The organism is Kutzneria kofuensis (assembly GCF_014203355.1).
Taxonomy (GTDB): domain Bacteria; phylum Actinomycetota; class Actinomycetes; order Mycobacteriales; family Pseudonocardiaceae; genus Kutzneria; species Kutzneria kofuensis.
Genome location: NZ_JACHIR010000001.1, coordinates 2,178,618 through 2,406,838 on the forward strand (window position 1 = coordinate 2,178,618; position 228,221 = coordinate 2,406,838).

Here is a 228,221-nt window from a genome sequence, read left to right on the forward strand (position 1 = left end):
TGGGTCTTGACGGCCTGCTCGGCGGCGGTGCGCAGCTCGGCGTCGAACTCCTCGGGGGTCTGGCCCTGCTCCGTCAGCCACTCGTTGAAGCGGGCGTCGTCGTGGTCGAAGGCGTGCACCGCGTCGTGCTTGCGGGTCTCGACCTCGGCGGTGACGACGGCCTCGGGCAGCGGCACCTCGGTGACCTCGAGCAGGGCCTCCAGGACCTTGTCGCGGGCCTGCACGCCCTGCTGCATCTTGTTGACCCGGCCCAGCCGCTCGCGCAGGTCGGCCTTGAGCTCGTCGAGGGTGTCGAACTCGCTGGCGAGCTGGGCGAACTCGTCGTCGGCCTCGGGCAGCTCGCGCTTCTTGATGTTGTCGATCTTGACGGTGACCTCGGCGTCGCGGCCCTCGTACTCGCCGGCCACGAGCTTGGTGGTGAAGGTCTTGGTCTCGCCGGCGTTGGCGCCGATCAGGGCGTCGTCGATGCCCTCGACCAGCTGGCCCGAGCCGATCTCGTAGGACAGGCCGGTGGTGCGGGCCTCCTCGACCTCGGTGCCGTCGACGGTCGCCGACAGGTCGACGGTCACGAAGTCGCCGTTCTCCGCCGGCCGGTCCACGCCGGTGAGCGTGCCGAAGCGGGCGCGCAGCTCGTCGAGCTGCTTGTCGACGTCCTCGTCGCTGATCTCGATGTCGTCCACGCTGACGGCGAGCTCGCCGAAGGCGGGCACCGTGATCTCCGGCCGGATGTCGACCTCGGCCGTGAACGCCAGGTGGTCGCCGTCCTCGATCTTCGTGACCTCGATGTCGGGCCGGCCGAGCGCGCGCACCTCGCCCGCGTTGACCGCCTCCATGTACTTGGCCGGGATCGCCTCGTTGACCACCTCGTCCAGGACGGGCGCGCGGCCGATGCGCGACTCCAGCACGCGCGGCGGCACCTTGCCCTGACGGAAGCCGGGGATGCGGACCTGGCCCGCGAGCTTGCGGTAGGCGCGGTCGAAGTTCGGCTTCAGCTCGTCGAACGGCACCTCGACGTTGATCCGGACCCTGGTCGGGCTCAGCTGCTCGACGGTGCTCTTCAACGTGGTCTCCTCGTACGAACAAATGCGTGCACAGTGCTCCCGACCGCACAACGCCCCGGGATTGGATACCCAAGTCTAGGTCGGCCAGGAAGCGCCGGACTCCCGACCCCCACGCCACCCTCCGCCGGGAAGGGGACGGCGGGCAACAGCAGCGGATGCAAGACGGCTGCGGCAGACCAGCGCCGCCGAAACGAGCACACGAGGACGAGCGTCCGTCGACGAGAGCCTGCCCACCCAAAGGCGTGCGGCGGAGCAACCCGCAGCAGAAGCAGCGGGCAAGAAACACGCAGACGCACCCCGCACGACGACAGGGTGTAGGCCGCAGGCCACACCCGGGGGTCCAGGGGGCGGAGCCCCCTGGCTTGGGGCCTGGGGCGAGAGCCCCAGAAAACACCCCCGGCGATAACAGCGAAGGGGGCCCGAAGGCCCCCTGAGCACAGTTCACCCAATCGTCGGGGTGGCGGGATTTGAACCCACGGCCCCTCGCTCCCAAAGCGAGTGCGCTACCAAACTGCGCCACACCCCGTTCGCGCCGTCTTGGCGATGGCGCGTGCATGAGAGTAGCGCGACCCGCTAAGCTCCCGCATGCACCCGGTCGATGTCGGGTGCATGCGGGTGTAGCTCAATGGCAGAGCCCCAGCCTTCCAAGCTGGTCATGCGGGTTCGATTCCCGTCACCCGCTCTTCTTTTCTCTTCCACGCCGGCCGTCAGTGTGTCGAGCGCCACAGTCATCGGGTGGTGAGGACGACTGCGGTGGCGTCGTCGCGGTAGCCGTCCTCGGTTTCACGGGCGGCGGCGACGATGGTGTCGGCGAGTGTCTCGGGGTTGTCCTGGTGTTCGCGGACGAGGGCTTCGAGTTCGTCGTGGGGCACGGTGTCGAGTCCGTCGCTGACGAGGAGCAGGAGTTCGTCGGTGGGCGCGGAGGAGACGGCGACATTGGTGACGGTGGCGCTGGAGAGGGTGACGCGGACCCAGCTGTCGTGCAGGGGCGCGAGGTCGGCGACGCCGTTGCCGCGGAGGTAGGCGCCCATGGTGTGGGGGTCGGTGCGCCGGTGGAGGTGGCTGCCGTCCCAGCTGTAGGCGTGGGAGTCTCCGACCCAGGCGAGGTGGGTGGGCCGCCCGGGCACGGCGAGGGCGAGCACGATGACGCCGTCGGGCATGTGGTGCTGGACCCCGGGGTCTTCCACGAGCGCGGCGGCGGCGAGCACGCCGGCCAGGGCTCCTTTGGTGGCGCCGATGCGCACGGCGCTCTCGGCTAACAGCCGCATGGTTGCGGCGCCGCCGGGGTCGTTGCCGATGCCGTCGACGACGGCGGCGACGACCACCCCGGTGGATGCCTGGAAGAGCGCGGCGGCGTCCATGTTGTGGTCACGGACGCCACGCCGGGTCGCGGTGGCCGCGCGCCGGCCGTGGGACAGATCGTGCGCTGTGCTCAACCTCAACCTCGTTTCCGTCAAAAGAACTGGCGGCGCACCGAATGTTCGGTGCGCCGCCAGTGGTCGGTTCAGCGCAGGCCGACGAGTTCCATGGCTCGGTTGAGGGTGACGTCGGCGACCTCGGCGGCCTTCTCGGCGCCGTCGGAGAGCACCTTCTCCAGGTAGCCGGTCTCGCCGTGGATCTCGTTGAACCGGGTCTGGATGGGCGCGATCTTGTCGAGCACCAGCTCGGCGAGGTCCTTCTTGAGGGTGCCGTAGCCGTTGCCGTCGAACCGGTCGAGGGTTTCCTCGCGGGTGGCGCCGGACAGGGCCTCGTGCAGCACGAGCAGGTTGTCGACGCCGGGCGACAGGTTCTCGCGGTCGACGGCGGAGCCGGCGTCGGTGACGGCCCGCATGATCGCCTTGCGGATCTTCTTGGGGTCGTCGAGGAGACCGATGGCGTGGCCCTCGTGGGTCTCGGCCTTGCTCTTGCTCATCTTGGACGTGGGGTCGTCGAGGCCCATGATGCGCGCGCCGCTCTTGCGGATGAGCGCGTCCGGAATACGGAAGCAGTCACCGAACATCGAATTGAATCGGTTGGCGATGTCCCGGGCGAGTTCGATGTGCTGACGCTGGTCGTCGCCGACGGGAACGAATTGCGCCTGATAGAGAAGAATGTCCGCCGCCATCAGCGCCGGATAGGTGAGCAGCCCGCCGCTGGGGTTGGCGCCCTGCGACTTGGACTTGTACTGGGTCATCCGCTCCAGCCAGCTGACCGGGGTGACGCAGTCGAAGATCCAGCCCAGGGTGGCGTGCGCGGGCACCTTGGACTGCAGGAACAGCACGGACCGCTCCGGGTCGAGGCCGCAGGCCAGGTAGAGGGCGACGATCTCGCGGATGCGCCGGCGCAGGTCGTCGGCCCTGATCGCCTCGGGAATGGTGAGGGCGTGCAGGTCGGCGATGAAGAAGAAGTTCTCGTACCGGTCCTGCTCCTCGGCCCAGACGCTGAGCGCACCGATGTAGTTGCCGATGGTCAGGTTGCCGGTCGCGGTGATACCGGACAGCACCCTTGGCTTCGCCTGCGCTGCGGCGTCCGTCATCTCTATCCCTCTATTCAACGGCACATTTACGGGTGAATTCTACCCTCCGGATGCGCCGCGAATTCGTCGACCTACGAAAGTAGGCCGGACGGCTACTTAGGTGGGTGTGACCGGGGACTTTGTCCGCTGGTGGCCGGTCACGCAGCGCGGTGGGATGGGCACCGACAGCTGACCTGGGGAGGGATTCGCATGTCACGACGGTCCTTGGCGGCCGGTGTCGCCGCGCTGTGCGCGCTGGCGCTGACCGCGGGCACCGGTTCGGCCCATCCGTCCGGCGACTGGCCGACCTGGACGAAGGATCTGAGCGGTTCGCGTTTCAACGGCAACGAGCACCGCATCACCCCGGCGACCGTCGGGAAGCTCAAGCTGAAGTGGGCGTTCAGCTATCCGGCGGTGCCGGGCGCGACGCCGCACAGCCAACCCGCGGTGGTCGACGGCACGCTGTACTTCGGCGGCGAGGACGGCAACTTCTACGCGGTGGACGCCAAGTCCGGGGCGACGAAGTGGACGTTCAGCCTGCCGCCGAACGACATCGTGCGCGACGGCCCCTCGGTGGCGGCCGGCCGCGTGTACTTCGGCGACGTCACGAGCACCGTTCGTGCGCTCGACCAGCGCACCGGCCGCCTGCTGTGGCAGTACCGGACGGACGCCACTCCGGCGTCGGTGGTGACGAGTTCGCCGATCTACTTCGAGGGCCACATCTTCGTCGGCACTTCGAACGGCGAGAACAGCACGAACGACGTGAGCGTGCCGTGCTGCCGGTTCCGCGGCCACGTCGACTCGATCGACGCGGCCACCGGCAAGCTGGCGTGGCGCTACTACACAGTTCCGCCGCCTCAGCAGATAGGAACCTGGCCGAGTGGTGCGGCGCGCTACGAACCGTCGGGCGTCGGCGTGTGGGGTTCGCCGGTCGTCGATCCGCGCACGCACACGCTGTATGTCGGCACGGGCGAGAACTACTCCGGTCATGGCGGCGATTTCGACACGCTGCTGGCGCTGGACACGTCGAACGGCCGGGTCCGCTGGAAGCAGCAGGTCCAGCCGTACGACACCTGGCGGCAGCTGTGCAACGACCCGAGGTACGCCGACGACTACTGCCCGGTGCCGAAGGGCGGCGCGCTCGACTGGGATCTCGCCTCGTCGCCGAACCTGTTCACGGTCGACGGGCGCGAACTGGTTGGTGTCGGCCAGAAGAGCGGCGTCTACCACGTATTCGACGCACATACGGGCCAGGCGGTGTGGCGCCGCTCGCTGTCCACGCCGATGCCGGGCGGCGGCTTGTCCGGCATCCAGTGGGGTACCAGCTTCGACGGCAAGCGCCTGTACGTGGCAACGATGATGGCCGATCCCGGCACGCTCTACGCCTTGGATCCGGCGACCGGCGCGGAGCTGTGGCACACGCCGAACCCGGCGGACGGCTGCACCACCGGCGGCGCCGCGCACTACCCGGACATGTGCACGCCGTCCTTCATCCCGGCGGTCACGACGTCGCCCGGTCTCGTCTACGAGGGCAGCGCCGACGGCAAGATGCGGGTGTTCGACAGCAACACCGGCAAGGTGCTGTGGACCTACGACACCATCCGGGACTTCGACGGCGTGAACGGCCTACCCGGCCACGGCGGCGCGATCTCCGGTGGCGGTGGCGCGGTCGTGGCCGACGGCATGGTGTACGTGCAGACCGGCTATTGGATGGCGCCGTACCCGAGTGATCGCGGCCACGCGCTGCTCGCGTTCGGGCTGTAGGCGGGCACGCCGGTTCAGGGTGGGCTGGTGGCGCACAACCAGCCACCCGGCCGGCTGTCGACCGTCGGGTTCTCCCGCAGCGTCCTGTTCGTCGTGAACACGGTCGCGTCGGCCAACCGCCTGCTCGCTCGGGCTCCGCTTTCGGCACCTGGCCGACGTTTCTGCGGAAGCCCCTCATCGAACTGCCGCCGGGCCACCGCGTGGCGGCAGTGCTGCATCCGCATGTCTGGCACGGCCACAGTCCGCATCAGGTCCGGTCCTGGTTGGCCGATTGCGTCCGCGCCGGCCTCATCCTGATCCCACTGCTGGAGGGTTGGCGGGCAGCGTTGATCGCGGCCGACGTCGTCGGTCGTCACGATGCCGTCACCTGCTACGCCGCCGCGATCGGCAAGCCCGTTGCCCTCGCGGCTTTCGACGAGCACGAGATCGTCAACGGCACTGCGGTGTCCACAATGGGCGATCTCGCCGGCCACCAGCCTGCTCCGGTCGCTTTTCTATCAACGACTCGGTCTGTCCGAACCGGACAGCGCCATCGCCGAGCCGCTGACCGTCGACGGCCTGCACACCGGCATCGGCATCCTGGCATTCACCGTCACAGCGGACATCGCCCCAGACTCAACGGTCCGTCTGCGCCGACGCCGCATCGACGTGCGGCCGATTCCCGCCGGCCCATCACATCTGGTCGTGCATGCTGATCATCCGATCCGCGAACACCGCACCAACGCCGACATCCTGTTCACGGAACGAACGGACAACCTGCCAGCGCTGTTCGCGCAGGCGCCCGGCTCCCGAATGGTGGTGTCCACAACCACCAGCACCACGGCGATTCGCGGCCACGAACGACCGGTTCGGCTGCCTCGTTCTCCCCGAGCCCGGCCAACGCACGACCGAGTTCCAGCTGACACTTGGCCTTGTTGTCCGTCTCGGCCGTCAGCTCGAAGTGGTGCTGCGCCAGCACGATCTCGTCCCGACCGGCCGCGAACTCGCCGAGCACGAGCAGCGCCCGGCCACGCTGCAACCGCAACAGCGCGAACTCCCGAGGGTCGTCGGCGTTCGCGGGCAGCCTGGACGATCACCCGGTCGATCGTCTCGACCTGGATGACCGCCCCCGAGATGTTGCCCGACGCCTGGTTCGCCACGCCCGGAGACTACCGATGATCAACAGCGGCTAGACCGGCCTCGACCGGTACTCACCCACGACGACGAGTGCGAACAACGCGATCGTGATGACGTGCACGCTGGTGCACCACTCGCAGATCTTGCCGATCACGGCCAGTTCCACGGCGACCAGGTAGACGACGAAGAGCAGGCCGACGCCGACGCCGGCCAGGCGCAGCCAGCGGACGGCGGGCAGCTCGGAGCGCCAGGCCCAGGGGGTGGTCAGCACGGTCATCGGCACGAAGTAGACGAGGCCGAGCACGGCGACGGGGATCCCGAGGATCACCGACTGCGGGCTGGAGGTGACCTGCGCGCAGTTGATCACCGAGTTGGCCTGGCAGACCAGGGTGGCGTTGTCGGTGTAGTGGCTGATCGTCATGTAGATCGCCACCGCGAGCCCGGCCAGCGACAGCACCAGCGTGCTGACGACCAGCCACCTCGGGTAGACGCTCGTCGACTCCGACGCCTCCGTGCCAGCGGACATGGTCGCAGGATACGTGGATCACGCGGGAACGGTCAGGCCGTACGCACGGCAACAGTTGCCGGCGGCAAAATTGACCGCGAGACGTTCCCCGTCGGCGGCGGTCATCACGTCGTCGGCGATCCATTCGTCGATCAGCCGGCCGAGCGCCCGCCGCCACAGCGTCGCGCCGAGATAGTGGAGTTCGGGCAGTCCGTAGCCGTCCGACGAGAAGCAGACGGACCCGAACGGCGCGAGTTCCAGGAGTTCGGCGAGAACGGCGCCCGCGCGGTCACCCACATAGGGGACGGCGAGTCCGACGTCGACGAGCACGTGCGGGAACACGTGCGCGAGGTAGCCGGCGTGGCGGTGGAACGGCCAGGTGTGCAGCAACGCGATCGTGGCGCCGGTCGACTTCGTGGCGTGCAGGAAGTCGCCGAGCAGCGCCGGGTCGGCGCGGTGCAGCCGGACGTCGTCGTCGCCGAAGCCGGTGTGCAGTTGCAGCGGGACGTGCAGCTCGGCGCTCAGCCGGGCGCCGAGGTGCACCAGCCAGGCGAGCAGGATCGGGTCGTCCAGTCGCCCGCCGCCCCATCGGAGCCAAGCGCTTGCGGCGGCCGCGACCTCGACGTCCGTCGGCGGCTCGGCCGGCAGCTCGAGGCCGGTCCGGTACGCGACGACGCTCTTCAGCCCGACGACGCCCGCCTCGATTGCGTCGCGAATCTCGTTTTCGACGAAATCGAGGAAGTCGGCGACATTCACTTCGTCGGCGGCGACCCGCTCGGCGACGGACTCCAGGCGGAGCACCTCGAACGCCTCGCCGCCGGCGATGTCGGCGAAGTCCGCCGGTTCGGTCAACGGCGTGTCGGGCGTCGACAGACCGGTGTCCACCAGCCAGGACCGCACGCCGGCCGCGCCGAGCAGCCGGGAGCTGACCCGCCGCCACCCCCACTCGGCGCGGCGTTGCAGATAGTCGTCGACGGAGCAGTGCGCCGGCAGCCCGAGCTGCGGCGCGCACCAGCGGCGGACGGCCAGCCCGAGCATCGAGTCGAAGGAGTTCGTCGAAATCGAGGATTCCGTCAGCAATCCAGCAAACCGTTCACGGTCAAGGTCGCCGGCGACGACGCCGTGGCAGTGCTGGTCGACGAGAACGAGGTCGTCGGTCACCACCGCTACCACCGCCAACGGGTGAGGGCGGCCAACTCGGCCGGCGAAGTGTCCGCGAACCGCTCGGCCTCGCCGCGGCGGACGGTCAGCACACTGTCGTGCAGGACCTCCCCCATCGCGGCGGCGAGCACGGCCGACGACGCGAAGGCGTTCGCGGCCGCCGCCGGCGACTCCGGCAGCCGCAGCACGCCGGCCGCGGTCCGGACGCTCTCGTCCACCAGCGCCGGATCGCCGGTGATCGGCGGCGGCAGCCGGAGTCCTTCGTCGACGCCAGCCAGACCGGCGGCGATCACGGAGCCGACGACCAGGTACGGGTTCGCCGTCGCGTCGAAGCACTTGACCTCGGCGTTCGCAGCGGAAGCCCCCGTCCCGGTCACGCCGGTGACGAACCGGATCGCCGCCTCCCGGGTCTCGCGCCCCCATGCCTGCCACACGCCCGCCCACCGCGACGGCGCCGCGCGCAGGAAGCTGGCCGGATTGCCGGCGCCGACCGCGATGAGCGCCGGCAGCTCACGCAGCACTCCGGCGAGGAAAGCCTCGCCGACCGGCGGCAGTCCGAACGGTCCGCTGCCGCCGCTGAACTGGTCCACAACAGACAGGTGCAGGTGTGCGCCGCTGCCCACGGTGTCGGGGGTGATCGCCGGCGCGAAGCTGGCTCGCCAGCCGTTCAGATGACTGATTCGCCTGATCGTGTGACGGACCAGCAGCACGTCGTCGGCCGCGCCGACCGGGTCGTTGGGCTCGACCGACACCTCCAGCTGGCCGTCGGCGTACTCGGGGTGGAACTGCTCGACGCTGACGTCCTGCGCCCGCAGCGTCGCCAGCAGCTCGCGGCCGTAGTCGGCGATCTGTTCCAGCCGGATCGCGCCGTACGCGGGTCCGTCGAACACCGGCGTCACGGCGTCGCCTGACCCGGTCGCCAACACCCACTCCGTTTCGAACGCCATACGCAGCTCGAGCCCACGTGCCGCGGCCGCCTCCACCTGTGCCGCCGCGAACGCCCGCTGGCATGCCTCGAACCTGTCACCCTCCTGGCGGAACTTGTCGGCCGGCGCCCACGCCCAACCGGTCTGCCCGGCCAGCGGCACGATCCGGGACAGGTCCGGCACCAGCCGGAGATCGCCGTCGGGGCCGCCGAGGAACCGGCCCTGCACCATGATGTCGTCGAAACAGAAGGTCTCGAAGCACGGCGACGCCCCCACGCCGAAGCGCACGGCGGCGGCCAACTTCGGCAGCGGCACCGTCTTCACCCGTGCGATGCCGGCGTTGTCCACGAAGGACAGCGCGACCACCTCGACGTCCTGCGCGCGCAGCCGCTCCACGAGCGGGTCGACCTCGGGCACATCGGCAGGAATGGTCTCGTTGGTCGCCATGGCACGAGTAGTACCCGGCCCACTGCCCCGATACCAGGCCCTTCACGTATTGCCGCAGGTCGTCTGACAGAAGACCGCCCAAGCGGTAGCGTTTGCGGCCGTGACGTGGCCAAGCGGTGGATCGGGCTACGGGGACAACCAGGCCGGTGGGCCGGACTCCTCGGGGCCGCAGGGAGTTCCCGGGTATCAGCAGCAGCAGCCGTACGGCCAGCAGGCGCAGTATCCCGGCTATACCTACGGTCAGCCGCAGTACCCCGGTTACCCGCAGCAGCCGCCGCAGTACCAGCAGCCGTACCAGTCCAACTACGGCGGCTTCGGCATGTACCAGCAGCCGCCGCAGGGGCCGCCGCCGCGCAACCGCCGCACGCTGACGATCGTGTTGTCGCTGGTCGGCGTGCTCGTGCTGGCCGGTGTCGTGACGACCGTCGTGCTGCTGACCCGCAACGGACAGCCGCAGGCCGGCGAACGCACCCAGCAGGCGTCTGCCCCGCCGACCACGTCCGCCAGCCGCAAGCCGCTGGACCCGCGCGTGCAGGGCTGGCAGGTCGCGGTGTCCAACCGCCGCAACGTCGCCTACGACATCCCGAAGTCGCAGTGGACCAAGGACGACCCGGACGCGATCGCCGGCATGGGGCCGTCCGACGGCGACTTCGTCACCGGCACCGGCGCGGCGTACTACATGAAGGGCTACTGCGCCGGCCAGTCCGGCTCGGTGCGGGCGGGCACCGCCGTCACCGCGAGCGACAACCAGGGCCCCGACCAGTCCTCGCCGGACACCGCCAAGCACTGGGCGACCGTGGCCTACAAGGCGGACTCGGGCCAGGCGCCGGACGTGAAGATGGAGCCGTCGAAGCAGATCAAGATCGCCGACGGCAAGATCACCGCCACGCTGTCGGTCGCCGACGTCACGACGCCGCAGTCGACCAACCCGTGCACGCCGCCGAGCGCCAAGGTGTACGCCGCCGCCGTGAAGACGTCGGACACCGGCTCCGTGATCCTGGTGCTGTTCGCCGACCAGGGCGTGCCCAACGCGCTCAGCGACGACGACGCCATGAAGATCATGGCGACGATGCGGCCCAGCGGCTGACCGCCACCGGGCCGCTCGGGCTCAGCCCCGGACCAGCCCGACCAGGTGCGCGACGGCCTCGTCCACGGGGACGTCGCCGCGCTCGCCGGTGGCCCGGTCCTTGACCTCGACGACGCCACTGGCCAGGCCGCGGCCGACGACCACGATGGTCGGCACGCCGATCAGCTCGGCGTCGGCGAACTTCACGCCCGGCGACGCGGTCCGGTCGTCGAGCAGCACCTCGATGCCGGCCGCGGCCAGCTCGCCGGCCAGCTTCTCGGCGCCCGCGCGCACCGCGTCGTCCTTGCCGGCGATGACCACGTGCACGTCGGCCGGGGCGACGAGGCGGGGCCACATCAGGCCGCGGTCGTCGAAGTACTGCTCGGCGATCACGGCGACCAGCCGCGACACGCCGATGCCGTAGGAGCCCATGGTGATCCGGATCGGCTTGCTGTCCGGGCCGAGGGCGTCCAGCGAGAACGCGTCCGCGTACTTGCGGCCCAGCTGGAACACGTGGCCGATCTCGATGCCGCGCGCCGCGACCAGGGTGCCCTTGCCGTCGGGCGAGGGGTCGCCCTCACGCACCTCGGCGACGTCGACCGTGCCGTTCGGCACGAAGTCGCGGCCGACGACCAGGTCCATCACGTGGTGGTCGGCCTGGTCCGCGCCGGTGATCCAGGCGGTGCCGGTGACGACGCGGGGGTCGACCAGGTAGCGCACGCCGTTGTCCAGCAGCGCCTTCGGCCCGATGTAGCCCTTGACCAGGAAGGGGTTGGCCGCGAAGTCGGCCTCCTCCAGCATCGCGACCTCGGCCGGCTCCAGCGCCGCTTCCAGCCGCTTCTGGTCCACCTCGCGGTCGCCGGGCACGCCGATGGCCAGCAGCTCCCACTTGTCCTCACCGGGGCGGCGGGTCTTGAGCAGCACGTTCTTCAGCGTGTCGGCGGCGGTGAACTCACGGCCGAGGCCGGCGTTGTTGAAGAAGTCGACCAGCGTGGCGATGGTCGGCGTGTTGGGCGTGTGGTGGACCTTCGCCTCGGGCTTGCCGTCGATCGGCTGCGCCGCGGGCGCCGTGGTGACGACCGCCTCGACGTTGGCCGCGTAGTCGGACTCGGTGCTGCGGACGAAGGTGTCCTCACCGGTCTCGGCGACGGCCAGGAACTCCTCGGACGCCGAGCCGCCCATGGCGCCGGAGGTCGCCTTCACCACCACGTACTCGAGGCCGAGGCGGTCGAAGATCTTCACGTACGCGTCGCGGTGCGCCTGGTAGGACCGGGCGAGGCCCTCGTCGTCCAGGTCGAAGGAGTAGGAGTCCTTCATCACGAACTCACGGCCGCGCAGGATGCCGGCGCGGGGCCGCGCCTCGTCCCGGTACTTGGTCTGGATCTGGTACAGCGTGACCGGGTAGTCCTTGTAGGAGCTGTACTCGCCCTTCACGGTGAGCGTGAACAGCTCCTCGTGGGTGGGGCCGAGCAGGTAGTCGGCGCCCTTGCGGTCCTTGAGCCGGAAGATGTTGGGGCCGTACTCGGTCCACCGGTTGGTGGCCTCGTAGGGCTCGCGGGGCAGCAGCGCGGGGAACTGGATCTCCTGCGCGCCGATCGCGTTCATCTCCTCGCGGACGACGTCCTCGATGCGGCGCAGCACCCGCAGGCCGAGCGGCAGCCACGAGTAGCCGCCCGGTGCGACGCGACGGACGTAACCGGCGCGGACCAGCAGCTTGTGGCTGGGCACCTCGGCGTCCGCCGGGTCCTCGCGCAGGGTGCGCAGGAACAACGACGACATCCTCGTGATCACGGCTCGGGCTCCTCGTACGGGATCGATGAAAGTACAGAGCGTAGAGAACGCGAGGGCAGGCTTTCCAACCGGTTGCCGGGAACGGCCGGTTCCGGCCGCCGCGCCGATTACCGTCTGCGCATGGCACTGAGGATCCGCATGGTCACCATCGACTGCCTGGACACCCACAAGCTGGCGGAGTTCTGGGTCGCGGCGCTCGGCGCCGAGATCATTCACGAGGTCGACGACGGCGACATGCTGGTGCTCGCCTCCGAGGGCAACGTCGACATCGGCCTGCAGCGCGTCGACGAACTACGCGAGGGCAAGAACAGACTCCACATCGACCTGGGCGCCCCGGACCGGCCGGCCGAGGTGGCCCGGCTGGTCGCGCTGGGCGCGACCGTGGTCGAGGAGCACACGTACCCGGGCATGGCGTGGAGCGTCCTACGGGATCCGGAGGGCAACGAGTTCTGCGTCGGCTCCCGCAACGGGTGAGCTACCAGCGGGTCCGATGCACGATCCAGGCGAGCGCGGCGGCGGCCGCGCGAGCCTGGTAGGGCCGCAGCCCGACGCAGCCGGTCGGCTCCGGCAGCCGACTGGACAGCTCCCAGCGGCCGGCCAGCGCCGCGGCGAATCCCGTGATCGCCCAGGCCGGCACCTTCGCCAGCACCGGCCGGCCCAGCACCAGCCGCTCGGCGTCGCCGGGCGCGTGGCCGGCCATGATCAGCTGCGGCACCATCGTCACGGTGTCGAGCCAGGCCGCGCCCTTGGACGGGTAGGACCAGTCCACGAGCAGCACCCGGCCGTCCTCGACCCGTCGGATCATGTTGTCGACCCGTAACTCGTTGTGCAGCAGCGTGTCGCCCTCGGCCCACGGCTGCCACGCCGTCTCCATCGCCGCCAGCGAATCGAGGTTCGCCTGCGCCCACGGGGCCAGGTCGCCGACCGCCGCCGACCTCAACGACGTCCACCCACACAACATGGGTGCCAGGTCGTCGAGGACGCTCGGCACGTCGTCGAGCGGACACGGCGTCAGCGTCCGCGACGCGCTGCCCAACGCCGACAGCACCGCCGCGAGGTCCGGCGACCCCGGCCGCAGGTTCGGCTCGCCGCCGTCGACGTCGGTGAGGACGAGCGCGACCCACTGGCCCTCGACGACGTGCAGCAGTCTCGGCGACGGCACGTTCTCCGGGAGCCGGGAGACGACCGACGCCTCGGACCGGTAGGCGCCGGCGAGCGGATGGTCGGCCGGCAGCGCCTTGACGAAAACGCGGCGCCCGTCGGCGAGCAGCAGCCGGGACGCGAGGCCGAGGGTGAAGCCGCCGGCCTGGCTGAGCGCCCGGACCACGGGAGCGCCGATCTTGTGCTCGATGACCTCGCGCACCCGGCCCGGCACGTCGGCCCAGGTCGGTCGGGTGTGGCGGGAGCCGTCCACGATGGCCGTCACGCGGGCCGCCCCCAGCAGGTCACCTGATCATCTTACGGTGACCGTGTCCGGGGTCACCCGCTCGGCTCATGGGCGGGTGGAGTTCACCGCGTCGAGCACCGCGTGCCACGGGATCGGATGCCACTCCCCCGATCGAGGCTCGGTCAGCGGCCAGACGTCCTCGCCGTCCACGAGGTGCACGCCGGCGGCCCTCAGGGCGGCGATGTGTCCGGGCCAGGCCGGGTGGCGGACGTGGGCGGCGTTGACGCACGGGAAGACGACAACCTCGACGCCGTCGATGCCGATCGCCTCCGAGACCTGCGTGAGCGCCTGGTTGTCGCCGAAACCGAGGGCGAGCTTGGCGACGGTGTTGGCGGTGGCCGGCGCGACGACGTACGTGTCGACCGGCGGATGCGGCTTCGGCTCGCCGGGCAGCCGTGATTCGACGCGAAGGGGAAGTCCGGTGGCTTTCTCGATTTCGTCGACGAGGCCGGCGTCGCGGAACCACCGGCCGGCGGTTGGCGTCAGCGTGACGCCGACCCGCCAGCCGGCGTCCAGCGCGGGACGGACGAGCCCGTCGAACAGGCCCTCGACGCCGCCCGCGCCGGACGCGACCACACCGAGCATGGGAGATTCAGCCACTCGGCCAGGCTAGATCGTTCTTGCTAGAGCGCACCGACGCCGTTCGGCGACCCCAGTCCCGTCGGGGCGTCATAACCGTCCAGACCGGTGCACAGGTAGTCCCCGCCGCAATAGCCGTTCGAGCCGCCGACCACATCGAACAGCTTGTCGGCGTGCGTGTACAGCGACGAGGCGTCGGTGATCTGGCTGCCGTTGCCGGCCAGGCCGATGATGCCGGCGATGAACGGCGATGACGCGCTGGTGCCGCCCACGGTGATCCAGCCGGCCTGTGTGCCCAGCCCGTACGTGTCGTACACGGCGAGCCCCGGATCGGTGTCGGCGACCGCCGCCACATCGGCGACGGTCCGCATCCCGCAGTTGGCGTCGTGCTGCCACGCCGGCTTCGGGATCCACGCCGAGCAGCCGCTGCCCGCACGCGACCAGGCCGTCTCCGTCCAACCGCGGGCGTTGTCGGCCTTGGCCAGCGTGGTGCCGCCGACCGCGATCACGTTCGCCAGCGACGCCGGGAACGACGCCGGCTGGAAGCCGTAGTCGCCGCTGGACGCGAGGATGGCGACGCCCGGGTGCTGGTAGTGCTTGGCGTCGGCGTCCATGCCGTTGAACTCGTCGGTGCCGTAGCTGTTGGACACCGCGCTCGCGCCGGACCTCGCCGCCGTGTCCTCGGCCGCGCCGAGGTTCTCCGAGGTGGGGGTGTCCGCCTCGACCAGCAGGATGTGGCAGTCGGGGCAGGCCGCCGACACCATGTCCAGGTCGAGCGAGATCTCCACGCCCCAGTTCGGACTGCCCGTCGGCAGCGGCGAGGCGGCGCCGCGCTGGTTCACCTTCTTGAAGCAGCCGTTCGCCGTCGTGCACGCCGGCAGCCCGAACTGCTGCCGGTACGTGGCGAGATCCGCCTCGGCGTTCGGATTGTCGTACGCGTCGACGATCGCGATCGTCTGCCCCGCGCCGCCGGTCGACGGCAGTTTGTACGCACTCCGCAAATCCGCCGGCCCATACCCCTCCGGCGTCGCGTTCGGGCCGAACGCGTGCGTGGAGCGGTAGAGGGCAAAACAGTGCATGGTCGGCGTGGTGGAGTTCGTCGTCGACGTGCACGCGGTGTGCATGGTGGTGTCGGGCGCGGCGACGGCCATCGCCGGCAAGCCGAGCGTCAGCAGCGCACCGGCGAGTACGGCCGCACGAAATCGGTTCATCGTGACTCCCCTGGTCAGCTCTGGACGCCCGGCACGGAGAACGCGCTGGTGACGGACTGGGTCAGCGAGTTGCCCGCGACGTCGGTCGCACTGACGCGCAGCGAGACGTCGCCGCCCGTGGTGGACGCCGGGTTGGTCCACTGCGAGCGGTAGTGGCCGCCGCCGAGATCCGCCAGGAACGTCGGCGTCCACGTCGCGCCGCCGTCGAACGACACCTGCACGTCGGCCTTGGCGAACGGCAGGTTCGTGCCGCCCGGGGCGTGCCCGAACGTGACGACGACCTGGTCGGGGCCGGCCGGTGCGGTGCCGTCCAAACCGGCCTTGAGCTGGTAGGAGGCCGTCACCAGGGGCAGCGCCGAGCAGTCGGTGGCCTTGCCCGTGCTCGGGTCACAGACCCAGCCGTCCGGCACGGTCTGCGCGCCGGAATGCGCCGAGCCGAAGGTCCACTCGCTGTGGCTGACCGTGGACTGGTGGAACCAGGGCGCGGTCCGCGTCTGGTCGTAGACGATCTTGTAGTCGGCCTGCGCGCCGGGCACGGCGACTTCGCCGCCGGTGACGTCCTTCGCGTCGATCAGCGCCTTCCCGCCGGAAAGCAGCTGGAAGTGCGAGGTCGACACGGTGCCCGTCGTCGGCGCGTCGAGGTAGAGGGCGTGGCCGTCGCTGTCCAGCACCGGCACCAGGGTGACGCGCATCGTGTCGTCACGCCGGCAGGCCGCGCACAGCCAGGAGGTCGTGCCCGCCGGCGGCACGCTCAGACCCGGTGCCAGCGGACCTCGCAGCCACTCGACCGGCGTCGTCGTCTTCGCCGCGAACTGGAGGAGGCCGCCCGGGGTGAAGCCGCCGCCAGTGGTCATGCTGGCGAGGACCGCGTCGCTGTAGAGCAGCTCGGGGCCGCCGAGGACGTACTCGGTGCGCTGCAGTGGGGCCGTGAACGGCGCGAACTGGCCGAAACCGAAGACCTCGTAGGGCAGGAAGATGATCCGGGCCAAGCCCTCCTGGCGGCCCGGCTTGTCGCTGTAGTAGCTCTCCTTCAGCGTCGCCAACTGGTCCGCGGTGACCTTGTAGTGCTGGTTCGACCCCAGCGCACCGGCGTTGTCGATCTTCAGGTCGTAGCTGTAGGGGTTGGCCGTGCCGGCCGGGGACTCGCTGTGCGTCTGCACGTTGAAGTGGAAGCCGCCGACCTTCACCGGCGCCGACGGCGCGACATAGGCGGTTCCGTTGCCGACTGCGAAGCCGTAACCCTGCGACCCCATGGCCTGCGCGCTGCGGAAGTACTCCAGCGACTCGGATATGAGGTTCGACGGCTTCGGCGTGCTCACGGTGATCTGCGACGTCGCCTTGCTGGCGTCAACGGTGACCGTCTGATCGCCCGACACCACCTGATCGCCCGACACCACGAAGTCCTGCACGACGACCCGTACCGAGGTCACTTGGCCGGCCGAGTCGAACGTCGGGAACCACGCCACCAAGCCGTAGTTGCCGGCCGGCACGCTCGCCCGCGCCTCGCCGGCCGTGCTGTACGGGAAGGCGTTGAAGTTGCGGCCGTCATCGGTGTTGATCAGACCGAGGGCGGCGTCGACCGTCGTGTTCGCACCGTTCACGGTGAGGACCCGGACCGTGTGCATCGGGAAGTTCGGGTGCACCTGCTGCGGCGCCCCCTGCGCGGCTAACCGCACCGAGTTGGCCGTGCCGAACAGCGGGCCGCGCGTGGCGAAGTGGTTCTTCGCGTCGCGTCCCGCCTGCGCCGCCAGCGCCGCGCCGAACGCCGCCCCCGACTCGGCGGTCACCTTGCCGTCCAGCACTCCCGGCGCGGCACCGGCGACCTGCACCGGGACCTGGTCCGTGATGCCGTCCCGGATCAGCGCCGACACGTCGAACAGCGACCGGTCCAGGGAGGTGCCCAGATACGGCAGCGCCGTCGCCGGGATGACGTAGAGGTCACCGTCCACGCGCTGGTTCACGAAGTCGCCGGTGGAGCCCGGCCTCGGCACCACCGTCGCCGTCTGCCGGCCACCGACGTCCTGCACGACCACGCGGTCGCCGGTCACCAGCGTCACCGTATGGGTGGAGTCCGCGCTGGTCACCGGCGCCGCCTGCGCCGTCGGGGCCAGGCCGGCCACCACCGCCGCCGCGACGCCCAGCACCGCTGGTGTTCTGCGTAACCAGGGAGATCGACGACCGCCGTCCGTATGCCGCATAGGTTTCCCTCCGTCGCATGGACCCGGGCCGACGCCCACGAACGGGCATCACGACGGTTCGTACACGAGCAACCACATCCCGTTGCGCGGCGTCGGTCGCCTTCCACTCGGACAGACCAGCGATGACAGCCGTGTCAGACCCGATCGGCCGCCCCGAATGAGCTGCCCGCAGCAACAAATCTGTGAACTCTGTTCACAGCAGTTCCGCCGAAGTCGAGCAGTTCACACGTACTTCCCGACTTCGTCGGCCAACACCACGACGAACCCTCACACCTCGATGATCGACGCGCCCGATCCCGACGAACCCGACCAGACCGCCCGCCGAGCACCACTCAGCTCGCCCCGTACACGAACCCCCACGCCGCACACCCACCCTTCGCCGCACGTGCCCCACCGCACGACGCGCGCCTCACCGGACGAACTCGTGCCCCCGGTCGGACCGGCGCTCGCCAGCCGAACTAGTGCTCGTCGACGAAATACTCTTCGCCGACGAAGCAGAGCTGCTCGACGAAGTGGAGCTGCCCGGCGAAGGTCTCGCCGGACCGACAAGCTTCTCCACACCGGACTTCTCGCGCCAACGTCTCGGCGCCGACGGCCGCTCGATCCCAACGGCCTGCTCCAAGCCGACCGACTTCCACCACGCCGACGGCGTGCCCCATGCCGACGGTCTTCACCAGGCCGACGGCCTTCACTGCGCCGATGGCCTTCACTGCACCGCCAACCTTCACCGCGTCGATGAACGTCGCTGCGACGACGACGTCGAGGATGTAGCAGATCGAGATGCGCGCCAGCGTTCCCTACGCGGCCGCAGGACGCTGCGGGCCACGCGGACCCGCCCGCTCCGCTCAACGCGAGTCAACCTCGTCAACTCGAATCAACATTGTCAACACGAGTCAATGTTGTCCACAGTCGTCAATGTTGTGCTTGTGGACGACGGCAGGCCGTCAGGACTCCCGGAACTCCTCGTCGGCGATCTCGGCCATGCGGCGGATAAGGCTGTCGAGCAGGCGAAGTTCGTCAACTTCGAGGCGAGACAGCAGCCGGCGGTACTGAGCGCTGCCGGCGTCCACGACGCTGCCGACGAGCTTGTGGCCCTCGGCGGTGAGCTCGAGCAACCGGACCCGGCGGTCGGAAGGGTCCTCGCGGCGGGAGACGAGCCCCTGAGCGGCCAGCCGGTCGACGATGCCGGTGACGGTGGCCAAGCTCACGCCCATCTCGGCGGTCAACTCCTGCCCGGCCGTCGGACCCCGTCGGGCCAGCGTGAGCAGCACCTTGAGCTGACGCATCGTGAGGTTGAGCGACATCAGCGGGTTGGCCCGCGCGGCGCCGAAGACCCGGCCCAGCGACCGCTGCGTCGCGGTGATGCTGGCGATGAGCTGCTCCTTGTCCTCCATGGACGGTTACCGATCACCCTTCGTCACGCCGCTGTGACGGCACGGGGCCATTTCCAGCGATCCCCTCGAACCTGAGAGAAGTATCAGCGACCGGCCCGGTCGCACTGTTAGCCTTGGGCCAAATGTTAGGACAAGGCTAACCAATTCCGCAGAGAGCTGCCATGACCTTCCTGACCAGACTCAGCCTCGCCAACCGCGGCCTGGTGGCCCTGGTGGCGCTCATCGCCCTGGGCTTCGGCGCGTGGGCGATCCCGTCACTGCAAAGACAGCTGCTGCCGTCGCTGGCCTTCCCGGCCGCGGTCGTGGTCTCCCAGTACCCGGGGGCCTCCCCCGAGATCGTGCAGGACCAGGTCACGAAGCCGATCGAGGACGCGCTGCGCAGCGTCCCCGGCCAGACCCAGCTGACCTCGACCTCCAGCCAGGGCTCGTCCTCGGTCACCGTGCAGTTCGACTTCGGCACGGACCTCGACAACGCGGTCAACAAGATGTCGCAGGCGGTCAACCAGATCGCCCCGCAGCTGCCGACCAACGTCAAGCCGAACGTGATCGTCGGCAACACCGACGACCTGCCCGTCATCGTGCTCGCCGCCTCCTCCGACGCCGACCAGCAGCAACTCGCCGCGAAGCTGACCAGCACGGTGGTGCCGGAACTGCAGGGCATCACGGGCGTCCGCGAGGCCAACGTGACCGGCGCGCGGGACAAGGTCGTCACGATCAGCCTGGACAACGCCAAGCTCGCCGCCGCGGGCCTGAGCGCCACCGCGGTCACGAACGCTTTGCGCGCCAACGGAACCCCGACGCCGGCCGGCACGCTGACCCAGGGCAACCAGACCCTGACCGTGCAGATCGGACAGCGCCTGTCCTCCGTGGACGACGTGCGCAACCTCTACCTGACGCCGACGACGCCCGCCCTGCCGGGACGGCCCGCGCCGCAGCCGGTCAAGCTGGGCGACGTCGCCCAGGTGACCGAGGATCTCGCGCCGTCAACGTCCCTGACCCGCACCAACGGCAAGGACAGCCTGGGCGTTTCCGTCACCAAGACTCCCGACGGCAACGCCGTCGACATCTCCAACCAGGTGCGCGACAAGATCTCCCAGCTCGAGGCCGATCTCGGCGACAACGCCAAGCTGACGGTCATCCAGGACCAGGCCCCGGCCGTCAACAAGGCGGTCGAGGGCCTGACCGAGGAGGGCCTGCTGGGCCTGGCCTTCGCGGTCGTGGTCATCCTGATCTTCCTGCTGTCGGTGCGCTCCACCATCGTCACCGCGGTGTCCATCCCGCTCTCGGTGGTCATCGCGCTGATCGTGCTGTGGACGACCAAGACCTCGCTGAACCTGCTCACGCTCGGCGGCCTGACCATCGCCATCGGACGTGTGGTCGACGACTCGATCGTGGTGCTGGAGAACATCAAGCGCCATCTCAGTTACGGCGAGGACAAGAAGCGCGCGGTGCTGGACGGCACCCGTGAGGTCGCGGGCGCGGTCACCGCGTCGACGTTGACCACGGTCGCCGTGTTCGCGCCGATCGCCGTGGTCGGTGGTCTCGTCGGCGAGCTGTTCGCACCGTTCGGATTGACGGTCACGGTCGCGTTGCTGGCCTCGCTGCTGGTGGCGCTGACGATCGTGCCGGTGCTCGCCTACTGGTTCCTCAAGCCCGCCAAGGAAGGCACCGATCCCGAGGAGGCGGTGCGCAAGGAGCTGCGCAACCCGCTGCAGCGGATGTACGTGCCGGTCATCCGGTTCGCCACTCGCCGCCGGTTGACCACGGTGCTGATCGCGATCCTGATCATGTTCGGCACGCTCGCGATGGGCGCCGGCCTGAAGACCAACTTCCTCGACGGCTCCGGCGAGAACACCATCAACGTCTCGCAGGCGCTGCCGGTAGGCAGCAGCCTGGCCACCACGGACGCAGCGGCCAAGCGCGTGGAGTCGGCTATCCAGGGCGTCGACGGCGTGCAGACCTACCAGGTCACGGTCGGCTCGGGCGGCGGCTTCCTCGGTTTCGGCGGCAACAGCGGCACGTCCAAGGCCAGCTACGCGATCACGATCAAGGACGGCGCCGATCTCGACACCGTGCAGAACTCGTTGCGGGACAAGCTGAACGCGCTGCCGGACGCCGGCAAGATCACGGTCGGCGCCGGTGGTGGCGGCGGGGGCTTCGGCGGCAGCTCGCTGCAGGTCGTCGTGCAGGCGTCTGACGAGAACGTGCTGCGCACCGCGTCGGACGCCGTGCAGAAGACCATGTCCGGCATCTCGGGCGTCACGGACGTGACCAGCGACCTGGTCAACAGCGCACCGGAGGTCCACGTCTCGGTCGACCGGCAGGCCGCCGCCAAGCAGGGCCTGAGCGACTCGACGATCGGCCAGGCGGTGCAGGCCCAGCTGGCCGGCAGCCAGATCGCGCAGTTGACGTTGAACGGCACCTCGGAGAACGTGGTGCTGCGCACCGGTTCCGCGCCGGGCGACCTCGACGCGCTCAAGGCGCTGCCGCTGCCGGGCACGACCGGCGTGGTCCGGCTCGACTCCGTCGCCACGGTCCAGCAGACCAACGGCCCGGTGCAGATCAAGCGCATCGACGGGGCGCGCAGCGCCACCGTGAGCGGCACGGCCGACAGCGCCAACACGGGCGCGATCAGCGCCGACCTGACGCAGAAGTTGAAGGACACCAAGCTGCCCGCCGGCGCGACCTACTCCATCGGCGGTGTGAGCCAGCAGCAGAGTGACGCTTTCGGCAACCTCGGCATCGCGCTCGCGGTTGCCGTCGCACTGGTGTTCCTGATCATGGTCGCGGTGTTCCGCAGCCTGATCCAGCCGCTGGTTCTGCTGGTGTCCATCCCCTTCGCGGCCACCGGCGCGATCGCGGCGCTGCTGATCAGCGGCATCCCGCTCGGCCTGCCGTCGCTGATCGGCGTGCTGATGCTGATCGGCATCGTGGTGACGAACGCGATCGTGCTGATGGATCTGATCAACAAATATCGCGAGGACGGCATGAGCATCGCCGACGCGGTGGTGGAGGGCGGTCGCCGCCGGCTGCGTCCGATCCTCATGACCGCGGCGGCGACGATCTTCGCGCTGCTGCCGATGGCCCTCGGCCTGACGCAGAGCGGGGCGTTCATCTCGCGTCCGCTGGCGGTGGTGGTGATCGGCGGCCTGGTCAGTTCCACGCTGCTGACGCTGCTGCTGGTGCCGACGCTCTACACCATGGTGGAGAACACCAAGGAGCGGTTCCGCAAGCGCCGCGAGGCGAAGCGGAACCGGGCCGCCGAGCCGGAGCGGCCGGAACTGGTCAACGCCAAGTAGGTCAACGCACACGGCTGTGGGGCACGGGAATTCCGTGCCCCACAGCCGTTTCTCGGGCACGCGACGGACCACGACGCCGTACGGTCAGGCCGCGGGCACCTTGTCGAAGAAGCCGCTGATCCCGCCGACCTGCCCGTCCTCGGTCAGCGCCAGCACGTCGGTGCCGATCACCACGGACTCTTCGCCGCCCTCGGGCACCAGCTCCCAGGTGAACCGCAGTACGTCGTGATGGGCGTCCACCTCCCCCAACGGCCGGAACCGATGCCCCGGAAACCGCTCGTGCACGCCCCCGATGACAGCTGCGAGTCCGTCGGGACCGCTCACGTCGGCGATCGGGTCGACGAACCGGCAGGCAGCGGTGAGCAGCTCGGCGGCGGCCTTGGCGCGCAGTGCCCCATCGGACTGGTTCCAGATCTCCAGGTAGCGCCGGGCCACAACGTTCGCGTCGGTCATCTCGATCGTTCCTTCCCTTGTCCCGCTTGTGTTCTCCCAGCCTGACAGTGGGCGGCGCGGTGGTCGATTACCTCCGGCGTCATCAAAAAACGGCTCGCGCCGACGGCCCGACCGGCGTACGAAGTCGGCTATGACCGCATCGCCGCTGGTGACCCGCACCCTCACCGCCGAGGAGATCCCGGCGTTCATCGACGTGGTCTTCCGGGCCTTCCTGGACGACCCGGCTCCGGAGAACGTCGCGGCCGAGACCGCCCAGCTGGAGCCGCACCGCACGCACGGCGTCTTCGACGGCGACGAGCTCATCGGCGGCGGCACCATGCTCACCAAACGCATGACGCTGCCCGGCACCGGTCCACAGCCGGTCGCCGCGGTGTCCTGCGTCGCCGTCGCACCGGACCATCGCCGTCGGGGCGCCCTGACCCGATTGATGCGCGCACAGTTGCATTCCCAGCACGAAAGTGGCGACGCGTTCGCCGCGCTGTATGCCTCCGAGGGCGCTATCTACGGCCGTTTCGGCTACGGCCTCGCCGGTCACCGCGCCGCCTTCGCGGTGCCCAGGGGTGCGGCGTTTCAGTCCACTGTAGACATCAGTGACGGGCGGATTCGTGAGGTGGACAAGGAAACCGCGCTGCCGCTGATGCATCACCTGCACGGCAAGGTGGCACCGACGCGCGTCGGCTGGGTGGACCGCACCAAGGCGTCGTGGCAGGTGCTCCTCGCCGAGAACGCTGAGCAATTGCGTAGCGAGGATGCCACGAAGTGGCGGTACGCCATCCATCCGGAGGGCTACGCGATCTACCAGGTGAGGCGGAACTGGAGTTCCCGCAAGCCACAACACGAGGTGCACGCCAAGGAGGTGCTGGGCGCCACGCCGCAGGCGTATGCGGCGCTGTGGCGGTACCTGCTCGACATCGACCTGACCACGGTCGTCCGGGGCGATGCCGCCACGGACGACCCGATCATCCACATGCTCAGCGACGCCGCCGACAACGGTCGGCAGGTCACCGACGGCCTGTGGGTGCGGATCGTCGACATCGACCGCGCGCTGCCGTTGCGCACCTACTCCGCGCCGGTCGACGTCGTGCTGGCGGTCGAAGACACCCTCTGTCCGTGGAACGCCGGCACCTGGCGAATCGTCGCCGAGGCCGATGGGCCGGCGACAGTCACCCGCACCGACGCCGAGCCGGACCTGGCGCTGAGCGCCCGCGAACTCGGCGCGGTGTTCCTCGGCGGCACCACCGTGCAGGAACTCGTTGCCGCACAACGCGTCCGCGAGCTCACGCCGGGCAAGGCGCGGGCCGCGTCGCGGGCGTTCGCCGGCGACCACCAGCCGCACTGCCCGGAGAAGTTCTGACCTTCAGGACAGCTGATCCTTAAGGAACCGACAGGCAGGAACCGGAACCTCCGCCGCGAACCGAGTCGTTGCCGTCACGTAGGCACGAACAAGGAGGAACGTGATGGGCTTCTACCTCGTCGCGGTGGTAGTGGTCGGTGTGCTCGGCGCCTTCTGGGCCGGGCGGTCGCCGGACGCGACCAAGAAGTAGCTGTCCGTCGCATCACACCGGCCGGTCGGCCGGCCAGGAACCCAGGCGGTAGCTTTCCCGTTGTCCGATTGCGACGGATTCACCCTCGTTGGAAACCGGGAGGCACCGTGACCGCGCTCGTCGTGATCCTGCTCGTGGTGATCATCGGCGTAGCCGTGCTCGTCTGGCGCCAGCGCGCGGCGACCGGCCAGCGCCTGGAGGACGCCAAGGCGGACGCCCGCCGCTGGGTGGAGCGGCTCGGCGGCCAGGTGCTCAACCTGACCGGCACCAACGACGCCGCCAAGCAGGCACTGGCCGACGCCGGCGAGCGCTACACCGCCGCCGGCTCGCAGATGGAGCAGGCGCGCACCGTCGAGCAGTGCCGGCTGGTCACCCAGACCGCTCAGGAAGGCCTGTACTACGTGCGGGCCGCCCGCACAGCGATGGGCCTCGACCCCGGCCCCGAGCTGCCCGACCTCAACGGCCAGAGCCGCGCCGGCAAGGTCACCGGCGACCGCCGGGTCGAGGTGGAGGGCCACGAGTACGAGGCGTCGGCGTTGCCCGGCGCGGGCACCCCGCACTACTACCCCGGCGGCTACGTCGCCGGCCGGCCGGTGCCGCAGGGCTGGTACAGCGAGCCGTGGTGGAAGCCGGCGCTGGTCGCCGGCGCGTGGGGCATCGGCGCCGGCCTGCTGTTCAACGCCATGTTCTCCGGTATGCACAGCATCCCTTACGCGGCGGGCGGCTGGGACAGCGGCGGTTGGGACGGCGGCGGCTTCGATGGCGGCTACGACGGCGGCCAGGGCTTCGGCGACTTCGGTGGCGATCAGGGTCAGCAGGCCGACTGGAACGGCGGCGACCAGGGTGGCGGCGACTGGGGCGGTGGTGACTGGGGTGGCGGTGACTGGGGTGGCGGTGACTGGGGTGGCGGCGGCGACTGGGGTGGTGGCGGCGGCGACAACTGGTGACCGCCAGGCCCGGTGACGCCCGGGTGCCGGTCAGCCGGCCGGCGCCCCGCCGGTGATCGTCAGGCCGGCTGGCAGGTAGGGCACCAGTAGAGGTTGCGGCCGGCCAACTCCTTGGTGGCCACCGGAGTTCCGCAGACCAGACAGGGCTGACCGGTGCGGCGGTAGACGTACACCTCGCCGCCGTGCCGGTCCTGCCGCGGCGCCCGACCGGTCACCTCCGGGTCGTGCTCCGGCCGGACGGTGTCGATCCGCCCGACCTTCACGCCGTACCGCATCAACTCGACGAGATCGGCCCAGATCGAGCCCCACAGCTCGCGGTCCAGCTGCCTGCCCGCCAGCATCGGGTCGATGCCGTGCCGGAACAGCACCTCGGCGCGATAGACATTGCCGACGCCGGCCAGCACCGCCTGGTCGAGCAGGAGCGCGGCGACCGACACCCGGGACTTCGAGATCCGCCGCCACGCCCGCTCCGGATCGGCGTCGCGACGCAGTGGATCCGGTCCGAGCCGGGCGAACAACGCCTCGACTTCGTCGTCCGTCAGCAATTCGCACGCGGTCGGGCCGCGTAGGTCCGTGCCGTGGGTTTCGCCGAGCATGCGCATCCGGACCATGCCGGTGACAGCCGGCTCCGGACGGGTGAACTCGGTGAACGTCCCGTACAGGCCGAGGTGGACGTGCACGGTCGAGTCCGGCCCGTACCGGTGCAGCAGGTGCTTTCCCACGGCTTCGGCACTCTCGAGCACCCGCCCGTCGACCGTCGCCGCGCCGGTGAACTTGCCTTGTGGACTGCTGACCTGCACCTTCTCGCCGGCGTACCGGCGCTGGTGCAGCCGGGCGAGCCGGTGCAGCGTGTGACCCTCCGGCATCAGCTGGCCGGCAGCTCCGGCGCGGTGCCGGTCCGCTCGTACTCGGCCAGGATGTCGATGCGGCGCTGGTGGCGCTCGACGCCGGAGAACGACGTGGCCAGGAACGCCTCGACGATCTCCGTGGCCTCCTCGACGGTGTGCATGCGCGCACCGATGCCCACAACCTGGGCGTTGTTGTGCTCCCGGGACAGCTTCGCGGTCTCGGTGTTCCACGCCAGCGCGGCCCGCGCGCCCGGCACCTTGTTGGCGGCGATCTGCTCGCCGTTGCCGGAGCCGCCGATCACCACGCCGAGGCTGCCCTCGTCGGCGACCACGCGGCTGGCGGTGGCGATGCAGAAGGCCGGGTAGTCGTCCTCGGGGTCGTAGGCGGCGGGGCCGATGTCGACCACGTCGTGTCCGCTGGCCGCGAGGTGCTTGACCAGGTGGGACTTCAGCTCGTAGCCGGCATGGTCTGAACCCAGGTAGACGCGCACGGTCAGAGTTTGCCACCCGGTGGGCGGCGGGGAGTAATTCAGCTGCCGGTACGTGAGGTGCACGCCACACTCCGTCGGGTGACCGACGACGTTTTCCGCCAGGACGGATACCGGCTGCGCCTGGAATGGGGCGAGAACGGCGTTGCGGCGCTGGCGTCGAGCTGCGCGGTTCTGGTCATCGTCGACGTGTTGTCCTTCACGACGGCGGTCGACATCGCGCTGGATCGCGGCGGTCGGGTGCAACCTGTGCGAAGAGGAGATGTTCGTACGCTTTCCTCCGCGCGGTCGGCCGGCGCCGTCCTCGCCGGCGACCAGAAGTGGACGCTCCGGCCGTCGTCGTTGCTCGACCTGCCGGCCGGCACGCTGCTCGCCCTGCCGTCACCCAATGGGGCGACGTTGTGCACGCAGGCGGCCGCCGCCAGCGCGACCGTCTTCGCCGCTTGTCTGCGCAACGCCGAGTCCGTTGCGCGCGAAGTCGAGAAAGTCGCCGACGGACAGCCGATCGGCATCGTGCCGGCCGGCGAGCGGTGGGGCGTCACCGCCGGCCCGCTGCGTCCCGGCATCGAGGACCTGCTCGGCGCGGGCGCCGTCGCCGCCGCGCTGCTCGCGACGAACTCCAGCGGCGCGTCGCCGGAGACCAGGTTGGCGGCGAGCTGCTTTTCGCACGAAATCGAGAATGTCGTCGAACTTCTCCGCGGCTGCGCGTCCGGTCGTGAGCTGACGGCCGACGGGCACACCGCCGACGTCGAGCTGGCCGCGGCGGTCGGCAGCAGTTCGTGCGCACCGGTGCTCAGCGACGGAGTGCTGACCAACAGACTGTCCGCATGAGTGCGCGCTGGATCGAGGTCGCCGACGGAGTCCACGTCCGTCGGCACGAGGAGCTGGACCTGTCACTCGGGTTGGTCGTCGGCGACGACGCCTGCCTCGTCGTGGACACCGGCGGCGACGAGGCGCAGGGCGCCGAGTGGGCGGCGGCCGTGCGCGCCGTGACGCCGCTGCCGTGGACGGTCGTGCTCACGCACGCCCATTTCGACCATGCCTTCGGCACTCAGGCGTTCCTCCCCTGCCCGGTGCTGGCCCATCCGAACTGCGTCGACGAACTCGTCGTCGAGGGCGCCGAGGACAAGGACAAATGGGCCGCACACTACGACGCCCAGAACCAACCGGAAATCGCCGCCAACATCCGCGCCACCCGGATCGCGCTGCCGAACACGTTGGTGTCCGAACGAACTGCGGTCGACCTCGGCGGGCGAACCGTGGAAATCGCCCAGTTCGGCCGCGGGCACACCGACCACGATCTGGTGCTGCGGGTGCCGGACGCCGATGTCGTGTTCGCCGGCGATCTGGTGGAGAACGGCGCGCCGCCGGCGTTCGAGGGTTCGTTCCCGGCGTCGTGGCCGACCGCGCTCGCCGGACTGCTCGATCTCACCGGTCCGGACACGGTCGTCGTGCCGGGGCACGGCGAGCCGGTCGACGCGGCGTTCGTTGCCGCCCAACGAGCCGAGATCGCGGCCGTCGTCGAGCTCACGCGGGCGCTGACCGCCGGGTCGGTCACGCTCGAGGACGTGTTCCGTGACTCACCGTTCCCGGCCGAGGCCACCCGTAGGGCCATCGGAAGGTTGACGGGGCGTAACCGTTCCGCGCGGTAACAGGTCCCTTCACCGAAGGCATTGCCCCGAACAGTCGATAGCCACCGCGAGCCTGACCGACAAACTGTTACCTAACGGCTATCGGAGCGCGATCCGGTGTGCCGGTTGCAGGATCACACGTGCGGTCGGGGCCGGCGTGGCGGACACCACGCGGTGAGCGAGGACGTAGTCGGTGAACCGACGAGATCGCATCGTCGTAGTAGGGGCTGGAGCGGCGGGCTTGAGAGCCGCTGAACGGCTGCGTGAACTCAGGTTCGAGGGTGAGGTGGTGATGGTCGGCAACGAGCCACACCGTCCTTATCACCGACCTGAGCTGTCCAAGCAGTTGCTGACCGGGAGAGTGCATGCCGACCAGTTGACGCTGGCCGCCTACACCGATGTCGACGCGCGCTGGCGGCTGAACACCGCGGCTCGCGGCGTCGACACCGGCAAGCGGGTGCTCGCGCTGCCCGGCGGCGAACAGCTCGCCTACGACGGCCTGGTGATCGCCACCGGCATGGAGTCCCGGCACCTGCCTGGTGCCCCCGTCAGCGACCCGCGCGTGCACCAGCTGCGCACCCTCGACGACGCGACCCGGCTTCGTGAGGCGCTGTCCGCCGACAAAGAGCCGGTCGTCGTGATCGGCGGCGGCTTCACCGGCTGCGAGGTCGCGGCCAGCGTCCGAGCGCTCAAGCGGCGGGTGACGATCGTGACCCACGGCCCGACGCTGATGGCCGGCGCTCTGCCGCCCGAGCTGTGTGACGGCATCACCCGTCTGCACCAGAGCAAGGGTGTCGGCCTGGCGCTGGGCGTGAAGGTGCTGCACTGGCTGCCACAGGACAACGGCATCGCGATCCACCTGTCCGACGGGCAGGTGCTCGTCGCCGGGCACGTGGTCATCGCGGTCGGCGGCCTGCCGTCGGTGTCCTGGCTGCGTGGCTCGAAGATCCCGCACGACGAGCGTGACGGCGTGTACTGCGAGCCGACCTGCCACGTCGTCGGCTCCGCCGACGTGGTGGCCGCCGGTGACGTGGCGTGCTGGCCGAACCTGCGGTTCGACGATGTGCCCAGGCGCGTCGAGCACTGGCTGAACGCGGTCGAGATGGGCCGGGCGGCGGCGGAGAACCTGCTGCTGGGGCCGTCGCGGGCGCCGGTGTTCGCCCCGCTGCCGCGGTTCTGGACCGAACAGCACCGGATGAAGGTGCAGGTCGCGGGCCAGCCGCAGCTGGGCGGCGAGCACGGGCGGCTCGGCCCGGGCAGCCTGGCGTCGGCGCGTGCGGACGGACTGGTCGGGCTGACCACCGTCGACCGGCCGCGCGAGTTCAACCGCCTGGTGGCCGGGCTCGACAACCGCCGACCGAGCCCGACGGCAAGGAGAAAACGAATCCAGGAACCGGTTCCAACCGGCCGGGAACCGATGCCTCGAGCAGGAGAACCGATGCGTCCGCCACCGAAGTCAACCCCCTTGGTGTCGAACTACCTGCCCGCAGGCGTCACGCTCACACCAACTTCTACAAGAACATAGACAACCGAATTCGTTAGTTCCGCTAACCAGGAACGATGTACTACCCGACAGCTGCTCCGTTCGGCCGTACGGATTACTCCCCCGGAGGTCTGGAGGCGGCTGTCACCACAGACAAACTGTTTAACCATGACCAACAATAAGTGACAATCGGACATCCGACCCGGAGCATGGCCCCGACCACACGGCCCACCCCGTTGCTCCGATCGGACCACCCCGAGCATCACGGCCGTCCGGGAGGCGTCTGAGGTGTCGACGCAGTTGATAACGTTGACGCAGTTGATTACTTCGCCGACAGTGCACTCGGCGCACGATTCAGGTGTGCGTCAGGTGGCCGCGCTTTCGGCCCGGTTGGCCTATGCGTTGATGTGCTTGACCCTGGTCTGGGGAATTTTCACCGCCACCGGATGGGTCACGAAGCTGACAGGACGACAGGCCGTTCGAAGCAGCCACATGATAATGGCGACGTTCACGCTGGCCTTCGGTGGACTGCACGCGGCATGCTTCCTTTTCCTCACCGATTCCGACGAGATCTTCAGTTGGGTCAACATCACGATCCCGATCCTGGAGGGCGGCCAGCTGCGCTGGGCGTTCGGCATCCTCGGGCTCGAGGTGATGACCGCGATCCTGATCTCGACGGGACTGGTCAAGTTCTTCGTCTACCGGAAGTGGCTGCGCTTCCACCAGCTGGCCTACATCGCGGTGGGCATCACCATCGTGCACTCCTGGCTCGGCGCAGTGGCCAACGGTCACCTGTCCATCGTCTGGCTCGGCGGCCTGACCCTGATGATCCCGACCGTCGTGCTGGCCGTCCTCCGCTTCGTCCCCAGCAAGAACCTCGTCGGAGCAGGTGTGCTCAGCGGCGGCTAGCGGGCCCCCCGAACGTCCCGCCCCGCCCGCCACGCGGTTACCCCGAACCCGCCTCTTGAGAAAGGACTGCTGGCCCGATGAGTCCTCGTCGCGCTCTGCACGGCAGCTCCCTGACGATCAGCGTGAACAACGGTCGCTGCCACCTCTACGGCACCTGCCAGTACGAGGCCCCGAGTCTGTTCGAACTGACCGAGGACGAGCGGCTGCGCTACGTCACCGAGGTGATCCCCGAGTACGCCGACCAGGCCCGCGCCGCCGCGATGGCCTGCCCGATGCGGGCTATCCAGCTGTCCGGGGAGCGACTGTGAGCAGGATGGAACGGATCGTCATCGTCGGGGCCGGGCTGACCGCGCTGCGCGCCGCCGAGCGGCTGCGCGAGCTGAAGTTCGACGGCGAAGTGGTGATCGTCGGCGACGAGCCGTACAAGCCGTACCACCGGCCGGCGCTGTCCAAGCAGCTGGTCACGGGCAAGCTGTCCACCAAGGACCTGTTCTTCCCCGCCTACCACGACATCGACGCGATCTGGCGGACCAGGACCCGGGCGCACAAGCTGGACCACGGCCGGCACGTCGTGCACCTGCCCGGCGGCGAGGAGCTCAAGTACGACGGTTTGATGATCGCCACCGGCGTCGAGGCCAGACATCTGGCCGGCGCGCCTCGGCACGACCCGCGCGTGCACGCCCTGCGCACGCTCGACGACGCCATCGCGATCAAGGAGACCCTCACCCGCTCCAAGGGCCGTGTCGTGGTCATCGGCACCGGCTTCACCGGCTGCGAGTTCGCCTCCAGCTGCCGTGAGATGAACCGGGACGTCACCATCATCGGCCGGTCCAAGACCCTGTTCGGCAAGGCCCTCGGCCCCGAACTCGGTGCGGCCATCGGCGACCTGCACCGCCGGCACGGCGTCGACCTCGCGCTCGGCGTGGACATCCGGCACTGGGCGACCGGCCCCGAGGGCGTCGCGATCGTGCTGTCCAACGAGCGGCTGATCACCGCCGCCTGCGTCGTCCTGGCGGTCGGCAGCATGCCGTCCACCGACTGGCTGGCCGGCTCCGGGCTGGTGCTGGAGGACGGCGTGCTGTGCGAGCCGACCTGCCACGTGGTCGGCGCCTCCGACGTCGTCGCCGCCGGGGACGTCGCCCGCTGGCCCAACCTGCGGTTCGACGGCGTGCCGCGGCGGGTCGAGCACTGGCTGAACGCGATCGAGATGGGTCGCGCCGCCGCCGAGAACCTGCTCGCCGGCAAGTCCCGGGCCAAGCCGTTCACGCCGCTGCCCCGATTCTGGTCCGAGCAGCACCACGTGCGCATCCAGGCCGCCGGCATCCCGGCCATCGGCCAGCAGACGATGTACCTGAGCACCCGGCCCAACGGCTCCGAGCGGTCCATCACCGGGTACATCCGCGCCGGCAAGCCGGTCGGCATAGTCGGCCTCAACCAGCCGCGCACGATGATCCACCTGACCCGGCAGCTCGACCAGAAGCTGCGGCCGATGGTGCCCAGCGAGCGGGTCCGCAACTCGCGCCGCACGCCGGTCGAGAACCCGACCGCGGCGAACGCGGAGACGCTGAGCGAGCGCACCCCGGGCGCCGGCAAGATCGACGTGAACGAGCTGTCGGCCCGGCTCAAGACCCCGGCCATGCGCAACGGGCGTTGATCTGACGGTCACGGTTTGTGGCCCGTCCCGGCGCGGGACGGGCCACAACCGCGCCCGCGGCAGGTAGCCTCTGCCGAGCACATACCTGCCGGTGGAGGCGTGTGGCGATGACGGGACAGTTGCGGGCGGACGCGAAGCGCAATCGCGACCAGATCCTGGCCGCCGCTCGCGACCTGCTGGTCAACCAGGGCGTCGGCGTCCCCATGGAGGAGATCGCCCGGCACGCCGGCGTCGGCGTCGGGACGCTCTACCGGCGGTTCCCCGACCGGATCGCGCTGCTGCGGGCGCTGTCCGTGCACACCGTCGAGCACATGACCGACCTCGCCCGCACCGCCCTGCGCACCGAGCCCGACGCCTGGACCGCCCTGAGCCGCTTCGTCCGCGAGTGCGTCGCCCTCCGGCTCGGCGCACTCCGGTCCATCGTCGACCCGCAGCTGCACACCGCTCTCCACCAGAGCGACGAGGTCCGCTCCGCGCGCAAGGACCTGCTCCGCATCGTCGAGCAGATGATCGACGCCGCGCAGCGCGACGGCTCCATGCGCACCGACGTCGGCGTCGTCGACGTGGCCATGCTGGTGTCGCTGCACCTCAAGCGACCGTTCGACGTGCCCGGCGTCCTCGCCGAGGAGATGGACGCCCGCCTCACCCAGCTGATGCTCGACGGCCTGCGCCCCGGCTGCGCGACTCCCCTGCCGGGCAAGCCCACCAGCTTCGCCGACGTCGAATGGCATGCCGACCACTGACCACCTCAGCGCACGCAATCGAGCAGTCCGTCGAAGTTGAGAAGTTCGGCGAAGTTGAGAAGTTCGACGAAGACAACGTTCGTGCGGCTTCGTGCGCACACGAGAAGCCCGGCGAACTCGAGCAGTTCGTCAAAGTCGAGCAGTTCGTCGACAACCAGCTGCTCGCGCGGGGGAGCAGGACCTCGACCACAAGGTCGGGCGCGGCTGCCGCGAGGAGTGCGGCGGCCGCGCCCGAGCTGAGGGAACGGGTCAGGAGAAGTCCGGCGACTCGGTCCGGGTCCTCTTGAGCTCGTAGAAGTGCGGGTAGCCGGCGAGCAGCCGAGCGCCCTCGAACACGCGGACGGCCTCCTCACCACGCGGGATCTTGGACAACACCGGCCCGAAGAACGCGACGCCGTTGACGTGGATGACAGGCGTGCCGACGTCCATGCCGACCGGGTCCATGCCGGCGTGGTGGCTGGCCTTCAGCTCCTCGTCGTACTCGGTGCTGGTCGCGGCCTCCGCCAACTCGGCGGGCAGACCGACATCGGCCAGCGCCAGCTTGATGACCTCGTCGAAGTCCTTGACGCCCTCGTTGTGGATCCGGGTGCCCATCGCGGTGTACAGCGGCAGCAGCACCTTGTCGCCGTGGTGCTTGGCGGCGGCGATGGCCACCCGCACCGGCCCCCAGGCGCGGTCGAGGAACTCGCGGTACTGCTCGGGCAGGTCGCGCCCGTCGTTGAGCACCGAGAGGCTCATCACATGGAAGTCCAGCTCGATCTCGCGGTGCTCGGCGACCTCGAGGATCCACCGGGACGTGATCCAGGCCCACGGGCACGCGGGATCGAACCAGAAGTCGACCTTCACCTTCTCGTCCGAGAAGGACGGCACTGCGGTCATCAGCACATCTCCACGGCTCACGCCGGCCCGGCCTGCCCGGGCCCACACACATAGAGGCAACCATCGAGGGGCGTCCGGTCTTCCCGTCCGGCGATTACGACGGATCCTGGCAGCGCGGCGACCACGTCACGTGATTGGATGCGGAGACCCCTGCCCACCCCCGGTGGCGAACAACAGCCACCCGGACCCCCGACATCCACAGATGAGGTGACCCAGTGGCCGCGCCGAACCTCACCCGCGACCAGGCCCAGCAGCGCGCGGCGCTCCTCGAGGTCCAGTCCTACGACATCGCACTGGACCTGACCGGCGACGGTCCCACATTCGGGTCGACGACTACCGTGCGCTTCCGCAGCCGCACGGCCGGCGCGTCGACCTGGATCGACCTCGTCGCGGGCGAGGTGCAGTCCGCCGTGCTCAACGGCGTGGAGCTCGACGTTTCCGGCTATCGGGACGAGGACGGCATCGCCCTGCCCGAGCTGGCCGAGCAGAACGAGCTGGTGGTGCGGGCGCAGTGCCTGTACACGAACACCGGCGAGGGCCTGCACCGCTTCGTCGACCCGGTCGACAAGGGCGTCTACCTGTACACCCAGTTCGAGACGGCCGACGCGAAGCGCATGTTCACCTGCTTCGACCAGCCGGACCTGAAGGCGGTCTACGACATCACGGTGACGGCGCCGAAGGACTGGAAGGTGATGTCCAACGCGCCGTCGGCCAGCGTCGAGGAGGTCAACCCGGAGACGTCCCGGCATGTCTTCGAGACCACCAAGACCCTGTCGACGTACCTGATCGCGCTGGTCGCCGGCCCGTACGCCGAGTGGCGCGACGAGTACACCGACGACGAGGGCAGCATCCCGCTGGGCCTGTACTGCCGCGCGTCGCTGGCCGAGCACATGGACCACGAGCGCCTGTTCACGCAGACCAAGCAGGGCTTCGACTTCTTCCACCGCGCGTTCGGCGTGCGCTACCCGTTCGGCAAGTACGACCAGGCGTTCGTGCCGGAGTTCAACGCGGGCGCGATGGAGAACGCCGGCCTGGTGACCTTCCTGGAGGACTTCGTCTTCCGCAGCCGGGTCACCCGCTACATGTACGAGCGGCGCTGCGAGACGGTACTGCACGAGATGGCGCACATGTGGTTCGGCGACCTGGTCACCATGCGCTGGTGGGACGACCTGTGGCTGAACGAGTCGTTCGCCACCTGGGCCAGCGTGCTGTCGCAGGCCGAGGCCACCGAGTACACGCACGCCTGGACGACGTTCGCCAACATCGAGAAGTCCTGGGCGTACCGGCAGGACCAGCTGCCCTCCACCCACCCGGTGGCGGCGGACATCGCGGACCTGCAGGCGGTCGAGGTCAACTTCGACGGCATCACCTACGCCAAGGGCGCCAGCGTGCTCAAGCAGCTGGTGGCCTACGTGGGCCTGGACAACTTCCTGGCCGGGCTGCGGGTGTACTTCGCCAAGCACGCGTGGGGGAACGCCACCCTGGCCGATCTGCTCGCGGCGCTGGAGGAAGCGTCCGGCCGCGACCTGTCCTGGTGGTCGGCACAGTGGCTGGAGACCACGGGCCTGAACCTGCTGCGGCCGAAGTTCACCGTCGACGGGGACGGCCGGTTCAGCGAGTTCGCCGTGCTGCAGGGCGGGGCCCGCCCGGGTGCGGGCGAGCTGCGCACGCACCGGCTGGCGATCGGCGTCTACGACGACGACCCGGCGACCGGCAAGCTGGTCCGCACGCACCGCGTCGAGCTGGACGTGACGGGTGAGCGGACCGAGGTGCCGGACCTGGTGGGCGTGCCGCGCGGCAAGCTGGTCCTGGTCAACGACGACGACCTGACCTACTGCACGATGCGGCTGGACAACGACTCGCTGGCCACGCTGGTGGACCGGATCGCGGACATCACCGAGCCGCTGCCGCGCACGCTGTGCTGGTCGGCGGCGTGGGAGATGACCCGTGAGGCGGAACTGAAGGCCCGCGACTTCGTCACGCTGGTGCTCGGCGGCATCCGCTCGGAGACCGAGGTCGGCGTGGTGCAGCGGCTGTTGCTGCAGGCGCAGACGGCGATCTCCTCGTACGCGGACCCGGCGTGGGCGCCGCAGGGCTGGCAGCGCTTCACCGAGACGGTGCTGGAGCTGGCCCGTGCCGCTGAGCCGGGCTCGGACCACCAGCTGACGTTCGTCAACTCGCTGTCCGGCTCGTCGCTGACCGACGACGTCGTTGCGGTGCTGCGCGGCTGGCTGGACGGCAGCGACCCGCTGCCGGGCCTGGTGGTGGACACCGACCTGCGCTGGCGGCTGCTGCAGGCGCTGACGGCGCACGGCGCGGCGGGCGAGGCCGAGGTGCGCGCCGAACTGGAGCTGGACCCGACGGCGGCCGGTCAGCGGCACGCCGAGCGGGCGCGGGCGCTGGTGCCGACCGAGGCCGGCAAGGCCGAGGCGTGGCGCCGGGCCGTGCACGACGACGAGCTGCCGAACGCCGTGAACGAGGCGATCATCTACGGCTTCTCGCACCCGAGCCAGAAGGAGCTGCTCGCGCCGTACGCGGAGAAGTACTTCGCCGACGTCGCGGACGTGTGGCGGCGGCGGTCGAGTGAGCGGGCGCAGCCGACGGTGACGGGCCTGTTCCCGTCGTGGGCGGTGGCCGAGTCGACCGTGCAGGCGGCCGACGAGTGGCTGGCCGAGGAGCGCCCGCCGGCGCTGCGCCGGCTGGTGTCCGAGGGCCGGGCCGGCATCGTGCGGGCGCTGGCGGCCCGCGAGTTCGACCGGTCCTGATCCCGAACGCGAAGAAGCCCTCCCGGACTGGTCCGGGAGGGCTTCTTTCGTCAGGTCGGATTCAGCGGCGCGGCGCCGGGCCCGCCTGGTCGGTCAGCATGCGCAGGCCGCTGACCAGGCCGCCGGCCAGGTTGCCCTCCTTGAAGGAGGCCACCATGCTCATCACGGCCAGCTTGCAGCCGCGGTCGGGCAGCCGGCGGTGCGACTCCTCGCCGGTCACGATCTCGACGGCGCGCTGCCCCGGCGACACGGCGATCAGCACCGCGTGTGTGGGCCGCGGGGTCTGCGCGTGCAGCTCCTCGGCGGCCTTGCGGGTGTCGTCACCGTCCAGCTCGCCCAGGTAGACGCTGAAGTCGAGGCCGGTCTCCCGGCTGGACAGGGTCAGCGCCTCGTCCAGCTGCGCCAGCTCGGAGGAACGGAACGGCAGGGTCGGCGGCTTGGGCTTCTGCTCGGTGGCGACCGAGATCCGGCCGTCGGCCATCAGTGCCTCGCCGTAGCCGAGCTCGACGTCCTCGGCGTCCCGCTGCACGATCTCACCAGTTGCCACGGGCACCTCCCCGTGCGGTCGGCGCGGGCTCGCCGGCCTCGCCCTGCTCCAGCGCGGTGTGCGCGGAGGGGGCGTGGGCGCCGACGCCCGCGGGGTTGGCGGTCCACCACACTGGCGCGTAACCCCACTCCTGGCCTGCCTGGTACCGGGGGGTACGCGCGAACTTAGGCCACAGCGTCAGCAACGCGATCACGCCGTACACGCACAGCGGGATCAGCGCGAAGACGAGGAGGGTGTCCACGACGTTCACGGGGACCTACGGTAGCCGAGCCCTCCGCACCGCGCGTCACCGGCCGTCCTGGTCTGGGGCGATGCCCACGCCCGAACGGGCAGGATCCGCGGCGAAGTGACCACACCGTTGCCGATGACAGGGCGTGAAAGTGATCATCGGCACGCACTCTTGTGGCCGAACGTGCTGCGCCGAACGGACCCGGGGTCAGCGACACGAATGCCGCCGGTTTGGCGGCTTGTCCTGACCGGCCAATCAAGATTAGCTTTCACCTATACGGGTCTTGCGGAGCAATGGCCTTGCCTGAAAGCCACCCCGAACCTCCCAGGAGGGCACGCCATGTACACGCCGAACCTCCCCACCACGGTCGCGACTGTCACCCGATCGAGTGAAGAGATGCGTACCGTGCTCACGCTGGTGTCGGGCATCCGGGTGAACAAGTCCACCCTTGTCCACCGTGGCATTCGGGTGAATGGCCGCGACGGGATCCGCGTCAACCGCGAGGGCATCCGCGTGAACCGGGACGGGATCCGCGTCAACCGGGCCGCCGCCGACCGAGCGGGGATCCGGGTGAACCGGGACGGCATCCGGGTCAACCGCGCGGCCTGATCACAGACTTCCAACGAGTGGCGGCCCGGGTGGAAACGCCCGAGCCGCCACTCGTTCGTCGAAGAACTGGTTTACCTGGACGAACCGCTCCGGCTCACGCCGCGGGCTCGCCCAGGTATGGCAGCCATTGGGGGTCGGCGTCGGCCACGCCCGCGAGCAGCCGCCAGTGCGGCCCACGCGGCGCGGTCGGCACGACCAACAGCCTCCATCCCAGTTCGGACAGCATCTTGTCGGCCTTGCGATGGTTGCACTTGGCACAGCAGGCCACGCAGTTGGTCCAGCTGTGGGCACCCCCGCGCGAGCGCGGCACGACGTGATCGATAGTCTCTGCCCGCCCGCCGCAGTACGCGCAGCGGTAGCGGTCCCGGTGCATCAGCCCGGCCCTGGTCAGCGGCACCCGTCCGCGGTAGGGGACCCGGACGTAGCTGGACAGCCGGATCACCGAGGGCACCACGACGCTGGCAGTGGAGGAATGCAGGATCAGACCGGCCGAGTCACCGTGCACGACCTCGGCCTTGCCACACACCACCAGCACCACGGCCCGCCGCAGCGGTAACGCCGTCAGCGGCTCGAACGTGGCGTTGAGCAGGAGCACCCGCCTTCGACCCCAACTCGGCCCTCCCGGCGCACCACGCGCCCGGTCCTGGCCGACCCGGTCCGGATCCACGCTGGATACGTGGCCGCTGACCTGGGTCTGGGCAGGAATTTGAGACAGAGGGACCCGCGGCGCCACTCCCGATCTGGGGGCGCCGATCGGAGTCGGTTGTCGGTCGGGCACGCGACCACCTCCACCGGTGCAGCCATAGTCGACCACACTTGACCCGTTCAACGCACGTGTGATGCATGACATGTCATGAACCCGTCGTGAAATCCATGGTGAACCGTGGCCTAACGGCGATCGTTTTCACCTAGGTCGCTACCCTTCGGCAGATGACGGAGGCTCTCCCCCATTCGACGGCGTCCTATCCACCGGCCGAGCGGCTGCCGCTCGTGGAGGACCTGCACGGTCACGCTGTGTCCGACCCCTACCGCTGGTTGGAGGACCCGGCCGACGAGCGCACCATCGCCTGGTCGGCGGCACAGGACGCGCTCACACAGTCGTGGCTGACGGCGCTGCCCGGCCGTGACGCGCTGCGCGGGCGGCTGGAGCGGCTGATGGCGGCCGGCAGCGTGGGAGCACCCGTCTGGCGTAACGGCCGCGCGTTCTTCACCCGCCGCGACCCCGGCCAGGACCACGCCGCGCTGTGGCTACGTGAGCGTGACGGCAGCGAGCGCGTGCTGCTCGACGTCACCGCCCTCGACCCGTCGGGTCGCACCACCCTGGACACGTGGTCGCCGAGCCGTGAGGGTGCCCGGCTGGCGTACCAGATCTCGGTCGGCGGAAACGAGGAGTCGCTGCTGCACGTCCTGGACGTGGACAGCGGTGAGCTGCTCGACGGCCCGATCGACCGCTGCCGGTACAGCTCGGTCGGCTGGCTGCCCGGCGGCGAGGAGTTCTTCTACGTCCGCCGGCTGCCCAAGGAGGAGGTGCCGGCGGGTGAGGAGATCTTCCACTACCGCGTGTGGCGCCACCGCGTCGGCACGGACGCCGCCTCCGACGTCAACGTGCACGGCGACGGCATGGACCCCACGTACTACTTCACGCTGCACACCTCTGAGGACGGCCACTGGCTGATCGTCGACGGCCGTCGCGGCACCACGCAGCGCGAGGCCGTGTGGATCGCCGACCTCACGGCTGACGAACTCGTGATCAACGAGGTCGTGCCGGACGAGGGTGGCGCGCGCTGCAACGCGTGGGTCGCCGGCGACGGCCGCCTGTACCTGCTGACGACGTTGGACGCCCCGCGCGGGCGGCTGTGCGTCACTGACCCGCGCCGGCCCGGCCGTGAGCACTGGACCGAGCTGGTAGCCGAAGAGGCCGACTCCGTGCTGGAGAACGCCGAGTGGGTACGCGGCGCGGATGAGGGCGCCCACCTTGTGCTGCAGCGCACCCGACACGCCGTGTCGGAACTGCACCTGCACGAGCCCGCGACCGGCGTGCACGTGGGAGAGGTGCCGCTGCCGAGCAAGGGCAGCCTGCACGGGCTCACCATGACTGACGCGCGGACCACTGGCCGCGAGGGCGTCATCTGGTTCGGCTGGACCGACTTCACGACGCCGACGTGCGTGCGCACCTACCGTCTCGGCGCTGACGACACCGAACTGTGGGCAGCGGCGCCCGGTGCGGTCGAGGTGTCGGACGTGCGTACCGAGCAGATCGAGTACGTCTCCAAGGACGGCACCGTCGTGCGCATGTTCGTCGTGTCGCAGCACGGTCGCCCGAACCAACCGCTGCCGACGCTCATCACCGGCTACGGCGGCTTCGCCCTCACGCGTCGTCCCGGCTACAACAGCAACGCCCTGGCCTGGGTGCAGTCCGGCGGCGTGTGGGTCCTCGTGTCGCTGCGCGGCGGCGGCGAGGAGGGCGAGCAGTGGCACCAGGCCGGCATGCGTGACCGCAAGCAGAACGTGTTCGACGACTTCCACGCCGCCGCCGAGTACCTCATCCGCCGCGGCTGGACCACGCCGGAGCAGTTGGCGATCACCGGCGGCTCCAACGGTGGTCTGCTTGTCGGAGCGGCGTTGACCCAAAGGCCGGAGCTGTACCGCGCGGTGGTGTGTTCCGCACCACTGCTGGACATGGTGCGCTACGAGCGGTTTCTGCTGGGCAGGCTGTGGGCGGAGGAGTACGGCAGCGCCGCCGTGCCCGACGAGCTGGCTTGGCTGCTCGCCTACTCCCCGTACCATCGGGTGATCGAGGAGGTCGAGTACCCGGCCGTGCTGTTCGCCGTGTTCGAGTCGGACAGCAGGGTGGACCCGAACCACGCCCGCAAGATGTGCGCAGCGTTGCAGCACGCCACCAGCGCGGACCCCACCAAGCACCCGGTGCTGATCCGCCGCGAGACCGAGGTCGGTCACGCGGCCCGGTCGGTGTCGCGCAGCGTGGCGCTCGCCGTCGACGAACTCGGCTTCCTCGCCCATCAGGTCGGCTTGGAGCTGGAGGAACTGACTACATGACCGGGCAGGGCAACAACGTGGTCGCGGCGGCGAGCTGGTTCGCCGACAACTGGCCGTTGTTAGTCACTGGCGCCATCCAAGTCGTGGTCATCGTGGCGCTCGCCGTGGTGATCCGGCTGGTGGTCCACCGGATGATCGACAAGTTCACCCAGGGCAACGGCGACATGCCCCCGCTGCTCAAGCCGTTGAAGGAGCGGGCCCAGCAGCTGCCCGCGCCGCAGCGGTCGGAGCGGCGCCGGCAGCGGGCCATGACCATCGGCTCGGTGCTCAAGTCGCTGACCACGTTGTTGACCTACGGGATCGCGTTCCTGACGATCCTGACCCAGCTCGGCTTCAACATCACGCCGATCATCGCCTCGGCCGGCGTGCTGGGTGTCGCGATCGGCTTCGGCGCGCAGTCGCTGGTCCGTGACTTCCTGTCCGGCGTCTTCATGATGCTGGAGGACCAGTACGGCGTCGGCGACGTGATCGACGCCGGGCAGGCCAGTGGCACCGTCGAGGCCGTCGGCCTGCGGGTGACCACGCTGCGTGACGTCAACGGCACCGTCTGGTACGTGCGCAACGGCGAGATCGTCCGCATCGGCAACTCCAGCCAGGGCTTCGCCGTCGCCGTCGTGGACGTGCCCCTCAACCACGGCAACGTGGACGACGCACTGGCTGTGCTGGGCGAGACCGCCGAGGCCGCGGTGCAGGAGGCGCCGCTCGCCGACGACGTGATGGACGCGCCGCAGGTGCTCGGCATCGAGAAGGTCACCCCGGAGGGCCTCACGCTGCGGCTGACCGTCAAGGTGCGGCCCGGTCGGCAGTGGGCGACGCAGCGGGCGCTGCGGGCCCGGGTCATGGCCGCTTTCGTGGCCGCCGGCATCGAGCCGCCGTTCGTGCGCACCCCGCCCAAGGTGGAGGACGAGCCCAAGAAGCCGGCGCCGGCCCGGCCGCGCGCCAACGGCTTCGACGACACCAAGTCGTCCGACCTGGGCGGCTGAGGTTCGCCCGCGAGTGCGAGGATGAAAGACGTGGGAACGCCGCAGAACTTCTACGAGGCCGTCGGCGGCGAGGAGACGTTCCGCCGCATCGTCGGCCGCTTCTACGCCGAGGTCGCCAAGGACGAGGTGCTCCGCCCGCTGTACCCGGAGGAGGACCTCGGGCCGGCCGAGGAACGTCTGCGGCTGTTCCTGATCCAGTACTGGGGTGGTCCGCACACGTACTCCGACCAGCGCGGGCACCCCCGGCTGCGGATGCGGCACGCACCGTTCACGATCGGCCCGATCGAGCGGGACGCCTGGCTGCGGTGCATGCGGATCGCCGTCGACGAGGAGCGGCTGCCCGAGCCGGAGCGCACGCAGCTGTGGGAGTACCTGGAGATGGCGGCGAACAGTCTGCTGAACACCTGGGTGTGAGGTCCCGGTGAGAACGATCACTGGGCGGCTGACCACGGTTTTCCGCCTGGCGTAACCCATTAGGGGACAACCAATCCCGGACGGATGGCAATATGACACCCCGTGCGACGATCCGCTGACGTTCATGCCGAGATCGCCGAGAAGTCGGCTTGGTGGCGCGACGCGGTCTTCTACCAGGTGTACGTCAGGTCCTTCGCGGACTCCGACGGCGACGGCGTCGGCGACCTGGAGGGCATCCGGTCCCGGCTGGGCTACCTGGAGCTGCTCGGGGTCGACGCCCTCTGGCTGACGCCGTTCTACCGGTCGCCGATGGCCGACCACGGCTACGACGTCGCCGATCCGCGGGACGTCGACCCGCTGTTCGGCGACCTGGCCGCGTTCGACCGGCTGGTCGCGGACGCGCACAACTGCGGCATCAAGGTCACCGTCGACCTCGTCCCCAACCACACCAGCGACCAGCACGAGTGGTTCCAGGCCGCGCTGCGGGCCGGGCCCGGCAGCCCCGAGCGCGAGCGGTACCACTTCCGGGAGGGTCGGGGCGGCGACGGCTCGCTGCCGCCGAACAACTGGACCAGTGTGTTCGGCGGGCCCGCGTGGACGCGGGTCGCCGACGGGCAGTGGTACCTGCACCTGTTCGCGCCGCAGCAGCCCGACCTGAACTGGACCCATCCCGAGGTTCGGGCCGACCTTGAGCGCACCCTCCGGTTCTGGCTCGACCGTGGCGCCGATGGTTTTCGTATCGACGTCGCCCACGGCATGGCCAAGCCGTACGGGCTGCCCGACATGGACCCTCGCGCCGAGATCGGCGCCGGCGTGCTGCACGACAACGCGCTCGATCCCCGGTTCGACGACGACGGCGTGCACGAGATCCACCGGATGATCCGCAAGGTGCTCGACGAGTACCCGAACGCGATGGTCGTCGGCGAGATCTGGGTCAAGGAGAACGAGCGGTTCACCCGCTACCTGCGGGCCGACGAACTGCACCTCGGCTTCAACTTCCGCTTGGTGGAAGCCGAGTTCGACGCCGACTCCGTGCGGTCCGCCATCGACTCCTCGCTGGCGGCCGTCGCCTACGTCGACTCCCCCGCCACCTGGACCCTGTCCAACCACGACGTCGTCCGGCACGTCACCCGCTACGGCGACGGCTCGCTGGGCCAGAAACGGGCCAGGGCCATGGCCCTGGTCGAGCTGGCGCTGCCCGGCGTCGTGTACGTCTACAACGGCGAGGAACTCGGGCTGCCCAACGTCGAGCTGCCCGAGTGGGCGTTGCAGGACCCCATCTGGCTTCGCTCCGGGCACACCGAGCGTGGACGCGACGGCTGCCGCGTGCCGATCCCCTGGGAGGGTGATCAGCCGCCGTTCGGCTTCTCGTCCGGGGTCGCCACCTGGCTGCCCATGCCGCACGAGTGGGCTGGGCTCACCGTCGAGTCCCAGCTCGAGGACCCCGGTTCCATGCTGTCCCTCTACCGCCAGGCACTGGAGCTCCGGAAGACCCATCCCGCCTTCGGCGGCGAGAGCCTCGAGTGGTACGGCGCTCCCCCCGGCTGCTTCGCCTTCCGTCGCAAGGGTGGCGGTCTCATCTGCGCCCTGAACACCGGCAGCGCCCCCGTGCCACTGCCGCCGGGCCAGGTCCTGCTGGCCAGCGGTCCGATGGCCGCCGACCAGCTGCCACCGGACACCGCCGTCTGGCTGGTCTGATCGGACTCGACTCAGCCGGCTACTCGCCAGCCGTTGGCGTCCCTGTTTCCGGATGTCTACGGCCGGCTCCACGGCCCTCCGACCAAACCGGTGTTGGCCAGCCGGCCCTCCACCTCCGTCCAGGCACCTGTCGCCGCCGAGCCCCGGCTGGCCCGGCACCGTTCACCGGCAGTTACACCCGCGTTGGCACATGACGGTTAGCTTGCGCGCCATGAGTGACTCAAGTCGTCGCAGTTTCCTGCGCGGTGCTGGGCTCATCGGTGCGGGTGTGGCGGCGACCGGCGCGCTCGGCGCCGTGTCCGCTGCCGCCACCCCGTCGTCGGCAGCCGGATGGTGCCCCGATCCGAACGATCCGCGCTTCACGCTCGTCGTCATGCCGGACACCCAGTACCTGTTCGACGAGGATCGCGGCGACGCCGCGCCCCTGGACGCCTCGCTGCGCTACGTGCTCGACGGCGGCGAAGACAACGTTGTGTTCCTGTCGCATCTCGGCGACCTCACCGAGCACGGCGAGGCCGGCGAGATCGCCCAGATCGGCCACTCGTTCCAGGCGCTCGACCACAACCGCGTCGGCTACAGCGTGCTCGCCGGCAACCACGACGTGAACTCCTCCACCGACGACCAGCGCGGCAGCACCCCGTGGCTGTCGACGTTCGGCCCGCAGCGGTTCCGTAGTTCGCCGACATTCCGCGGTTCGTCGAAGGACGGCTACAACAGCTACCACGTGTTCCGCGGCGGCGGCCGCGACTGGCTCGTCCTCGCCCTGGACTGGCGGCTGTCGCCGGCCGGCTTCGACTGGGCGCGGTCGGTGATCCAGCAGCACCCGAAGACGCCGGTCATCCTCACCACCCACGAACTCGCCTACGCCGACGAATCGGGCCAGGCCTCGCTGTCCGACTACGGGCAGCGGCTGTGGGACCAGCTCATCAACGACAACGACCAGATCTTCCTCACCCTCAACGGCCACTTCTGGCCGCCCGGGCGGGCCGTGCTGCGCAACAAGGCCGGGCACGACGTCCACGTGCACATCACCAACTACCAGGACCACTACTACGGCGGCAGCGCCATGATCCGGCTCTACCGCTTCGACCTGGCCCGCAACGTCATCGACGTGTCCACCATCTCGCCGTGGCTGCTCTCCCAGAACTCGGCCCGGCTCAACGAGCTCGACCGGCGGGAGATCGAGCTGACCGGGCCGGTCAACCGGTTCACGCTCGACATCGACTTCACCGCCCGGTTCAGCGGCTTCGCCCCCGGGCCGCCGCCGGTCTCCCGGCCGGCGCGCGATGTGCTGATCCCCGGCACGCTCGCCTACTGGCGGTTCGACAACGGGCCCGCCGCCGGCACGCCCTTCGCTGACGGTCTGGTGCAACGCGACCTCTCGGGCCACGGCAACGACCTGGTCCGGGTGACCATGCCCGGCAGCAATGCATCAGCCTTGACCTGGTCCGCCGACTTCCACTCCGGCGCTCCCGCGCACGGCAGCCTCCGCTTCGACGGCGGCAAGAACCCCGGGCACGGCGCGTATCTGAAGACCGTCGACGGCGCACCCCTCAATTCCGCCGACTTCCAGCACGGCTACACCATCGAGGCGTTCGTCAAGGTTCCCGGCGACTTCAAGAACGGCCTCCACGCCTGGTGCGGCATCTTCTCCCGGCTATGCCGCGGCCGCGACGCCGGCAAGACCTGCGACGACCCGCTCGAGCCCGCCGCCACCTTGGCGCTGTCCGACGGCGCCCAGTTCCAGTGGGCCGTCTTCCCGCTCAACCAGGCCGGCATCTCCACCTGCTGGGGTCACGAGCTGCCACTCGACCAGTGGTGGCATGTGGCTCTTGTCAACAGTGGTCAACACACGTCAATGTTCGTCGAGGGTTGTCAAGTATTGAGGAACCCCAAGACTCCCGCCGTCGGCATCTCCGGCACCGGCAACTGGCTGCTCGGCGCCTACGACTACGACCTCACCGTCGACCAGGGCTTCTACGGCTGGATCGGTGATGTCCGCATCGTCAACCGAGCCCTGTCAGTGCACGAGTTCATGCTCCGCTGACCACCCGTCGACTTCGCCGGCCGCCCCAACTCCGCCGGCGAAGTCGACTCCGTCACCGCAGTCCAACCTCGCCGACCCGCCCAACTCCGTCGAACTACTCAATGTCGCCGAACTGCTCGACCTCGGTGGACTGCTCGACTCCGTCGGCCGGCTGGATTTCGTCAGAATTTCGTCAGACCAGTAGCGGCAGCAACGCGTGACGTCGACGAACCACCGCGCCGAAACGGGCATCGATGCGCAGCCAGGCATCGGTCGCGGTCACGCGCACGTTTCCGCCCATGTCACCGGATCCCAGGAACCCCATCCCGGACAGTGCGAACAGGCAACGCAGCGGGATCTTGACGTCCAACCCGCTGCCGCTGACGGTCAACACGGTCTGGTCCAGCAGCGATGCCGGCGGCGTGCCATGCGGCCCGGAGTTCTCCCGCGCGACTGCCACTCCCTGGTCGGCCAACTCGGTCATAACGGCCACCGGCAGGTCGTCCACCTGCTTCCATCCCTCCGCCGGAGGGAGGGCACTGCGCCACATCAGGTCCTTCGACGCACCCGGATCCACCCGGTCACCTCGCAGGATGGCCAGGCCGGCGAGCAGTTCACTGCCCGCGACCGCCACGTCGGACGGCGTCACCGAACCAGCAACCGTTCGAGTCGCCAACACGTCGAACGGCGTCGCCACCCACGCCTCGACACGGTCCTCGCCGCGGTTGCGCAGACGTACGATCCCCTGCTGGTCCAGGCGCACCGCTCGGGCCACGAACGCGCCGAGGTCGTCGCGCTCCGACGGGTCGGCGAAGATCAGCTCAGCCACGTGCGCCCCCGGAATGCCAGCTCGCGAGAAAGTCCCGCTCGGCGTCGGTCAACCGCCGGGGCCGTGTCTCTTCGACGTCGTAGGCGCAGATCAGCGTCTCCGCCGTGACCGCCACCGTCGACGAACCGTTTCCCCCGGTTCGGACGGCGTAGTCCAACATGAACGACGAAGCCTTCAGGTCGCGCACGGACATCTCGATGTCGACCGATCCCCCGTCGAACACCAGGGGAATGCGGTAGTCCACGGCCAGCTTCACCACGACCATGCCCCGGGACATGTCGACAAGCCCCTGACGAGCGGCTTCGGTGAAGACCAGCGCGACTCGCGCCTCTTCCAGGAGGGTGACCGTATTCGCGTGGTTGACGTGCCCGTAGGCATCCATGTCGGACCACCGCGGTCGCACCTGCGCGACGAAGACACCCAACGACAACGCCTCCCTGGCTGATGCCCAGATTCAGCATTCGATCCTACTCAGCCAGCTCGGAGACCTATTTCGCGGACAGCGGCCACACACGACGAGGCCCCGCCGGCAACGTTTCGCCGACGGGGCCACCATCGATCATTCGACGTCAGCGGATCATGCTGCGCACCTGCCGCGCCGCCACCGAGAGCGTCGCCAGGTCGAGCCGACCGACCCGGCTGATCTCCTGGAGCGCCGCCCGCGCCCGGCTCAGCCTCGACGCGTTGGACTGCTCCCAGTTAGCGATCTTCACCTCTGGGCTCTCCCCGGGGTCGCTGTGCCGAAGCACGTCGAGGGTGATCGCCCGCAGCGAGTAGTACAGGTCGTCACGCAACGCCAGCCGAGCGAGCGCGTGCCAGCGGTTGCCGCGTTCCAGCGCGCTGACCGAGCTGAGCATCTGGTCGATGTTCAGGTGCTCCGACAGCGCGTAGTAGAGCTCCGCCGTCTCCTGGTGCGTGCGCTCCACGCCCAGCCCCTCGCGCTCCGCCAGCTCCGCGACCTCGCTGATGTCCAACAGGCCGTACGTGTAGAGCAGCGCGGCGACCCGCTCCGCCAGGTCCCGGGGAGCGCCCTGGTCGAGCAGCCGCTGCGCGTGCTCGACGACGATCTCCCGCTCGCGGCCACGCAGCAGCGTCAGCGCCTGGGGCGCCAGCTCGCTCACCATCACCGAGAAGCGGTTGATCTCGGCGCCCACGGCCAGCGGCTGCGGGCGGTTGGACAGCAGCCACCGGGACGCGCGGTCGAGCAGCCGGCGCGTCTCCAGCATCAGCGAGTCCTGGAGATCCGTGGAGACCTTGTTGTCCAGCGCGTCGATCTCGCGCCAGATCTGCGGCAGGCCGAAGACGTTCGTCACGACCGCGTACGCCCGGACCGCGTCGGTCGCGCTCGCCCCGACCTCCTCGGCCAACCGGAACGCGTACGAGATGCCGCCTCCGTCGACGACCTCGTTGACCAGCAGCGTCGTGGTGATCTGCTTGCGCAGCGGGTGCGAGCCGATCGCGTTGCCGAACTGCTCCCGCAGCTTGCTCGGGAAGTACTCCGGCAGCCGCCGCACGAAGACGTCCGAGTCGGGCAGGGTGCTGGCCAGCACCTCGTCCTTGATCGCCAGCTTGACGTGTGCGAGCAGCGTCGCCAGCTCAGGCGAGGTCAGCCCTTCGCCCGCCTTCTCCATCGCCTTGAACTGTGAACTTGACGGCAGTGCCTCCAGTCGACGGTCCAGACCGTGGTTCGCCTCCAGGTCGTCTACCAGCCGCGCGTGCACCGACAGCATCGGCGCCGCGTGCGCCCGGCTGACACCCAGCACGCTGTTCTGCCAGTAGTTGTCGCGGAGCACCAGCGTGCCGACCTCGTCGGTCATCTCCGCCAGCAGCTCGTTGCGCTGTTCACGGTCCAGCTGTCCCTCGGCGACGAGGTGATCCAGCAGGATCTTGATGTTGACCTCGTGGTCGGAGCAGTCGACGCCGGCCGAGTTGTCCAAGGCGTCGGTGTTGACCCGGCCGCCCGCTCGGGCGAACTCAATCCGGCCACGCTGCGTCAACCCCAGGTTGCCGCCCTCGCCGATGACCTTGACACGCAGATCGGCGCCATCCACCCGAACGGCGTCGTTCGCCTTGTCGCCGACCTCCGCGTGAGATTCGGTCGCCGACTTCACGTACGTCCCGATGCCGCCGTTCCACAGCAGGTCGACCGGCGCCAGCAGGATCTTCTTGATCAGGTCGGTGGGGGCCAGGTGCTCGACGTCGCCGTCGATGCCCAGCGCCTCCTTGATCTGCGGGCTCAGCGGGATCGACTTGGCCGTCCGCGACCACACCCCACCGCCCGCGCTGATCAAGTTGCGGTCGTAGTCGTCCCACGACGAGCGCGGGAGTTCGAACAACCGCTTCCGTTCGGCGAACGACGACGCCGCCACCGGGGTCGGGTCGAGGAACACGTGCCGGTGGTCGAATGCGGCGACCAGTCGGATGTGCTCGGACAGCAACATGCCGTTGCCGAACACGTCGCCGGACATGTCACCGATGCCGACGACGGTGAACTCCTGCGTCTGCGTGTCGACGCCCAGTTCCCGGAACGCCCGCTTCACGCTCTCCCACGCGCCCTTGGCCGTGATACCCATCTGCTTGTGGTCGTAGCCCACCGAGCCGCCGGAAGCGAACGCGTCGCCGAGCCAGAAGCCGTACTTGCCGGCGACCTCGTTGGCGATGTCCGAGAACGTCGCGGTCCCCTTGTCCGCCGCGACGACCAGGTAGGTGTCGTCGCCGTCGTACCGGACGACCTGCGGAGCAGGGACGACCGTGCCCGCGTCGAGGTTGTCGGTCAGGTCGAGCAGGCCCGAGATGAACATGCGGTAGCAGGTGATGCCTTCGGCCAGGAACGCCTCGCGGTCCAGGCCCGGGTCGCCCTTGGGGGCCGGCGGTCGCTTCAGAACGAATCCGCCCTTGGCACCGACCGGCACGATGACGGCGTTCTTCACCGCCTGCGCCTTGACCAGGCCCAGGATCTCGGTGCGGAAGTCCTCCCGACGGTCGGACCAACGCAGACCGCCTCGGGCGACCGGGCCGAACCGCAGGTGGACGCCCTCGAAGCGGGGCGAGTACACGAAGATCTCGAACCGCGGCTTCGGATCAGGCAGCTCAGGCAGCGTCCGGGAATCCAGCTTGAACGCCAGGTACGGCCGCACGTCACCGCCGGCGTCGCGAACGAAGTAGTTGGTCCGCAGCGTCGCGTTGATCAGTGAAAGCAGCTGGCGCAGGATCCGGTCCGCGTCGAGGCTGGTCACCTCGTCGATCAGCTCGGTGATGTCGGCGGTCAACGCCGTGACTACGCGGGCGCGGGTCTCGTCCGACAGCGCCGGGTCGAATCGCGACTCGAACAGCCGCACCAGCGCCTCGGCGACGTTCGTGTAGCGCAGGACCGCGTCCTCGATGTAGTCCTGGCTGTACGGGATGCCGACCTGGCGCAGGTACTTCGCGTACGCCCGGAGCACCGAAGCCTGCCGCCAGCCGAGCCCGGCGCGCAGCACGAGGGCGTTGAAGCTGTCGACCTCCGCCTCGTCGCGCCACGCCGCCGCGAACGCGTCCTGGAACAGGACGCGGACGGTGTCCAGGTCCTGCGTGGCGAGCCGTTCCAGCACGGCCTGCTCCATGCGCAGACCGAAGTCGAAGATCCAGCACTGGGTGCCGTCCTCGCGCTGGATCTCGTAGGGCCGCTCGTCGACGACCTCGACGCCCATCCGCTGCAGAACCGGCAACACCTGCGACAGAGTCACCCGCGCGCCGGCCAGGTACAGCTTGAACCGCCGCTCCCCGGGCTCGGCGTCTGCCGGCAGGTAGAACGACATGTCCAGGTCACCCTCGGACAGCCGCTGGATCCGCCGCAGGTCGGCGAGACCTTCGGTGGCGGTGAAGTCTTCCTTGTAGCTTTCCGGGAATGCCATCGCGAAGCGCTGGCCTTGCTCGGTGGCCGACTCCGCGCCGAGCTGGTTCGCCTGATCCGAGGCCTGCTCGGGCTCACTGTGCTCGGACAGGATCGCGTCCGCCATGCGGTCGTCCCAGTTGCGAGTGGCTTCACCCAGCAGGGACTGAATGTGAGCCGCATTCGGCTCCGTCGCCTCACTCGGATCCGTGTGCACCATGAAGTGCACACGGGCCAACGGGCTCTCGCCGATCAGCGCGCTGTACTCGAGGTTCTTGCCCTGCAGTTCGGCCAGCAGAACTTCCTGCATCGCCAACCGCGAAGTCGTCGTGTACCGGTCACGCGGCAGGTAAACCAGGCACGAGTAGAAGCGCCCGTACGGGTCGCGGCGCAGGAACAGCCGCAGCCGGCGACGCTCGGCCAGTGCGAGCACGCCCGTGGCGATGTCGTACAGCGTGTCCGCGTCGGTGGAGAACAGCTCGCTGCGCGGGTAGTTCTGGATGACCTCGAGCATGCGTTGGCCGGAGTACGACTCCAGCGGGAAGCCCGCTCGATGAATGACGTTACGGACCCGCCGGCTGATCACCGGGATGTCCAACACGTCTTCGTGCAAAGCCGACGTGGTGAACACGCCGAGGAACCGGTGCTCGCCGCTGACGTTGCCTTCGGCGTCGAACGTCTTCACGCCGACGTAGTACGGGTACATCGAGCGGTGCACCGCGGACGGCGCACTCGCCTGCGTCAACACCAGCAACTCCGGCGCCAGCGCCTGCGCTGCCGTGTCCGGGCCCGCGGTCAAGCTTCGCGCCGCCAGGCTGTCCTGACGCAGTACGCCCAAGCCGGAAGCGAGAACCGCGCGCAACGCCGGCTCTTCGCCACCAGCGGGGTCCTCGACGAGCTCGTACTGGCGGTAGCCGATGAAGGTGAAGTGCCCCTGCGCCAGCCACCGCAGCAGGCTCGTGCCGTCGGCTGTCTCCTCCGCGTCGAGCGGCGGCGGCGACTGCTCCAGCTGGTCCGCGAGCTGACGGGCCGTACCCGCCATCTTGTCGGTGTCCTCGACGACCTCCCGGACGTCGTTGACCACCGAGATGAGCCGGTTCTCGAGCTCGCGACCCCGATCCGCGTCCGTGATGAGGTCGACCTCGATGTGCATCCACGACTCGGCGAGCGTGTCCGCCGGCGGGTCACCCGGGTCCGCCTCCGGCAGCACCTCGCGGAGCTCGCCCGTCACGTCCCGGCGCACCACCACGATCGGGTGTACGACGCGGTGCACCTGGATCCCGCTGCGGATCAGCGCCGACGAGATCGAGTCGACCAGGTAGGGCATGTCGTCGGTGACGATCTGCACGACCGTCACCGGGCACGTCCACCCGTCCTGCGAGCGGGTCGGGTTGAGGATGCGAACCACGGGCCGGCCGGGGACGCGGTTGTCCGCAAGCTGGTAGGTGGATCGCACCGCGCCGACCAGATCGCTCGGATCGTCGTCGATGACTTCTTCGGCGGGCACGTAGCGGTAGTAGAGGCGGATCAGTTCTGCGAGTTCCGGAGCAGCGGCGACCGCGCCGCCGATCAGCTCATCGCGTACCTGTTCGGGACTGTCCAGCCGGTCTTCGCGGCTCACGCCAGTGTTGGCGGTCGCAGGGCGGGACGGGGCTCCAGTCGAGGTCATTTTCAGGCGGCTCCACGCTATCCGGCGCCTCGGTGCGCCGGGACCGTAGTCCACCCTAGATGGGTCGCCGCACCGCAAACGCCTAGGGGTTGCAGCTGAATCGAACCGTGTGACGGGAGCCACCGATAAACACACGGAGGTTACTGACGAGTTCGTTTTCGCCTGGTCAGCGTTCCGGCGGCGTCCACGTCCAGTCCGACCAGTCGCGTTCCGGCTCGACCGGCCGCGGATCATGATCGGCTACCGGTCGGTCCTCGCGGAACGTCGACGGCCTCCAGTCACTCAGGCTTGACGTGTCAACCCGCGGCGGCTGGTCGTCCCTGTCCGAAAGGACCCAATCAGACAACATCGGCGGTTCGGACGAAGTGCTCGGCACCTCGATCCGGTCGTCCGGCTCGGGCTGTCGGTGTCGCGAGCCTGACCGTTCCGGCTGCCAGTCATATTGATCGACAGTCGACGGATCCTTGGACGGCCGAGAAGCTGCCGGCTCATCCTCGAAGTGCGTGTGCACAGCGTGTTCTGTCGACTCGAAGGCGACCAAAGCCTCGGCCAAAAGATCCGCCAACTCCGAACGCGGCCGTCGGCCTTCGGGCACCGTCGACCGCTCGTCGACAGTCCGATCGGCCACAGCTGAATCGACGTCGACACCAACTGTCACAACGGCGGCATCTGACTTGGAGGCACCCTCCGGCTCACGCTCAACGCCACGGTCCTGCCCCAAGACCTCATGCGGCAAACCGGCATGAGTGGTGAACGGAACCGTGCCGGCATCCGTCCCACCGCCGATTTCCATTGACTGCACCTCAGGAACGCGCGGCATCTCTGCCATTCCAGCAGCCTGCGCGTCCTCTGCTTGAGCTTCTGGCTGCGGAGAAGGCGGTGGAACTTCCGCGGACTCGACGGCAAGCGCTTTCTTCGCGGCACGGGCCGACGGCGCCTCGAGCCGCCACCGCCCTGAATCAGCGCGAAGTTCGTCGACGATCTCGCTGCGTTCGAAGGACTCGGCGCGACGGCGCCTGCCGGCCGTAGCTGGCTGCTCAGGCGGTGGCTGAACGGCCGGCTCCGGCGCTGCTGGCGCCTCTGCTTCGGGCGGTTCCGGTGCACGCCGCCGCCCACCTGTGCCAGCGGCAGCCAGCAACTCCACCAACGAGGCCAGACCAGGGCGGTTCGTCTCGTCGTTGGCATGCCGCGACTGCGGCGTCTTCCCCGATCCGGTTTCACGATCTTCGGCTCGACGCCGCCCACCGGTTGATTCCGTCCGGGGTGGCTCAGCTGTGGTCGAGGTCGATTCGGCCGCAGCGCGGAAGAACGCTGCCAGCGCGCCGGGCACCTGGGTGCGCTCTCGTTCCGAGACCTCGGTTCCGTCCGAAAACATGCTCGCGGACTTCGCCACGTCCACTGGGGCGGACGGCATCCCGACGTTGCCCATCCGCCATCGGTCAGCTGCCTGAGCCCAGGCGGACGACAACCCCGCGGGTTGTTCGTCGGCGCGCCTCACCCGCCGGCGAGGCAGGTCGTCCGAAGGCGCCGGTGTCGGACGAAGTGCAGGATCGACCCGCTCGACCGGGACTTCCGTTGCCGAAGCAGTCCCACGACCACTCAGGTCGACAGCACTACTAGTGACGTCGCTGTTCCGCGCCTGCGAGAGCGCCCGGTCTGCGTCGGTCAACAGCGCTTCACCGCCGCTTCCGGGACGGTATTCAGCAACGCCCGTGGTCATCGTGACGGCCAAGCGTGGCGATACCTCGGACCTGAGCTCTTCGGCCCAGCGCTGCGCTTGATCACGTGTCGTGTCCGGCAGAAGCACGGCTAGTTCATCACCAGCAGTTCGGCCGACCGCCGCCTTGCCAGGAGCCGTGTCCCGCACGCGATCCGCGATCTTGCGCATGACCTGCTCATCCACAGCAGCCGCGCCGGTGCCATTCGCCGCTGCGATATCAACATCCAACAACACCAAGGACAATGTGTGGTCGATGTAGCCACCGTTGACGACAGCGTCGATCTGCTGGCGGAAGCCATTGCGGTCCAACAGCCCGGTGACCGCATCGGTGTCCGGAGTCGGTCGTGGGCTGACTGCCTGCGGCTTGATCAAGCTCGCGAGTTGTTCCCTGAGCCCTGCGCTCTCACGGTGTGCAGCAGCGAACTCTTCGGCAAGCTTCGTTCGAACGGTGTACAAGGCGGCGGTCCGACGGCGCTCCGCCGTGTGAGCGCTACGCAGGCAGGTCAACGCCTCAGCGAGTTGTCCCGCCATCTCATGGACGTGCGACAACGCCAACATGCTCTCGGACAGCAGCGGATCGAGCTGGTGCCGGCCGGCACTGTCGGCGACGTCGAGAAGCAGATCGTTCGCGATGCTGGTTCGGCCTGCCGGCAGGTGGACGCGCGTTGCCAACGCCAACTTGAGCCAACCCACCGCGGCCGCTGACGGCGCCCGCACGGGGCGTTCCAGAAGTTCCTGGGCTGCCGCCACCGCCTCCTGCAGCTGTTCGGAATCCATCAAGGCGCAGACGAGTTCCAGCACCAGTCGACTGGCGACGTACCCCGAATCAGCTGCCGCATCGCCCAGCTCGCCGAGCAAAGCGAGGCCATCACGCGCCGCCTCAACTGCCGCCTTCAGGTCACCCCATCGACGATGCTGACGTGCCGCGGACGCACGAAGCAACGCTCGGGACAGCAACTTAGCGTCGGCGTCGAGGCTCGCATCCTCGCCGTACAGCCGGTCGGCCTGGTCTAGCGCGTCCGTGAGCTCCTTGCTCCGTCCGATCAGCACCAGACAGTCGGTCAGCGCGACGAGGGCCGACGCCCGAACTTCTGTCGGCACGCCTTCGGCCCGCAGAACCGGCTTGAGCACACCGAAACCGGTCAGCGGAACACCGGCGGCGCGAGCACAAGCCGCTAGCTCGACGCGGAGGCGCCAAGCGAGCTCGACATGGTTGCCTGCCTCAGCAGCTTTGAGGGCCGCGACCGCGCGCTCGACCGCCTGGACGCCCTTGTCCAGCCGGTTGAGGGCGAAAACCGTGAGCGTCTCCGCCCTCAACCGTTCCAAATCATCCCGGCGGCCGGTGGCGAGTGCGGACGCCCGCTCGCTGAGCACCAGACTCAGTTCTGGAGCCCGCCAACGCAGCTGCCAGGCAGGCACGCTGAGCGTGCCAACCTCCGCATCCGCCTGCGCCTCGCCACTGCCGGCCACGATCGATTGCCGCCTCAGTCCCGTGTCAGCTTCCGGTAGGTCACCCGATGCGGGCGGGCCGCGTCAACACCCAGCCGGTCGACCTTGTTCTTCTCGTAGCCCTCGAAGTTGCCTTCGAACCAGAACCACTTCGCCGGCTGCTCCTCGGTGCCTTCCCAGGCCAGGATGTGCGTTGCGACGCGGTCGAGGAACCACCGATCGTGGGAGATGACCACGGCGCAACCGGGGAACTGCTCGAGCGCGTTCTCCAGTGAACCGAGCGTCTCGACGTCGAGGTCGTTGGTCGGCTCGTCGAGCAGGATCAGGTTGCCGCCCTGCTTGAGGGTCAGCGCGAGGTTGAGACGGTTGCGCTCACCACCCGACAGCACACCGGACGGCTTCTGCTGGTCAGCACCCTTGAAACCGAAAGCGCTGACATAAGCCCGAGACGGCATTTCGGTCTGACCCACCTGGATGTGGTCAAGGCCGTCGGACACGACCTCCCACACCGTCTTCTTCGGGTCGATGCCGGCGCGGTTCTGGTCGACGTAGGACAGCTGCACGGTCTCGCCGATCCGAACCGTGCCCGAATCCGGCTTCTCCAGGCCGACGATGGTCTTGAACAGCGTGGTCTTACCGACGCCGTTCGGCCCGATCACGCCGACGATGCCGTTGCGCGGCAGGTCGAACGAGAGGCCGTCGATGAGGACGCGGTCGCCGAAGCCCTTGCGCAGGTCGTTCACCTCGACGACGACGCTGCCCAGGCGCGGGCCGGGCGGGATCTGGATCTCTTCGAAGTCGAGCTTGCGGTTCTTCTCGGCCTCGGCAGCCATCTCCTCGTAGCGCTGGAGACGGGCCTTCGACTTCGCCTGCCGGGCCTTGGCACCGGACCGCACCCAGTCCAGCTCGTCCTTGAGGCGCTTCTGAAGCTTGGCGTCCTTCTTGCCCTGGACGGCGAGGCGCTCGGCCTTCTTCTCGAGGTAGGTGGAGTAGTTGCCCTCGTAGCCGATCACCCGGCCGCGGTCCACCTCCATGATCCACTCGGCGACGTTGTCCAGGAAGTAGCGGTCGTGGGTGACGGCCAGGACTGCGCCGGCGTACTGGGCGAGGTGCTGCTCGAGCCAGAGCACGCTCTCCGCGTCCAGGTGGTTGGTGGGCTCGTCGAGGAGCAGCAGGTCGGGCTTGCTCAGGAGCAACTTGCACAGCGCGACCCGGCGGCGCTCACCACCGGACAGCTGCGTGACGTTCGCGTCGGGCGGCGGGCACCGGAGGGCGTCCATGGCCTGTTCGAGCTGCGAGTCGAGGTCCCACGCGTTGGCGTGGTCAAGCTCCTCCTGGAGCTTGCCCATCTCCTCCATGAGCTCGTCGGAGTAGTCCGTGGCCATGAGCTCGGCGATCTCGTTGAAGCGGTGCAGCTTCACCATGATGTCGCCGACACCCTCCTCGACATTGCCGAGGACGGTCTTCTCCTCATTGAGCGGCGGCTCCTGCTGGAGGATGCCCACGGTGTAGCCGGGGCTGAGGAAGGCCTCACCGTTGCTCGGCTGGTCGAGACCGGCCATGATCTTGAGGACACTCGACTTGCCCGCGCCGTTCGGGCCGACGACACCGATCTTGGCGCCTGGGTAGAACGCGGTGGTGACGTCATCGAGGATGACCTTGTCCCCATGCGTCTTGCGCGCCTTTTTCATGGTGTAGATGTACTCGGCCATGGGCGCGATCGTAGAGCGACGAGGAGAGGACCAGAACCTCGGTAGCCACGAACGGGCGGGACGAGTCATCGAAGTTGACGCGAACGTGGAACGTCCAGCATGTCCCGTACCGCCGTTCGGCCCATCTCACCTGCGGTGACGACCCGTCCGACGACGGCGACGGTCGGTGTCCACCCCTCGCGAGGTGGCGGACCTCACTCTTGTCGGCTCGTCTCGGTTACGTCAGCGCACCGCGAGCACAGACAGCGGTGGGCGCGAAGGCCGCGACCGGCCGACGCGCCCACCCATCTCACACCGCGACCGCGGACAGCGCAGGCGGCAGCGGGTCGCCCCCGACCTGGTCGAGGTCGACCGCCCGCAAGAACGTATTGACGTCCTCGGAGCTGTTGCGCTGGGCGTCTGCAGTGCAGAACGCCAGATTCGGCCCGATCGCAGACGCGTTGACCTTGACCAGCGTTCGTTTCTCGCCGTCCTTTTCGTACTCGTCCACACGCAGCTTCCCAGTGACGATGACCGGATCACCCTTCTTCAAGGACGAGGCAGCACCATTCGCAAGTCGCTTCCAACCTGTCACCCATACGAAGAGCTTGTTACTGGCAGACCAACTCTCCGTCTTCGCGTCGAACCGACGCTCCGTAGAGATCACACCAAAGCTGACGAAGGGGCTCCCATCTTGAGTCTGACGCAGAACGACATCTGTAGAAACGTTACCCACGACAGTCACCGTTGTTTCAAACACTGACCTCATCCTTCGCGATAGACGTCCGGTCCACGGGCTTGCACTACAGGCCGTCGACCACCGACGCCCCACTGTGCGCGCCAGCACCGTGCGACGGAAGTGCAGCAGCTGGCGCCTGTGGATAACTCAAGATCGTCCGCAGCTATCCACAGGTCGATCTTGATCCGGCTAGCAAATCGCATGCTTATGGTATACGCACCTACTCGCAAGAGGTCCGAATCAGGGAAGTTGCGAAAGCCCCACCAACCGCTTAGCGTGAATGGCATCCGAACTCACGGGAGTAGCCCATGCAAGAACCATGGAACGTGACCACACTTCTGTCCGAGGCACTCAATCTTGCCGAAGACAGCCAAACCGGCAGCGAACTCGTCGAGACTGTAAGGAAACTCGTCCGCCTGGAGTCAGCTGTGCGCGCAGCTATGAGCCATGCGGTAGCCGTCGCCATATCGCAGGGCGCGCACGAGAGCGCCGGCCACGCGACGGCCGCCGAACTGCTCCGCAGCGAATGCCACCTCTCGGGTCGCGAAGCCAACGAGCTCGCGGTGTCCGCAGTCAGGCTTCGGGAGCAACTCCCTTGCACGCTCGTCGCACTGCAGTCCGGCTTGATCACGTGGGCGCATGCGACAACGCTCGTCCGTGCCATAGACCGGCTGGGACTCGAGACGGTCCGTAAGGTCGAGCACGACTGGATCGAGCTCATCGCCACCCGCACCGGTCCAGAGGCGCTTCAACGCCTCGTGCACACCCGTCATCTCGAACAGGTCGGCTATCCGTCGCGGACAGCGTCCGAGTCTCCGGTCAGCGAGGCTCTACCTCCGCGTTCAAACGTCCTGAACGTACATTCCGACGCTTCAACTGCCACGCCCGAAGCTGCAAGCACCAGCAAGGAGTCGCAGGCTCCCGAAAGGCCCAGTTCCGACGAGCCTACACAGGACAGCTGTTTGGACAGCGCGCCCCGTGAGGCCCCAAGCGAACTCAGTGATGGCCAAAGATCTCCACAGGCGGCAAACGAGGCGCAGGTACAGCCGGACGCGGCCACCGAACCTGCTTGGCCGGCTGCGTCGACATTGACACTTTCGAGTGACAACTCCCCGATTGCGGCCGAGGAGTCCACCAAGCCGACCGGCGGATGTGTGCACCCGCGCTGTGCGACCAGGGCGTCGCTCCGGGAGATCGCGTTCACAGTGCACTGGCTTGACGGTGGCCAATCCACGATTCTCAGCCATGGTCTCGTCTGCGACGAACACGCCGCGGCGCTCACGAGTTGCCCGCTCGACAGGATCCGTGTCGGGCAAAGCAGCATGATCAGGACGATCGGCCCAGCTCTGGTCACGGACGCAGCCTGAGCAACTGAGAGGTTGCTGTGAACAATCGCGACTGCGGCCGATGTCGGTGAGGATGACCTCATGCGTGTCCTGGTCGTGGACGATGAACCTGCGGTTCGCGAGTCCATCAGTCGCAGCCTCCGGTTCGAGGGGTATGAGGTCGAACTCGCAGCGGATGGCGAGTCGGCTCTCAAGTTCCAAGCGGCCAGGCCGGCGGACGCAGTCGTGCTCGACGTCATGATGCCCGTGATCGACGGACTCGAGACTTGCCGCCGCCTACGGGCGGCCGGAGACCGGGTGCCGGTCTTGATGCTGACCGCGCGTCGTGCCATCGGCGACCGTGTGACCGGGCTCGACGCGGGAGCGGATGACTATCTCGTCAAGCCGTTCGCGCTCGAGGAACTACTCGCCAGGTTGAGGGCACTGCTCCGGCGCACCGACACGGGTGGGAGCGAGAAGCTCACGTTCGGCGACCTTGAGTTGAACGTCACCGCGCGCACCGTGCTCAGGGGCGACCGCATGATCGAACTCACCCGCACCGAATTCGACCTCCTCGAACTGCTGCTGCGGCATCCACGGCGCGTGTTGTCGAGATCGGTGTTGTTCACCGAGGTGTGGGGGTACGACTTCGGCACGGGCTCCAACAGCTTGGACGTCTACATCGGCTACCTGCGCCGCAAGCTGGAAGCTCACGGCGAACCTCGACTCGTGCACACTGTTCGCGGGGTTGGCTACGTGCTCAAGGAGTCAGAGACCACATGAAAGGACGACGGCCGTCGCTGCGCCGGCGCCTCGGCGTCGTGTCGGCGGCTGCGGTCGCGGTCGCGGTGATTGGCGTTTCCGTCGCGGCCTGGCTACTGCTTCGCGATCAGCTCAGCAATGTGGTGAACGAGCGTCTGGATCGCCAGGTGGTCTTCGCCGTGAAGATCGACTCTGCCGGCATGCGGTCCACCGTACAGAGCGGCGGGCCTGACACCCCGCTGTACCAGACGGTCTTCCCTGACGGATCGTCGTTGACGCCGGTCGGGCAGGCGTCGATTCCGATTTCGGCTGCCGATCGGCAGGTCGCGCGGCGGCAGTTGTACGACACGACCGAGGACGTCAAGATCAACGGCACGTCGTACCGGGTCCTCACCCGCTGGATCCGCACCAAGCAGACCGGTCCGAACGGTCATGCGGTTCAGATCGCCATCGATCTGAGTGAGATGAACGGGACACTCGCCAGCTTCGGCTTGGTGCTGGCGCTGACGGGTGGCGTGGGCATCGCTGCAGCCGGCGTGCTGAGTTACTGGTTGACTCGCGCAGGTCTTCGCCCGGTGGATCGGGTTGTCGCCGCCGCAGAACACGTCGCCAGCACACAGGATCTCAGCGCCGCGGTCGCAGTTGGTCATCGAGATCCCAACGAGGTCACGCGGGTCGCGGAGAGCATGAACGCGATGCTTACCGCTCTCGGCGCCTCACGCGACGCGCAGCGTCAGCTCGTAGAGGACGCCAGTCACGAGTTGGCGACGCCACTGACGAGCCTGCGCACGAACATCGACCTGCTCCTACGTGCCGAGAATCATCCAGAGCGGCAACTGGAATCCGCGGACAAGCAGCGGCTACTTCAAGACGTCCAGGCACAGATGCACGAGCTTGATCATCTGATCGAAGAGGTTGTCGAACTGGCACGGGATCCCCGTTCCGGGGAGGAAGTCGAGGAGATCGACCTGGCTGAGGTCGTGCGGTCGGCCATGACCCGCGCCAAGGCCAGGACGCCGCAGGTGAACTTCACGCTGACGGAGACTCCGGCGATCGTGCGAGGGCAGGCAAACGCCTTGGAGCGTGCGGTTCTGAACCTCTTGGACAACGCGGCGAAGTGGGGGCCGCCCGGCCTGCCGGTGGAGGTGCTGGTGCGCCAGTGGGGCGCCAGCGCTGAAGTCAAGGTCGCGGATCGCGGTCCGGGCATCGCGGAGGACGACCTGGAGCGGGTCTTCGAGCGGTTTCATCGGACGAAGGAAGCCCGGCAGATGCCGGGGTCGGGGCTTGGTTTGGCGATCGTCAGGCAGGTCGTGCAGGGACACGGTGGCCGCGCGTGGATGAGTCGCCGGGACGGCGGAGGCATCGAAGCGTGGATCCAGCTTCCGCAAGTGGGGCCGGCCACGAGCGCGCTATGAGTGATAACTCATTGCGTGAGTGAGTCCACACTCATAAGCTGGTGCCATGTCCACCGAGTCACCCCCACGCCGTCGGCGCGCTCCTGCGATGAGCACGGAGGACCGGCAGGAGGCCATCGCCGTTGCGGCGATTCCGCTGCTGGCCGAGCACGGCACGCACGTCACCACAGGGCAGATCGCCAAGGCGGCGGGGATCGCGGAGGGCACGATCTTCCGTGTCTTCAAGGACAAGCAGGAGCTGCTCGACTTCTGCGTCCTGAGGGCGTTTCGGACGCGGGAGCTTGTCGAGCGGATCAACGCCATCCCGGTGGACAAGCCGCTGGTGAATCGGTTGATCGAGGCAATGACGATGATCGACGAGATGGCGGCCCGGCTGGGAGCTCTGATGCACACGCTGGGTGCCACCGGCTACCGGCCGAACGAAGGCAACCACAACAAGGACGACGAGGCGGGCGGACACAGAAAGCCGCCGATGCTGGATGAGTTCGAGCGAACGACGACGGCGATCGCGGCGCTGTTGTCGTCGGGCCAGGAGCAACTGCGACTGCCGTCCGACCGGGCTGCGGGCTATCTGATGGGCCTCACCTTCATGACGAGGATGCAGGCGACTCGGACGGCGCAGGTCGAACAGAAGGAGCCGGAGTCGTTCGTGTCGGAGATCGTCGATCTCTTCATGAACGGCGCCGTCGCCGCCGAGATGGAGCGAGGGGGGAAGGACCCGCAATGACCGAAGTGATGATCGAAGCAAGAAACGTGAGCAAAGCGTTCGGCAGCGTGAAGGCACTGGACGACGTGAGCATCTCGGTGCCGCGGGGGACGGTGCTCGGGCTGCTGGGCCACAACGGGGCCGGCAAGACGACGTTGGTGAACGTGTTGACGACACTGCTCAAGCCGACCTCGGGGTCTGCGTCGGTGGCGGGCCTGGATGTGGTGAGCCAGGGCGACCAGGTGCGCGGGCGAATCGGCTTGACCGGGCAGTTTGCCTCGGTCGACGAGAACATGTCGGGCTTCGACAACCTTGTGCTGATCGCAAGGTTGTTGGGAGCGACCAAGAAGCAGGCATCGGCACGAGCGGGCGAGCTGTTGGAGACTTTCGATCTGACGGAGGCCAGAGACCGCTCGGCGAAGACGTACTCGGGCGGTATGCGGCGACGGTTGGATCTGGCGGCAAGTCTGGTGGGTCGGCCGGATGTCATCTTCCTGGACGAGCCGACGACGGGCCTGGACCCGATGAGTCGGATCGGGCTGTGGGAGATCGTCGAGAGCCTGGTCGGCGACGGGACGACGGTTCTGTTGACGACGCAGTACCTGGAGGAGGCCGACCGGCTGGCCGACTCGATCACGGTGTTGTCGAAGGGAAAGGTGGTCGCGGCCGGCACGGCTGCGGAGCTGAAGGCCGGCGTCGGCAAGCGCACGGTGAGCGTGGTGCTGGCCGAGCCGGAGGATGCGGCGACGGCGTTGAACGCGTTGTCGAAGGCGGGGCTGCACCCGGTCCACGACAAGGTGCGGCACTCGGTCACGACGCCGGTGGAGAAATCGACCGACCTGGCGACCGTGGTGCGGGCACTCGACGAGGTCGGGGTCGAGGTGGGCGAGTTGGCGCTCACGGAGCCGACGCTCGACGACGTCTATCTGGCCGTCAACAGCGAAGCTCCGGCTGCCTGAGTCGGACGAGGGGGAAATTCCATGACCACGACAGTTCAAGCCACGGCTCCGACGGACGAGGCGCCGCGGCGTGGCGACCTGGGCTGGCACGGCAGCAGCTTCGCCACGCAGGTCTGGGTGCTCACGCAGAGATCGCTCAACACGTACCTGCGCGACCCCCGGATGTTGTTCTTCAGCCTGCTGCAGCCGCTGGTGATGTTGTTGCTGTTCAGCCAGGTCTTCGGTGGCATCAGCCAGTTGGGCAGCCTGCACCAGTGGGGCTCCTACATCAACTACCTGCTGCCGTCGACGCTGGTGACGACGGCGATGACCTCGGCGATGAGCTCTGGCGTCGGGTTGCTGACGGAGATGTCGAACGGGGTGATCGCACGGTTCCGGTCGATGCCCGTCAGTCTGTTCTCGGTCCTGCTGGCCCGGAGCCTCTCCGACACGGTGCGAATGGCGATCCAGTTGGTCGTCATGCTGATCGCCGCGGCGCTGCTGTTCGGCTTCACGCCGGCCGGCGGCATGATGGGCGTGACGGCGGCGTTGCTGGTGTCGCTGATCGTCGGTTGGGGCCTGGGCTGGCTCTTCCTGGCGATCGCGACCTGGGTGAAGAAAGCCGAAACGATGCAGGCGGTCGCGTTCCTGGCGATGTTCCCGTTGATGTTCGGCTCGAGCGCGTACATGCCGGTGTCGACGATGCCGGGCTGGGTGCAGGTGATCGCCAACGTGAACCCGCTCAGCTACGCGATCTTCGCGTCCCGCGGTCTGGCGACGACGATCTGGGAAGCGAACCCGGCCTACACGCTGATCGCGTCGCTGGCGATCTCCGGCCTGATCGCGTTGGTCGGCGGGGCCATCGCAACGCGCAACTTCCGTCGGACGAACTGACCTGTGCGCGAACGACCCCGTCGGCGATGGTGGTGCCGGCGGGGTCGTCGCGTTTTCGACCGGAGTTCCGGTCCCTGGTGGTGGCCCGGGCCCGGTCGGGCACCGCTGGTTGAGCGGGCAGTCGGTGAGTTGGTCGTAGGCAAGTAGTCAGCTGGCGAGTAGGCAATGCAGACAGCCGGTGATGGCAGTCGATGTTCAGACAGCCGGTGAGCGTTGTCGGGTAAGCAGCGCGGCCGAAGCAAGCGCGAGGGGTGCTCGAGTCAGCGGCGAGGTGGATCACTTCGGCTGGCTAGGGCCGCCGCGTTCGCTCAGTTGGTGGAGCATGGCGTTGTAGGCGTTGAGGTCGGCGTCGCCGTCGGTGTCGGCGCGGCGGTCGGCCCGGCGGGCGGCGCGTTCGTCGGTGCGGGCCCACTGGGCGAGCAGGGCAAGCATGACGATCAGGAGCGGTATCTCCCCGGCGGCCCACGCGATGCCGCCGCCGAGGTGCTGGTCGGAGAGCTCGTTGGTGACCCAGGGCAGGGCGAGTGACCGGTAGAAGTTCTGGCCGATCACCGTCTGCATGCTCATGAGGATGACGCCGAAGAAGGCGTGGAACGGCATGGAGGCGAACACCATGCCGAGGCGGCCGAGCGGCGGCAGGCGGCGCGGAGCGGGATCGACGCCGATGACGGGCCAGTAGAAGAGGTAGCCGACCAGCAGGAAGTGGGCGTTCATCACGAGGTGCGCCCAGTGGTAGTTGAGGGCGGCGTCGAACAGGCCGGAGAAGTACAGGGCGTAGAAGGAACCGACGAACAGGACGAGGGCGACGACGGGATGGGTGAGGACGCGGGCGACGGGTGAGTGGACGGCGGCGAGCAGCCATTCGCGAGGCCCGGGGGCGCGGTCCTTGCCGGCGGTGGGCAGGGCGCGAAGCGCGAGGGTGACGGGACCGCCGAGCGCGAGCAGCGGCGGGGCAAGCATGTTGAGCATCATGTGCCCGCCCATGTGGACGCTGAACATCGCGACGGAGTAGCGGCCGATGCCGGACGAGGTCGCGAGGAGCACGGCGACGCAGCCGCCGACCCAGGCGACGGTGCGACCGATGGGCCACTGGTCGCCGCGCTTGCGCAGCCGTCGGACACCGAGCAGATAGACGACGATGCCGAGGACGGCGGCGGTTCCGTAGACCAGGTCGAAGCGCCAGTCGAACAGCAGCCGGAGCACGGTCGGCGGCCCGTCGAGCGGGTAGCCGATGAGCCGTTCGACATCACCGACGGCGCCGTAGACGTCTTGCGGCGGTGGGGTCCTGGCCAGGGCCGAGGCGACGCCGAGGGTGACGAACATGATCAGCACTTCGATGCCGGCGAGCCGGATCAGGGACCGGCCGGAGCCGGTGGCGAGCACGGCCTTCACCCCGCGCTCCCGCTGGAAGTAGCCGAAGACGCCGAGCACGACGAGCAGGGCGATCTTGGCGACTACGAGCAGGCCGTAGGAGGTGGTGAACAGGTCGGTGACGGGCAGCCGGACTAGGGCGTTGATGACGCCGGAGGCGGCCATGACGATCCAACAGACCAGGGCGACCTTGGAGAAACGGCTGGTGGCGAGGCCGAGGTCGGCGCCGCGGCGGCGGCCGTGGGCCAGCAGCGCGACGAGGCCGCCGACCCAGATGGCGGCGGCGACGAGGTGGTACAGCAGGCTGTTGGTGGCGAGGTCGTGGGAGCCGCCGGCAGAGGAGTGGCCACTCGCGGCGACGGGGACGAGGCCGATCAGGGCGACGAAGAACAGGCTGGCAGTCCAGCCCCACGACAGCACGAAGAAACAGCCGAGAGCCAGCACGAACACGATGACGGCGGTGACGACCCAGGCCTCGGCCTGCTCGACGATGTTGATGCTGCTGATGAGGACGCTGGGGTTGAGCATGAAGCCGATGGGCTTGCCCTCGGCGTCCGCGAGGGTGAAGGGCACCTCGAGCAGGGCGCCGACGCACCAGGCGACGGCCGACCAGCCGGCGGTGCGCAGCGCGGCATAGCCGTCGACGGCGAGGCGACCGGAGCGCTGCGGCGCGACGAGGAAGGCGGCGAACAGCAGGGCGCCGACGCACACGGTCGAGGCGGCCTCGGTCAGGACTCGAACGACGGTGATGCCGTAGCGGGTGATTGCGCCGGGATCGGGCAGGCCCAGGTTCGTGTACAGCAGCTCGCTGCCGGAGAACAGCGTCAGCACGGCCGCGACCAGCGCGGCGATGACGGTACTGATCAACAGCAGCGGGAGCATGCCGGCGGGTCGGCGAACCTGTGCGCCGGGCGTGGGCTCGGCGGTCACGACGTCTTCGGCCACGTACTTGAGGGTAGGCCGCGACGCAGCTCACATCGTCGGCGCACCGACAGCTGGTGGTGCGCATTCCCGATGTCGGGCGCGAATCACCAGAACGACGGCGGGCACGATGAGCGCCGCGATGACGGCGGCGGCGCCGAGCGCGAAGCCAAGGCCGCTCCACTGGGCGAGCTGGCCGAGCAGCGGCGGACCGCCGAGGAAGCCGGCGTAGGCGATGGTGGTGACGAAGCCGATCTCCCGCTCGCCGCCGGTGCCATCGGCGCGGCGGCCGGCGGCGCCGGCCAGGCTCATGGTGACGGGGAACGAGAACGCGAGCCCGACTCCGGCGAACGCGAAGCCGACGTAGGCGACGACGGGAACGGGAACTGTGACGGCGGCGAGAAGTCCGACGGCGGCGAGAGAAGCGCCGAAAACGAGCATTCGGTAGGGGCCCCACCGGCGTTCCACCCGTTCGCCGGACAGCCGGGTCAGCGCCATCGCGATGGAGAAGACCGAATAGCCGGCGGCGGCGAGGGAGTCGGGCACACCGCGATCCCGGACGAGGAACAGCGCGCTCCAGTCCGCCGACGCACCCTCGGCGACGGCGGAGAACAGCGCGATCAGGGCCAGCAGCCAGAGCACGGGCCGGCGGACGGGCGACGGACCGGCGACGACAACATCACCCGATCGGGTGCGCGACCGCTCCCCCGCGTCGGCGGGCAGCGAGGTGACGACGAGCGCGACGGCGACGACGCCGAGCACCGCCAGGATCGAGAACTGGCGTAGCGGACTCCACTGCAGGGCGGCGGCGAACGCGGCGGCGAGGGAACCGAGCAGGCCGCCGACGCTGAAGCCGGCGTGGAACACGGGCATGAGCGGCCGGTCGAGCAGCCGGGTGACGGTGACGGCGGCGATGTTCATCGAGACGTCGAGGGTGCCGACGGTCAGCCCGAGGACGAACAACACGAGGCCGAGCTGCAGCGGCGAAGTCGTCAGGCCGAGTACGGGCAGTACGACGAAGCCGGTGGCGGCACCGAGCACCATGACGGCGCGCGAGCCGAAGGCGGCGCAGAGCCGACCGGCTATCGGCGCGGCGACGATGAGCCCGACGCTGACGCCGAAGAGCGACAGCCCGAGCCCGGCGGGTGTGGCGCCGACCTGCACGGCGAGCGCCGGCACCCGGGCGGCCCATGAGCCGAACACGACTCCGTTGAGCACGAACACGATGAAGACAGCGGTGCTTTTCGCCAGCATTCGTACCCCCTTCGACTGGAACCCGACTGTACTGAAGCGCTTCAGTACAGTCCAGTGCGTCAGTCCGCCCGTCAGCGCCAACTACGCTCTCCCTGTGGACACCGAGCAAACCCGACGCCCGACGCTAGACACGGTGGCCCGTGCCGTCGGCGTCTCTCGGGCGACGGTGTCCAACGCCTACAACCGGCCCAACCAGCTCTCGGCCACCCTGCGCACGCGCATCCTGGAGGTCGCCGACCGGCTCGGCTACCTCGGGCCGGACCCGGTCGCCCGCAGCCTGGCAACACGGAAGTCGGCCGCGGTCGCCTTCATGCTGCGATCCGGCCTGTCCAGCGCGTTCTCCGATCCGGCGCTGACGATCATGCTCGATGCCCTGGCCGCCACGGTCGACGGCCGCGACCACGCGTTGGTGCTGCTGCCCGGCGACGAGTCGGGCGGACCGCGCCCGGACAGCGTCGCCCGCGCCCAAGCGGACGTGATCGTCGCGTACTCGCTGCCGGACAGCGCGCCGGCGCTGACCGCGGTACGCCAGCGCCGGCTGCCGATGGTGGTCGTGGACCAACCGGCCATGGGCGGCACGGCGCGCGTCGAACTCGACGATTTCGGCGGAACCCAGGCGGCCGGTCGCTATCTGACCGAGCTCGGGCACCGCGACTTCGGCGTGATCTCGCTCACCCTTCGGCCAGACGGGCGGTCGGGCCCGGCCGAGCCGGAGCGCCGCACGGGGTCACCGTTCCGCGTGACACGCGAACGCATGAGCGGCTACTTCGACGCGTTGACGGCTGTCGGGATCGCCCCCGAGACGGTGCCGGTCTGGGAGTCCGCGAGCAGCGATCGCGAGCACGGCCGGACTGCCGCCCGATGGTTGTTACAGCAGAGCCCACGGCCGACGGCCCTGCTCTGCATGTCCGACGAGCTGGCGCTGGGCGCCCTCCAGGCTGCCCGCGATGCTGGGCTTTCGGTGCCGGCTGACGTCTCGGTCGTCGGATTCGACGACACACCGCCCGCCGGCGTCGCGGACCCGCCGCTGACCACCGTCCGTCAGCCGCTGGTCGAGAAGGGTCGGCTCGCCGGCGAGCTGGCGCTGACCCTGCTGGACGGCGGGAGACCGAGCAGACCCGTCAGACTCGATGTCGAACTGGTGGTGCGCGCATCAAGCGCCGCCCCGATCCGGTGAACCCGCACACGGATTGACAACGCCGCGTACAGAAATCGGCACCCACGGTGGTTGTCCATATCGTGATCATCCGAATGAGGGTCAACCGGAAACGACTGGGGCGCTCGTAGCGATGTACCTCACGGGGCGTGCGCCGGCATGCCTCAAGCCTCCGTAGCTCAGCGGACAGAGCGAGTGACTTCTAATCACTTGGTCGCAGGTTCGAGTCCTGCCGGGGGCGCCCTTTTTCACCTGCGGGCACAACGCACCGTGGTCGGTTGACCACGGTGCCATGACACCCTTTGTGACTCACATCTCCCTAACGTGGGGCCCGAGGCAAGCCTTCGGAGCCCTACAGGTTCTGCGTACGCGAGGGTCGACCGAGCATCACGCTGACCAGCGCCATCGACCACGAGCGAACCGCACGGTCACCCAGTTGTGCGAGTGCTGCTCACTTTTCGAAGTCGCCAGCCATAGCACTTCAGGGTTACGAGGAGTTGGCGCGCTACCACATTCGGCGGCATATCGGTAAAACAGGCACCAAACCAGTCACCGCCGAGACACTGCAGCGCACACTACGCGGAATACCGACGGTGTCGACACCGTCGCGCTCCGAGAAACGCCATGACCACCATTGCGGCAAACGGTGCCGCCCGTACCGCTGTTCGCCGCTCGTGGTGCCGACCATCCGTCAGATTGTGGGCTTGTCCTGCCGGATGTCTGCCCCGGCTTTCTGTCTAATCTGCCGCTCGTTACCGAACAGCCATGCTCGTACTCCGAATCCGCCGCTCTCACTTGGGTGAAGGGGCGTGGTCCTGCGGGCAGCGTGGTACGTCCCGTTGGGCACCTTCGTCTGGGCTCGCCGGACAGGAGGAGGGCAGCGGCGTCGCCGGCGAAGAAGTCGCGGATCCAGGTCAGTTCGCGGGTCCGGCCGACCAGTGTCTCCATCGATCTCCCCCTTCGGCGGCGCACCGGCAGTTCGACGACATCCTCATCTTCGGCGAAATCGAGAAGTTCGACGAAAAGCTCGATGTCGACGGCGGAGCGGTGCGGCGGCTGCTGGGACGGCAACGTAGCAACGCCGCATATACGACCCGTAGACGAGACGTAGCCGTCCACATTCGGGTGCCCCATCGGACAGTGGGGTTGCCCCACGATCCCCGCTGGCCGACCCTGGTGCGGTGACCAGCACGCCCGGCATCGGCCGGATCGCCGTCGGCAGCTTCGTCGGCACCGCGATCGAGTTCTACGACTTCTACATCTACGGCACGGCAACGGCGCTGGTGCTCAACGCGACGTTCTTCCCGACGCTGGCGCCGGTGAACGCGACGCTCGCGTCGTTCGCCACGTTCGCCGTCGCCTTCATCGGCCGGCCGCTCGGCTCGCTGCTGTTCGGCCATTTCGGCGACCGCGTCGGGCGCAAGGCGACCCTGGTGGCATCGCTGCTGACCATGGGCCTGTCCACTGTGGCCATCGGCCTGCTGCCCGGTTACGCCACGCTCGGGGTCGCCGCACCCGTCATCTTGGTGCTGCTGCGGTTCCTGCAGGGCATCGGCCTCGGCGGCGAGTGGGGCGGGGCCGCGCTGCTCGCGGTGGAGAACGCGCCCGCCGGGCGACGGTCCTGGTACGCGACCTTCCCTCAGCTCGGGCCGTCGATCGGCTTCTTCGCCGCGAACGGGCTGTTCCTCGGCCTGTCGGCGGTGCTGTCGGACGAGTCGTTCCACTCGTGGGGCTGGCGGATCCCGTTCCTGGCGTCGGCCGTGCTGGTCGCCGTCGGTCTGGTGGTGCGCCTGCGGCTGGCCGAGACGCCGGTGTTCGCCGAGGTGGTGCGTCGGCGCGAGCAGAGCCGGATGCCGCTGGTCGACATGCTGCGCAAGGCGCCGCTGCGGCTGCTACTCGGCGGCGGCACGATCATCACCTGTTACGTCGTCTTCTACGTCACCACCACGTTCTGCCTGTCCTACACGACGACCACGCTGAAGCTGCCCAAGTCGGAGGCGCTGGGCCTGCTGGTGGCGGCGATCTGGGCGATGGCGCTGACCACGGTGCTGTCCTGTCTCGCCGGCGACCGCTACGGCCGCAAACCGGTGCTGCTGATTGGCTGCGTCTTCACGGGCGTGGCCGGATTGGTCATGTTTCCGCTGCTCAGCGGCGGTACCGCGCTGTCGATCGGCATCGCTTTCGCGCTCGGCCTTGCCGCGATGGGGTGGGTGTACGGGCCGCTCGGCGCGTTCCTGCCGGAGCTGTTCGACGCCCGCTACCGGTACTCGGCGTCGTCGTTCGCGTACAACCTGGGCGGCGTGCTCGGCGGCGCCCTCGCCCCGACCATCGCGGCGGCGCTGGCGGCGGGCGCCGGCACGACCGCGGTCGGCTGGTACGTCACCGGCTCGGCCGTGGTGAGCCTGCTGTGCCTGCTCGGGCTCCCGGAGACCCGGCACGTGTCCACCGAACTGCCCGCCCGCGTCACAGCCTGAGGAGAAACCCCATGGACCTCGACTTCGACACGAAGGTGTTCGACAAGGAGTACATCGCCGTCGCGGACCGGCAGGAGCCGATCGTGCGCGGCGGACGCCACCTGTTCGACCGGTTACCCGCGGCCTTCGACGGCGTGCGCCAGCTGGGCGTGATCGGCTGGGGCCCGCAGGGCTCGGCGCAGGCGCAGAACCTGCGGGACTCGCTGGGCGACGCGGTGCGCGTGGTCGTCGGCCTGCGGCGGAACTCGACGTCCTGGGACACCGCCGTGCAGGCGGGCTTCACGCCGGAGGACGGCACGCTCGGCGAGATGTTCGACGTCATCCGCGGCTCGGACATGGTGATCCTGCTGATCTCGGACGGTGCGATGGCCGAGACCTATAGGGAGGTGTTCGCGGCGCTGCGGCCGGGCACCACGCTCGGGTTGTCGCACGGCTTCCTGCTCGGCCACCTGGATCTGGTCGGCGACGAGTTCCCCGCCGACATCGACGTGATCGCCGTCTGCCCGAAGGGTATGGGTGCCTCAGTTCGCGCCCTCTACCTGCAGGGCAGGGACGTCAACGGCGCCGGCATCAACGCGAGCTTCGCCGTGCACCAGGACGTCACCGGCCGGGCGGTCGACCGGGCGCTCGGCTGGTCTGTGGGCCTCGGCGCGCCGTACACGTTCCGGACCACGCTGCGGTCCGAGTACCTCTCGGATCTGTCGGGCGAGCGCGGCATCCTGGCCGGCGGCCTGCACGGCATCGTGGAGAGCCTCTACCGGCGGTTCCGCGACCAGGGCATGAGCGACGAGGACGCGTTCCGGCACTCCGCCGAGTCGGTCACCGGCCCGATCTCGCGGGTGATCTCCCGCGACGGCATGCTCGGCGTCTACCGAATGCTGAATTCCGACGAAAAGCAGGTGTTCGCCGAGGCGTACTCGGTCAGCTACCCGGTCGGCCTGGAGCTGATGCACGAGATCTACGACGAAGTCCGCTCCGGCGACGAAGTGCGCAGCGTGGTGCTGGCGGGCAAGCGGCTGGCCCGGTTCCCGATGGGCAAGATCGACCAGGCCGACATGTGGCGGGTCGGTCAGAAGGTGCGGGCCGACCGGGTGCCCGACGAGATTCCGCTCGACCCGTTCACCGCCGGCGTGTTCATCGGCGTGATGATGGCGCAGATCGACGCACTGCTGGAGTTCGGCCACCCGTACTCGGAGATCGCGAACGAGTCGGTCATCGAGGCGGTCGACTCGCTCAACCCGTACATGCACGCCCGCGGCATCGCCTACCTGGTGGACAACTGCTCGATCACGGCCCGGCTCGGCGCGCGCAAGTGGGCGCCGCGGTTCGATTACGCGCTGACGCAGCGCGCCTACCCGGTCGTCGACGACGAGCAATCCGTCGACATCGAGATTTTCGGCGGATTCGAGAATCACGTCGTGCACGAGGTGCTGCGAGTGTGCGCCGGCATGCGGCCGTCCGTCGACATCTTCGTCGAGTAGTCGCCGAACACACGGCGCAGGCGGTGGATATAGGTGCGCACCGTCGCGGCCGCTGACGACGGGGCGTCAACGCCCCACAGCGCATGGGCGCTGCCCTCCGGCGTCAGCGGCTTCCCGTCGCTGAGCAGCAGCATCGCCCGCACCGTGCGCTGCTGTGGCGGCCCCAGCTGAAGTTCCTGCCCGTCCCGCCAACTGCGGACGGGACCAAGCAGCTTGAAGTCCAGCACAGCGTCACCGCAGCCGCGCGTGGCTGGAGCGTAGGTCGGCGACGGCACGCACGCCGAGCAGTTGCATCGTCCGCACGATCTCCTTGCGAAGGATGTCGACGGTGCGCTGCACGCCGCGCTCGCCGCCGGCCATCAGTCCGTACAGGTAAGCGCGGCCGATCAGGCACAGGTCGGCGCCCATCGCCCGGGCAGCCACGATGTCCGCGCCGGAAAGGATGCCGGTGTCCAGCCACACCTCGGCGTCGTCCTTCACCTGGTCGACGACCTGCGGCAACAGCTCCAGCGGCGTCGGTGCGCGGTCGAGCTGACGGCCGCCGTGGTTGGACAGCAGCACGGCGTCGGCGCCGTGCTTGACGACGTCGCGGGCGTCGTCGACGTTCTGGATGCCCTTCACCACGAGCTTGCCGGGCCAGATCTCGCGTACCCAGTCGAGGTCGTCGAAGTTCAGCGTCGGGTCGAACATGGAGTTGATGAGCTCCTCGACCGCGCCGCCCCACTCGGTGAGCGAGGCGAACGTCAGCGGCTCGGTCGTGAGCAGGTTGAACCACCACGCCGGGTGCGTCGCACCGTCCAGAAAGGTGCGCAGCGTCAGCGCGGGCGGGATCGTCAGACCGTTGCGCACGTCGCGCATCCGCGCGCCGCCGACGGGTGTGTCGACGGTGAGCATCACGGTGTCGTAGCCGGCGGCGTGCGCGCGCTGCAGCAGCTCACGGCCCGCACCCTTGTCGCGCCACACGTACAGCTGGAACCACTTGCGCGCGTCGGGGGCGACCGCCGCGACGTCCTCGATGGAGGTGGTGCCCATCGTGGACAGTGCGTACGGAATGCCCACGCGCTGCGCGACCTTGGCGACCGCCCGCTCCCCCTCGTGGTGCATCATCCGCGTGAACCCCGTGGGCGCGAACGCGAACGGCAGTGCGCTGCGCTTGCCCAGCACGTCGACACTGGTGTCCGGGTCGGCGACACCGCGCAGCACGTTCGGCCGGAACTCGACGCGACGGAACGCCGTGCGCGCACGGCGGAGACTGTCCTCCAACTCGGCGGCGCCGTCCGTGTAGTCGAACACCGCTCGGGGTGTGCGCAGGCGGGCGATGGTGCGCAGGTCGGCGATCGTGTGTGCGGCGGCCAGCCGCCGCTCGGTCGGGTCCAGCACGAACGGCTTCGGCCGGAGCAACTGCGCCAGCTCGCTGGGACGCGGCAGACGGCGTTCGGTCACGGCACCCCTTCCTCCACTACCCGGACATAGCCTAGGCGGCCAACCGCCCGCGCGACCGGAGCGGCCGATACGGTCGTCGGCGTGCCAGCAGTCATCACCTCACTCAAGGACGACCACCTCCAGCAGGTCAGGGCCCTCGCCAACCGCACGGGGCGGGCCGAGGCGGGCGGCTGTCTACTGGAGGGCGCCGCCCTCATCACCCAGGCGGTGGAGGCCGGCGCGACACTGCGGTTCGTGCTCGCGGCCGAGGGAGCCTCCGACCCGGTGACGTCGTTGCTGGCCACGACCGGGGTGCCGGTGTTGATGGCGAAGGAGTCGGTGCTCCGGCAGGCGGTGCGGCTGAACCGGGCAGTGTCCTGGCTGGCGGTCGCCGAGCTGGCTGCGGTCGCCGGCGACGACCTCCCGTACGGGGACTTCGCGGTCGTCCTGGACAACGTGCTCGACCCCGGCAATTTGGGCACGATCGTGCGAACGGCCGTCGGCCTCGGCGTCGCCGACATCGTCTGCACGGACCCGGAAACGGACCTGACGAGTCGTCGCGTGCTGGACGCGTCCCGCGCGGCGGTGCTGCGGGCCCGGCTCCGCCGCTACGACACACCGGTCGAGGCGGTGCGCGACCTGCGCGAGCGTGGCTTCGAGGTCGTCGCCACCTCGGGCCGCGCGAGCATGCTGCAGGGATCGGTGCCGCTGAGCGGGCGGCCCGTCGCCCTTGTCGTCGGCAACGAGACCGACGGCGTCGGCGAGGAGGTGCTGGAGCTGGCCGACCACGTGGTCCGGATCCCGATGTCGGGCGAGGTCGAGTCGCTCAACGTCGGCGTCGCGACCGGCATCAGCCTGTACGAGCTGCGCGCCCGCATGGCGCTGGCCTCGCTCGGCGCGACCATCACGGAGCTCACCGGGGTCGTTTCCGACCTGCGGGAATCGGGGTACGTGGGAGAGGATGTGGCGCTGACCGGTTTCAGCGAGGCGGAGCGGGAGCAGTTCAGCGACTTTCTCCGCCGCGTGCGAAAGAACCTCCGACGAGGCGAGTGAGCGATGAACGAGCTGGTGACCTTCGGCGAGCCGTCCGGCCAGGGATGGACGCAGATCATCGAACTGGCCACCGCGCTCGTGTTGTGCTCGCTGATCGGCCTCGAACGGGAACTGAAGCAGAAGAGCGCCGGACTACGCACGCTCACGCTCGTCGGTCTCGGTGCCGCACTGTTCCTGCTGGTCAGCAAATACGGTTTCACCGACGTGCTCGTCGAAGGCCGGATCGTGCTGGACCCGTCCCGGGTCGCGGCCCAGATCGTGTCCGGAGTCGGCTTCATCGGCGGCGGCCTGATCTTCGTCCGGCAGAACATCGTGCGCGGACTGACCACGGCCGCCGTGGTGTGGGTGAGCGTCGCCGTGGGTTGTGCCTGCGCGGCCGGGCTGCCGCTGTTGGCGGTGTTCGTCACCGCGGCGCATTTCCTTGTGGTGTACGGATACCCGCCGCTGGTTCGGCTGCTCACCCGGACCCGACCGGCGACCACCGTCGTGCGCACCAGCTACCGGGACGGCGAGGGCGCGCTGCGCGACATCCTGGAACTCGTCACGTCCTCCGGGTATGTGGTCGAGCACGCCTCGACCAACCGGAACGAGTCGACGAACGTCATCGACCTGCGGCTGCGGCTGACCGGCCCGCGCCAGCTCACCGGGCTGCTGACCAGGTTGTCCGGCCAGTCCGGCGTGCTGGCGGTGGACACCGGCGAGGCGGAGACCGAGGAGTGATCAGGCCCGGGGCTTCGCGGCGAGCACCCGGTACCCCTTGGCGTTGGCGATCCGCTCGGTGGCGTGTCCCTGCTCGGTGAGCCACTTGGCCAGCGAGTCGGAGCCGAGGTTCTTCTGCACCACCAGATACGCGATGCCGTCCGGCAGCAGTCGGGCGAGCCAGTGCAGCAGCAGGTCGTGCAGCGCCTGCTTGCCGACGCGGATCGGCGGGTTCGAGTAGATCGCCGCGAACCGCTTGTCCGCCGGCACTTCCTCGGGCAGGTGGAAGGTGATCGTGCCGACGCCGGCCGCCTTCGCGTTGGCACGGGCCAGTTCCAGCGCTCTCGTGTTGACGTCGACGCCGGTGATCCGCCGGTCCGGGTAACGCTTGGCGAGCGTCAGCGCGATCGGGCCGTAACCGCAGCCGACGTCCAGCAGGTCGCCGTCGGCGGTCGGCGCGGGCGCGTTCTCCAGCAGGACCCTGGTGCCGGGATCGAGTTGCTTCGGCGAGAACACCCCGGCGTCGGTGGTCAGCTTCAGCGTCAGGTCGGGCAACTCGACGGTGAGCAGCCGCGGGTCGCTGACCGCGTCCGGATCGGCGGTGAAGTAGTGCTGGTGCTGCTCGGTCACCCGAAGATGGTAGCTAGGAGTGCGTTCCACCCGTGATTGGAGCCGGACGGCCCGGGCCAAGCAATTGCCCGACCCACTCCCCCAATTCATCGACTTTCGGATTCGCCGACACTGACCCCACACAATGAATCGCGTCAGTTTTCACCGCGCACACAAGCCCACCTGTCCACAGAGGTCGACACTACTAATCCGTTTTCGCTTCGATCGACGGCTCTGACGAGCCGCCGCGCATCGCGCGTGACGGCCCATCGCACGCCTCGACCGCGGATCCTGACAGCAGATGGCAGTCTTTCGGGCGAAGATGGCAGCGTGACCAAGAATGTCAGCCGGGACCAGGTGCTGTGGTACCGCGTCCGCCAGCACGGTCTGCTCCGCGACAGCGAGGAGCCGGCCGTGTTGGATATCGGCCTTCAGGACACCCAGACGGGCTCCGCCCAACTGGCGTTGGCCGCTCGCACGACCGGACCGGTCAGTCTCGACAGCTACGAGCTGGGATGGACGCTGCGTGGCGCCCCGCACTACCACCGCCCCGGCGAACTCCGACAGTTGGCCGGCGAGCTGTGGCCGTGGAGCGACACCGACGCGCAGTCCCGGCTGTCGTGGCCGAAGGCCCGGACGGTGACCGGCGGATTGACCGCGATGGAGACGTACCGGCTGGTAGCGGAGTCGATGCGCAAGGTCGTCACAAAGCCGATGACCAAGGGCGCGGCCAGCACCGAGGTCACCAAACTGGTGCCGGCCGAGCAGACCCGCGCCTGCCCCGGCTGCAAGTCGACGCACGTCTACGAGCAGCCGTTCCGGCTCGGCTCGCTGCCGGCCGGGATCCGGCTGCGGGCCGGCGAGACCGGGCTGCTGCTGGAGCCGCTGCCCAAGCGCGGTCCGATTCCGACGAAATCCACCAATCCGCACGGACTGGTGGACCGCTACCTCCGCTTCCTCGGTCCGGCGACGCCGGCCGAGGTGGCCAAGTGGCTCGACACGTCGACGGCCAACGTGCGCGAGATCTGGCCCGACGACCTCGCCGAGGTGACCGTCGACGGCCGACGCGCGTGGTTGCCGAAGGGGAATGTCGACGAACTTCTCGATTGCGACCGAGTAGAGCTCGTTCGGCTGCTGCCGGCGATGGACCCGTTCCTCCAGGCCCGCGACCGCGACCTGCTCGTGCCGGAGAAGGCGGAGCAGAAGGCGCTGTGGACGATGCTCGGCAATCCCGGCGCGCTGCTCGTCGACGGTCAGATCGGCGGAATGTGGCGGTCGCGCCTGGTCGGCCGCAAGAAGCTGGAGGTCACCGTCACCTCGTTCGACGCCGACATCGACCCCGCGCTCCGCGACGACGTGCAGGCCGAGGCGGAACGGATCGCCGAGGTCCGCGGAGTGCCGGCGGCGGTCGTCCGGTTCGCCTGACCCACAATGCGGGGTATGCGCGCGAGCCGGTTGCTGTCCACCCTGCTGTTGCTGCAGACCAGGGGCCGGATGACGGCGCAGGAGCTCGCCGACGAACTTGAGGTTTCCGTACGAACCGTCTACCGCGACATCGAGTCGCTGTCCGTCGCCGGCGTGCCCGTTTACGCCGACCGCGGGCCGACCGGCGGTTACCAGCTGCTCGACGGCTACCGGACCCGCCTCACCGGGCTGACCACCGACGAAGCCGACTCCCTGTTCCTCGCCGGCATGCCGGGACCCGCCGCCGAGCTGGGCCTGGGCACCGTCGTGGCCACCGCCGAACTCAAGATGCTCGCCGCCCTGCCGCCCGACCTGCGGGCCCGGGCCAGCCGCATCCGTGAACGGTTCCACCTGGACGCTCCCGGCTGGCTGCGCGAGGCCGACGAAGTTCCCTTTCTCGCCGAAATCGCCGATTCCGTCTGGAACGAGCGGATAGTCGAAATCCGCTACCGCCGCTGGAAGACGCCTCGCGAGGTCACCCGCCGCCTCGCGCCGCTCGGCGTCGTCCTCAAGGCCGGGACCTGGTATCTCGTCGCACTGGCCGGCTCCGACCTGCGCACCTTCCGCGTGTCGAACGTCCTCGGCGTGCAGACCCTCGACGACCGCTTCGAGCGACCCGCCGACTTCGACCTCGCCGCCTACTGGCAGGAGTGGGCCGACCAGTTCGAGGTCCGCATGCGCGGCCAGCGCGCCCGCGTCCGGCTGTCCCCCGACGGCGTGCGGGCCCTGCCGTACTTCATCGGCCGGCAGGTCGCCGACCTCGTCACCGCCACACTGTCCGCACCCGATGCCGACGGCTGGGTCGAGGCGGTCGTCCCCGTCGAGACCGTCCGCCACGCCCACGCCGAGTTTCTCCGCTTCGGCGCCGAGATCGAGGTCCTCGACCCTGTCGAACTCCGCGACATGATCACCTCGACCGTCGCGAAACTGACGGAGTTCTACGGCTCGCGCCCCGAGCAGCCGGAGTAGCGACAGCCACGTGCCGAGTTCCGCCAGGTCGCGGCGGACTTCGCCCACGTGGCCGAGCGCTACGGGTCGCGGCGGATGCGGCCGGAGTAGTGCTCCTCCAGCGACTTGTTGTGCTCGTCGCCGCCCGGGATGTTCGCCGACAAGTAGACCGGCGGCGTGTGGCCGGCGGCGATCAGCCGCGCGCAGGCGTCGGCCAGCATCATCTGGGCGGCGAAGGCCGAGGTGATCGACGAGATCGCGCACACCTGGCCGCCGCCGGGCATCGGCAGCAGCGTGTCGCCCATCGGGCCGCAGTTGTCGATGACGACGTCGGCGAGTTCGTGCAGATGCTTGCCGGACGGGTGCCGCGACTCGACCGCGGTGGCGTGGGCCAACGAGGTGAAGGCGATCAGACCGTGCCCCCGCTCCTTGACGAGCGAGGCCATTTCGACGATCGAGCCGTTTCCGCCGGAGTTGGACGCGATGACGAAGAGGTCGGTCTCACGCGGCGAGGCGAGTTCGTAGACGCGGTGCGCGATGGCCGGTTCGCGTTCGGTGTGCGGACCGAGCGAGTCGGCCGGGTCGCCGCCGTAGGTGACGACGTCGCGCAGCGACAGCTTGTTGGTCGGGATCAGGCCGCCGGCCCGGCCGGCGATCTCCATCACCAGCCCCTGCGAGTGGCCCGTGCCGAACGCCTGGACCACGCCGTCGGCAAGCACGCAGTCGGCCACCAGCGCCGCGGCGGCCCCGATCGCCTCGCGCTGCGTGGTCACCAGCTGGTCGATGAGGTCCTTGGCCGCCGACACGAACTCGTCCTGGCCGATGGACATGCGCCACTCTCCCGTCGTCAGTAACTTGCCATGCCGGCTCAGGTCACGTTAACGGCAAACCGATCACGGGGCACGCCTGCGTCAGAGGTACAGCAGCGCGTTGACGGCCGCCGTCGCCAACGCCGCGCCGCCCCGTTCGCCACGGTTGGTCAGCGCGGGCACACCGAGCTCGCGGACCGCCCGCTTCGCCTCGACGGCGCCGACGAACCCGGCCGGCAGCGCGATGACCAGCGCGGGTCGGATCTCGCCGGACCGGCAGCGCTCGACGAGTTCGGTGACGATCGACACGTCTTGACCGATGGCCCACACCGCACCGACTGGTGTTTTTCGTACGAACTCCTCGATTCCGCCGGTCGTCTCCGTGACGACCATCGCCGGTCGGCTGGTGATGCCGACGGCGACCATCCGGACGTCGGCGACCACCGGCGCACCGTCGGCGAGCGCCTGCCGGCCGGCGGCCAGCGCCTGCTCGTCGACCAGCAGGTCGCCGGCCCATGTGGGGTCGGCGGTGGTGTGCACGAGGCGTTCGACGACGGCCCGCGACAGCGGCCCCAACCCTGTGGTGTCGACCCGCCGACGGAGGATTTCGTACGACTCCGACTCGATCGGATGAGGCACTCGCGGCACGTCTCGGCTTCCCCTCGGGTGGACTGTTTCACACCGTAGTCGGCGGTGTCGGCACGCCGACGCGTCGGTTAACCTGCTCCGCGAGCGTGGTTACGGGAAGCCGGTGCGAATCCGGCGCGGTCCCGCCACTGTGACCGGGAAGTCGTCCCGCAGAGGAACAGCCACTGGGCGCGAGCCTGGGAAGGCGCGGCGACGGCGGTGATCCGGGAGCCAGGAGACCGGCCACGCGACCGACACGCGTCGCACGGAGGATGTGATGGCTGGCATCGGGCTGCGCCTCGGGCGGTTCCCGCGGTGATCCCACCCGGGTTGATCTCATTCGTCGGCGCCGGTCCCGGCGCGGCCGACCTCATGACCTTCCGCGGTGCCGACCGGCTGGCCAGGGCGGACGTCGTGGTGTGGGCGTCGTCGTTGGTGCCGGCCGAGGTGCTGGACCACGCGAATCCGGCGGCCGAGCGACACGACTCCGCCGGCATGACGCTGGAGGACGTCCTCGAGGTCTACGCCGGCCGACCGGACGCGGCCATCGTCCGGCTGCATTCCGGCGACCCGACCGTCTACGGGGCGATCGGCGAGCAGATCGAATGGTGTCGACGGACCGGCAGGCCGTACGAAATCGTGCCGGGCGTCGGTTCTCTCGGCGCCGCCGCGGCGGCCGTTGGTTGTGAACTGACTTCACCGATGGTTTCGCAGTCGATCGTGTTAACACGGCTCGCCGGTGGTCGGACCGCCGCCTCGATGCCCGACGGCGAGACGGTCGCCTCGTTTGCGTCGCATCGCACGACGATGGCTGTCTACCTCTCCACGCAGCGTCCCGAACAGTTGCAGGCCGAGCTGCTCGCCGACGGAAAGGGCTATTCCGTCGACACTCCGGCGGTTGTCGTCGCGAAGGCGACGTGGCCGGACGAGCGCATCGTCCGCACGACCGTCGGCGAACTCGCGACCGAATTGCGTGCGTCCGGCATCCGGACCGCCGCACTCGTGCTCGTCGGCGAAGCGCTCCGCGACGACCGCGAGGTCCAGCGCACCAAGTTGTACGACCCGGCCTATTCGCACGGTTGCCGGCGGCGGTCGGCCGAGGGCAGCACGCAGGGTCGGCCGATCCCGGTGGAGAAGCGGAGGCTGCCATGACCGGCGTGCTCACCATCGTCGGTCTCGGCCCCGGCGACGCACGACATCGCACGCCGGCCGCGACCGAGGCGATCGCCGACGCCGAGGCCGTCTACGGCTACTCCGCCTATATAGATGCGTGCGACGACATCCTTCGACCCGACCAGTTCGTCGTCCGCGGACGGATGACCGAGGAGAAGCTGCGCGCCGAGCAGGCCGTCGACGCCGCGGCCGGAGGCCGGCGGGTGGTGCTCGTGTCGTCGGGCGACGCCGGTGTGTACGGCATGGCGACGTTGGCGTTGAGCAATGCGTACGAAATCGAGGAAACCGCACGACCCGAGGTCCGTGTGCTGCCCGGCGTCACCGCGGCGCTCGCCGCCTCGGCTCTCGTCGGTGCCCCGCTCGCACACGACTTCGCCTGCTTGACGCTGTCCGATCTGCTCACTCCCTGGGAGGAAGTGGAACGTCGACTCCGGGCCGTGGCCGAGGCCGACCTCGCCATCGCGCTCTACAACCCCCGTTCCAAGGGCCGCCCCTGGCAGCTCGACCGGGCCCGCGAAGTGCTGCTCGAACGCCGCGCACCGACCACGCCGGTCGCGTTGGTCGCCGACATCGCCCGCGACGGGCAGCGCGTCGAGCTCACCACGCTCGCCGACCTGGATTGCGGCAAAGTCGGCATGACCACCACTGTGCTGGTCGGGTCGTCGACCACCCGCCGGTTCGGCGACTGGCTGGTCACGCCCCGATCTGGATCCGGGCGGAGTGCCGGGTGACCGTGCACCTCGTGGGCGCCGGCCCCGGTGATCCCGGTCTGCTCACCTGCCGCGCGGTCGAGCTTCTCAAGTCCGCCGAAGTTGTCGTCTACGACCGTCCTTCGATGGCCGACATCGTCGCGATCGCGGATTCCGCCGAAGTTGTGCATTGCGTCGGAAAAGCAGGAAGCCGTCCGGCATGGCCGCAGGCCGACGTGAACCAGCTTCTCGTCGAACTCGGGCGCGCCGGCCGCGAGGTGGTCCGGCTGAAGGCCGGCGACGCCTTCGTGGTCTCCCGCGGCGGTGAGGAAGCTGTTGCCCTCGCCGCTGCCGGCGTGCCGTTCGACGTCGTGCCCGGCATCTCCGCCGCGATCGCGGCTCCGGCGCTCGCCGGCATCCCGGTGATGGTCCGTCAGGTCGCTACCACCCTGACCGTCATCGCCGGGAACGATGACCCCGAGTACCACCAGCACGTCGACTGGGACGCCGTCGCCCGGGTCGGCGGCACGATCGTCGTGCTCACCGGCCGGTCCGCGCTACGGGACATCGCCGCCAAGCTGATGGCCGGCGGCTTGGCCGCGGACACCCCGGTCGCGGCGATCAGTGCCGCGAGTCGTCCGCACCAGCGCACCGAGCTCGGCACGCTGGCCAAGCTGCCCAACCCGAGGATGCGACCGCCGGTGACGTTTGTGATCGGTGAGGTGGCAGCCCTCGACCTGCTGGCGGCCGCCCCGCCAACGACCGAACCGAAGGCGACTGATGCGCCGCCGGCCGCGCAGGTAGCTGACGGCCAAGAGGCCGGCGGCCAGTTTGCGGGCGCCCCCGAGCAGGACATGGGCGGCCAAGCAGTGCGCGGCCGGTTAGCAGGCGAGCCGGCGGCGAACGAGCGGGGTGCCGGCGGGCTGGGCGAGGCCGGCCGAGCAGTGGACGGCCAACTAAGCGGACCGGTGGAGGGATTCAATGCACATTCCTGACGGGTTCGTGAATGCGCCGGTCTCCATCGCGGGTGGGGTGGTGGCGGTGGCGGGGCTGGCGTTGTGCAGCCGGAACCTGGGACCGTCGCTGCGGGATCGGGACATCCCGCTGGCGGGGCTGGCGGCGGCCTTCTTCCTGGTGCTGGAGGCGCCGATCTTCCCGATCGGGGTGGGCACGGGAGGTCATCTGCTGGGCGGAACGCTGGCGGTGGCACTGCTGGGACCCTGGCTCGGACCGGTGGTGATATCGGTGGTGCTGGTGGTGCAGGCGCTGTTCGCGGGCGATGGCGGGGTCACGGCGCTGGGGGTCAACGCGGTGAACATGGCGCTGATCCCGGCGGTGGTGGGTTACCCGCTGATTCTCGGCCTACGGAAGGTGTTGCCCCGCAAGAAGCTCTGGGTCTCGATCGCCTGCGGGGTGGCGGGTTTCGTGTCGGTGGTGGCGGGATCGGTGCTCTACAGCCTGGAGTACGCGGTCGGCGGCGCGACGGCGGTGCCGGCGGGGACGGTGGCGGTGACGACGATCGGCACGTACGCGGTGATCGCGCTGTTCGAGGGCCTGGTGACGGGCCTGATCGTGGCGGCGTTGCTGCGCCTGAGGCCGGATCTGGTCCGCGCCGGCCGGCATCTGACACGGGCGAGCGCATGAGCGGAGCCGCTCACAATCCGGGCGCGGACCTGCTGATCCCGACGGACACGCCGCTGCACCGGGCGGCGCCGCAGTGCAAGGTGGCGGCGACGGCGTTGTGCATCCTGCTCGTCGCCTGCACGCCGCGTGACATCTTCTGGCCGTACATCGGCTACGGCCTGGTGCTGGCCACGGCGGCCTACACAGCCCAGATCCCGGCGATGACGTTGCTGCGGCGGCTGGTGGTGGAGATCCCGTTCGTGTTCTTCGTTGTGCTGCTGCCGTTCCTCGCGACGGGCCCGGTGGTGCACGTCCTCGGCATCCCGCTGGCCATAGCGGGCCTCGAATCAGCGGCGTCGATCGTGCTGAAGGCGAGCTTCGGCCTGCTGGCCACGGGTGTGCTCGCGGCGACCACCCCACTGCCCGAGGTGATCACCGGCCTTGAGCGGCTCCGGGTGCCGAAGATCTTCACGGCGGTCGCGTCGTTCATGATCCGCTACGTCGAGGTGCTCAACTCGGAGCTCAACCGGCTGCGCACCGCCCGTGCCTGCCGCGGCGCGGATCCGCGCTGGCTGTGGCAGGCGAAAGACATGGCGTTGTGCGTCGGGGCGTTGTTCGTCCGCGCCTTCGAACGCGGCGAACGGGTCTACCTGGCCATGGCGTCCCGCGGCTACGAGGGATCACTGCCGGCAACGCTGACCGGGGAACCGGCAAAGCGCAGCACCTGGGCGGCAGCGCTGACAACACCGGCGATCTTCGCCGTGCTGACCGCAACCGCATGGGCGACGGCATGACCGCGCCGGCGATGGTGCTGCTGGGCCACGGCAGCCGCGACGCGGACGGCGTCGACGAGTACTGGGCGCTGGCCGACACCGTCAAGAACAGCGCGCCGGATCTGCGGATCGGCTGCGGCTTCGTCGAGCTCGCCGAGCCGGGCGTCGACGAGGCGATCGACCAGCTGGTCGCGGACGGCGCGCACGAGGTCGTGGTGGTGCCGCTGGTCCTGCTCGCCGCCGGCCACCTCAAGAACGACGGCCCGGCGGCGATGGCCCGTGCCCGTCAACGACACCCGACCGTCCACTTCAGACTGGCACGGGATCTCGGCATCGAGCCGACGGTGCTGGCGATCGCCGAGGAGCGGATCCGGGACGCGGCGGGCGACGCGGATCCGGAGAAGCTGGGCGTGGCGCTGATCGGCCGCGGCTCCTCGGATCCGGACGCATGCTCCGACCTGTGGAAGGTCGGCCGCCTGTTGTCCGACAAGCGTGGTCTCGGCACGATCGAACCGGGCTTCGTCTCCGTCGCCCGCCCGAACGTCGCCGAGGCGATGGAACGCTGCCGCCTGCTCGGCGCGACGACGATCGTGGTCAGCCCGTTCTTCCTGTTCACGGGCATGTTGGTGCCACGAATCCACCAGCAGGCCGGCGAATGGGCGGCGAAGCACCCGGAGATCACGGTGCGCGGCGGCGCGCACCTCGGCCCCGATCCACGGCTGGCCCGCCTCGTGCTGGAACGCTACCGCGAGGCGCTGCACGGCGACGTCCGGATGAACTGCGACCTGTGCACCTACCGGGTCCAGCTGCCCGGCTACGAGGACAAGGTCGGCCTGCCGATTTCCCTTACCCCGCACGGCGACGAGCCGGCCCGCGGCAAGCGGAAGGCCCGCCGGGCGATCCGGACCCCGGCGCCGGCTCCGACGGTCGAGGTGCGGCGCGGCCGGTTCATGCCGTCGACAACGGCCTCCGACGAGCAGCCGGCGATCGAGATCCGCGGCGTCAGCTTCGACTACCCCGACGGAACGTCCGCTTTGTCCACTGTGGACCTGACGGTCCACCGCGGCGAGCGTGTCGCACTGCTCGGCCCGAACGGCGCCGGCAAGACCAGCCTGGTGCTGCAGCTCAACGGCGTCCTCACCCCGTCCGCGGGCGAGGTCCTGATCAGCGGCACCGCCGTCGGACCGAGGACGCTCAAGGAGGTGCGCCGCAAGGTCGGCGTGGTCTTCCAGGATCCCGACGACCAGTTGTTCACTCCGACCGTCGGCCGGGACGTCGCGTTCGGGCCGGCCCATCTGGGTCTGAAGGGCGACGAACTGGCCGCCCGTGTCACCGAGGCGCTGTCCTATGTGGGTCTTGCGGATCTGGCCGACCGACCGCCGCACCGGCTCTCGCTCGGCCAGCGCCGCCGCGCGGCGGTCGCCACCGTGCTCGCCATGCATCCCGAGGTCCTCGTGCTCGACGAGCCTTCGTCCAATTTGGACCCGGCGGCCCGTCGCGAGTTCGCGGATCTGGTGAAACGCCTGGGCATGACCACATTACTGGTCACCCATGACCTGCCTTACGCCTTGGAACTGTGCCAGCGGGCCGTGGTCTTGGACCACGGCCAGGTCGTCGCCGACGGCCCGATTCGGGAGATCCTCGCCGACGCCGGCTTCATGAGCGCGCATCGGCTGGAGCTGCCGGCCGGTTTCAATCCCTTGGGAGGCTGACGAAGTGGCCCGCCTTGCCGCCCTGATCGCCGCGCTGCTGCTGGCGCTGGCCGTGCCGGCGTCGGCCCATGACGCCGACTCGCACACTCCGCCGGACCGCGTCGGCGACCTGCGCAGCGCCTTGATCGCCGCCACCCAGACCCCACCGGGCGTCGAGTTTCGGGTGTTACAGAACGGCGAAGCCCTGTGGTTGCGCAATTCCACTCGAACGGATGTGGTCGTTCTCGACCCGGACGGGGCGCAGCGTTACCAGGTCGGCCCGGACGGCGCGGCGGTCAACGCCGCCCTGCCGGCCGAGCCGACACCGTCCGGCGACATCAGCGAGGACCCGGAGAAGCCGTCCGCCGACGCGGCGAAGGCCCCGCAGTGGCAACGCATTTCTGCCGAGCCGGTGGTGCAGTGGCACGATCACTACGCGCACTGGGGTGACGCGACACTTCCGTCGCAGGTTCTCGCGGATCCCGAGAGCGTTCACCTGATCCGCGCCTGGCAGGTCGATCTCGTCTCGGACGGCAAGACCTATCACGTGCTCGGCGAGCTCCGCTGGATCCCGGGACCTTCGCCGGCGCCATGGATCCTGGTCACGCTGTCACTGGCGATCGCGACCTCGCTGCTCGGCCTGGTCCGCCGCAGTCAGCGCCCGCTGGCCGCCGCGACCGCCGTGCTGGTGGCCGCCGGCGCCGTCCACGGAATTGCGACAATACTTGGTCGCCAGGCCGAGAATCCGTGGACTGTGCTGCAGCACGAGTACCTGCCGATCGTGCTCGCCTGGCTGGTCGGCACGGCCGCGGTGGCCCTGCTGGCGACCGGCCGGAGCACCGGGCGGTGGTTCGCCGCGCTGGCCGCGGTGGGCCTGGGCGCCCTCGCCCTTCTCCAGGACCTGGCGGTGTGGTGGAGCTCCACCAGCATCGTGGCGCTGCCGATCGACCTGGACCGCGCGCTGGTGTCGATCACAGCCGGTGTCGCGGTGGGCATCCTGATCACGGTGCTTCGGACGCCGAATATCACCCGATCGGACGCTGTAACGGCAACGCAGCGAAACGACCCTGCCCGTGTTGACCGGGTTTTACCTCGAGGCAGGTAGACGCCCGGCCTCTGATCACTACACTCCCCAGAGCTACCACCGAAACGCCAGGGTGCGCGCCGTTCGCAGCACCGGACCCACGAGGTGCGCCGTGCTTGACCACACGAGCTGGGCTCACACCTACATCGACCTCGACACGCCCAACGCGGCTCGGATCTACGACTATCTGCTCGGCGGGGCCACCAATTCCGAGGCCGACCGCGAGATGGCGCGCCAGGTCATCAAGGCGATGCCCGAGGTGGAGTACCTGACGAGGGCCAACCGGGCGTTCCTGCGCCGCGCCGTGCGCCTCCTGGTCGACCTGGGCGTCCACCAGTTCATCGACATCGGCTCCGGCATCCCGACCGCCGGGAACGTGCACGAGGTGGCGCAGGCGCGCGATCCGCGCTGCCGCGTGGTCTACGTCGACCGCGAGCCGACCGCCGTCGTCCACAGTGAACTCCTGTTGCAGGACAACGACTACGCCGCCGTCGTGCACGAGGACTTCCGCCGCCCGGGCGCCGTGCTGTCGTCGCCGGAGGTGCAGCACCTGATCGACTTCGACCAGCCGGTCGGCCTGCTGCTGTTCGCGCTGCTGCACCACGTGCCGGACGAGGACGAGCCCGCCGAGCTGATGTCGGTGTACCGCGAGGCGCTGCCCGAAGGGAGCTACCTCGCCCTGTCGCACTCCACGCACGAGGCCGTCTCCGACCACATCCTCACCGTGTACGACCTGTACGCGGCCAACCGCACGCCGATCACACTGCGCGGCCGGGACGACATCGCCCGCCTGATCGACGGCTTCGAGCCACTGGATCCGGGCATCGTGCACGTGCCAAGCTGGCGGCCGGAGTCCCCGGAGGACGCGGACCATCACGAGGAGGCCGCCATCTACGGCGTGGTGGCGAGGAAGCGCTGACGTGCCGATGCTGGACAGACCGCGATGGGCGCCCAAACGCATCGACCTCACCCGGCCCAGCGGGGCCCGGGTGTACGACTACCTGCTCGGCGGCGGCTGCAACACCGCGGCCGACCGGGAGCTGGCCAAGCAGCTGCTCGAGGTGATGCCGCAGGTGCGTGACACTGTGCGGCTGAACCGGAACTTCCTGCGCCGGGTGGTGACGTACCTGGTCGGCCAGGGCGTCACCCAGTTCCTGGACATCGGCTCCGGCATCCCGTCGGTGGGCAACGTGCACCAGCTCGCGCAGGGTCTCGACCCGAAGTGCCGCGTCGCGTACGTGGACAACGACCCGATCGCCATCGCCTACGCGGAGCCGCTGCTCCGGGACAACGACCTCGCCACGGCGGTGCTGGCCGACTTCCGCTCGCCGGAGCAGGTGCTGGGCGCGCCGGCGGTCCGGTCGCTGATCGACTTCGACCAGCCGGTCGCCGTGCTGACGCTGCTGATGATGCACTTCGTCCCGGACAGCGCCGACCCGGCGCGGCTGATGGGCCGCTACCGGGACGCGCTGGTGTCCGGCAGCTACGTCGCGCTGTCCCATCCGAGCTTCACCGGCGCCGAGGGCGAGCTGCTCGCCGACGCGCAGGCCGTCGGCGAGATCGTGCAGAACACCATGGAGCCGCTGCACGTGCGCACCGCCGACGACCTGCTGCGCATCATCGCCGGCTTCGAGCCGGTGCCGCCCGGCGTGGTGCACCTGCCGCTGTGGCGACCCGACTCGGCCGCGGACGTGGGCTGTCACCCGGAGAGTTCGCTCGTCTACGGAGTGGTGGCGGCGAAGCCGTAACAGATGCCGAATACACTTGCCGCCCGGGATGCCGTAACGAGCGAGGTGGCGATGACCGACGACGGTCGAAACGCCCAACTGCGCGAGTTCGCCGAGGGCTGGGCGGCGGCCATCATCGACACCAGCTACGTGCCGATGTCGCGGCGGGAGATCGAGGACTTCCTGCTGGACCTGTCCGGCTCCCTGCTGAACGCGCTGCTCAGCGAGCCGTTCGACCCCGAGCCCGCGATCGCCGTCGGGGCCCGGCTGGTCAACGCGCACTTCACCGCGCCCGAGGCGCTCGGCCGCACGCTGCAACTGCTCGGCAGCGGCCTGGTGCAGTCCGCCGGGGTCTCCGGCGAGGACCGCCAACTGCTCGACCGGGTCGTCCAGCTGCTCGGCCGCCTCAGCACCGGCTACTCGGAGGCGCTGCGCGAGCGCACCTTCGAGGAGCAGGAGGTCATCAAGCAGGCCATGTGGCTGGCCACGGACGTCGCGCAGCGGCGGCTGCAGGACAGCGAGTCGCGGTTCCTCGCCGTGTTCGACTCGGCGCCCATCGGCCTGGCGATCGGCGACTTCGACTCCAACATCCTGGAGTCGAACCAGGCGCTGCAGGAGCTGCTCGGCTACAGCCGTGACGAGCTGAACGCGCTGACCGGCGCCGACATCCTGCACCCGGACGACATCCCGGACACGCTGCAGCGCTACGACCGGCTGTTCCGCGGCGAGTACCCGTCCTTCCGCAGCCGGCAGCGGCTGCTGAAGAAGGACGGCGACGTGCTGTGGGCCAACGTCACCGTGTCCGCGGTGCGCGACTCCACCGGCGTGGCCACGTATCAGGTGGCGATGGTCGAGGACGCCACCGAGCTGCACTACGCGAACCAGGCCATGGCCACGCTCGGCATGCAGGACCCGCTGACCGGCCTGCCGACCAGGACCGCGTTCATGGCCCGGCTGGACAGTGTGCTCGGGCGGGTGGACCGGCCGCGGCGGGTCGCGCTCTGCGTGTTCGGCATCGACGGTTTCGCCGCCATCAACGACGGGCTCGGCCCCGACGTCGGCGACGAGGTGCTGCTCAAGCTCGGCACCAAGCTCCGCTACCACGCCGAGGACAACAAGATGCTGGCCGCCCGGTTGGGCGGCGATGAGTTCGCTCTGCTGATCGAGGAGTCGGAGGGCACCCGGACCGTGACGCCGCTCGTCGAGGAGGCGATGCGGATGATCAACGAGCCGGTGACGGTGCTCGGGCACCGGCTGTCCGTGCACGCCAGCGTCGGCATCGTGGAGCGCGCGGTGGGTCGGGAGCAGCCGGCGGAGCTGCTGCGGGACGCCACGATGGCGCTGCACTGGGCCAAGCAGGGTGGCAAGGCGCAGTGGGCGCTGTTCGACTACCAGCGCTGCGAGCGGGACCGGGCGCAGCTGCAGCTCGCCCTGACCATGCCGGTCGCGTTGGACAACGGCGAGTTCACCGTCGTGTACCAACCGATCCGCGCCCTCAGCGACAACCGGCTCGTGGCCGTCGAGGCGCAGCTGGCGTGGGACCACCCCGAGTACGGAGTGTTGCCGCCGGCCGAGTTCCTGGCGCTGGCCGAGCGCACCGGGCTGGTGATGCGACTGTCCGAGTGGCTGCTGCTGGAGGTGTGCCGGCAGGCCCGCGAGTGGGAGCTGGAGTTCGGCGAGCGTGCCCCGGTCGTGAGCGTGAAGATGCCGCCGCGGCAGGCCCGCGACCCCGACTTCCTGCCGAACGTGCTGCGCGCGCTGGCCGACAGCGGCCTCGACGGCAACCTGCTGCGGCTGGAGCTGGAGCCGGAGGCGATCGACTGCGACGGCGACGAGCAGGAGGAGGACATGAGCCTGCTCGGCGAACGCGGCATCACCTTCAGCATCTCCGGCCTGTCGGGGCATCGGCCGGAATGCCTGGTGGTGCGGCCGCTGACCGTGCTCAAGAGCCGAGATCTGGTGGTGGCGCAGGTCAACGGCGAGCGGGAGACGATTCCGGCGACGGTCTCGTGGAACACCGTGTCGCTCGCGCACCAGATGGGCATGCAGGTGATCGCGGAGAACGTGGACACCCTGGACGATGTGGCGTGGCTGCGGGAGATCGGCGTGGACGCCGGCCAGGGCGTAGCGTTCGGGGAGCCGGGCGGCCCCGAGGACATCGGGCCGCTGATCACACGGTGACCGGCGTGCGGACCAGGTTCCGCGCGGCCGGCGCCAGCTTGCGCAGGCTCAGTCCCAGCGCCAGCATGCCCAGCGTCAACGCGGCCGTGAACACCGTGACGGCAACCCAGCCGCCGCCAGAGAAGGCAAGCCCGCCAACGGATCCTCCGACGCTGCTGCCGAGGTAGTAGCACAGCTGGTAGGCGGCGGCCGCCTGCGCGGGGTGCGTGGCGCGGGCGCTGACCCAGCCGCTGGCGACCGTGTGGCCGGCGAAGAACCCGGCCGTCACGAGCAGCAGGCCGATGACCACGAGCAGGAGGTCGTCGGAGAGCATCAGACCGAGGCCAGCGATGCTGACCAGTGCCGTCCCCCACAGCACCTGGCGTCGGCTGTAGCGGTCGACGAGCCGGCCGGCGACCGGGGAGCTGACCGTACCGGCGAGGTAGGCGACGGAGATCAGGCCGACGATCGCCTGCGACAGGCCGAACGGGGCGGCGGTGAGGCGGAAGCCGAGGTAGTTGTAGATCGTGACGAAGCTGCCCATCAGCAGCATGCCGATCAGGTAGAGGCGGACCAGGCCGCTGTCACGGAAGCAGCCGGCCAGCGTGTGCAGCTTGATCGGCTTTTGGCGGAAGTTCGCCGAAGATGGCATCACCGCACGGAACAGCAGCGCGCAGCCGAGCGAGGCAATGCCGACCACACCCACCGCCCACCGCCAGCCGCCGAGGTCGGTGACCAGGCCGGTGATCACGCGGCCGGCCATGCCGCCGATGCTGTTGCCGCCGATGTAGAGGCCGACGGCGAAGCCGAGCGATCCTCGGTGCACTTCCTCGGCGAGGTAGGCCATCGCGACCGCAGGCAGGCCGGCGACCGCCAGGCCCTGCAATGCCCGCAGCACCAACAGAATCGTGTAGTTCGGGCTGAATGCGACGGCGATCTGCAGCAAGGCGGTGCTGAACAGCGAAGCCGTCATCACCGGCATACGGCCCCACCGCTCGGAAAGCATGCTCAGCGGCACGATCGCGAGGGCGAGCATCCCGGTGGCGACGGAGATCGCCAGGCTGGACTCGGTCGGCGTGAGGCGGAAGTCCTGCGCGAACACCGGAAGCAGTGGCTGCACACAGTAGAGGACCATGAACGTGGCCAGCCCGGCGGCGAACAGACCGAGGTTGATGCGCCGGAATCCCTTGCTGCCACGGCGATGTGCTTGATCTTCGGGCGCTTGGATCACGGTCATGCACTGGAAGCTAGTTGCCGCTCGTTCATGCGTCCAATACAGGAATCGCGGGACTTCGATCCATAGGTGAATAGATTGACGGCGATGTGCGCGAACACCGTTGCCGCCACGGCAAGCGGGAACGCGCCTAGGGCGCCCCAGTACGGGAGGGTGCTCGCGATCGTGAGAAAGAACACCGACGACGTGAAGGCTCCGACCACGACCGAGCGCAGCGAGATGATCGCCGCCGGGCCGCCCGCGCCGTAATGCTCGTGTGCGGCGAACAATGCGGCGAACAAAGGAAAAGAGGCGACGAGGCCGATCGTTTTCGACCCGAGCATCGTGGCGGAGGCGAGCACCAACGTCGTCATGGCCGTGGCGACGACCATGCGCGCCGGCAACTCCCACTGCATCGGTAGAACCTCGCGTGGCGTCAGCGCCGGCCACGCCGCCAGCGTCGCCGCCAGGCCCGTTGGCACCAGGAATTCCAGCGCTGGCAAGGAAAAGTCGTGCCGGCTCAGGATGAGCGCGGCGATTCCGTAGCAGCAGACGGCGATCGCCAGCGCGATCGGCCAGCGGTGGGCGAGCGCCGTGCGGGCGTAGCCGAGGCAGAAGGCGGCGATCGCGAGTTGGCCGGACAGCGTCGCGATGGCGGTTTGGACGGCGAATGTCTCGCCCTCGCGGAGGGTCAGCAGGGTGAGCGAGGAGGCGGCGGTCAGCGGGAGGCCGACGAGGCGGCCGCCGAACAGTGTCGCCCAGCGGCGTTGGAGGAGGGTGGCGGCGACGATCAGAGCGGGTGTGAGGAGGAGTTTGAGCAGGTCGGGCCCCATGACCTCGAGCTTCTCAGTGATCCCGCCGCGTTTGTCGCGGAATTCGCGGCGGTATCGCAGTTTGCGCTGCGATGTTCTCGGTACATTGGCCGCATGACTTCGGAAGTCGCAGTGGACGCCGTCGACCGGGAGATCCTCGCCGTGCTCCTGCACGACGGCCGGATCACGTACCAGGAACTGGGCCGAGCCGTCCGGCTGAGCGCCAACGCCGTCGCCGACCGGGTACGACGGCTGCGACGGTCCGGGGTCCTGCGCGGTTACCGCGCGGACTTGGATTTCGCCGCGCTCGGGCGGCCGTTGGTGCTGGTCAGCGAGGTGCGGCTACGGGACGGCGTGTCCGGCGCCGAGTTCGAGCGGGGGCTGCGCGGGTTTCCGCAGATCTTCTCCGCCGCGCACGTCACCGGGGAGTACGACTACCAACTGCGGATGGCGTGCGTCGACACCGCCGAATTCGAGGAGTTGATCGAGCGGCTCAAGCGTGAGCACGGCGTCCGCGAGCTGCGAAGCCGGCTCGTGCTGCGGCAGATCCCGCTCGACCCGGCCGGTGTGTTGGAGATCACCTGAGGCGTTCGGGTGTATCCGGGACTTGACGTCGGGTGTATTGCGCGCCGTCCGGAGGGCGACGAGGAGCCGCCGGTCGGATACGGTGATCACAGTCACATGTCATTCCGGTCGCACTCAATGCCGAGGAGCTCCGTGGGATACGTCGACTCGTGGACGCAGCGCTACCGCGGCGTGGACCTGGGGCCCCACACCCTGTTGCTCGGTCGTCTGCTGGTGCGCAGACGAGCCGTGCAGCTCGGCGTCGCCCTGGTCGCCGCGGTGCTCGTCCTCCGGGTTGTGCAGTTCCTGCTCGGCTCCACGTCGCTGCTGTGGCCCGTGCTGCTCACCGCTCTCGTCTCGCTGGCCGCCGGCATCGCGCTGGTCGTCCAACGGCTCGGCGACCGCCGGATCGCCGCCGCCCAGCCCGAGCACGTCAACCGCCACGAGCCCGTCGACTTCGCCGCCATCGTCGGCCGCCGCACCCGGACCCTGCTGGCCGTCTCCTACGTCGGCGCCGCACTTCTCGGTTTCGCCGCACTTCTCACTAGCGACGACAGCGCGCAGGCCGTCGTTTTCCTCGTCGGCGTCGCACTGCTCGCCGCCGTCACCTACGCCTCGCTGCACAGCGCCCTCACCCGCGCCCCCATCGCCGTCGACCACGGCTCCCTGCAGGCCGACGAGCTGCTGCGCGTCAACGACGCCCGCCACGCCGCCCTCGCCTACCCCGTGCTGCTCGCCCTCGTGACGATGTCGTCGGCCTCCTCGATTTGGTTGTTAACTGTGTACACAGCTGTTTCGGTTGTGATCTCGGTTTTCGCGATGACTCACGAGCCGCTGACACCGAAGGTCCCGGTGGCCCGGTGATCCAGCTCGACACCGCGTCACCCGTTCCGCCGTACGAGCAGGTCAAGTCCCAGTTCGCCCGCCAGATCGCCGACCGGACCCTCGCCGTCGGCACCCGCTTGCCGACCGTCCGCCAGCTCGCCGCCGAACTCGGCCTCGCCGTCAACACCGTCGCCCGCGCCTACCGCGAGCTCGAGGAAGCAGGCCTCGTCCAGACCCGCGGCCGTGCCGGCACCTTCGTCAGCGCCGCCGGCGAACACAGCCTCCAACGCGCCCAGCAGGCCGCCCGCCAGTTCGCCGCCGCCACCGCCGACCTCGGCCTCTCCCCCGACGACCTTCTCCACATCGTCCGCGCCGCCCTCACCCCCACCCAGCCCAGCTGACCGCCCAACTCCCCAAATCCGACGAAGACCTCACCCTGCGCCGACAACCTCGACTGCGTCGGACAGCTGAAGTTCGGCGAACTAGTCGGCGCGGCCCGGCCAGGTGAGGGTGGCCAGGTCGCGGCCGGAGGAGCCCAGGTCAGGCACGAGGTCGGGGGAATGACCTAGGTCCCGTAGCGCGCGGTCGACCTCGGGGGCGGCGTCGGGCGGGAGGCAGAGTCGTCGGCGGGCGACATCCACTAGTTCGGCGAAGTTGGCGTACTCGGCCTCTGGAGGACGGCTCCAACGCGCGACGTCCGGGTGGATGCCGAGTTCGTCGAGGGCGGCGACGAGGTCGTCGACACCGGGGCCGTCAGGGCGGGCGATGCCGTGGAAGCGGCGCCACAGGGGGTTGAGCTCGGTAAGTGGGTGCCGGATGGCGACTTCGGCGGCGACGAGGTGACGGGCGTGGTCGGTGAGTGCGGCGACGAACGGTTCGAGGTCGGCGACGTTGTAGAGAACATTGCCGCAAATGACGATGTCGGCGATCGGCGCCTTGACGGCCGAGTCGGGCCACAGGCCTTCCATTCGTTCGAACGGCACGCCGATCTGGGCGGCCCGTGTGGCACAGGCGTCGAGCAGCGCGGAATCGGCGTCGACGGCGGTCAGGTGGGTGACACGGCCGGCGGCGGCAAGCGGCAGGCTGGTCGCGCCGGCGGCAGCACCGACATCGAGGACGGCGCCGGGTTCGGACAGCGCCGCCGATGCCCGGTGGAAGGTCGCGCCGATGGGATTCGCGATTTGGGCGTCCGCGCGACGGATGAACACCTGCCGGGGCAGCACCCACGGAGACTCCGCCACCCGATCGAGGATGTTCTGCGGAATCCGCCACTCACCGAGTGCCTGTCGCCAGTGCTCGACCGCCGTCACGACCATGGCAAGAGCATGGCGTTCGGCTGGGTGGCCGCGCGAGTTCCGACGAACTCGGCGCGACCGCCGGCGGTCATGAGAGAACCGGCACGTGGACGGCGCCGGCGGTCACCAGGTGACCGGCACGGCGACGATTCCGCCGCCCAACTGGTTGATGCGCAGCTTGAGCTCCTCGACGGGGACTGCGAGCCGCAGGGTGGGGATGCGGCGGAGCAGGGCGTCGAACACGATCTGGAGTTCGAGGCGGGCGAGGTTCGCGCCGATGCAGTAGCGGGAGCCGTGTCCGAAGGTGAGGTGCTGGTTGGGCGTACGCGCGATGTCGAAATGCACGGCATCGGCGAAAACGCGCTCGTCGTGGTTGGCGCCGCTGGAGGCGAGCAGCACCGCATCGCCGGCCGCGACCTTGGTGCCGGCGATGTCCATGTCCTCACGGGCGTAGCGGAGCAGGCCGCCACCGCCGGTCATGCTGCGGCGCAGGACTTCCTCGATGGCGGACGCGGCGAGCTTCTCGTCCTGGAGAAACGCCTCCCGCTGGCCGGGATTGGTCAGAAACAGCAGGGTGCCGATGTCGATCCGCACCATCGTGGTCTCGTGACCGGCGAAAAGCAGCCCGCTGCCCAGCAGCGCCAGTTCGTCGTCGCCGACCTGGTCGCCGTACTCGGCGACCAGGTCGCTGATCAGGTCGTCGCCGGGTTCGGTCCGCTTGCGGTGGATGAGCCCCTTCATATACGCACCGAGGTTTTCCCACCCGGCGGCCGAGCGGGCGCCGTCGGCGGTGTCGCCGACCGCGTCGGACCAGGCCCGAAAGTCGTCGCGGTCCTCGTACGGCACGCCGAGCAGGGCGCAGATGACCAGCACCGGCAGCGGCACGGAGAGTCGCTCGTGCAGGTCGACGGGGCCGCCGTCGGCCAGCAAGCCGTCGATGATCGTGTCGACGATCTGCTGGATGTGCGGCCGCATCACTCGCATTCGCCGAGGTGAGAACGCCGGCATGAGCATCGCTCGCATCATGGCGTGGTTGGCGTCCTCGTTGTCGTCGGCTATCGCACCGCTCATGATCACGGAGTTCGTCACGCGGGCGGCCTGCTCGGGATTCGGATGCGAACGCCCGAGTCGGGGGTCGGCGAACAGGTCGCGGACCTCGTCGTAGCGGGTGACCAGCCACGCCTCGTCGCCCATCTGCGTGCGCACACGCACGATCGGCCCTTCGGCCTGGAGCTCCAGCAGCTGCGGCGGCGGTTCGAGCACGCCGGCGCGCGCGAACGGCAACTGCGGCAAGTCGGTCATCGAATTCCCTCCCCAGGTAGGTATACTTCGAAATATACACATGCCTGTCAACATCTGCGGCCTGGTAGGACAGTGGCTGTGACGGAACAGCGCAGCGAACGACTGCCTCGAGCGCAGCGGCGGGAGCAGATCCTGGCCGCGGCGACCACGGCGTTCGCTCGGGCCGGGTTCGCCGCGACGAGCCTCGACGACGTCGCCCGTGAGGCCGGCATCAGCCGGATGATCGTGTACCGGCACTTCGACTCGAAGCGGGACCTCTACCAGGAAGCCCTGGAGCGGGTCGGCGACATGATCGGGGCGTCGACCAAGGGCGAGATCTCGCTCGACAGCCTGCGCGCGATCATCGCCACCGCCGCGGCCGAGCCGGACGGATTCCGCCTGCTGTTCCGCCACGCCGCCCGCGAGCCCGAGTTCAGCGCCGACATCGATACGATGCTGCGCGGCATGTCAGCCGCCACCTACGAGCAGATCGCGAGCCGAATCAGCGACCCGGTGTGGGCGAACTGGGCGGCCACCTGCATCCCGGTGGTGCTGGTGGAGGCGATCATGGCTTGGCTGGACGCCGGGCAGCCCGACCCGGAAAGCGCACCGGACCGGATCGCCCAGGTGATCCGCGGCGTGGTCGGAGCAGCCGGCCGCGTGAACGAGGTCGGCACGAATGCGGGCCAGGCGAATGGCACCGACACGAGTGCCGGCCAGGTGAACGCCGCCGCTATGGGGACTGGCCAGTCGAGCGGCGGCACGGGCACCGTCGATTAGCAACGGGGGCACGGATACCGGGCGCGCAAGCAACGCCGACTAGCAATGCCGGCGCGGATGCCGAACGCGCGAGCCGGCGGCACGCGGGTCCGACCGGGTGCCGGGCAAACCGGGTAAACGGCGACGGCCCTGCCTCGCTTAGGAGGCAGGGCCGTCGTCAGGACCGGGGGTCAGAGGGCGCGCCAGTCCAGGACGCCGTCGGCGAGGGCGTTGATCGTCGCCAGGAGGCCGAGGCGAGCCTTGCGGAGCTCGGGGTCCTCGGCCATGACGAGCACGTCGTCGAAGAAGGCGTTGACGGGACCGGTCAGCGGCGAGGCGATGCCGATGAACTCGGCGAGGCCGGTGGTGTCGGCGCCGAATTGGGCGGCGACCTTGTCGACGGTCTCGTGCAGGGCGATCTCGGCGGGCTCGACGAGCCGCGACGGGTCGTAGCCGGGCTCGGTGCCGGCCGGCACGATCCGCCGCACCCGCTGCAGCGCGGCGGCCAGGGCGGCGAAGTCGGCGTCGTCGCCGAGCCGCTCCAGCTCGGCCAGCGCGGCGTCGGCATCGGCGGGGGTGTCGGCAAGCGGCAGCACGGCCTGCACGAGGCGGTGCTCGTGGCCGGCGTCGAGCAACTGCTGCTCGTACCGGCGAACGCTGAACTCGTGGGCGTCGGCGAGCGCCGACTCGGGCACCTCGACGCCCTGCGCGGTCACCCGCTTCGCGGCGGCGGCCAGGCCCTGCTTCAACGTGATGGCCTTGAGCTGCGGGAACGCCCGAAGGATGCTGACGACGCCGAGCGTGGCGCGACGCAGCGCGAACGGGTCGGAGCTGCCGGTCGGGGTGGCGCCGATGGCGAACAGGCCGGCGAGCAGGTCGAGCCGGTCGGCCAGGGCGAGCAGCGCACCGGGCACGCTGGTCGGCAGCGCGCCGCCGGCGGTCCGCGGCTGCTCCATCTCCGCAAGCGCTTGCGCCACCTCGGCGGGCTCGCCGGCCCGCAGCGCGTACTCACGGGCCATGGTGCCGGCGAGGCTGGACAGCTCGATCACCATCTGCGTCGCCAGGTCGAACTTGGCCAGCTGACCGGCACGGTCCAGGGTGGCCCGCTCGGCGGCGGCGAGGCCGACGATGTCGGCCAAGTCGGCAGCCACGCCGGCGATGCGCTCGGCACGGTCGGCGACCGAGCCGAGCCGCTCCTCGAACGTCAGCTTGGCCAGCCCGGTCTTGTGCTGCTCGGGCGTCTTCTTCTGGTCGGCACGCCAGAAGAACGCGGCGTCCTCGTACCGGGCGCGCAGCACCGACTCGTAGCCGGCGCGCACCAGGTCGGCGTCGCACGAGCCGTTGGCGACGGCGACAAAATGCGGCAGCAGCTGGCCGTCCTTGCCGCGAACCGGCAGGTAGCGCTGGTGCTTGCGCATCACCGTGGTCAGGATCTGGCTCGGCAGCTCGAGGTATTCGGCGGCGAACGAACCGAGGATCGGGTTCGGCTGCTCGACCAGGTTGGTGACCTCGTCGACCAGGGCGCCCTCGCCCTCGAAGTCGACGGTGCCGCCGGCCTCGGCGGCCAACTCCGTCGCACGGGCGACGATCTGCTCGCGACGGACCGCACCCTCGAGCACGATGTCGTGGCCGGCGAGGAAGTCGACGTATCCGTCGGCCGAGGCGACCGCGACCTCAGGCTCCTCTGCCGTCCGGTGCACGCGCGTGTAGCGGCTGCTGGCCAGCGAGGACACGGCGACCGGCACGACGGTCTCGCCGAGCAGGGCGACCAGCCAGCGGACCGGCCGCGTGAACGACAGGCCGGCGTCGCGCCAGCGCATGTTCTTGTCGGCACGCAGCTCGGCGACGATCTGGCCGAGCAGCTCACTGAGCACCTCGACGGCACCGCGGCCGACGTCGGTCTTCACGACGCCGACGTGCTCGACGCCGTCCACGTCGATGCGCAGCAGCTCCTCGGGCGAGATACCCTGACCGCGGGCGAACCCCTGCGCGGCCTTGGTCGGGTTGCCGTCGGCGTCGAACGCCGCCGTCGCACGCGGACCGCGGACGGTGCGCTCGGCGTCGGGCTCACGCGGCTGCACGTCGTCAACCAGCAGCACGAGACGGCGCGGGGTGGCGTGCACGGTGATGTCGCCGTGGCCAAGTCGAGTGCCGGCGAGTTTGGTGGTCAGCGCCTCGCGGACCGCCTCGGCGCTGCGCACGACCTCAGCGTGCGGCAGCTCCTCGACGCCGATCTCGAACAGCAGCGTCGCTGGGGCGTCCACGGTCGGCAGCTCGGCCGGCAGCTGCGCGGCGGCGGGCGGCTCGACGACGCCGAGCGGGTGACCCATCTCCTCGCGGCGTTCCGCCCACAGCTGGGCGGCCTGCCTGGTCAGGGTGCGCATCTGCCCGAAGGCCTTGGCGCGCTCGGTGGTGCTGATCGCGCCACGGGCGTCCAGCACGTTGAACGCGTGGCTGCACTTGAGCACGTACACGTACGCGGGCACCGGCAGCCGCTCGTCGATCATGCGGCGGGCCTCGGTGGCGTACTCGTCGAACAGCCGCTGGTTGACCTGGATGTCGGCGTCGTCCAGGTAGTAGCGGCTCATCTCGTACTCGGACTGGCCGAACACCTCCCCGTAGGAGATGCCCGGGGCGTACGCGATGTCCTTGAAGTGGCCGACGCCCTGCAGCGCCATCAGGATGCGCTCGATGCCGTAGGTGATCTCCACCGACACCGGGTCCAGCGTCATGCCGCCGGCCTGCTGGAAGTAGGTGAACTGGGTGATCTCCAGCCCGTCCAGCCAGACCTCCCAGCCCAGGCCCCACGCGCCGAGCGCGGGCGAGGCCCAGTTGTCCTCGACGAACCGGATGTCGTGCGCGTGGATGTCGATGCCGAGCACTTCCAGGCTGCCCAGGTAGAGCTCCTGCGGGTTGCCCGGGTCCGGCTTGAGGATCACCTGGAACTGGGTGTGCGTCTGCAGCCGGTTCGGGTTCTCGCCGTACCGGGCGTCGTCGGGCCGCACGCTGGGCTCGACGTAGCCGACGTGCCACGGCTCGGGGCCGAGCACCCGCAGGGCGGTGGCGGGGTTGGCGGTACCGGCGCCGACCTCGGTGTTGAACGGCTGCACGACCATGCAGCCCCGGTCGGTCCAGTACTTCTGCAACGCGAGCAACGCGTCCTGCATCGTCAACACGGGTGAACCCTCTTGCCATCGGTCGCGGGCAACTTGAGCTGGCCGAACACGCACCAGAGACCCTCGATCCTAGGCGGTGACGGCGTGCGCCCCCGTCCCGGGTGTTCGGCGAAAACCGCCACCGGGCCGCCACGCTGTCCGTACCGTCGTCCAATCGTAAGTGAAAACGCTGTGAAGTGGCGAGCACTGGGGGTGACGCTGGCACTGGCCGCGTCGCTCGTGACGGTCACACAGCCCGCGATCGGCGCCACCGCGCCGATCGGCCGGGCGGCCGCATTCGTCGACGTCGTCGCGCACGAGGACGACGACATCCTGTTCATGAACCCCGACCTGGTCGGCGGCATCAGAGCCGGCGTGCCGGCCACGACGATCTTCCTGACGGCCGGCGAGAACGCCTTCAACGGCGCCCCCGGCAACGACCCGGACGATCCGTACTGTCCGCGGCTGCCCAACGACGGTGGCAATCACTTCGGCGAGCTCAGCCGTGAGCGGTACGCGCAGTGCCGCCAGCAGGCGGCCCGCGCGGCGTACGCGCAGATGGCCGGCGTGGCCGATGCTTGGGACGGCACCCTCGTGGACGTCTCCGGCGGCAACTTCGCCGAGCAGTACACACTGCGCGCGAAGCCGTCGATCAAGCTGGTGTTCCTCGACCTGCCCGAGGACGGCGACTCGGAAATCGGCGGTTCGCTGTACCACCTGTATTTCGACGACGAGCCGGGCTTCGCCACGGACACACTGGTGCCGACGGACGGCGTGGTCCAGCGGAGTTACCGCTACGACCGGGCGGACACGATCAACGCCCTCACGTCGCTCTACCAGCGGTTCGCGCCGACCGCGGTCCGCGTGCAGGACACCGATCCGGACGCGCGGGAGCAGATCGGCGCCTGGATCTTCCACGACCACACCGACCACGTGATGGCCGCGCGGCTGGCCTCGGAGGCGCTCGGCGACTACACGCGGCAGACCGGGTACGACCGGATCTCGCTGGAGGAGTTCCGCGACTACAACATCGGCGGCGCGCCGGTGAACCTCGCGCCGGGCCAGCGGTCGGACAAGAACGCGACGTTCCAGGCGTACAAGCCGTTGGACCCGGCGGTGTGGGAGGTCGACTCGCAGAACTACACGGACTGGACCGCCCGGATGTACTACCGCTGGCCGACGGGGACCAGTTGGGTCGGGCATGACCAGGACGGGCGGCTGGAGGCGTTCGCCGTGCGTGGCGGCAATCTGCTCGACTGGTCACAGACCTCGACGGGCTCGTGGACCGGGCCGGTCGACCTGGGCAATCCGGGCGGTCCGCTGGAGCCGGGGGTCGCCGTCGCGAACGAGCGTGACGACCGGCTCGACGTCTTCGCCCGCCGCGCGGACACCGCCGAGATCGTCGAACTGGGGCAGACGGCGCCCAATGGGGCCTGGGCGGCGCGATGGTCGTCGCTGGGCAATCCGAACACCGGCGACCCGGACGCCGAGCAGCAGGTCGGCACGCCCGTCACCGCGAAGAACGGGGACGGCCGGATCGAGGTGTTCGTGCGCAACGGCGGAGGCGGCGTGAGCACGTCGTTCCAGCAGGGCAGCGGCGGTGCCTTCGGAGCCTGGGTCGACCTCGGCGGCAGCGGCATCCAGGAGGACCCGGCCGCGGTGACGACGGACAGCGGCCGGATCGAGCTGTTCGCGAGCACCAAGACCGAGGTGCTGCACTGGTACCAGCCGTCGCCGAACAGCTCGTTCACGGTGGACTCTTCCTTCCCGGCCGGCACGCCAGCAAGCGCACCGACGGCCGCGATCGACCAAGACGGCCGGTTGTCGGTCTTCTACCGGCAAGCGGGTAGTGCGTCGGTCGAGGTGTCCGTGCAGGCGTCGCCGGACGGCGGGTGGAAGCCGTCGCCCGTGGTGCTCGGCGGGCAGGCCGGCGTCGGGCAGCCCGCGCTGGTCACCGCGCCGCCCAGTGTGGACGCCCGGGTGATGGTGTTCACCCGAAACGGGGGTGGCGGCGTGAGTTCGGCGCGGCAGACCTCGGCCAACGGCGGGTTCGGCGGCTGGTCCGATCTCGGCGGCCTGTTCGTCGGGCTGCCGACGGCGGCGGTGGACAACGCCGGTGTGGTGGTGCTGCTCGCCATGGGAGTTGGCGGTCAACTGGCCGTGAACAGGCAGACAGCCGCCGGCGGGGACGCCCCGTTCGGCGGCTGGCAGCTGGTCGGCAGTTAGCGCAGGCCCGCGAGCAACTCCCGGACGGCCTGCAGGCTGGCCCGCCACACGCCGGTGGCCAGGCTGACTCGGGCGACGCCCATGGCGCCAAGTTCGCTGATGGGCGGAGAGGTCGGCTTCAGCATGATGTTCACGGGGAAGTCGACCTGGCGGACGAACTCGGCGATGAGCTCCGGGTCGGCCAGCGCGATCGGGTAGACGCAGTCGGCGCCGGCGTCGCGGTAGCGCTTGGCCCGCTCGACGCCGTCGGCGAACACCTCGGCGTGCTTGTCCGGGTCGCCGGCGCGGATGAACGCGTCCACCCGGGCGTTGATGACCACCGGCACGCCGGCGGCGTCGGCTGCCTTGCGGATCCGCGTGAGGCGTTCGGTCTGCCACGCCAGTTCGCGGACACCGCCCGCGGTGTGGTCGGTGTCCTCGATGTTGATGCCGACCGCACCGGCTTCGAGCAGGGCGGTGACCAGCTGTTCGGCGTCGAGGCCGTAGCCCGCCTCGATGTCGGCGGTCACCGGCAGATCGACGGCGTTGGCGACCCGGCGGACGGCGGCGAACATCTCGTCGACCGGCGTCTTCTCCCCGTCCGGGAAGCCGAGGCTGTTGGCGACGGCGCTGCTCGACGTGGCGACGACCGGGAAGCCGGCCTCGGCGACCAGGCCGGCGGTCGCCGCGTCCCAGACATTCGGCAGCACCAGCGGGTTGCCCCGCTGGTGCAGGTCGCGCAGCGTCTTGGCGTGCGCGGCGAGCTGGCTCACTCCGCGCCGCCGAGCGCGGGCGGCTGGTTGCGGCTGATCACGCTGATCCGGTTCCACGCGTTGATGGTGGCGATCAGGGCGATGATCTGGGCCAGCTCCGCCTGGGAGAACTGCTTCTCGGCCTCGGCCCACGTCTCGTCGCTGACGCCGCCGTCGGCGAGCAGCGTGCCCTCCTCGGTCAGCGCGAGCGCCGCCCGCTCACGGGCGGTGTAGAAGGAGAGCTCGCGCCACGCCGGCAGCGCGTAGATGCGGCGCTCGTGCTCGCCGTGCTTGCGGGCGTCGGTGGCGTGCATGTCGATGCAGAAGCCACAGCCGTTGATCTGGGAGGCACGGATCTTGATCAGCTCGGCCAGGATGGGGTCGATGCCGTCGTGGGACGCCTTGCTCACCAGGAGCATGGCGCGGTAGCTGGCCGATGCCTCCTTGGCGACGTCGATCCGGGGCAGGTGGGTCACGTACTCGTCAGAACTCACGGTGACGACGCTAGTCCGGATCTGGTCCACTCGTATGATCCAGCTTGATGCCGAAATCATGGACCAGTGGCGGCTTCGAACTGCATCTCGACCTGGAGCCGGGGGTGGGTCGGCGGGCGGCGTTGGAGCGGTCGCTGCGGGAGGCCATCCGGTCGGGCCGGTTGGCGGCGGGGACCCAGCTGCCATCGTCCCGCGCGTTGGCGGCGGACCTCGGGTTGTCCCGTGGCACGGTCGTGCAGGCGTACGAGCAGCTGCTCGCCGAGGGATATCTGACGAGCCGGTCGCGGACGCACACCGAGGTGGCGGCCGTGCCGGGAGCTCGAGTTCGTACGCAATTGAGAAGTGCGACGAACTTCTCCGTGCCGTACGACCTGGCGCCCGGCAACCCGGATGTCAGTCAGTTCCCGCGGTCGACGTGGGCGTCGGCACTGCGGCACGCCGTCACGATCGCCGCCGACGAAGACCTGCGCTACGGCGATCCCCGTGGGCATCCCCAGCTGCGCCGCGCACTGGCGGACTACCTGGGACGCGTGCGCGGTGTGCGCATCAGTTCACAGGCAATTGTCGTGTGTACTGGGTTCACAAACGGTCTGCGGCTCATTGCCGCCGCATTGCGCGACCGTGGCGGTCGGGTGATGGCAGTCGAGGACTACGGCCTGCCGTTCCACGTCGACGCGATCGAACACGCCGGACTGCGGACGGAGACCGTCCGGCTGGACGACGACGGTCTCGTTGTCGACGAACTTCCGAATGCCGACGCTGTGCTGGTGACCGCCTCGCATCAGTTGCCGTGGGGCACGAGGCTGCACCCGGCTCGGCGCGGCGCGTTGGTCGACTGGGCGCGCGACAACAACGCGATCGTCGTCGAGGACGACTACGACGGCGAGTTCCGGTACGACCGGCAGCCGATCGGCGCGATCCAGGGGCTGGCCCCCGAGCACGTCATCTATGCGGGGACGGCGAGCAAGTCATTGGCGCCGGCGATGCGGATGGCCTGGCTGGCGGTGCCGGAACGACTCCTCGAGCCGATCGTCCAGATTCGGCTGCTGTCGGAGCGGCAGTGTCCGACGTTCGAGCAGCTGGCGCTCGCGCAGCTCGTCGACGGCGGAGGGCTCGACCGTCATCTTCGTCGAATGCGCACGCATTACCGGAAGCGGCGCGACTTCCTGCTCGACGCGCTGGCCACGTCCGTGCCGCAGGTCCGGCCGATCGGCATCGCCGCCGGCTTGCACGTCACATTGCTGCTTCCCGACGGAACGCGGGATGACGACATCCGGGCCGTGCTCGCCGACCACGGTGTCGGCGCGCACCCGCTGTCCGATTACGCACGGGCCGGGACGGCACCGCCCGGGCTGGTCATCGGGTACGCCACTCCCCCTGGCCATGCGTTCCCGGCCGCTGTGCAAGCGCTGGTCACGGCCCTGGCCAAACTGGTCTAGGCGGTGCGCTGGTACGGCAACGCGGTGGTCAGCGAGTGCCGGAACTCCTCGACGATGTCAGTGAACACGTGCTCGACGTCGGGATTGATGGACAATCCGCCCTCGGTGTCGACCTGGAGGTCCCGCTCCAGCAGGAAGTAACTCTGGATGACGTGTCGCGGCGCGAGGGACTGGATGACCGGGCGCAAGCCGTAGTCGAGGGCGAGCACGTGGGCGAGGCTGCCGCCGGTCGCCAGCGGCAACACCGTCTTCCCGGACAGGCCGAACTGCGGCAGCAGGTCGAGGAACACTTTCAGGAGCCCGGAGTAGGCGGCCTTATAAGTAGGTGTGGCCAGCACGACTCCGTCGGCATCGGCCAGGCTCGCCGCGGCGCGGGCGATGTCCGGTTCGGAAGTGTCAGCTGCGAGCAGCGGACCCGGCGGCAGGTCGCGCAGCCTCAGGTGTTCGGTGACCAGGCCGGCGGCGGCGAGCCGGTCCGCGACGTAATCGGCGACGCGGGCCGTCTTGGAGCTGCGCGACGGACTTCCGGAAATGACAACAACAGCGGGCATGACGGCTCCTGGGCTGTTGGTGGGCGAAAACGACAGTGCTGGTGGACGACGGCTCGGCCGACGAACGACCGGTCGACCGACGGGCGACTACTCGGTCGACGGGCAACCAGTCGGCCAACGAACGACCGCTCTGTCGGCGCACCGCCCCTCGGTCGGCGGTCTACTACTCGATCGGCGAACTACCGGTCGACCGGCGAAAAGCAGCAATCCGTCGGAGTTGCCCAGGCTGAACGTGCAGGTCGGAGGGGTCACGGGTCAGCGGTGACAGAGCGCGCTGCAGACGTGACAGTGGTCTACGTGCGCCCTCGTGCGGAGGTCGTCGGACTGCGCCACGTCTTCGACGCTAGGTCAGCCTCCGGGCACCGACAAGCCTGTCCCACGGGGTGAAAAACGGCTGTTCAGTCGACGGGCAGCAACTTCGGCGACGGACGGACAGAGGGTCCGAGTCGCCGCATTGCCCGAGGCACATAGCCGTGCGGAGCGCGCCACCGGACCGGTGAGGGCACGAGCAACGCTGCGGATCGGATCGTGCGGAGCATCGCGGTGGCCGCGGCCGGCGGATAGGCGCGGTGTCCGTGCAGCTGGATCGCCCAACGTGGCAGCAGGGAGTACGCGAGGTGGGCGACCGTCGGCTCGTAGATCGGCAGCCCGAGGCCGAGCACGCCGGGCAGCGGGGGCTTGTGCAGGAACTGGTAGACGATCTCCGAATCCTCGCCCCGCCGGAGTTCACCACGCATGTCACGCAGGTAAGCGGACATCTGCGTGGTCGAGCCCGGCACTTCGTCCGGATCGAGTCCCACCAGAGCGGCGGACTGGCGCTGCTCGTCGAAATACCGGTCGGCTTGCGCTTTCGTCAGCCGGAATCCGGCGCGGCGGACCACGGACAGGAACATCGAAACCTCGGCGCAGTGCACCCACAGCAGCAGGTCGGGCCGGTCGATGCGGAACGCCCGACCGGTATCCGGGTCCTTGCCGCGCAGGCTCCGATGCACGGCCCGCACCTTGGCGGCGCCGGTTTGCACCTCGTCGAGCGCCGCGTACGTGCTCATCGAGACAAATTTGGCGGTGCGCATCAGCCGACCGAGCGGATCCTCGCGAAAGTTGGAGTTCTGCACCACGCCGGCGGCCGCCAGCGGGTGCAGCGACTGAAGGAACAGGCTGGTGATGCCGCCGAGCCACATGGCCGGGTCGGCGTGCAGTTGCCAGGTCACCGAGTTCGGGCCGACCAAGCCCAGGTCGGCCCCGTTCGACGGCGCAGCGCTCACGACTGCAAGTTACGCCGTCGAGGGGGCCGACCCGAACCCCCAGCTCAGTGGCCGAACGTGAACGTGTTCATGGCCACGAACGGCGCGGGTTGGCCGCTGCTGAACGTCAGGTACACGTCGTGCACGCCGGTTGTGGCGGCAATGTTCGCCGGGATCGACCGCCAACTCGTCCAGCCTCCGGTGTTGGCGATGGCGAAGCTGCCGATCGGCGCGTTGTTGACGCTGTCCAGCCGGACTTCGACGAGTCCACTGACGCCGCTGGCCGCGCCCGATGCCGCCGAGGCGACGAACTGGGTCGCCGGCGTGGAGCCGAAGTCGATACCGGAGTACTTCGCCCACGCGCCGTTGGAGAGCTGGCCGACGTTGATGCCGCTGCTGGCCGCGCTGTACTTGGTCGCGGGGATGGCGGTGTAGGCGTTCCCGATGGAGCCACCGGGATTGGACGTCGTGGTGCCGCCTCCACTACCACCCTTTGTGGACACCGAGACGTAGTCGACGAGCATCGGCTGGCCGGAAACCGTTGCGGCAGTGGGTCCTCCACCGAACGCGGCCGGGAAGCCGCCGCCGATCGCCACGTTCAGGATCACGAAGAAGCCGTGCTGGGTGGCGTTGTTCCAGGTGGTCGCGTCGACCTGGTTGGCGTTGATGGTGAAGAAGTTGTTGCCGTCGAGGTAGTAGCGCAGCTGTTGCGGGTTGGCGCCGTAGTCGAGTTCGACCGCGTAGGTGTGGAAGCCGGTCTGGCAGCCGCCGCAGGCTCGTTCACCGGAGCCGATGCCGGTGGTCTCGTTGCACGGCCCACCGGAACCGGTTCCGCAGTGCAGGGTCGCGAATTCCGAACTGCGGCCGTTGATGTCCTCCATGATGTCCAGCTCGCCGATGCTGGGCCAGTTCGTCGCGGCCGCCGGCCGGGCCGGGGCGCCGAGCGCCCAGAACGCCGGCCAGTAGCCGAGTCCGTTGGCGGTGTTGACGTTCGGCTGCTGGATGGACGCCTCGATGCGCATCACGCCGCCCGCTGGCGGCTGGAAGTCGGTGCGCTGCGTCTCGATCCGGCCGGACGTCCAGTTGCCGGCACCGTCCTTGATGGGCTTGATCGCGAGGTGGCCGCTGCCGTCGAGGTAGACGTTGTTGGTGCTGTTGGTCATCGACTCGACCTCGCCGGTGCCCCAGTTGCCCGCTCCGCCGGGGTAACCGTGGCCGAGGTCGTAGAGCCAGTTCGAACCGTTGACCGGCGAACCGGCGGAGCCGGTGAAGTCGTCGCTCCAGACGGTGGTGAAGCCGGCGGGCGGCGCGGGCGCCGCCGAAGCGGACTGGGTGGACAGGGCGACCGCCACCACGCCCGGGATCAGCGCGGCGAAGGCGCTTGCGGCGGCGAGAAATCGTCGACGTGAACGCATGACTGTCGGTGACCTCCTTGTCACGGCAGGGATCACCGGCCGGCCGGGTCAGGGGCCGGCGGGCGGTGACCTCTCTATGAGAGCGCTCCCACCTGCGCAAGTCAAGGATGTGAACAGAAGTCGGGGTGGTTCGGGGGTGAGTCTCAGTGGGAGGGACCGGTCAGCCGCAGGGGAGGTCAGTCGCAGGAGAGGAAACGGGGAGGCTCGGCGAAGCCGAGGACAATTGGTGAACTCGCGATGCGGGCGAGTCAGCCCAGGAAGCCCCTGAGCAACGACGCGGTGCCCTCGATGTGCTCGGCCATAGCGCGACGGGCGGCCGGGGCGTCGCCGGCGAGAACGGCGTCCACGAGGACCGCGTGCTGCCGGTTCGAGTGCTCGATGTTCTTGGGCAGCAACGGGATTCCGTCGAGCAACTCGTTCAGGCGCATCCGCACGTCGGCAACCGCGGCCGTCAGCGACGGCGATCCGCTGACCTCGGCGATCGCCAGGTGCAGCCGGGAGTCCTTGCGCCGGTACTCATCCAGTCCGGCGTTGTCGCATTCGGCCAGTCGGGCCCGCAAGTGTCCATGCTCATGTTCGGACAACTCGCGTGTGGCGGCGAACTCCGCCGCCCCAACCTCCAACACGGACCGCAGCGTCAGCGCGTCCTCAAGATCGTCCTTACGGGACACTTCGGTCGGCGTGACACGTGGTGGAGCCGCGCAGACGAAGGTCCCGCCGTACCGGCCACGGCGGGACTCCACGAATCCCGACTCCTGCAAGGCGTGCAGCGCCTCGCGCAGCGTCACCCGGCTGACGTTGAGGCGAGCCGCCAGGTCACGTTCGGCGGGCAGCCGCTCACCCGGCGGCACGACGCCCAGCTTGATCGCCTGGAGCAGTCGTTCCACCGTCTCCTCGAACGCGTTGCCCGTCCTGACCGGACGGAACAACGCGTCGCCCGCCGAATCGATCAACGTCGGTCCACGACCTATTCGGGCGTCACGTAGGCGCCGGAGATGCCGCCGTCCACCAGGAACTGTGATGCCGTGATGAACGACGAGTCGTCGCTGGCCAGGAAGGCGACGGCACCGGCGATCTCCTCCGGCTCGGCGAACCGCCCGATCGGCACGTGCACGAGCCGGCGCGCGGCGCGCTCCGGGTCCTTGGCGAACAATTCCTTGAGCAGCGGCGTGTTCACCGGTCCCGGGCACAGCGCGTTCACCCGGACGCCCTGCCGCGCGAACTGGACGCCCAGCTCACGCGTCATCGCCAGCACGCCGCCCTTCGAGGCGGTGTAGGAGATCTGCGAGGTGGCGGCGCCCATCACCGCGACGAACGAGGCCGTGTTGATGATGGATCCCTTGCCCTGGGCCAACATGTGCGGCAACGCGTACTTGCAGCACAGGTATACCGAGGTCAGGTTGACGTGCTGGACCCGCTGCCACGCCTCGAACTCCGTGGTCAGGATGGAGTCGTCGTCGGGTGGCGAGATGCCGGCGTTGTTGAACGCGATGTCGAGCGAGCCGTAGCTGTCCACGGCCCGCTGGAACATCGCCTCGACCTGTCCGGCGTCGGTGACGTCGACGTGGACGAACAGACCACCGACCTCCTCGGCCGCCTTGGCGCCCGCGGTCTCGTCCACGTCGCCGATGACGATCTTGGCGCCCTCGGATGCCAGCCGGCGCGCCGAGGCCAGTCCGATGCCGCTGCCGCCGCCGGTGATCACCGCTACCCGGCCGGCCAACCGTTCTGCCACTGTCACTCCTCAGTCGCGATGAACACGTTCTTGGTCTCGGTGAACGCGGCGACCGCGTCCGGACCGAGTTCCCGGCCGAGGCCGGACTGCTTGTACCCGCCGAACGGCGTCCAGTAGCGGACCGACGAGTGCGAGTTGACCGACAGGTTGCCGGCCTCGACGCCGCGGGCCACCCGCAGCGCGCGGCCGACGTCGCGGGTCCAGATGGAGCCGGACAGGCCGTACTCGGTGTCGTTGGCGATCCGCAGCGCGTCGGCCTCGTCGTCGAACGGCAGCACCACGACGACCGGCCCGAAGATCTCCTCGACGACCGATCGGTCCTGTTCGGACGAAGGCGTGAGAACCGTTGGCGGGAACCAGAACCCAGCGCCGTCGGGGGCGCTGCCACGGAATGCGACCGGCGCGTCCTCGGGCACGTACGAGGCGACCTTGTCCCGATGCGCGGACGAGATGAGCGGGCCCATCTCCGATTCGGCGCTCCGCGGGTCGCCGACCTTGACACCCTGCACGGCCGGCTCCAGCAGCGTCATGAACCGGTCGTAAACGCTGCGCTGCACCAGGATGCGCGATCGGGCGCAACAATCCTGGCCGGCGTTGTCGAAGACGCCGTAAGGGGCGGTCGCGGCCGCGCGCTCGATGTCGGCGTCGGCGAACACGATGTTCGCGCTCTTGCCCCCGAGCTCCAACGTCACCCGCTTCACCTGGTCGGCACAGCCGGCCATGATCTGCTTGCCGACCACGGTCGATCCGGTGAACACGACCTTGCGTACCACAGGATGCGTCACGAATCGTTGTCCGACGACGGAACCCTTGCCGGGCAGGACCTGGAAGACGTCTTCCGGAATACCGGCCTCACGGGCGAGCTCGGCGAGGCGGATCGCGGTGAGCGGCGTCAACTCGGCCGGCTTGAGGACAACCGTGTTGCCGGCGGCGAGTGCCGGGGCGAACCCCCAGGCGGCGATCGGCATCGGGAAGTTCCACGGCACGATCACGCCGATGACGCCGAGCGGTTCGGAGAACGTGACGTCGACACCGCCGGCAACCGGGATCTGCCGACCGAACAGGCGTTCGGGCGCGGCCGCGTAGTACTCGACGACGTCGCGGGCGTTGCCCGCCTCCCAGCGCGCGTTGCCGATGGTGTGGCCGGAGTTGGTGACCTCGATCTGCGCCAGGTTGTCGAGATCGGCGTCGATTGCCGCGGCGAACCGGCGGAGCAGCCGGGCGCGATCGCCCGGCGCGACGGCCTTCCAGGCCGGCAGGGCGGCCTGGGCGCGGGCGATCGCCGCGTCGGTCTGTTCGAGCGTGGCCAGCTCGACGGCGCCGACCAGTTCCTCGGTCGCCGGATTGATCACATCGAAGGTGGTCACTTCCCGTTCCCCGTTCTCGCCACCAAAGCCTTGAACAGCCGCACTTCCGCGTCCTGTTCGGGATGCCACTGCACGCCGAGCGCGAAGTCGGCGCCCGCCAGCTCGACGGCCTCCACGACGCCGTCGGCCGAGCGGGCCGTGACCGTCAGCCCGTCACCAAGCCGGTCGACGGCCTGATGGTGGGAGCAGGACACGCTCGCCGCGCCGCCGAGGATGTCGGCCACCGCGCTACCAGGCACCATTTCCACCTCGGTGCGTCCGAACTGACCGATCACCGGACGGTGCGCCGCAGTGCCCGTGACGTCCGGCACGTGCTGGGTGAGCGTGCCGCCGAGCACGACATTGAGCACTTGCATGCCACGACACACGCCGATCAGCGGCAGGCCGGCCGCCAGGGCACTTTCGACCAGGGCGAAGTCGGTTTCGTCCCGATCCGGCCGCACACCAAGGGTTTCCGGGTGCGCCGACTCGCCGTAGCGGGCCGGATCCACGTCTGCGCCGCCGGCGATCACCAGCCCGTCCAGAAAGGACACATCACCGGAACCGAGTGGCGGCAACAAGACCGGATTGCCACCCGCTGCCGCAACCGTGTCGACGTAGGTGCGGGGCAGAACAACGGCATCCAGATCCCAGGGGCCGTAGCGGGCTCGTTCGATGTACGTTGTGATGCCGATGACCGGCCTGCGGTCAGAGCCGTTCGAAGCCACGGAAACGCTCCCAGTCGGTGACGGCGGAGTCGAACGCGGCCAGCTCCACGCGGGCCGCGTTGCAGTAGTGATCGACGACGTCCTCGCCGAACGCCTCGCGGGCGACTGCACTGGCCGCGAACAGGTCCCTGGCCTCACGCAACGATGTTGGCACCGTCGGCTTGTCCGAGGCGTAGGCGTTGCCGGACAGTTCGGGCTCCAGCGTCATCCCGTTCTCGATGCCGTGCAGTCCTGCCGCGATCAGCGCGGCGACCGCGAGATACGGGTTCACATCGCCGCCCGGAACGCGGTTCTCGATACGCAGGCCCGCTCCGTGGCCGACCAGACGCAACGCGCAGGTTCGGTTGTCGCTCCCCCAGGCGACGGCCGTCGGCGCGAAGCTGCCAGGCTGGAACCGCTTGTAGGAGTTGATGTTCGGTGCGAACAGCAGCGTCAGCTCACGCAGGCAGGCCAACTGTCCGGCGATGAACTGCTGGGCGGTCGCGGACATGCCGTGCGGGCCGTCGCCGACGAACGTGAGGTCACCGTCCGTGCCGCGAAGGCTGATGTGGATGTGACAGGAGTTGCCCTCGCGCTCGTTGTACTTCGCCATGAACGTGAGGCTGCGCCCCTCCTGGGCGGCGATCTCCTTCGCGCCGGTCTTGTAGATCGCGTGGTTGTCGCAGGTCGGCAGCGCCTCGTCGTAGCGGAAGACGATCTCGTGCTGGCCGAAGTTGCACTCCCCCTTGGCCGACTCGACCATCAGGCCCGCGCCGCTCATCTCGTTGCGGATGCGACGCAGAAGCGGCTCGATACGGGAGGTTCCGAGCAACGAGTAGTCCACATTGTACTGATTCGCCGGCCGCAGATCGCGGTAGCCGAGGTCGTGCGCCTGCTCGTAGCTGTCGTCGAAGACGATGAACTCCAGCTCCGTACCGACAAACGCGGCGAGGCCGCGGTCGGCAAGCCTGTCCAACTGGCGGCGCAGGATCTGGCGCGGGGAGACGGTGACCGGGCTGCGGTCCTCCCACTCCACGTCGCACAGCACCATCGCGGTTCCCGGCAGCCACGGCGTAAGCCGTAACGTGCTCAGGTCCGGGCGCATCACGAAGTCGCCGTAGCCGCGTTCCCACGAGGACATCCGGTAACCACCGACGGTGTTCATCTCGACGTCGACCGCGAGCAGGTAGTTGCAACCCTCGGTGGCGTGTTCCAGCACCACGTCCAGGAAGTAGCGGGCCGAGCAGCGTTTGCCCTGCAGGCGGCCCTGCATGTCCACGATGGCCACCAGGACGGTGTCGACCGTGCCGGCCTCGACCATCTCGCGCAGTGCGTCGACGGTGATCACAGGGACCGCCCTTCCTCGCCCGGCTCCAATGGACTGATCCTGACCCATTGCACGGGTGCGGTCAACATGCGCTAGGGTGGTTGCGTGGTGCGCTGCTATCCGTGGTTTAGCGAGCCGGCCCTGGGTGGGCCCGGCGGCGACCACGCGCGCTGACCACGGAGCACCCAGAGCCGGCAAGGCAGAGGCGAATCGCCTCTGCCTTTTGTTTTGCCCCAGACACCAGGGCAGGCCGGCGGATCTCCGGCGGCCTGCTGGAGAGGAAACGCGATGTCCACCCATAACCAGCGCATCGTCAGCTCGCGGCCGATGGTCTCGCCCGCGCTGCTGCGGGACGAGGCCCCGCTCACCGACGCCGCCGAAGCCGTCGTCGTGCAGAGCCGGACCGCCGTCACCAACGTGCTCAACGGCGACGACGACCGGTTGCTCGTCGTCGTGGGACCGTGCTCCGTGCACGATCCCGTGGCCGGCCTCGACTACGCGCGGAGGCTGGCCGGACTGACCGCCGAGCTGTCCGACGACCTGTGCGTCGTGATGCGGGTGTACTTCGAGAAGCCGCGCACCACGCTCGGATGGAAGGGCCTGATCAACGACCCGCGGCTGGACGGCTCGTTCGACGTCAACCACGGGCTGCGCATCGCCCGCCAGCTGCTGCTGGACATTCTCGCGCTGGGGCTGCCGGTGGGCTGCGAGTTCCTGGATCCGATCACGCCGCAGTACATCGCCGACACCGTGACCTGGGGATCCATCGGCGCGCGGACCGCGCAGAGCCAGGTGCACCGGCAGCTGTGCAGCGGCCTGTCGATGCCGATCGGGATCAAGAACTCCACGGAGGGTGACGTGCAGGCGGCCGTCGACGCCGTGAAGGCCGCCGCGTCCAGCCACGTGTTCCCCGGCATCACCGACGACGGCCTGGCCGCGATCTTCTCCACCGCCGGCAACCCGGATTGCCACGTCATCCTGCGTGGCAGCAGCGCCGGGCCGAACTACGACCGGGCCAGCGTCGAGCACACCGTCGACCGGCTGGCGAAGTCCGGACTGCCTGAGCGGGTGATCGTCGACGCCAGCCACGGCAACAGCGGCAAGGACCACCTGCGCCAGCCGCTGGTAGCTGCCGACATCGCGACCCGGGTCGCCGGCGGCGAGACCGACGTGGTCGGCATCATGCTGGAGAGCTTCCTCGAGCCCGGGCGGCAGGAACTGGTGCTGGGCCACGCCGAGGACCTGGCCTACGGGCAGAGTGTGACCGATGCGTGCATGGGCTGGGATGTGACCGAGTCCGTGCTGCGCTCCCTCGCCGACGCTGTCAGCCAGCGAAGGGCTTCGCGGTCGGTCGGGGCTGTTTCGTCGACTTCCTCGATCGCGACGGCCTAGCGGTTCGTCGCCGCAGTCGTCGACTTCGGCGGTCGAGGGGTCCGTCGCCGCAAAGCTCGATGTCGGCGGCCGAGGGCTCTGTCACCGCAAAGCTCAACGTCGGCGATCGAGCGGTCCGCCGCTGCAAGGCTCGAGTGCGACGACCTAGCCGTCCGCCGGTGCAGAAGTGGATTGCGACGGCCAAGCAGCTCGCCGTCGAAGAGCTGGACTTCGACGGTTGGCAGTTGGTCGTCGAAAAGCTCGACTTCGACGGCCCGCCGGTTCGTCGCGAAGCTGGACTGCGTCGGTGCGGCGGGCCGTCGGCGAAAAGGTCAACTTCGGCGAACTGGCGGCCGGTCGCCCGGATTGCCGGCCGCGGCGATCTCGCGGGTCGTCGTCACGAACGATCGCTGCGACACCTTCGACCTGCGTAAAGCTTGCCGAACGTTGATGGGTTGACGAGAGTGGTCAACAGTTGATTGGCCTATCAACTGTTGACCACTGTGGACCCGGGTTGACCCAGTTGACGAGCCATGAGCAGGGCGGGCTGACCCCAGCCGACGAGGTCGACTTCGCGGACGGCTCGGAAGCCGACGGAACGGTAGAAGCGGCGGGTTCCGGAGTAGTTGTCGTCGGGCTGTTCCGCGACCGAAGGGCCGAGGGTGAGCACGGTGAGCAGGGTGTGGTTTTCGGTGGTCAGCACGTCAACGGCAATAGAGATGAGCGCCTTGCCCAGGCCGTGGTGGCGGTGTTCGGGCTGGACGGCCATCCAGGAGATCTCGGGGTTGATGGGGTCCTCGACGGTGAGGAAGCCGGCAACGACGCCGTCGACCTCGGCGACCCAGCCGCGTTGCGTGCGCACGGCCTCGGCGCAGGCTGCGACACCGGCCTCGACGCCGAAGAAGTAGGGCAACGCGGCGATGATCTCGTCACAGCGGACTGCGTCTTCGGCAAGCAGGCTTCGGATCGGCACGGGTGGCAGCCTGGCCACACGCCGTGGACGTGGCAACCGATTGGGAGGTCGTGGTGAAGGACGAGCTGGAGTTCTTCGACGTCGAGGCCGTGCCGTGGCGGCCCGATCCGGCTGCGGCGGGTGTCAGCGAGCGGGTGCTCAGCCGGGAGGCCGACGGCGCGGTTGGGACGCGTATCGCTAGATGGGCGCCGGGCACGGAGACGTCCGGTGTGATCCGGCACGACTACTTCGAGGAGGTTCTGCTGCTCGAGGGATCACTGCACGATCTCACGTTGGACCAGACGTTCCGTGCCGGGCACTTCGCCTCGCGCCGACCGGGAATGCCGCACGGTCCGTACCGGACGGTGGACGGCTGCACGATGTTGGAGATCAGGCACCGGCTAGCTGACGCATCTTGAGCTGGTTGTACGGGGAGTCGGGCCGCACGCTGATCCGCTCCCCGACCAGCGTCCGAGCCTGCGCGGTGCGGCCCGCACGAATGGCGGCCTCGACGAGCGTGCGCTGCATGACGTCTCGCTGGGCGTGACTGCCGCCAAATTCGTGCACGTAGCGGCGGATGGGCCAGAGCAGGTCGACCGCCTCGGCATAACGGCCGCGACCGAATGCGAGCAGTGCTTCACAAACAGGTAGACCGACGCGGGCGGTCATGGCGACGTTGGTCGCTGGCCCAGCTTCGGCGACGTAGCGCTGACGGTCGGCGATGAGGTCGGCGGCGAGATTGTCCTCGCCGGCGCCGACGTAGGACATGACGGCGTGCATGTCGTTGAACGCGTTGAACGGGATCGTCATTCGCGGCGGCCAGGTCGCGGCGAGCTTGGCCCATCGGTCGCCGGCGTCCTCGCCGAGCAGGTGCAGCCGCCACATCAGGCTGGCGGCGTTGACGACCTCGGTGACGGTGGAGTCCTCGGTCGGCGCGAGCCGCTCGTCGTAGAGGTCGAGTGCCTCGCGGTAGCGGTTGGCTTCGAGCAGGAACAGGCAGTAGTGCCACCAAATGTGTACGCGAAGCAGGTTGCCCTGGTCCCAGTCGGCGCGCCGGCGGTCCAGCATGGCGATGCCGTCGTTGTAGCTGGCCCGCATCTCGTGGGTGTGGCCGACGGCATGGACGCTCCAGACGTCCGCCGCATCCAGCTCCATCGCACGCAGGCCAGTCTGTTCGGCACGTTCCCAGTGCCCGCACTCCTCCAGGCCGAAGGCGTACATGCCGAGAAGGTTGGCGTAGTGCGGATCGGCCGTGCCCCAGGCCGGCAGCGCACCACCGATGCGATCGCGCAACGAAATGGCGTTCCCTGTGAGGAAGTCGATCTGGTGGCCGACCGCGAGCGCCAAGGCATCGCGGGGCTGCTCCGCCGTCAAGTCGGCGAGCAGCGCTCCGGCGGCGTGCAGATCGCCGTCGAGCAGCTTGGCCGCAGCTTTGACGTGCAAGCGCTCGCCGTCGGTAAGGTCGCCGACACGTTGCCGGAATTCGCCGAACTTCGCCGCGACGGGCGGCACGTACTGCGGGTCGGTGCTGAGCACCGCCAGGTAAACGCGCATGGCATTGGCCGTGGGCTGCAGCGGGTCCTCGGTGACGACGCGCTCGGACCGTTCGCCGACGTCGGCGCGGAAGTGCAGCAACGAGTCGACGGCACCGTCCAACTCGTCGACCGCGGCGGCGGTTGCGGCGTGCACCGAAATTCCGTGCTGATCCTGGCGCATTCTTCCGACAATACGGCCATGACCTTGCCGCTCGGCGTCACTGGCGTGATCATTCCCGTGCTCGCGGCGGAGCCGCTCCTGGGCCGGCCGGGCGTGCCACCGCGCGTTGTCGAAGCTCACGCGGCGGGTCTGGGCGCGGTGGCCGGACCACCCCCTACGACGGCGAGTTCGGCGACGACGTCCAACCGCATCTGACCGTCGCGATGGACGTCTCCGACGAAATCCAGAACTTCGTCGAAAACGAGCTCGTCGGCGAACTCCCGGTCCACGACCGCCTTGACGAGGCGTGACTGGTCTACTCCGACGGCGAGCGGTGGCGGCGCCGGGCGACCTTCTCGTTCGGCGCGCAGACGCCGAACGAGAACCGCTGAGCGCCGGAGCCGGCGGCACAGGATGGTCGGGACCGGGGCCGATGTGGGCAGGATCGACGAGCCGGGAGTCGGTTAGCCGCCGGGTGGTCGGGATCGGTTGATCGAGAGCCGGACCGTTCAGAGCAGGCCGAGTTGGGCCGCTCGCACGCCGGCTTGAAAGCGGCTGCGGGCGTCGAGGCTGAGCATGGCGGCGGCCATGTCGTTGCGGACGGTCCGGACACTGACGCCGACCTGGCGTGCGATGGCGTCGTCGGTGAGGCCGTCGGCCAGCAGGCGCAGGACCCTGTGGTGGCGGGGCGTTTGATCGGGAAGGCTGTGGCGGCGAGGGCTCGGGTTGCCCTGGGACCAGACCTGGTCGGCGAGCACGCAGAGCGGCGCCACCGAGGCGGGCGTGCGGTTGACGACGGCGTCGTCCCCGGTGATGACCATCGCGACGGAGCGGTCGACGAGCAGCATGGTGGTGGGCAAGGCCGGCACGATCCGAGGTGCGGCGCCACGGGTCCGGAGCCAGGTCGCGTGCGCGGCGACGGTGGGCGTGCGAATCAGGTCACTGCGCCAGACGAGCCGGAGTTGGGCACCGCAACGGAGCACGGCCTCAGCGACAGGAACGGCGAACTCGAACGAGCCGGTCCGGTGCTGGCCGCTGAGGATGACGACCTCGCGGCGGGCGTTGGCGACGAGATGTTCGGCGAACGAGTTCATTTCGTCCAGGCCGTGGAGTTGGTCGGGGCCGGGCGGCTGGTGGCGGGCGATGAGCTGGGCGATCGACAGTGCCTGAGGTCGGGCGTCGCCAGCGCTGAGGCCCCACACCCGGCTCGCGGCGAGTGCCGGCAGTGCGAGCGCGGGGGCGACCGCACGAACGGCGCCGCTTTCCTCGGCGGAAGGGACGAGCAGACCGTCGGCACGGAGTTGGTCGACGGCGGCGGTTAGCCGGAGATCGGCACGGGGCTGGTCGACGGCGTCCGTCAGGCGGCCGTCGGAGTGGAGCTGGTCGACGTTGGTGGGGTGGATGCCGTGGCCGAGGTTGAGCTGGCGGGCTAGGTCGGCGATCCGCCATCGGACGCGTGTGAGCGCCGTCAGATAGACGGTCTCGGCGACGGCGTCGAGGCCCAAGCCGCTCACGAACCCACCTCCGGCGCGGAACCACTGCTGATCCGCGCCGAATGCTGCCGGCGGTGGCTGACGTGCCGCTTGTCCCGCGCTTGTCCGGGACGGCTACGCCTCGTTGACCAGCGCAACGGCGCCGGCACAGACCGCGCAGACCAGGGCGAAGATGAGCGGCTCCATGGTGCCGGCGTTCGCCCGGTCGAGCATCGCCCAGAGCAGCACCAGTGCGTTGGACAACGCGAGCAACACACACGACAGCCCGATCACCGGGCGACGCAGCGGCATGGTGAGCACAGCGAACCGGCAGCCGGACGGAACCCGGAACAGTTCGACGACAGCCACCAGGATGACGACGCACGGAATGGCGAAGCCGAGCCAGGCCAGCACCGGCGTCGGCTTCGGTAGGCCAGCGACCATCAGGAACATGCCGCCGACGACCAGGGTCATGGACAGCTGACGGACGCCACGCCAGGCCAGCTTCTCCGGCACCGGCGACCGGCCGGCTCCCAAGGATCGGCCGGTGCCCGGGGACGGGTCGGTACCCCAGGGTCGGTCGGTCCCGGAGGATCGGTCGGCCCCACGAGATCCGTGGCCGCTCGCGCTGTCGACCGCCGAACGACCGTCGCGGACGGCCCGACGGTCCGACGGCGTTCGACCGTCGTCCGGAGTGCGGTCGTCGTCGGGAGTTCGGCTACGGCGCGAAGCGCGACCGGCTGCTGAAGTTCGGCGAAATGCTCGACTTCGACGAAAAGCGGAAGTTCGACCGTGGGCGGGTTGGTCGCTGGAGAGGTGCTGGAGGGCGAGATCGTCGACGGCGGCGGCCTGGCCAGCGGCGGAACGATCGACAGCGGCCCGGCCGATGGCGGGACGATCGGCGGCGAGGTCGTGGCCGGCGGCGGAGCGGTCGGCGGCGAGGTCGTGGCCGAAGGGGCGTGGCCAGCGGTCGGGCTGGGCGGACCGGTCGGAGGAAGTCGCCCAAGAGCGGGCCAGCTCGGTGCTGCGGTCGCCAGAGGTGGGCTGGTGGAAGCGGCTGAGGCGGGTGTGCTCGGCGCCCCGTTCGTGGGCCGGGAGCTGACCGAGGCGAGTCTGCTCGGCGGCGTGGTCACGGGAGGAAGGCCGGCGGAGGCGGGCTAGTTCGGCGCGAACGCGAGGGTCGCCCGGTTTGCGACGCATGGCGGTCCGGTACGCGCGCTCGGCGGTGGCGAGGTCGCCGGTCCGCTGAGCGGCGTCGCCCAGGACGAGGTACGGCCGGACGTGGTCGGGCTGATATCGCACGGCCTGGGCGGCGGCGTCGACGGCGTCGGGCCAACTGCCGGCGGCGCCGAAGGCCTCGGCCAGGGCGATGCGGCACCGCCAGTCGGACGGCGCGGCGCGGACGGCCTGCCGCGCGGCGGAGACGGCTTCCTCGTGTCGGGAGAGCCGGCTCAAGGCCTTGCTGGCGAGGCGGTGCGTCCAAGCCTTGTCCCCACCGAGCGGCATCGCGCGGCGCACGGCGGTCAGGGCGGCGGTGGCGTCGCCACGGTCCAGCAGCGCGGCGGCGAGCCGACACCAGACCTCGGGGCTGTCGGGATGGGAGCTGGCGGTGCTGCGCAGCAGGGCCACAGCTTTGCGTCGCCGGCCGGAGGCACTCAACTTGGCTGCGCGATCGAGTACGTCTCCGAGCGGTTCGACCATCGCTTGTGTCCTCCCGCACACCGGACCAGGCAACTCGGGCAAGTCTGGCAGCGGGCGGCACGGAACACCGGGACCGCCTTATACCGGCGTGTCGCGGAGGTGAAAACCGCTGGACGGCCTAATGATCGACACCCTCCGCGGGAGGCGTCGGCATGGTCGACTCACAGCGGCATCTTGGTCGCCGAAGTGGGGGCGTCCGGGCACGGAGGCGGCTTTGGCCAGGTCAAGGCACGTACGATTTGGAGTGTGGAGACCGAGCAGCAGCACGTCTGCCCCACCGCGGAGGCCTGCGGTGAGCGCGACGACCTGAACTGGCTGCTGCACCGCGCCGCCCAGCGGATGGGGGCGGCGATGGAGCGCCACGCGCTCGAGGCCGGCAGCATCGGCATCCGGGGCCAGCTGGTGTTGTCCGCCCTGTTGGAAGGCCGCCAGCACACGCAGCTGGCGCTGGGCAACCGCCTCGGCCTCGACAAGACGACCATGACCTCCACCCTGGACCGGATGGAACAGCAGGAACTGATCGTCCGCCGACCTGATCCGCGTGACCGCCGCGTGCGTATCCCCGAGCTGACCGAGAAGGGTCGCCAGGTCCAGGCGGCGGTCCGGCTCGAACTGGAACTGGTCGAACGGGCCGTGCTCGAGGGTTTGAGCGCGGAGGAGGAGGCGGTGCTGCGGCGCGTGCTGCTGCGGCTGGCGGTGCCCGAGGCGGGCGGCGCCGGCCCGGGCGGCTCGTGCGTGTAGCCATCATCACGTTGGAAAGTGGTCACAACAGGGGCAAGACCGTTCCCCTTTTCAGGTCATATCCCCACACTTTCGTACGGTGAATGACGAAACCGCTGGACCGCCACCCGGATGAGTGACAGATTGAGCGGGCAACTCCGCCTGGGGGCGACATTGAGTGAACGTGGACAAGTTCTCCAGAGGACTCCGCCACTGTTGACTCAGGACGAGTGTCGGGAAGCCGAGGGGTGACAACACGATGCGTAACGACCACATGACGCTCCGCTCGATGGCGGTGCTGGACCTGCTGGTGCCGGACGCACCGTCGGTCCCGGTCGAGGTCGAACTCCGCTACGACACCCGTGACCCGTACGCAGTCACCGCGGCGTTCCGCTCCGGCCCGTCGGGCTGGGTGGAGTGGTGCTTCGCCCGCGACCTGCTCGCCGACGGCCTGATCGCCGAGGCCGGCTCCGGTGACGTCCGCATCCGCCCGGCGGTCGACGACATCGAGCTCGTCGTGCTGGTCGTCAGCTCGCCGGCCGGCCTGGCCATGTTCGAGGCCGCCGCGCAGGAGCTGGCCGACTTCCTCGACCGCACCTACGACCTGGTGCTGCCCGGCACCGAGGCCCAGTGGGTCAGCGTCGACGACGCGCTCACCACCCTGATGCCGTACGACCTGAGCTGAGGCCCGGCTCACCCGAACGCCGAGGAACAACCCCACGCCCGCCCCTGTTGGAATGTTTCGTTGCCGCATGCAAACATTCCACGAGGGAGCCGAGCGGTGGGGTTACGCCAGCTGAGCCCGAAGGTTGTCGTCAGCGTCGTCTTCGTCGCCGCGCTCTTCGTCAACATCCTCGACACCACCATCGTCAACGTCGCGCTGCCGACGATCGCCGGCCAGTTCCACGTGACCGCCGCCGACGCGGGCGCGGTCGTCGTCGGCTACCTGCTCAGCCTCGCCCTGGTGATCCCGGCCTCGGGCTGGCTGGGCGACCGGTTCGGCACCAAGCGGGTGTTCCTGACCGCGCTGGCGATCTTCACGGTGGCCTCGGCGCTGTGCGGACTGGCCCAGTCGCTCCCCCAACTCGTCGCGTTCCGGCTGCTGCAGGGCCTGGGCGGCGGCATGCTCGCGCCGATCGGCCTGGCCATGCTGTACCGGGAGTTCCCGCTGGCCGAGCGGATGCGGGTGAACCGCGTGCTCATCCTGCCGACGGCGGTCGCGCCGGCGATGGGTCCGGTACTGGGCGGCCTGCTGGTGGACACGCTGTCGTGGCGCTGGGTCTTCTACGTCAACCTGCCGGTCGGCGTGCTGACCTTCCTGTTCGGCCTGTTCCTGCTGCGCGAGCATCGCGAGCCCGGCGCCGGGCGGTTCGACCTGGCCGGCTTCGTGCTGTCGGGTGTCGGCTTCGCGCTGCTGATGTACGCCCTCACCGAGGGCGCCACCCTGGGCTGGGGCTCGCCGCAGATCCTGATCACCGGCATCCTGGGCGTGGTGCTGCTGGCCGCGACGGTGTTCGTGGAGCTGCGGGTGCCGGAGCCGATGCTGGACCTGCGGCTGTTCGCCGACCGACTGTTCCGCAGCGTCAACATCGTGCAGCTGGTGTCCACGGCCGGCTTCCTCGGCACGCTGTTCGTGTTCCCGCTGCTCTACCAGTCCGGGCTCGGTGTCTCGGCGTGGCAGACCGGGCTGACCACGTTCCCCGAGGCGGTCGGCGTGCTGGTCGGCACCCAGATCGCCAGCCGGGTGTACTCGACGCTGGGGCCGCGGCTGCACATCGTGCTGGGCGTGGTGAACGCGGCGGTCGCGATGATGCTGCTGACGCTGGTGGGGCCGGCCACGCCGCAGTGGGTGGTCATGTTGATCATGTTCTACCTGGGGCTGGGCATGTCCAACAACTTCAACCCGGCGCAGACGGCCGCGTTCGCGCAGGTGCCGGCGGCGAAGACGGGCCGGGCGTCCACGCTGTACAACTCGGGCCGGCAGGCCGGGTCGGCGGTCGGCGTCGCGGTGTTGGGCAGCGTGCTCGCCGCGGTCGGTGGCGGTGCCTCGGCCGGGACGGGCAACCTGCTCGGCTATCACGTGGCGTTCGCGGTGGCGGCCGGGCTGATGATCGCGTCCGGGGTCGCTGCGCTGCTGATCAAGGACGACGACGCGGCGGCGACCATGACCCGGCCGGCGCGGGCGGTGCCCGGGGAGACGGTGGTCGGCGCAGCGGGTGCGCGCCGCTGACACCAGACGCACGTGAGTGGCTCATTCGGCCTCGGAGGCCAAGTGAGCCACTCAGGTGACTCGGCGAGCGGGTAATCGCCCGAACGGTCGTGCTCCGCTTCCGCCCTTCTGCGTAAATGCGGTGGTAGGAGTGCGTGCGGGAGTGCCTGATCACCCTCCCAGGTGACGATCGGCCGCCTGATCGTGCGAGGCTAGGCGACAGCACGGCGTGATCATCCACGGGGAAGGCACGATCTGGCCGCGAAACCCGCGTCACGTCGTCGGCCGGGGTGCGTCACACCGCTGCGAGCGCCGCGATGTTGTCAGGCACCGAAAGGCTGGGAGGCGGAAGACGTGGTTGACCGCAAGGAATGGTTGGTGACCTGCAGGGACGTGGCGGGCCGTCGCCGTGACCTCACGGTGTTCGTCAGCCAGGGCCATGTGGTGCTGGTCGCCCCGCCGGGAGAGACAGCAGTGCTGGCGCCGCTCGAGGTGGGCCGGCTGCGGGCGGCGCTGCGCGATGCGGTGGTGACCGCGTCCGAGCCGGCATGAGGCTCCGCCGTGCCACGGCCGACGACCTGGACACGGTCGGCGCACTGTTCGACGACGCCGTGCGGTGGCTGACGGAGCAGGGCCGCACGGGCCAGTGGGGCACGGAGCCGTTCTCTACGGTCCCGAAGCGGGTGGAGACCATGCGGCGATGGTTGGCCGGCGAGGCGTGGATCGCCGAAGTCGGGGCGAGAGCGGCGGGGTTTGCGGCATTCGGGGAGCCGCAGGCGCACATCCCGCCGAGCGACGTGCCGGAGCTGTACGTCTCGGGGCTGGTGGGCGCGAGATTCCCGGAAGCGCGCGGCGCGGGCCGGATGTTGCTCAAGCACGCGGAGACCCGAGCGGCCGAGCAGGGCGTCGAACGGGTCCGGGTGGACTGCTACGCCGGCGACGACCGAGCGTTGGTCGCGTTCTACGTCTCGGCGGGCTTCACTCCGACGGACACCTTCACGGTCGGCACGTGGCCGGGTCAGGTGTTGGAGCTGCGCCTGCGCTGACGGACCAGCGCCCACGACACGAACCCGACCCACACGAGGCCGGCGCAGCCGAGCACGATCCAACCGGCGCGCAGCACGGCGTCCTCCATGAGCGAAGCGCTCACGACGGCGCACGCGATCGCCAGCGCGCCGAAGCCCAAGTGGAACGGCCTGGCCCGGAACTCTCCCCACCTCGCCATGGTCGGCCATGCTGCCACGACCGCTTCCTACTCACGAGTAGGTAGTGGCATCATCGGGTCATGAGCCGATCGTCGCCGCTGGCCGGCAAGCGCATCCTGATCACCGGCGCGTCCTCCGGCATCGGCCGTGCGACGGCCTTCGCGGTCGCGGGGCTCGGCGCCGTTCCGCTGCTGGTGGCCCGGCGCGCCGATGAGCTGGCGCAGGTCAGGGACGGAATCGTGGCGCGCGGCGGCGAGGCCCACAGCTACCCGTGCGACCTGACCGATGCCGAATCCGTGGAGACGGTGCTCAAGCGGGTGCTGGCCGAGCAGCCGCGGGTGGACATGCTGGTCAACAACGCCGGCCGGTCCATCCGGCGCTCGCTGAACAGCTCGCGGGACCGTCATCACGACTTCGAGCGCACGATGGCGATCAACTACTTCGCGCCGGTGCGGCTGGTGCTCGGTCTGCTGCCGCACTTCCGGGACAACGGCGGCGGGCACGTGGTCAACATCTCGTCGATGGGCGTGCAGACGCGCACGCCGAGGTTCGCCGCGTACCTGGCGTCCAAGGCGGCGCTGGACGAGTTCAGCCAGGTCGCGGCGGCCGAGACGCTGCGCGACCGGATCACGTTCACCACCGTGCACATGCCGCTCGTGCGCACGCCGATGATCGGCCCGAGCCGGGTCTACGACCGGATGCCGGCCGCCACCCCGGAACAGGCCGCCCGGCTGGTCGTCCGCGCGCTGGTCAAACGGCCCAAGTCCGTGGACCTGCCGTTCGGTCTGCTCGCGGCCGCCAGCTACGCGGTCGCGCCGAAGTTGGTCGAGCGGGTGCTCAACGTCGCGTATCGCACCCGCTCGGTCTGAATCACGCCGCGCGCCACGATTCGCCGGTGCGGTTCACGTGCGTCGGCAGCCACGTGCCGGCGTCGCTGTTCAACGGCACCACCCGGCGGGCGTGCCAGTCGCGCTGGCACTGGTCGGAGCAGAAGAAGTCCGACGGAGAACTAGGCCGCTCCGCACCGCAGACGACACAGTGACCGGTCATCCCACCCACCTCCCGGGTCGACGTCCACCATGGACGCTAAATCGGCAAGAGGACGGCCGTGTTTCGGGATTGTGTCGACTCGACACCCGAAAAGGCCCACGATTTCACGCTCCCGGCGGATAGGTGGGGACGGCGGCGGGGCGAGGAAGGGTGGCGGCCGGCAGATGGGTAGCGGCATCGGCGGTGTGCCAGGAGGCGACAAGGGCCGCGGGCGGCGGGTGTGGCGGAGGTTGGGTGGCCGAGAAACCTGCGCCGCCGGCTGAAGCCGGCGACCACCCTCATAGCCAGGCCCACGTGAGTGGCTCACGTGCATCCTGGGGCGAAAGTGAGCCACTCAGGTGCGGGAAGGAGGGCGTGGCGAGGTGGGCCGTGTTCAGCGGCGGCGGCTGGTTCCGAAGATTCCTCGGGTGATCTCCCGCCCCAGCGCCGATCCCGCCGACCTCAGGAACGACTTCACGGCGGGGTTGCCGAGGACCTGGCCGATGAGGCCGGGGTCGTCGGACTCCTTGCGGCGCGCGGGGGCTTCGGGTTCCGGGCCTCCGGGTTCCGGCGCATCGGAGGGCGGGGCGACCTTGGCCAGGAGCATCTCGTACGCGGACTCGCGGTCGACGGACTGCCCGTATTTGCCGTAGAGGGAAGAGGAAGCGGCAGCCTGTTTGACGGCGTCGACGCCGATGGAGGCCATGAGGGAACGCGGCGGGCGAAGGCGGGTCCAAGCGACAGGAGTGGGAGCGCCCTGCTCGGACAGGACGGTGACGACGGCCTCGCCGATGCCGAGGGTGGTGAGGGCCTTCCCGAGGTCGTAGTGAGGCGTCGTGGGATAGGTCTTGACGGTCTGGGCCAACGCCTTCTGGTCGTCGGGGGTGAACGCGCGAAGGGCATGCTGGACGCGAGCGCCCAGTTGGGACAGCACGGAGTTGGGAACGTCGGTGGGCAGCTGGGTGCAGAAGAACACGCCGACGCCCTTGGAACGAATGAGCTTCACCGTCTGGACGATCTGCTCGAGGAAGGCCTTGGAGGCGCCGGCGAAGAGCAGGTGGGCCTCGTCGAAGAAGAAGACCAGCTTCGGCTGGTCGAGATCGCCTTCCTCGGGCAGCTGGTGGAACAGCTGCGCCAGCAGCCACATCAGGAACGTGGAGAACAGGGCGGGGTTGCCTTGGAGCTCGGCGAGCTCCAGCAGGCTGATGACGCCGCGGTCCCCGTCGACGCGCATGAGGTCGGCGGGATCGAGGGAAGGTTCACCGAAAAAGGTGTCGCCGCCGTTGGCTTCGAGGTTGAGCAGGGCCCGAAGGATCACCCCGGCGGTGGCGGAGGAAACGCCGCCGAGGCCCTTGAGGTCCTCCTTGCCCTCGTCGCCGGTGAGGTGCTGGATGACGGAGCGAAGGTCCTTGGTGTCCAGCAGCGGCAGCCCACGCGAGTCGGCCCAGTGGAAGATGAGCCCCAGGGTGGACTCCTGGGTGTCGTTCAACCCCAGCACCTTCGACAGCAGGATCGGTCCGAAGCTGGTGATCGTCGCCCGCACCGGAACGGCGCTGCCGCCCTCCCCCAGCGACAGGAACTGCACGGGGAAGCCCGCGGCCTGCCAGTCGTCGCCGGTCTCGGCGGCCCGCTTGGACACCTTGTCCCCGCCGGCGCCGGGCCGGGACAGGCCCGACAGGTCCCCCTTCACGTCGGCCATCACGACGGGAACGCCGGCGGCCGAGAGCTGTTCGGCCATGAGCTGCAGGGTCTTGGTCTTGCCGGTGCCGGTCGCGCCGGCGATCAGGCCGTGCCGGTTCAGGGTCGCCAGCGGCAGCCGAACCCGGGCCTCGGCGCGGACATTCCCGTCGACCACGGCCGAGCCGAGCTCCAACGCACCGCCCTCGGTGGCGTAACCGGCGGTGATCTCCTCGAAAGCGTCCACCCCGACCTCCAGATAGCCCGAACGGCATCAGAGACACTAGTACTGCAACGGCACTTGTGTGAGTTGTAGTGGATCATGTTCGTCGTGGTGATTGACGTTGCGGTCGCAGAGCTGGACCGGGTGCACGCGCGGATCAGTGCTCGGTTCACCCGGTCTGAACCGCGTGCTCGGTCTCGGGAGTACCTGCTCGGACTGACCGCGGGACTGGAGCGGAAGAACGGCTGGACGTTGGCCGAACGCGCAGGCCAGACCAGCCCGGACGGTATGCAACGACTGCTGCGGCGGGCGGACTGGGATGTCGACGGCGTCCGTGACGACCTGCGGGACTACGTCGCGGAGCAGTTGGGCGAGCGCGACGGCGTGTTGATCGTGGACGACACCGGGTTCCTGAAGAAGGGGACCCGGTCGGCCGGGGTGCAGCGGCAGTACTCGGGCACTGCCGGGCGGACGGAGAACTGCCAGGTCGGCGTGTTCCTGGCCTATGCCTCGACCCGTGGTCACGCGTTGATCGACCGCGAGCTGTACCTGCCGGAGTCCTGGACGAGTGACCGGGATCGATGTCGTGCCGCCGACGTGCCCGACGAGGTCGAGTTCGTGACCAAGCCTCGGCAGGCCATGGCGATGATCGACCGCGCGGTCGCCGCCGGCGTGCCGTTCGGCTGGGTGACCGCCGACGAGGCGTACGGGCAGGTCAAGTACCTGCGGGTCTGGCTCGAGCAGCACGATCTTCCGCACGTGTTGGCCACCAAGGTCAACGACACCCTGGTTACCACGACGATGCGCCAAGCCCGTGCCGACGAACTGGTCGCCGCGGTGCCGGCGCGGGCCTGGCGCCGGTTGTCGGTGGGAGCTGGGGCGCATGGGCCGCGCGAGTACGAATGGGCTCGGGTGCCGTTGCGGGTGCTGTGGGCGCCGGGTCGTGGGCATTGGCTGCTGGCGCGACGGTCGATCACTGACCCGACCGACATCGCATACTACGTCTGCTACGGGCCCCGTCGGTGCACGGTTGTGGACCTGGCATGGATCGCGGGGGCGCGGTGGCGGATCGAGGAGTGCTTCCAGCAGGCCAAGAACGAAGCCGGGTTGGATCACTATCAGGTTCGTTCTTGGCGTGCCTGGTACGCGCACGTCACGCTGTCGATGCTTGCTCATGCCTGGCTCGCCGTCACGCGATCCCTTGTCGCAAAAGGGGAACGAGTGACCGCGACACGGGCATGATCGGCTTCACGTTACCGGAGGTGAGGCGACTGTTGATCAACCTGGTCTTCCGGACCGCAGCCAGCGTCGACCACGTCTGGTCCTGGTCGTGTTGGCGCCGGCGACGTCAACATCAAGCCCGTCTCAGCCACTACAAACGGCGCGGTTACCCACTGACCTAAGTGCCGTTGCAGTACTAGGCCGAACGGCCCGAAAGCGCGCGTTCAGACGAACACGGACCGTGGCGGGATAGGCTCCTACGGGTGACTGATCGTCTGGTGTGGATCGACTGCGAGATGACCGGGCTCGACCTGGGCAAAGACGCCCTGATAGAGATCGCCGCCCTGGTCACCGACGCAGAACTGAACGTGCTCGGAGACGGCGTCGACGTGGTGATCCACGCCGACGACGAAGCGCTCGACGCGATGCCGGACGTGGTGCGGGACATGCACGCCCACAGCGGCCTCACCGAGGAAGTGCGCCGCTCCACGACCACGCTCGAAGAGGCCGAGCAACTCGTGCTGGACTACATCCGGCAGTGGGTGCCCGACCCCCGCACCACACCGCTCGCCGGCAACAGCATCGCCACCGACCGCGGCTTCATCGCCCGCGACATGCCGACGCTGGACAGCCACCTGCACTACCGCATGGTCGACGTGTCCAGCATCAAGGAACTCTGCCGGCGCTGGTACCCGCGCATCTACTACGCGCAGCCGGCCAAGGGCCTCGCGCACCGGGCGCTGGCCGACATCCACGAGTCCATCCGCGAACTCGCCTACTACCGGGCCACGGCGTTCGTGCCGCAACCGGGCCCGACCAGCGAACAAGCGCAGGCCGCGGCGGCCGAGATCCTTCGCGCGGCGGGCCAGGGGTAACCCGTTTTTGAGCCTGAGCGCGCATGCGCTAGCCTTACGGAGGTCAACGCCGCCTAAGGCGAAGACCTCTGATGGTGGGTGTAGCTCAGTCGGTAGAGCACTGGGTTGTGGTCCCAGGTGTCGCGGGTTCGAATCCCGTCACTCACCCGCGCGAAATGGCCCGGCGATGCTATCGCCGGGCCATTTCTCTTGGTGTGCCTTGTGGGGGCCCGGCCCCCACGCCCCCACGCCGGGGCTGCGCCCCGGACCCCATCGCGTGTGTGATTCGCGTCGCGCCTTCGGCTTTATGAGCGCACCGGTAGGCGGACGCAGAAGCGGGTGTCGCCGGGTTCGGAGGAGACGGAGATCGCGCCGCCGTGGCGGCGGGCGACGATCTCGTGTGACAGGTACAGGCCGAGGCCGGTGCCGCGGCCGACGTCCTTGGTGGTGAAGAACGGCTGGAACAGCCGGGGCAGGGCGTCCGCGGGCACGCCGCAGCCGGTGTCCCGGAACTCCACCAGGAGGTCGTCGCCGACGCCGTCGGCGGTGATGGTCAGGGTGCCGCCGCCGGGCATCGCGTCCACGGCGTTGTCCACCAGGTTGGTCCACACCTGGTTCAACTCGCTCGGCCGGCCGCAGATCGTCGGCAGCCCGTCCCGGTAGTCCCGCACCACGCGGATCCCGGACAGCTTGGACACCAGCATGGTCAGGGTGGCCTCGATGCCCTCCACGACGTCCACCTCGTCCCGCTCGGAGGCGCGGTCCATGTCGCTGTACGCCTTGGTGGAGGCGATGAGGGTCGAGATCCGGGACGACGCGCCGACAACCTCGGCGACGGTGGCGTGCCCGCGCAGCGAACCGGCGACGACCTCCACGGCGGGGCCGACGACGTCGGGCCGGAGCTGGGCGGCGAGCGCGTCGAGGTCGGCGACGCGCAGGCCGCACTCGACGAGGTCGTCGGCGAGGGAACCGGAGTCGATGCCCCGATCCTCCAGCCAGTCGGTGACCTCGTCCATGGCGTCCATCGCGTCGAGCGGATCGACGGCCCGCAGCGGCGCCCGGTTGCGGATCCCGTCGATGGTGGCGTTGACGGCGGCCAGTTCCTCCGGCTCGGCGCGGCGGCCGAGGCACGAGCAGTCCCTGAGCAGCTGTGGCATCAGGTCGGCCAGCTCGGACGCGGAGCGGGACACGGCGGCGGCCGGGTTGTTCAACTCGTGCGCGAGGCCGGCGGCCAGCGTGCCGAGGGCCTCCAGCGTGGCCCGCCGACGGACGGCGACCTCGGAGGCGTGGATACGCCAGGCCAGCACCGGCAGCAGCACCGTACAGACCTGCGGGCAGCGCACGAGCATCTCGAAGAACTGCGGCTTGGCATAGCGAAGGACCTCGGTGGGGCCTACGGCGACTGCGGTCGCCATGTAGTCGGCGTCGGCGAGCAGCGGCAGCTCCCCGGTGAACTCGTGCGCCGCCCGGGGTTTGCCGTCATGGTCGGTCTCGGCCCGCCCGACGACGGAGTTCGCGCGGCGCACGTGTCGGGTCAGGAACTGCTCCCGCCCGCTGGCGTCGCGAGCGCTGAACGCCAGCTCGCCGTCCACCAGCACGTAGAAGGCATCGGCCCGCTCGCCGTCGCGGAACAGCACGTCGCCGTCCGCCAGCGAATGCTGTGTGCCGGCCTGCGCGAGCCACGCCAGCTGCTCGCCGTCCAGCGCGGCGAACAGGGCGATCCCCCGCAACGTCTCGACGTCCATACGGTCCCCCTCCGGGCCCATGCGGCGAAGAACTGTGCTGACGCCCCGGCAAGGGGGCGGGGCGTCAGCACAGGGGGGGCGGTCACCCGCCCAGGATGGCGGCCACGGCGCGGAGCGGAATCCCCGCCCAGGACGGGCGATTCCTCGTCTCGTACGCGACCTCGTACACCGCCTTGTCCAACTCGTACGCGGTCAGCACGGACCGCGCCCGGGCCAGGTCCACTCCGGACTCCCGGCCGTAGCCGGCGCCGAACGCCTCGCGCACCCGGGAAAGCCAGCGCTCCAGCTGGTACCGGGACCACGCGTCGCCGACCTGGCTCGCGGCGTAGTCGAACGACCGCAGCATGCCGGCGACGTCGCGCAGCGGCGAGTGCACCGCCAGCCGGTCCTCGGCGGCCGGCTCGCCCTCGAAGTCGGTCAGCAGCCAGCCGTCGTCGGCCCGCAGCACCTGGCCCAGATGGAGATCTCCGTGCACACGCTGGGTCAGGACCTTCTCCCCGGCCGCGCCCGGCGCCCGGTACACGGCCCGGATCCGGTCGGCCTGCCTGGCCAGCGCCGGGGCGGCGACGATGGCCCGGTCGAGTCGGTCGGACAACACGTCCGCGAGCACCTCGGCGTCCATTGTGGACGTGCCGAGCCGGTCGGCCAGCGCGACGTGCACGTCGGCGACCGCGGCCCCGAGCAGCTCGACGTCCGCCACGAAGGCCGAGCCGTCGTCCACACCGGACACCAGGTTTCGCACCGCCTCGGTGGCCAGCAGCCAGCCGTCCCGCGACCCGGCCGCGAACTCGTGCAGCACCCCGAGCGTGATGGGCGCGCCGCGCAGCGTTCCCTCGATCGCGCCGAGCAGCCGCGGCACCCGCGCGCCGGTGATCGCCCGGTGCAGCTCCAGTTCCGGGTTGACCCCGGGGGCCAGCCGCCGGAACAGCTTGAGGATCGCCCGGTCCCCGAACACGACCGAGGTGTTGGACTGCTCGACCGCGAGCGGCCGGCCGGGAATCGGCTCGCAGCCGGTGATCCACGCGCCGGGCTCCGGACAGAACCCGATGCTGCCGGAGGTCTCGGCGCCGCCGATCATCGCCAGCAGCGAGCCCATCAGCCCGGAGTCCACGGTCGCGTCGTAGACCACACCGTCGGCGGCCGCCATGATCGCCGCCGACCCGATGTCGGACGGCAGCACCGTGCGCTGCCCCAGCGGCAGCTGGTAGAGCTCGGTGTCACCGTCCGGATAGGACACCTCGACGATCACGAGCGCGCCGCGGGCGGCGCAGTCCGTGGTCAGCTCGGCGGCCGAGACGATCTCGACCCGGTGCGGGTCCCGGCCCCCGCCGGCGAACCAGCGCCGACGGGGCAGCCACGAGACCAGGGCGTGTTCCAGCGGGCTCATCCGGCCCGGCGACTCGGGGTCCCAGTGCACGTGACCTCCCGATCAGGCGTACGGCCGGAGGGTGGCCAGCTCGTCGGCGTACTCCTCGTCCATCGCCGACAGGGTGGCGTAGGCGTGCGCCGCGGACGCCAGCGTCACGTGGTGGTGCCAGCCCCGGAAGCTGCGGCCCTCGAAGTGCCGCAGGCCGAAACCGTCGTTGAGCCGGGCCATGTCCTCCCCGGTGCGCCGGCGCAGCCGGGTCAGCGCGACCAGCTCCGGCAGCCGCACGTTGTGCATGTTGGTCAGCCACACCGAACTCGGCGCGATGCTGCCCGGCAACCACTCGGCGGCGATCCGCCGCATCCGCCGGTACGCCGCGTGCGGCGCCATCTGCACGACGTTCTCCGCGTTCGGAATCATCCCGAGGATCCACCGGGAGGTGCCGACCCGCCGGGTCGCCGGGTCGCGCCAGCTCATCGTCAGCTGGCCGCGACGGGCGGCGAGCATGGCCAGCTCGCCCGCGGTGAACCGGCGGCCGTTGACCGGCGGCACCGAGGTGTCCGCCGGAATCCGCACCAGGTAACGGAGTCCGCGCTGCTCGAGGCCGTCGATCAGGTCGGTCATGTCGGCGTGGCTGCTGGCGTCGATCACGATGGGCGCGGGAGCCAGCCCCCACTGCGTGATCATCTCGTCCACGGCGTCCAGCGCGCATGACCACATGGGACGGTGCCGTTCCTCTTCCGGCACATGGGTTCGGGCGCGGCGGACGTCGTCGTCGGACCAGGCCCGCGGCAGCAGCAGCCGCCAGTTCACCGGGCAGCTGGCCGACTCGTTGGCCATGAACACCGCGATGCCCAGCTGGCAGTTGATGGTGCGCCGCGCGGCCGGCACGTACTGCTTGGCCACGCCCACCGAGCTGTCGCCGTTCTTGGGGAAGACGGCCTCCTCCAACACCCACGCCTGGGGCGGCGAGGTGGCGGCGAACTGGGTGGCCAGGCTGCGCCGCACCGGCTCCCACAGCCACGGGCTCTGGTTGACGAACTGCTGCAGGCACTGGTCGGCGCGCCAGCCCAGCACGTGGTCGGAAATGCGGCGGATGGACTTGCGGCCCGGCACCTCGATCAGGCCACGCACGTACACCTCCGCCCAGCGCCGCTGGTCGGACCGGGGTAAGGAGGCGAACAGCCCCTGGCAGAACCAGGACAATCCACTCCCCGCGCGGCTGGTTTCCGGGTTCATCGTCTTCGTGATCGTGTGCATTTCTCCCCCACCATGACGAATAGTGAATTCTCACTGGATCGAGTGCGGTGCGACTGTTTCCCCCTTGGCGCCGTTTTCCCTCTCCGGCCCCCATGCCCCGTTCAGATACCTCAGGTGCGAGCAGATCGCGTCCGCGTGCGGCGCGTACCTGGTGCGGCTGTCCTGGAATGCCAGCCAGGACCTGTCGCTGTCCCTCTCCTTGGGCAGCCCGGCGGCCACCGCGCAGCGCACGGAGTCGGTGAACGCCCGCTCCTCGCGCCCGTGCATGCTCACGCTCGGCACGGCCAGCCGGATGTTCAGCTGCCAGGCCAACCGCTGGATGCAGTCGCTGCCCGCGGCGAGCAGCACCCGCACGCTGGGCGGCGCCCAGGCCGGCGCCACCGCCTCGGTCAGCGCGGCCGCGTCCAGCACGATCACCGCCGCCTCCACCCAGCACATCTCGCCGGCCGGGCGCTGGTACAGCAGGGCCGGGTAGCCGGCGTGGCTGGAACGGACGTCGGCCATCCAGTCCGCCCAGTGCTCGAAGGCCGTGCCCAGGTCGGACCGCGAGCCGCCGCGCAGCCGGTCGGCGAGCACCACCTCGGCGTCCAGCGGGCTCGTGGCCCGCGCCTGCAACCGGGTGGTGATCGCCTCCCGGCGCTGGTAGCCGTCGATCAGCTTGCTCAGGTAGACCGTGAACAGCAGGCCCTCGATCACGGCCAGCGACCATCCCGTCACACGGACGACTTCCTCGGCCCCGCTGGGCAGGCCGAACGCGACCAGCCAGCACGCCGCCGCAGTGGCGGCAAGCCACCCGCCGAGCAGCACCGTCAGACTCAACGGCACGCACAGGTCGAGCGCACGCTCGCGGCGCTGGTGCGGCAGCGCCGACGCACCCAGCAACAGAGCCCGGTAGGTCAGGCGCGCGGTCAACCGGGCCGCCCGTGACGACCGGTCCCGCGGGTTGACCACGGTCCGCAGCACGCTCAGCCCCGTGACGCCGCCCAACGCGATTCCGGTCAGCACGGCGATCAAGTCGACCACCACGGAAGCCCTCCCTGCCTCGTCGGGGCTCCAGCATGGGTCGGGCGGCGGCCGGGCGGGCAGACTCAGCTTGTGGTGGCACTGGCAATACCAGGCCAACGAATCAGACATAGAGGTCACGCCGCCGATCAGGCGAACGGTTCCCCACACCCGGGGGCCGGATAACCCATTTGGTATCCGAAGGTGTAGCAACCCGAGTGGGACATGCCGCTGGTGCGGGGATTTTGCGATAACCTGGTGTCGGGGGAGTTGACTTGGGGGTGACATGGTGTCGGCCGAGGGAGGCAATCGCCACATACTGGCTGCATTCCTGCGCAGCCGACGCGAACGGGTGACACCGGAATCCGTCGGCCTGCCGGCCGGACCACGCAGACGAACGGTCGGCCTCCGACGCGAGGAGGTCGCCGTTCTGGCCGGGCTGAGTCCGACTTGGTACACATATCTGGAACAGGGCCGAAACATCAGGCCGTCCGCCGAGGTGCTCGACAGCCTGGCCAGGGTGCTCAAGCTGTCCGAGGACGAGCGGCGCTACATGCACACCCTCGCCTACGGGCACACCAGCGTCGCGCCGGCCGAGCGCACCGAGCAGGAGGGCGTGGATCTGATCCGCGGTGTCGTCGCGACCACCGCGAACGGGGCGGAACCGGTGTACGCCCCCGACCGCTTCTGCGACGTCTACGCCTGGAACCAGGCGGCCGTGGAGTGGTACACGGACTTCGGAAAGATCCCTTACGAACAGCGGAACATGCTGCTGTGGATGCTGACCGATCCCCTGGCCCGGGAACGCTTCGTGGACTGGGAGTACGACGTCACCGATGTGATCGCCCGGTTCCGCTGGGTATCGGCGCCCTACCGCGGGCATCCGCGACTCGAGGCCATCATCGCGGCGGCGGAACAGGCCCATCCACGGTTCCGCGACTGGTGGCAGGATCACGACGTCCGAGTTCAGCGCAGCCGAACCCGACGTTTGCGCCACCCGGAACTCGGCGAACGCTCATGGCGAATCTCCGCACTATACCTCGCCGATTTTGACAACCTGATGATGGTCTTTCACCTTCCCACATGATGACAAGCAATCATCCCACCGCGGGCATTCCGTTAAATTAACGTTGACCGCGCGGCACTTGCCCGGTCAATGATTGACGAGGGGAGGATTCATCCGCACGCCATGGTCTCGACCGGCACTCGCGGGATGAGAACTCGAGTTGTCTGCCGCGGGTGCGTCACACGGATCCACGACAACGAGGGCGTAGGTCGGTCGCCACACGCCCCGCCACCGATTTTTCAAGCAGGTTGACACCTTTGGGGGGTAACAACGATGGCTTGGAACTTTGTCGGAAGAATCGAGCAGATCTCGCCTCTGCTCGCCGTGTGCGACCAGGACGACCCTGCCGTGGTCATCATGTCCGGCGCACCGGGAATCGGAATGAGCAGTCTGCTCGACCAGGTCGCGCGCCGGGCGACGCGAGGCACGAGAGCCCCGATCCGGCCGCACGCCAGGGCCGGCCACACCGCGTTCGGTCTGCTCGGCCCGCTCTTACCGGCCGGCTTCGGCGCCGGCACGCCACAGTGGACGGCCGTGTCCGAGGCGGCACGGCCGATCGTCGACCGGGTCGGCGGCGGGACCCACGGTGCCCGCCGCGGCAGCGGGTGGCCGGCCGCGGTCGCCCTGTCGGCACCGGCCGCCGGGCCGCAGCAACCGCCGAGTACCGGCGATCCGCGAGTCCTGGCGGTGGCCCGGTGAGCGCCATGGACGACCGTGCCATCGCCATCATCGGGATGAGCTGCCGGTTCCCCGGCGCTTCGTCCGTGCGGGAGTACTGGGACGTGCTGGTGGCGGGCCGGTGCACGATCGGCGAAGTGCCGCCGGAGCGGTTCGACGCGAAGGCGCTGCACCACCCCGATCCGCACCACGAAGGCACGATCGTCAGCACCAGCGGTGGTTTCCTGCCCGGGGTGGCGGACTTCGACGCCGACTTCTTCCGCCTCACGCCGCACGAGGCGGTCCGGATGGACCCGCAGCAGCGGCTGCTGCTGGAGTCGGCGTACGAAGCGATCGAGGACGCGGGTCTGCGGCTGGAGGACATCGCCGGCAGCAACACCGCCGTGTACACGGGTGTCGGCCTGATGTCGGAGTACTGGGACCTGCTGCGCGACTGCGGCATGACGGACCTGCACTCGTTCGTCGGCGCCGGCACGCACAGCACGGCGGCCGGTCGGCTCTCCCATGCGCTCGATCTGCGCGGGCCGAGCCTGTCGGTGGACGCGTCGTGCGCGACGGGGCTGACCGCGGTGCAGGTGGCGTGCGACGCGCTCCGCGCCAACGACATCGAGATGGCCGTGGTCGGCAGCGTGTCGCTGCAGCTGGCACCCGACTACTCGGTGGCGCTGTCGAAGGGCACGGTGATCTCGCCGACCGGGCGCTGCCGGTTCGGCGACACGGGAGCCGACGGCTACGTCCGCAGCGAGGGCGTGGCCACGCTGGTGTTCAAGCGGCTGACCGACGCCGTCGCGGCCGGGGACCGGATCCACGCCGTGATCGCGGGCATCGCCAGCAGCAACGACGGCCGCAGCGGCGGCTCGATGATCAGGCCGAGCGTGGTCGGCCAGGAGCGCGCGCTGCGCGCCGCGTACCGCGACGCGGGCATCAGCCCCGGCGACGTGGACTACGTGGAGGCGCACGGCACCGGCACGGTCACCGGCGACCAGATCGAGCTGAGCGCGCTCGGCGCCGTGCTCGGCGAGGGGCGGCCGGCGGGCAACCGCTGCCTGGTCGGCTCCGCGAAGTCCAACATCGGGCACGTGGAGGCCGCTGCCGGGCTGGCCGGCCTGATCAAGACCGTGCTGGCGCTGCGGCACGGCACCGTGCCGCAGACGCTCCATGTGGACAGTCCACTGCCGTTGATCGCGGACAAGAACCTGCCGCTGGAGCTGGCGACCTCACTCCGGCCCTGGCCGCGCACCGACCGCCGGGTCGCCGGCGTGAGCAACTTCGGCATCTCGGGCTCGAACACACACGTGGTGCTGGTCGCGCCGCCGGAACCGACACGGACCACGACCGCCGCGTGGCGGCGGCCGTACCTCGTGCCGCTGTCGGCGCGGGAGCCGAAGGCGCTGGAGCGGCTGGCCGAGTCGACCGCGAACCGCCTCGCCGACGGCCTCGACCTCCGGGACGTCGCGTTCAGCGCGGGCCTGCACCGGTCGCACCACCCGCACCGGCTCGCCGTCGTCGGTGACGACACCGCGGAGGTCTCACGGCTGCTCGGCGGCCGACCACGTGGCGGTCGGGCCGTCGAAGGCCCGCCGAAGGTGGTGTTCGTCTTCTCCGGGCAGGGATCCCATTGGGCGGGCATGGCTCGCGAGCTGCTCACCGAGCCGGTGTTCCGCGACCGGCTGCGGGAGTGCGACGCGGCGGTCCGCGCCGAGACCGGCTTCTCACCGTTGCGGCTGGTGGCCGCGGGACGGCTGCCGGTGGGGCCGTGCGAGGTGCAGTCGACGCTGTGGGCGGTGCAGGTGGCGCTGGCCGCGGCGTGGCGGCGCTGGGGCGTCGAGCCGGACGAGGTGATCGGCCAGAGCATGGGCGAAATCTCGGCGGCGACGGCGACCGGCGTGCTGTCCGTGGCCGAGGGTGCGGCGGTCGTCTGCCGGCGGGCGCGGCTGGTCGACAAGTTGCCGTCCGGCGGCGGCATGGCGATGGTGCGGCTGCCCGTGCTGGACGCGGCCGTTGAGATCGCCGAGTTCGCGGACCGCGTCGCCGTCGGCGTGGTCGCCGGCCGAACCAGTACTGTGCTGTCCGGCGACCGGGACGCGCTGGCGACCGTCGTCGACCGACTGCGGGCGGACGGCACCTTCGGCCAGCTGGTCGACGTGAACTACGCCTCGCACTCCCCGCACGTGGACCGGTTGCGACCGGCGCTGCTGGACCAGTTGGCCGGGCTGCGGCCGACCGCGGGTCGGGTGCCGCTGTGGTCGACGGTGACCGGCGAGCTCATCGACGGCTCCGAGATGGACGCCGAGTACTGGGCGGACAACCTGCGCCAGCCGGTGCTGCTGGCGCCGGCGATCCGCGCCGCGGCGGCGGTCGACCGGCCGACCGTCTTCCTGGAGATCGGCCCGCATCCGCTGCTGCTCAACGAGATCGAGGAGCTGCTGGCGGCCGACGGCCGGGACGGCGTCGCGATCGGGTCCCTCCGCCGGGACGAGCCCTCGTTGCGGTCGCTGCTGCGGTCGGCGGGCGAGGCGTACACGGCGGGTTGTGAGCTGGACTGGCGCGCCGTCAACGGCACGGGCCGCTACGTGGACCTTCCTGCCTATCCTTGGCAGCGCAAGACATTCTGGCCCACCGACGGCAACATCCAGACCGACACGGTCCTCACCTGGGACGGCTCGATGGCGGCCTCGGTGGAGGAGACTCTGGCCGGGGCGGCCGAGGAGCTGCTGGCGAGCGGCGGCTACGAGATCAGGCGCGTGCGGGTCGTGCGACCGCTGCCGGGAGACGCCTCGACGCTGGCGGCCCGGGTGACGCTGCGCGCGACCGGCAACGGCTGGTCGTTCGAACTGCACGGCGCGCGACCGTCGCCGGGGTCGACCCGGCGGTGGTGCGTGCACGCCACCGGCCTGCTCGCCAGGACGGCGGCACGCTTCACGCCGCCGGCCGAGCAGGCCACGCAGAACACCCGGCCGACACCGCACGACGTGGCCAGGCTCCTGGTGGACAACGTGGTCACGCTGTTGGAGCTGCCCAGGGAGGAGATCGACCTGAGCAGGCGCCTACCGGCGCTCGGCCTGGACTCGCTGCTGGCGGCGCGGTTGTGCACCGAGCTCAGCACCGAGCTCGGCGTCTCCGTGCCGGTGCGAACCGTGCTCAGCGGCGCCCCGCTCGGCGAGCTGGCGGAGCAGCTGAGCCTCCTGGTGGCCGGCCGCTGACGGACACGGAAAAGGGCCGCTCCCGACGGGAGCGGCCCTTTCCCATGCCTCGCGTCAGCCGGCGATCCCGGGCGGCCCGCAGGTCCTATCGGTCCCCTTTCTGGGTCAAGCCATGGATCAACAGACCTTGGGGTGAGGCATGTCGGGGACAATCGCCACGGCATCCTGCTTGCCACGACCGGGCGCGAGAAAATGCGCCCGGCGCGATAGTCACGCGACCGAACAGCCGAACCGGCCACGCCCCACGGCACTGGATTTCCTGACCGCGCGCCCGTTCGGCATCACAGTGCGTGGACTACTCTGAACGACGAGTAGCGAAAGGGGCCCACGGATCGGACGGCCGCGACAAAAGGAACAAATTCGCCGCATTCCGCGTACGAAGAGAGCAGATCCCACCGGAGTCGGTCGGCTCCCCGCCGGCACCGAAGGCGCACCGACGGTTGCGCCGTGAGTAGGTCGCGGTGCTGGGGTTTTCCGAGGACGAGCGGGCCCCCGTCCGGTGATCCGGTGGCTTCGGGGCGACGACGGCGGGCCGCCGCAACATCATGTGGCGGGCGTTCACCGAGCCGTCGCCCAGCGGACCGGCGCTCGTTTGCCGCGCCGTCCGGAGCACGGGATCAGGGCGGCGCATTCGGCGGTTCGCTATATGGCCGAAACAGTTTCGGCGCAGCGCGAATCTTTGATCCCCACCGGACATCGTTACATAGCGGTTGACCCGGTGTTTTGAAGTAGTTGATACTCGAACCATCGTCAGCGGCGACCAGGATCTGCTACCGCATGCCATTCCGCGCATTAGCGCACCGAATGCGGTGACACCGCCATCTCGAGTCGACGGCGATGGTGCTGGCTCCGCGGACGCGTCTGGTGGGGAGGACATGCGACCATGGTTCGGGGATTCATCGGGAGAACCGACCAGCTGAGGACCATTCGGGCCGCGTTGACGGCGCCGGTTCCGGCCTCGCTGGTGATCACGGGGGAACACGGGGCCGGGCGCAGCAGTCTGCTCGCCGCCGCGCTGAGCGGGATCGACCTGAGCGACACACTGCTTCTGCGGGTCACTCCGGCCGCATCTCCGCAACCGCTTTCCGCGCTGCGCGCGGTGTTGCCGGCGGACGTGCGGACCGCGGCGGAGGCGGTGCACGCCATCGCGGACCTGGCGGCCGGCAAGCGGCTCATCATCACCGTGGACGACGCCCATCTTGTCGACCACACCTCGATGTTCGTGCTCAGCGAGCTCAACCACGACAGCCGGACCACGCTGGTGGTGACCGAACCCCATGGCGCGAGCGGCTCGCCCGCGGCCGTGGATTTCGTGCGCTACCGGCACGACACGACGACGGTCCGGCTGGGCGCGCTGACCACGCACGAGGTCGCCGCGCTGGTCGGTGAGATGCTCGACGGCGAGATCCGGGTCGGCACGGCGACGGCCGCCGCACTGCACGCCGCCACCCGCGGCAACGCCGGGCTGCTGAGCCGACTCGTGTCGCAGGGCCTGCTCGACGCCCTGCAACAGCACCCGGAGGGCTGGCAACTGGCCGAGTTCCCGACGCCACGCGAGTGCCCGGCCGACGAGGAGCTCGCCGCGCGCTTGCTCCAGGCGCTGGAGGATGCCTGGCGGGCTGTCGCGCTCGGCCGGGTGGACATGCTGTGCCGGCTCGCGACGTGGGTGGGGCTCGGGCAGGAAGTGTTGTGCAGGTGGGCAATCGTGTTGCTGCTGCGCGGCCGGCCCGACGACAGCTGGCGCCTGCTGCAGTCGGCCGAGGGCGCGGTGGACTGCCGCCGACGGTTCGTCGAGGCGATCGTGCTCGCGTTCGGGCACGGCCATGGCGCCGACGCGGTGGCCGCGCTGCAAGCGGCGATCGCCGACAAACCCGACGAGCGCTCGATCGCGCACCTGGCGTGGTTCCAGTCCCTGACCGGCGACCGGGCCGCGGCAGCCGCGACGCTGGCGGCGCTCGCCGACCGCGTCGATCCCGAGGTTCGCCTCTTCGCGCACACCGCGCGGGCGTGCAACGCCGTCGCGATCGGCCACTACGTGGAAAGCGTCCCGGAACTGCGCCGGGCGTTGATCTGCGCCGACCTCCTCGCCGAGGAATTTCCGTGGCTGCCGGGCTACCTGACCGGCTGCCTCATCGACTCGCTGCTGCTCGGTGGCCGCATCGGGGAGGCGACCACTCTCGCCCGCGAGTTCCACGCGGCGGCGCGCAACTCGGGCTGGGCCGTCGCGGTCGCCCTCGGCACGTTGGCCGGGCGGCACGGTGGCCAGTCGCCCGCGGCGCCCCGAGTGGCCGCCGTGAGTCCGAGACGTGACGGCTGAGGGCGAGGCACGGGCTTCGAAGCGCCGGCATGACCGCGACCCGTGGCAGCGCCGGCGGCACTGGCTGGACCCGGTGCCGGCCGACTGGGCATGCGAAAGGGGCCGCTCCCGTCGGGAGCGGCCCCTTTCGCATGCCCGGCGTCAGTCCCGGCGGACGGCGAGCATGGTGATGTCGTCGAACTGGTCGGCCTGGCCGACGTGCCGGCCCAGGTGCGTGTCCATGATGTTCAGCAGCTGCTCGGGCGTGTCGCACGGGGTGCGGACGGCGTCGAGCATGCGCTCGTAGCCGAACAGGCCGCCGTTGGCGTCGCGGGCGTCGACCACACCGTCGGTGTAGACGAACAGGAAGTCGCCCGGGCCGAGCGTGGTGTGCCCCAGTGTGTAGGAGCTGTCGGCCAGTATGCCGACGGCCGGCCCGGTCGGCCGCAGCGTAGTGATCTCGCCGTCGGCGCGGACCAGCACCGGCGGGTTGTGCCCGCCGTTGATGTACAGCAGGGCCCCCGAGGTCGGGTCCAGCACGCCGAAGAACAGCGTGGCGAAGTAGCCCTGCCGCAGGTGGTTGCGGGCCATGTAGCGGTTGGTGCCGACGACGGACTGCACCAGCGGCCCGGCGCCGACCGACACCAGCGCCGGAAGCGCTCCGCCGGCCTCCACCTCGCTGTCCACCAGCACCTCGTGCACGATGTCGTCCTGCCACCAGCTGCCGGTGTGCTCGGCAGTGTGCCGCAGCAGCGTCCGGATCAGCGCCATGAACAGCGCCGCCCCGACTCCCTTGTCGCACACGTCGGCGACGAGGAACCCCAGTCGGCGGCCGTTGACCAGCTCGAAGCCGTCGTAGAAGTCGCCGGCGACCTCCTTGGCCGGGCGGAACCGCACCGCGAAGTCCCAGCCGTGCGCGGACGGCAGATGCTCGGGCAGGAAGCCGGCCTGGATCTCCCGAGCGATGCTCATGTCCCGCTCGTACTCGCGCAGGTTGGCCACCGCCGCCATGTCCTCCACGGCGATCGCCAGCTGCGATCTCTCCCAGCAGGTGGACAGCCGGCTGCGCAGCAGCGTGGGCAGGTACGGCGGCACCACCCAGTCGAAGCCGGCGCCGACGCACGCCTCCAGCGCGCCGTAGTCGTCCTGGGGGAACACCACGATCGTCGGGTTCAGCTCGTCGGCGGCGAACCGCTGCCCGAGTGTGGCCAGCCGGTGCAGCCCCAGCGAGGCCGACACCAGCACGATGTCCGGCGGTTCGGCCGAGGCCGCCACGGAGTGCTCCTGCCCGGGCACCGCATGGCGCACGGCGAATCCCGCCGCGCGCAGCGCCTCGTCCAGCTCCCGTGTCGCGGCGTGCTCCTCAGCCACCACCAGCGCGATCGTCGCCGCCATCCGTACCTCCGTCCGTGTCCCGGACCTCCCCGTCGGGTCGCCGCATCACCAGTGTGTTGACGTTGCGACCGTCCACATAGGCGTGATCGAGTCGGTCCAGTCCGTTCAGGGCGAGGTACAGCCCGAGGCCGCCCTCGCCGTCGTGCGCCACGCCGTTGGCCAGGCGCGGACCCGGGTCGTGGGAGTGGGGGTCGAACGGTGGCGCGTCGTCGGTGATGCGCACCCAGACGCAGTCGTCCTCGACCGCGCCCTCGATCTCGACCAGTCCCCCCCGGCCCCGGTAGCCGTGCTGGCCGATGTTGGTGGTGATCTCGTCGACGGCCAGCCGCAGCCAGTACGACCGGCGGGCGTCGAGTCCCCCGGATCCGGCGAGCGCGGCGACGAAGTCGGCCAGCCGCCGCCCCGCGCCCGCCTCGCCACCGCGCAGCGTCAGCCGGTGGCCGACCATCACCGCTCCGCGAGGTCCTGCATGACCAGACTGCGGTCGAACCCGGTCAGCCTGATCGTCTCCGCCACCTCGGGGGTGGCCCCGACGAGCACGATGTCCACGCCCCGGCCCAGCTTCTGGTGGGCGAACACCAGGCAGCGCAGGCCGGCCGATGACAGGTAGGTCAGGTCCTCGGCCAGCAGCACCAGCCGGCGCACCGGCTTCTCGGTCGCCTCGACGATGACCTCGTTGAGCGTCGGCGCCGAGCGCGAGTCCAGCTCGCCGGTGAGCCGGATGGTCACCACGCCGTCGTCGATGTGCACCTTCGTGTTGAAACTCATTCCCGCTCACTCCTCGACTCTGTCTGTCTTGCCACCAGCACGACCGTCGAGCGGGGCTCGACCCGGACGCGGTCGCCGGCGATCGGCGGCTCCTCGCCGGGCTGGTGGACGTCGTGCCCGTCGGGCTGGGCGGTGTCGGCGAACAGGTGCCACCGCATGCCGTCGGGCAGTGCCGGGAGCTCCAGCTCCCGCCCGTCCCAGTGCGCGTTGGCCGCCAGGTACACGCAGTCGTGCCCCTCCGGGCCGTGGCAGTAGAGCAGCGCGGCCAGCAGCCGCTGCCCCGGCGACCAGTCCGGCGTCCACGCCCGCTCCCCGTGCCAGCTGACCTCGGGGAACAGCCCGTCGCCCTGGTGGCCGCGCAGGTGCCACGGTCGGCGCAGCGCCGGATGAGCCCGGCGGAAGGCGATGGCCGCCCGGGTGAAGCGCAGCAGCCCGGCGTTGGTCTCGGCCAGGCTCCAGTCCACCCAGGACAGCTCGTTGTCCTGGCAGTAGGCGTTGTTGTTGCCGCGCTGGGTGCGGCCGAACTCGTCGCCGGCGACCAGCATCGGGATGCCGTGGCTGGTCAGCAGAAGCAGCAGCAGGTTGCGGACCTGCCGGTCCCGCAGCGCGAGCACGTGCTTGTCGTCGGTGTCGCCCTCGACACCGCAGTTCCACGAGTTGTTGTCGTTGTCGCCGTCGCGGTTGCCCTCGCCGTTGGCCTCGTTGTGCTTTCCGTTGTACGACACCAGGTCGCGCAGCGTGAAGCCGTCGTGGGCGGTGACGAAGTTGACCGACGCCGTCGGCGCGCGGCCGCGGTACAGGTCGGGCGAGCCGAGCAGCCGGGTGGCGAGTTCGCCCGCCACGCCGGCGTCCCCCTTGACGAACCGCCGCACGGTGTCCCGGAACTTGCCGTTCCACTCGGAGAAGCGGTGGTAGTTGGGGAAGCTGCCGACCTGGTACAGCCCGCCCGCGTCCCAGGCCTCGGCGATCAGCTTGCAGTCGCGCAGCACCGGGTCCGCGGCCAGGCTCTCCAGCAGCGGCGGGTTCGGGATCGGCGCGCCGTCGGGCGCGCGGGCCAGGATCGCCGCCAGGTCGAAGCGGAAACCGTCCACATGGAACTGTGAGGCCCAGTGCCGCAGGCAGTCCAGCACAAAGCCGCGCACGATGGGATGGTTGCAGTTCAACGTGTTGCCGGTGCCGCTGAAGTTGTAGTAGTAGCCGTCCGGCGTGAGCATGTAGTAGACGCTGTTGTCCAGGCCGCGGAAGGACAGCGTCGGCCCCCGCTCGTTGCCCTCCGCGGTGTGGTTGAACACCACGTCCAGGATGACCTCGATGCCGGCCCGGTGCAGCTGCTTGACCATGTTCTTGAACTCGTCGGCCTGCATGCCCAGCCGCCCGGTCGCGGCCAGCCCGGCCTTCGGCGCGAAGAAGCCGATCGTGCTGTAGCCCCAGTAGTTGTGCAGCGGCTTGCCGGTGTTCGGGTCGACGCGCTCGTTGTCCAGCTCGTCGTACTCGAACACCGGCATCAGCTCGATCGCGTTCACGCCGAGCGACTTCAGGTACGGGATCTTGTCCACCAGGCCGGCGAACGTGCCCGGCTGGTCCACATTGGACGACGGATGCCGGGTGAAGCCGCGCACGTGCGCCTCGTAGATCACCAGGTCCTCGCTGGGCAGCCGCAGCTGCCGGTCGTCCTCCCAGTCGAAGTCGTCCAGCGCCACCCCGGACCGCAGCGGCCGACGCTGCCCGCCCCAGGAATCCCGGCCGTGCACCAGGGTCGCGTACGGGTCGAGCAGCACCTGCCGGCGGTCGAACCGATGCCCCCGGTCCGGATCGAACGGCCCGTCCGCGCGGTAGCCGTACTCCACGGTCTCGGCGTCCAGGCCGAACACCGTCATCGAGTACACCGCCCCCACCACGAACTCCGGCGGGAAGTCCAGCTCCGCCAGCGGTTCGTCCTCGCCGCGGCGGAACAGCACCAGCGTCATGCGGGTGGCGCCCGCGGAGTACACGGAGAAGTTCACGCCGCCGGGCACGCGGGACGCGCCGAACGGCAGTGGCCGTCCGGCGCGCACCCCGAAGCCGGCGATGCGGTGGGTCGGGAACGCGTCCAGCCGTTCCGGGGACCGACTCATGCGGCCAGGACCTCCACACCCTCGTCGACGGAATCGGCCACGGTGAAGAAGGCCAGGAACCCGGTCGCGGCCATCACCGCGCGCACCTCGTCGGAGATGCCGGACACCATGACCCGCGTGCCCATCTGCTGGCACAGCCGATACACCAGCAGCAGCACCCGCAGGCCGGCGCTGGACATGTAGGTGGTGCGACTCAGGTCGAGCAGCACCATGCCGTGCACCGGCACCAGCTCGTCCAGGCCCTGCTGGACCTTCGGCGCCGTCGTGCTGTCCAGCTCCCCGTTCAGCGCGATCACGGTGACCGGGCCGCGCATCTGCTTCTCCAGTTCCATGTCCACCCCTCCAGCCGCAGCGCCGCCACGGCGCTATCGGTTCTCCAACGGAGACAAGTGCGCCCGCACCACGAGGTCCTGTGTGGTGTCGGGCAGGGACACCGTCATCGCCACCGGGTCGAACTCCCCGTACGGCCGGCCGTCCACCTCGACCCACTCCAGCCGCACCCGCCCGGGCGGCAGCGCGTCCGGCGCCACCCGCAGCACCCGGTCGGAGAAACCGTCGGGCCGCGGCTTGAACCACAGCGTCAGCGGCTGGTCGTGCAGCAGCAGCCGGCCGTACACGGTGGCCAGGAAACACAGTTCGGACGCGTGGTACATGCTCATCGAGTGGCTGCCCTTCAGCCGCTCGGTGCCGAGCAGGTACGGGGTCCCGTTGGCCAGCACGTTGAAGTACACGCCGCCCTCGTCGTGGTCGAGGAAGTAGGCGTTGTAGAACGACGACGCCTCCCGGGCCTGGCGCAGGAACTCCTCGTCCCCGGTGTTGCCGGCCAGGATCATGTAGGCCAGGATCGCCTGCTCCTGCTGCCACCACGCCTTGCGGTCGTGCCAGCTGAAGCGCGGGACCTGCTCGCCGTCGCGGATCGTCCGCTCCACCACGTCGTACCAGCCGCCGCGGCGGGTGTCGCTGCCGACCGCCGGCATGGACCGGCCGATCTGCTCGGCCAGCCTCCGGTAGGACTCCTTGGGGCGGATGGCGTTCATCCGCATCAGGTTCCAGGCGATCTTGAGGTTGTGCCCGACAACGGCCCGGTCCTGCTGCCAGCCCCACTCCCGGTCCGGCGACCAGTCGGCGTGGAACCGCTCCTGCACGAAGGGACTGTCCGGATCCGGGAAGTGCTCCGTGATCAGGTCGAACGTCTCCTCCAGCATGTCGGCGTGCCGCTTGTCGCCGGTGGCCAGGAAAAGGTTGATCAGGTACGCCGGGGCGTGGTCGCCGACCGAGTTCCAGTTCTTGCGGGACCGGTTGTGCCCCAGCGACTGGTGGTGCGGGCTGAGCAGGATCGGGTCCACGTGGGAGAAGTAGCCGCCGCGCTCCGGGTCGTGGAAGAACTTGTGGAACAGCCGGAGCGTGCCGTCGATGTCCTCGGCGATGCGCGGGTCGCCGGTGACCCGGTAGGCCTGGGTCGGCCCGACCAGCGCGTAGATCTGCTCGTAGGCCGGCAGGGCGTCGTAGTCGTCGCCGAACTCGGAGGTGAACAACTTCGTCTCCACGCCGTCGCGCACGTCGATGCCGTGGTACCAGTAGACGACGTCCTCGTCCCGGTCCACGAAGCGCATGTGCGCCCGCAGGTACTCGGTGCCGCGCTCGGCGACGCCGAGGAAGTCCTCGTTGCCGGTGAGCATGTACGCCGACGCCATGCCGTAGACCAGCCGGGAGATGGTGTCGGTCTCCTGCACGTGGTGGTCGCTCTTGTCACCGCCCAGCCGCAGCATCGTGCGGTAGTCGGCGTAGTCCACCGGGTTCTTCCGGCCGAACTGGGCGCGCCGGTAGAAGCGGGCCAGCTCGTCCAGCTGCTCGGCCCACCACCCCTGCTCCTCGAAGTTGTACTCGCCGGGCCGGCGGCCGAGGAAGGTCAGGTGCTTGGCCTCGAACCGCCCGCCCGGGTAGAACGTGCCCTGCACGAACAGATGCCGACCCGGCACCAGCAGGTCCGGCACGTGCGCGGTGGCGTCGATCGCCGGCCCGCCCAGGTTGCGCAGGAACTCGGCGTCGGTCAGGGCGCTGACGTCGGCCCGCAGCGGGCGGCCGTCACTGGTTTTCAGGTCCAGCACGGCCCGCTCCGGGTCGTAACCGGTGACGTAGCCGGCGACCGTGTCGGAGAAGGTGAAGTCCAGCTCAGCGGACATGACGCACTCCTTGCAGTGCCGGCCTCGGCGTGCGCTCCCACGTCCGGCGGTGGTCGGTGCGCGCGACGACGAGGTCGATCAGCGTCCGGGCGAACAGGTGGCAGTGGCCGGCGGTGCGGCCGGTGATCAGGTCGTCGTCCACGACGACGTCCTGGTCGGTGTAGCGGGCGCCCATGTTGCGGACGTCCCCGACGAGGTTGTTGTGGCAGGTGACCCGCCGGTCGCGGACCACCTCCGGGATCGGCGACGCCAGCCACATGCCGTGGCAGATGATCCCCTTCATGATGCTCGGCACGGCGAACGCGCGGCGCAGCAGCCGCACCGCCGGCGCCAGCTCGTGCACGTCCTCGCTGTAGCGCAACCGGTCCGACACCATGCCGCCGGGCACGATCAGCGCGTCGTAGCTGCTGAGGCGCTCGTCGTCGACCGCCTCCAGATCGCCGCTGACCGACATCGGCGCCTGGTACTCGTGGCCGTAGAAGGTGATCGCCTCCTGCCCCCACAGTCGGGTGAGCAGGTCGACCCGCGCCCCTTCCTCCGCGAACCGCCGTTCGTAGTAGGCGATTTCCGGCTCCACGTAGTCGCTCTCCATCAGGATCGCGATGTTCCGGCCGACCAGCCGCCCGGTGTCGGCGACGGGTACCGAGATCGTCACTGTCCGCCTCCTATCCGGTGACCAGGTCGACGAGGAACGGGCCGTCGTGGCCGAGCATCCGCTCGACCGCGGCCGGCACCTGCTCCGGCTTGTCCACGCGAACCGCTGGCACGCCGAGGCTCTCGGCCAGCCCGACGAACCCGATCTCGGGCTCGGCCAGGTCGAAGCCGCTGGGGTGCACGTGCTGGGCGATGTCCCGCTCCGCGAAGTAGCGGTCGATGTTGTGGTCCAGCAGCTGGTACCGGTGGTTGTTGCAGATCACGAACTTGGCCGCCACGTTGTGCCGGGCGGCGGTCCACAGGGCCTGGATGGTGTACATGCTGCCGCCGTCGCCGGCGAAGCCCACCACCGGCGCGTCCGGCCGGGCCAGCTTCGCCCCGATGGCGCCGGGGATTCCGATGCCGAGCGAACCGCCCCGGGTGGCGAAGTACGTGCCGGGCACGCGCCGCGGCAGGTGCGCGGTCAGGTGCGGAGACGCCGTCAGGGCCTCTTCGAAGACGATCAGGTCGTCGCCGGCCTGGTTGTTCAGCTCCGCCGCGAACACCGCCATCAGCGGGCTGTCCGCCGTCACCTCGGGCAGCGGCAGCAACTCGAACTCGCCCCGCGCCCGGCCGGCATTCGCCAAGCCGTCCGCGATCGCGGCCAGGGTCGGCTTCGGGTCGGCCACCAGGGCGATGTCGACGGGGTGGTTCTTGGCGATCTCGTAGTCGTCCAGGTCGATGTGCACGATCTTCGCGCCGGCCGGGAACGGGTTGCCCAGCGACGGGAACACCTCGGGGAACACGTACGTGCCGACGATCAGTACAGCGTCCACATCGGACAGTGCCTTGGTGCTGTCCTCGCCGAACATGTGCCCGGTGTTGCCCTTGAACAGGGGGTGCCGGGGATCCATGTTCAGCTCGGAGTTGTCCACGCCGTAGACCGGCGCGTCCAGCAGCTCCGCCACCGCGGCCAGCTCGGCCTGGGCGCCGGAAACCGACACCCCGTCGCCCATCAGCACGATCGGACTGCGCGCGGCGGCGAGGAGTTCCACCGCCTCGGCGATGTCCTCCGCCGCCGGCACGACCGCCCGGTTGGGAATGACCGTGGGCAGCGCGGCTTCCGACGTCAGCTCGTCGAGCACGTCCATCGGCAACGCGACGAACACCGGCCCGCGCGGCGGCGTCATCGCCATCTTCACGGCCCGGCGCAGCACCCGCAGCACCGACGACGGGTCCAGCACCCGGGTCGCGTACTTGGTCACCGGTTTGGCCATCGCGACCAGGTCGGCGGCCATCTGGGCGTCCATCGCGTCGTAGCGCACGCCGGCCTCACCGGCCACCACGACCAGCGGCGAATGCCCCCGCTTGGCCTGGTACAGCATGCCGATCCCGTTGCCCAGGCCCACGCCCGAGTGCAGCTGCACCAGGGCGGGGCGGGCGCCGGCGCGGGCGAAGCCGTCCGCGATGCCGATCGCGACGGTCTCCTGCAACGCCAGCACGTACCCGAAGTCCGGCACCGACTCCAGCACGTCGAGAAAGCCCTGCTCGACCGTGCCGGGATTGCCGAACATCGTGGTGATGCCGTCCGCGGCGAACTGCTCGAAGACGGCGACCTTGCCGGGCCGTGGAGTCATCGCCGGTTCACCAGCCGTACCGGCGCAGCCCCGACTCCAGCACCTCGACCAGCTTCTGGCCGGCGAGGAAGGAGTCCGGGGTGGACCGAGCCGTGATGAACGGGTAGTCCACGATCACCGACGTCTCGTGGCCGACGTTGCCGTGGTAGCGGCCGGTCGGGCCGGTGGCGTCGCGCAGGATGTACTCCAGCGGGTACGGCGGCGGGCCCATGTTGAACTCCACGCCGACGAAGCCGGTGCCGTCCTTGTAGTCGTACTCCTTGCAGTGCCCGGTGACGTGCTTGCCGTCGATGATGCTGGCCCGGTCCTCCCAGTCGCGGGCGAAGGCCAGGCAGGCCACGCCGTAGCACTCGGCCACGACCGGCTTGTCGGCCCGCTTGAAGGCCAGGATCAGCTCGTGCACCCGGCCGTTGTTGGCCAGGTCGACGATCGGGCCGCTGCCGCCGACGATCACCATCGCGTCGAACGAGCGCAGCTCCTCGGCCACCTCGTCCAGCTCGCGGTAGTAGGCCTCGATCCGGCGCAGGAAGCCGGATTCGCTGTTGTACGGCCGGTCCGGAACCCAGTCGGCGATGCTGACCGGGTTGTCCAGCCGGCCCGAGCGGTCCAACTCGGCGGCGGCCGCGGCCACCTCCGGCGTGGTCACCGACCGGCCCAGCGGCGGGTCGATGTAGCCGGGGTCGAGGCTGGGCGGCAGCGGCACCGGCCGCTTGCCGGTCGGCGTGGCGAACACCGTCTGGTAGCCCTGCTCGTCGCAGGCCGCCAGCGGGCCGACCAGCTCCTCGCCCCAGTATCCGTATTCGGACAGGATGAAGAGGATCTTCTTGGACATGGGTGCTCCCCACTCGATCGTCCTTCTCGGTTCGAAGTCAACCCGCCGAGTAGTTGCGCGACAACGCATCCGTCACTACTTCCGCGACTTGACGCAGCCATCGGCGTAGCAGTCGCGCCACTGCGTCAGGTCAGCGCGCCCGAGCACCGCTCACAGCGGGACCATCGAGAAGATGCCCGGCTGCAACGGGAGTGAGCCATGCCTGACCGACATCGCCCCATGGTGCTCGCGGTGGACGACGACCCGCACGTGCTGCGAGCGATCAGACGCGACCTGAGCCGCGCCTACCAGGACCGGTTCCGGGTCGTTGCGGTCGACTCGCCGCTGGCGGGCCTGCAGCTGCTGGAAACCGTGCGGCAGCGGGGAGAGGAGCCCGCGCTGCTGATCGCCGACCAGCGGATGCCGGAGATGACCGGGGTGGACTTCCTGGCCCGATCGCTGGAGCTGTTCCCCCGCGCCCGCCGCGTGCTGCTCACGGCGTACGCGGACACCAACGCCGCCATCGACGCGATCAACCGGGTGCGGCTGGACCACTATCTGGTCAAGCCGTGGGAGCCGCCGCAGGAACGGCTGTACCCGGTGCTGGACGAGCTGCTTGAGGACTGGGAGCGCTCGTATCTGCCTCCGTACGACGGAATTCGCGTGGTGGGACACCGGTTCGCACCGGCGACGCACCGCGTGCGGGACCTGTTGACGCGGCTGCACCAGCCGTTCCGGTTCGAGGACGTGGAGCGGGATTCCACCCCTCAGGTCGATGGCCCGCTGCCGGCGGTGCTGCTGCCGGACGGCAAGGTGCTGTCCCGGCCGTCCAACGGCGAGCTGGTCGACGCGTTGGGGCTCAAAGGAACCGAGCCCCGACAGCACTACGACCTGGCCATCGTCGGCGGTGGGCCGGCGGGCCTGGCCGCAGCGGTGTACGGGGCGTCCGAGGGCCTGTCCACGCTGCTGGTCGAGTCGTACGTGCCGGGTGGGCAGGCGGGAACCTCCAGCAGGATCGAGAACTACCTGGGCTTCCCGGCGGGGGTCAGCGGCGCGGAGCTGATCCGCCGCGCGGTGGCGCAGGCGCGGCGGTTCGGCGCGGAGGTGCTGTCGCCGGCCGACGCCACGTCGCTGCGAACCTCCGGCCGCGCCCGGGTGCTGACGTTGGCCGACGGACGGGAGATCAGCGCCAGCACGGTGTTGCTGTCCCCCGGGCTGCGCTACAACCGGCTGGAGGCCGAGGGCGCGGAGCGGTTCGAGGGAGCCGGCATCTACTACGGCGCAACGACATCGGAGACGGCGTCCTGTGTCGGGCGGCACGTGTTCATCGTCGGTGGCGCGAACTCCGCCGGGCAGGCGGCCGTGCACTTCGCCAAGCACGCCGGCAAGGTGAGCCTGGTGATCCGCGGCGACCGGCTGGACAAGGGCATGTCCCAGTACCTGGTGGACGAGATCACCGCGACCGGCAACATCGAGGTGCGGCTGAACACGGAGATCATCGCGACCGACGGCGACGACCGGCTGGAGCGCGTGACGCTGCGGGACACCTCCGACGGCACGACCTCCGAGTCCGACGCGGAATACGTGTTCACGTTCATCGGCGCCCGGCCGAACACCGAGTGGCTGACCGGGCCGATCGCCATGGACAACCGGGGTTTCATCCTCACCGGGCCGGACGTTCCGGAGGGCACCCAGTGGGACCTGCCCCGGCAGCCGTTCCTGCTGGAGACCAGCGTGCCCGGCGTGTTCGCGGCCGGCGACGCCCGGGCCAATTCGATGAAGCGGATCGCGTCCAGCGCCGGCGAGGGCGCGATGGCGGTGGCCTTGGTGCACCGGTACCGGGCCGCCAGCTGACCCGCACCACGCCCGCCAACTCGCACCGGGACCGCGCGCGGAGCTCATCGGCCCCACCCGCCCGCGGTCCCTGTCGCGCAACGCCGAACCTCCCCCGGGCCGAGCCTTCCTGACAAAACACACTTCCCCGGGACCCGCAGGGTCCCGGGGAAGTGCTCGTGGCCGCCGGTCAGGTCAGCGGCGGGGTGTCGCCCCGCGGCTCCAGGCCGTTCACCACGTAGTCGCGCAGGCCGATCCTGCCGTCGGCGCCGATGCCGACGATCCAGTCCTGGTCGGCCTCGTACTCCAGGATCGCGCTGTCCGGGTCGGGCGCGTTCCAGATCCGGGTCCGCCAGTTCACCAGCACGTGCACCCGGGCGGTGTCGCCGGTGATCTGCACGTCGGCCAGGTCGACCCGGTGCGCCTCGTCGAAGAACTTGTGGGTGACCACGTCGTACCAGTCGTGCAGGCCCTGATGACTGTCCACAGTGGTCTCCGGGAAGACGAAGCGGACCTCGTCGTCCAGGTATTCCTCGATCTCCGCCCACGGGCGGTGCCGGTCAAGCGCCCGGTACCAGTCGGCGACGAACTGCTGGATCTGCTGGGTCAGCGTGCTGTTGGCGGTCTGATAGTCGATCGACATCGCGGAAGCTCCAGTGTGGGGTGAACGAATGTCCTCGGGCGCGACCTACTCCTGGTCGCGGTAGCCCTGGCTGATCTCGACGACAACGCCGTCCGGGTCGGTCAGCCACGCCGAGCGCCACCCGGGGATGAAGTCGTGGAAGTCCAGCGGCCCCAGCTGGACCGGAATGGCGCCGTCGACCGCGGCCAGGAACGCGTCCAGGTCGTCGGTCTGGAACGCCAGGTGCCGGGGCACACCGGGCTGCTGCGGGCCGTCGTCCTTGCTCGCCTGCGCCGGCTCGGCGGTGGAGCCGAACAGCTCCAGGTACGCGTCGCCGTTGCGCAGGAACACGATCTGGTCCGCGCCCAGCTCGACCACCCGGGCCCGGTGGAAGCCGAACCACGTGCGGTAGAACGCCTCCGTGGTGGCCAGGTCCCGGCAGTTGAGTGCGACGTGCGACCAGCGCGGCGGGGCCGGCTCAGCCATGGTGCTCCTCCTTGATCAGGTCGGCCGCCCGCTCGGCGATGGCGACGATGGCCGTGTGGCAGTTGCCCGACGGCACCGTCGGCATCACGCTGGCGTCGACCACCCGCAGGCCGTCCACGCCGTGCACGCGCAGCCGTGGGTCCACGACGGACAGTTCGTCCACGCCCATCCGGCACGAGCCGGCCTGGTGGTGGTAGCTGTCCGCGCGCGACCGCACGAACGCCGCCAGCTCGTCGCCGGACCGCACGTCCGGACCGGGCAGCAGCTCGCCCTTGAGCTGGCCGGCGAACGCCGAGGTGGCGAAGATCTCCCGGGACAGCTCGACGGCCTGCACCAGCCGGCGCAGGTCGGCCGGGTCGCCCAGGTAGTTCGGGTCGACCAGCGGCTTGGCCAGCGGGTGGTCGCTGGCCAGGCGCACGCTGCCGCGCGAGTACGGCCGCACCACGCCCGGCAGGATGCTGACCGCGTTGGGGTGCTGCTGGCCGACGATGATGTCGAACGGCACGTGCACGAACGCGATCTGCAGGTCCGGCGCGGGCAGGCCCGGCTCGGACGTGGTGAACAGCGCCGACTCGGACAGGTTCTGGTGCCCCGGCTCGACCGGCTCCCGCGTCTCCGCGATCAACCCGGTCAGCACGTGGTTGTGGAAGTTCTCGCCCACACCGCGCAACGGGGACACCACCGGGATGTCGAACGCCCGCAACTGCTCCGGCGCACCGATGCCGGACAGCAGCAACAGCTTCGGCGACTCGATCGCGCCCGCGGACACGATCACCTCGGCGGTCGCCCGCACCTCGAACGTGCCCTGGTGCCGTTCCTGGCCCGCGATCGCGTAGCGGCCCTCGCCCGTCGGCTCGGCCGGCGGGTTCTGCCGGTACCGGACGCCGGTGCAGCGTGTGCCGTCGAACGTCAGGTTCAACGCCTGGGCGTCGGTCCGCACGGTCAGGTTCGGCCGGTCCGCCGCGGGCTCCAGATAGGACACCAGCGCGCCGCGCCGCCGACCGTCCTCGACGTCGAGATGGTGCCAGCCGGCGCCGATCATGCTGGGGCCGTTGAAGTCCGCGACCTCCGGGTAGCCCAGCTCCACACACGCGTCGATGAACGTGCGGGACAACGGGTTCGGCTTGTGCTGGCCCGCGTTGGTCACACGCTGCGGGCCCTGTCGGTTCGCGCCGTCCTCCTGGTTCGCCAGCCGGGCGAAGTACGGCGCCAGGTCGTTGTAGGACCAGCCCGCCGCCCCCTGGTACGCCCAGCTGTCGAAGTCGCTGGGGTGCCCCTGGACGTGCATCATGATGTAGAGATTGCTGCTGCCGCCGAGGCCCTTGCCGCGCGGCTCGTACGTGCTGCGGCCGTCCAGGCCCGGCTGCGGCACGCTCTGGTAGCCCCAGTCGATGCCGGATCCCAGCAGGGTGAACCACAGCGACGCGTCGTCCACCGCCGCCGGCACCCACGCGCCGCCCGCCTCCAGCAGCAGCACCCGCGCCGCCGGGTCCTCGGACAGCCGGTTGGCCAGCACGCTGCCGGCGGTACCGCCGCCGACGACGACGTAGTCGAACTCCTCCATGATCCGGCTCCCTGCCTCAGGCTCCCGACAGCACCGCGAACGGGGCGGTGTCGTGGAAGTTGGCCATGTAGCGGATGCGGCCGTCCACGATCTGGAAGTAGTTGGCCACCTTGGCCGTGATCGTGTCGCCGCCGTGCGTGCGGGCGGTGATGCGCGAGACCACGGCCGCCTGCTCGCCGTCGACCACGATGTGCTGGGGCACGTTGTGGAACTCCGCGTACATGTCCGGGAAGCCGGCCATCATCGAGCGCAGCGTCTCCCGGCCCTCCACGCGGCCGGCCAGCTGCTCCTCCATGACCTGGTCCTCGGCGAACAGGTCGGTCCACGCGTCCCACTCGCCGCGGTTGGCGAGCTCGTAGTAGCGGTTGACGACATCCCTGGTGTTCATCGACTGCCTCTTCCTCGATGATTCGCCGCGACGGCGGCGGGCGCCCGGCGGCTGCGCGGGCGCCCGCCGGGGGTCAGCCGACGAAGCGGCTGAACTCACCCGTGCCGTCGCCGAACATGGCGCCCTTGCCCTCGACGATCTTGCCGTCCCGCCACCGCAGGTAGTGCACCTCGTCGATGCTCAGGGTGACCGACGGGTCGTCCGCCCGGTGCGCGGTGTTGTGCGTGAGCACGACGGCGATGTCCTCGCCCACGAGCAGGCCGGTGCGCTCCATCGCCAGCGAGCCGCCGGTCACCTCGCCCATGGTCTTCATGAAGCCGAGGAAGCCGTCGATGCCCTTGTGCACGCCGGAGACGCGGCCGTCGCCGGCGGCGAGCCAGGTCATGTCGGCGTCCCAGTACTGCCCGATGATCGCCGGATCGCCGCTGCCCAGCGCCTCGTACGCGGCCAGCACCCGTTCTTCAGTCAGCTCGGTGGACATCCGCGTCCCCTCACTTGGCCCAGCGCTGCGGGATCGGCGCCAGCGCGATGGCCTGCCAGAAGAAGTTGTCCGCCGAGTACTGGTCGCTCAGGTAGACCTGGACCTCCTTGATGCGGCCGTTCTCGATCCGGTAGTGCGTGCAGTTCATCGCGTCCAGCTTGGCCCCGGGCACCTCGCCCACGCCGCGGTGGGTCTCCACCACGGTGTCCTCGCCCCACGCGTCGATCTTGATCGGCAGCACCTGCACGCCGGTGGAGACCAGGCCGGCGAAGAAGGCGATGACCTCGTCGACGCCGTTCTTCGTGCCGCCGACCGGGCTGCGCCCCGGCAGCGTCCACACCACGTCCGGCGCGAACACCTCACGCCGGACCGTCTCGAGGTCGCCCTCGTTGAAGCGGTCGTACATCTTCTGAACCAGCGCAACATTGCTGGTGCGCACGTCGACCACAGTTTCCGTCACGGCCGTTCATCTCCTCCGGCTGAATGGGTGTCGCGGGCACCGTTTCGCGTGCCGTCGCGACACCCAGTGAACCCGGCCGGCCGACGTCACGGCAACGAGATCCCGTTCGGCACAAGTACTTCCGGATGTCGACGGAGGAAAGACCTGCTGGGGCAACGGATTACGTTCGGTCTACCGGAACAGTCCACAATAGACCGCAACGCCGGCCGCGTGGTCGCGGCCGGCGTTGCCGGAGGTGGTCCCTCACCACGGAATGCGCTTGCGCTCCCGGAAGAACCCGCCGTTGGGGCCGTTGTCCGGCAGCGTCGCCAGCCAGACGGCGGTGTCGGCGCCGTCGGCGACGCTCAGCGGCGCGCCACCGCCGCCCATTCGGGTCCGCACCCAGCCCGGGCACATCGCGTTCACCTTGACGCCGCGCGGCACCGCCGCCGACACCACCAGGGTCAGCGCGTTCAGCGCGGCCTTGGCGATACCGTAGGCCGGCGGGTGCGGCACGCTCTCGGTCATCGCGCCGCCGCCGGCGGACACGTTGACCACCCGCCCGTAGCCGCGGTCGATCATGCCCGGCACGAACGCCTGGCAGGTACGAAACGCGCCCATCATGTTGATCTGCAACGACTCCGTGAACATCTCCTCGGTGACCGAGAAGAACGAGGTCGTCGGGTAGATGCCGGCGTTGTTGACCAGCACGTCGATCCGGACGCCGTCGGCGGCCAGCCGGGCGGCGCAGTCCCGCACGCTGTCGGCGTCGGTGACGTCGAGCTGCTCGGCGCGGGCGTGCCCGGCCGGCGCGCGCACCTCCGACAGCGCCGCCCGCCCGCGTTTCTCGTCCCGCGACGTCAGCACGATGTCGAGTCCGGCGGCCGCCAGCTGGCGGCACACCTCCAGGCCGATGCCCCGGTTCGCGCCGGTCACCAGGGCCGTGCGCCGGCTGTTCCCGTTGGGACTCATGGGTGGTGTGCTCTCCCGTCAGTGCGTCAGCACGTCGTCCTTGACCAGCGCGGAGAACAGCGGCGACCAGCTGTCCGGCGCCGCGCCGGCCTTGTTGTACATCTCGAAGGTAAGCCCGGCCGCCTCCGGCAGCGCGATGGCCTGCACGCAGGCTTCCGCGACGTCCTCGCGGCTGACCTGCCCGTCGCCCTGGTCGCCCTGCCCCAGGCGGACGGCGGCGATGCCCCGGTTGTGGCGGTCGATCAGCCAGCTGGGCCGGATCACCGTGTAGGGCAGCCCGCTGGCGCGCACCGCGTCCTCGCCGCGCAGCCGCCAGTCCAGCAGCCGGCCCCACTCGTTGAACTGGTGCTCCGGGTGCGTCACGTAGATCGACGAGACCAGCACGAACCGGCCCAGGTCCGGCGGGCACAGCTCCAGCACCCGGCGCACGCCCTGGTACATCGTGGTCTCCGGCCGGTTCGGGCCGCTGTTGTCGGTGCCGGGCTCGACGCTGTACACCACCGCCCGCGCGCCGGCCAGCGCCGCCTCCAGGCCACTGCCGTCGCGCACGTCCACATCGAACGCCCGCGCACCGTCGGCGACCAGGTCCTTCGCGCCGCGTGTGGCCGAGCGGCTGGCCACCCGGACCTCCGCGCCCGCGGCGAGCAGGCGGCGGGCGACCAGGCGGCCGGTCCGGCCCGCGCCGCCGACCACCGTCACTGGGCTGAGCATGATTTCTCCCTACGTCCTGTCGACATCGGCGACAAACAGCATCACCGCGTCCCGGCGGGGCAGCCAGAACGCGGTGATGCTGGTACTCGTGGTTCCTCAGTTGCCGGCGGACGCCGCCGCGGTGGTCCGGGCGGCGGCCGCACGCCTGCGGCGCCGTGGCCGCAGCACGAACCACTCGACGAACAGCAGGTGCCCGACGAACGCCGCCCACAGCCCGGCGACCGCGCCCTCGACGATGACCAGGCGGTCCTGGCCGGCGTAGGTCGCCGGCAGCAGCCACGTGGTCAGGGCGATGGCGATCGGCTGGGTGATTCGGACCGTGATGGTCGAGGTCGTCATCGCGACGTTGCGGTACATCCAGCGCTTGTGGTCCTCGAACCGGTGCTGGATGCCGGCGACGAAGCCGGCGACCGTGGTGATCGCCCACAGCGTGGCCATGGCCAGGAAGCCGTAGCGCAGGCCCTGGCCGAACGTGGTCAGGATGGCCACCGGGAAGGCCAGGATGCCGGACGGGATCACGCCGGCGAAGTAGTAGACCCAGCCGATCTTGCGGTGCACGCCCGGGTGGTTCTCCCGCAGCCACGGCCACACCTGGGTCCAGGCCAGGCACACCGCGACCGTGCCGGTGAGCACGTGCGCGGCCAGGATCGGGTAGTGCCACGGGATTTCCGGCCGGATGCTGGCCACCGTCAGCGACGGGTCGAAGGTGATGAACCGGCCGCCGCCGTAGACGCCGAAGCCGACGCAGTACAGCGCGAACGGCAGGACCCACCACTGGCGGGCCCAGGCTCCCTTGCCCCGCTGGGGTTTGCCACCGCTCGGCGGCCGGAGCCCGCTGTCGGTCTTCTCTCTGGTGATCGTCATCGCGGCCCTCCAGCCCGAGTTCTGTCCACTGTGTTCGCCCGGCCGATCACCAGCGACCGCAGGTCGACCGACTCGTCGGCGAGGCGGCCGGCGTGCACCGGCAGGCCGCGTTCGATCAGCCTTCGGGCGGCCTTCATCTCCACCGGCCGGTTGACCGCGACCGCGCCCACGCATCTGCCGTCCACGAGCGCGAACGCGGCGAAGGACTCGCCGCCGAGCTCTCCCCGCAGCACGACCTCGCCCCGGAACTCGCCGACGACCTCCAGGTGCCAGCCGTAGCGGTCGGACCAGAAACGAGACACCGGCCGGGTCGGAGCGGGCGCGCCGATGATCGCGGCGGCCGCCGCCTTTCCCTCGTGCAGCGCCGATTCCCAGTGCTCCACGTTGGGCAGCGGACCGTCCGGCCCGGTGGGGCGGGCGGCGTCGCCGGCGGCGAAGATCCGGGGGTGCGAAGTGCGCTGGGCCGCATCGACCAGCACGCCGCGGTCGACGGCGAGGCCGGCCGTCGCGGCCAGCGAGTCGTCGGAGACGATGCCGACCCCGACCACAACGACGTCGCAGTCGACGAACTCGTCGCTGCCGGCCAGATGCAGCCGCACCGGGCCGCCGAGGTCCTCGACCGAGGCGACCGCGCCGACCAGCACCCGCACCCCGTTGATCCGGTGCTGGCTGTGCAGCAGGTCGGCGATCTCCGTGCCCACGACCCGTTCCAGCGGCAGCGGCGCCGGGTCGATCAGCGTCGCCACACAGCCCAGCACGGTCGCGCTCGCCGCCACCTCGGCGCCGATCAGGCCCGCGCCGATCACGCCGACGCGGACACCCGGCCCGAGCCGGTCGCGCAGCGCTACGGCGTCGTCGAGCGAGCGCAGCACGGTGACCGCCCGGTGATCGCCGCCGGGCACCGGCAGCGGCCGGGGGCGGCCGCCGGTGGCCAGCAGCACCGCGTCGACGGGTTCGGTTCTGCCGTAGGTCAACTCGATGCGGCCCTCGTCCGGACGGATCGCCGTGACGGGCGTGCTGAGCCGCAGGTCGATGTCCCGCGCGGCGTACCAGTCGGCCGGCCTCAGCGCCACGTCGGCGGTGGTTTGCTTGCCCAGCAACAGGTCCTTGCTCAGCGGCGGCCGGTCGTAGGGCAGGTGCGGCTCGGCCCCGAACAGCGTCAGCCGCCCGTCGTATCCCAACTCCCGCAGCTGCTCGCACGCGCTCACGCCGGCCAGGCCCGCCCCGACGACGGCGACATGGCCGGGTAACTCAGGCTGGTTCATGGCCGGTTCCGTCGGTCAGCTGGGACTCGTCGGGCAGCAGCCAGACCGTGCCGCCCTGCACGTCGACGCGGTGCGCCACCGTGTCGGTCACCGCCGGCAGGCCCAGCGCCTCGCCGGTGCGCAGGCAGAACGCGCCGCTGTGCAGCGGACATTCCACCTGGCCGTCCTCCACCCACCCCTCCGACAGCGACGCGCGGGCGTGCGTGCAGGTGTCGTTGAGCGCGAAGTACTCGCCGTTGTCGTTGAACACCGCGATGTCGTCGGCGGTGCCGGCCTGCTCCCGCGGGATCCGGACGGCCTCGCCGTCCTGGAGCTCGTGCACGGCGCAGACCGGAATTGCGTGGTCGATTCCTCGTGTCATGTGTCAGGCCCCCCAAGGGCTCTCGACGAGCGGCCCGGCTCGGTGGTGCGGAGCCGGGCCGCGCTTGCGGACGTCCTTGCCGGGACTCACTTGCTGGGCAGCTTGGGCGGGTCGCCCGCCCACGGGCCGACACCGCCGATCTCCTCCACGTGGATCCGGGTGACGTAGCCCGGGTGCACCTTCAGCTCGGCCGGCGGGATCTCCGCGCCCGGCGCGATGTAGACGTTGGCCAGCTTGCGGATCAGGTCGAAGGCCCCGCCCTTGACCACCTCGCCGCGGCCGGTCACCGTCAGGTACTGGCGCAGGCCGCTGCCGTGGAACTGCAGGCTCTCCACGGACAGCGCCACCCTCGGGTCCCGCATCAGGTTCTTCGTCTTGCGGTAGTTGAACATCGAGGCGAAGAAGATGTCGCCGTCGTCGATGCCGACCCAGACGCAGGTCACGTGGGGGCTGCCGTCCTCGTTCAGCGTCACCACGTGCCCCAGCGGGCCACCCTCGATCAGCTCGACCGCCGACGGCGGCAGCCGCAGGCCGGTGGACTCGGTCATGTCTGCCTCTCAGTCAATGTATTCGACGATGTCCGCGATCTGGCCGTTGCGGACCAGGTACGCGTAGTGCAGCAACACGTCGTCACCGGTCTTGGAAACGAAGTGGTAATCCATCTGCAACCGGAAACCGTCCCAGTGCGAGCCGATGACCGTGTAGCGCGCGGATGTCTGAATGACCGCCGGAATGATCAAGCGGTTCATGATGTCGTCCCGGCCGTTGAACAGGTTGCCGACGCTGTCCCATTTCGCGTCCGGCGCGATCAGCGCGGCGATTCCGGCGGCGTCCAGCGCGTTCGACCGGTTGATGAAACGCGCCTCGACCGAACGGGCCGACCGCTCGGCGGCCGACGGCCACCACTGGCTCGCCTGGTTCGCGACCTGCGCGGGCGCGGCCTGGCTGAGCGAGCCGGGGAGCAGGCAGGCGGCGGCCGCGAGCGCGACGGCGGCAGCCCCGTACTTCACGGAAATCCGCATCACAACAACCCTTTCGCAGGTGATTGCGTTCTCGAGCCATCATGCGATCGGGTGAGGGTGTGAGCCAGCAGCGCGGGCGGACTTCGTAACGTGGCCGAGCCTGGTACTTCCAGTACCAGCACTGCGCCGTACTGGTCCGTGACCCGCCGCGGACTTAGCGTCGACGTGCCACGGGTGTGCGTTCTCCTCACTCCGGCGGGACGGATCTTCCGAAATTCCGTTCCGTTGACGCGCCGAGAGCGTTGTTCTCGCCGCGGCGTCGCGTCTTGGCCATGTTTTTTCCAGTTAGGAGTATCCCTTGACCACCCAATCCGAGAGGAGCGTCGACGTCTCGTCGTCGGCGCCGACCCGGTCCCAGTGGCTGGCCCTGCTCGTGATCGCCGGTGCGCTCATCCTCGATGTCAGCAGCCTGGCGGTCATCAACGCGGCGCTGCCCGCCATTGGATCCGATTTCCGCATCACCGGGTCCACGCTGCAGTGGACGATGACCTCCTACGCGGTCATCTTCGCCGGCTTCCTGCTGTTCGGCGGCCGTGCGGCCGACGTGCTGGGCCGGCGCCGGATCTTCTGCGTCGGCATCGCGCTGGTGACGTTCGCGGCACTCGCCGGCGCGCTGGCGCCGGACGTGTCGCTGGTCATCGCCGCCCGTGCCGTGCAGGGCATCGGCGCCGCGCTGTCCGGCCCGGCGGCGCTCGCGCTGCTCACCGAGGTGTTCCCCGAGGGCCCGGCCCGCAACAAGGCGATGGGCATCTACGGCGCGGTCGGCGCCGCCAGCTTCAGCGGCGGCATGGTCGTCGGCGGCATCCTCACGCAGTGGGCCACCTGGCGCTCGGTGTTCGTGTTCTCCTTCGTCTGCGGCATCATCGTGCTGGTGCTCGGCCGGATCTCGCTGCCGGCCAGCCGGCGCAGCGACCGTCCGCTGGACGTGCCGGGCGCGATCCTGGTGACGCTGGGCCTCGGCCTGGTGGTGTTCGGCCTGAGCAGCGGCGGCGACGCCGGCTGGGGCCAGCCGACCACCATCGGCTCGCTGGTCGGCGCGGTCATCCTGCTCACCGCGTTCGTGGTGTGGGAGAGCCGGGTCAGCGAGCCGCTGCTGCCGCTGGGCATGTTCCGCAGCGTCCCGGTCCGTGCCGGCGTGCTGGCGGCGTTCCTGCACTACGCGGCCGTCATCGCGCTGCTGTTCTTCGCCCCGCTGTACATGCAGGAGAACCTGGGCTACACGCCGCTGGAGTCCGGCCTGGCGATCGTGCCGATGGGCCTCGCGGTGATCTTCGTGTCCAGCTGGACCGGCCGCAACCTGGCCAAGTACGGCCAGCGGGTGTTCCTCGTGTGGGGCACGCCGCTGATCGGCCTCGGCATCCTGACCTGGGTGCTGGCCGGCGACACCGCCAGCTACTGGGCGCTGCTGCCGGGCATCCTGCTGATGAGCGTCGGCGAGGGCACCACCTTCCCGGCGCTGACCGCCGCCTCGCTGACCGACGTGCCGCAGCACCAGCACGGCGTCGCCAGCGCGGTCAACGTCACCGCGCAGCAGGTCGGCTCCAGCATCGGCGTCGCCGGCCTGGTCGCCGTGGCCTCGGCGTTCGCCGTCTCGCCGCAGCCGGCCGGTCAGCTTCCCGGCTACCACGCGGCGTACTGGGCGGCGTTCATCCTCACCGTGGTCGGCGCCGTCGCGCTGGCGGTGCTGATGCGCCGGCACGGCCAGCGGGCCGCTGCCGCCGCACCGGCCGAGGTGGTCACGGACCCGGTCGGCTGACACACCCCCGTACTGGATTAGGAGTGGTCATGTCCAAATCGACGACTGTGGGCCGGCTGGCCGTCATCGGCACCGGGAAGATCGGCCAGGCCGCCGGCAAGCTGTGGCTGCACGCCGGTTACGAGGTCGTGTTCGGCTCGCGCAACCCCGCCGGGCCGGCCGCGGCGCTGGCCGACCTGGGGGCCACCGTCGCCACCCCGCTCGAGGCCGCCCGGGCCGCCGAGGTGGTGCTGCTGGCCGTGCCCGGGGAGACCGTCGAGGAGCTGCTTCCCGAGCTCGCCGACGCGTTGGCCGGCAAGATGGTCATCGACGCCACCAACAAGATCGCCTATGCCGACGGTCGCTGGGTGTCCACTTTGGAGCCCGGTCTGACCGAGGGCCGGTGGATGGCCCAGCAGCTGCCCCGCAGCACCGTCGTCCGGGCGTTCAGCCACATTCCCGACGAGCTGCTCTGGCCTCGGGGCACCGAGCAGGCCCTGTACTGGGCCATGGCCATCGCCGGCGACGACGTCGAGGCGAAGGCCACCCTCGCCGGCCTGATCCGGGACGCCGGCTGGGTTCCGGTCGACGTCGGCACCCTCGACGAGTCGGGTCACCTGGACCCGGGCGGCTCGGTCTTCCACCTGTTCTACACGGAGACCGAGATGCGCGAGGTCGTCGGCCTCACCGTGGCCGCGTGATCTACCGCTGTGGGCGGGGGACCTTGCCGGGTCCCCCGCCTTTCTCTTTCCCCTCAACCTCTTTCCCCGCGACCAGCTCGGGCAGCCGCGCCGTCACCGCCGGAGACCCTCCCGCGAGCGACGTGACCATGCAGGCCCCGATGATCAGCGTCATGATCGCCTGCGCGTCGATCGCCGGGCGGTCCTCCGCACGCAGCAGCTCCTCCAGCGAGGCGACGCCCGGCCGGCCGAATTCCTTCCACAGCGCCGACTGCAGGTCCGGATGGTCCCGCAGCGACGCCATCAGCCCCGGCAGCGCGGCCCGAACCTCCGGGCGGTTGAACAGCTCCGCGGTGTAGGCGAACGACCGGTGCACCCACTCCCGCGTGCTCGTCGACTCCAGCACCGGCGTGGGCGCGTCTTGCCAGGCGAACACGGCCTCGAACACGAGATGGGTCTTGGACGGCCACCGTCGGTACAGCGCCGGTCGGCCCACGTTCGCCCGTTCGGCGATGGCGACCATGGACAGCCGCTCCCAGCCGACCTCGACCAGCAGCTCCCGGGCGGCCCGCAGCGCCGCGTCGTCGATCGCCCGGTCCCGGGGTCGGCCGCGGCCGCGTTCGGACTGCTCCATTCCCGTCATTGTGAATAACGTAACACGCTGTTACGTTAATCGGGTGGTCCTCGACGGCAAGACAGTGATCGTGTCCGGGGTCGGAGCCGGCCTCGGCCGGCAGACCGCGCTCGCGGCGGCCCGGGACGGGGCGAACGTCGTCCTCGGCGCCCGAACGGAAGCCAACCTCAAGGCGGTGGCCGAGGAGATCGGGTCGCGGGCGGCCTACGCCGTCACCAACATCACCTCGGCGGCGGACTGCGACGGCCTCGTGTCGGTCGCCATGGAGAAGTTCGGCGCGGTCGACGCCGTGATCCACGTGGCCGCCCGGGACCGCGTGTTCGGCGGGCTCGACGGCGCCGACCTGGACCTCTGGCGCAAGGTGCTGGACGTCAACGTCATCGGCACCATGCGGCTGACCCAGGCCGCGCTGCCCGCGCTCTCCGTCCGCGGCGGCTCGGTCGTGATCATCGGCACCCAGGCCGCGTTCAGCCCCACGCTGCCGCAGGCCGCCTACGCCACGTCCAAGGGCGCGCTGCACGCCGCGATGTTCTCCCTGGCCCGGGAGCTCGGCCCGCGCAAGATCCGGGTCAACTCCGTGGTGCCCGGCTGGATGTGGGGCCCGAACGTCGAGATGTACATCAAGTGGACCGCGCAGAGCCGGGGCGTGCCCGAGGACGAGGTGAAGGCCGAGCTCAACGCCAAGACCGCGCTGAACGAGATCGCCGAGGACGCCGACGTGGCCGAGGCGGCCGTGTTCTTCGCGTCCGACCGGGCCCGGATGCTGACCGGGCAGACCCTGTTCGTCAACGGTGGCGAGTACTTCCGCTGAGGGGAAACACGATGGCGCACAAGGTGATCGTCTGGGGCACGGGTGTCGTGGGCAAGCTCGTGATCCGGGAGCTGCTCGACCATCCGGAGTTCGAACTGGCCGGCGTGATCGTGCACGACCCGGCCAAGGACGGCGTCGATGCCGGCACCCTGATCGGCGGCTCTCCCGTCGGCATCGCGGCCACCACCGACGTTCAGTCCGCTTTGGACACCGATGCTTCCGCCGTGGCCTACTTCGGTCCCACGGCCGAGTTCGCCCTGGAGAACATCCAGAACATGGGCCTGGCCCTGCGTTCCGGCAAGCACGTCGTGTCCACCTCGATGACGCCTTTGGTGTATCCCGACGCCTGCCCTGTGGAACTCCGCGCCGAACTCGAGAAGGCCTGCGCCGAGTCCGGCAAGGCCTGTTTCACCACCGGCATCGACCCCGGCTTCGCCAACGACCTCTTCCCCCTGACCCTGCTGGGGGTCTGTGGGCGGGTCGACAGCGTCCGGATCCAGGAGCTCGTCGACTACGCCAGCTATGCCGGCGACTACAGCAAGGTCATGGGCTTCGGCCTGCCGGTCGACTCCCAGGCCGTGCTGGAGATTCCCGAGGTCCTCGTCTTCGCGTGGGGCCACACCATTCCCATGATCGCCGATGCCGTGGGTGTGAAGCTCGACCGTGTCGACACCGTTTATGAGAAGTGGGCCGCTCCGTCGCCGATCTCGTATCAGTACGGCACCATCGAGGCCGGCCACTGCGCCGCCGTGCGGTTCGAGATCCGTGGCTGGGTCGGCGACCGGGCCCCGATCGTCATCGAGCACGTCAACCGCATCACCAACGCCGCCGCCCCCGACTGGCCCCGAGCCGCGTCCGTGGAGAACGACGCCTACCGGATCATCGTCAAGGGCAGCCCCGAGATCACCCAGGAAACCGCCTTCCGCCACGAGGTCGACGGCGACCCCGTCAGCGGCGGGTGTCTGGCCACCGGCATGCGGGCCGTGAATGCGGTTCCCTACCTCGACGACCTCCCGCCGCGGCTCGTGTCGGCGCTCGACCTGCCCCTGATCCCGGGCCGCGGAGTGATCCGCCGGAGCTGACTCAACACAAGGCGATCTTCGGCCGCACAACACAGCCCCCGTTTCCATCCAAGCACAGCGGCCCGACAATTCGGCCGGCCCACAGAAGATGATCATGCGGGCCCCGCACTTCGTCGGTCCCACGTGCTTGGATTGATTCGGGGGCTGCTCATCTCCGCCGGCAGCCCGCTCGCGGCGGCGGTAGCCGCTAGTCCAGGACGGAGCGGACCGCCTCTTCCGTTCGCGCGACCACAGCCGGGCCGTCGTCCGCGGTGATGATCGGGCGCTGGATCAGGATCGGGTGCTCGGCCAGCGCCTTGATCCACCGGTCGCGCGTCGCCTCGGTCCGTTCCCACGTCTTCAGCCCGATTTCGGCGGCGACGGCCTCACCGGTGCGGGCGATGTCCCACGGCTCCAGCCCGAGCCGGTCGAGCACGGCCACCAGCTCGGCCTCCGTGGGCGGGTCGTCCAGGTAGCGGCGCACCGTGTACTCGGCGCCGGCCTCGTCCAGGATCGACAGCGCCGACCGGCACTTGGAGCAAGCGGGGTTGATCCAGATTTCCACGGGTGGAGCTTACGGCTGGTAGCTTCGACGCCGTGTTCCGAGTCGGTGCCGAGGCCACGATCGAGCAGCTCACGGCGGATCCCCATCCGCTGCTGGCCCGGCTGCGCGCGACCGAGCCGGTGTCGTGGCTGCCGGCGCTGAACGGCTGGCTGGTGACGCGGCACGACCTGGCCCTGCAGGTGATGCGTGACGCGGCGACCTTCACTGTCGACGACCCGAGGTTCTCGACGGCGCAGGTCGTCGGTCCCTCGATGCTGTCGCTGGACGCCGACGAGCACGCCCGGCACCGGGCGCCGTTCTCCCGGCAGTTCCGGCCGAGGGAGATCGCGGACCGGTTCGGCGACTTCGTGCGCGCCGAATGCGACCGGCTGGTCGACGGCTTCGCCGCCACGGGACACGCCGAACTGCGGCGGGCGCTGGCCGGTCCGCTGGCGGTCGCGGTGGTGGCCGACGCGTTGGGTCTGGACGGCACGGACGCGAAGCGGGTCCTGGCCTGGTACGACGCGATCGTGTCCACAGTGGCCGACATCTCCGCCGGTCGGGAACCGGATTCCGTTGGGACGGCGGCGTTCGGCGAGCTACGGGCGCACATCGAGGGATCGGTGGCCCGGCACAACCCGTCGCTGCTGACCGAAGCGGCGCAGACGCTGGCGCTGCCCGAGGTGGTGTCGAACGCGGCGGTGCTGATGTTCGGCGGCATCGAGACCACCGAGGGCATGATCGCCAACGTCCTGCTGCATCTGTTGAGCAATCCGTCCCAACTGGACATCGTGCGCACGGATCGGTCCCGGATTCCCGACGTCGTCGAGGAATCGCTGCGGATGGAGCCGGCAGCGGCGGTCGTCGACCGGTACGCGACCCGGGACGTCGAACTGGCCGGGGCGACGATCGCGCGTGGCGACCTCGTCACCGTGTCGCTGACGGCGGCCAACCGGGATCCGGCGGTGTTCGACAACCCGGACGTCTTCGATCTGCGGCGACCGAACCTGCGCAAGCAGTTGGCGTTCGCGCACGGCCCGCACTTCTGCCTCGGCATCGATCTCGCCCGGCTGGAGACGCGGATCGCCGTCGAGACGGTGCTGGACCGGTTGCCGGGACTGGAACTGACCGAGCCGGCCGCGCCGGCGGGCCTGGTGTTCCGCAAGCCCGACGGCGTGCACGTGCGATGGGCGACCCCGTGACACCGGCAGAAGTCGCCGCATACGCGCTGCAGTTCCCGCAGGTCACCGAGGAAAACCCGTTCGGGCCCGGGTTGGACGTGTACAAGGTCGAGGGCAAGGTGTTCGCGATCCTCTCCCCCAGCGGCCCTTCGGTGTCGCTCAAGTGCGAGCCCAGCCTGGCCATGCACCTGCGCCAGCAGTTCGACGCCGTGACGCCCGGCTACCACCTGAACAAGAAGCACTGGAACACCGTGCGGCTGGACGGCGACGTGCCGCCCGACCAGGTCGAGGAGATGATCGAGCACTCCTACGAGCGGGTCGTGGCCGGCCTGCCCAAGGCCGTCCGGCTACGCCTTCGGTAGCACCCGCACCGATTTCAGGATGTGCTCGGGCACATCGCCGCCGCGCGCCATCGTGACGGTCAGCCCCCACGCCATCAGGAACCCCAGCAGCCCCAGGGCAAGGCCGGAGATCCCGAGGACGAGGCCCACCAGCCACATCAACTGCCGCAGCGGGCTGATCAGCATCAGGATCGGCGTGGTGACCAGCGCGACGGCGATGTAGCCGGCCGAGCCGGCCTGGTCCATCTTCATCACCACGTGCAGCAGGCGGTTCTTTCCGGTCATCGGTCTCGCCTCCCCTTCTTCCGTCACCGACGACGCTAAACGTGTCGGCGCGGCAAGGCGATTACCCGGGAGGTAACGGCCTACCGGTTGCGCCACAACCAGATCACGTCCCGGCCGAACGACCACACCAGCGACGCCAGCGCGATCCCCACCACCCCGACCGACGCGACGGTCGGCAGCAGGCCGGAAGCCGCGACCACGAGCAGCACCCCCTGCGCGGCGGCGACGGTCTTGCGGGCGAAGCTCGGCGGCAGCGCGCCCTTCAGCCAGGGCAGGATCCAGCTGGCCGCGACGAACGCGTACCGCATCCCGCCGATGACCAGCACCCACGGCCCCAGCGACTCGGCGACGAATACGCTCAGCACGAGGATCAGGAACGCGTCGACCTCCATGTCGAACCGCGCCCCGACAGCGGTGGCGGTGCCGGTGCGGCGGGCCACCTGCCCGTCGACGCCGTCGAGGACCAGCGCCACCACGGACAGCGCCACGATGGCGGGCGTCGCGGGGCCGTGCATGAGGCCGTCGGCGACCAGTGCGGTGACGCCGCCGACCAGCGTGGCCCGGAACAGGGTGACCCAGTTGGCCTGGCCGAACGTCCTGGCCCGCGACCGGTGCAGGGCATAACCGAGGGTTGCGCACGTCACCACGGCGCAGGCGGTGCCGGCCGCCAACGCGCTCGGGCCGATCCGCAGCGCCGCCCACAGCAGGGTCAGCAACACCAGCTGCGCGCCGAGCCCAGCGACCACGCCGGGTGTCGCCGTCGATACGTGCCGAATATGAGTGGTCACCGCGCCTCCCCACGTCCTCTTGCCTCGGTCAGAACACGTCCGCTGTGATAGAAGGGTTCAAATGGACCTGACCGCACACGCGTTCTGGCTGCTACGCCCGGGTGAGGGCGAGATCCGTCCGGTGCAGCTGACCCCACCCGGCCCCGGCGAGGTGCTGGTCAGGGCGCTGTTCTCGGGTGTCAGCCGCGGCACCGAGACGCTGGTGTTCCGTGGCGGCGTGCCCGCCAGCCAGCACGACCTCATGCGAGCCCCGTTCCAGGACGGCGACTTCCCCGCCCCGGTCAAGTACGGCTACCTCAGCGTCGGCGTCGTCGAGGCCGGCGAGCCGGACCTGGTCGGGCGGACGGTGTTTTGTCTGTATCCCCATCAGACACGGTACGTCGTCCCGGTGTCGGCGGTGACCGTCGTGCCCGACTCCGTGCCGTCTGCGCGCGCGGTGCTGGCCGGGACGGTGGAGACGGCCGTCAACGCCGTGTGGGACGCCGCTCCCCTGCTCGGCGACCGGATCGCGGTCATCGGCGCCGGGATGGTCGGGTGTTCGGTCGCCGCCGTGCTGGCCAAGTTCCCGGGGGTGCGGGTGCAGCTCGTGGACGTCGACGCCGCGCGGGCGTCGGTGGCCTCCGCGTTGGGCGTGGAGTTCGTGTCGCCGGACGACGCGGCCGGCGACTGCGACCTGGTCGTGCACGCCAGCGCGACGTCGGCGGGGCTGACCCGGGCGCTCGAGCTGCTCACGCCGGAGGGCACGGTGGTGGAGCTGTCCTGGTACGGCGACAAGCAGGTCAGCGTCCCACTCGGGGAGTTCTTCCACTCCCGGCGGCTGGTCGTGCGGAGCAGCCAGGTCGGCACCATTCCGCCGGCGCGGCGGGGCCGGCACACCTATGCCAGCCGACTCGCGCTGTCGCTGAACCTGCTGGCCGACCCGGTCTTCGACGCCCTGATCACCGGTTCCAGCGACTTCACCGAACTGCCCACCGTCATGCCGCAGCTGGCCGACGGCCGGCTGCCGGCGCTGTGTCACCGCATCGTTTACCCGTCAGGAGGATGACCTTGTTCAGCATCACCGTCCGTGACCACATCATGGTCGCGCACAGCTTCAAGGGCGAGGTGTTCGGGCCGGCCCAGCGGCTGCACGGCGCGACGTTCGTGGTGGACGCGACGTTCCGGCGGGCCGAGCTGGACGACGACAACATCGTGGTGGACATCGGCCTGGCCAGCCAGCAGCTGGGCGAACTGCTCGGCGAGCTGAACTACCGGAACCTGGACGAGGAGCCGGCCTTCGCCGGCATCAACACCTCGACCGAGTTCCTGGCCAAGGTCATCGCCGACCGGCTGGCCGACCGCGTGCACGCCGGCGCCCTGGGCCCGTCGGCGAGCGGCCTGTCCGGCATCTCCGTCGCACTGCACGAGTCGCACAACGCCTGGGCCAGTTACGAGCGTTCACTGTGACTTTGCCTGTGAACTCGGTTCACATGGTTTTTCCCGCCCAGGTCGCCGACGTTGCCGCCCCCAGCGGCGGCAACGTCTACGACCGGCGGGTGAGTCGCGGCTTGTCGTCGCTCGGCTGGAATGTCGACGAAATTCTGGTCGGCGGCGACTGGCCACGGCCCGACGCGGCGGCGCGGGCGAAGTTGCGGACCGCGCTCGACAATTTCGATTCCGGCGAAGTTGTGCTCGTCGACGGTTTGGTGGCGTGCGGCGTCCCGGAGATTGTTGTGCCGGCGGCCCGTCGACTGCGCGTCGTTGTGCTCGTCCACCTTCGGCTGGCGGCGGAGACCGGTTTGTCGCCGGTCGACCGCGACGACCTCGACCGCCGCGAACGAGAAGTCCTCCACGCGGCGCACTCGGTCGTCGCCACCAGCCCGTGGGCCGCCCGTGAACTGGCGCAACACCACGATTTGCCTGTGAATCGGGTTCACAGCGTCGACCCGGGTGTCGACCGTTCACCGCTGGCCCGCGGCACGGACGGCGCCTCGCGACTGCTCTGCGTTGCGTCGGTGACCCCACGCAAGGGCCACGACCTGCTTCTCGACGCATTGCTCACGATCGACGATCTCGACTGGCACCTCGTCTGCGTCGGAGCGCTCCACCACGCGCCGGAACACGTCACGCAGTTGCGGACTCGGTTGAAAACCAGCAGTGCGTGCGAAAAGGTCGACTTCGTCGGTCCGCAGCACGGCGACGAACTCGAGCAGAGCTACGACGCCGCCGATCTGTTCGTGCTCGCCTCCCGTGCGGAGACATACGGGATGGTCGTCACCGAAGCGTTGGCCCGTGGCATCCCCGTTCTCGCGACAAATGTCGACCCACTGCCGCAGACCGTCGGCCTGGCGCCGGACGGCAGCATGCCCGGGCTGCTCGTCCCCCCGGACGGGTTGGCGACCGCGCTCCGTAGTTGGCTAACGGAGTCTGACCTGCGGCGACGGCTGCGGACTTCGGCCCGTGACCGCCGTGGCATGCTGAAGGGGTGGGCGGAAACCTCGAACAGCCTGGCCAGAGTGTTGACGCAGGTGACGCGGAGTTCACCCCCGAGTGGCTGACGCTGCGTGAGCCGGTCGACGCGGCGGCCCGGTCCGCCGAACTCGTCGACCGCCTGGTCCGGCTCTTCGCCGGCCGGGACCGGCTCGTCATCCGCGATCTGGGCTGCGGAACCGGCTCGCTGGGCCGCTGGCTGAGCCCGCTGCTGCCGAATCCGCAGCACTGGATCATGCAGGACCGTGAACCAGATCTGCTGAGGCACGTGTATATGGATGTGACCTCCACAGCTCCCGTCACGGTCGAGACCCGGTTGGGTGATCTCGGCGGCGTCACCGCCGCCGACCTCGCCGGCACCTCGCTGGTGACCGCATCCGCCCTGCTCGACATCCTCACCGCCGGGGAAGTCGACCGGCTCGCCGCGGCGTGCGTCGACGCCCGCGTGCCCGCGCTCTTCACGCTTTCCGTGCTCGGCGAGGTCGAGCTGTCCCCCGCCGAGCCGTTCGACGCCGAGATCGCCGCGGCGTTCAACGATCACCAGCGCCGCGTCCAGGACGGTCGTCGGCTGCTCGGTCCGGACGCCCCCGCGGCGATCGTCGAGTCGTTCGAGAAGCGCGGCGCCGCCGTGCAGGTCGCGCCGAGCCCGTGGCGGCTGGGCGAGGAGAACGCCGACCTGACCGCCGAGTGGTTGCGGGGCTGGGTCGGCGCCGCCGTCGAGCAGCGCCCGGAACTGACCGCCGAAGCCGCGAGCTACCTGCGGCAGCGTCTCGACGCGGTCGAGGCGGGTCGGCTGCGCGGCACCGTCGGGCACGTCGACGTGCTGGCGGTGCCGGCATGATGCGCGCGATCTGGCCCTGGCTGAAGATCGTCGCCGGCGCGGCCGTCATCGGCATCCTGTTCTGGCGGCTGGGCACCGGGGCCTTTGTGGACGGTCTCCGCGAGATCAACCTGTGGGGCGTCGCCGCCGCGCTCGGCATCGGCTTCCTCACCACGCTGTTCAGCGCCTGGCGCTGGTGCGTCGTCGCCGACGGCCTGGGGCTGAAGCTGTCCCTGCGCACCGCGGTCGCCGACTACTACCGTGCGCTGTTCATCAACGCCGTGCTTCCCGGCGGTGTGCTCGGCGACGTGCATCGCGCCGTGCAGAACGGTCACGACACCGGTGACGTCGGCCGTGGCGTGCGGGCGGTCGTGCTGGAGCGGACCGGCGGCCAGCTGGCGATCCTCGGCGTCGGCGTCGGCGTGCTGCTCACCGATCCCACGTTGATCGCCCGGGTCATCGGGGACATCGTGCCCGCGCCGGCCGCGATCGTCGTCGGCGTCCTGATCGTCGTCGCCGCCGGCGTCGTGCTGGCCACGTCCTCCCGCCTGCCGCGCTGGCGGGAGGCCATCGCCAGGACGATGGTCGACATCCGCCGCAGCCTGCTGAGCCGCCAGTCGTGGCCGGCCGTCGTGGTGCTGTCGGCCGCGACGCTGGCCGGGCATCTCACGCTGTTCGTCGTCGCCGCGCGGTCCGCCGGCTCCACCGCGTCGATCGGCCAGCTGCTGCCGCTGCTGGTGTTGGCGCTGATCGCGATGGGTCTGCCGATCAACGTCGGCGGCTGGGGCCCGCGCGAGGGTGTCGCCGCGCTCGCCTTCGCCGCCGCCGGGCTCGGTGCCACGCAGGGCGTCACCACCGCCGTTGTCTACGGGGTGCTGACGCTGATCTCCAGCCTGCCCGGCGCCGCCGTGCTCGTGCTGCAACGCGTGCACCGCCCGACCGCCACGGTCACCGTCGAACGGACCGCGCCGGAACCGGTCACGGTCATCGCCGAGCCGATCGTCCGCCGGAAGGTGCAGCCGCAGGCCGCCTGAGTGGGCAGCCCGGATGTCACGATCAGGTGGTCAGAGGTGGCCGCGGTTCACAAGTTGATCTGGGATCCTGTGCCGGTGACCGAGTACGCCTACGACCGGACCCGAAACGTCCTGCTGGCGGTGTGGAGCGTCGGCATCGGCACCGTCGCGGACACGGTCGTGGCGTTCGATGACCTACCCGCTCCCGAGTACGCCCTGCAGCTGGGCTACGAGCTGACGCAGCTGTCCAAGCACCTGTGGCGCACCTACACCCATCCGCTGACCGAGGCCGTCGACCAGCCGGACGAGGCGCTCAGCCGGGCCCGCAACCAGTTGGCGATCGACCTGGTGACGGGGGCCATGCGGGATCCGCACCTGCCGGTGGGCGACCAGATGCAGATCTGCGAGAGCGAGGTGCTGGAGGCCGGCCACCAGGTGGGCCGGATCCTGCACCGCATCGGCGACCGCGGCGTCACCGATCAGGCCGTCACCGACGTCGAGGCGGAGATCGACGCGCTGCGCCGGGCCGCGCTCGGCGACCTGACCGGCCGTGCCAACCAGGCGGTGGTGCTGACCAGGTCGGATCCGCAGCCGCAGCAGGTGGCCGCCGCGCACGCGTACTTCGAGAAGGACCCGATGGGGCCGCCCGAGCTGTACACGAAGATCGACGCCACCTCGGCGGCGGTCGCCGCCGTGCACTGGCTGGACGCCGCCCTGATGATCGCTTCCCGCGCCGCCAGCGGCAATCTGTCCGACGCACCGCCGACGTGTCGACACAACCACGTGGATGAACTGGCCGACGAGGTGCCGGTGCTGGTCGTGCAGCGGCTGGATCGTGGCGAGCTGCCCCGGGACGTGGTGATGGCGCTGGTCAGGGACGGCATGCCGGCGCGGACGCTGCTGGAGCAGCTGCTGATCGGCATCCACAACGCCTGGCAGCTCTACGGCGAGTGGAACAAAACTGTGCCGGCCGACCAGATTAATGACACATTTCGCGCCCGGACGAGGAGAATGGCCGTCGAAGGACGAGACCGCATCCTGTAGCCGTGGAGGACCGCCGTGGTGACCATTGTGGACGTCGCGCGGGCCGCCGGCGTCGCGCCGAGCACGGTGTCCTACGTGATCAGCGGCAAGAGACGCATCTCGCCGACCACCCGCCGACGGGTCGAGCAGTGCATCCGCGACCTCGGCTACCACCCCAACGCCGGCGCCCGCGCGCTGGCCAGCAGCCGCACCAACGTGCTCGCCCTCGCCGTGCCGCTGCGCACCGATCTCAACCTGTCGGTGATCATGCAGTTCGTGTCCTCGGTCGTCACCTCCGCCCGTGAGCACGACCTGGACCTGTTACTGCTGACCAAGGACGACGGTCCCGCCGAGCTCCGCCGGGTGGCGTCCTCCGCCATCGCCGATGCGCTCATCGTCATGGACGTCGAATCCAGCGACGGCCGCATCCCCATGCTGTCCGCCCTGGACCGGCCGGCCGTGCTGATCGGACTTCCCGAGCAGCACAGCGGCCTCAGCTGCGTCGACCTGGATTTCGTCGCCGCCGGCTCGACCTGTGTGCACCATCTCGCCGATCTCGGCCACCGTGACATCGCGTTGATCGGCCCGTCGCCCGAGGTCTACCGCCGTGGCACCAGCTTCGCCGGCCGCTTCCGCCTCGGTTTCGACTCCGCCGCCGACGAGCGCCGGGTCCGCGCCACCGCCCACCCTTGCGGCCACTCCTACGACGCCGCCATGGCCTGCCTCGACCAGGTCTTCGCCGGCGACCGCCACGTCACCGGCCTTGTCGTGCACAACGAGGCCGTGCTGCCCGACGTTCTCACCGGTCTCGCCGCCCGCGGCCTCCGTGTCCCCGACGACATCTCCGTCGTCGCGGTCTGCCCCGACAACATGACCGAGGACGGCGCCATCCCCCTCACCTCCGTCGCCATTCCCGCCCCCGAGGTCGGTGATCTGGCCGTGCGGATGACCATCCGCCAACTCGCCGGGCCGCCCCAGCCCGAGGTCCACCTCCTGCCGCCGCGCCTCACCGTGCGTCGCAGCTCCACCGCCGCCCCCGCCGTCGCAGCGACGCACCGCTGACCGCTGGGCGGCTTGCGCGGCGGGGAGCGATTTGAGCGGTAGAGAGACGGCAGCGCCAAGACGACGAGGCTGCGGGCCGCCGGCTCCGGACTCCGGCTGTCGGGCTGCGCCGCCGACCGCGGGCCGCCGACTGCTGGCTGCTGGCTGCTGGCTGCTGGCTGCTGGCTGCTGGCTGCGGAAACCAGTCGATCGGGGCGGGTGGGCGGGGTACCGAACCCGGCAAGATCAGGGCATGGCGGACGTGAGCAGGATTCGGCTTGGGGCGGTGTATGCCGGGGCGACGATCGGGCCGCTGGCGGGTGGGCTGGTCGCGCCGATGCTGCCGGAGTTGAGCGAGTCGCTGCGCACGTCGGTGACGGATGTGGCCAGCTCGGTGACCGTGTACTTCATCCCGTTCGCGGTGCTGCAACTGGTGTCGGGGACGCTGGGTGAGAGGTGGGGGCTGCGGCGGACGGTGAGGGCGGCGTACCTGGTGTTCGTGGTGGCGTCGCTGGGCTGCATGGTGGCGCCGAATCTGGGGGTGTTCCTGGCGGGAAGGGCGGTTCTGGGCGCGGCGAACGCGTTCACGTCGCCGTTGTTGCTGGCGAGCCTGGGAGACCTGGTGCCCAGGGAGCGCCTGGGCCGAGCGGTGGGGATGTACGCGAGCTGCATGTCGGGCGGGCAGTCGTTCTCGCCGCTGATCGGAGGCCTGGCGGCGGGAGTGGACTGGCGGCTCGGGTTCGCGGTGGTGGCGGCGGTGTCGGCGATGTTGGCGTTCGCGCCGCCGCTGGGCGAACCGAGGCCAGGGACGGAGGCGCCGCCATGGCGACCGTTGTTGAGCCCGAGGATGGGCCTGCTCTCGACCAGCGCCCTGGTGTCGTTCCTCGGCAGCGCGGGCCTGCCCTTCCTGGTGGCGTTGTACGCGCACGACTTTCTGGCGGCCTCGCCGGAGATGGCGGGTGTGGCGCTGGTCGGGTTCGGCCTGGCGGGCCTGGTGTTGGGGCCGGTATGGGGCACGGTGTGCGATCGGATCGGCGGCAGAGCGGTGGGGGTGATCGGCGCGCTGGCCGGAACGGGGCTGGTGGCGGTGATCGGGTTGACGGGCTCACTGTTGTCGCTGGCGCTGTGGTGGACGGTGGCGGGAGCGGCGTCGAGCATGCTGACGGTGTCGTTGCAGAACCTGACGATGAGCGCGGTGCCGGGCAACCGGGCGGGGGCGGTCTCGGTGGTGTCGGGCTTCCGGTTCGCGGGCAGCGCGTTGGCGCCGACGGCATGGCTTCCCGTGTACCACAACGGCTCCACAATCGCCTTTGTCGCCGCCGGGAGCAGCCAGCTGATCGCGGCGGCTGCGTTACTCTGCCTTCGTGGCCGAGACGATCCTGCCGCGGTACGGTGAGCGCTCGCTGTGCGAGGTGACACCGTCGCTGCTCGCGGCGCTGGGTGTGCCAGGGTTTGACAACGTGCTGGACGCCGAGCGGGTGTCGGCGGCGTGCCTGCTGGTGATCGACGGTCTCGGCTGGGACCTCCTGCAAGCCCACGCCGAGGATGCACCGTTTCTAAACGCCCACGCGGCCAACAGAGAGCCGCTGACGGCCGGATTTCCCAGCACGACGGCGACCAGCGTGTCGTCGTTCGGCACGGGGCTGACCTCCGGCACTCACGGCATCGTGGGCTACAGCTTCGCCGCGCCGGAACTGCTGTACGCGTTGCCGTGGCGGGTCAACGGCGCGGATGCGCGGGAAACCCTCGTGCCGGAGGAGATCCAGCCGTTGCCGACACTGTTCGAGCGAGCCGGCATAGACGTGACGATCGCGGCCCCCTTGCTGCAACGCGGCTCGGGCCTGACGCGGAGCGTCCTGCGCGGCGGCGCGTTCGAGCCGGTGTTCGCACTGGGCGACCTCGCCGCGAAGATCCTGGCGAACCGGAGCGGGTTCTGCTACGCGTACCACGGCGATCTGGACACCGTGGGCCACCTCTACGGGCCGGGGTCACAGGCGTGGCGGTGGCAGCTCAACCACATCGACCGGCTCGTGGCGACGGTTGTCGCCGCGTTGCCGCCGGGCGCCCTGCTCGCCGTCACAGCAGATCACGGCATGGCGCAGATGACGTCCATAGTGGACTTCGACACCGAACCCCAGCTGCGGGAAGGGGTTCGCCTGCTCGGCGGAGAGCCTCGCGCACGGCACGTCTACGCCGAACCGGGCGCCGCCGACGACGTACGAGAGGCGTGGCGGAACGTGTTGGGCGACAGGGCGTTGGTCGTCAGTCGAGAGCAGGCGATCGACGAGGGCTGGTTCGGCCCGGTCGCCGATCGCGTGCTGCCGAGGATCGGCGACGTCATCGCGGCGGCCCTCGGCGAGGTCGGCATCGTCCGCACGGTCAAGGAGAAGTTCGAGTCGGGCCTCCTCGGCGTGCACGGCTCGCTGACGCCCGCCGAGATGCGGGTGCCGTTCCTGACCTTCGTCGGCAGCTAACCGCCGTAACGCTTGCGCAGCTCGAACTTCTGCACCTTGCCGGTGGCCGTCCGGGGCAGGCTGTCGACGACGATCAGCGCCGTCGGCTTCTTGAACGACGCGAGCCGGTCCCGGCAGTGCTCGACCACATCGTCCAGCGTCGGCGGGTCCGCCGGGTCGACAGCCGTGACGACGGCGACGGGCGTCTGCACCCACTTCTCGTGCCGCGCACCGATGACGGCGACATCGCCGACCTTGGGATGGCTGTCGATGACCGCCTCCACCTCGGCGCAGTAGATGTTCTCACCACCGGAGATGATCATGTCCTTCTTCCGGTCGACCACCCAGATGAAGCCGTCCTCGTCGGCCCGGCACAGGTCGCCGGAGTGGAACCAGCCGCCGGCGAACGCCTCCGCGGTCGCCTCGGGCCTGCCCCAGTAACCCGGCGTGATCACCGGGCCTCGGTAGACGATCTCGCCGACCTCGCCCGGTTTCACGTCACGCATCTCGTCGTCGACGATGCGCACCTCGATGCCCGGAATCGGCGTGCCGACCGAGCCGCGCTTGCGCACGGCGTCCTCGGCGCGCAGCAGGCAGACCGTCGCGCACGTCTCCGTCTGACCGAAGGCCGTGAACGCGGCCGCAGCCGGGAAGGTGTCCGCCAGCGCCTGCAACGTGGACGGCGAAGCGGGCGATGCGCCCCAGGTTATGTTGCTCAGCACCAGGTTTCGCTGCTTGATACCCGGCACCGCGCAGATCGCCTGCCATTGGCTCGGCACGAAGAAGGTGTGGGTGACCTGTTCCCGCTCCAACAGGTCCACGACCGCAGCGGGGTCGAAGGCGGCACCCGAGTAGATCACGATCCGGTCGCCGCCGAGCAGCCGGCCGAGCGCGGTGCCCATGCCGGCGATGTGGAACATCGGCACGCCGAGCAGCACGACCTCGCCGTCCGGACACTTGCCGCCGGCCGCGATCCGTTGCAGCATCAGCGCCATGTAGAGGTTCCGGTGCGTCAGCACCGCGCCCTTGGGACGGCCGGTGGTGCCGGAGGTGTACATGATGAACGCCGGATCCTGTTCCGGCACGACGATGTCCAGCGAGTCGTCCGGTTCGACGGCCATCGCCGCCTCGAACTCGGGGCCGATCCGCAGTGTCGACCGCACGCAGTCCACTTCGGACAGCGCGGCGTCGGCCAGCGGCGCGGTCAGGTCGTCCACGATCAGCAGGCACGCCGTGCAGTCGTGCAGGATGTAGGCGACTTCGCTTGCCACCAAACGGAAGTTGATCGGCACGGCGATCGCGCCGAGCCGCAGGATCGCGTAGAACGCCTCGGCGGTCTCGATGTGGTTGGTGGCGAGCACCGCGACCCGGTCGCCGGCGTGCACGCCGCGTTCACGCAACGCCCTGGCCAGCCGATTGACGCGGCGGTCCAGCTCGGTGTAGGTGCGACGGCACTCGTCGAGCTGGAGCGCGACCCGGTCCGGGAAGATCCGCGCGGCGCGGGCCAGCTGGTTGGCCAGCGCCATGCTGCCGGCCGCGGTGGCGGCGGCGACGTCCGGATGCGATGCAGCGATCATCGTCCACACTCCCTTGTGCGCCGGACCATTCGACGCTACCCAGGGAACGCGGCCAAGACAACAGGCGATTCAGGCCGAGAGGCGGTGCAACGTCCAGCGCGGCGGCGGCCACGCCGTCGGGTCGCCGTCGGTGGTCCACTCCGTGATCGAGGCCGGCGCGACGGCCACGTCGAAGTCGCGGAGCAGCGGCTGGTTGCCGAACACCGCGAACGACGCTTCGACGGTTTCCGTGTGGCCGACGGCGATCACCGTCTCGTCACGATGCCGCGCCGCCAGTTCGAGCAGCGTGCGGCTCACCCTGGTGACGAGGTCCGCCCACGCCTCGTTCCCGGTCTCGAACGGCCGGAACACACCGCCGCCCTCGATCCCGAAGCGTTGTTGGAACTCCGCCGACGTCAGGCCGGTCGCCTCCGGCGGCGTGTGCCACGTGCAGAGGCCGCAGTCCCGCGTCGGTGTCACGCCGAGCCGGTCGGAGATCACCGCCGCTGTCTCGATCGCCCTTACCTCCGTCGACGAGTAGACCGCGACGGGTCCGCGTTCCTCGGCCGCGAGGCGGTCGGCCAGCGCGGCGGCCTGGCGCCGGCCGGCCGAGGTGAGGCCCTCCGGGCCACGCAGCGTGTGGTCGGATTCGCCGTGCCGGACCAGCAGCAGTCGGGCCATGCAACACTCCATAGTGGACGCTGGTAAACACCGTTGACGGCATCGCCGTCGCTGCGGCACTGTATCGGCACTCACCGAACGAAGGAGTCCACGATGCTTCGCCAGCTACTGCTCTAGGGACGGCTCGACGTTCGTCGTGGAGCCGCCGCGTTGTCGTGGCGGCTTTTTTGTTGCGTTCAAGCGGCTCTGGCCCAACCCGGCAGAGGCACCGGATTCAGGATCCGGCCGGTCCAGGTTCGAATCCTGGCGAGGGCACGGGGTGGCCCCCGGAGATCCGGGGGCCACCACACCTCACAGGTCGGCGACGCGCTGCACGGCGGGGGCGATGAACTCCTCGATCCAGCGGGCCGGGGTGCCGGTCGGCGGGGCCACGATGACGGTCTGGATACCGATCTTGGCGTACTCCTCCATCTGCGCGGTGAAGGAATCCAGGTTGTCGGCGCGGACGGTGAGGGTGGCCTCGATCTCCGAGAAGTCCCGGCCGACGTCGTCGCAGTGCGCCCGGATGACGTCGAGCTTGTGGCTGACCTCCTCCACGGAGCTCGGGAACAGGTTGCACGCGTCGGCGTACTGCGCGACGAACCGCAGGGTCTTCTTCTCGCCACCGCCGCCGATGAGGATGCGCGGCCGGGGCGAGCGCACGGCCGGCGGGTGGTTGATGGTCTCCGCCAGCTGGTAGTGCTTGCCCTCGAACGGCCCGTCGTTGCCCTGGTCCCACATCTGCAGGCAGATCCGCAGCGTCTCCTCGAGCCGCTCGAACCGCTCCTTCAGCGGCGGGAACCGCACGCCGAGGCCCAGGTGCTCGCGCTCGTACCAGGCGGCGCCGATGCCGAGCGTGCCGCGGCCGTTCGACAGCACGTCCAGGGTGGTGACGATCTTCGCCAGCAGGCCGGGGTGGCGGTAGGTGACGCCGGTGACCAGCAGGCTGAGCTCGATGGTCGAGGTGTGCGCGGCGAGGAAGCCGAGCGTCGTGTAGCCCTCCAGCATGGGGTCGGGCGCGCCGCCGTTCTGCTCCATCTGGAACCAGTGGTCCATCACGGACAACCAGCCCACGCCGGCCGCCTCGGCGTTGCGGGCCACCGCGGCCAGTTCGGCGCCGATGCCGGCCGAACCCGCCGGGTTGTCGAACTTGGTGACGTGGACGCCGACTCGCACAGTCGTCTCCCATTCGGTCGTGAGTGTCGCCACAACGCTATGTCCTGGAGCGCGCTCCAGGTCAATCCCGTGCTTATGCTGCCCTGATGTCCCGGCTGCGGATAGATCCGTACATCCTCCTGCTGCTGGCCACCGTCGGTCTGGCCTCGATACTGCCCGCACGCGGGATGTACGCAACCGGACTCGGGTACGTCACGACCATCGCGATCGGCTTCCTGTTCTTCCTCTACGGCGCGCGGCTGTCCACCCGGGAGGCGCTGGACGGCCTCAGGCACTGGCGGCTGCACTCGCTGGTGCTGGCCTTCACGTTCGTGCTGTTCCCGGCGCTGGGGCTGGTGTGCGCGCTGCTCGTGCCACACGTGCTGACCCCGGAGCTGTACACCGGCCTGATGTTCCTGTGCTGCCTGCCGTCGACGGTGCAGTCCTCGATCGCGTTCACGTCGATCGCCCGCGGCAACGTGGCGGCGGCGATCTGCAGCGCGTCGTTCTCCAACCTGATCGGCATCGTGCTGACCCCGCTGCTGGTGACGGTGTTCATCGTCAACGGCAGCGGCGGCGTGTCCTTCGACTCGATCCGGGACATCCTGCTGCAACTTCTGGCCCCGTTCGTCGCCGGCCAGGTGCTGCGCCGTTGGCTCGCCGGCTTCGTCGGCCGGCACAAAAAGGTGTTGGGCTACGTGGACCGGGGATCCATCCTGTTGGTCGTGTACGTCGCATTCAGCGAGGGCGTGGTGGCCGGCATCTGGGGCCGGCTGTCCGTCGTGTCGCTCGCCCTGTTGCTCGCGGTGAACGCCGCCTTGCTCGCGTTCGTCCTCGTGACGACGACGGTGCTGGCGCGCCGGTTGAAGTTCGACAAAGCGGACGAGATCGCCATCGTGTTCTGCGGGTCGAAGAAGTCGCTGGCCAGCGGGCTGCCGATGGCCAGCGTGCTGTTCCCGGCGGCCTCGGTCGGCCTGATCGTGCTGCCACTGATGCTGTTCCACCAGATGCAGCTGATGGTCTGCGCCTGGCTGGCCCGCCGCTACGCCGACCAGTACTCCCATGCGTGATCTCGCCGCGCTGCCCAAGGCGCACCTGCACGTCCACCTGGAAAGCGCCATCCGGCCGTCGACGCTGGCGGAACTCGGTTTCCACTCGGACGCCACGGCGTTCGACGGCTTCCGGTCGTTCGCCGACCACAACTCGCTGGTGCGGCAATGCCTGCGGAAGCCGGAGCACTTCACCCGGATCGCCGCCGAGTTCTGCGAGGACCAGCGGGCACAAGGGGTTCGCTACGGCGAGGTGACGTTCACCGCCGCCGCGCACGGCGAACGGCTGGGCGACCCGGAGATGCCGCTGGCGGCCGTTCTCGACGGCCTGACGCCGGAATTCGCCGTGATCCTCGACCATTCCCGGCGGCGTTCGCCTGAGCGGTTCGCCGCAACGCTGGAGCTGGCCCGGAAACACGATCGGGTGGTGGCGATCGGGATGGCCGGCGAGGAGCGGCACCCGATGGCGCCGTTCGCCGAACTCCTCGACGCCGCAAGGGATGCCGGCGTCAGGCTGGTGCACCACGCCGGCGAGGACGCCGGGCCGGACAGCATCGTGGAGGCCCTGGACCTCGGCCACGCCGCCCGCATCGGGCACGGCATCCGCAGCCTGGAGTCACCCGATCTGGTGGCGCGGCTGCGGGACGAGCGGGTGCCGCTGGAGGTCTGCCCGTCCTCGAACGTGGGGCTCGGGCTGGTGCCGTCCTGGCCGGAGCACCCGCTGCCGCGGCTGGTCGACGCCGGCCTGGTGGTCACCGTGAACACGGATGTGCCGGCCTCGGTGGGCACGGACCTGGTCACCGAGTACGAGCGGATCCGCAAGGTCTTCGGCTACGACGACGAGGCGCTGGCGGCGCTGGCCCTGGCCGGCGTGGACGCCTCGTTCGCCTCGGACGCAGGCAAGGCGGCGTTGCGTGCATCGATCGCCGACTGGCTGGCGCCCGGCCCGTGACGTGGTGGGCACGGGCCGAGCACACGGCTCAGAGCATTCGGACGCCGACCGCCTGCGGTCCCTTGCGGCCCTCGCCGACCTCGAACTCAACCGCCTGGTCGTCGGCGACGCCGGTGAAGTCGTAGCCCTGGATCTCGGAGTGGTGCACGAACAGGTCCGGGCCGCCCGCCGCGGGCGCGATGAACCCGAATCCCTTGGCGCCGCTGAACCATTTCATTGTGCCCTGAGTCATGAGAGTCCTCTTCCGTGTTGGGGGACGTGAAGTCCGGAGTGCTGGCGGCCAGGCACGAGGGCGCGGTCGGGGAACCCGCGACCGAGATGCTGGCGGCGAGGCGTGCAGGCGTGGGCCCGTGGCCCTTGCCACCGGGGCAAAGGCACGGTCGGGCTCGGTCCTGGCGGCTAGGCGCGAAGGCGTGGGGCCCGCGGCGGCAGGGAGTCCAACCCCAGCATGCGGAGCAGTTCCCGGCAGTCACCCACGTCGAGGGCGTTGCCCGCGACCGTGATAGTGGCTCGCGCCTGTTGATTGACGAGCACCTCGTGCGCCGCGGCGACGCGCTCCTGGCCGATGCCACCGGCGATGGTGCGCGACCGGTCCGTACGGACGACGCGCCTCACGAGCGGCCCCACGGCGAGGAAGAGGACAGAAGGCAAGGTTCGAGCAGGCATTCCGGCAGCAAGCCGGTGCTCCCGTCTCCGGCCGGTAACCACCGGGCCGGGCTGGGTCCGGACGCCGTGACGGCTGACTGCCGCTCACTGACGCCCCGACATGGCCGACTCTACCCCAGCGGAGGGGGACAGCGGAGAAATGACGCAGTACGGTCGTCCCATGTCCGAAGAAGCAGGCGGGCCCGTGCTCGGTCCGACCCTGGCCGAGTGGCTCAAGGCCCGCGCCGAGACCGAACGCCACCTGGACACCGCGGCGCCGCCGGTCGACGCCGACTGGGTGCAGCGGCTGGCCGACCTGCTGACCACCGAGCGGTCGTGGCAGGACCAGTACACCGACCTGATCGCGCTCGGCCGCAGCGACGGCCGGTTCCCGTCGTCCAACCGCTGAGGCGCAAGGAAAACCGGGCGGTGCTCGATTCCGCCCTCCAGTAGGATCACCGCCCTGATGAGCGCGACACTCGTAGCCAAGGACCTGGCCGCCGGGCATGGGGACCGTGTGCTGTTCTCCGGACTGGACCTGGTCGTCGCCCCGGGCGACGTGATCGGGCTGGTCGGCGCCAACGGCGCGGGCAAGTCCACCCTGCTGCGCACGCTGGCCGGGCTGATCCCGGCCGAGCAGGGGTCGATCCGGCTGAACCCGCCGACCGCGACGGTCGGGCACCTGCCGCAGGAACCGGAGCGCCGGGAGGGCGAGACGGTCCGGGCGTTCCTGGGCCGCCGCACCGGTGTCACCCAGGCGCAGCTGGACCTGGACGCGGCGACGGAGGCGCTGACCGAGGGCCGGCCGGGCGCGGACGACGCGTACGCGGCGGGCCTGGACCGCTGGCTCGCGCTGGGCGGCGCGGACCTGGACGAGCGCATCGACGAGGTGCTCGCCGACCTGGGCCTGTCGGTCGGCCTGGACCAGCCGATGACCTCGCTGTCGGGCGGCCAGGCGGCCCGCACCGGGATGGCGTCGCTGCTGCTCAGCCGGTACGACATCTTCCTGCTCGACGAGCCGACCAACGACCTGGACCTGGACGGGCTGCACCGGTTGGAACGGTTCGTCACGGACCTGCGGGCGGGCACGGTGCTGGTCAGCCACGACCGCGAGTTCCTGGCCCGCACGGTGAACCGGGTGGTGGAGCTGGACCTGGCCCAGCAGCAGGTCAACACCTACGGCGGCGGCTACGAGTCGTACCTGGAGGAGCGGGCCACCGCCCGCCGGCACGCCCGCGAGGAGTACGAGGAGTACGCCGACACGAAGGCGTCGCTGGAGGCCCGGGCCCGGATGCAGCGGGGCTGGGCGGACAAGGGCGTGCGCAACGCCATGAAGAAGTCCCCGGACAACGACAAGAACATCCGCGCGGCCCGGATCGCGTCCAGCGAGAAGCAGGCGGCCAAGGCCCGGCAGACGGACAGGATGCTGGAGCGGCTGGACGTCGTCGAGGAACCGCGCAAGGAGTGGGAGCTGCGGATGGAGATCGCCGCCGCGCCCCGCTCCGGCTCGGTGGTGGCGACGCTGCGCGGCGCGGTCGTGCGCCGCGGCGACTTCACCCTCGGGCCGGTGGACCTGCAGGTCGACTGGGCCGACAAGGTGGCCATCACGGGCGCGAACGGCGCCGGCAAGTCCACCTTGCTCGCGGCCCTGCTCGGCCGGCTGGAGCTGGACGAGGGCAACGCGGCGCTGGGGCACGGCGTGGTCGTCGGCGAGGTGGACCAGGCGCGGCAGCTGTTCTTCGGCGACGCCACCCTGCTGGAGTCGTTCGGCGCGGCGGTGCCGGAGATGGCGCACGCCGAGGTCCGCACCCTGCTGGCCAAGTTCGGCCTCGGCGCCAACCACGTGCTCCGGCCGGCCGTCACGCTCTCCCCCGGCGAGCGGACGCGGGCCGCCCTGACGCTGCTGCAGGCGCGCGGGGTCAACCTGCTCGTGCTGGACGAGCCGACGAACCATCTGGACCTGCCGGCGATCGAGCAGCTGGAGGCGGCGCTGGCCAACTACCCGGGCACGCTGCTGCTGGTCACGCACGACCGGCGGATGCTGGCGGCGGTGCACACCACGCGCCGGCTCGAGGTGGTCGACGGCAAGGTGTTCGACCGAGCCTGACCCACGGGGAGACGCGCTCAGGTCGACCGGGATCACCCGCTCGGGCTAGGCGACGCGGGCCCGCAACCAGGCCAGTTCCGCCTCCCGACCGGCGGTCAGCACGGCCAGCCGGCACTGCTGGTACGCATCCGTGCCCTCGGGCAACGCCCGAGCCTCCAACACGGCGAGCCGGCGGCGGAGCAGATCGGCGGGATCGGGCAGTGCGCCGAGGAAGGCCAGGGCGGTCAGCCACGACGGGTCGTCCGCCACGTCGACCGCGGCCAGCCGGCGGACGAGTTCGGCGTGTCCGGCCGGCGTAAGGGTGAGCACCTGCCTGGGCGCGGCGACCTGACCCGGCCGGGCCTGCCGGGTGAGCAGCCCGGCCTCGGCCAGCCGCTTGATCGCGGGATAGAGGGTGCCGTCGGCGACGGGGCGGCCGTGGCCGGTGATCTCGGGGATGCGCAGGCGCAGCTCGTACCCGTGCGCCGGCCCGGCGGCGAGCAGCCCAAGGATCACCAACTCCACCATGCCAGCATTAAAGCGGTCAGGACGGCAGCGGGAGGGGTGAAGGCGAAAGCGGGTCAGGACTTCGGCAGGCCAGGAGGGTTGATCTCGGAATGCGGGACGGCCTCGTTGCCCAGGCCCCAGCGGTCCAACACCTTGGCGTAGCTGCCGTCGGAGATCACCTGGTTCAGGGCGTCGTTCAGCGCCCTGACCAGACCGTTGCCCTTCCTGGTGGTGGCGGCGATCTCGCCCTGCAGCGTCGGCCCGGCGCCGGAGATGGTGCCGATGATCTCGGTCTGCCCGGAGCTCTTGGCGTGGTAGGCGGCGGTGGGGTTGGGCCCGAGGTAGGCGTCGATTCGCCCGGACTGCAGCGCCAGGTAGTAGTCGGTGGAGTTCTGGAAGTACTTGACGTCAACGGGTTGGAGACCACGAGCGACGTTCTGCGCGTTCCAGTCGAGCAGCAGCTTCTCCTGGTTGGTGCCGGAGCTGACGGCAATCGTCCTGCCGGCGACGTCGGCGGGCCCGGTCACCTTCCACTTGCCGCCCTTGCGCGCCTCGAAGGAGACGTTGTCCAAGCGGTAGGTGGCGAAGTCGTACTTCTCCTTGCGCGCCTCGGTGACGGTGATGTTGGTGAAGCCGGCGTCGTACTTGCCGGAGTCCAGGCCCACGAACACGTTCTCCCAGGAGGCGACGTTGACGTGGGTCTTCAGGCCCAGCACGTCGGCGACCAGCGAGGCGATGTCCTCCTCGACGCCGATCGGCGTCTTGTTGTCGGTGTCGTAGAAGGTCAGCGGCGGCACGGTGCCGACGCTCGTGATCACCTCCAGGGTGCCGCGGTCGCGGATCGCCTGGGGTACTTCGGCGGCGATCTTGTCCACCTCGGCGGTGGTGATGCGCGGCTGCTGCTGGCTCTGCTCGCCGGCCGCCGCGCCGCAGGCGGTCACGGTTGTCACCGCCAAAAGTGCCGCTATGAGCTTGCCGTACAACGCTCTCCTCCTACAGGACCTTGGACAGGAACGATCTGGTCCGCTCGTGCTCGGGGTTGTCCAGCACCCGCGCCGGCGGCCCCTGCTCCAGCACGCGGCCGTCGTCGATGAACACGACGGTGTCCGCGACCTCGCGGGCGAAGCCGATCTCGTGCGTGACGACGATCATCGTGGTGCCGCTGCGGGCGAGGTCCAACATCGCGTCCAGCACCTCGCCGACGAGTTCCGGGTCCAGCGCGGACGTCGGCTCGTCGAACAGCACCACCTTGGGGTCCAGCGCCAGCGCCCGGGCGATCGCCACCCGCTGCTGCTGGCCGCCGGACAGCTGCCGCGGATAGGCGTCGGCCCTCTCCGCGAGCCCGACCCGGCCGAGCAGCTCCAAAGCCTTGGCCCGGGCCGGTTTCCGCCGCAGCCGACCGGTCGCGACCGGCGCCTCGGCGACGTTGTCGGCGACGGTCAGGTGCGGGAACAGGTTGAAGTTCTGGAACACGAAGCCGATCGCGCTGCGCTGCTTGAGCACCTCGCGTTCCTTCAGCTCGTACAACTTGTTGCCACGGCGGCGATATCCGATGAGCTCGCCGTCGACCCGGATCTGCCCGCGGTCGACCTTCTCCAGGTGGTTGACGCTGCGCAGCAGCGTGGACTTGCCGGAGCCGGAGGGCCCGAGCACCACCGCCACCTCGCCCGCGGCGACGTGGAGGCTGACGCCCTTGAGCACCTCGTGCTGGCCGAAACTCTTGTGCACGTCCCGAATCTCGATCATCGGGACCCCTTGGCGTAGTGGCGTTCCACGTAGTGCTGGACGAGCGAGAGCAGGGAGGTCAGCACGACGTACCAGACGGTGGCGACCATCAGCAGCGCGACCACGCGGGCGTTGCGGCCGTAGATCACCTGGACCTGGTAGAACAGCTCGTTGATCGCCACCACCGACACGATCGACGTGCCCTTGAGCAGCGAGATCACCTCGTTGGCGGCGTTGGGCAGGATCGACCGCATCGCCTGCGGCAGCACGATTCGCCGGAACTGCCGGGCCCGCGGAATGCCGAGCGCGGCGGCGGCCTGCAGCTGGCCGGCGTCCACGGCGAGCACGCCGGAGCGGATGATCTCGGCCGAGTAGGCGGCCTGGTGCAGCGTCAGGCCGATCACGGCCGCGCCCAGCGGCGAGAACAGGTCCTGGGTCGCGACCGTGAACAGCACCGGCCCGAACGGGACGCCGAAGCCCAGCTTCGGGTAGAGGTAGGAGACGTTGAACCAGAAGATGATCTGCACGATCAGCGGGATGGAGCGGAACGCCCACACGTAGCCCCAGGCGACCGTGCGCAGGAACCGGCTGTGCGACAGGCGCATCAGCGCCAGCACCGCGCCGACGGCGAAGCCGAGCACCGTGGCGTACGCGGTGAGCTGCAGCGTCGTGCCGAGGGCGGTGACAACGGCGCCGCTGGCGAAGAACGCGGCGAAGGTCGGCCAGTCCCAACCGGGATTGGTGGCCAGGCCGTGCACGAACTGCGCGAGCAGCACGAGCACGACGGCGATGCCCGCCCACCGCAAGGGATAGCGGGCGGGCACCACGCGGAGGTCGGCGGTGTCGTCGGGCGCCGACGCGGTGGGGCGCGGTACGGACAGGGTCACGCGACCCATCCGAACAGCGCGCCCACCGACGCGTCAACGATTCCTAGAGAGTGGGAAGTCAGCCGTTTCGAAGTGCGGGGAAGTCCTCCTCGCGGTGTTCACCATGTGGACGCTCGGGGCCGGAGTGCTTGTCGTTCTCCGCCCCGCGCAGCTCGACCCGGCGGATCTTGCCGGAGATCGTCTTGGGCAGCTCGGCGAACTCCAGCCGGCGGATCCGCTTGTACGGGGCCAGATGCTCGCGGGAGTGCGCGAAGATCGCCTCCGCGGTGCTCGCATCCGCGGCCCAACCTGCCGCGAGCACGATGTACGCCTTCGGCACGGCCAGCCGCAGCGGGTCCGGCGACGGCACGACCGCGGCCTCCGCCACGGCATCGTGCTCCAGCAGCACGCTTTCCAACTCGAACGGCGAGATCCGGTAGTCCGACGCCTTGAACACGTCGTCGGCACGGCCGACGTAGGTGAGGTAGCCGTCCACATCGCGGGAACCGACGTCCCCGGTGTCGTAGTACCCGTCCCGCATCACCTCGGCGTTGCGCTCGTCGTCGCCGTGGTATCCGACCATCAGCCCGAGCGGGCGACGAGCCAGGTCCACGCAGATCTCGCCCTCGTCGCCGAGCTCACCGGTGGCCGGGTCGACCAGCACGATCTCGTAGCCCGGCACCGGGCGGCCCATCGAGCCCGGCTTGATCGGCTGCCCCGGCGTGTTGGCCACCATGACGGTCGTCTCCGTCTGGCCGAAGCCGTCGCGAACCGTGACGCCCCAGGCCTTGCGAACCTGCTCGATCACCTCGGGGTTGAGCGGCTCGCCCGCGCCGACGACCTTGCGCGGCGGCTTGGTCAGCGCGGTCAGGTCGGCCTGGATCAGCATCCGCCACACCGTCGGCGGCGCGCAGAAGCTCGTCACGCCGCAGCGCTGCATCTCGGCCAGCAGCCGCGACGCGTCGAACCTCGTGTAGTTGTAGACGAACACCGTCGCCTCGGCGTTCCACGGCGCGAAAACGTTGCTCCACGCGTGTTTCGCCCAGCCCGGCGAGGAGATGTTCAGGTGCACGTCGCCGGGCTCGAGCCCGATCCAGTACATGGTGGACAGATGCCCGACCGGGTAGGACGCGTGCGTGTGCTCCACCAGCTTCGGCTTGGCCGTGGTGCCGGAGGTGAAGTACAGCAGCAGCGTGTCGTCGGCCCGGGTGACTCCGTCCGGTTCGAACTGTACTGACGCGTTCACGGAGTCGGCATAGTCCAGCCAGCCCTCGGCCGGCGCGCCGACAGCGATCCGGGTGTAGTCGCCCGGCACGTCCGCGTAGCTGCCGGGCAGGCCGGTGACGACATGCCCGGCCCGCCCGCGTTCGACCCGATCGCGCAGGTCAGTAGCCCCGAGCAGGGTGCTGGCCGGGATCAGCACGGCCCCCAGCTTCATCGCCGCGAGGATCGTCTCCCACAACTCCACCTGGTTGCCCAGCATCAGGATGATCCGGTCGCCGCGGCGCACCCCGTGCCCCCGCAACCAGTTCGCGACCTGGTTCGACCGCTGCGACATCTGCTCGAACGAGACCCGCCGCTCGCTGCCGTCCTGCTCGACGATCCACAGCGCCGGACGGTCGTTGCCGACGGCGATCGCGTCGAACCAGTCCAGCGCCCAGTTGAACTCGCCGAGCTCTGGCCAGCGGAAACCGTCGCGGGCGACGGCGTAGTCTTCTCGATGGGCGAGCAGCAGGTCACGGGCCGCCCGGAATGCCGTATCGGTCACGCAGGCGATGGTGGTGCCGGACGATGCAGTCCGCTACCCCCGGAAAGGGGGACCGGATGGAGGATGCCGCCCCGACTCATGTCGAACGCGACGAGGTTCGCCGCGCCCTGGCGACGATGCGCACGACCACCGGGCTGCCGGTCGCGTTCGGCGGGGTGGTGCAGACCGGCGGCGTGAAGCTGTCCGAGTTGCTGGGGACCAGCACGAACTCACTGGCCGGCCTCATGGTCGTGCGGGGCAACGGTCTCGGCGGCAAGGCGCTGGCCCTGGCCAAGCCGCTGGCCGTCACCGACTACTCGCACGCCGCCGGCATCAGCCACCAGTACGACCAGCCCGTGACGGCCGAGGGACTGCGGTCCATCGTGGCCGTTCCGGTCGTGGTCAACCGGGTGGTGCGGGCCGTGCTGTACGGGGCGCTGCGGCAGGCCCTGCCGCTGGGTGACCGGGTGCTCACCGCCGCACGGGAGGCAGCGCGGGACCTGGAGCAGGGGCTCGCGGTGCGCGATGCGCAACGCAGCCGTATCGAGGACGTGAAGGCCCCTCGTGGCTGGGAGGAGGTCCGGGCCGCGCACGCCGAGCTCCGGCAGCTGGCCGCCGAGGTCACCGACGACGCGTTGCGGCAGCGGGTGCACGACGTCTGCGCGCGGCTGGCCGCCTCCTGGGCGCCGCCGGACGCGCCCGTGCCGGCGCTGTCCGCGCGGGAACTGGACGTGCTGGCCGGCATCGCCCTGGGGCAGACCAACGCCGAGGTGGCGCGCAGGCTCGGGGTGCGGCCGGAGACCGTCAAGGCGTATCTGCGCAGCGCCATGCGCAAGCTCGACGTGCACTCGCGGCTGGCGGCGGTGGTTGCCGCCCGCCGGTTCGGGCTGCTGCCCTAGGTTGGTGGCCATGACCGTCATCGACTTGAACAGCGATCTCGGCGAGGGCTTCGGGGCCTGGCGGCTCGGCGACGACGACGCCCTGCTCGACGTCGTGACCAGCGCGAACGTCGCGTGCGGCTTCCACGCCGGCGACCCGACCGTGCTGCGGCGGGTGACCGAGCGGGCCGCCGAGCGCGGCGTCGCCATCGGGGCCCAGGTCGGCTACCGGGACCTGCCCGGCTTCGGCCGGCGGTTCATCGACGTCGACCCGGCGGAACTGGTCAACGACGTCATCTACCAGATCGCCGCGCTGGACGGCTTCGCCCGCGTCGCCGGCACGCGGGTGCGGTACGTCAAGCCGCACGGGGCCCTGTACAACGCAATCGTGACGAATGCGGCACAGGCGGCGGCCGTGGTGGACGCCGTGCGCCGGTACGACCCGTCGCTGCCGGTCCTCGGGCTGCCCGGGTCGGAATCCTTGCGGCAGGCCGAATCCGCCGGGCTCACGCCCGTGCGGGAGGCGTTCGCCGACCGTGCCTACACGCCCTCCGGCGAGCTGGTGTCCCGCCGCCTGGACGGGGCCGTGCTGCACGACGTGGACGAGATCGTCGCCCGCTGCGTGCGGATGGCGTTGGAGGGCACCGTGACCGCCGTGGACGGCACGGTCGTTTCCGTTGCGCCGCAATCGTTGTGCGTGCACGGCGACACGCCGGGCGCGGTGGAGATCGCCCGCCGCGTGCGCGCCGGGCTGCTCGAAGCGGGGCTGTCCCTGGCGCCGTTCGCGGTCTAGCCGGGCACCCGACGCAGCAGCGTGGCGGCCTCGTCGGCCTGGCCGGCAGCCAGCAGCAGGTCGACGGCCTCCACGGAGAGATCCGGCACCGCGGGCGTGGACCAGGCGGCGGCGGTCAGCAGTTCGGCCGCCTCTCGCACGTGGCCACAGCGGAACTCCGCCACGGCCAGGTTGCGCAGCGCCCACGGTGACACGGCCAGCTCGATGGAACGCCGCCACGCCGCGATAGCGGCTTCGTTTTCCCTTGCGTGCCAACGGGCAACGCCGATGTGGTAGGCGGTGAGCCAGTTCTCCGGCGCGGCCTCCAGCATCGTCCGCCACGGCGCGGACACCAGGCTGCGACCCGGCGGCTGCTCGGGATCGGTGGCGGTCATGTTGCCGTGCAACAGATCCAGCCACGGCCGCTGCGCCGGGCCGAGACCGGTGAACGGGGTCGCCGTCAGCCGGGCGCCGAGCCGGGTCAGCTCCAGCGCGCCCCAACCGGAGCCGGCCATGATCAGGTCACCCGGCGGCGTCTCGTCCCACTCGGTGTGGCCGCGCGGGTCCCGCACCTTGGTGTCCACCCGCAGCGCCTCGCCGTCGGGCAGCACGAAGTCGATCTGGTACGGCAGGTCGCGCGCGGTGTCCCACTCCCACACCCGCAGCGTGTCGCCGCCCACCGGGGCCGCGAACACCGGGCCGCCGCTGGCCGGCTGGAACGCCGGCGAGGAGAACGGAACCGGGCGATGTTCCCGCTTGTGCCACAACGAATGCAGCCGACCGCCGCGTCCGATCAGGACGGTGGCGATCAACAGGTCGTTCTCGAGCACCACTGCCGGCACCGGACGTGGATCCCGATGCCGGGCCGTCCGCCGCGGCCACGGCACCGCACCGATAGCACCAAGGGCCGACACCGGGCTGTCCTGGCCGCACTCGACGACCGGCAGCACCACCTCGGCTTGACGCAGCTGGGTCACCACTTCACTCCCCGACTCGCCTGCGCGAATGCTCCCGACCGACCGCACCGCTGTCAACCTGAGGATCCCCCGACCAGGTCACATCGACACCGTTGACAGGCGCTGCCGACTGTGACGACACCGTGGTGGCGGGACTCCGGCGCGGCCCTCGCCACCGTGATCAGGATGTGCGCGAGGACGCATGGGCCACCCGTCAGCCGGGAGACCGGCCACGGCACCGCAGGGCGCGTCCACGAGGCGATGGAGGTCTGGCCGTCGATGCCCGCGCGCGCCGCACCGTTCGATACTCGGTTCACAGGTCTGAACGCCGCCTTGTTCTCGTGTCCTACGGGCCGGCGGATGTGCGCTACTGCCGGTCACCGACAGGCTGGCCGCGCTCGTCGCGCACATGATCGGCGGGACCACCCGGCCGGGTGACGCCCTCGTCTGGGACGTGCGACCGCTCCGAGTTCTGCTAAGGGCGGTCGCCGGGGCTCGCAGATCACATGGCTGCGCCGGCGCGGAGGAACGCAGCGTGCGGTCGCCGTGGCCGACTGCCTTCGACTCGGCGAAACGGTTGTCGGACAAGAACATCAGTGAGAAGACACCGCTCAGGCGAAGGTCTTCGACTACGATTGCCGTGGGGACAAGCAGCCGCTGTCCTCGGGGCCGACGACGAACAGGCACGGCAGATGGCGGACTTCCTGCTGGGACGGGCCGAACTGACCGGCCACCCGGCGATCACGCGGCACCGGTTCTCCGTGCTGCCCTGTGCCGACCGGGTTTTCGGCGTCCGCTGCGTCGACTCCGCCGTAGCAGAGGTGAAGTTCCGCCATGACTGAGCGCATCCTGCCCGGCACCGCCTTGGCCGACCCGGCCGAGATGGAGCGCTTCGTCGCCGACAGCCGTGCGCGGTGGTCCACCTCCGACAACCGCGTCGCCGGCACCCTGTGGTGGTACAGCACCAGCAGCGTCGTCTTCACCTCACTGCTCACCCGGCTGGCCGAGATCGACCTCGCCGCGGATCCGGCTCTGGACCGGCTTCGCGTGCATGTCGGCGAGGACGGTCGGGTGGTGAACGTCTACCCCGGCGGGTTGCTGCCTGACGTTTCCTCGCTGCCCGGGGCGTTGCGTTCCGCCTTGAGCCCGGTGCTGGAGACCCTGTCCGCCGTCTCCGGTGTTCGGCTGCCTCCCCTGTGGGCCATCACCACCGATGCCATCGCCAACGCTCTCCTGCGCGCCTGGCGGGAACTCGGCTCCCCCGCGAAAGGCGTTGAACAGGCGTCGTGGCTCGTGGCCTCGATGGGCTCGCCGCTGCCGCCCGCTCGTTTCGTGGAGCTCGAAGGCAAGCCGTTGGTGCGGCGGGTTTCGTGCTGCCTCATCGACCACGCCGGCTTCGCCCCGTGCGCCAGCTGCCCCCACCAGGACCCCGCCGTCCGCGAAAGCCGAATGCTCGAAGCCTCCCGCCTCCTGTAACCCCTGGCGGTTCAGGGTTTGCGGGCTACGCCGGCGTAGATGCCGGAGTGGTCGGGGTCGTCGCCGAGGTCGGCCGCGGACTGGGGGCGCCAGTTGGCGGTGAAGACCACGCCGGGTTCGACGAGGTCGAAGCCGGAGAACATGGCGGTGATCTGGGCGTGGGAGCGGGGGTGGATGGGCTCGGCGCTGTGGGAGAAGACGTCCACGGCCTTGGCCATGCCCTCCTCCAAGTTGTCCGGCGTGAAGTGGGACAGCGCGAGGTAGCTGCCGGCGGGCAGGGCGTCGCGGTAGCGGGCGATCACCCCGGCGGGGTCGTCGGCGTCGGGGATGAACTGGAGCACGCCGACCATGAGCAGGCCGATGGGCTGGTCGAAGTCCAGCATCCGCCGGGTCTCGGGGTCGCTGAGGATCCGCTCGGGCTCGCGCAGGTCGGACTGGACCATGACGGCCTGCGGGTCGTCACGGAGGATGAGCCGGCTGTGCGCGACGGCGACGGGCTCGTAGTCGACGTAGACGACCCGGCACGAGGGGTCGGCCTCCCGGGCGATCTCGTGCACGTTGCCGACGGTGGGAATGCCGGAACCGATGTCGAGGAACTGCCGGATGCCGTTGTCGATGAGGAAAAGCACGGCCCGGCGCAGGAACGACCGGTTCAGCCGCGCCATCTCCCGCACGGGGACGACCTGCGCCAGCTGGTCGCCGATCATGCGGTCGCGCTCGAAGTTGTGCGCCCCGCCCAGGACGTAGTCGTAGATCCGGGCCGAGCTGGGAACGTCGATGTCGACCTCGGCCGGCACCCAGTCCACCGCTCCTGACATGGCTCCTCGCTTCCCCGCGCTCACTGGCCCAACACGATCCGGTCCGCGCTCACCGACGGCGAGAGCGGCTCGCCCTGTCCCGCGTCGACGCCGACGGCTCGCAGCCGGCGCAGGTGATCCTCGTGCCGGATGCCGGTGACCGCCACCGGCAGGCCGAGGCTGTGGGCGAAGTCGACGAGGCTGCGCACCACCGGCTCGGTGATCTCGGCGGTGCGGTCGTCGGCGAGGGAGTCGCCGAGCCGCGCGTCGAGCACGACGGCGCGCAGCGTGAACTCCCCGCGCAGCAACAGCTCGGCGTGCTCGGTGCCGAAGTCCACAAGGGACGATGCGACGCCCATTTCGGCGAGCACCAGGATGTTGTCGATGATTTCGTCGTTCTGCGCCTCGGTGCCCAGCGACACCCCGAGCCGGAGCTGGTCGGCCGGCAGCTCGACGGCGTCCAGCTCACGGCGGACGACGCCGACCAGGTCGGGGTCGCGGGCCTGCCCGGCGGAGAGGTCGACGGCGACGGGTGGCGCGGCGATGCCGTGCACCTGCCACCACAGCGCGGCCTGCTGGCACGCCTTGCGGATCGCCCACCGGCCGACCGGCAGCACGACGCCGGTCTCCTCGGCCAGGGCCAGCACCTCGCAGTGCCGCTGCGGCTGCTGCGCGGGCGGCCGCCAGGCCAGCCGGGCGGTGACGGCGATCATCGTCTCGTCGGAGAACCGCAGCAGCGGCTGGTAGACGACGTCCAGCTGCTCGGCCTGCAGCGCACCGGGCAGGGTCGCGGCCAGCCGGAAGCGGGAGCGGTCGGCGGCGTCCTGCCGCGCGTCGAACAGGTCCCACTGGCCGGCGCCGCGCCGTTTGGCCCGGTGCAGCGTCATGTCGGCGGCCCGGAGCAGCTCGGCGGGGTCCGTGCCGGTGCTGATCCGGTCCACGATCCCCATGCACGTCGAGACGGCGATGCCGTCGCCGCCGATGAACATGGGGTCGGCCAGCGCGTCCAGCACCCGCGCGGCGTAATCGCCTACGCCGGGCGTGTCCTCCTTGCCCTCCAGCAGGACGGCGAACTCGTCGCCGCCCAGCCGCGCGACCATCGCGGTCTCGCCGGCGAACACGCTTTCCAGGCGCTGCCCCACGGCCCGCAGCAGCTGGTCGCCCACGTGCTGCCCGAGGCCGTCGTTGACGACCGTGAACCGGTCCAGTCCGAAGTGGAACAACGTGATCCGGCCGGCGGCGGACGACCGGCCCAGCGTGCTCTCCAAAGTGGACACGAAGTACTGCCGGTTGGGCAGCCCCGTCAACATGTCGTGCAGCGACTGGTGGCCGAGGCGATCGCCGAGCAGGTGCAGCTCGGTGACGTCCTCGACCATGGTGACGAGGTAGGCCGGCTGGTCGTGGTCGTCGCGCAGCAGTGACACCGCGAGGTAGGCCCATACGGAGTCGCCGTCCTGGTGCACCAGCCGGCAGCGTTCCCGGAAGTTGGCCCTACGGCCGGAGAGCAGCTCGGCGATGCTGTCCGCGAGCCAGCCGGCGGCGTCGGGATGAGCGAGGTCCTGCACGCTCATCCCGGCCAGCTCCGGCTGGCCGTAGCCGAGTATCTCGGTGAGGGCGGCGTTCGTCTGGGAGAACTTGCCGTTGGGCTCGCTGATCGCGATGCCGACGGCGGAGGACGAGAAGATCGCGCGCAGCCGGGCGTCGCTGTCGGCGAGGCTGCGTTCGGTGTCCCGCTTCGCCTTGATCAGCGAGCGTTTCAGCGCCTCCTGGCTGATGTACGTTCGTTCCCGCAACGCCTCCGCGTAGCCGGCGGCCAGCGCGCTGAGCACCGTGACGACGCGGGCCGGCAGGTCGGCCGGCGCGTCGGGCATCGCGAGCAGGCCGCGGCCGAGCACAGCGAGGGTGGTCGACAGCGTGGCCTTGCCGGAGATGGCCCGGTTGACCAGGGCGGTGCCGATCTCGGCAACCCCGCTGGCGTCCGGCGGATCCGCGCACACGGCGTCCGCGAGCGTGCCGGTCATCCGCCCCAGCAGCCGCACGATCTTGGCGTGCGACATGGGAATGAAGACCGTCTTCGCGATCTCCGCCGCCCACGTGCGCGCCAGCTCGGTCCGCCAGCTGTCGTCGACGGGACCTCGCAGCGGGTGATCGTTCACGCCGGTCGGCTCGCTCCTTTGGTCGGGATTGGCTCACAAGCGTCCGAGCGGACGTACCGTGGCAGTGTCTACTCGGTCTGGATGTTGGAAACGCTCCCCCGAACGTGTGAAAGTGTCGATCAGGTCCGGCCCAACGCGTCCGGTGGCGGCTGCGGTGGGATGACCGGTTCATCGTCGGAAAGGGTTTTCGCGTTGCGCGCGAACTCCTGACCTGCGACGCAGCGGGCCGGGAAGGCCGAGCCCGCGGTGCGGCGGGCCAGCTCGGCGGTCGGCAGGTCCTCGCCCGAGGCCGCCGCGACGAGGTTGCCGAACCGGCGGCCGCGGAACACGCCCGGCTCCGCCATCACCAGCACGTGCTCGAAGACCTCACCGAGCGTCGCCGCGAACCGCCGGGCGAAGTGCAGGCCGCCCCCGTCGGCCAGGTTCGCCACGTACGTGCCGTGCGGGCGCAGCACTCTGCGCACTTCGCGGGTGTACTCCAGCGTCGCCAGCGGTCCCGGCATCAATGCGCTTTCGAAGGCGTCCACGACAACCAGGTCGGCCGTGTCGTCGCGGCGGGTCGCCGTCTCCTGGCGGCCGTCGCCGACCCGGACCTTCAGCTGCGGCACCGACCTCAGGTCCAGCTGCTCGCGTACGAGATCCACCAGCGGGCCGTCGGCTTCGATCACCAGCTGCCGCGATCCGCGCCGCGTCGCCGCCACGTACCTCGGGATCGTGCACGCACCGCCACCGATGTGAAGCACGTCCAGCGGCACACCCGCCGGATGCGCCAGATCCACCACGTCCCCGATGCGGCGCACGTAGTCGAACTCCAGGTGCGTCGGGTCATCCAGATCCACATAGGACTGCGCCACGCCGTTCACCGACAGCAGCCAGGCCGCGGGGCGGTCCGGGTCCCGGGACAGTTCCGCCTCGCCGAAACGGACCGTCGCGCGGGCGAACTCCGGCCCCGACCGCCGATTCGGGCGACCCCTCGGCGACCTTCCGTGCCCCACTGCCGCTCCTCCCCCGACCGAACCGTCGAGCCTAGTGCAGTGACGCGGCTCACCTTCCCCCGGTCCGCACAAAACCGGCCCCTGACCTGCGCATACCGCCCCTGACCAGCCGATTGGGAATTGCCGCGACGCCTGTGCTAATGTTTCTCCCGTCAGCGAGGGAAACCCTCACGGGAAACCTTCGACGAGCGCCGCTAGCTCAACTGGCAGAGCAGCTGACTCTTAATCAGCGGGTTCGGGGTTCGAGTCCCTGGCGGCGCACTCTTTCCCCAGGTAGATGAACTGGGGGCCGATCGTTCAAGATCAGACCCCCAGTATTCCCACCTCTTACTCTGCGGTTCCATTCACCGCTTTCTCTAGCGCCTCAGCGCCAATGCGACTCACCGTACGCCTACCCATGTAGACGTCCTGAGTCATCGACGGCCGCGCGTGGCCGAGGATGTCAGCGATCTGACGCGCCGTCAGCCCCGCGTCGTCGAGCAGGGTCGCCACCGTCTTGCGGAACGTCCGGAAGGTCACCCAGCCGTAGCCGGCCCGCTCCGCGAAGGGCTTCCACGCCCGGTTGCGCACGTTGGACGCCTCCCGGATGGTGCCCGTAGTACTGGGGAAAATCGGCCCAGCCAGGTTCGTCACGGCCGCCCGCCGCTCGATCAGCATCGCGCAACACCAGTCCGCCAGCGGGATCGGACGCTGAGCGTTCTCCGTCTTCCCCCGGTTGAGGATCTTCCCCTTGCCCCGAGCGCGAATGACGTTGCCCTGCATGGTGAGGGTCTTCCCCGCGTCGTCGAAGTCGGGCCAGTGCGCGCCCAACGCCTCGCCGGTCCGCTCCCCCGTCGCCAGGAACAGCCGCACCAGGTCCGGCAAGTCGTCCCGCCGGGCCTGCTCGTCAGCGTCGAGTTTGGCGAGCAGGTCAAGCACCTGGTCCCCGGTGAGCGCACGCGACTTGGCCGGCTGGTTGCGCGCCTTCTTGCTCTCCAACGGCCCGACCTCACGCACCGGGTTCGTGTCGAGGGCACCGTGCCGAACGGCCAGCCCGCAGACGCCCGAGAGGATCGACCGCACCGTCTTGGCCGAACTGGCGCTCGACTCATCGCGGACACGCTTGCACAGCTTGTCGAGGATCGGGGTCTTGACCTCGAACATCCGCAGTTCGCCGACGGCCGGGATGACGATCCCTTCCAGGCGGCTCCGGTAGGTGTCCACCGTGCCCCACGAACGGGCCTCCCGCTCTGCATCGTGCTCAACCTCTTTGAGCCACAGGGCAGCAGCGTCCTTGAACCTCGTGTTGGAGGTCACCTCGGCCCCACCGGACGGCGTCGCCCAGTCACGTAGTGCCTGTCTCAGCCGACGTTCGGCCTCGGGGCCGGTCACCCCGTACCGCTCGACGGGGTAGATCTTGCCGTCAAAGTCCCTGTAACGGCACCGCGCCCGGTACTTCTTCGCCCCCTGCCTGTAAACCGTGATCTTGCCGAAGGTGCCCAACGGCAGCGGTGGACGCGGCATCAGCTCTCCCCCAACGACTTGAACCACTCACGGACGCCGTCCGGCTCGTAGCGGACGTACTTGCCAACCTTCGTACCCTTGGGACCGAACCCCTTGCGCCGCCACTGGTACAACGTCTGCACAGGGATGCCCAGGAAGGTAGCCACATCCACAACAGTCCATAGTGGAGCTATCTTTGCGTTGGCAGACATTCCGCTCACATCCCTTCGTGTTCGTCGTGCTCGGTCTCGTACTGGTCGGCGCGGCGCATTGCGCGTTCGGCCTTGGTTCGCTCCCAGAACGCGGCGGCCAGCTCAGCCGCTACCGGGGACACGTGTCCCACGGCGGTGAAGCGCCAATCGTTGACCACCAGCACCGTGTCCGGGTCGTCGACACCCAGCCGGGCCAGGGTCTGCGCCCGCTGGTAGTCGGCCTGATCCCCCCGGATCCGCTTGAACGTGGTGGAGTACTTCCGCGACTTGGTCAGGAAGTGGCCCCGGAAGCCCAGCATGTGCGCCCAGCGGCGAAGCTTGAGATCCGCGTACTGCGGCAGGCCGCCGAGGTTCCACGCCATCTGAATCATGCGGCGGTGGTGCTCGGAGATCCCGGTCAGGTTGTCGATGTCCAACTGCGAGCGGAACCGGCGGTCACCGCCGGCCGTCGTGCCGGTCGACTTGGTGGCGTACTTGGCGATGTAACCCGCGATCGCCGCCTCGGACACCGTGCCGTCCGCATCCTCGAACTGGCCCGCCAGCCGGGCCGTGATCGGCCGCACGTCCACCTGTGGCCCGAACTGGACCGTCATCTCCGCCCCGGACGGCCGGTCGATCGAGACGCCAGCCTCAGCGGCGGCCAGGCGGACGCAGTCCTCCAGCAGTGAGGCGGTCACCCAGGCGGGGCGGGGGCTGTCCGGGCCGGTCGGGCCGTCGACCCGGATCACCACGTGGAAGTGCACCATGCCCCGCGCCTGGTACTCGGCGACCTTGGCGTAGGACACGCGGGCGTGCTCGCGGAACTCGCTGACCTTGATTCCCTGGCGGGCGGCCATGATCCGGGCGACGCGTTCGGTGAACTTGTGCCACAACGCGCCCGCCATCGCGTGCCACAGCACAGCGCCGACGTAGTCGTAGGTGTCCGGGTCGATCGGGGTGGACAGGATCGGGTCATCCGGGTGATGCCACGCCCCGCAGCCGCAGGGCTTGCGATTGCCCCGCGCGGTCAGCCCGCCCGAGTGGACCTTGCCGAAGCTGGGGGCGGTGACCGTGACGAACAGCCGGGGCGTGTCCCGCACGGTCAGCGGGACATCTTTCTCGCCACCGGCCAGGCCGGCGCGGATCAGGTGGAACGCGTCGGCGGCGTACCGGTCGGCGCAGGCCGGGCAGATCGCGGCCCGTCGGGTGCCGCAGGGCACCATCAGCGTTCCGGCCGTCAGGGTCCGCAGCACCGGGCGTCCATCGGCGGTCTTGTCGTGCAGCACCGTGCGGCCGGCGAGGTGGATCGGGTGGGCGCAGCCCTTGGCGGAGGCCACTCGCTCACGCCACGCGCCGAACCCTGCCTTGCCGATGAACGCGGCGTACCGGTCGGTGTCCACAGTGGTTGGTGACATGGTGGTGGTTCTCCTTTGGTACGGGGTGGTTACTTGGTGCGGTGGGTCATGGCGACGTCATGGCCCGGGTACAGGGCGTCGGTGTCGACGCCGAGGTAGCGCAGTGCCCCGGCGAGCTGCCGGTAGGCATCGATGGCCTTATCGGTGTCCATGGACATGGTCAGCACCGTGACGGGCATGTCGGGCTGGTCGTGGTAGCCCAGGTCCAGGAACACCCGCTCGCTCTCGGTGGAGCACGACACGGCCGCGAACGCGACCGGGAAATCGTCGACGAGCAGCCCATCAGCGGTGCACGGCTCCGACGGGTGGTAGGTGGGGCGGATGTCGTCGTGGGTGGCCCAACGCGCGCCGGGTAGCGGGGTGCCTGGGTCACGGGTGCTGGTCGAGTCCCGGTCAGCGTGCCGGGTCGGCGCGTCACCGTCGTTGGAGATCCACTGCGGACTGCAGCACAGCCGCTCGGTGTCGGGAAAGCAGTACACGCGGCCGTAGCGGGTGCGTCCGTCGTGGCCCGTGACTTGCTGCCACACGGAGCCGTCCGGGCGCAGTTCGTAGCCCATCTCGACCGTTACGGGCGGAAGCGTCGTCGTCATGACAGGGGTCCTTTCTGGTCTGGGCATACGAAAGCGGGGCACAGGCCGGGTGTGGCCCATGCCCCGCGTGAGGGGTCGTGGTGTTAGTGGTGGCCGTTGGTCGCCGCCACCGGCGCGATGAGGATCTTCCGCGCGTAGGACTCGGGGTACCGCAGACGTTCGATCAGGTCGGTGACGGTGACTGCGCGGCCGGTCGGAGCGATCTCCGCGTGCAGCGCCTCGACCTGGGCGCGGATGTTGGCCGGGGTCGCCTCATCCAGCACCGGGGCAGGCACCGGGGACTGTGTCCCGGACTGCGCGGTGGTGGGCTGCTGTTCCTGCGGGTGCGGTTGTGGGGTCGGCTCGACAACGACCGTGGACGAAGCCGCGGTAACTGGCGTCGCCGGGCCCGGGGCCGGGGTTGGGGCGGGGTCGGTGGGTTCGGCGTCGGCGATGACATCGGCGAAACTGGCCATCATCAGCGGCATCACCTCCGCCACCAAGTAGGTGACCACCGGGAACAGCACATGCACCAGCAGCTGCCCGGGGTCGATCTCCCACAACGCTCCGCCAGGCTGGCGGGACGCGAGCACCGACGCGGTGAGCGTGAAGGCCATCAGCAGCCACTTCAAGCGGCGCGCGGCCCTGTACTCGTCGCCGCTGATGTCCTTGCGCTCTTCGTGCATCTTGGCTTCCCACCGCAGCACGGTGATCAGCAGGCCGCCCAAGGCGGGTTCCAGCAGCCAGTAGGCCCACCATTGCGGGTCGGCCATGTCGCGGTTGCCGGCGAGGGTGGCTTGCACGCCGGAGGCGTTGAACGCGATACCCAGGCCGAGGAACAGCCACATGCAGCGGGTGATGCTCTTGCGTGCCGCCCGCAGCGACGTAGCGCGGGCGTAGGGGTTGAGCATCAGGCCGTGTGCCTGCTCAGCCTCGGTGACCTTCTTACGCAGGCGCGTGATCCATTTGGACTCGGCCGGCTGGTCGGTGTTGTCCTTGTCGTTCACGGTGGTTCGCCTCCTTTCCAGGCGGTGCACGCGGTCGGGTGTGTGGTGTCGGATCACTCGTCATTGCGGAGCACGCGCCACACGGCGGACAGGATCACGATCACGACGACCAGGGTCAGCAGGCCCCAGCCGATGCCGCACACGATCGCGATCAGCCCGCACAGCAGCAGCGCCCAGAACGCGACGCCCAGCAGCCGGAACATCTGCTTGATGGTCATGGTGAAGAAGAACATGGCTCAGGCCGCCTTACCGTCGAGGTTGGACACGGCCACCGGGTGGTGGTCGCGGGTGGTGGGGTGGTGGATCAGTCGCCGATCGGCGGGGGTCAGGCCACCGACGACGCCGTGCAGGTAGCGGGTCGCCGCCGGGTAGCCGGCCTCCCACTCGATTTGCTCGGTGGCGCACTGGCGTTGCACCGGGCAGGCCGAGCAGATCCGCCGGGCCTGATCGCGGGAGCGGGCGGTCTCCGCGTCGAACACGCGCGGGTCCGTGTCGCGGCAGGCCCGATCCTGGCGCCACACCCCCTGTGCGCCGGTAGCGCCGAACAGGGCCACCGACAGGGCACGCGCACCCGTCCGCAGCCCCTGAGCGCGGTCACGGTCGTTCATGCCGCCACCCCCGCCACCATGCCCGCAGCGCCGCGAAACCGGGACACCGCAGCCAGGTCGCCGGTCAGGGCGTCGACATCGACCAGGGTCGTCGGGCGGACGGTGCCCACCGGCAGCCGGTAGCCCAGCACGTAGGCGGTGTTCTCCGTCGCGACGAGCACCCCGCCCAGGCACGCGATGTCCGCGCCGGCCGACACGATCACCCCGGTCCCATCCGCCAGCTGACCGGCGATCGTGACGACCAGGTGCCGATTCGGCAGCACCAGCCATGTGACGTGCACCCCGTGCAGGGAGCGGCCCCAGGCCACCGCACGGTGCAGGCGGGCGCGTTCCTCTCCGGTGCCGAAGCTCAGCTGCACCGTGCGCGACAGCGTGGACATCGTGATGCCGATCGGCCGGGGCAGGTGGTTCGCGCGCAGGTGCGCCCGCAGCTTGGTCAACATCCGGTCCAACACCCGCGACTCACGCTTGACTGTGTTCATGACACGTGACACCTCACTTTCTGTTTGGATACGAACGACAGTGGTGATGCGGCTCCCGCCTCTGGCGGAGTTGCCGTGGTGCTCGTGGCCCGACTCGAACGGGCAGCCCCACCACGTTCTCCTGGGGGGCACGAGCGGTTGTGGTATCAGCGGTTAGGCGGCGCGGAGCCGGCGGTCCGGATGCGGACGCCCGGTCACGAACTCCACCAGCTCGTGCACGTCGGTGCTGGAGGTGTAGGCCGCGCGCACCATACGGGCGGACTTCTTGGTTTCCTGCTTGAGGTAGCCGACGCCGTCGAACTCTTCGGTGGCCGGAATCTGGTCGGCAATCGCGCCGTTCTCCCGGGCACCCTCCCCCAGCAGCATGTCCGGCTGCGTGGCCGAGTTGACCCGCAGACAGATCTTGTTCGGGATCAGGTCCCGGAAAGGCAGCACGTCCTTGTTCGGGTCCACCGAGGTGATGATCATCGCGTGATGGGTGGTGCGGCCCATCGACACCACCTTGGAGATGAACGCGTTGATGTGGCCGGCCTCCAACGACGTGGTGAACGCGGTCAGCGACGCGACCTCATCGACGATCATCAGGTTGAGCGGAAACTCCTTGGAGATCGGCGCTTCCCGCACACCCATGCGGCTCATGCGCATCTGGGTGTCTTCCATGTCGGCGATGTAGCGCTCCATGAGCGGCGGGATGTCGGTGTCTCCGGTGTCCTCGTCCTTGGTGCCGTCCGCATACCGGCCGCCCAGCATCGGCACCAGCTGCTTGAACTCCAGCTTCTTCGGGTCGATCACCCACAGCTTGACCAGCCCGTCACGGATCATTGGCGCGAGCGAGCGCAGCGGGGCGAACACCCAGGAGTTCTTGCCCGACCCGGTCGCGCCGCCGATCAACAGGAACGACTGCTTGCCGACCAGCGACAGGTAGACGGGCTGCCCGAACTCGTCCTCACCCACGTACAGCCGGGCCGGATCCACCTCACGGGAATCCTGCGGCATCTCCGGGGCGGGAATGGTCTCGGTGAACGGCATCGACCGCTGCACGATCATCGCGATCCGGCCGCGCTGAAGCGGCTCGAACGCCACCCGCTCCACCCGCAGCGACGCCGCGATCTGCTCGCCGCGTTCGGTGAACGTGCGCAGCGACTGGCCGCGCACCGGAGCCAGGTGCACCACATCCACATGCTGGCTGCGGCACCGGATCGACACGACCCGGGGGTACTGGACGATGCCCTTGCGGCGGTGCTCCTTGTCCAACCCGACCGAGTCGCACAGGTCCCGCCACCGCACACCCACGTAGTCCTGTGTCCAGCGGCGGCGCAGCGCCCGCAGCACCGGGGCCACGTGCACGTCGAAGGTGTCCGGGTGCGCCCGGTAGTGCACGCCCAATCCGGTGAGCACGCCACCGACCACACTGGCCGTGATCGTCGGGGCCACCACCGCACCGGCCGCCAGCGCCGTGGGAATCGTGACCATCTCGGGGTGCCGCGCCGACCAGCGCAGCGCCCGCCACTCCACGCCCGCCGACCGCTTCGAGCCAGCCACGTTCACGTTGGTGTTGTTCCGCTTGCTCATGATCAGCATCCTTTCTACGCGTGTCCTATGTGGAGTCGTCACGCTCCCGCCGACCCACCACCCACCGCGAGGGCAGGTGATGAGCCAGCGCCAACATGCGACCTACGCCGGTAGGGGCTATTCGGTGACCCGCGCCCGCGCCCACCGCAGCTCGGTGTGCAGGTCCGCGACCAGCCGGGCCAACAGCTTGTGTTGCGCCCGCAGCGAGCCCTTCTTGTCCGGCATCCCGCGCACCGCGCGGTTGAGGTTCATCATGGACTGGGCCATCCCCTGAATTTCGATGTCGATCAGCGCCATGTCACACCGTCCATTCCGTCGTCGTCAGCTCCGTCTCACGCTTCTTGCACTCTTCGGTGAAGTCGACCAAGCCCGCGCGGATCATCCCGATCCGCTTCAGCAACTCGTCCGGCGTGGCCATCTTGTAGGTGCGGCCCTTCTTCCCCTTGTCCATGGCCTTGATGTGCTTCTCCACCCGGGGCAGCGTGCCGACCAGCACCTCCACGCAGGTCACCAGTTCCCCGTACTTCCGCTTGGCCCGCTCGTTGACAGCGGTGGCCACAACACCACTCACACTCGCCATGGTCAGTTCTCCTCATCCTGTTGAGCACTCGCGAAGTCGAGCGCGATAACTCCTTCGTAGGTCAGCACGAGAGGCGCGCCCAGGACCGTCGAACCATCGACCTTTAAGAGCTGATACGGCTTGTCCTTCTCGACCAAGCCCTTCCGCAGCAGCAAGGTCGCAAGGAACGTGCGGTAGACCGGCGCAACCTCCGCCGTCCGGCAATCTTCGTTCAACAGCAGCAGCCGCGACCCACCCATGAAGTACCAATCCTTGCGCACCTCAGCCAGGAAGTCCCTTTCCGAGTCCGTAATCCGATCGCCGAACGAGGTCTCACTCCTGGTCATGCCGCTCCCTTCCCCTTGCCATGCAACGGCTTGAGCGCCTTCCAGCGAACCAACTGGTTCCGGGTCGCCCTAGGCACCAGGACCGATTGACAGGGCTTGCGCCCGTGACGGGTGTCCATCCACTTCTGTGCGCCGACCTTGAGCAGCGACGAGCGGATCAGGTCGTGCACCACGGCCGCCTCCCAGAAGATGCACGGCGTCAGACGCTTGTCCTCCCGCAACCGGTGGGGCTGACCGGTCGGGCCGACCAGTACGTACCCGTCGTCGCCCATAGCCCGCTCCAACACCTTGATCACGGTGTCCATGTTGTTGCCCGGCTTGACCTTCGGGGCTGGAGCAGGCGCAGGCTGGGCCGGCAGCTCATTGCCGAACAGGTCCTCACTCACCGCGATCACCCCTCATCGAGTCGCACACCGCGTTCGCCCACTCGATCAGCGTCGGGTCGTCCATCTCCAGCACCGACACGGCCAAAGCCACTTCCTGCAGCGCCGTCGCCCTGCCTTGCTTGCTGCGCATGAGTTCCGGCCAACCGTCGACGACGCGACCCAGCGCCGACCGCAAGTAGCCCCGGGCGAAGTGCGTTGCCTCGTTGGCGTCGTTGACGATCACGCCGCATCACCGCCGTAGGGCCACAACTGCGACCAGTCCACCGAGTCGACGTCGCCGTAGACCGAGGGCGGCGACACCGCCGGCATGTCCCGCGTCCACTCATCGGTCAGGCCATCGACCACACGCAGCGCGAGCCGGCCTGACGTAGCGCCCATGCACTGCGCTGCCGACACCGTGCGGCCGGCGACCACCTTGTTACCCCACACGGTCGTCAACGTCCCAGCGACCGCGTACGGGCCCTTACCCTTGCGTCGTGCCATGGTTGTGCTCTCCCTTGTTGTCACGGAAACCACGGCGCGACCCCCACCAATGTTGGCTGGGGATCCACCGTCACTCCCGGCACCCACACGGGGCGTCCGAGCGAGCACCACGCCGGCCTCTGACGAAGCGACCGGGGGTACCTGGCATCTGCTCACGTGGCCGATTCAGGCATGGCTCTATCCACTGTGGAATTGACTGAAGAACACGCAGTCGCGATCCGGGTCGCCAACCAGGGCGATTACGGCGTCTGTGCCCACCGGCTTTCGCTGCCTACCGTGCCCGTGGCCCGACTCGAACAGGCCGCCCCACCAACTTCTCTTGGGGGCACGGGCGAAAGCTTGTTACGCCGCCATCTGCGGTGACGCCGCGACCAGCGACAGGGAGTCGATCCGCCACGCGAAGTCAGCGCCCCGCAGGTGCCCCATCCGGGCGCAGTCGCTGTCAGTGACCTTGCTGGTCTTCAGCGTGACCCGCACGCCGTTCAGAGCGACCATCGCGCCCTGCGTCACCCCCGGAGCGGGCTCGGCCAGCAGGTCAGCACGGATCGGGATCGGCAGCGGCGACCAGTCGCTGTCCGGACGGGGCCGCTCCATCAGGACCAGGTCCACCGTGTACTTGATCGCCTTGGTCTGCCAGTCCTTCATGGGCTCGCTGTTGCCCTGCTCGTCCGGGCGCGTCATGGCCATCTTCGGGGCCTGGGCAACGATCACCGTGTACTCGCTCATGTCCACCATCAACTTGGGGGCCTGTGCCATCTCTGATCAGCTCCTCTAGACCGGCTCGATTAGAACTAGCTCTATTAGACATCTCGCCTGCTAGTCTGTCAATAGAGCTAGTTCTATCGACCCAACTGGCCGTGTTTCCGCAGGTAGAGATAGACTTATCGGATCATGAGGAGGTGAGATGAGCACGGGCTACCGAGAGCTTGCAGACGAGCTACGCGATGCCATCCGGCGAGGGGTGTACCCGCCCGGAACGACGCTGCCCAAGCAGGAGGAGCTAGCGGCGGAGCATGGCGTCAACATCAACACCGTGCGGAAGGCAGTTGCCAGCCTAGAAGCCGAAGGACTTGTAACCCCAGTTCGGCGTCGCGGCACCGTGGTACGCGAACGACCGCCGATGAAGCGTCTCGGCATCGAGCGGTACGCCAAGAGCAAGTGGAAGTACGGACTGGTGGCCTTCGCGGCCGACCGAGAAGCCTCGGGCCGCGACTGGAAGCGCGGCGACCAGACCAACAAGGTCCGCAAGGTCCGCGCGGACAGCAAGGTTGCCGAGGCGTTGAGCATGAAGCCTGGCGATGTCGTCTACGAACGCGCGCGGCTCGTCAAGGACGGCGACACGCCGACCCACACGCTCACTAGCTACTACAACCCTGCACACGTAGAAGGCACGCCGCTGGTTGACCCGAAGCCAGGGCCAGCAACTCCGGGTGGCGGCTTCGCCGTCCTCACCTTGCAGGGGTTCGAGCCTGACCACATGGTTGAGAGCTTTCACGCGAGGATGCCCGAGCGGGAGGAGATCGAGACGCTTGCCCTACCTGCCGGCGAACCCGTGATGATCCTCGAACGTCGTACGTTCACCAAGGACGGTACGCCGATCGAGTTCGCTCTCGGGGTCCACGCTGCCAGCAGGTTCGAGTGGTCGTACAGCTTCCAGCTTCCAGAGTGAGATCGAAGGTGAGTGCGCTGCACCCCAACATCATCCCAGGTGAGCACCGAGCGGATGTCTTGACGTTGTGGAACTACCACGACATGAAGCACCAGGTGCGGCCCGCAGATATCGCGATCGGTCTCGGTAGTCATGACATCGGAGTAGCTGTTCGGGCCGTCGAACTCTTCAAGGACAAGACAGTGCCGCGTCTCCTCTTCACAGGTGCCAACGCCCCGACGACCATCGAGCGGTTCCCGCGAGGCGAAGCGGTCCACTACCGCGAGTACGCCTTGACGCATGGCGTGCCCGACGAAGCCATTCTGATCGAGACTGCCGCCACGAATACTGCCGAGAACTTCCAACTCAGCAAGGAGGTTCTGCGGCAGCACAGAGTCGAGCCATCCTCAGCCATACTGATCTCTCGCCCGTACCAGGAACGCCGATCGTTCGCCACCTGCAAGAAGCTATGGCCTGAACTCGATGTCGTTTGCACCTCCTACCGACCTCCGATTGACGAGTACGTCGCCGGCATCGGCGATGCGCAGTTCGTGATCAACATGCTCGTCGGCGACACCCAGCGGATCAAGATCTTCGCCGACGCCGGGTACGCCATACCGCAAGACGTGCCCGATGACGTTCAAGCCGCTTACGTCCGTCTCGTCGAGGCTGGTTACACGAGCAGGCTCATCCGCTGACCGGGTTAGGTGCCGAGAATGCCAATCAAAGTCCGTGACATGATCAAGGAGATTGAGGCTGACGGGTGGTACCACGTGCGCACCGCCGGCAGCCACAGGCACTACAAGCACGCCACCAAACCGGGTATCGTGACCGTCGCAGGCAAGCCCAGCTCGGACATCCCAACCGGGACCGAGCGGAACATCCGGAAGCAGGCAGGACTGTGAAGGGAGCCACGGTGAGCACCTACGCCATCGTGATCGAGAAGGGCGAGACCGGGACCTTCGGTGCCTACAGCCCCGACCTTCCCGGGTGCGTCGCCGTCGGCGAGACCGAGGAAGAGACCTTGCAGCTCATGCGCGAGGCCATGACCGAGCACCTAGCGCTGCTCCGCGCAGAAGGCGACGTGATCCCCGAGTCGCACACTGTCAGCGCCACCACGTTCACGATCGCTGCCTAGCCCTCGCTGCCAGCGATCAAACCCTGTGCTCCCTTGTGGACACGGGGTTTTTCTTTGCCTGCTTGGCGGTGCGCCGAACCGACCGTGCGCAAAGTTTCTTCTCTCTATCAAGGCGGCGGCCTGGCGGCCGCCGCTGGCCCGTCCATGCCCTCCCCCACCGCGAAGCCCTTAACCGCCCCCAGCCCTGAACAACACCGTGGGCAAGCGCGGCGGCCTATCCCCTACGGGCTGCGCCCTCCGGGGGCCACCGCGCGCCCACGGCGAAGGAAGGGGCTGGGGCAACGCGGTGGGGCCATGACGGCCCAGCGACGACCACCATTCCACCGCGCTTCGCGGTGACGACGAGCACTGTCCTCGCCGGACGGGCAGACCTCCAGGATGACCCCAGCGACCACAAGTAGCCGCGGTTCGGGTGGAGCAGCTGGGCGTGCCATCCCATCGGCCTCCACGAGGGCAATCACGAGCGTCAAGGGGGCCGTCAGCGCCGCCGGTTGCCGATCCACGGTCAGCAGCCCCCTTGACCCTCGTGATCGGGCACAGCCAGGCCGACGGGATGACACGGAGCCTCTCCTGTGTGGAGGTGATCGTGGGGACTCGGCCCGGGCGCAGTGGCAAGCCGGCTCCCGCTGTGGTCCTGGCGCCCGCCTGCCGCGCCCATGGACAGCTCAACGCCTTGACGGCGTCGACCAGCCCACAGGCTTGCCCCTTGACCCTTGTGGTCAGGTAGGTGGGCGCAGCCATGGGACCAGAGACAATCATTTGACCCTAAACAAAAAATTTCATGCACCCCAGTACGCCACACCCTTAGCAAGTTGAAGCGCACCATGACCCACCAAATCCCCAGGTCAGAGCACCAGAGCACCAGAGTTGACTATCGGCCACGACTGGCGTAACGTAACCATGGATTGAAAAAGCGGTGACGCACGCCCTGGACACGGTATCGCCAGGGCGTGTACGTTGCGTTCGCATGACCAACGACCGACGCCGGGAGCTGCTGAAGTTGCTCCGCATGATCCTCACCGACTGGCGTGCAACTTTGCGTGCGGCATTCTTGATCAGCATCACTGTCGCAAGCCTGGCCGCGCTGCTACAGACCCTCCCGCCCGATCTCGCCGTTGCACTGCTCGGCCATAGTCGTTGATCACCAGACACGCGCTTCGTCACCGCGCGGGACGAGCAGGCCAGCGAAGCAACTGAACACGTCGCCCCCACGTTTACCCCCAACAAACGACGACAACCAACCACGTCCAGCGACGTCCGGCGACCATTTGCTTTCGCATACCACGCAGCTCACGGCAGGCGATAACAACCAATCACCACTGTCGACAGGGGCGGACCTCTGACCAGCGGGTTCGGGGTTCGAGTCCCTGGCGGCGCACAATACAGAATCTATCCCACCCGCCGGTGCGGGTGGGATCTTTCGTTCCTGGCCGTCCATTGTGGACAAGTGGTAGTTCCTGCGCCGACACCTACGCTGCTCCGGTGGGCCCAAAGCGGTGGAGATGGCCATGGCGGAGTCGACCCTCGTGCTGACGACGGCCAACGGCACTCACCGCGCCGGCCACACCGGGCCGCAATGTCAGCCCTGCTTGTCACACGGCGGCTTCGGGGCGGCGCGAAATCCTGGCGAGCCCGAGGGGCCGTTGGGTGGCCCCTGTGCGGACATCCCCATCCGGCCTAGCATCGGTGGCCGTTTGGAACCATCTCCATAACGGAAAGGCGGCCGCCCTCGATGCTCCCCATGATCACGCGGCTCGCCGCGGCGGCCCCTGCCGCCGCCCTGCTACTGGCCACAGCCACCGCCCCGGCCTCCGCCGCCCCGGCGGGAGTCCATTGCAGCGGCGGCACGCTGCACGGCACCCTGACCCCTGGAATAAGCCACGCTCCCACGAACCAGACACTGCTGGCGGAAGCGACCGGAGCCAACTGCCACATGGTGGACCTCCCGGCGACGCCCGCCCTCGTGCGGTTCACCATCAACGCCAGCGGCAACGGCGAATGTGTCCCTGACTTCGGTATCACCAACCTGCAGGCAACCGCCGCCATCACCATCACCGTCCACAGCCTGCCGACGACGAACCATTTCAGCGGCGCGGGAAGCATGACAGCCAGCGGCGTCGTCTTCCAAGGCTTCGTCACCGACGGCCCGCACGCCGATCAGCAGGTGAACATGAGCGCACGCATACCGGACGCGGCACTCCTGGACGGAGGCATAGCGTGCTTACTCGGCGGCTTCAAGGATTTCACCGCCGCCATCGGCGACATCGCCATCGGCTGACCAACTGGCGCAAGGACGGCCACGGTGGCGGCGTGTTCCGTGCCCGGCATGCCGGTTCGGGTCAGGTACACCTCCGCCCCCTGTCCATGACGGCTGTTCCCCGCGACCGAGGGAGGTTTTCTCCTCGTGCAGTGGTTTCGTCGCGACATCCTGCGCCGCACCGGCGTGGTGGCCCTCGCGGTCCTCGCGTCGCTGCTGGCGACAACACCCGCGCCGGCCCATGAGACCGAGCCCAGCTGTCAGGACCTCGACATCCCGGTGTCCGTGCCCCTGCTCGGCCACCAGGTCATGCACGGCAGGCTGTGCGGGCCGCCGGGCGCCCGGACCGTGCAGGTGCTGGTGCCCGGCGCCACCTACAACAGCTCGTACTGGGACATCAGGCTCACGCCCGAGATCCACTCCTACCAGCTGGCGATGAGTCGGACCGGCTACGCCACCTTTGCCGTGGACCGACTGGGCACCGGCGGCAGTTCTCGGCCGATAGGCGTGCTGCTGACCTCCACCGGCCAGGCCTCCGCGGTGCACCAGGTGATTCAGGCACTGCGGTCCGGCTCCGGGGGACCGCGGTTCGACAAGGTGATCCTTGGCGGGCACTCGCAAGGATCCGCGACCGTCATCCTCGAGGCCGGCACCTACCACGACGCCGACGCCGTGCTGATCACCGGATTGACCCACCACCCGAACCCGGTGAACGCACTGGTCATCGCCGCCTCGCTGATCCCGGCCCCGCAGGACCCGGCGCTGGCCGGGCGGGGCCTGGACGCCAGCTACGTGACCACCAGGCCCGGCACCCGCTACGCGGCGTTCTTCAGGCCGGCGCCGCCGGACCCGGCGGTCGAGGCCTACGACGAAGCCACCAAGGACGTCATCGCAGTCGGAGAGGTGCTGGACGCCGCCGCGCTGGGGGTCCTGCTCCCGTACTCGCGGAAGATCACCGTGCCGGTCATGCTCGTCGTGGCCGATCACGACGGCCCCTTCTGCGGCTGGCCCCTCGGCGCGGACTGTTCCTCGACCGAGGCACTGCTCCGGTCGGAGTCGCCGTACTACTCCGCGGCCGCGAACCTGCACACCTTCGTGCTGCCCGGCTATGGCCACTCGATCAACTACGCGCCCAACGCCCCCGACTACTTCCGGGCGGTCGCGCAGTGGGCCGACCGCGTGACCGGCCGTTGACGTCGACCCAGTCACGGGACCGTCGCGACGGTCGCCCACCTGGGCCGAACCCGTGAACCGCGACCGGAACTGACACGCGAGCCGAGCAGGACGATCGGGGTCGGGGCCGTGCACACGCCGATCCTCACGTCGGCAGTCGAGTGCGTCCGTGGTTTGCCGCCGACGGCGGGCGGGCAGCCACCGCTCGTGCGGAAGAGTCTGCTCATTCCGGTGTGCCTGTTGCTCGCTGGTTGCTCGAGCCCGGCTGTGATCTTCCCGATCGGAGCGCAACCTGCCGGCGTGAACACCCAGCACACCGCGGAACTGGACGTGGTCAGTGGCGCGAGCTCGGTGCTCGTGCGCTCGGCGAAGCTGGGTGCCGCGTTGTACCGGACCCAGGATCCGGCCCAGGTCGAGGTGCAGGGCGACGTGGTACGGGTGTCGGTGCGGTCGAGCGGCCCGGGCAACGTGGTCATCGACCTGAACTCTGCCGTGATGTGGCGGATCGCCCTGGACGGCGGGGCCACCGAGGAGAACGTCGACATGTCCGGCGGCCGGCTCTCCGAACTCGACCTGGGCGCCGGGGCCGACCGGATCACCGCGGTGCTGCCACCGCCGCGGGACACCGTGCCGGTGCGGATGACCGGCGGCGCGTCCAGCTTCGAGGTCCGACTGCCCGGTCAGGTCGAGGCGCGGGTGCTGTTCGCCGGCGGTGCCGGGGAGGCCATCATCGACGGCACGGTGCACACCGGCATCGCGGGCTCCACCGCGCTGGCCACACCGGGCTGGAACACCGCGGCCAACCGGTACTCGGTGGAGAACGCGGCCGGCCTCTCGTCGTTCACCCTGGACCGGACCTGACCCGACGTGGTCACGCCACTCGGGGCGTGTAACTTTCACCATTCGCGCATCTGTCCTTTGTGGACCCGGGTCGGCGGCTTTGAGGTGGCAAGGCCGCCTGGCCCGACGTCCGGATCCCCCGGCGCCCGGACACCTTGATTGACAACTCTTCTCTGAGCAGCCGAGGCTGACGCGGCGCAATGTTAACGGTAACAGTCGTCTCGCTCGCGGGAATGCCGATCTAGCCGTGCAACGGCGGGAGCAACCGGAAGTGGACCTGCGGCTGACGGGGAGAAGGTCGTCATGAACAGAAGAAGTATCAGCCGCAGGAGCCGATCCTTGATCGCCGTGCTCGCCGCCGCGGCGATGGTCGCGGTGGGGGTGACGGTGGGGGCCAGCCCGGCCCTGGCCGACGTCACCGGCGCACTGCGCGGTGTCGGTTCGGGTCGGTGCCTGGATGTGCCGAACGCCAGCCAGACCGACGGCACCTACCTGCAGATCTATGACTGCTCGAGCGGTGCCGGCCAGCAGTGGACGTCGACGGCCGGCGGCCAGTTGACGGTGTACGGCAACAAGTGCCTGGACGTGCCCGGCAACGCGACCACCGCCGGCACCCGGGTGCAGATCTGGACCTGCAACGGCGGGACCAACCAGCAGTGGCGGGTGAACGCCGACGGCACGGTGGTCGGGGTGCAGTCCGGGCTCTGCCTGGATGTCACGGGCGCCGGTACGGCCAACGGCACCGGCGTGGAGATCTGGACGTGCAACGGCGGCAGCAACCAGAAGTGGACGGGCCTGTCGACCACGCCGCCCGGGGGAGGCGGCAGCTGCTCTCTTCCGTCCACGTACCACTGGACGTCGACGGGTGCGTTGGCGACGCCGCAGCACGGCTGGGTCTCGCTCAAGGACTTCACCAACGTCGTCTACAACGGCAAGCACCTGGTCTACGCGTCGAACGTCTCGGGATCGTCGTACGGCTCGATGGCCTTCAGTCCCTTCACGAACTGGTCCGACATGGCCTCGGCCGGCCAGACCGGGATGAGCCAGTCCACGGTGGCGCCCACGCTGTTCTACTTCGCACCGAAGAACATCTGGGTGCTGGCGTACCAGTGGGGCGCTTGGCCCTTCATCTACCGCACGTCGAGCGACCCGACCAACCCCAACGGGTGGTCCTCGCCGCAGCCGCTGTTCACGGGCAGCATCTCCGGCTCCGGAACCGGCCCGATCGACCAGACCCTGATCGGTGACGGCACGAACATGTACCTGTTCTTCGCCGGTGACAACGGCAAGATCTACCGGGCCAGCATGCCGATCGGGAACTTCCCGGGCAACTTCGGCTCGTCGTACACGCAGATCATGAGCGACTCGACGGCCAACCTGTTCGAGGCGGTCCAGGTCTACAAGGTCCAGGGCCAGAACCAGTACCTCATGATCGTCGAGGCGATGGGCGCCAACGGGCGGTACTTCCGGTCGTTCACGGCCAACAGCCTGAGCGGTTCGTGGACCCCGCAGGCCAGCAGCGAGAGCAACCCCTTCGCGGGCAAGGCCAACAGCGGCGCCAGCTGGACCAACGACATCAGCCACGGTGACCTGGTCCGCAACAACCCGGACCAGACCATGACCATCGACCCCTGCAACCTGCAGTTCCTCTACCAGGGCAAGTCGCCCAACGCCGGCGGCCCCTACGACCAGCTGCCGTGGCGGCCGGGTCTGCTGACGCTGCAGCACTAGCCGGCTCCACCTGACCGACACCTGCCTCCGGGAGGAACCCCAGCCGCCGACCGGCTGGGGTTCCTCCCGGCCGGCGTGTTGGCGGCTCCTTCTCCTTGCGGCGCCCGGCACCGAGCGACAGCCCAGTGGACGCCGCGGTGTATGAGCCGTCCTCGTGCTTCAGCTCCGGCCAATGCGAGGACAACTCACCCTCATGGCGGTGCGGGCGAGTGCGGCATTCGTCGTAAGGGCAACCATTCATACGCGAGCGGTTCTGGCGTGGAGCCAGTAAATTCGGGTAGCGGGAAACTCGAGAGGCCGCCAGGTCGCGACCGCGGTTGGGGCCGTTTTTCCCCGAAATTCGGTCACAAGGAGTCGATGGCCGCCGGTAACTTCCTGCCAGACAGCTTGCTGCACAGACGGCAGGTGGCGAACGGCGGCGATCTCCACACAGAATGGGTGCCACAAGTCCTTCGCCGGCGTCGAGACCACCGAGCACCTTGGCCGCCACCTGCCACGCCTCGCGCAGTTCGTCCATCGAGTCGACCTGGGCGGTCAGCGCGCTGCCGCCACCCCGGATCGGCTTGAGCACCGCCGGAAAGCCCACCTTGCGCGCGGCGACGTCGAGATCGCTCTCCTGCCGCACCGGGTGGAACCGGGGGCAGGGCACGCCGTCCTCGGTCAACGCGACCCGCTGCAGGTACTTGTTGGTCAGGCGTTCCACCGTCGCGGTGGAGTTGAACGGCAGCCCCAGCTCCTCCCCCACCGCCGCGCCGACCCGCAGCGAGCTCTCGGAGAACGTCAGCATGCCGTCGAACGGATCCCGGACGTGCGTCGCGCTGGCGGCGGTGAGCAGCGTGCTGTCGGAGGTCACCGCCAGCGCCCGGCCGGACTCCGCCATGATCGACACGTCGCGGTCCGGCTTGCTCAGGTCACGCTCGTCGTACAGCCAGGTCAGCCGGGCCACCGGCGCCAGGCTCGGCGCCAGCAGCATCGGGCTCGGGCCGCCGATGCCGGCGATCACCAGCAGGTGGGGACGCTCGTCTGTGTCCACGGCAGGGTTTCCTTCTCGCTCGGTGCGTCAGCTGCGGACGAGGGCGAATCCCTCGCCGCGGACCAGTTCCGGCAGGTCCGGCGCCTCCTCGATGCCGGCCACCGTGTCGGCCAGCACCTCGCCGGCGATGGTGGCCGAGCCGGCGAGCAGCTCGGCGTCGACCCACAGCCGGATCCGGTCCTGGATGCCCAGCCCCGCGTCCCGGCGGGCGACCTGGATGTGCCGGATGACCGCCCGCTGCCGGCCGGCCAGGGCCAGTTCCTCGTCGATGGTGGTGTCCAGGGCGACGGTGACGCCGGCGTCGGCGGCGATCTTCCAGCCGCCGTGCAGCACGTCGTCGATGACAACCTCGTCCGCCGCGACGGTGACCAGCTCGCCGCCGACGTCCAGCTGCACCGACTGCCCGTCGCGCAGCTTGGTCACCACGGCCGGGTCGTCGACCGCCGCGATGGCCTTGGCCACCTCGTTGACCACGCCGCGGTGGCGCGGGCCGAGCACCTTCCAGTTGGCCTTGAGCTGGTGGCTGATCGGCAGCCGGGCCTGGTCGCCGATGGTCAGCTCGACCACGTTGAGCTCGTCCAGCGCGATCTCCCGGATCTGCTCGGACCAGCCGGAGACGCCGGCCACCACGGCGGCCCGCAGCGGCTGCCGGCCGGCCACGCCCAGGTCCCGACGGGCCGAGCGGCCCAGCGAGCTGGCCTGGCGGACGGCGGCCATCTGCTCCTCCAGCTCGTCGTCGACGAACCGTTCGGGCCGGTGCGCCGGCCAGTCCGCCAGGTGCACCGACGTCGCCGCGTCGCCACGCAGCTCCCGGATCACGCCCTCGGCGACGAACGGGCAGAACGGCGCCATCAGCACCGCCAGCGTCTCCAGCGCGTGCGCCAACGTCTCCAGCGCGGCGCGGTCGCCCTCCCAGAAGCGGCGGCGGTTGCGCCGCACGTACCAGTTGGACAGCTCGTCGATGAAGTCGGCGATGCGCTTGACGGCCAGGTGCGCGGCGTAGTTCTCCAGGTCGTCGGTGACCGCGCCGATCAGCCGGTGCAGCCGGGACAGCAGCCACCGGTCGATCACGCTGTCGCTGACGAAGCCCTCGGTCGGCGTGAAGTCGACCAGTTCCGCGTAGCGGCGGTGGAAGGACACCACGTTCCACAGCGTGTGCAGGTCGCGGCGGATGCGCTGGTCGATCGCTTCGAAGGAGACCCGGCGGGCGCCCCAGGGCGCGCCGGCGGACAGCAGGTACCAGCGGATGCCGTCCGCGCCGTACTCCGGCAGCAGCTCCAGCGGGTCGATGACGTTGCCCAGCGACTTGGACATCTTGCGGCCGTCGTCGTCGACGAGATGCCCGAGGCACACCACGTTCTTGAACGGGCTGCCGCCGAACACCAGTGTGTTGGCCGCCAGCAGCGAGTAGAACCAGCCCCGGGTCTGGTCGATGGCCTCGCACACGAAGTCGGCCGGGAAGTTCTGCTCGAACCGGCCGGGGTTGTGCGCGGGGTGCCACCACTGCGCGGCCGGCATGCAGCCGGAGTCCAGCCACACGTCGCACACCGAGGCGACCCGGGTGGCCGGCTCACCGCAGTCGGGGCACGGAAAACGCACCTCGTCGATCTCCGGCCGGTGCAGCGACAGTCCACTTTGGTCGGAGCCGGTCAGCTTGGTCAGGCGACGAACATCGACCGGTGCGTCACCTCCCGGTAGACGCCGGGCTGGCCGAGCTCGTGCGAGGACAACGCCGTCGCGCAGCGGGTGCAGTAGGGCACGACTTTGCTGCCCTCGAAGACCAGATCCTGATCCCACATCTGTTTGATCTGCCACCACACCGATTCCAGGAACCCGTCGTCCATGGTCCGGTAGGCGTTGTCGAAGTCGACCCAGTAGCCGATACGGGAGAACACCTGCTCGAAGGTGGCGATGTTGCCGTCGACCAGTTCGCGGCACTTGCGCACGAAGTCGGCGACGCCGTACTCCTCGATGTCCCGCTTGTTCTTCAGCCCGAGACTGCGCTCCACGGCGATCTCGACCGGCAGGCCCTGGCAGTCCCAGCCGCCCTTGCGTTCCACCCGCTTGCCGCGCAGCGTCTGGAATCGCGCGTAGACGTCCTTGTACGTGCTGGTCCACACGTGGTGCAGCGCGGGCGCGCCGTTCACGGTGGGCGGGCCCTCGTAGGTGACCCACCGCGGGCCGTCGACGTTGCGGCGCGCGAATGCGCTGGGAATGTCCGACCGCCGCCAGAACTCGAGTACCTCGGATTCCAGTGATGGCAGATGCAGCGGCCCGCTCATTGCGGCTCCCGTCGAGATGGTGCGAAGCATTGTTGAGAAGGAGTGTAGCGACTTCTCGTCTCGATGGAGAACTGCCCCGACTATTGTGTAGAGATTCCCAAGAAACGCCGAGGTGACAATTTTATCGGGATTCCGGCACGGATTCGGTGGGCCGAACGGGTGCGGAGCCGGCCGAGACTGAACACCCGTTCAGCTTCCTGAACGATTTGACGGTCGGCCCCGGCCGGGTCGAGCCTGGCCGGGTGGACGCCAGCGACGACCTCAAGGCGCGGGCCCGGATCCGGGACGCGGCGATACTGCGCTTCGGCCGGGACGGATTCGCGGCGGCGCCGGTGCGGCGGATCGCCGCGGACGCGCGGGTGTCGGCGGCGCTGGTGGTGCACCACTTCGGGTCCAAGCAGGGGCTGATCGAGGCGTGCGACGCCCACGCGATGGCGATCGCGAGGCAGGCGCGGCACGCCGAGGGAGCCGGGCCGATGCTGAGCTACCTGGCGCGGGCCATGGTGGAGCGGCCGGCGGAGACGGCGGCGATGTTCGACGAGATGGTCGCCGTGACGGAGCGGACGCTGGCCGACCGGGGCGCGCGGCCGGCGGCGGATCCGAGGCTGCGGGCGGTGGTCCTGGTCTGCATGGAACTGGGCGGATTCGCACTGCACGACCAACTCGGCCGCCACCTCGGCGTGGACCCGTTCGGCCCGGACGGCATGGCCCGTCTGGGCAAGGCGATGGGCGAGCTGCTGCTGGGTGGCCTGTTCGACGGGGAGAAACCGTGAACTCTCTTGAACGAGCGTTTCGAATGGACGACGAGACCTGGCGCCGGCACGCGAATCCGTGGAGCGTGTGGACCCGGTTCGCGGCGATTCCGGTGCTGCTGCTGGCGGTCTGGAGCCGGGACTGGATCGGCTGGTGGTGCCTGGCGCCGCTGGCGGCGGTGGTGCTGTGGCTGTTCGTGAACCCCGGCGCGTTCCCACCCGTCGACAATCCGACGAGCTGGGCGGCGCGGGGCATCTACGGCGAGCGGATGTGGCTGCGACACCGGGAATCGCTGGGCCCGGAGAACCGGCGGGTGTTGCGGCTGCTGGCGATTCCGGGGGTCGTGGGCATCGCGATGGTGGCGTGGGGCCTGATCGCGCTGGACGTCTGGCCGACGGTCTTCGGCGCCACGCTGGTGGTGCTGGCGCAGCTGTGGCGCATCGACCGGCTGACCCGCGTGTACGACGACGCCCACGGCCGGACCGTATAGCCTGCTGTACCCGGCTTCGGGTGCGCGCGGGAATGACCTCGGCCGCACCGGCTGGTGTGCTCTCCCGGTGACAATCACCGAAACCGCCCCCGGACTTCGGGGCAGCATCCGCCGCCGCCCGCTGACCTGGTTCTTCGTGCTGGCCAACCTGCTGAGCTGGGCCGCGTGGACGCCGTACATCCTGTCCGAGAACGGCTTGGGACTGCTGCACTTCAGCTTCCCGAGCCTGCTCGGCACCAGCCAGCTCGCCGGCGTCCTGCCCGGCGCCTACCTCGGCCCGATCTTCTCGGCGTACCTCGTCACGGCGGTCGCCGACGGCCGGCCGGGGCTGCGCCGCTGGGTGGGGCGACTGGCCAACTGGCGGGTCAGTTGGCGTTGGTACGTGGGCGTTGTCGTCGCCGTGCCGGCCGTGCTGACCATCGCCTCGGTGGCTTTGTCGGATCAGAACCCGGCGCTGCCGGCGGTTGCGACGCTGGCCGCGTACGTGCCCGGCCTCGTGCTGCAGATGATCACCACCGGCCTGGCCGAGGAGCCGGGCTGGCGCGACTTCGCCCTGCCCCGCCTGCAAAGTCGCTTCGGCCCGTTGGGCGGCACGCTGGTCCTCGGTCCGCTGTGGGGTGTCTGGCACCTCCCGCTGTTCTTCTCCGAGTGGGGCAACTGGCCCCACTGGACCTGGCTGACGCCGGTCGAGTTCGTCGCCACCTGCGTCACGTTCAGCATCATCATGACCTGGGTGTTCAACCGGACCGGGGAGAGCCTGCCGATCGCGATGCTGTTGCACACCAGCGTGAACAACTTCTTCTCGATCGCCTGGTCCGAGATGTTCCCGTCGCTGCCGATCCAGGCCACCTCGCACGCGTTCCTGCTCGGCTCCGGCACGATCGCGCTCGTGCTGCTGGTCGTGACCCGCGGCCGTCTCGGCTATCGGGCGCCGGTGGCCTTGAGGTAGCGCAACACCGCCGTGACGCGCCGATCGGCACTGTCGGTCGGCGCGAGATCCAGTTTCGCGAAGATGCTGCGAATGTGCTTGTGCACGGCCCCGTCCGTGACCACCAGCCGCTCGGCGATGGCGCTGTTGCCCAGTCCCTCGGCCATCAGCGCCAGCACGTCGCGTTCACGGGCGCTCAGCCGCTCCAACCGCTTGTCCGGACGGGTGCGGACCATCAGCTGGGCCACAACCTCGGGGTCGATCGCCGTGCCGCCGCCGGCCACCCGCCGCAGCGCGTCCAGGAACTCCTCGACCCGGCCGACGCGCTCCTTGAGCAGGTAGCCGAGCCCGGAACCGCCCGTGGTGAACAGCTCGGTGGCGAACGCCTGCTCCACGTACGCCGACAACACCAGCACCGCCAGCTCCGGCCTCCTTCGCCGCGCCTCCACCGCCGCCACGATCCCCTCGTCGGTGTGGGTCGGCGGCATCCGAACGTCCACAATGGCCACATCGGGCCCGTGCTCGCCCACGGCGGCGAGGAAGTCCGCGGCATTGGCCACGGTCGCCACCACGTCGATGCCCTCGGCCTTGAGCAGCAACGCGAGGCCCTCGCGCAGCAACGAGTCGTCTTCGGCGATCACAATCCGCATGGCAGGCTCACAGTCACCACAGTAGGTCCCCCGACGGGACTGGTCAGCTCGAACACGCCGTCGTGCGCCTCGACGCGGCGGCGGATCCCGGTCAATCCGGAGCCGCCGTGCTCGTCGGCACCGCCGGCTCCGTCGTCGGTGATCTCCACGCACAGCCGGTCCTCCCGGCGGCGGAGGGAAACCGTGGCGGCGGTGGCCTGACTGTGCCGGGCGACGTTGGTGAGCGCCTCGGCCACCACGAAGTACGCCGTCGCCTCGACGGAAACGGCGCAGCGGTCGGGCATGTCGGTGTCGAGGCGGCAACTCACCGGGCAGGCGGCGGCCAACGCGGTGAGGGCGTCGGGCAGGCTGCGGTCGGCCAGCACCGGCGGCAGGATGCTGCGGACGACCCCGCGCAACTCGGCGAGCGCCTGCTCGGCGGCGTCCTGCGCGCGGTCGAGAATCTCCTTGCTGGCGGCCGGGTCCCGGGTCAGCGCCCGTTGCGCCGCACCGATCAGCACGGTGACGGCGACGAGCCGGTTCTGTGTGCCGTCGTGCAGCGACCGCTCGATCCGCCGCAGCTCGGCGGCGTGCGCGTCCAGGGCGGCCGCGCGGGTGGCGGTCAGCTGGGCCACGCGCAGCGCCAGGTCGGCGTCGGGATCGGGCGACAGCAGGCGAATTCCCGGCCACGCCTGCAACCACGCCATCGGCGGCAGCACCACCACCGTGATCACCAGCGCCGCGATGCCGATCAGGAAGACCAGGAACGCGCCGGGCCAGTCGGTCACGGCGAAGAACCCCTGCGCCGGCGTGGCCGCCCCGGGCGGGACCAGCCGCCACCACAGCGGGAACGAGGCGTCGTGCAGGACGTCGATCGGCAGTGTCAGCGCGGCCGCGCCGAGCAGAAAGCCGACCGTGGCGTGGCCGACCAGCCAGCCGAGTTCCCGGCGCACCGCGGGTTCGGCCAGGGCGTCACGCGGCCGGGCCGGCAGCGGCTCCGGGCTGATGATCTCCCGTCCCCAGCGGGACAGCCGGCCGCGCTCCCGGTCCGCGACCGCGCGCACCATCCGCAGCGCCGCCGGCAGCAGCAGGATGCCGACGCCGACCAGGCACAGCGCCGCCGTGGCGAGCAGCCACGCCAGCGCCGCCAGCGCGAACAGCCCGGTGCCGAGGCCGCCGGCGAGGTGTTCGAGCGCGTCCAGCACGGCACGGGCCCGACCGACCACGTATCGGGTGGACATGCCCCGGACGATAGGCCACCCGCCGGGGCGGCAGCCACGCCGAACGGCCAGAAGTACAGCCTGCTGTACCTCGGACTCTCCCGGCCGCTGGATCGCCCGGCGCACCCCGGATTCCTAGGGTCGTGCCATGACCAAAACCCGTCCCGTCCTCTGGGTCCTGCTCGTGATCAGCGCCGTTGGCAACGTCGTGACGTCCGCTTCCGGCCAGAACGTCCTCATCGGCATCGGTTTCGGGGTGCTCACGCTGGCGTTCGGCGGAGCCCTGGTCGCTCACCACTACCGGAATCGGCGTGGTTGACGCGCCCCCGGCACGGCAGTTGACGCGCCTGTCCGCCCCTCGTACATTGACTCGCTGGTGTAAACGTTTTCATCGCCGCCGCCGCGCCGACAGATCCGATGCGAATGGAAGGTGCGGGCTGTGGCCAGAACGAGCCTTGCCAGACTGGCCGCCGCGGTGGTGGCGGCGCTTGCCGTCGTCACCGCGGCCGCGGGTCAGGCCTCGGCGGCGGACACGTTGCTGTCGCAGGGAAAACCCGTCGTGGCGTCCTCATCCGGCGGCTGCTGCCAGCCGGCCAACGCCGTCGACGGCAACACCGCGACCCGGTGGGCCAGCGCGGCGAACGTCGATCCGTCCTGGATCTACGTCGACCTCGGCGCCCCCTACGCCGTCGACCGGGTGCAGCTGACCTGGGACGCCTCGTGCGCGAAGGCGTACCGGGTCGAGGTCTCCCCCGACACGACCAACTGGACCGCGATCTACACGACCACCGCCGGCAAGGGCGGCGTGGAGAACCTCACCGGACTGTCCGGAACCGGTCGGTACGTCCGGGTGTACGGCACCACGCGGTGCCGTACCGACGCCAGCAAGGGCTACTCGCTCGACGAGTTCCAGGTCTACGGCAGCGGCGGCGACCCCACGCCGCCG

At 69.7% G+C, this 228,221-nt stretch carries 223 protein-coding genes, 6 tRNA genes and 1 riboswitch (2 of these 230 cut by a window edge); of the genes, 106 read left to right on the forward strand and 123 right to left on the reverse strand.

The window, feature by feature from the left end:
- A protein-coding gene (tig, locus tag BJ998_RS09915; RefSeq protein ID WP_184860508.1) for a trigger factor crosses the window boundary here: on the reverse strand, positions 1-1,061 show its 5' portion. It extends 301 nt beyond the left edge of the window; 1,061 of the gene's 1,362 nt are visible here — the first part of the coding sequence; it begins with the start codon at positions 1,059-1,061; its stop codon lies beyond the left edge, outside the window.
- Positions 1,062-1,513: 452 nt separating this feature from the next.
- A tRNA-Pro gene (locus BJ998_RS09920) sits at positions 1,514-1,587 on the reverse strand.
- An 85-nt stretch (positions 1,588-1,672) separates the two neighbouring features.
- Here BJ998_RS09920 and BJ998_RS09925 point away from each other — a divergent pair.
- Positions 1,673-1,743 (forward strand) — tRNA-Gly (locus BJ998_RS09925).
- A 46-nt stretch (positions 1,744-1,789) separates the two neighbouring features.
- Here the strand turns inward: BJ998_RS09925 and BJ998_RS09930 are convergent.
- Both BJ998_RS09930 and trpS read right to left on the reverse strand, forming a co-directional pair.
- Positions 1,790-2,497: a hypothetical protein gene (locus tag BJ998_RS09930; RefSeq protein ID WP_221337943.1), complete on the reverse strand. Its 708-nt coding sequence runs from the start codon at positions 2,495-2,497 to the stop codon at positions 1,790-1,792.
- A gap of 68 nt (positions 2,498-2,565) precedes the next feature.
- The gene (gene trpS / locus BJ998_RS09935) at positions 2,566-3,576 is read right to left on the reverse strand and encodes a tryptophan--tRNA ligase (RefSeq protein ID WP_184860510.1); all 1,011 of its coding nucleotides are present in this window, start codon (positions 3,574-3,576) and stop codon (positions 2,566-2,568) included.
- A 189-nt stretch (positions 3,577-3,765) separates the two neighbouring features.
- Between trpS and BJ998_RS09940 the strand changes: the two genes are divergently transcribed.
- Positions 3,766-5,319, forward strand: coding sequence for an outer membrane protein assembly factor BamB family protein (locus BJ998_RS09940; RefSeq protein WP_184860512.1), 1,554 nt, complete (start codon positions 3,766-3,768; stop codon positions 5,317-5,319).
- Positions 5,320-5,333: 14 nt separating this feature from the next.
- Here the strand turns inward: BJ998_RS09940 and BJ998_RS09945 are convergent, their stop codons facing one another.
- The 5 genes from BJ998_RS09945 to BJ998_RS09965 form a co-directional block, all read right to left on the reverse strand.
- Positions 5,334-5,792, reverse strand: a complete 459-nt coding sequence (locus BJ998_RS09945; protein ID WP_184860514.1) for a hypothetical protein — start codon at positions 5,790-5,792, stop codon at positions 5,334-5,336.
- A gap of 263 nt (positions 5,793-6,055) precedes the next feature.
- Positions 6,056-6,343 carry a hypothetical protein gene (locus tag BJ998_RS09950; protein WP_184860516.1) on the reverse strand — a complete coding sequence of 96 codons (288 nt, stop codon included), beginning with the start codon at positions 6,341-6,343 and terminating at the stop codon, positions 6,056-6,058.
- 144 nt (positions 6,344-6,487) lie between these two features.
- Positions 6,488-6,961, reverse strand: a complete 474-nt coding sequence (locus BJ998_RS09955; protein ID WP_184860518.1) for a vitamin K epoxide reductase family protein — start codon at positions 6,959-6,961, stop codon at positions 6,488-6,490.
- 18 nt (positions 6,962-6,979) lie between these two features.
- Entirely contained in the window at positions 6,980-8,101 is a 1,122-nt protein-coding gene (locus BJ998_RS09960) for an amidohydrolase (RefSeq protein WP_312890020.1), read from the reverse strand.
- A 5-nt stretch (positions 8,102-8,106) separates the two neighbouring features.
- Positions 8,107-9,474 carry a type I glutamate--ammonia ligase gene (locus BJ998_RS09965; protein WP_184860522.1) on the reverse strand — a complete coding sequence of 456 codons (1,368 nt, stop codon included), beginning with the start codon at positions 9,472-9,474 and terminating at the stop codon, positions 8,107-8,109.
- Positions 9,475-9,574: 100 nt separating this feature from the next.
- On the opposite strand from BJ998_RS09965, the gene BJ998_RS09970 reads away from it, so the two are divergent.
- The gene (locus BJ998_RS09970) at positions 9,575-10,561 is read left to right on the forward strand and encodes a DUF8017 domain-containing protein (protein ID WP_184860524.1); all 987 of its coding nucleotides are present in this window, start codon (positions 9,575-9,577) and stop codon (positions 10,559-10,561) included.
- A 21-nt stretch (positions 10,562-10,582) separates the two neighbouring features.
- Here BJ998_RS09970 and BJ998_RS09975 read toward each other — a convergent pair whose 3' ends face one another.
- Entirely contained in the window at positions 10,583-12,331 is a 1,749-nt protein-coding gene (locus BJ998_RS09975) for a proline--tRNA ligase (protein ID WP_184860525.1), read from the reverse strand.
- Positions 12,332-12,451: 120 nt separating this feature from the next.
- On the opposite strand from BJ998_RS09975, the gene BJ998_RS09980 reads away from it, so the two are divergent.
- Positions 12,452-12,805: a VOC family protein gene (locus BJ998_RS09980; protein ID WP_184860527.1), complete on the forward strand. Its 354-nt coding sequence runs from the start codon at positions 12,452-12,454 to the stop codon at positions 12,803-12,805.
- Between the two features lies 1 nt (position 12,806).
- Here BJ998_RS09980 and BJ998_RS09985 read toward each other — a convergent pair whose 3' ends face one another.
- The 6 genes from BJ998_RS09985 to BJ998_RS10010 all read right to left on the reverse strand — a co-directional run bounded on the left by BJ998_RS09985 (position 12,807) and on the right by BJ998_RS10010 (position 19,160).
- Positions 12,807-13,757 carry a phosphotransferase family protein gene (locus BJ998_RS09985; protein WP_312890021.1) on the reverse strand — a complete coding sequence of 317 codons (951 nt, stop codon included), beginning with the start codon at positions 13,755-13,757 and terminating at the stop codon, positions 12,807-12,809.
- 66 nt (positions 13,758-13,823) lie between these two features.
- On the reverse strand, positions 13,824-14,363 hold the full coding sequence (locus BJ998_RS09990; protein ID WP_184868556.1) for a flavoprotein: 540 nt from the start codon (positions 14,361-14,363) through the stop codon (positions 13,824-13,826).
- Positions 14,364-14,401: 38 nt separating this feature from the next.
- Positions 14,402-15,568 carry a S53 family peptidase gene (locus BJ998_RS09995; protein ID WP_184860529.1) on the reverse strand — a complete coding sequence of 389 codons (1,167 nt, stop codon included), beginning with the start codon at positions 15,566-15,568 and terminating at the stop codon, positions 14,402-14,404.
- A 14-nt stretch (positions 15,569-15,582) separates the two neighbouring features.
- The gene (locus tag BJ998_RS10000; RefSeq protein ID WP_184860531.1) at positions 15,583-17,712 is read right to left on the reverse strand and encodes a molybdopterin-binding protein; all 2,130 of its coding nucleotides are present in this window, start codon (positions 17,710-17,712) and stop codon (positions 15,583-15,585) included.
- A 512-nt stretch (positions 17,713-18,224) separates the two neighbouring features.
- Positions 18,225-18,476: a hypothetical protein gene (locus tag BJ998_RS10005; protein ID WP_184860533.1), complete on the reverse strand. Its 252-nt coding sequence runs from the start codon at positions 18,474-18,476 to the stop codon at positions 18,225-18,227.
- A 234-nt stretch (positions 18,477-18,710) separates the two neighbouring features.
- A complete protein-coding gene (locus tag BJ998_RS10010) occupies positions 18,711-19,160 on the reverse strand; it encodes a MarR family winged helix-turn-helix transcriptional regulator (RefSeq protein WP_184860535.1) in 450 nt (149 codons plus the stop codon).
- A 161-nt stretch (positions 19,161-19,321) separates the two neighbouring features.
- Between BJ998_RS10010 and BJ998_RS10015 the strand changes: the two genes are divergently transcribed.
- A complete protein-coding gene (locus BJ998_RS10015) occupies positions 19,322-22,459 on the forward strand; it encodes an efflux RND transporter permease subunit (protein ID WP_184860537.1) in 3,138 nt (1,045 codons plus the stop codon).
- 84 nt (positions 22,460-22,543) lie between these two features.
- On the opposite strand, the gene BJ998_RS10020 is transcribed toward BJ998_RS10015, so the two are convergent.
- Positions 22,544-22,912, reverse strand: a complete 369-nt coding sequence (locus tag BJ998_RS10020; RefSeq protein WP_184860539.1) for a nuclear transport factor 2 family protein — start codon at positions 22,910-22,912, stop codon at positions 22,544-22,546.
- 130 nt (positions 22,913-23,042) lie between these two features.
- Here BJ998_RS10020 and BJ998_RS10025 point away from each other — a divergent pair, with 130 nt between their 5' ends.
- Together BJ998_RS10025 and BJ998_RS10030 are read left to right on the forward strand one after the other, a co-directional pair.
- Entirely contained in the window at positions 23,043-24,266 is a 1,224-nt protein-coding gene (locus tag BJ998_RS10025) for a GNAT family N-acetyltransferase (RefSeq protein ID WP_184860541.1), read from the forward strand.
- Positions 24,267-24,563: 297 nt separating this feature from the next.
- Positions 24,564-25,403 carry a hypothetical protein gene (locus BJ998_RS10030; RefSeq protein ID WP_184860543.1) on the forward strand — a complete coding sequence of 280 codons (840 nt, stop codon included), beginning with the start codon at positions 24,564-24,566 and terminating at the stop codon, positions 25,401-25,403.
- 59 nt (positions 25,404-25,462) lie between these two features.
- On the opposite strand, the gene BJ998_RS10035 is transcribed toward BJ998_RS10030, so the two are convergent.
- Positions 25,463-26,269, reverse strand: coding sequence for an Fpg/Nei family DNA glycosylase (locus BJ998_RS10035; RefSeq protein WP_184860546.1), 807 nt, complete (start codon positions 26,267-26,269; stop codon positions 25,463-25,465).
- The gene (locus tag BJ998_RS10040) at positions 26,269-26,742 is read right to left on the reverse strand and encodes a ribose-5-phosphate isomerase (RefSeq protein ID WP_184860548.1); all 474 of its coding nucleotides are present in this window, start codon (positions 26,740-26,742) and stop codon (positions 26,269-26,271) included. Before BJ998_RS10040 ends, BJ998_RS10035 begins: the two co-directional genes overlap by 1 nt.
- Before the next feature lie 78 nt (positions 26,743-26,820).
- Here BJ998_RS10040 and BJ998_RS10045 point away from each other — a divergent pair, with 78 nt between their 5' ends.
- From BJ998_RS10045 to BJ998_RS10075, 7 genes are all read left to right on the forward strand, one after another.
- Positions 26,821-27,570 (forward strand): 2-phosphosulfolactate phosphatase, encoded by a 750-nt coding sequence (locus BJ998_RS10045; RefSeq protein ID WP_312890022.1) that lies wholly within the window; start codon positions 26,821-26,823, stop codon positions 27,568-27,570.
- Positions 27,567-28,391 carry an MBL fold metallo-hydrolase gene (locus tag BJ998_RS10050; protein WP_184860550.1) on the forward strand — a complete coding sequence of 275 codons (825 nt, stop codon included), beginning with the start codon at positions 27,567-27,569 and terminating at the stop codon, positions 28,389-28,391. The genes BJ998_RS10045 and BJ998_RS10050 overlap by 4 nt, the downstream gene beginning before the upstream one ends.
- 172 nt (positions 28,392-28,563) lie before the next feature.
- On the forward strand, positions 28,564-29,895 hold the full coding sequence (locus BJ998_RS10055) for an NAD(P)/FAD-dependent oxidoreductase (protein ID WP_312890023.1): 1,332 nt from the start codon (positions 28,564-28,566) through the stop codon (positions 29,893-29,895).
- 363 nt (positions 29,896-30,258) lie between these two features.
- Positions 30,259-30,762: a hypothetical protein gene (locus BJ998_RS10060; RefSeq protein ID WP_376775991.1), complete on the forward strand. Its 504-nt coding sequence runs from the start codon at positions 30,259-30,261 to the stop codon at positions 30,760-30,762.
- Between the two features lie 77 nt (positions 30,763-30,839).
- Positions 30,840-31,070: a ferredoxin gene (locus tag BJ998_RS10065; protein ID WP_116177574.1), complete on the forward strand. Its 231-nt coding sequence runs from the start codon at positions 30,840-30,842 to the stop codon at positions 31,068-31,070.
- A gap of 5 nt (positions 31,071-31,075) precedes the next feature.
- The gene (locus BJ998_RS10070; protein WP_246489090.1) at positions 31,076-32,416 is read left to right on the forward strand and encodes an NAD(P)/FAD-dependent oxidoreductase; all 1,341 of its coding nucleotides are present in this window, start codon (positions 31,076-31,078) and stop codon (positions 32,414-32,416) included.
- Between the two features lie 107 nt (positions 32,417-32,523).
- On the forward strand, positions 32,524-33,159 hold the full coding sequence (locus BJ998_RS10075; RefSeq protein WP_184860556.1) for a TetR/AcrR family transcriptional regulator: 636 nt from the start codon (positions 32,524-32,526) through the stop codon (positions 33,157-33,159).
- Positions 33,160-33,408: 249 nt separating this feature from the next.
- On the opposite strand, the gene BJ998_RS10080 is transcribed toward BJ998_RS10075, so the two are convergent.
- The gene (locus tag BJ998_RS10080; protein ID WP_184860558.1) at positions 33,409-34,038 is read right to left on the reverse strand and encodes a mycothiol-dependent nitroreductase Rv2466c family protein; all 630 of its coding nucleotides are present in this window, start codon (positions 34,036-34,038) and stop codon (positions 33,409-33,411) included.
- Between the two features lie 215 nt (positions 34,039-34,253).
- Between BJ998_RS10080 and pepN the strand changes: the two genes are divergently transcribed.
- On the forward strand, positions 34,254-36,803 hold the full coding sequence (gene pepN, locus BJ998_RS10085; protein ID WP_184860560.1) for an aminopeptidase N: 2,550 nt from the start codon (positions 34,254-34,256) through the stop codon (positions 36,801-36,803).
- Positions 36,804-36,864: 61 nt separating this feature from the next.
- Here the strand turns inward: pepN and BJ998_RS10090 are convergent, their stop codons facing one another.
- Positions 36,865-37,350, reverse strand: coding sequence for a DUF5130 family protein (locus tag BJ998_RS10090; RefSeq protein WP_184860562.1), 486 nt, complete (start codon positions 37,348-37,350; stop codon positions 36,865-36,867).
- Positions 37,337-37,600: an aa3-type cytochrome oxidase subunit CtaJ gene (gene ctaJ / locus BJ998_RS10095; protein ID WP_184860564.1), complete on the reverse strand. Its 264-nt coding sequence runs from the start codon at positions 37,598-37,600 to the stop codon at positions 37,337-37,339. The genes BJ998_RS10090 and ctaJ overlap by 14 nt, the downstream gene beginning before the upstream one ends.
- Positions 37,601-37,975: 375 nt before the next feature.
- On the opposite strand from ctaJ, the gene BJ998_RS10100 reads away from it, so the two are divergent.
- Complete coding sequence (locus BJ998_RS10100) at positions 37,976-38,188, forward strand: hypothetical protein (protein WP_184860566.1); 213 nt, start codon at positions 37,976-37,978, stop codon at positions 38,186-38,188.
- A 94-nt stretch (positions 38,189-38,282) separates the two neighbouring features.
- On the opposite strand, the gene BJ998_RS10105 is transcribed toward BJ998_RS10100, so the two are convergent.
- On the reverse strand, positions 38,283-38,966 hold the full coding sequence (locus tag BJ998_RS10105) for an HNH endonuclease (protein ID WP_184860568.1): 684 nt from the start codon (positions 38,964-38,966) through the stop codon (positions 38,283-38,285).
- Between the two features lie 152 nt (positions 38,967-39,118).
- Here BJ998_RS10105 and BJ998_RS10110 point away from each other — a divergent pair, with 152 nt between their 5' ends.
- From BJ998_RS10110 to BJ998_RS10130, 5 genes are all read left to right on the forward strand, one after another.
- The gene (locus BJ998_RS10110; RefSeq protein ID WP_184860570.1) at positions 39,119-41,245 is read left to right on the forward strand and encodes a prolyl oligopeptidase family serine peptidase; all 2,127 of its coding nucleotides are present in this window, start codon (positions 39,119-39,121) and stop codon (positions 41,243-41,245) included.
- A complete protein-coding gene (locus BJ998_RS10115; protein ID WP_184860572.1) occupies positions 41,242-42,228 on the forward strand; it encodes a mechanosensitive ion channel family protein in 987 nt (328 codons plus the stop codon). The genes BJ998_RS10110 and BJ998_RS10115 overlap by 4 nt, the downstream gene beginning before the upstream one ends.
- A 21-nt stretch (positions 42,229-42,249) precedes the next feature.
- Entirely contained in the window at positions 42,250-42,642 is a 393-nt protein-coding gene (locus tag BJ998_RS10120) for a globin (RefSeq protein WP_184860574.1), read from the forward strand.
- A 102-nt stretch (positions 42,643-42,744) separates the two neighbouring features.
- On the forward strand, positions 42,745-44,340 hold the full coding sequence (locus BJ998_RS10125; protein ID WP_184860577.1) for a glycoside hydrolase family 13 protein: 1,596 nt from the start codon (positions 42,745-42,747) through the stop codon (positions 44,338-44,340).
- A gap of 211 nt (positions 44,341-44,551) precedes the next feature.
- Entirely contained in the window at positions 44,552-46,387 is a 1,836-nt protein-coding gene (locus BJ998_RS10130) for a LamG-like jellyroll fold domain-containing protein (protein WP_184860579.1), read from the forward strand.
- Positions 46,388-46,559: 172 nt separating this feature from the next.
- On the opposite strand, the gene BJ998_RS10135 is transcribed toward BJ998_RS10130, so the two are convergent.
- From BJ998_RS10135 to ssb, 6 genes are all read right to left on the reverse strand, one after another.
- Complete coding sequence (locus BJ998_RS10135; protein ID WP_184860581.1) at positions 46,560-47,195, reverse strand: DUF8010 domain-containing protein; 636 nt, start codon at positions 47,193-47,195, stop codon at positions 46,560-46,562.
- A complete protein-coding gene (locus tag BJ998_RS10140) occupies positions 47,188-47,619 on the reverse strand; it encodes an acyl-CoA thioesterase (protein ID WP_184860583.1) in 432 nt (143 codons plus the stop codon). The genes BJ998_RS10135 and BJ998_RS10140 overlap by 8 nt, the downstream gene beginning before the upstream one ends.
- Before the next feature lie 145 nt (positions 47,620-47,764).
- Positions 47,765-52,735: an NAD-glutamate dehydrogenase gene (locus BJ998_RS10145; RefSeq protein ID WP_184860585.1), complete on the reverse strand. Its 4,971-nt coding sequence runs from the start codon at positions 52,733-52,735 to the stop codon at positions 47,765-47,767.
- 166 nt (positions 52,736-52,901) lie between these two features.
- Positions 52,902-55,925 carry a diguanylate cyclase domain-containing protein gene (locus tag BJ998_RS10150; RefSeq protein ID WP_184860587.1) on the reverse strand — a complete coding sequence of 1,008 codons (3,024 nt, stop codon included), beginning with the start codon at positions 55,923-55,925 and terminating at the stop codon, positions 52,902-52,904.
- 14 nt (positions 55,926-55,939) lie between these two features.
- On the reverse strand, positions 55,940-57,616 hold the full coding sequence (gene ettA, locus BJ998_RS10155; RefSeq protein WP_184860589.1) for an energy-dependent translational throttle protein EttA: 1,677 nt from the start codon (positions 57,614-57,616) through the stop codon (positions 55,940-55,942).
- Positions 57,617-57,905: 289 nt separating this feature from the next.
- Positions 57,906-58,355 carry a single-stranded DNA-binding protein gene (gene ssb / locus BJ998_RS10160; protein WP_184860591.1) on the reverse strand — a complete coding sequence of 150 codons (450 nt, stop codon included), beginning with the start codon at positions 58,353-58,355 and terminating at the stop codon, positions 57,906-57,908.
- Positions 58,356-58,660: 305 nt separating this feature from the next.
- Between ssb and BJ998_RS10165 the strand changes: the two genes are divergently transcribed.
- The 6 genes from BJ998_RS10165 (at position 58,661) to BJ998_RS10190 (ending at position 64,374) form a co-directional block, all read left to right on the forward strand.
- On the forward strand, positions 58,661-59,701 hold the full coding sequence (locus BJ998_RS10165) for a hypothetical protein (protein WP_184860593.1): 1,041 nt from the start codon (positions 58,661-58,663) through the stop codon (positions 59,699-59,701).
- A 60-nt stretch (positions 59,702-59,761) separates the two neighbouring features.
- A complete protein-coding gene (locus BJ998_RS10170) occupies positions 59,762-60,442 on the forward strand; it encodes a response regulator transcription factor (RefSeq protein WP_184860595.1) in 681 nt (226 codons plus the stop codon).
- Positions 60,439-61,836 carry a HAMP domain-containing sensor histidine kinase gene (locus BJ998_RS10175; protein WP_184860597.1) on the forward strand — a complete coding sequence of 466 codons (1,398 nt, stop codon included), beginning with the start codon at positions 60,439-60,441 and terminating at the stop codon, positions 61,834-61,836. Before BJ998_RS10170 ends, BJ998_RS10175 begins: the two co-directional genes overlap by 4 nt.
- Before the next feature lie 88 nt (positions 61,837-61,924).
- On the forward strand, positions 61,925-62,563 hold the full coding sequence (locus BJ998_RS10180; protein ID WP_184860599.1) for a TetR/AcrR family transcriptional regulator: 639 nt from the start codon (positions 61,925-61,927) through the stop codon (positions 62,561-62,563).
- A gap of 26 nt (positions 62,564-62,589) precedes the next feature.
- Positions 62,590-63,501, forward strand: coding sequence for an ATP-binding cassette domain-containing protein (locus BJ998_RS10185; protein ID WP_312890024.1), 912 nt, complete (start codon positions 62,590-62,592; stop codon positions 63,499-63,501).
- A gap of 21 nt (positions 63,502-63,522) precedes the next feature.
- Positions 63,523-64,374 (forward strand): ABC transporter permease, encoded by an 852-nt coding sequence (locus tag BJ998_RS10190; protein WP_184860603.1) that lies wholly within the window; start codon positions 63,523-63,525, stop codon positions 64,372-64,374.
- Between the two features lie 276 nt (positions 64,375-64,650).
- On the opposite strand, the gene BJ998_RS10195 is transcribed toward BJ998_RS10190, so the two are convergent.
- The gene (locus tag BJ998_RS10195; protein WP_184868559.1) at positions 64,651-66,627 is read right to left on the reverse strand and encodes a bifunctional copper resistance protein CopD/cytochrome c oxidase assembly protein; all 1,977 of its coding nucleotides are present in this window, start codon (positions 66,625-66,627) and stop codon (positions 64,651-64,653) included.
- A 90-nt stretch (positions 66,628-66,717) separates the two neighbouring features.
- Positions 66,718-67,920, reverse strand: coding sequence for an MFS transporter (locus tag BJ998_RS10200; RefSeq protein ID WP_184860605.1), 1,203 nt, complete (start codon positions 67,918-67,920; stop codon positions 66,718-66,720).
- A gap of 94 nt (positions 67,921-68,014) precedes the next feature.
- Between BJ998_RS10200 and BJ998_RS10205 the strand changes: the two genes are divergently transcribed.
- The 4 genes from BJ998_RS10205 (at position 68,015) to BJ998_RS10220 (ending at position 73,031) form a co-directional block, all read left to right on the forward strand.
- Positions 68,015-69,097: a LacI family DNA-binding transcriptional regulator gene (locus BJ998_RS10205; protein WP_184860607.1), complete on the forward strand. Its 1,083-nt coding sequence runs from the start codon at positions 68,015-68,017 to the stop codon at positions 69,095-69,097.
- A 147-nt stretch (positions 69,098-69,244) separates the two neighbouring features.
- Positions 69,245-69,317, forward strand: a tRNA-Arg gene (locus BJ998_RS10210).
- Positions 69,318-70,257: 940 nt separating this feature from the next.
- Positions 70,258-71,550: an MFS transporter gene (locus tag BJ998_RS10215; RefSeq protein WP_312890026.1), complete on the forward strand. Its 1,293-nt coding sequence runs from the start codon at positions 70,258-70,260 to the stop codon at positions 71,548-71,550.
- 11 nt (positions 71,551-71,561) lie between these two features.
- Positions 71,562-73,031 (forward strand): ketol-acid reductoisomerase, encoded by a 1,470-nt coding sequence (locus tag BJ998_RS10220; RefSeq protein WP_184860609.1) that lies wholly within the window; start codon positions 71,562-71,564, stop codon positions 73,029-73,031.
- Here BJ998_RS10220 and BJ998_RS10225 read toward each other — a convergent pair.
- On the reverse strand, positions 72,962-73,258 hold the full coding sequence (locus tag BJ998_RS10225; protein WP_184860611.1) for an AfsR/SARP family transcriptional regulator: 297 nt from the start codon (positions 73,256-73,258) through the stop codon (positions 72,962-72,964). The genes BJ998_RS10220 and BJ998_RS10225 overlap by 70 nt on opposite strands.
- Before the next feature lie 4 nt (positions 73,259-73,262).
- Entirely contained in the window at positions 73,263-74,474 is a 1,212-nt protein-coding gene (locus BJ998_RS10230) for an alpha-hydroxy acid oxidase (RefSeq protein WP_184860613.1), read from the reverse strand.
- Positions 74,475-74,555: 81 nt separating this feature from the next.
- Here BJ998_RS10230 and BJ998_RS10235 point away from each other — a divergent pair, with 81 nt between their 5' ends.
- Together BJ998_RS10235 and BJ998_RS10240 are read left to right on the forward strand one after the other, a co-directional pair.
- Positions 74,556-75,506 (forward strand): TrmH family RNA methyltransferase, encoded by a 951-nt coding sequence (locus BJ998_RS10235; RefSeq protein WP_184860615.1) that lies wholly within the window; start codon positions 74,556-74,558, stop codon positions 75,504-75,506.
- Positions 75,507-75,509: 3 nt separating this feature from the next.
- Positions 75,510-76,226, forward strand: coding sequence for an MgtC/SapB family protein (locus BJ998_RS10240; RefSeq protein WP_184860617.1), 717 nt, complete (start codon positions 75,510-75,512; stop codon positions 76,224-76,226).
- Here the strand turns inward: BJ998_RS10240 and BJ998_RS10245 are convergent, their stop codons facing one another.
- Positions 76,227-76,835 carry a class I SAM-dependent methyltransferase gene (locus BJ998_RS10245; RefSeq protein WP_312890027.1) on the reverse strand — a complete coding sequence of 203 codons (609 nt, stop codon included), beginning with the start codon at positions 76,833-76,835 and terminating at the stop codon, positions 76,227-76,229. It abuts the gene before it with no gap.
- Positions 76,836-77,144: 309 nt separating this feature from the next.
- On the opposite strand from BJ998_RS10245, the gene BJ998_RS10250 reads away from it, so the two are divergent.
- Positions 77,145-78,239 (forward strand): DNA glycosylase AlkZ-like family protein, encoded by a 1,095-nt coding sequence (locus BJ998_RS10250; RefSeq protein ID WP_184860621.1) that lies wholly within the window; start codon positions 77,145-77,147, stop codon positions 78,237-78,239.
- 15 nt (positions 78,240-78,254) lie between these two features.
- Positions 78,255-79,247, forward strand: a complete 993-nt coding sequence (locus BJ998_RS10255; protein ID WP_184860623.1) for a helix-turn-helix transcriptional regulator — start codon at positions 78,255-78,257, stop codon at positions 79,245-79,247.
- 59 nt (positions 79,248-79,306) lie between these two features.
- Here the strand turns inward: BJ998_RS10255 and BJ998_RS10260 are convergent, their stop codons facing one another.
- Positions 79,307-80,056, reverse strand: coding sequence for a sugar isomerase domain-containing protein (locus tag BJ998_RS10260; protein ID WP_184860625.1), 750 nt, complete (start codon positions 80,054-80,056; stop codon positions 79,307-79,309).
- Between the two features lie 81 nt (positions 80,057-80,137).
- Positions 80,138-80,674 carry a precorrin-8X methylmutase gene (locus tag BJ998_RS10265; RefSeq protein ID WP_312890028.1) on the reverse strand — a complete coding sequence of 179 codons (537 nt, stop codon included), beginning with the start codon at positions 80,672-80,674 and terminating at the stop codon, positions 80,138-80,140.
- A gap of 79 nt (positions 80,675-80,753) precedes the next feature.
- Positions 80,754-80,924: riboswitch (cobalamin riboswitch) on the forward strand.
- A gap of 53 nt (positions 80,925-80,977) precedes the next feature.
- Here BJ998_RS10265 and cobM point away from each other — a divergent pair.
- The 10 genes from cobM (at position 80,978) to BJ998_RS10315 (ending at position 91,603) form a co-directional block, all read left to right on the forward strand.
- On the forward strand, positions 80,978-81,814 hold the full coding sequence (cobM, locus tag BJ998_RS10270) for a precorrin-4 C(11)-methyltransferase (RefSeq protein ID WP_312890029.1): 837 nt from the start codon (positions 80,978-80,980) through the stop codon (positions 81,812-81,814).
- Entirely contained in the window at positions 81,811-82,566 is a 756-nt protein-coding gene (cobJ, locus tag BJ998_RS10275; protein ID WP_184860629.1) for a precorrin-3B C(17)-methyltransferase, read from the forward strand. The genes cobM and cobJ overlap by 4 nt, the downstream gene beginning before the upstream one ends.
- Before the next feature lie 11 nt (positions 82,567-82,577).
- Positions 82,578-83,519: a uroporphyrinogen-III C-methyltransferase gene (gene cobA, locus BJ998_RS10280; RefSeq protein WP_221337948.1), complete on the forward strand. Its 942-nt coding sequence runs from the start codon at positions 82,578-82,580 to the stop codon at positions 83,517-83,519.
- A complete protein-coding gene (locus tag BJ998_RS10285) occupies positions 83,506-84,168 on the forward strand; it encodes an energy-coupling factor ABC transporter permease (protein ID WP_184860632.1) in 663 nt (220 codons plus the stop codon). The genes cobA and BJ998_RS10285 overlap by 14 nt, the downstream gene beginning before the upstream one ends.
- Positions 84,165-84,941, forward strand: coding sequence for a cobalt ECF transporter T component CbiQ (gene cbiQ, locus BJ998_RS10290; protein ID WP_184860634.1), 777 nt, complete (start codon positions 84,165-84,167; stop codon positions 84,939-84,941). Before BJ998_RS10285 ends, cbiQ begins: the two co-directional genes overlap by 4 nt.
- Positions 84,926-86,632, forward strand: a complete 1,707-nt coding sequence (locus BJ998_RS49115) for a CbiX/SirB N-terminal domain-containing protein (RefSeq protein ID WP_184860640.1) — start codon at positions 84,926-84,928, stop codon at positions 86,630-86,632. Before cbiQ ends, BJ998_RS49115 begins: the two co-directional genes overlap by 16 nt.
- A gap of 4 nt (positions 86,633-86,636) precedes the next feature.
- Positions 86,637-87,716, forward strand: coding sequence for a hypothetical protein (locus tag BJ998_RS10300; protein WP_184860642.1), 1,080 nt, complete (start codon positions 86,637-86,639; stop codon positions 87,714-87,716).
- Between the two features lie 91 nt (positions 87,717-87,807).
- Entirely contained in the window at positions 87,808-88,614 is an 807-nt protein-coding gene (locus BJ998_RS10305) for an SAM-dependent methyltransferase (RefSeq protein ID WP_184860644.1), read from the forward strand.
- A gap of 7 nt (positions 88,615-88,621) precedes the next feature.
- The gene (locus BJ998_RS10310) at positions 88,622-89,443 is read left to right on the forward strand and encodes an SAM-dependent methyltransferase (RefSeq protein ID WP_184868563.1); all 822 of its coding nucleotides are present in this window, start codon (positions 88,622-88,624) and stop codon (positions 89,441-89,443) included.
- A 51-nt stretch (positions 89,444-89,494) separates the two neighbouring features.
- Positions 89,495-91,603: a putative bifunctional diguanylate cyclase/phosphodiesterase gene (locus BJ998_RS10315; protein ID WP_184860646.1), complete on the forward strand. Its 2,109-nt coding sequence runs from the start codon at positions 89,495-89,497 to the stop codon at positions 91,601-91,603.
- Here BJ998_RS10315 and BJ998_RS10320 read toward each other — a convergent pair.
- On the reverse strand, positions 91,593-92,819 hold the full coding sequence (locus tag BJ998_RS10320) for an MFS transporter (protein WP_184860648.1): 1,227 nt from the start codon (positions 92,817-92,819) through the stop codon (positions 91,593-91,595). The two genes, BJ998_RS10315 and BJ998_RS10320, sit on opposite strands and share 11 nt — an antisense overlap.
- Entirely contained in the window at positions 92,816-93,628 is an 813-nt protein-coding gene (locus BJ998_RS10325) for a hypothetical protein (protein WP_184860650.1), read from the reverse strand. Before BJ998_RS10325 ends, BJ998_RS10320 begins: the two co-directional genes overlap by 4 nt.
- Positions 93,629-93,721: 93 nt before the next feature.
- Here BJ998_RS10325 and BJ998_RS10330 point away from each other — a divergent pair, with 93 nt between their 5' ends.
- From BJ998_RS10330 to BJ998_RS10340, 3 genes are all read left to right on the forward strand, one after another.
- Positions 93,722-94,192 carry an Lrp/AsnC family transcriptional regulator gene (locus tag BJ998_RS10330; RefSeq protein WP_221337950.1) on the forward strand — a complete coding sequence of 157 codons (471 nt, stop codon included), beginning with the start codon at positions 93,722-93,724 and terminating at the stop codon, positions 94,190-94,192.
- Positions 94,193-94,324: 132 nt separating this feature from the next.
- Positions 94,325-95,035, forward strand: coding sequence for a hypothetical protein (locus BJ998_RS10335; RefSeq protein ID WP_184860652.1), 711 nt, complete (start codon positions 94,325-94,327; stop codon positions 95,033-95,035).
- A complete protein-coding gene (locus BJ998_RS10340; protein ID WP_184860654.1) occupies positions 95,032-95,397 on the forward strand; it encodes a GntR family transcriptional regulator in 366 nt (121 codons plus the stop codon). The genes BJ998_RS10335 and BJ998_RS10340 overlap by 4 nt, the downstream gene beginning before the upstream one ends.
- Before the next feature lie 81 nt (positions 95,398-95,478).
- On the opposite strand, the gene BJ998_RS10345 is transcribed toward BJ998_RS10340, so the two are convergent.
- Entirely contained in the window at positions 95,479-96,312 is an 834-nt protein-coding gene (locus tag BJ998_RS10345; RefSeq protein ID WP_184860656.1) for a class I SAM-dependent methyltransferase, read from the reverse strand.
- A gap of 102 nt (positions 96,313-96,414) precedes the next feature.
- Complete coding sequence (locus BJ998_RS10350; protein ID WP_184860658.1) at positions 96,415-97,593, reverse strand: cytochrome P450; 1,179 nt, start codon at positions 97,591-97,593, stop codon at positions 96,415-96,417.
- A gap of 78 nt (positions 97,594-97,671) precedes the next feature.
- On the opposite strand from BJ998_RS10350, the gene BJ998_RS10355 reads away from it, so the two are divergent.
- Positions 97,672-98,352: a TetR/AcrR family transcriptional regulator gene (locus BJ998_RS10355; RefSeq protein ID WP_184860660.1), complete on the forward strand. Its 681-nt coding sequence runs from the start codon at positions 97,672-97,674 to the stop codon at positions 98,350-98,352.
- A 170-nt stretch (positions 98,353-98,522) separates the two neighbouring features.
- Here BJ998_RS10355 and BJ998_RS10360 read toward each other — a convergent pair whose 3' ends face one another.
- Entirely contained in the window at positions 98,523-101,498 is a 2,976-nt protein-coding gene (locus BJ998_RS10360; protein WP_184868565.1) for a glycine--tRNA ligase, read from the reverse strand.
- A gap of 201 nt (positions 101,499-101,699) precedes the next feature.
- On the opposite strand from BJ998_RS10360, the gene BJ998_RS10365 reads away from it, so the two are divergent.
- A complete protein-coding gene (locus BJ998_RS10365) occupies positions 101,700-103,712 on the forward strand; it encodes a DUF8189 domain-containing protein (RefSeq protein ID WP_184860662.1) in 2,013 nt (670 codons plus the stop codon).
- Here the strand turns inward: BJ998_RS10365 and BJ998_RS10370 are convergent.
- Positions 103,709-104,464 carry an isocitrate lyase/PEP mutase family protein gene (locus BJ998_RS10370; RefSeq protein WP_376775993.1) on the reverse strand — a complete coding sequence of 252 codons (756 nt, stop codon included), beginning with the start codon at positions 104,462-104,464 and terminating at the stop codon, positions 103,709-103,711. The genes BJ998_RS10365 and BJ998_RS10370 overlap by 4 nt on opposite strands.
- Positions 104,461-104,937 (reverse strand): carboxymuconolactone decarboxylase family protein, encoded by a 477-nt coding sequence (locus BJ998_RS10375; RefSeq protein ID WP_312890030.1) that lies wholly within the window; start codon positions 104,935-104,937, stop codon positions 104,461-104,463. The genes BJ998_RS10370 and BJ998_RS10375 overlap by 4 nt, the downstream gene beginning before the upstream one ends.
- Positions 104,938-104,984: 47 nt before the next feature.
- Here BJ998_RS10375 and pdxR point away from each other — a divergent pair, with 47 nt between their 5' ends.
- A complete protein-coding gene (gene pdxR / locus BJ998_RS10380) occupies positions 104,985-106,376 on the forward strand; it encodes a MocR-like pyridoxine biosynthesis transcription factor PdxR (RefSeq protein ID WP_184860666.1) in 1,392 nt (463 codons plus the stop codon).
- Here the strand turns inward: pdxR and ssuE are convergent.
- The 8 genes from ssuE to BJ998_RS10420 all read right to left on the reverse strand — a co-directional run bounded on the left by ssuE (position 106,373) and on the right by BJ998_RS10420 (position 114,722).
- Complete coding sequence (gene ssuE / locus BJ998_RS10385; RefSeq protein WP_184860668.1) at positions 106,373-106,927, reverse strand: NADPH-dependent FMN reductase; 555 nt, start codon at positions 106,925-106,927, stop codon at positions 106,373-106,375. The two genes, pdxR and ssuE, sit on opposite strands and share 4 nt — an antisense overlap.
- A gap of 398 nt (positions 106,928-107,325) precedes the next feature.
- The gene (locus BJ998_RS10390; protein ID WP_312890031.1) at positions 107,326-108,192 is read right to left on the reverse strand and encodes an oxygenase MpaB family protein; all 867 of its coding nucleotides are present in this window, start codon (positions 108,190-108,192) and stop codon (positions 107,326-107,328) included.
- Between the two features lie 44 nt (positions 108,193-108,236).
- Positions 108,237-109,586 carry a carbohydrate-binding protein gene (locus BJ998_RS10395; protein WP_184860670.1) on the reverse strand — a complete coding sequence of 450 codons (1,350 nt, stop codon included), beginning with the start codon at positions 109,584-109,586 and terminating at the stop codon, positions 108,237-108,239.
- A gap of 248 nt (positions 109,587-109,834) precedes the next feature.
- Complete coding sequence (locus BJ998_RS10400; protein WP_184868568.1) at positions 109,835-110,536, reverse strand: FadR/GntR family transcriptional regulator; 702 nt, start codon at positions 110,534-110,536, stop codon at positions 109,835-109,837.
- 17 nt (positions 110,537-110,553) lie between these two features.
- Complete coding sequence (locus BJ998_RS10405) at positions 110,554-111,321, reverse strand: 3-oxoacyl-ACP reductase (RefSeq protein ID WP_184860672.1); 768 nt, start codon at positions 111,319-111,321, stop codon at positions 110,554-110,556.
- Between the two features lie 2 nt (positions 111,322-111,323).
- A complete protein-coding gene (locus BJ998_RS10410; protein ID WP_184860674.1) occupies positions 111,324-112,688 on the reverse strand; it encodes an aldehyde dehydrogenase family protein in 1,365 nt (454 codons plus the stop codon).
- The gene (locus BJ998_RS10415; protein ID WP_184860676.1) at positions 112,685-113,395 is read right to left on the reverse strand and encodes a gamma-glutamyl-gamma-aminobutyrate hydrolase family protein; all 711 of its coding nucleotides are present in this window, start codon (positions 113,393-113,395) and stop codon (positions 112,685-112,687) included. Before BJ998_RS10415 ends, BJ998_RS10410 begins: the two co-directional genes overlap by 4 nt.
- The gene (locus tag BJ998_RS10420; protein WP_312890032.1) at positions 113,376-114,722 is read right to left on the reverse strand and encodes a glutamine synthetase family protein; all 1,347 of its coding nucleotides are present in this window, start codon (positions 114,720-114,722) and stop codon (positions 113,376-113,378) included. Before BJ998_RS10420 ends, BJ998_RS10415 begins: the two co-directional genes overlap by 20 nt.
- 267 nt (positions 114,723-114,989) lie before the next feature.
- Between BJ998_RS10420 and BJ998_RS10425 the strand changes: the two genes are divergently transcribed.
- Complete coding sequence (locus tag BJ998_RS10425) at positions 114,990-116,093, forward strand: 3-deoxy-7-phosphoheptulonate synthase (RefSeq protein ID WP_184860680.1); 1,104 nt, start codon at positions 114,990-114,992, stop codon at positions 116,091-116,093.
- A 466-nt stretch (positions 116,094-116,559) separates the two neighbouring features.
- On the opposite strand, the gene BJ998_RS10430 is transcribed toward BJ998_RS10425, so the two are convergent.
- Complete coding sequence (locus BJ998_RS10430) at positions 116,560-117,045, reverse strand: GNAT family N-acetyltransferase (RefSeq protein WP_184860682.1); 486 nt, start codon at positions 117,043-117,045, stop codon at positions 116,560-116,562.
- 29 nt (positions 117,046-117,074) lie between these two features.
- Between BJ998_RS10430 and BJ998_RS10435 the strand changes: the two genes are divergently transcribed.
- Positions 117,075-117,443, forward strand: a complete 369-nt coding sequence (locus BJ998_RS10435) for a cupin domain-containing protein (RefSeq protein ID WP_312890033.1) — start codon at positions 117,075-117,077, stop codon at positions 117,441-117,443.
- On the opposite strand, the gene BJ998_RS10440 is transcribed toward BJ998_RS10435, so the two are convergent.
- From BJ998_RS10440 to BJ998_RS10455, 4 genes are all read right to left on the reverse strand, one after another.
- Positions 117,415-118,860: a tetratricopeptide repeat protein gene (locus BJ998_RS10440; protein WP_184860685.1), complete on the reverse strand. Its 1,446-nt coding sequence runs from the start codon at positions 118,858-118,860 to the stop codon at positions 117,415-117,417. The two genes, BJ998_RS10435 and BJ998_RS10440, sit on opposite strands and share 29 nt — an antisense overlap.
- Positions 118,857-119,009 (reverse strand): hypothetical protein, encoded by a 153-nt coding sequence (locus BJ998_RS10445; protein WP_184860687.1) that lies wholly within the window; start codon positions 119,007-119,009, stop codon positions 118,857-118,859. Before BJ998_RS10445 ends, BJ998_RS10440 begins: the two co-directional genes overlap by 4 nt.
- A 219-nt stretch (positions 119,010-119,228) precedes the next feature.
- Complete coding sequence (locus BJ998_RS10450) at positions 119,229-120,233, reverse strand: helix-turn-helix transcriptional regulator (protein WP_184860689.1); 1,005 nt, start codon at positions 120,231-120,233, stop codon at positions 119,229-119,231.
- A 93-nt stretch (positions 120,234-120,326) separates the two neighbouring features.
- Positions 120,327-121,850: a tetratricopeptide repeat protein gene (locus BJ998_RS10455; protein WP_184860691.1), complete on the reverse strand. Its 1,524-nt coding sequence runs from the start codon at positions 121,848-121,850 to the stop codon at positions 120,327-120,329.
- Positions 121,851-122,138: 288 nt separating this feature from the next.
- Here BJ998_RS10455 and BJ998_RS10460 point away from each other — a divergent pair, with 288 nt between their 5' ends.
- From BJ998_RS10460 to BJ998_RS10480, 5 genes are all read left to right on the forward strand, one after another.
- Entirely contained in the window at positions 122,139-122,633 is a 495-nt protein-coding gene (locus BJ998_RS10460; protein ID WP_312890034.1) for a MarR family winged helix-turn-helix transcriptional regulator, read from the forward strand.
- A gap of 238 nt (positions 122,634-122,871) precedes the next feature.
- Positions 122,872-123,297, forward strand: coding sequence for an SsgA family sporulation/cell division regulator (locus tag BJ998_RS10465; protein WP_184860693.1), 426 nt, complete (start codon positions 122,872-122,874; stop codon positions 123,295-123,297).
- A 96-nt stretch (positions 123,298-123,393) separates the two neighbouring features.
- Positions 123,394-124,842 carry a DHA2 family efflux MFS transporter permease subunit gene (locus BJ998_RS10470; RefSeq protein ID WP_184860695.1) on the forward strand — a complete coding sequence of 483 codons (1,449 nt, stop codon included), beginning with the start codon at positions 123,394-123,396 and terminating at the stop codon, positions 124,840-124,842.
- Positions 124,843-125,175: 333 nt separating this feature from the next.
- Positions 125,176-125,373, forward strand: a complete 198-nt coding sequence (locus BJ998_RS10475) for a hypothetical protein (RefSeq protein ID WP_043718205.1) — start codon at positions 125,176-125,178, stop codon at positions 125,371-125,373.
- Positions 125,370-125,867, forward strand: coding sequence for a GNAT family N-acetyltransferase (locus tag BJ998_RS10480; protein ID WP_184860697.1), 498 nt, complete (start codon positions 125,370-125,372; stop codon positions 125,865-125,867). The genes BJ998_RS10475 and BJ998_RS10480 overlap by 4 nt, the downstream gene beginning before the upstream one ends.
- Here BJ998_RS10480 and BJ998_RS10485 read toward each other — a convergent pair.
- Entirely contained in the window at positions 125,840-126,046 is a 207-nt protein-coding gene (locus BJ998_RS10485) for a hypothetical protein (RefSeq protein WP_184860699.1), read from the reverse strand. The genes BJ998_RS10480 and BJ998_RS10485 overlap by 28 nt on opposite strands.
- Positions 126,047-126,106: 60 nt before the next feature.
- Between BJ998_RS10485 and BJ998_RS10490 the strand changes: the two genes are divergently transcribed.
- The gene (locus BJ998_RS10490; RefSeq protein ID WP_184860701.1) at positions 126,107-126,895 is read left to right on the forward strand and encodes an SDR family NAD(P)-dependent oxidoreductase; all 789 of its coding nucleotides are present in this window, start codon (positions 126,107-126,109) and stop codon (positions 126,893-126,895) included.
- 1 nt (position 126,896) lies between these two features.
- On the opposite strand, the gene BJ998_RS10495 is transcribed toward BJ998_RS10490, so the two are convergent.
- Positions 126,897-127,076 carry a DUF2116 family Zn-ribbon domain-containing protein gene (locus tag BJ998_RS10495; RefSeq protein WP_184860703.1) on the reverse strand — a complete coding sequence of 60 codons (180 nt, stop codon included), beginning with the start codon at positions 127,074-127,076 and terminating at the stop codon, positions 126,897-126,899.
- A gap of 373 nt (positions 127,077-127,449) precedes the next feature.
- Positions 127,450-128,979 (reverse strand): helicase HerA-like domain-containing protein, encoded by a 1,530-nt coding sequence (locus tag BJ998_RS10500; protein WP_184860705.1) that lies wholly within the window; start codon positions 128,977-128,979, stop codon positions 127,450-127,452.
- An 84-nt stretch (positions 128,980-129,063) separates the two neighbouring features.
- On the opposite strand from BJ998_RS10500, the gene BJ998_RS10505 reads away from it, so the two are divergent.
- The 3 genes from BJ998_RS10505 to BJ998_RS10515 all read left to right on the forward strand — a co-directional run bounded on the left by BJ998_RS10505 (position 129,064) and on the right by BJ998_RS10515 (position 131,198).
- Complete coding sequence (locus tag BJ998_RS10505) at positions 129,064-130,197, forward strand: IS701 family transposase (RefSeq protein WP_184860707.1); 1,134 nt, start codon at positions 129,064-129,066, stop codon at positions 130,195-130,197.
- Positions 130,198-130,439: 242 nt separating this feature from the next.
- The gene (gene orn, locus BJ998_RS10510) at positions 130,440-131,051 is read left to right on the forward strand and encodes an oligoribonuclease (protein WP_184860709.1); all 612 of its coding nucleotides are present in this window, start codon (positions 130,440-130,442) and stop codon (positions 131,049-131,051) included.
- Positions 131,052-131,125: 74 nt separating this feature from the next.
- A tRNA-His gene (locus tag BJ998_RS10515) sits at positions 131,126-131,198 on the forward strand.
- A 137-nt stretch (positions 131,199-131,335) separates the two neighbouring features.
- Here BJ998_RS10515 and BJ998_RS10520 read toward each other — a convergent pair.
- The 4 genes from BJ998_RS10520 to BJ998_RS10535 all read right to left on the reverse strand — a co-directional run bounded on the left by BJ998_RS10520 (position 131,336) and on the right by BJ998_RS10535 (position 136,427).
- Positions 131,336-132,775: an ATP-binding protein gene (locus BJ998_RS10520; protein WP_184860711.1), complete on the reverse strand. Its 1,440-nt coding sequence runs from the start codon at positions 132,773-132,775 to the stop codon at positions 131,336-131,338.
- 82 nt (positions 132,776-132,857) lie between these two features.
- The gene (locus BJ998_RS10525) at positions 132,858-134,192 is read right to left on the reverse strand and encodes a maltokinase N-terminal cap-like domain-containing protein (RefSeq protein WP_184860713.1); all 1,335 of its coding nucleotides are present in this window, start codon (positions 134,190-134,192) and stop codon (positions 132,858-132,860) included.
- Between the two features lie 12 nt (positions 134,193-134,204).
- Complete coding sequence (locus BJ998_RS10530; RefSeq protein WP_184860715.1) at positions 134,205-135,401, reverse strand: IS701 family transposase; 1,197 nt, start codon at positions 135,399-135,401, stop codon at positions 134,205-134,207.
- Between the two features lie 30 nt (positions 135,402-135,431).
- A complete protein-coding gene (locus BJ998_RS10535) occupies positions 135,432-136,427 on the reverse strand; it encodes a hypothetical protein (RefSeq protein ID WP_184860717.1) in 996 nt (331 codons plus the stop codon).
- 262 nt (positions 136,428-136,689) lie between these two features.
- Here BJ998_RS10535 and BJ998_RS10540 point away from each other — a divergent pair, with 262 nt between their 5' ends.
- From BJ998_RS10540 to BJ998_RS10555, 4 genes are all read left to right on the forward strand, one after another.
- A complete protein-coding gene (locus tag BJ998_RS10540) occupies positions 136,690-137,490 on the forward strand; it encodes a helix-turn-helix transcriptional regulator (RefSeq protein ID WP_184860718.1) in 801 nt (266 codons plus the stop codon).
- A gap of 360 nt (positions 137,491-137,850) precedes the next feature.
- Positions 137,851-138,168, forward strand: coding sequence for a hypothetical protein (locus tag BJ998_RS10545; protein WP_184860720.1), 318 nt, complete (start codon positions 137,851-137,853; stop codon positions 138,166-138,168).
- Between the two features lie 5 nt (positions 138,169-138,173).
- Complete coding sequence (locus BJ998_RS10550; protein WP_184860722.1) at positions 138,174-141,350, forward strand: type I polyketide synthase; 3,177 nt, start codon at positions 138,174-138,176, stop codon at positions 141,348-141,350.
- Between the two features lie 883 nt (positions 141,351-142,233).
- Positions 142,234-143,667, forward strand: a complete 1,434-nt coding sequence (locus BJ998_RS10555; protein WP_184860724.1) for a P-loop NTPase family protein — start codon at positions 142,234-142,236, stop codon at positions 143,665-143,667.
- Positions 143,668-143,808: 141 nt separating this feature from the next.
- Here BJ998_RS10555 and BJ998_RS10560 read toward each other — a convergent pair whose 3' ends face one another.
- Genes BJ998_RS10560 through BJ998_RS10600 form a run of 9 tightly spaced genes read right to left on the reverse strand, consistent with a single transcriptional unit; the run spans position 143,809 to position 153,208 of the window.
- Entirely contained in the window at positions 143,809-145,041 is a 1,233-nt protein-coding gene (locus tag BJ998_RS10560; protein ID WP_184860726.1) for a PP2C family protein-serine/threonine phosphatase, read from the reverse strand.
- Complete coding sequence (locus tag BJ998_RS10565; protein WP_184860728.1) at positions 145,010-145,489, reverse strand: ATP-binding protein; 480 nt, start codon at positions 145,487-145,489, stop codon at positions 145,010-145,012. Before BJ998_RS10565 ends, BJ998_RS10560 begins: the two co-directional genes overlap by 32 nt.
- Positions 145,489-145,809: an STAS domain-containing protein gene (locus tag BJ998_RS10570; RefSeq protein ID WP_184860730.1), complete on the reverse strand. Its 321-nt coding sequence runs from the start codon at positions 145,807-145,809 to the stop codon at positions 145,489-145,491. Before BJ998_RS10570 ends, BJ998_RS10565 begins: the two co-directional genes overlap by 1 nt.
- The gene (glgX, locus tag BJ998_RS10575) at positions 145,806-147,923 is read right to left on the reverse strand and encodes a glycogen debranching protein GlgX (protein ID WP_184860732.1); all 2,118 of its coding nucleotides are present in this window, start codon (positions 147,921-147,923) and stop codon (positions 145,806-145,808) included. Before glgX ends, BJ998_RS10570 begins: the two co-directional genes overlap by 4 nt.
- Positions 147,920-148,255: an STAS domain-containing protein gene (locus BJ998_RS10580; protein WP_184860734.1), complete on the reverse strand. Its 336-nt coding sequence runs from the start codon at positions 148,253-148,255 to the stop codon at positions 147,920-147,922. The genes glgX and BJ998_RS10580 overlap by 4 nt, the downstream gene beginning before the upstream one ends.
- Positions 148,256-148,288: 33 nt before the next feature.
- The gene (locus BJ998_RS10585) at positions 148,289-150,106 is read right to left on the reverse strand and encodes an AGE family epimerase/isomerase (protein WP_184860736.1); all 1,818 of its coding nucleotides are present in this window, start codon (positions 150,104-150,106) and stop codon (positions 148,289-148,291) included.
- A complete protein-coding gene (locus BJ998_RS10590) occupies positions 150,096-150,761 on the reverse strand; it encodes a DJ-1/PfpI family protein (protein WP_312890035.1) in 666 nt (221 codons plus the stop codon). Before BJ998_RS10590 ends, BJ998_RS10585 begins: the two co-directional genes overlap by 11 nt.
- A gap of 10 nt (positions 150,762-150,771) precedes the next feature.
- Positions 150,772-152,376, reverse strand: a complete 1,605-nt coding sequence (locus BJ998_RS10595; protein WP_184860738.1) for a thiamine pyrophosphate-binding protein — start codon at positions 152,374-152,376, stop codon at positions 150,772-150,774.
- Positions 152,377-152,383: 7 nt separating this feature from the next.
- The gene (locus BJ998_RS10600; RefSeq protein WP_184860740.1) at positions 152,384-153,208 is read right to left on the reverse strand and encodes a type 1 glutamine amidotransferase domain-containing protein; all 825 of its coding nucleotides are present in this window, start codon (positions 153,206-153,208) and stop codon (positions 152,384-152,386) included.
- 198 nt (positions 153,209-153,406) lie between these two features.
- Between BJ998_RS10600 and BJ998_RS10605 the strand changes: the two genes are divergently transcribed.
- Positions 153,407-155,041, forward strand: coding sequence for an NAD(P)/FAD-dependent oxidoreductase (locus BJ998_RS10605; protein ID WP_184860742.1), 1,635 nt, complete (start codon positions 153,407-153,409; stop codon positions 155,039-155,041).
- Between the two features lie 169 nt (positions 155,042-155,210).
- Here the strand turns inward: BJ998_RS10605 and BJ998_RS10610 are convergent, their stop codons facing one another.
- From BJ998_RS10610 to BJ998_RS10670, 13 genes are all read right to left on the reverse strand, one after another.
- The gene (locus BJ998_RS10610; protein WP_184860744.1) at positions 155,211-155,663 is read right to left on the reverse strand and encodes a nuclear transport factor 2 family protein; all 453 of its coding nucleotides are present in this window, start codon (positions 155,661-155,663) and stop codon (positions 155,211-155,213) included.
- 45 nt (positions 155,664-155,708) lie between these two features.
- Positions 155,709-156,128, reverse strand: coding sequence for a VOC family protein (locus BJ998_RS10615; RefSeq protein ID WP_184860746.1), 420 nt, complete (start codon positions 156,126-156,128; stop codon positions 155,709-155,711).
- Positions 156,121-157,692: a GMC family oxidoreductase gene (locus tag BJ998_RS10620; RefSeq protein WP_184860748.1), complete on the reverse strand. Its 1,572-nt coding sequence runs from the start codon at positions 157,690-157,692 to the stop codon at positions 156,121-156,123. Before BJ998_RS10620 ends, BJ998_RS10615 begins: the two co-directional genes overlap by 8 nt.
- A 16-nt stretch (positions 157,693-157,708) precedes the next feature.
- Entirely contained in the window at positions 157,709-158,080 is a 372-nt protein-coding gene (locus tag BJ998_RS10625; RefSeq protein WP_184860750.1) for a nuclear transport factor 2 family protein, read from the reverse strand.
- A gap of 73 nt (positions 158,081-158,153) precedes the next feature.
- Entirely contained in the window at positions 158,154-158,561 is a 408-nt protein-coding gene (locus tag BJ998_RS10630) for a nuclear transport factor 2 family protein (protein WP_184860752.1), read from the reverse strand.
- A gap of 10 nt (positions 158,562-158,571) precedes the next feature.
- Complete coding sequence (locus BJ998_RS10635) at positions 158,572-159,021, reverse strand: nuclear transport factor 2 family protein (RefSeq protein ID WP_184860754.1); 450 nt, start codon at positions 159,019-159,021, stop codon at positions 158,572-158,574.
- Between the two features lie 243 nt (positions 159,022-159,264).
- The gene (locus tag BJ998_RS10640) at positions 159,265-159,972 is read right to left on the reverse strand and encodes an SDR family oxidoreductase (RefSeq protein WP_184860756.1); all 708 of its coding nucleotides are present in this window, start codon (positions 159,970-159,972) and stop codon (positions 159,265-159,267) included.
- A gap of 18 nt (positions 159,973-159,990) precedes the next feature.
- Positions 159,991-160,683 (reverse strand): SDR family oxidoreductase, encoded by a 693-nt coding sequence (locus BJ998_RS10645; protein WP_184860758.1) that lies wholly within the window; start codon positions 160,681-160,683, stop codon positions 159,991-159,993.
- A 96-nt stretch (positions 160,684-160,779) separates the two neighbouring features.
- Positions 160,780-161,547, reverse strand: coding sequence for a DUF2306 domain-containing protein (locus BJ998_RS10650; RefSeq protein ID WP_184860759.1), 768 nt, complete (start codon positions 161,545-161,547; stop codon positions 160,780-160,782).
- Complete coding sequence (locus tag BJ998_RS10655) at positions 161,544-162,812, reverse strand: NAD(P)/FAD-dependent oxidoreductase (protein ID WP_184860761.1); 1,269 nt, start codon at positions 162,810-162,812, stop codon at positions 161,544-161,546. The genes BJ998_RS10650 and BJ998_RS10655 overlap by 4 nt, the downstream gene beginning before the upstream one ends.
- A complete protein-coding gene (locus BJ998_RS10660; RefSeq protein WP_221337954.1) occupies positions 162,799-163,173 on the reverse strand; it encodes a bifunctional 3-phenylpropionate/cinnamic acid dioxygenase ferredoxin subunit in 375 nt (124 codons plus the stop codon). The genes BJ998_RS10655 and BJ998_RS10660 overlap by 14 nt, the downstream gene beginning before the upstream one ends.
- An 86-nt stretch (positions 163,174-163,259) precedes the next feature.
- Positions 163,260-163,721 carry a TIGR03618 family F420-dependent PPOX class oxidoreductase gene (locus tag BJ998_RS10665; RefSeq protein WP_184860763.1) on the reverse strand — a complete coding sequence of 154 codons (462 nt, stop codon included), beginning with the start codon at positions 163,719-163,721 and terminating at the stop codon, positions 163,260-163,262.
- Between the two features lie 9 nt (positions 163,722-163,730).
- Complete coding sequence (locus BJ998_RS10670) at positions 163,731-164,195, reverse strand: nuclear transport factor 2 family protein (RefSeq protein ID WP_184860765.1); 465 nt, start codon at positions 164,193-164,195, stop codon at positions 163,731-163,733.
- A 298-nt stretch (positions 164,196-164,493) separates the two neighbouring features.
- Between BJ998_RS10670 and BJ998_RS10675 the strand changes: the two genes are divergently transcribed.
- Together BJ998_RS10675 and BJ998_RS10680 are read left to right on the forward strand one after the other, a co-directional pair.
- Positions 164,494-165,951 carry an MFS transporter gene (locus BJ998_RS10675; protein ID WP_184860767.1) on the forward strand — a complete coding sequence of 486 codons (1,458 nt, stop codon included), beginning with the start codon at positions 164,494-164,496 and terminating at the stop codon, positions 165,949-165,951.
- A 29-nt stretch (positions 165,952-165,980) separates the two neighbouring features.
- Positions 165,981-166,631, forward strand: coding sequence for an NADPH-dependent F420 reductase (locus BJ998_RS10680; protein WP_184860769.1), 651 nt, complete (start codon positions 165,981-165,983; stop codon positions 166,629-166,631).
- Between the two features lies 1 nt (position 166,632).
- On the opposite strand, the gene BJ998_RS10685 is transcribed toward BJ998_RS10680, so the two are convergent.
- Positions 166,633-167,253, reverse strand: coding sequence for a TetR/AcrR family transcriptional regulator (locus tag BJ998_RS10685; RefSeq protein WP_221337955.1), 621 nt, complete (start codon positions 167,251-167,253; stop codon positions 166,633-166,635).
- Positions 167,254-167,287: 34 nt separating this feature from the next.
- Here BJ998_RS10685 and BJ998_RS10690 point away from each other — a divergent pair, with 34 nt between their 5' ends.
- On the forward strand, positions 167,288-168,055 hold the full coding sequence (locus BJ998_RS10690) for an SDR family oxidoreductase (RefSeq protein ID WP_221337956.1): 768 nt from the start codon (positions 167,288-167,290) through the stop codon (positions 168,053-168,055).
- 11 nt (positions 168,056-168,066) lie between these two features.
- Entirely contained in the window at positions 168,067-169,137 is a 1,071-nt protein-coding gene (locus tag BJ998_RS10695) for an NAD(P)H-dependent amine dehydrogenase family protein (protein ID WP_184860775.1), read from the forward strand.
- A gap of 187 nt (positions 169,138-169,324) precedes the next feature.
- Here BJ998_RS10695 and BJ998_RS10700 read toward each other — a convergent pair whose 3' ends face one another.
- Positions 169,325-169,681 carry an arsenate reductase family protein gene (locus BJ998_RS10700; RefSeq protein WP_184860776.1) on the reverse strand — a complete coding sequence of 119 codons (357 nt, stop codon included), beginning with the start codon at positions 169,679-169,681 and terminating at the stop codon, positions 169,325-169,327.
- A 32-nt stretch (positions 169,682-169,713) separates the two neighbouring features.
- On the opposite strand from BJ998_RS10700, the gene BJ998_RS48560 reads away from it, so the two are divergent.
- Together BJ998_RS48560 and BJ998_RS10710 are read left to right on the forward strand one after the other, a co-directional pair.
- Positions 169,714-170,862 (forward strand): cytochrome P450, encoded by a 1,149-nt coding sequence (locus tag BJ998_RS48560; RefSeq protein ID WP_221337957.1) that lies wholly within the window; start codon positions 169,714-169,716, stop codon positions 170,860-170,862.
- Positions 170,859-171,203, forward strand: a complete 345-nt coding sequence (locus BJ998_RS10710) for an MmcQ/YjbR family DNA-binding protein (protein WP_312890036.1) — start codon at positions 170,859-170,861, stop codon at positions 171,201-171,203. The genes BJ998_RS48560 and BJ998_RS10710 overlap by 4 nt, the downstream gene beginning before the upstream one ends.
- Here BJ998_RS10710 and BJ998_RS10715 read toward each other — a convergent pair.
- Positions 171,189-171,467, reverse strand: a complete 279-nt coding sequence (locus BJ998_RS10715) for a hypothetical protein (protein WP_184860780.1) — start codon at positions 171,465-171,467, stop codon at positions 171,189-171,191. The two genes, BJ998_RS10710 and BJ998_RS10715, sit on opposite strands and share 15 nt — an antisense overlap.
- 80 nt (positions 171,468-171,547) lie before the next feature.
- The gene (locus BJ998_RS10720) at positions 171,548-172,255 is read right to left on the reverse strand and encodes a CDP-alcohol phosphatidyltransferase family protein (RefSeq protein ID WP_184860782.1); all 708 of its coding nucleotides are present in this window, start codon (positions 172,253-172,255) and stop codon (positions 171,548-171,550) included.
- A gap of 61 nt (positions 172,256-172,316) precedes the next feature.
- Between BJ998_RS10720 and BJ998_RS10725 the strand changes: the two genes are divergently transcribed.
- From BJ998_RS10725 to BJ998_RS10765, 9 genes are all read left to right on the forward strand, one after another.
- Entirely contained in the window at positions 172,317-173,300 is a 984-nt protein-coding gene (locus tag BJ998_RS10725) for a zinc-dependent alcohol dehydrogenase (protein ID WP_184860784.1), read from the forward strand.
- 2 nt (positions 173,301-173,302) lie between these two features.
- The gene (locus BJ998_RS10730) at positions 173,303-173,701 is read left to right on the forward strand and encodes a 6-pyruvoyl trahydropterin synthase family protein (protein WP_184868574.1); all 399 of its coding nucleotides are present in this window, start codon (positions 173,303-173,305) and stop codon (positions 173,699-173,701) included.
- Positions 173,702-173,709: 8 nt separating this feature from the next.
- Positions 173,710-174,792 carry a glycosyltransferase family 4 protein gene (locus BJ998_RS10735; protein ID WP_376775994.1) on the forward strand — a complete coding sequence of 361 codons (1,083 nt, stop codon included), beginning with the start codon at positions 173,710-173,712 and terminating at the stop codon, positions 174,790-174,792.
- Complete coding sequence (locus BJ998_RS10740) at positions 174,720-175,565, forward strand: SAM-dependent methyltransferase (RefSeq protein ID WP_312890038.1); 846 nt, start codon at positions 174,720-174,722, stop codon at positions 175,563-175,565. The genes BJ998_RS10735 and BJ998_RS10740 overlap by 73 nt, the downstream gene beginning before the upstream one ends.
- Positions 175,562-176,578 carry a lysylphosphatidylglycerol synthase transmembrane domain-containing protein gene (locus BJ998_RS10745; RefSeq protein WP_184860786.1) on the forward strand — a complete coding sequence of 339 codons (1,017 nt, stop codon included), beginning with the start codon at positions 175,562-175,564 and terminating at the stop codon, positions 176,576-176,578. The genes BJ998_RS10740 and BJ998_RS10745 overlap by 4 nt, the downstream gene beginning before the upstream one ends.
- A gap of 75 nt (positions 176,579-176,653) precedes the next feature.
- Positions 176,654-177,601, forward strand: a complete 948-nt coding sequence (locus BJ998_RS10750; protein ID WP_184860787.1) for a hypothetical protein — start codon at positions 176,654-176,656, stop codon at positions 177,599-177,601.
- A 15-nt stretch (positions 177,602-177,616) separates the two neighbouring features.
- Positions 177,617-178,642, forward strand: a complete 1,026-nt coding sequence (locus tag BJ998_RS10755) for a LacI family DNA-binding transcriptional regulator (RefSeq protein WP_184860789.1) — start codon at positions 177,617-177,619, stop codon at positions 178,640-178,642.
- A 232-nt stretch (positions 178,643-178,874) separates the two neighbouring features.
- Positions 178,875-180,017, forward strand: a complete 1,143-nt coding sequence (locus BJ998_RS10760) for an MFS transporter (protein ID WP_184860791.1) — start codon at positions 178,875-178,877, stop codon at positions 180,015-180,017.
- The gene (locus BJ998_RS10765) at positions 179,986-181,095 is read left to right on the forward strand and encodes an alkaline phosphatase family protein (RefSeq protein ID WP_184860793.1); all 1,110 of its coding nucleotides are present in this window, start codon (positions 179,986-179,988) and stop codon (positions 181,093-181,095) included. The genes BJ998_RS10760 and BJ998_RS10765 overlap by 32 nt, the downstream gene beginning before the upstream one ends.
- Here the strand turns inward: BJ998_RS10765 and BJ998_RS10770 are convergent.
- Positions 181,092-182,651 carry a long-chain-fatty-acid--CoA ligase gene (locus tag BJ998_RS10770; RefSeq protein WP_184860795.1) on the reverse strand — a complete coding sequence of 520 codons (1,560 nt, stop codon included), beginning with the start codon at positions 182,649-182,651 and terminating at the stop codon, positions 181,092-181,094. The genes BJ998_RS10765 and BJ998_RS10770 overlap by 4 nt on opposite strands.
- A 69-nt stretch (positions 182,652-182,720) precedes the next feature.
- Positions 182,721-183,311, reverse strand: a complete 591-nt coding sequence (locus BJ998_RS10775; protein ID WP_184860797.1) for a histidine phosphatase family protein — start codon at positions 183,309-183,311, stop codon at positions 182,721-182,723.
- 183 nt (positions 183,312-183,494) lie between these two features.
- On the opposite strand from BJ998_RS10775, the gene BJ998_RS10780 reads away from it, so the two are divergent.
- A tRNA-Leu gene (locus BJ998_RS10780) sits at positions 183,495-183,566 on the forward strand.
- A 36-nt stretch (positions 183,567-183,602) separates the two neighbouring features.
- Here the strand turns inward: BJ998_RS10780 and BJ998_RS10785 are convergent.
- A complete protein-coding gene (locus BJ998_RS10785) occupies positions 183,603-184,466 on the reverse strand; it encodes an LLM class F420-dependent oxidoreductase (protein ID WP_184860799.1) in 864 nt (287 codons plus the stop codon).
- An 86-nt stretch (positions 184,467-184,552) separates the two neighbouring features.
- On the opposite strand from BJ998_RS10785, the gene BJ998_RS10790 reads away from it, so the two are divergent.
- Together BJ998_RS10790 and add are read left to right on the forward strand one after the other, a co-directional pair.
- Positions 184,553-185,515, forward strand: a complete 963-nt coding sequence (locus tag BJ998_RS10790; protein ID WP_184860801.1) for a bile acid:sodium symporter family protein — start codon at positions 184,553-184,555, stop codon at positions 185,513-185,515.
- On the forward strand, positions 185,508-186,446 hold the full coding sequence (gene add, locus BJ998_RS10795; protein ID WP_184860803.1) for an adenosine deaminase: 939 nt from the start codon (positions 185,508-185,510) through the stop codon (positions 186,444-186,446). Before BJ998_RS10790 ends, add begins: the two co-directional genes overlap by 8 nt.
- 28 nt (positions 186,447-186,474) lie before the next feature.
- Here the strand turns inward: add and BJ998_RS10800 are convergent, their stop codons facing one another.
- Entirely contained in the window at positions 186,475-186,678 is a 204-nt protein-coding gene (locus BJ998_RS10800) for a cold-shock protein (protein WP_184860805.1), read from the reverse strand.
- Between the two features lie 167 nt (positions 186,679-186,845).
- Complete coding sequence (locus BJ998_RS10805; protein WP_184869226.1) at positions 186,846-187,061, reverse strand: hypothetical protein; 216 nt, start codon at positions 187,059-187,061, stop codon at positions 186,846-186,848.
- Between the two features lie 211 nt (positions 187,062-187,272).
- On the opposite strand from BJ998_RS10805, the gene BJ998_RS10810 reads away from it, so the two are divergent.
- Positions 187,273-187,500: a hypothetical protein gene (locus BJ998_RS10810; RefSeq protein WP_184860807.1), complete on the forward strand. Its 228-nt coding sequence runs from the start codon at positions 187,273-187,275 to the stop codon at positions 187,498-187,500.
- Between the two features lie 57 nt (positions 187,501-187,557).
- On the forward strand, positions 187,558-189,198 hold the full coding sequence (locus BJ998_RS10815) for an ABC-F family ATP-binding cassette domain-containing protein (protein WP_184860809.1): 1,641 nt from the start codon (positions 187,558-187,560) through the stop codon (positions 189,196-189,198).
- Between the two features lie 45 nt (positions 189,199-189,243).
- On the opposite strand, the gene BJ998_RS10820 is transcribed toward BJ998_RS10815, so the two are convergent.
- Genes BJ998_RS10820 through BJ998_RS10840 form a run of 5 tightly spaced genes read right to left on the reverse strand, consistent with a single transcriptional unit; the run spans position 189,244 to position 194,043 of the window.
- On the reverse strand, positions 189,244-189,705 hold the full coding sequence (locus tag BJ998_RS10820; protein ID WP_184860811.1) for a PadR family transcriptional regulator: 462 nt from the start codon (positions 189,703-189,705) through the stop codon (positions 189,244-189,246).
- Positions 189,706-189,758: 53 nt separating this feature from the next.
- A complete protein-coding gene (locus BJ998_RS10825; protein WP_312890039.1) occupies positions 189,759-190,634 on the reverse strand; it encodes an ABC transporter substrate-binding protein in 876 nt (291 codons plus the stop codon).
- A gap of 43 nt (positions 190,635-190,677) precedes the next feature.
- Positions 190,678-191,430, reverse strand: coding sequence for an amino acid ABC transporter ATP-binding protein (locus tag BJ998_RS10830; RefSeq protein WP_184860815.1), 753 nt, complete (start codon positions 191,428-191,430; stop codon positions 190,678-190,680).
- A complete protein-coding gene (locus BJ998_RS10835; RefSeq protein ID WP_312890040.1) occupies positions 191,427-192,296 on the reverse strand; it encodes an amino acid ABC transporter permease in 870 nt (289 codons plus the stop codon). The genes BJ998_RS10830 and BJ998_RS10835 overlap by 4 nt, the downstream gene beginning before the upstream one ends.
- A 58-nt stretch (positions 192,297-192,354) precedes the next feature.
- Positions 192,355-194,043 carry an AMP-binding protein gene (locus tag BJ998_RS10840; protein WP_312890041.1) on the reverse strand — a complete coding sequence of 563 codons (1,689 nt, stop codon included), beginning with the start codon at positions 194,041-194,043 and terminating at the stop codon, positions 192,355-192,357.
- A gap of 56 nt (positions 194,044-194,099) precedes the next feature.
- Between BJ998_RS10840 and BJ998_RS10845 the strand changes: the two genes are divergently transcribed.
- The gene (locus tag BJ998_RS10845; protein WP_221337958.1) at positions 194,100-194,921 is read left to right on the forward strand and encodes a helix-turn-helix transcriptional regulator; all 822 of its coding nucleotides are present in this window, start codon (positions 194,100-194,102) and stop codon (positions 194,919-194,921) included.
- A 10-nt stretch (positions 194,922-194,931) separates the two neighbouring features.
- Entirely contained in the window at positions 194,932-195,693 is a 762-nt protein-coding gene (locus BJ998_RS10850) for a LamB/YcsF family protein (RefSeq protein WP_184860821.1), read from the forward strand.
- Here BJ998_RS10850 and BJ998_RS10855 read toward each other — a convergent pair.
- On the reverse strand, positions 195,690-196,649 hold the full coding sequence (locus tag BJ998_RS10855) for a tetratricopeptide repeat protein (RefSeq protein ID WP_184860823.1): 960 nt from the start codon (positions 196,647-196,649) through the stop codon (positions 195,690-195,692). The two genes, BJ998_RS10850 and BJ998_RS10855, sit on opposite strands and share 4 nt — an antisense overlap.
- 671 nt (positions 196,650-197,320) lie before the next feature.
- Between BJ998_RS10855 and BJ998_RS10860 the strand changes: the two genes are divergently transcribed.
- Together BJ998_RS10860 and BJ998_RS10865 are read left to right on the forward strand one after the other, a co-directional pair.
- Positions 197,321-197,470, forward strand: a complete 150-nt coding sequence (locus BJ998_RS10860) for a hypothetical protein (RefSeq protein ID WP_184860825.1) — start codon at positions 197,321-197,323, stop codon at positions 197,468-197,470.
- On the forward strand, positions 197,463-198,104 hold the full coding sequence (locus BJ998_RS10865; RefSeq protein WP_184860827.1) for a Fe-S oxidoreductase: 642 nt from the start codon (positions 197,463-197,465) through the stop codon (positions 198,102-198,104). The genes BJ998_RS10860 and BJ998_RS10865 overlap by 8 nt, the downstream gene beginning before the upstream one ends.
- A gap of 11 nt (positions 198,105-198,115) precedes the next feature.
- Here BJ998_RS10865 and BJ998_RS10870 read toward each other — a convergent pair whose 3' ends face one another.
- The 3 genes from BJ998_RS10870 to BJ998_RS10880 form a co-directional block, all read right to left on the reverse strand.
- Entirely contained in the window at positions 198,116-198,922 is an 807-nt protein-coding gene (locus BJ998_RS10870; protein ID WP_184860829.1) for an SAM-dependent methyltransferase, read from the reverse strand.
- A 20-nt stretch (positions 198,923-198,942) separates the two neighbouring features.
- Complete coding sequence (locus BJ998_RS10875; protein ID WP_184860831.1) at positions 198,943-201,057, reverse strand: putative bifunctional diguanylate cyclase/phosphodiesterase; 2,115 nt, start codon at positions 201,055-201,057, stop codon at positions 198,943-198,945.
- A 119-nt stretch (positions 201,058-201,176) separates the two neighbouring features.
- Positions 201,177-202,052, reverse strand: a complete 876-nt coding sequence (locus tag BJ998_RS10880; RefSeq protein ID WP_376775854.1) for a spermidine synthase — start codon at positions 202,050-202,052, stop codon at positions 201,177-201,179.
- Positions 202,053-202,240: 188 nt separating this feature from the next.
- Between BJ998_RS10880 and BJ998_RS10885 the strand changes: the two genes are divergently transcribed.
- Positions 202,241-202,313 (forward strand) — tRNA-Lys (locus tag BJ998_RS10885).
- Between the two features lie 66 nt (positions 202,314-202,379).
- Here BJ998_RS10885 and BJ998_RS10890 read toward each other — a convergent pair.
- The 16 genes from BJ998_RS10890 to BJ998_RS10965 form a co-directional block, all read right to left on the reverse strand.
- A complete protein-coding gene (locus BJ998_RS10890) occupies positions 202,380-203,555 on the reverse strand; it encodes a site-specific integrase (RefSeq protein ID WP_184860833.1) in 1,176 nt (391 codons plus the stop codon).
- Positions 203,555-203,746, reverse strand: a complete 192-nt coding sequence (locus tag BJ998_RS10895; protein WP_184860834.1) for a helix-turn-helix domain-containing protein — start codon at positions 203,744-203,746, stop codon at positions 203,555-203,557. The genes BJ998_RS10890 and BJ998_RS10895 overlap by 1 nt, the downstream gene beginning before the upstream one ends.
- Positions 203,747-203,751: 5 nt before the next feature.
- Entirely contained in the window at positions 203,752-205,140 is a 1,389-nt protein-coding gene (locus BJ998_RS10900) for a replication initiator (RefSeq protein WP_221337959.1), read from the reverse strand.
- Between the two features lie 29 nt (positions 205,141-205,169).
- Entirely contained in the window at positions 205,170-205,730 is a 561-nt protein-coding gene (locus BJ998_RS10905) for a hypothetical protein (RefSeq protein WP_184860836.1), read from the reverse strand.
- 83 nt (positions 205,731-205,813) lie between these two features.
- Positions 205,814-206,716, reverse strand: coding sequence for a hypothetical protein (locus BJ998_RS10910; RefSeq protein WP_184860838.1), 903 nt, complete (start codon positions 206,714-206,716; stop codon positions 205,814-205,816).
- 53 nt (positions 206,717-206,769) lie between these two features.
- Positions 206,770-206,949: a hypothetical protein gene (locus BJ998_RS10915; protein ID WP_184860840.1), complete on the reverse strand. Its 180-nt coding sequence runs from the start codon at positions 206,947-206,949 to the stop codon at positions 206,770-206,772.
- Between the two features lie 3 nt (positions 206,950-206,952).
- The gene (locus tag BJ998_RS10920) at positions 206,953-207,324 is read right to left on the reverse strand and encodes a WhiB family transcriptional regulator (protein WP_184860842.1); all 372 of its coding nucleotides are present in this window, start codon (positions 207,322-207,324) and stop codon (positions 206,953-206,955) included.
- On the reverse strand, positions 207,321-207,806 hold the full coding sequence (locus tag BJ998_RS10925; RefSeq protein WP_184860844.1) for a hypothetical protein: 486 nt from the start codon (positions 207,804-207,806) through the stop codon (positions 207,321-207,323). Before BJ998_RS10925 ends, BJ998_RS10920 begins: the two co-directional genes overlap by 4 nt.
- A 153-nt stretch (positions 207,807-207,959) precedes the next feature.
- Entirely contained in the window at positions 207,960-209,378 is a 1,419-nt protein-coding gene (locus tag BJ998_RS10930) for an FtsK/SpoIIIE domain-containing protein (RefSeq protein ID WP_184860846.1), read from the reverse strand.
- A 117-nt stretch (positions 209,379-209,495) separates the two neighbouring features.
- Positions 209,496-209,675 carry a hypothetical protein gene (locus BJ998_RS10935; protein WP_184860848.1) on the reverse strand — a complete coding sequence of 60 codons (180 nt, stop codon included), beginning with the start codon at positions 209,673-209,675 and terminating at the stop codon, positions 209,496-209,498.
- 1 nt (position 209,676) lies between these two features.
- On the reverse strand, positions 209,677-209,958 hold the full coding sequence (locus BJ998_RS10940) for a hypothetical protein (RefSeq protein WP_184860850.1): 282 nt from the start codon (positions 209,956-209,958) through the stop codon (positions 209,677-209,679).
- A gap of 2 nt (positions 209,959-209,960) precedes the next feature.
- A complete protein-coding gene (locus BJ998_RS10945) occupies positions 209,961-210,284 on the reverse strand; it encodes a hypothetical protein (protein ID WP_184860852.1) in 324 nt (107 codons plus the stop codon).
- On the reverse strand, positions 210,281-210,670 hold the full coding sequence (locus BJ998_RS10950) for a hypothetical protein (protein ID WP_184860854.1): 390 nt from the start codon (positions 210,668-210,670) through the stop codon (positions 210,281-210,283). Before BJ998_RS10950 ends, BJ998_RS10945 begins: the two co-directional genes overlap by 4 nt.
- A complete protein-coding gene (locus tag BJ998_RS10955) occupies positions 210,663-210,893 on the reverse strand; it encodes a hypothetical protein (RefSeq protein ID WP_184860856.1) in 231 nt (76 codons plus the stop codon). The genes BJ998_RS10950 and BJ998_RS10955 overlap by 8 nt, the downstream gene beginning before the upstream one ends.
- Positions 210,890-211,153 (reverse strand): hypothetical protein, encoded by a 264-nt coding sequence (locus BJ998_RS10960; protein WP_184860858.1) that lies wholly within the window; start codon positions 211,151-211,153, stop codon positions 210,890-210,892. Before BJ998_RS10960 ends, BJ998_RS10955 begins: the two co-directional genes overlap by 4 nt.
- A 342-nt stretch (positions 211,154-211,495) precedes the next feature.
- Entirely contained in the window at positions 211,496-211,909 is a 414-nt protein-coding gene (locus BJ998_RS10965; RefSeq protein WP_184860860.1) for a hypothetical protein, read from the reverse strand.
- 148 nt (positions 211,910-212,057) lie between these two features.
- Here BJ998_RS10965 and BJ998_RS10970 point away from each other — a divergent pair, with 148 nt between their 5' ends.
- The 9 genes from BJ998_RS10970 (at position 212,058) to BJ998_RS11010 (ending at position 219,940) form a co-directional block, all read left to right on the forward strand.
- A complete protein-coding gene (locus tag BJ998_RS10970; protein WP_184860861.1) occupies positions 212,058-212,822 on the forward strand; it encodes a GntR family transcriptional regulator in 765 nt (254 codons plus the stop codon).
- 83 nt (positions 212,823-212,905) lie between these two features.
- Positions 212,906-213,499: a YdcF family protein gene (locus BJ998_RS10975; RefSeq protein ID WP_184868580.1), complete on the forward strand. Its 594-nt coding sequence runs from the start codon at positions 212,906-212,908 to the stop codon at positions 213,497-213,499.
- 39 nt (positions 213,500-213,538) lie between these two features.
- Positions 213,539-213,706 carry a type II toxin-antitoxin system HicA family toxin gene (locus BJ998_RS10980; protein WP_246488567.1) on the forward strand — a complete coding sequence of 56 codons (168 nt, stop codon included), beginning with the start codon at positions 213,539-213,541 and terminating at the stop codon, positions 213,704-213,706.
- An 11-nt stretch (positions 213,707-213,717) separates the two neighbouring features.
- Complete coding sequence (locus tag BJ998_RS10985; protein ID WP_184860863.1) at positions 213,718-213,939, forward strand: type II toxin-antitoxin system HicB family antitoxin; 222 nt, start codon at positions 213,718-213,720, stop codon at positions 213,937-213,939.
- 967 nt (positions 213,940-214,906) lie between these two features.
- On the forward strand, positions 214,907-215,080 hold the full coding sequence (locus BJ998_RS10990; RefSeq protein WP_184860864.1) for a hypothetical protein: 174 nt from the start codon (positions 214,907-214,909) through the stop codon (positions 215,078-215,080).
- Positions 215,081-215,680: 600 nt separating this feature from the next.
- Entirely contained in the window at positions 215,681-216,217 is a 537-nt protein-coding gene (locus BJ998_RS10995; protein ID WP_184860865.1) for a hypothetical protein, read from the forward strand.
- 126 nt (positions 216,218-216,343) lie between these two features.
- On the forward strand, positions 216,344-217,390 hold the full coding sequence (locus BJ998_RS11000) for an alpha/beta hydrolase (protein WP_312890042.1): 1,047 nt from the start codon (positions 216,344-216,346) through the stop codon (positions 217,388-217,390).
- 279 nt (positions 217,391-217,669) lie between these two features.
- The gene (locus tag BJ998_RS11005) at positions 217,670-218,230 is read left to right on the forward strand and encodes a hypothetical protein (protein ID WP_184860866.1); all 561 of its coding nucleotides are present in this window, start codon (positions 217,670-217,672) and stop codon (positions 218,228-218,230) included.
- A 282-nt stretch (positions 218,231-218,512) separates the two neighbouring features.
- The gene (locus tag BJ998_RS11010) at positions 218,513-219,940 is read left to right on the forward strand and encodes a non-reducing end alpha-L-arabinofuranosidase family hydrolase (RefSeq protein WP_184860867.1); all 1,428 of its coding nucleotides are present in this window, start codon (positions 218,513-218,515) and stop codon (positions 219,938-219,940) included.
- Positions 219,941-221,000: 1,060 nt separating this feature from the next.
- On the opposite strand, the gene BJ998_RS11015 is transcribed toward BJ998_RS11010, so the two are convergent.
- Positions 221,001-222,572: a class I tRNA ligase family protein gene (locus BJ998_RS11015; protein WP_184860868.1), complete on the reverse strand. Its 1,572-nt coding sequence runs from the start codon at positions 222,570-222,572 to the stop codon at positions 221,001-221,003.
- A 59-nt stretch (positions 222,573-222,631) separates the two neighbouring features.
- Positions 222,632-223,255: a class I tRNA ligase family protein gene (locus BJ998_RS11020; protein WP_184860869.1), complete on the reverse strand. Its 624-nt coding sequence runs from the start codon at positions 223,253-223,255 to the stop codon at positions 222,632-222,634.
- Between the two features lie 242 nt (positions 223,256-223,497).
- Here BJ998_RS11020 and BJ998_RS48565 point away from each other — a divergent pair, with 242 nt between their 5' ends.
- The 3 genes from BJ998_RS48565 (at position 223,498) to BJ998_RS11035 (ending at position 225,447) form a co-directional block, all read left to right on the forward strand.
- Complete coding sequence (locus tag BJ998_RS48565; RefSeq protein ID WP_184860871.1) at positions 223,498-224,028, forward strand: TetR/AcrR family transcriptional regulator; 531 nt, start codon at positions 223,498-223,500, stop codon at positions 224,026-224,028.
- Positions 224,025-224,498: a DUF6653 family protein gene (locus BJ998_RS11030; RefSeq protein ID WP_312890043.1), complete on the forward strand. Its 474-nt coding sequence runs from the start codon at positions 224,025-224,027 to the stop codon at positions 224,496-224,498. The genes BJ998_RS48565 and BJ998_RS11030 overlap by 4 nt, the downstream gene beginning before the upstream one ends.
- Before the next feature lie 67 nt (positions 224,499-224,565).
- Entirely contained in the window at positions 224,566-225,447 is an 882-nt protein-coding gene (locus BJ998_RS11035; protein ID WP_312890044.1) for a CPBP family intramembrane glutamic endopeptidase, read from the forward strand.
- On the opposite strand, the gene BJ998_RS11040 is transcribed toward BJ998_RS11035, so the two are convergent.
- A complete protein-coding gene (locus tag BJ998_RS11040; protein ID WP_184860875.1) occupies positions 225,420-226,076 on the reverse strand; it encodes a response regulator in 657 nt (218 codons plus the stop codon). The genes BJ998_RS11035 and BJ998_RS11040 overlap by 28 nt on opposite strands.
- Positions 226,064-227,296 (reverse strand): sensor histidine kinase, encoded by a 1,233-nt coding sequence (locus BJ998_RS11045; protein WP_184860877.1) that lies wholly within the window; start codon positions 227,294-227,296, stop codon positions 226,064-226,066. The genes BJ998_RS11040 and BJ998_RS11045 overlap by 13 nt, the downstream gene beginning before the upstream one ends.
- Before the next feature lie 127 nt (positions 227,297-227,423).
- Here BJ998_RS11045 and BJ998_RS11050 point away from each other — a divergent pair, with 127 nt between their 5' ends.
- Together BJ998_RS11050 and BJ998_RS11055 are read left to right on the forward strand one after the other, a co-directional pair.
- Positions 227,424-227,594 (forward strand): hypothetical protein, encoded by a 171-nt coding sequence (locus BJ998_RS11050; protein WP_184860880.1) that lies wholly within the window; start codon positions 227,424-227,426, stop codon positions 227,592-227,594.
- A 120-nt stretch (positions 227,595-227,714) separates the two neighbouring features.
- Positions 227,715-228,221: the 5' portion of a PQQ-dependent sugar dehydrogenase gene (locus BJ998_RS11055; protein ID WP_376775856.1), read on the forward strand. Its footprint extends 1,578 nt past the window's final position; 507 of the gene's 2,085 nt are visible here — the first part of the coding sequence; it begins with the start codon at positions 227,715-227,717; the stop codon falls past the right edge of the window.

Excerpts from the sequence above, each read along its gene's own strand:
- BJ998_RS10680 (WP_184860769.1), top strand. The coding sequence starts at position 165,981 with ATGTCCAAATCGACGACTGTGGGCCGGCTGGCCGTCATCGGCACCGGG.
- BJ998_RS10595 (WP_184860738.1), bottom strand. The coding sequence starts at position 152,376 with ATGACTCCACGGCCCGGCAAGGTCGCCGTCTTCGAGCAGTTCGCCGCG.
- BJ998_RS10650 (WP_184860759.1), bottom strand. The coding sequence starts at position 161,547 with ATGACGATCACCAGAGAGAAGACCGACAGCGGGCTCCGGCCGCCGAGC.
- BJ998_RS10025 (WP_184860541.1), top strand. The coding sequence starts at position 23,043 with ATGACCGCATCGCCGCTGGTGACCCGCACCCTCACCGCCGAGGAGATC.
- BJ998_RS10180 (WP_184860599.1), top strand. The coding sequence starts at position 61,925 with ATGAGCACGGAGGACCGGCAGGAGGCCATCGCCGTTGCGGCGATTCCG.
- BJ998_RS10870 (WP_184860829.1), bottom strand. The coding sequence starts at position 198,922 with ATGTCAGGAGCGGTGGACTGGGTGCCGGCCGAGGTCGACATCGACGTT.
- ettA (WP_184860589.1), bottom strand. The coding sequence starts at position 57,616 with ATGGCCGAGTACATCTACACCATGAAAAAGGCGCGCAAGACGCATGGG.
- BJ998_RS10990 (WP_184860864.1), top strand. The coding sequence starts at position 214,907 with ATGACCAACGACCGACGCCGGGAGCTGCTGAAGTTGCTCCGCATGATC.
- BJ998_RS10815 (WP_184860809.1), top strand. The coding sequence starts at position 187,558 with ATGAGCGCGACACTCGTAGCCAAGGACCTGGCCGCCGGGCATGGGGAC.
- pdxR (WP_184860666.1), top strand. The coding sequence starts at position 104,985 with ATGCCGAAATCATGGACCAGTGGCGGCTTCGAACTGCATCTCGACCTG.
- BJ998_RS10580 (WP_184860734.1), bottom strand. The coding sequence starts at position 148,255 with ATGGAACTGGAGAAGCAGATGCGCGGCCCGGTCACCGTGATCGCGCTG.
- BJ998_RS10725 (WP_184860784.1), top strand. The coding sequence starts at position 172,317 with ATGGACCTGACCGCACACGCGTTCTGGCTGCTACGCCCGGGTGAGGGC.
- BJ998_RS10890 (WP_184860833.1), bottom strand. The coding sequence starts at position 203,555 with ATGCCGCGTCCACCGCTGCCGTTGGGCACCTTCGGCAAGATCACGGTT.
- BJ998_RS10070 (WP_246489090.1), top strand. The coding sequence starts at position 31,076 with ATGGAACGGATCGTCATCGTCGGGGCCGGGCTGACCGCGCTGCGCGCC.
- add (WP_184860803.1), top strand. The coding sequence starts at position 185,508 with ATGCGTGATCTCGCCGCGCTGCCCAAGGCGCACCTGCACGTCCACCTG.
- BJ998_RS10935 (WP_184860848.1), bottom strand. The coding sequence starts at position 209,675 with ATGGCGCTGATCGACATCGAAATTCAGGGGATGGCCCAGTCCATGATG.
- BJ998_RS10970 (WP_184860861.1), top strand. The coding sequence starts at position 212,058 with ATGAGCACGGGCTACCGAGAGCTTGCAGACGAGCTACGCGATGCCATC.
- BJ998_RS10520 (WP_184860711.1), bottom strand. The coding sequence starts at position 132,775 with ATGGACGTCGAGACGTTGCGGGGGATCGCCCTGTTCGCCGCGCTGGAC.
- BJ998_RS10555 (WP_184860724.1), top strand. The coding sequence starts at position 142,234 with ATGGTTCGGGGATTCATCGGGAGAACCGACCAGCTGAGGACCATTCGG.
- BJ998_RS10035 (WP_184860546.1), bottom strand. The coding sequence starts at position 26,269 with ATGCCGGAGGGTCACACGCTGCACCGGCTCGCCCGGCTGCACCAGCGC.
- BJ998_RS10615 (WP_184860746.1), bottom strand. The coding sequence starts at position 156,128 with ATGGCTGAGCCGGCCCCGCCGCGCTGGTCGCACGTCGCACTCAACTGC.
- BJ998_RS10610 (WP_184860744.1), bottom strand. The coding sequence starts at position 155,663 with ATGTCGATCGACTATCAGACCGCCAACAGCACGCTGACCCAGCAGATC.
- BJ998_RS10745 (WP_184860786.1), top strand. The coding sequence starts at position 175,562 with ATGATGCGCGCGATCTGGCCCTGGCTGAAGATCGTCGCCGGCGCGGCC.
- BJ998_RS10605 (WP_184860742.1), top strand. The coding sequence starts at position 153,407 with ATGCCTGACCGACATCGCCCCATGGTGCTCGCGGTGGACGACGACCCG.
- BJ998_RS09940 (WP_184860512.1), top strand. The coding sequence starts at position 3,766 with ATGTCACGACGGTCCTTGGCGGCCGGTGTCGCCGCGCTGTGCGCGCTG.
- BJ998_RS10775 (WP_184860797.1), bottom strand. The coding sequence starts at position 183,311 with ATGGCCCGACTGCTGCTGGTCCGGCACGGCGAATCCGACCACACGCTG.
- BJ998_RS10120 (WP_184860574.1), top strand. The coding sequence starts at position 42,250 with ATGAAAGACGTGGGAACGCCGCAGAACTTCTACGAGGCCGTCGGCGGC.
- BJ998_RS10760 (WP_184860791.1), top strand. The coding sequence starts at position 178,875 with ATGGCGGACGTGAGCAGGATTCGGCTTGGGGCGGTGTATGCCGGGGCG.
- BJ998_RS10770 (WP_184860795.1), bottom strand. The coding sequence starts at position 182,651 with ATGATCGCTGCATCGCATCCGGACGTCGCCGCCGCCACCGCGGCCGGC.
- BJ998_RS10640 (WP_184860756.1), bottom strand. The coding sequence starts at position 159,972 with ATGAGTCCCAACGGGAACAGCCGGCGCACGGCCCTGGTGACCGGCGCG.
- BJ998_RS10350 (WP_184860658.1), bottom strand. The coding sequence starts at position 97,593 with ATGACCGACTTGCCGCAGTTGCCGTTCGCGCGCGCCGGCGTGCTCGAA.
- BJ998_RS10495 (WP_184860703.1), bottom strand. The coding sequence starts at position 127,076 with ATGACCGGTCACTGTGTCGTCTGCGGTGCGGAGCGGCCTAGTTCTCCG.
- BJ998_RS10810 (WP_184860807.1), top strand. The coding sequence starts at position 187,273 with ATGTCCGAAGAAGCAGGCGGGCCCGTGCTCGGTCCGACCCTGGCCGAG.
- BJ998_RS10360 (WP_184868565.1), bottom strand. The coding sequence starts at position 101,498 with ATGCAGGACGCGTTGCTCGCGTTGCAGAAGTACTGGACCGACCGGGGC.
- BJ998_RS10975 (WP_184868580.1), top strand. The coding sequence starts at position 212,906 with ATGAAGCACCAGGTGCGGCCCGCAGATATCGCGATCGGTCTCGGTAGT.
- BJ998_RS10145 (WP_184860585.1), bottom strand. The coding sequence starts at position 52,735 with ATGACCTCGACTGGAGCCCCGTCCCGCCCTGCGACCGCCAACACTGGC.
- BJ998_RS11020 (WP_184860869.1), bottom strand. The coding sequence starts at position 223,255 with ATGAGCGGGCCGCTGCATCTGCCATCACTGGAATCCGAGGTACTCGAG.
- BJ998_RS10920 (WP_184860842.1), bottom strand. The coding sequence starts at position 207,324 with ATGAACGACCGTGACCGCGCTCAGGGGCTGCGGACGGGTGCGCGTGCC.
- BJ998_RS10130 (WP_184860579.1), top strand. The coding sequence starts at position 44,552 with ATGAGTGACTCAAGTCGTCGCAGTTTCCTGCGCGGTGCTGGGCTCATC.
- BJ998_RS10020 (WP_184860539.1), bottom strand. The coding sequence starts at position 22,912 with ATGACCGACGCGAACGTTGTGGCCCGGCGCTACCTGGAGATCTGGAAC.
- BJ998_RS10565 (WP_184860728.1), bottom strand. The coding sequence starts at position 145,489 with ATGGTCGGCCACCGGCTGACGCTGCGCGGTGGCGAGGCGGGCGCGGGG.
- BJ998_RS10110 (WP_184860570.1), top strand. The coding sequence starts at position 39,119 with ATGACGGAGGCTCTCCCCCATTCGACGGCGTCCTATCCACCGGCCGAG.
- BJ998_RS10480 (WP_184860697.1), top strand. The coding sequence starts at position 125,370 with ATGAGGCTCCGCCGTGCCACGGCCGACGACCTGGACACGGTCGGCGCA.
- BJ998_RS10905 (WP_184860836.1), bottom strand. The coding sequence starts at position 205,730 with ATGACGACGACGCTTCCGCCCGTAACGGTCGAGATGGGCTACGAACTG.
- BJ998_RS10980 (WP_246488567.1), top strand. The coding sequence starts at position 213,539 with ATGATCAAGGAGATTGAGGCTGACGGGTGGTACCACGTGCGCACCGCC.
- glgX (WP_184860732.1), bottom strand. The coding sequence starts at position 147,923 with ATGAGTCGGTCCCCGGAACGGCTGGACGCGTTCCCGACCCACCGCATC.
- BJ998_RS10190 (WP_184860603.1), top strand. The coding sequence starts at position 63,523 with ATGACCACGACAGTTCAAGCCACGGCTCCGACGGACGAGGCGCCGCGG.
- BJ998_RS10015 (WP_184860537.1), top strand. The coding sequence starts at position 19,322 with ATGACCTTCCTGACCAGACTCAGCCTCGCCAACCGCGGCCTGGTGGCC.
- BJ998_RS10620 (WP_184860748.1), bottom strand. The coding sequence starts at position 157,692 with ATGGAGGAGTTCGACTACGTCGTCGTCGGCGGCGGTACCGCCGGCAGC.
- BJ998_RS10925 (WP_184860844.1), bottom strand. The coding sequence starts at position 207,806 with ATGAACACAGTCAAGCGTGAGTCGCGGGTGTTGGACCGGATGTTGACC.
- BJ998_RS10660 (WP_221337954.1), bottom strand. The coding sequence starts at position 163,173 with ATGACACGAGGAATCGACCACGCAATTCCGGTCTGCGCCGTGCACGAG.
- BJ998_RS10075 (WP_184860556.1), top strand. The coding sequence starts at position 32,524 with ATGACGGGACAGTTGCGGGCGGACGCGAAGCGCAATCGCGACCAGATC.
- BJ998_RS10065 (WP_116177574.1), top strand. The coding sequence starts at position 30,840 with ATGAGTCCTCGTCGCGCTCTGCACGGCAGCTCCCTGACGATCAGCGTG.
- BJ998_RS10560 (WP_184860726.1), bottom strand. The coding sequence starts at position 145,041 with ATGGCGGCGACGATCGCGCTGGTGGTGGCTGAGGAGCACGCCGCGACA.
- BJ998_RS09990 (WP_184868556.1), bottom strand. The coding sequence starts at position 14,363 with ATGCTCGGTGTGGTCGCGTCCGGCGCGGGCGGCGTCGAGGGCCTGTTC.
- BJ998_RS10625 (WP_184860750.1), bottom strand. The coding sequence starts at position 158,080 with ATGAACACCAGGGATGTCGTCAACCGCTACTACGAGCTCGCCAACCGC.
- BJ998_RS10425 (WP_184860680.1), top strand. The coding sequence starts at position 114,990 with ATGTCCACCCATAACCAGCGCATCGTCAGCTCGCGGCCGATGGTCTCG.
- BJ998_RS11045 (WP_184860877.1), bottom strand. The coding sequence starts at position 227,296 with ATGTCCACCCGATACGTGGTCGGTCGGGCCCGTGCCGTGCTGGACGCG.
- BJ998_RS10100 (WP_184860566.1), top strand. The coding sequence starts at position 37,976 with ATGCGTACCGTGCTCACGCTGGTGTCGGGCATCCGGGTGAACAAGTCC.
- BJ998_RS10175 (WP_184860597.1), top strand. The coding sequence starts at position 60,439 with ATGAAAGGACGACGGCCGTCGCTGCGCCGGCGCCTCGGCGTCGTGTCG.
- BJ998_RS10895 (WP_184860834.1), bottom strand. The coding sequence starts at position 203,746 with ATGTCTGCCAACGCAAAGATAGCTCCACTATGGACTGTTGTGGATGTG.
- BJ998_RS10115 (WP_184860572.1), top strand. The coding sequence starts at position 41,242 with ATGACCGGGCAGGGCAACAACGTGGTCGCGGCGGCGAGCTGGTTCGCC.
- BJ998_RS10715 (WP_184860780.1), bottom strand. The coding sequence starts at position 171,467 with ATGACCGGAAAGAACCGCCTGCTGCACGTGGTGATGAAGATGGACCAG.
- BJ998_RS10585 (WP_184860736.1), bottom strand. The coding sequence starts at position 150,106 with ATGTCCGCTGAGCTGGACTTCACCTTCTCCGACACGGTCGCCGGCTAC.
- BJ998_RS10320 (WP_184860648.1), bottom strand. The coding sequence starts at position 92,819 with ATGACCGTGATCCAAGCGCCCGAAGATCAAGCACATCGCCGTGGCAGC.
- BJ998_RS10530 (WP_184860715.1), bottom strand. The coding sequence starts at position 135,401 with ATGCACACGATCACGAAGACGATGAACCCGGAAACCAGCCGCGCGGGG.
- BJ998_RS10220 (WP_184860609.1), top strand. The coding sequence starts at position 71,562 with ATGGACCTCGACTTCGACACGAAGGTGTTCGACAAGGAGTACATCGCC.
- BJ998_RS10485 (WP_184860699.1), bottom strand. The coding sequence starts at position 126,046 with ATGGCGAGGTGGGGAGAGTTCCGGGCCAGGCCGTTCCACTTGGGCTTC.
- BJ998_RS10655 (WP_184860761.1), bottom strand. The coding sequence starts at position 162,812 with ATGAACCAGCCTGAGTTACCCGGCCATGTCGCCGTCGTCGGGGCGGGC.
- BJ998_RS10645 (WP_184860758.1), bottom strand. The coding sequence starts at position 160,683 with ATGCTCAGCCCAGTGACGGTGGTCGGCGGCGCGGGCCGGACCGGCCGC.
- cobJ (WP_184860629.1), top strand. The coding sequence starts at position 81,811 with ATGACCGGCGTGCTCACCATCGTCGGTCTCGGCCCCGGCGACGCACGA.
- BJ998_RS10060 (WP_376775991.1), top strand. The coding sequence starts at position 30,259 with ATGTGCTTGACCCTGGTCTGGGGAATTTTCACCGCCACCGGATGGGTC.
- BJ998_RS10285 (WP_184860632.1), top strand. The coding sequence starts at position 83,506 with ATGCACATTCCTGACGGGTTCGTGAATGCGCCGGTCTCCATCGCGGGT.
- BJ998_RS10545 (WP_184860720.1), top strand. The coding sequence starts at position 137,851 with ATGAGCAGTCTGCTCGACCAGGTCGCGCGCCGGGCGACGCGAGGCACG.
- BJ998_RS10540 (WP_184860718.1), top strand. The coding sequence starts at position 136,690 with ATGGTGTCGGCCGAGGGAGGCAATCGCCACATACTGGCTGCATTCCTG.
- BJ998_RS10240 (WP_184860617.1), top strand. The coding sequence starts at position 75,510 with ATGAACGAGCTGGTGACCTTCGGCGAGCCGTCCGGCCAGGGATGGACG.
- BJ998_RS10345 (WP_184860656.1), bottom strand. The coding sequence starts at position 96,312 with ATGGTCGTGACGGCGGTCGAGCACTGGCGACAGGCACTCGGTGAGTGG.
- ssuE (WP_184860668.1), bottom strand. The coding sequence starts at position 106,927 with ATGCCCGCTGTTGTTGTCATTTCCGGAAGTCCGTCGCGCAGCTCCAAG.
- BJ998_RS10820 (WP_184860811.1), bottom strand. The coding sequence starts at position 189,705 with ATGGTGGAGTTGGTGATCCTTGGGCTGCTCGCCGCCGGGCCGGCGCAC.
- BJ998_RS10260 (WP_184860625.1), bottom strand. The coding sequence starts at position 80,056 with ATGTCCATCGGCCAGGACGAGTTCGTGTCGGCGGCCAAGGACCTCATC.
- BJ998_RS09955 (WP_184860518.1), bottom strand. The coding sequence starts at position 6,961 with ATGTCCGCTGGCACGGAGGCGTCGGAGTCGACGAGCGTCTACCCGAGG.
- BJ998_RS10010 (WP_184860535.1), bottom strand. The coding sequence starts at position 19,160 with ATGGAGGACAAGGAGCAGCTCATCGCCAGCATCACCGCGACGCAGCGG.
- BJ998_RS10465 (WP_184860693.1), top strand. The coding sequence starts at position 122,872 with ATGCGTAACGACCACATGACGCTCCGCTCGATGGCGGTGCTGGACCTG.
- BJ998_RS10600 (WP_184860740.1), bottom strand. The coding sequence starts at position 153,208 with ATGTCCAAGAAGATCCTCTTCATCCTGTCCGAATACGGATACTGGGGC.
- BJ998_RS10860 (WP_184860825.1), top strand. The coding sequence starts at position 197,321 with ATGGCGGACTTCCTGCTGGGACGGGCCGAACTGACCGGCCACCCGGCG.
- BJ998_RS10995 (WP_184860865.1), top strand. The coding sequence starts at position 215,681 with ATGATCACGCGGCTCGCCGCGGCGGCCCCTGCCGCCGCCCTGCTACTG.
- BJ998_RS10665 (WP_184860763.1), bottom strand. The coding sequence starts at position 163,721 with ATGACCGAGTCCACCGGCCTGCGGCTGCCGCCGTCGGCGGTCGAGCTG.
- BJ998_RS10960 (WP_184860858.1), bottom strand. The coding sequence starts at position 211,153 with ATGGCACGACGCAAGGGTAAGGGCCCGTACGCGGTCGCTGGGACGTTG.
- cbiQ (WP_184860634.1), top strand. The coding sequence starts at position 84,165 with ATGAGCGGAGCCGCTCACAATCCGGGCGCGGACCTGCTGATCCCGACG.
- BJ998_RS10695 (WP_184860775.1), top strand. The coding sequence starts at position 168,067 with ATGGCGCACAAGGTGATCGTCTGGGGCACGGGTGTCGTGGGCAAGCTC.
- BJ998_RS10865 (WP_184860827.1), top strand. The coding sequence starts at position 197,463 with ATGACTGAGCGCATCCTGCCCGGCACCGCCTTGGCCGACCCGGCCGAG.
- BJ998_RS10900 (WP_221337959.1), bottom strand. The coding sequence starts at position 205,140 with ATGTCACCAACCACTGTGGACACCGACCGGTACGCCGCGTTCATCGGC.
- BJ998_RS10395 (WP_184860670.1), bottom strand. The coding sequence starts at position 109,586 with ATGCGTTCACGTCGACGATTTCTCGCCGCCGCAAGCGCCTTCGCCGCG.
- BJ998_RS10200 (WP_184860605.1), bottom strand. The coding sequence starts at position 67,920 with ATGCTGGCGAAAAGCACCGCTGTCTTCATCGTGTTCGTGCTCAACGGA.
- BJ998_RS10170 (WP_184860595.1), top strand. The coding sequence starts at position 59,762 with ATGCGTGTCCTGGTCGTGGACGATGAACCTGCGGTTCGCGAGTCCATC.
- BJ998_RS11040 (WP_184860875.1), bottom strand. The coding sequence starts at position 226,076 with ATGCGGATTGTGATCGCCGAAGACGACTCGTTGCTGCGCGAGGGCCTC.
- BJ998_RS49115 (WP_184860640.1), top strand. The coding sequence starts at position 84,926 with ATGGGCGACGGCATGACCGCGCCGGCGATGGTGCTGCTGGGCCACGGC.
- BJ998_RS10315 (WP_184860646.1), top strand. The coding sequence starts at position 89,495 with ATGACCGACGACGGTCGAAACGCCCAACTGCGCGAGTTCGCCGAGGGC.
- BJ998_RS10630 (WP_184860752.1), bottom strand. The coding sequence starts at position 158,561 with ATGTCCACCGAGCTGACTGAAGAACGGGTGCTGGCCGCGTACGAGGCG.
- BJ998_RS10490 (WP_184860701.1), top strand. The coding sequence starts at position 126,107 with ATGAGCCGATCGTCGCCGCTGGCCGGCAAGCGCATCCTGATCACCGGC.
- BJ998_RS10945 (WP_184860852.1), bottom strand. The coding sequence starts at position 210,284 with ATGACCAGGAGTGAGACCTCGTTCGGCGATCGGATTACGGACTCGGAA.
- BJ998_RS10080 (WP_184860558.1), bottom strand. The coding sequence starts at position 34,038 with ATGACCGCAGTGCCGTCCTTCTCGGACGAGAAGGTGAAGGTCGACTTC.
- BJ998_RS10830 (WP_184860815.1), bottom strand. The coding sequence starts at position 191,430 with ATGATCGAGATTCGGGACGTGCACAAGAGTTTCGGCCAGCACGAGGTG.
- BJ998_RS11050 (WP_184860880.1), top strand. The coding sequence starts at position 227,424 with ATGACCAAAACCCGTCCCGTCCTCTGGGTCCTGCTCGTGATCAGCGCC.
- BJ998_RS10195 (WP_184868559.1), bottom strand. The coding sequence starts at position 66,627 with ATGCTCCCGCTGCTGTTGATCAGTACCGTCATCGCCGCGCTGGTCGCG.
- BJ998_RS09995 (WP_184860529.1), bottom strand. The coding sequence starts at position 15,568 with ATGAACCGATTTCGTGCGGCCGTACTCGCCGGTGCGCTGCTGACGCTC.
- BJ998_RS10570 (WP_184860730.1), bottom strand. The coding sequence starts at position 145,809 with ATGAGTTTCAACACGAAGGTGCACATCGACGACGGCGTGGTGACCATC.
- BJ998_RS10930 (WP_184860846.1), bottom strand. The coding sequence starts at position 209,378 with ATGAGCAAGCGGAACAACACCAACGTGAACGTGGCTGGCTCGAAGCGG.
- BJ998_RS10325 (WP_184860650.1), bottom strand. The coding sequence starts at position 93,628 with ATGGGGCCCGACCTGCTCAAACTCCTCCTCACACCCGCTCTGATCGTC.
- BJ998_RS09965 (WP_184860522.1), bottom strand. The coding sequence starts at position 9,474 with ATGGCGACCAACGAGACCATTCCTGCCGATGTGCCCGAGGTCGACCCG.
- BJ998_RS10550 (WP_184860722.1), top strand. The coding sequence starts at position 138,174 with ATGGACGACCGTGCCATCGCCATCATCGGGATGAGCTGCCGGTTCCCC.
- BJ998_RS10850 (WP_184860821.1), top strand. The coding sequence starts at position 194,932 with ATGACCGTCATCGACTTGAACAGCGATCTCGGCGAGGGCTTCGGGGCC.
- BJ998_RS10940 (WP_184860850.1), bottom strand. The coding sequence starts at position 209,958 with ATGGCGAGTGTGAGTGGTGTTGTGGCCACCGCTGTCAACGAGCGGGCC.
- trpS (WP_184860510.1), bottom strand. The coding sequence starts at position 3,576 with ATGACGGACGCCGCAGCGCAGGCGAAGCCAAGGGTGCTGTCCGGTATC.
- BJ998_RS10670 (WP_184860765.1), bottom strand. The coding sequence starts at position 164,195 with ATGCGGATTTCCGTGAAGTACGGGGCTGCCGCCGTCGCGCTCGCGGCC.
- BJ998_RS10845 (WP_221337958.1), top strand. The coding sequence starts at position 194,100 with ATGGAGGATGCCGCCCCGACTCATGTCGAACGCGACGAGGTTCGCCGC.
- BJ998_RS10685 (WP_221337955.1), bottom strand. The coding sequence starts at position 167,253 with ATGACGGGAATGGAGCAGTCCGAACGCGGCCGCGGCCGACCCCGGGAC.
- BJ998_RS11010 (WP_184860867.1), top strand. The coding sequence starts at position 218,513 with ATGAACAGAAGAAGTATCAGCCGCAGGAGCCGATCCTTGATCGCCGTG.
- BJ998_RS10965 (WP_184860860.1), bottom strand. The coding sequence starts at position 211,909 with ATGGCACAGGCCCCCAAGTTGATGGTGGACATGAGCGAGTACACGGTG.
- BJ998_RS10310 (WP_184868563.1), top strand. The coding sequence starts at position 88,622 with ATGCTGGACAGACCGCGATGGGCGCCCAAACGCATCGACCTCACCCGG.
- BJ998_RS10050 (WP_184860550.1), top strand. The coding sequence starts at position 27,567 with ATGAGTGCGCGCTGGATCGAGGTCGCCGACGGAGTCCACGTCCGTCGG.
- BJ998_RS10330 (WP_221337950.1), top strand. The coding sequence starts at position 93,722 with ATGACTTCGGAAGTCGCAGTGGACGCCGTCGACCGGGAGATCCTCGCC.
- BJ998_RS10800 (WP_184860805.1), bottom strand. The coding sequence starts at position 186,678 with ATGACTCAGGGCACAATGAAATGGTTCAGCGGCGCCAAGGGATTCGGG.
- BJ998_RS09980 (WP_184860527.1), top strand. The coding sequence starts at position 12,452 with ATGGCACTGAGGATCCGCATGGTCACCATCGACTGCCTGGACACCCAC.
- BJ998_RS10790 (WP_184860801.1), top strand. The coding sequence starts at position 184,553 with ATGTCCCGGCTGCGGATAGATCCGTACATCCTCCTGCTGCTGGCCACC.
- BJ998_RS10915 (WP_184860840.1), bottom strand. The coding sequence starts at position 206,949 with ATGTTCTTCTTCACCATGACCATCAAGCAGATGTTCCGGCTGCTGGGC.
- BJ998_RS10255 (WP_184860623.1), top strand. The coding sequence starts at position 78,255 with ATGCGCGCGAGCCGGTTGCTGTCCACCCTGCTGTTGCTGCAGACCAGG.